Origin of the sequence: Actinoallomurus purpureus (assembly GCF_024055795.1) — a bacterium.
GTDB classification, from domain to species: domain Bacteria; phylum Actinomycetota; class Actinomycetes; order Streptosporangiales; family Streptosporangiaceae; genus Actinoallomurus; species Actinoallomurus purpureus.
Genome location: NZ_JAMXMY010000004.1, coordinates 115,344 through 346,029, shown reverse-complemented (window position 1 = coordinate 346,029; position 230,686 = coordinate 115,344). Strand labels below are relative to the sequence as shown.

The following is a 230,686-nucleotide window of genomic DNA, read 5'->3' as shown; positions in this document are numbered from 1 at the left end:
GCTCGCCGTCGCCGGGCTGCGGTAGACGGGCGACATCAGCACCCTGCTCCCCGAAACGATCGTCCCGGATACCAGCACCACGGCATCGCCCACCGCCCCGCGCCGACACGCCCCCGCGACCTTGGCGATCGCCTGGCCCCGACAGTCCCGATGGACGGCCACCGTAGCGCTCGCCCGCGCCGCCACCCGTGGCGCGCTGGCGATCACTTGCATGATCGTCGAGGTTCTCCGTTGCTCCCGAGACGAAGAACCTCAATGATCAGCGAGCCGCCGCCCCCACGCACCGACTCGTCGTGGCCGCGAACACGGCCGCGTCCGTCCGGCGGTGCGGGTTCGCCGGCTGCGATGGCGAGCCCGCACCGGTCGGACGTCGGCGCCGGAGGCGGTCCTCGTGCGGTCCGTGTCTCAGGCCTGTTCGACCCCGATCTGGCGGAGCAGTCGGTTCACGTCGACCACCGCCCAGATCTCGTTGATCCGGTCACCGTCAAAGCCGAAGATCACATTGGCGGTGGTCTCGATCTTCCGGCCGCTCGGCGGGTTACCGAAGAAGTCACCGTCGTGAGTGCCGGTGAGCGTCCAGCGCACGGCGGCCTTGTCCCCTTCGCTGATCACATCCTCGACCTGGTAGTGCAGGTCGGAGAAGCCGGCCCGCATGAACGCGTCCACTCGCCGTACGGCCGCCGGCCCCCGGGGCGCGTCCGGATCATGGGTGGTCATGTCCGGCGTGATGAGCGCCTCGGCCAGCTCCGGCCGCCGCTGGTTGAGCATCTCCTCGTAGAATCGGTGCACGATCTCGGTCTTCGACGTCATCTCGCTCCCTCTACTCGTCGGCTCGGTCTCGACGCCAGTGGAGACAAGACAGGGGGGCGTTTTGTGACAGCAACGGACGATGTTTTCGAGGGCGAGCGCAACCGGCTGTTCGGGCTTGCCTACCGGCTCCTGGGCTCGGCGGCCGACGCCGAGGACACCGTTCAAGAGGCGTTCCTGCGCTGGCACGCCGCCGACCGGTCCGCGATCGAGACTCACGGCACGTGGCTGACGAAGGTGGTCACCAACCTCTGCCTGAACCACCTGACCTCCGCACGGGTCCGCCGCGAACGAACGGGGCCTTGGCTACCGGAACCGCTGCTCACCGAGCACGGTGCGCTCGGACCGCTCGAGAGCGCCGAACAGCGAGAATCCGTGTCCCTGGCCCTTCTGATGCTCCTGGAACGGCTGACCCCGGCCGAGCGCGCCGTCTTCGTCCTCCGGGAGGCCTTCGGCTACGCGTACGAGAACATCGCCGCCATCGTGACGACCTCGGAGGCGAACTGCCGTCAGCTCCACAGCCGCGCCCGCCGCCGGATCGGGGATGGCCGCACCCGTTTCGACGCGCCGGACGAGCAGGCGCGCCGCCTCGCCGAACGTTTCCTCACCGCCGCCCGGTCCGGTGACCTGGCCGCGCTGGAGGACCTGCTCGCCGCCGACGTCACGGCGTGGATGGACGCCGGCCCGTCCGCCCGGCGGATGCTGCACGGCCGAGAGGAGGTCCGCCGGCTGGCGGTCGTGGCCCTTGCCCGGTTCGCGAGCTCGACGATGGTCACCGAGGTCAACGCCGCCCCCGCCCTGCTCTTCGTACGGGCCGAAGCGCTGCTGGGCGTCACCGTCTTCGAGATCGACGGCGGCCGCATCCACGGCGTCCGTACGGTAATCGACCCACGCAAACTAGCCGTCATCAGCCGCCGCCTCCCGCTTACGGGGGAGGTCGAACCCGGAACCCAGGGAGCCAGCCGGGCCCGCACCCGCCGACCCGAGGACTCTGCCGCCGGCGTTGACGGATAGATCGCACCAAAACGGGCGCCGCACCGTCCATCCCGACGGCAAGGAGGCAACACCGACGGCAAAGCCGCAAGGCGGCTCCGTCGGCTGGTCGAGCATGCCGGGCAAATCCGCGGCGCCTCGAGCGGCGCGGTGCCGCCTGGTGTGGGGCGGTCGGGGTGCTGTCGCGCGAGGCGACAGTACGGTGCCGCGTTTCGGCGCGATGCGCCGGCGGGTGCGCGGCCGCGAGCGCGGTGCGTTCTTACGCGGTGCGTTCTTACGCGGTGCGCTGCGGCGCGGCTTCAGGGCTGTGCGGTGCGGGTCACGCGGCGCGGGCCGGCGCGGGCCGGCGCGGTCTCAGGGCTGTGCGGTGCGGGTCCACGCGGTGTGCTGCGGCGCGGCCCACTTCAGCGCCGCGTAATGCCGCGTCGCTCGGTCGCTCGGTCGGCGCGGTGGGTCCGCGCCGACCCGTCGTAGTCGCGTGCGTGGCCGCGTCCGTCCGGTGGTGCCGGCTCGACGGTCGCGATGGCGAGACCGCCTCCGGCCGGGCACCCCACCGGAGCCGCTCACTGGTACGGTCCGCCTCGCTGTTCCGGAGGGTCGCGATCTGATGGAGCAGCCGGTTCACGTCGACCACCGCCAGGGACCCTGGGGCGCGCCCCGCCCTTCGTTGACTTCGGGATTATCGCCGTTCCAGGTGGCCGCGGAAGGGCGATAATCCCGAACTCAACGGAGTCGGCCGGGTGTGCATCCACCGGCCGGGGGACCTCGTCGCTGGTATTGACGGACGGACTCCGACAAAACGGGTGCCCCACCGACAGCCCCGACGGTAAGCCGTCACGACTTTGGAAGTCGGCTGTACGGCCGAGCAAGCCCCGCGGCCGCGGGCAAGACCGGTCGCGCCGGCGGCGCACCGCCCGCCTGGCCCAGCGGCGGCTGGACGCTGGACGACATCAGCGGCGACCTGACCCTGCCGGCTACCGGGCGATGGCCGCCACAGTCAGTGGCGGGCGGCAAGGCGGTCACGTCGGTGGCGAAGGCGACGCCGGCGCGCTGCCGCCACGGTGCTCGCGCATCACAGGGGCAGCGGATCCGCGAGCCTTTCGAGCTGGTCGACCATCGTGGGGAGGTCCGCGGCCAGGGGATGGACGAGGACGTGGTCGGCGCCGGCGTCCAGGTGGGCCCGGATCCGGGACGCGGCCGTCTTCTCGTCGCCCCAGGCGAGGATCGCGTCGATGAGCCGGTCGCTCCGATCGCCGGCAAGGTCCTCGTCGCCGTACCCCAGCCGCCGGTAGTGCCGCGTGTAGGGGGAGTCCATGCCCTGCCGCCCCGCCCCGAGCATGGCGCGCAACCGGCCACGGGCCGCCGCCGGGTCCGTCTCGAGAACAACCACCTGATGCGGGATCAGCAGCTTGTCGTCGCCCAGGGAGGTCCGTGCCCGCGCCGTGTGCTCGACCGGCTGGAGGAACGGGTGCACGCCGTCCGCGCGTTCGGCGGCCAGCGCATGCGCCTTCGGGCCGAGGGCGGCGAGGACGCGCGGATACCGGATCTCGGGCAGCAGCCGTGTGGCGGCCGCATCCATCGCGTCGAGGTAGTCCCGGAGCTGGGCGAGCGGCCGGTCGCCGGTCTGGCCGCCGAGTCCGAGGATGAAGCGGCCGGGGTACGCCTCCGCCAGAGTGGCCGCCCCCGCGTGCATGGCCACCGGATCGCGCATGCCGATGTTGGCGATCCCCGTTCCGACGACGATCCTCTCCGTGGCGGCGAGCATCAGCCCGTGCTGGACGAGCGCCTCACGGCCTGCACCCGGGGACGACGACGGCGGCTCGCCGCTCCACAGCGAGCCGTATCCGAGGCGCTCGATCCGGGCGAACTCCCGCCGCTGCACCGCGACGGGAGTCACGAGCAAGGACTGCGGCGGTATCCACACACCGAACCGTCCAAGCCGCTGTCGAGCCTCGTCCACCACCATGACCGCCTCCGTCCTAATCGGAGGATCCCTCCGATTGCTGCTGGGGCGAAGATTACGGAGGCACTCTCCGGTCCGCAACCCCATCCGAAGGTCAGTGTGTGGCCGCCATCGCCGGCGCGATGGCCGGGCATGGGTCCGCGGCGAGGCGGCCGGGTTCGCGGCCAGCACCGCTAGCTGCCGGGCCGCAGGTTCGGCTTTGCCGCCGTTGTTGACGTACGAATGCGGGCAAACCGGGCACTGCACCGTCCATACCGACGGCAAAGAGGCAATCCCGCTGGCAAGGTCGGCCGACTTGTCGACGGACGGCCGACGCCATGCTCGACCGGTGGCTCGGTGTCGGACGCGAACCGAAGCTCGATGTCCTACCGAGCTACGACGGCGACCTCGATGCACTCGCCGCCGTTCGCGCCGGAGCGGCTGGACTTACGCCACTCGTTTGCGGGCATAGGCGGGTCCTCTCAGGGTGCGGTCTGCGGGCGGCTTGTGTCGGTGGCTCGCCGTCAGGAACGGGCGGCGACGAGGGCGACCTCGACGCACGTGCCGCCATTGGCGCCGGAGCGGCTGGACTTGCGCCATTCGACGATCTGCTGCTTCACAACTCCTCCTGAATCTGCTGGATGAGATCCAAAGACGCGGATACCGGCAACGCGAGGACGCGCAGGGCCTCGTACGTTTCGGACATGGTCTTAACCAATTCCGGTTTCTCGTGGAGGTGATTGGTTGCCGGATCTTCACTGTAGGCCATGTCGGGGGACCCGTCGAAGCTCAAGATTATGAAGCTTGAGGTCAGCCCCGCGTGGGCGCCGGTGGCGAGGGGGATTACCTGGACGTTGATTCCCGGCTGCCGCGCGAGTTCGACCAGTCTGTCAAGCTGGGCACGTTGCGTTTCCTTGCTGCCGATTTCACGGCGAAGTGTCGACTCGTCGATGACCGCCCACAGAACGGGTGGTTTTTCCCGGAAGAGGATGTCCTGGCGCTCGATTCGGGCGGTGACCAGGTCTTCGATGATCTCGGGGCGGGCGGCTGGTCGTCCGGCCGTGAGCAGGGCGCGGGCGTACTCCGGGGTTTGGAAGATGCCCGGGATCACGACGACGTCCCACATGTGGATGCCTGAGGCCTGGTGTTCGGCTTCGGCGTAGCGGGCGAACGACTGGACCGGGTGGGTCTCGTGTTTGAGGAGGCCGTGGAGGACGAGGAGTGCTCCGCCGGTGCTGAGGGCCTGGTCGCAGCGTTCGACGAAGTCGCGGCGCGGGACCTTCTGTGCGGTCTCGACGTTGCTGATCATTCCCTCCGAGTAGTTGATCAGCTTGGCGAGGTGGCCCTGGGTCATGTTGCCGGCGGCGAGCCGGTAGCGGCGCAGCTCGGAACCGAGCGCGATCAGCGTTGGGCTGCGCATTTATGTCCCTTTCTGTACTGCTTTCCGGGGGGTTCACGACGCCTCACTTCAGTGCGCGGCGAATTCACGAAGTGAAAGGCATTCCGTGCTGGGTATCGATGCCTGCACCCAGCGTAGTTATTCATGGCCAGGATGGTGGCGAATCGGCGGAATCAGAATGGCCAGGAAGGGCGGTGCCGGCCATGCGTCGAGTAGAAGAACGTCGTATCGCGTGGGAGCGCGGGGAGATTCGAGGGGTGTTGCTCGGGGAGATACGGCTCCCGATACGGCCGGAGTCGGCGACTCCCGCTCGCCGGTTCCTCACGGCGGTGTCCGTCGCGTGGGGGATTGCCGACGCCGCCGACACGGCCGAGTTGCTCGGCTGCGAACTCGTCACGAATGCGGTCCGCTACGCGGCGGCGATGCCGGGGTCGACGCTGCGGCTGCTGCTGATCCGGGACGGCGAGCGGCTGCGCGTCGAGGTGCACGACCCGTCCGCCGAGCCGCCGGCCGCCAAGGATCCCGCGCTCGACGCCACGAGCGGCCGGGGCCTCGTCATCGTCGGCGCGCTGTCCGCCGACGCCGGCTGGCACCCCACCGCGCACGGAAAGGCGGTCTGGTTCGAGCTCCTGCCGCAGTGGCCCTGACCGCCCCGGCCGTTGACTTTGGAGTTATCGCCCTTTCCGAGGCGGCTCGAACGGCGATAACCCCGAAGTCAACGGAGCCGGGGTGGCGGGTTCCGTTGCTGGAGCTGACGGACGCCGCCGTGGGTGGGCGGACGAAGTCGCCTGTTCCGGCGGCGGGACGTCCGTGATCGGGCCGACTTCGACGCGGCGCTGAACGCCGGCCACTTCCTCGCGGTCAGCTTCCTCAAGCCCCCGCTCGGCGGTTACACGATCTCGTCGAGGTTGTCGGCGTAGTACTCGATCGCCCGGCGGTATGACTGGACACGCGGGTCGCCGCTGGTGGCGGCCAGGGCCTTGAGGACCTCCCGCAACGCGTCGCGGGGCTCGTCGAGGTTGTACAGGGTCATGGCGAGGAAGGCGCTCAGCGCCGCGTCGCCCGGATACTCCTCCAGGCCACGGCGGAACGTCGCCGACGATCGGTCGTAGTGACCCAGCACCCGGTACGTGCTGCCCAGACCGAGGAACGCTCCGTGCCGGTCGTCGCGCGACAGCCCCGTGCCGCTCAGCGCCCGCTCGTAGAAGGGGACCGCCTCCGCCTCCAGTCCGAGCACGTCGTGCGCCCACGCGGCCTGATAGGCGATCTCGGCGTCCTCGGGATACCGCTCCGTGAGGTCCAGCAGCCGCTCGCGGGCCTGGTCGGCCCGCCCTTCTTCCCGGAGTCGTACGGCCTGCGACAGCGCGGAATCGCGAGCACCATTCATGCCGACGCACGCTGCCAGCCGCCGTACTGCGGGGCAAACCCGTCGGCCCGCTGGAGTTCGTCGACGTCGTTCGCGGGTGGGGCATCCGCCGTCACCCATGTCGCGGCGGACCGCAGGCGCCACCTCAGCGCCGCGGTCCACCGGCCGTAGGGCGGTCAGCCGGATACGCCGACGGTTTGGGGAGAGTGGAAGACGCGGTCGGGGTCATACCGGTTCTTCACTTTGAGCAGTTTGGGATAGTTTGCACCGAAGTACGCCTGTTTCCAGTTGGAGAGCCCTGCGTCGATGTAGTTCTGGTATGCCTGCCCGCTCGCGTACGGCTTCATCGCCGTATGGAAGGAGCGCAGCCAGGATTGCTGAGCTCGGATCGCGTCAGCCGGCGCGGCCGTTGTCCAAGTCGTGGTGAATTGTCCATTGAAGAGACCGTCCCGGTGGACGAACGCGGTGGCGTCGGGGGCCACTCGGTTCACGGCGCCGCCCAACGCGTCGAAGGCGATCCCGCCCTGTCCGCCGCCCGCGAGGCCGCCGCGCCGCCGGACCGCGGCGAGAATCGTGTCGATGGCCGCCCCCGTCATCGGGCGAGTGAAAATGTGCGACGCCGCGTATTCGGGTTCGCGGCTCTCCTGACCTACGGGCGTACGGCCCGGAAGTCCACCCGGGAGGTGGCATTGAGCCGTGCTACGCGTCGTGCAGCCGGCTTCGATCATCATCGCGTGTTCATATGCGGTCGTCTCGATCACCTGTGATGAGGGCTCTGCGCCGATCCGTGCCTTCAAACCCTCGATCAACCGCACGGCATCCTCTTGGGCGCCGAGGTAGGTGCCGCCGATCTGGAGGGTAGGGGCAGCCTGGGCCTGGCCGTCGAGAATGTGAAGGTTGGACCACAGCGCGTCGGGTGCGAACGGCGCCCAGTGCTGCCAGGCGTCGATCACCGATCGGGCCGTCGACCACGGCCAGTTCAGAAAGAACACGACGATCCGGGAGGCGGGGTGTGTGGCGAAGGTGAAGGAGGTCGCCACGCCGAAGGTGGCCCCACCGCCTCCGCGGCAGGCCCAGAACAGATCGGAGTTGTTCCGCGCGTCACAGCTGAGTTTCCGCCCATCCGCCGTCACCAGCTCGATCGCGCGGAGATTGTCGGAGAGGACCCCGTGTGCGCGCGAGACCACGCCGAGGCCGCCGCCGAGGGTCAGGCCGGAGATGCCGACAGTCGGACAGGACCCCGCCGGTATCGAGACGCCGGCGCTGGTGAGCCGGTCATAGACGTCGACCAGTCGCGACCCGGCGCCGATCGTCGCGGTGCCCGACGGACTGTCGACCCGAATCGACGACATCGGGCTCACGTCGATGACCAGGCCCGCGCCGAGTGACGCCCCGGTGTAGCTGTGCCCCCCGCAGCGTGGCGTGACGGACAGACCATAACGCCGGACGAAGTTGAGGCATTCTGCGACGTCATGCGGACTCTCGCAGTAGGCGATGCCCGCCGGTCTGATCATGTCGAAGCGGGGATTGAAGTTCTTGCGCGCCCTGGTGTAGTCGGTGTCATCCGGCCGGATCAGCCGACCCGCCAGCGATCTGCCGAGCGCCGACCAGTCGGCGGCCTTCGGCGTGTGAGACATGGCCAGCGGGCTGCTCGACGCGGGGCTTTGACCGATCGGCCTGCATGCTCCCCCGGCGGCTGTCGTCAGCGCTCCCGTAACGGCGAGTCCGGCGGCGCGCATGAACTCTCTCCGCCTCAAGACCACGATGCGATCACCGTCAGCATTCCGAATTCCGAATCTTCCTGGCAGGTCATGTCACTGGTAGATGCGACGGAGGCCGGCAAAGTTCGACTCCCTGGCGGCGGCCCGCCATGACCGTCGCGCCGGGGGGCTGAAACGGCTCTATCGGTGATCGCTTCCGTTCATTAGACTCACGCGCCTATACAGGGGTCCTGGGAGGCGATCATGAGTCAGTCCCCCGATGCGCCGGAACCGAGCGAAGAACCCACCGACTCTCCCGATCGGCCCGAACCCGACACACCGGCATGGGCGCGGTCCCCGCAGCCGCCCCCCGGGTCCCAGCAGCCGCCCCCCGGGCCGCAGCAGCCGCCTCCCGGGCCCGGCGGATGGCCGGCGCCGGCGCCCTGGTCGTATCCGCCGGGACCGCCCGGCCCCCCGCCAGGGCCGTGGAGCCCCGCGCCGGGACCGCCCGGCCTCCCGCCGTGGGCGGGAACGCCTCCCACAGCGCCTCCCGCGGAGCGTGACCGCCTCGCCGTCCATCTGGTCTGGGAGGGGTTCCTCGCCGTCATCGCCGTCGTGCTCCTGGTCGCGACCGTCGCGATGACGTCCAAGGGGAACCTCACGTTCGCGTTCGGGCAGGCCGGCTACCTCGGGCTGGCCGCGACCGGGCTCGCGCTCTCGCTGCGAACCGCGTCGCCCAACCTCGCCGTCGGCTCCATCGTCGCCTTCACCGACGTCCTGGCCGCCTCCCTCGCGACCAAGCACGGCTGGGGGACCCCGGTCGCGATGATCACGGCGGTCGTTCTCGCGACCGTCATCGGGTTCGTGCTCGGCCTGGTGGTGGTCATGCTGTCGGTGCCGGCCTGGGCGGCGACCTTCGGCGCCGCGGCCCTCCTCCAGGCGGTGACCCTCGGGCTCAGCGGCGGCACCATGATCCCCGTCATGTCCATCGGGAGTTACCCCACCGCCCTGTGGTTCGGGTTGTTCGCGGTGGTCTCGGCCGGTGGTGGCGCGCTGTGGCTGGTGCCCGGCGTCCGGTCGAGGCTCGGCGCCGGGCGCGGTCCCCGGGACCCGGGCCGGTGGGACGGCCTGCAGTCGGGGCTGGGCACTGTCGCCGGGCTCACCGGGTCGAGCTTTCTCGCCGGGCTGGCCGGTGTCGCCCTCCTCATGCGCCTTCGGGCGGCCGACAACGTGATCGGGCCGTACGTGATCACGGCCGCGTTCGCCGCCGTTCTGCTCGGTGGTGTCAGCGTGTTCGGGCGGCGCGCGGGCGTCTTCGGCACCCTCCTGGGCGTCACGATCGTGGCGATCATCGGGATGTTGCTCGCCTACAACGACGTTTCGTCCTGGGTGACGAATCTCGTCACCGGCCTGGTCGTCCTGGTGGGCCTCGGGGTGAGCCGTGGGCTGGAGAGCATCACGACGGTGCTGAACCGGCCCCGGCCCCCGGCGCCGCCCACCGGACCGTGAGGGACGCTCACGGTGAGCCGGCGACGATGAGGCCGCACTCGTAGGCGGCGATGACGGCCTGCACCCGGTCCCGCAGGCCGAGCTTGCTGAGTACGTTGCTGACGTGGGTCTTCACCGTGTGCTCGCTGACGACCATGGCGGTGGCGATCTCGGCGTTGGACAGGCCACGGCCGAGCAGTACCAGGGTCTCCTTCTCCCGGCTTGTGAGAGCGTCGAGGCCGGTCGTGGGGGAGGCGGCCGCGCGAGGCCGGCGCGCGGTCAGGTCGGAGATCAGCCGGCGGGTCACCGTCGGCGCCAGCAGGGACTCGCCGGCCGCGACGACCCGGACGGCGTGGACGAGGTCGTCGCGGCGTACGTCCTTGAGCAGGAAGCCGCTCGCACCGGCGTACAGCGCGTCGTACACGTAGTCGTCCTGGTCGAACGTCGTCAGCATGAGCACGCGGCTGGGGCTTCGGGCGCAGATCTCCCGTGCCGCCTCGATGCCGTCCATGCGCGGCATCCGGATGTCGAGCAGCACGACGTCGGGCCGGTGCTCGGTCACCGCGGCGACGGCCTCGGCGCCGTCGGCGGCCTCGGCCACCACCGTCAGGTCGGGTTGGGAGTCCAGGATCATGGCGAAGCCGCTGCGCACGAGTTCCTGGTCGTCGGCGATGACGATGCTGACGGTCACGGGGCCACCACCGGCAGGGTCGCGGTGACGGTGAAGCCGTCCGCGTCGCCGTGCGCGGACGCGGCGCCGCCGCAGGCAGCGGCGCGCTCGCGGATTCCGATCAGCCCGTTGCCGGAGCCGCCGAGCGTCCCGGCGCCGGTCCCGTCGTCCCGAACAGTGATCACGAGCGAGTCTCCCCAGTCGAGGCTGACCGTCACCTTCGTGGCGGCCGCGTGCTTGAGCGTGTTGGTGAGGGCCTCCTGCACGATCCTGAAGGCGGCCACCTCGGCGTCGGCCGTCAGCCGGCCCGGATCGCCGGAGACCGAGTACGACCCGGCCAGCCCGGTCTCCCCGACCTGGGCCACCAGGGCGGGGATGGCCGCCACGGTCGGCTGCGGGGCCCGTACGCCGGTGTCCTGCTCCTCCTTGAGGATGCCGAGCGTACGGCGGAGCTGCGTCATCGCGTCCCGGCCGGCCGAGGCGATCGCGTCGAACGCCTTCTCCGCGCGGTCCGGCATCGTGCGGACGGCGACCGGCCCTGCCTCGGCCTGGACGATCATCAGGCTGACCGCGTGGGCCAGTACGTCGTGCATGTCGCGGGCGATGCGGGCCCGTTCGGTGGCCACCGCCCGGGCGGCCTCGGCCTCTCTGGCGCGTTCGAGCTGGCCGGCACGGTAGGCGAGGTTCTGCAGGCGCTGCTCCCGCCGCTGCGCGATCGTGCCGAGGACCAGGGCACCCGAGCCGGTGAGCAGCCCGATCATCGCCGTGGTCGGGCTCTTCATGGTGGCCAGGCTGGTCACGGTGATCAGCACGATGGCGAAGATCCGATGCCACTGCCGTCCCACCCAGGCGAGCGAGTAGAGGGCCACCAGCATCCCCCAGGCGATCGGCTCCGACGGCGCGTCGTTCACCATGTTGTATCCGACCAGCGACCCGTAGATGATCAGCAGGCAGAGGATGGGGAACCGCCGCCGGAGGACGAGGGGCAACGCCGTGGTCGCCGTGAACACCCAGGCCCACGGCGAGAACGGGCCTGGGTCTCCACGCCGGTGGATCAAGAACGGGGCGTACAGCACGGCGAGCACCAGCAGGGCGACCCCCGCGTCCGCGAGGTACGGCCGCACGCCGGGGGGCACGCGGTCTTTGAGCGCACTCACGTGGGCATCCTTCCAGCCTCCGGCCTGCGTACGAGGTGCCCGGCCGTCACGCGATCGCGTGGGTGGCGCGGTGCGGACGACGGACCGCCGGCGACGTGAGGGCGAGGACATAGAGGACACCGGCCGCGGGAATGTAGTCCAGGCTCGCCGCTGCGGCGACCGTCCCGGCCAGGATCAGGACGGGCGTCCACCAGGGGACGACCCGCGGGTTCACGACGGCCGCCACGACCGTGAGCCCGAGCAGGCCGACGTAGAACAGGATCGGCACGATGGTGTAGACGACCGGCATCACGCCGGGGACCTGCTGGATCTGGTCGAACATGTGCTCCTTGTCGGCGGCGTCGCGGGCGAGCAGGCCGACGACGATGTCGATGCCGATCTGCGCGATCGAGGCGGCCAGCCCGATCAGGCCGATGCCGGCGAACGCGGTCGCCGTACGGCCCGGGGCGGCTCGGCGCAGCCCGACGATGACCAGGGCGAACAGGACGAGACCGGCGAGCATCAGCAGGTGCCCGAACGTCCAGCCGAAGCGGCTCGTGCGGTCGATCAGGCGGGCCACGCCGTACGCGCCGATCAGGGCGGGTGCGGCGACGAAGGAGATCCTGGTGGTGTTCACGGTGGCTCCCGAGGACGGTGGGCTTATGAGGCAATCCTCGGGATTCCCGGCCGTCAGGGGATCGCCAGTGCGAGCCATCTTCCGGCCTCCCCCGTACGACCGATCCGCCTCCCTCGCGTGCCCGAGGGCTATCCGTCAAGCCAGTGGTTGTCGTGGCGCAGGAAGAACTCGGCGCGCGGGCCGCTGAGCAGCTCTTACGGCATTCGTCGGGAATGGCGGGCGGAAAAGTGTATCCAAAATCCACTACGGCGTTGCCGTGGGGGAACCCGTGTGTTTCCACGGTTTCTGCTCAGGCGAGAAAATTATCGTCTCAGTGGACGGCGGCTGACGCAGTGGCGTGCCGTCGGTGCCCAATACATGGGTGTGCCTCCCAAATGGGTGATTCATTCGGGGGCCATCACCGAAGCTCATGACCATGCGCCCGTCCGTACGGCGGCCATCGCCGCCGCCGGTCCCGGCGGCGCGCACCGCCCTAACTGGGGCCGACCTGACAGGTCTTCTACTCGTTAGCGTCACGCGTCATCGTCCCCAGCGCCGACAGCCCTGAGCGCAAGGAAGAAGGGCTTTCCCCGGGACATCCCGGAGAAAGCCCTTAGTTGCGGGGCTCGGGCGGCCACTGGGTCACGGACCCGTCGGCGTTCGCGACGATCAGAGGGTTGTTGTCGGAGCCGCTCTGGCCCGAGTCGCCGCTCTGGCTGGAGTTGTCGGACTGCTCGGGAACGGTGGTGTCCTTCTCGTCAGGCATGAGTTTCTCCTGTCTCATTTGTCCGTGGAATGTCCACGGGTGGAGGGTCTGCCACCCACCACAGTGAGGAACTGTCGCTAGCTTCGTTTCAACCGCAAGTGCTGCGGTCGTTCGACTTGCTGCGAGCCCAGCCGCTGTACTCGCTGCCGCTGCACGGCAGCCGCATGCCGCTTTCTCTCAGCGCATCGATCAGATTCCCGACATTGACCTCGGTCAGCTTGCCGTCCCGGCAGGCAAGGCTCAGGAGCCATAGTGTCCCGTGCACTTTCAGACCGAACTTTCGGCCGACTCGCACCGCGTCTTGGTCATCGGAGACAGCGATGGCGCCGAGCAGTTCGGTCGCCGCGAAGACGCTCGCCTCGCCAAGGTTCCTTTCCCCCGACCCCAGACGCTTCACCCATTCGTAGAAGCCGGTGAGCTCCGGGATGGTGTCCAGTCTTTCGATCTTGAGCCAGTCGAGGTCCAGAGCCACGCGGAGCGCCGGATGCGACTCGGCACCCGTGCGTAGCTCTTCCCTGACCACATCGGTGGTGTGCGGTCTCTGTCATGGTTCGACGTCGGATTCATCGCGGCCGGGGAGATCGGAGATCTCCAGCTCACCTCGCATCATCTCGACCGCACGAGTCGAGGTGATCATCGACTGTCGCCATGCCTCGAGAACCGCCTGTGCGAAAACCGGGGGCACCCGTACCGATTCGAGATCCGGTTGAGGTGCCCAGCCGACGGCTTCGAGGAACTCCGCCCGCGTGGGGGTGTTCCGGCTCAGCGAGCGCTCCGCGACGCCGGCGGTCACGGCCTGGCTGACCGCGAGCGTCCATGAGGTGCGGTATGAGGCCGCCAGTTTGATCAATTCTTTCCGTGAGCAGACGCCGCTCACGGCCTGTGCCCTCACCACCGAGAGGGGAAGAAGCAGCTCGGCGGCGAAGCTGTTGATGATTTTTTCACGGTCGACGCGGGAAGTGTGAACGCCCAGGTCGTTCGAGTACTCGTCGCCGACGACGAAGTGTCCCAACTCGTGCGCCGCAGTCGTGCGCCGACGCCCTGGATCGCCGATCCGGCTGACCACGGCCGCTCCGACCTCCCCGTCGATCAGGGATGCCCCGTCACCGGGTATCTCCACCACCGCGACGAGCTGCCCCATGGATTCACAGACGGTCATCAGCGAGTCGATCGGGTCGAGATTCCAGCCGGTCTCAGCGCGCACCCACAACGCCACTCGTCGCGCTGATCCATGGTCCTCGACAGAGGCCGGGCACCCCCGACGCTCGGGTACCTGTAGGACGCCCAAGGTAATCAGTTGCCGGATGTCGGCCAGCCACTCCTGAAGCGACGCGTCCATTCGGTAAGACTGGGCTTCCGCCTCGCTGGCGTTGTCGTCGGAGAGCTCCGCTCGATGCGAAAGCACCTCGGGTGGCCGGGTCAGGAAGTGTCCGAGCGGAACACCGAGCGTCCGGGCGAACTTGGCGAGCTCCAGTGCGTCCATGCCGCGTTTGCCCGACTCGATCTTGGCGATCATCGTACGACCGAGCCCGATCTTTCGGGCCAAGTCCTCTTGGGACAGGCCAGCGGCCACGCGGGACTCGCGGACGCGCTGCCCGACATCGAGCCACGACCACCTGTCATCCATAGTGCGATAATCGCACACTGCCTGGTCGCTCACCAGAAAGATGGAGTAAAAGGCGGCCTGGCGGCCGCCGATTCTTAAAGATCGCCGACCCGCGGTCGCCATCATCGAAGGCGTGGGACATCGCGCCGGTCCGGTCGCGAACGGGGTCCGTCATCCGGCCTTCCGGCCCCGGGGGGCGGTGGTGCTGGCGCGGAGGACGACTTCGCCGGCGATGCGTTCGACGCGGCTGCGGCGGGCGGATTCGCGGACGGCGAGGTGCATGACGCGCTCGCCCATCTCCTCGAGGGGCAGGGCGACCGTGGTCAGCGGCGGGACGAGATCGCGGACGATCGGGATGTCGTCGAAGCCGGCCAGGGACACCTGGCCCGGCACGTCGATGCCGTGATCGCGGAAGGCGGAGAGCGCGCCGATCGCCATGATGTCGGTGAGGGCGAACACGCACGTCGCCCGTGATCCGCGGCGGAGCAGCTCGGTGACGGCGGCGTACCCGCCGTCGCGGGTGAACGACTCCTCGACGACCTGCTCGTCGGGCAGCGCCACCCCGGCCTCGGCCAGGGCGTCGCGGAAGCCGCCCAGCCGGTCGACCACGGTCGTGAGCGTACGCGGCCCGGTGAGCACCGCGAACTCACGATGGCCGAGGTCGAGCAGGGCGCGGGCGAGCGCGGCAGCGCCCTCGCGGTTCTCCGGCTGCACGGTGTCGACGCGCAGGCTGCGGTGGCGGCTGAGGACGGCGACCCGGCCGCCGGTCCGCAGGTACGGGTCGAGTTCGGCGTCCATCGCGCGCTCCCACGCGCGGTCCTCGAATCCGGAGCCGATCAGCAGGATCGCGCGGGCGCGCTGGGCGCGGAGCATCGCGACGTAGTCGACCTCGCGCGCCGGGTCGCGGAACGTGCTGGCCAGCATGACGAGCATCCCGTGCTCGGCGGCGGCGCGGGTGACGCCGCGGGCGATGGTCGCGAAGTACGGGTCGCTGACGTCGTGGCAGATGAGGCCGATGGAGTGACTCGAGGCGCGGGCGAGCGCCTGGGCGTGCGCGTTGGGCGCGTAGGCGAGCTCCGAGGCGGCGGCCAGCACGCGTTCGCGCAGGTCGGAGCGGACCTGGGTGGTGCCGTTGAGCACGCGGGAGGCGGTGGCGAGGGAGACCTCCGCCCGCCGGGCGACGTCCTGCAGCGTGACGTGCGCGCCCGCCGTGCCTCCCGGGCCGCCTCCGGTTCCCGCGCCTCCGGTTCCCGCGCCTGCGGCGCCTCCGCCGGCCCCGCCGCCGCTTCCGGCCCCGCTTCCGGTTCCCGCGCCTCCGCCGGCGCCGTCGCGGCTTGCGTCGGCGTCAGACGCGCTGCCCGGTGCCGACGCCGTTCCCGGTGTGCGTCTGCTCGGCCGCTCCGGTCGTTCTTCCCCCACTGTGCGCCCTCCTGGCTCCAGCATGTCGCGAGTGTGCGACTCACATCGGGATCGGCACCCCTCTTGACCGCACCGTACGCCGTCCCTACGGTAGCAGAAAGCGCTTTCAGAAATCGCTTTCTGAGCCTAAGCGCGGGTCCGAGCACGGAGGAGCTCATGGTGAGTCAGAGCACCGCGTCCAGTGTTCCGGTGGCCGGAGTCGCCGAGCGTGACAGACCCGGGCCCGGCGAGCGGTTCCGCGACGCGATCGGCCGGTCCTGGCGGCCCGTCGCCCTGCTCGTCGCGCTCCTCGTCGCCTGGTGGGTGATCACCGCCGCCAAGCTGGTCGAGACCTACCTCGTTCCGTCGCCGGCCAAGACGCTGCAGGTGATGAGCGACAAGTGGGGCTACATCTGGCACCACACCTGGGTCACGACGTACGAGACGCTGCTCGGCTTCGTCATCGCGACGATCGTCGGCGTCCTCGCCGCCGTGATCATGGTCTACTCCACGGCGATCGAGAAGACGCTCTATCCCGTGCTGCTGTTCGCGCAGGTCATCCCCAAGGTCGCGATCGCGCCGCTGCTCGTGGTCTGGCTCGGCTTCGGACTCGCCCCGAAGGTCGTCGTCGCCGTGCTCATCGCGTTCTTCCCCGTGGTCATCTCGATGGTCACCGGCCTGAAGGCGGTCGACCCGGAGATGATCCAGCTGTCGGCGACGATGGGCGCGGGACCGCTGCAGACGTTCTCCAAGATCCGCTTCCCGGCCTCGCTGCCGCACCTGTTCTCCGGGCTGAAGGTCGCCGTGACGCTCGCCGTCACGGGCGCCGTCGTCGGCGAGTTCGTCGGGGCCAACGAGGGCCTCGGGTACGTGATCCAGCAGGCCAACGGCAACCTCGACACCCCCATGCTCTTCGCCGGTCTGATCGTCATGTCCCTGATCGGCGTCGTCCTGTTCGTGCTCGTGGAGTTCGCCGAGAAGCTGCTCCTGCCGTGGCACGCCAGCCGTCGCGGCGCCGCCGTGACCACCACCTACTGACACACGGCGTACGCCCCCGCCGACCCTGCTGACGGAGCACTGACCTACCGACGGAGACGATTCATGAAACTGCGCAGCCTCGCCCTCGTCCTGGTCCCCATCGTGGCGGTCACCGCCGCGTGCGGGGGAGGGGGCGGCAAGTCCAAGAGCGCCTCGGGCAAGGACCTCGACAAGGTCACGCTGACCCTCAACTGGTACCCCTACGGCGAGCACGCGCCGTTCTACTACGGCAAGAAGCAGGGCATCTTCGAGAAGCACGGCATCGACCTGCAGATCAAGGCGGGGCAGGGCTCGCAGAAGACGGTGCAGGCGACCGGCGCGGGCCAGACCGACTTCGGCTGGGCGGACACGCCGGCGCTGCTGGCCGGGGTGAGCCAGGGGCTGCCGGTCAAGAGCATCGGCGTCTACATGCAGACGACGCCGGCCTCCGTGCAGTTCTTCTCGGCCAAGACGATCAAGACGCCGGCGGACCTGAAGGGCAAGACCATCGCCGCGACGGCGGGCGACGCGCCCTCGCGGACGTTCCCGGCGTTCCTGAAGAAGAACGGTCTGAGCGAGTCGGACGTCCACCTGCAGAACACCGACCCGGCGGGCAAGATGGCCGCGGTCATCTCCGGCAAGACGGACGGCCTGATCGGCTACGCCAACGACCAGGGCCCGACCATGGCCGCCAAGTCCGGCAAGCAGGTGTCGTACCTGAAGTTCGCCGACTTCGGCCTCAACTACTACTCCAACGGTCTGCTCGTCGGCGACCGGAAGCTCAAGAGCGACGCGGACCTGGTCAAGCGGATGTCCGCGGCCACCAGCGAGGCGTGGGCGGCGGCGGAGAAGGACCCGGCGAACGCCGTCGCGGCGATGCAGGGCGCGTCCCAGCAGCTCCCGTCGCCGACGGTGCTGACACAGCAGTTCCAGACGACGCTGAGCCTGCTGCACACCGACGCCACCAAGGGCAAGGCCCCCGGCGTCAACACCGAGGCCGACTGGCAGACGACCATCGGCGTCTTCACCGCGGCCGGCCTGATCAGCAAGGCGCAGCCGGCGTCGGCGTACTGGGACTCCTCCGACGCCCCGCAGGGCTGAACGACCGCCGAAGGGGTGACGACGATGGCCGGGCCCGGAAGCACACGGGAACGAGGACCAGTGACCGAGCGAAGCGAGGGAACCGACAAGCACAGCACCGTTGGTCCCGTGACCGAACAGGAAGCGAGCCGCGGCGGCACCGTCCAGATCGAGGACGTGGCCGTACGGTTCCGCATGAAGAAGAAGGACGTCACGGCGCTGCGCGACGTGTCCCTCGACGTGGCGGAGGGCGAGTTCGTGGCGATCGTCGGCCCGTCGGGCTGCGGGAAGTCGACGCTGCTCAAGCTGGTGGCGGGACTGCTCAAGCCGTCGTCCGGCGCGGTGCGGGTCCGGGACGAGGCGGTGAAGGGTCCCCGGCATGACATCGGGTACGTCTTCCAGCGGGCCGCGCTGCTGGAGTGGCGCAGCGCTCGGCGCAACATCCTGCTGCAGGCCGAGATGCGCCGCATGCCCGCCGACCGGGCCCGTGAGCGCACTGCGGAGCTGATCGCGATGACCGGGCTCACCGGGTTCGAGGACGCCTACCCGCACGAGCTGTCGGGCGGCATGCAGCAGCGGGTCGCGCTGTGCCGGGCGCTGCTGCACGAGCCGCCGGTCCTGCTGATGGACGAGCCGTTCGGCGCGCTGGACGCGCTCACCCGTGAACAGCTGAACATCGAGCTCAATCGCATCTGGCGGGAGACCCGCACGACCGTCCTGCTGGTCACGCACTCGATCGCGGAGGCCGCCTATCTCGCCAACCGGATCGTCGTCATGACCGACCGGCCCGGCACCATCGCCGAGATCATCGATGTGGACCTGCCGGACGAGCGCGACTACGCCGCGACCATGGCGCAGCCGGAGTTCGCCCGCGCCACCGGCCGCATCCGCGACCTCCTCGGCGCGGCGTCGGCCGCCGACTGACCGAGGCGAGCGCGGCAAGGAACACGCTCCGCCCCGGAACCCGCAGAGAGGAACACACAGGGATGGCACGCAGGCCCATCGGGATCGTCCTGAACGGCGTGACCGGCCGGATGGGGTACCGCCAGCACCTCGTCCGCTCGATTCTGGCGATCCGTGACCAGGGCGGCCTGACCACCGCCGACGGCACCGTGCTGTGGCCGGAGCCCGTCCTGGTCGGCCGCAGCGAGGTCAAGCTGCGCGCCATCGCCGAACGGCACGGCCTCACGGAATGGACCACCGACCTCGGCGAGGCCCTCGCCCGGCCCGACGTCGAGATCTACTTCGACACCCAGATCACCAGCGCCCGTGCGCCGGCCGTCCGTACGGCCATCGAGGCGGGCAAGCACATCTACACCGAGAAACCGCTCGCCGAGGACGTGGAGGAGGCGCTCGAGCTCGCGCGGCTCGCCGACGAGGCCGGCGTCAAGCACGGCGTCGTGCAGGACAAGCTGTTCCTGCCGGGCCTGCTGAAGCTCAAGCGGCTCGTCGACGGCGGCTTCTTCGGGCGCATCCTGTCGGTGCGCGGCGAGTTCGGGTACTGGGTGTTCGAGGGCGACTGGCAGGAGGCGCAGCGCCCGAGCTGGAACTACCGGGTGGAGGACGGCGGCGGCATCATCGCCGACATGTTCTGCCACTGGCGGTACGTCCTGGACGACGTCATCGCGCCCGTCCGCTCGGTGCAGGCCCTCGGCGCGATCCACATCCCCGAGCGGGTCGACGAGGCCGGCAAGCCGTACGCCACGACGGCGGACGACGCGGCGTACGGGATCTTCGAGCTCGAAGGCGGCGTCATCGCGCAGATCAACTCCTCCTGGACGACGCGGGTGTTCCGCGACGAGCTGGTGGAGTTCCAGGTGGACGGCACCGAGGGCAGCGCCGTCGCGGGGCTGCGCCGCTGCCGGGTTCAGCACCGGTCGATGACGCCGAAGCCCGTGTGGAACCCCGACCTGCCCGCCACCGAGGACTTCCGCGCCCAGTGGCAGGAGGTGCCGGACAACGCCGAGTTCGACAACGGGTTCAAGGCGCAGTGGGAGCTGTTCCTGCGGCACGTCGCCGAAGACGGCGCGTTCCCGTGGGACTTCTACGCGGGCGCGCGCGGCGTCCAGCTCGCCGAACTGGGGCTGCGCTCCTGGAAGGAAGGCCGCCGCATCGAGGTCCCGGAGCTCACCACGTGAAGATCGACCTGCCCCGGGCCGACGGCTCCGTCGTCCCGTACACGCTCGGCGAGCCGCGCGCCTACCCGCCTCCGGCCGCCCCGGCGACGTCGCGCGTCGCGTACGCCGCCGCGCACGTCGTCGTCGACCCGCTGGCCGAGCCGGAGACGGTCGACTGGGAGACGACGCTGGCGTTCCGCCGCCATCTGTGGTCGTACGGCCTGGGCGTGGCGGAGGCCATGGACACCGCGCAGCGCGGCATGGGCCTCGACTGGCCGACGACGCGCGAGCTCATCGAGCGCAGCGGCGCGGAGGCGCGGGCCTGCGGCGGACGCATCGTCTGCGGCGCGGGCACCGACCAGCTGCCGCCCGGCCCGGCGCCCCTGGAGGGGATCGCCGCGGCGTACGAGGAGCAGCTCGGCGTGATCGAGGCGGCGGGCGGGACACCTGTCATCATGGCGAGCCGCCAGCTCGCGGCCTCGGCCACGGGGCCGGACGACTACGCCGAGGTGTACGGGCGGCTGCTCGGCCAGGTGACGCGGCCGGCCGTCCTGCACTGGCTCGGCCCGATGTTCGACCCGGCGCTGGAGGGCTACTGGGGCTCGTCCGACCTGGACGCGGCGGCCGAGAGCGTCCTGGCGATCATCGGTGAGCACGCCGCCGAGGTCGACGGGATCAAGGTGTCGCTGCTGGACGCCGGCCGTGAGGTGGCGCTGCGCCGCCGGCTGCCGGCGGGCGTCCGGCTCTACACCGGCGACGACTTCAACTACCCGGAGCTGATCCGCGGCGACGACCAGGGGCACAGTGACGCGCTGCTGGGCATCTTCGACCCGATCGCCCCCGCCGCGGCGGCCGCCCTCGGCGCGCTCGACGCCGGAGACCCGGAGGCGTACGAGCGGATCTTCGCGCCGACCGTGCCGCTGGCCCGGCACATCTTCGCGACCCCGACGTACTACTACAAGACGGGCGTGGTGTTCCTCGCCTGGCTGGCCGGGCACCAGGCCCACTTCCGGATGGTCGGCGGCCTGGAGAGCGCCCGCTCCGTCCCGCACCTGGTCCGGCTCTTCGAGCTCGCCGACCAGGCCGGCCTGCTGCCCGACCCGGAGTTCGCGGCCACCCGCATGCGCACGTGGCTGGCCGTGCAGGGGGTGCCCGCGTGAGTCTCGAACGCTTCAGCCTGAACCAGTGGACGACGCGGTACTGGCCGCTGCCGGACCTGGTGGAGGGCTGCGTCGCGGCCGGGGTGACCGGCGTCGGGCTCTGGCGCGAACCGGTCGCCGAGTACGGCCTGGCCCGTACGGTCAAGCTGGTCCGCGAGGCTGGGCTGACCGTGACGTCGCTGTGCCGGGGCGGCTTCTTCCAGCTCGCCGACGCGATCGCCGAGAACCGCAAGGCCATCGAGGAGGCCGCCGAGCTCGGGGCCCCTTCCCTGGCGCTGGTGAGCGGGGGGCTGCCCGAGGGCTCCCGTGACCTCGACGGCGCGCGGCAGCGGGTGGCCGAGGCACTGGCCGAACTCGCCCCGTACGCCGGGAGGTACGGCGTGCGGCTGGCGATCGAGCCGCTGCACCCCATGTACTGCTCCGACCGGTGCGTGGTGTCGACCCTCGACCAGGCGCTCGACCTCGCCGCCCCGCATCCTCCCGCCCAGGTCGGCGTCATGGTCGACACCTATCACCTGTGGTGGGACCCGGGGGCGTACGCCGCCATCGCGCGGGCCGGGGCCGAGGACCGGATCGCGCTGTTCCAGGTGGCCGACTGGATCACTCCACTGCCCGAGGGGGTCCTCACCGGGCGCGGGATGCTCGGGGACGGCTGCGTCGAGCTGCGCCGGTTCCGTACGGCCGTGGACGAGTCCGGGTACACGGGGCCGATCGAAGTGGAGATCTTCAACGACGACCTGTGGGCGATGCCGGGGGGCGAGGCGCTGGCCCTGTGCCTCGACCGCTTCGCCGAGCACGTGACCTGACCTGGTCACGCCCATGACCGCATCCTTCGCCGAGCAGACCCCAGACCCCCCGGAGGGCATCGGATCTTTGGTCTTGACGCTGTTTCCAACCTCATCTACGTTCGGGAAAGCGTTTACAGAAAGCGCTTTCCGCCTTACGACCCATGGTGGCAGGATGACGAAGCTCAGATGGTGCCTTCTGGCCGTCGTCGCTGTTCTCGCGGCCCTCTTCACAGTGCCGCAGACAGCCGCGCTAGCCGAAGACCAACCCGTCAAAGACCCGATCCCCGAACGTCCGATAACCTCCGACCTCGGCCTGGTGCTCCAGGAGTTCGCCCAGTTCCCCAAGTCCGAGCCGACCCCCGCGCCCGTCGACCCCCGCCTGGTGCGCTGGGCGCGGATCAACTTCATCGGTGAGGTGCCGGACGGCTCCGGCCGCATGTACGTGCCGGACCTGAACGGCAACTTGTACATCGTCAAGAACGGCCAGCCGCACGTCTACCTCGACGTCAAGGCGGCCTTCGACCCGTACTTCTTCTCCGGTCGCGGCCTCGGCCAGGGCTTCGGCATCGTCGCCTTCGACCCGGATTTCAAGAAGAACGGCAAGTTCTACACGGTCCACAGCGAACTGGCCTCCAGCACCACCAAGGTCCCGGACCTGACGCCGCAGGCGAACACCATCTACCACGGCGTCATCGACGAGTGGACGGCGGACGACCCGTCGGCGGACACCTTCCACGGAACCCACCGGGAGGTGCTGCGGCTCGGCTTCGCCGGGCAGATCCACGGCATCCAGGAGATCGGCTTCAACCCGAACGCCCGGCCCGGATCCAAGGAGTACGGCAAGCTGTACATCGCCGCGGGTGACGGCGGACAGGGCCAGGCCGCGGGCAACACCGACCCGCAGAACCTCGCGGTCCCGCAGGGCAAGATCCTGCGCATCGACCCGCACGGCACCAACAGCGCCAACGGCAAGTACGGCATCCCGGCCGACAACCCGTTCGTCGGCAAGTCCGGCGACATCGGCGAGACCTACGCGTACGGCTTCCGCGACCCGCACCGCTTCAGCTGGGACACCGGCGGCAGCCACCAGCTGTTCCTCGGCCACATCGGCGAGCACACCATCGAGGGTGTCTGGGACATCCGTGCCGGCGACAACGCCGGCTGGCCGAACCGCGAGGGCCCGTTCACCTTCGTGAAGAACGACCGCTGCGACCTGTACACGCTGCCCGAGGACGACGCGAAGTACGGCTACGACTACCCGGTGGCCGCCTACGACCACGACCCGCCGGCCGGCTGGAACTGCAGCAGCGACATCGGCAAGGCGATCTCAGGCGGCTACGTCTACCGTGGCCACAAGCTGCCCGAGCTGTACGGCAAGTACGTCTTCGGTGACCTCGTCGACGGCAGCGTCTACTACACCGAGCAGAGCCAGATGCGCCGCGGCGGGCCGCGCGCGCCGATCCACCAGCTGCAGACGTTCGACACGAACGGCAACCGGCTGACGATGCAGCAGTTCGGCGGCGACAAGCGGGTCGACCTCCGCTTCGGCCGCGACAGCAAGGGCGAGCTGTACCTGATCTCCAAGGCGAACGGCAAGATCTGGAAGGTCGTCGGCACGCGTCACTTCGCCTCCGGTCCGGTCGGCCACACCCACGTGGGCGGCACGGCGGGCGCGAAGAACTGGGCTCCGGTCACCCCGTCGAAGTGGAAGTTCGAGGGGAACCAGACGATCCTGGCCGAGGCCGGCGTGGAGCGTCCCGGTCCGCGTCGTCCGTTCGAGTACGCGGTGCTCACCAAGGGCCCGAAGTTCGGCACCGAGCGGATCGACGCGGACGTGCGGATCGACACTCCGACGGACATCTCCAACCGCGATGTGATCGTCGTGTTCGGCTATCAGTCCGACACGCAGTTCTATTACGCGCACCTGTCGCAGAGCAATGACATCTACCCGCACAACGGGATCTTCGTGGTGAACAACGCCGACCGGCTGCGGATCGAGGACCAGTGGGACCCCGTACGGTCGCGCGGCGCCACTCCGTCGATCACCGACATGAACTGGCACCACGTGACGATCATCCGGCACGTGGACACCGGTGAGATCGCGGTGTACCTCGACCACTCGAAGGACCCGCGGATGACGGCGGTCGACAAGACCTTCGCCTCCGGGCGGGTCGGTTTCGGATCGTTCGACAACACCGGCCGGGTCCGCAACTTCAAGGTCACTGGCACCGCGGTGACCGACTGATCGGGGGCTCGGGCCGCCGCCTGCCGGTCCGGCGGCGGACGCGGCCCGGGCCCCAGTGCCTCCCGGCGGCCACCTGCCCCTTGGCGGTGGCCGCCGGGACCCCCAGACGCACGTGGAGGTAATTGTGAGAAATCCCAGTGATGAGGCGGGCCCGGCCGTCGCCGGGCGTCGGCCCGTCCGCTCCCGGCGCCTCGCCGCGGCCGTCACGGCCGTCGTCCTCTGCGCGCCGCTGAGCGCGGCCGCGAGCGCCGCCCAGGCGGACACCGGCATGACCGCGGCCCCGGCCCGCGGCCATCACCACGGCGACGCGAAGGTGCTGCCGAGCCTGCGGCCGAACCTGGTCGCCTACTACGACTTCGAGCATCCCGTCCGGGGCAACCCCGCGCAGGAGCGCGACCGGGGGCTGTCCGGCACGCCCATCGACCTGATCAACGGCGGGGCCGCGATGCGGGTCCGGGACAGCGCCTACCCCGGCGCTGGGCACGCGATCCAGACCCAGCAGGTCAACCCGGCCGTCAAGGGCAACGACGACTGGAAGGCCGGCGTCTACTCGGCGACGGGCGTGCCGACCCTGCACGCCTTCAACGCCACCAAAGAAGCCTCGATCATGGGCTGGTTCAAGACGACCGGCCCGAACCCCAACCTCAACTCCGAGACGGCCGACCCCAATGACCGTTTCAACGCGGTGGGGCTGGCGGGCCTGCTCAGCGGCGACTCGCAGGGCCATGACGTACGGGCGCTGCTCGAGGTGATCGACGTGTCGGGGACCCTGCGCGTCGTCGCCCTCGGCCGCCGCATCGACGGCGGCAAGTCCCAGACGTTCGCCGCGAACGAGGACTGGCAGAGCATCCTGCCGATCGGCAAGTGGGTGTTCCTGGCCGCGTCGTTCGACTACGACCACGGCACGATGAAGCTGTACAAGAACGGCAAGCCGCTGGACGGCTTCTACACGGTCACCGGCGATCCCTGGGTGATCGGAACGCCGGGCACGCACACCACCACGGCGACCGATCCACGCGGCATCAAGATCGGTGGAAGCTTCCCCCAGGACACCCAGGAGAGGAACCCCTGTAACTGCCGGATGGACGGCCTGATGTTCCTGAACCGGGCCGTCACCGACAAGGAGGTCTGGCAGCAGTACCGCCGGGCCCTGTCGGGCCGCCACTGACCATCCTCCCCCGCCAGAACCGCGCGGTGAGCCGTGCCTCCCCGGCTCACCGCGCGGTGGCGTTCTCAGGGACGGCCGCCTCGGACGAAGTGCGCGTCCCAGTAACCGGCCATCGGGTCGACGGATACGACCCGCCCGGTACGCGGGGCGTGGATGAACATGCCGTTGCCGACGTACAGGCCGTCGTGGCCGTAGCTGTCGAAGAAGACGATGTCACCGGGCTCCAGATCGCCGCGTGCGACAAAGTGGGTGGCCGAAGCCTGGTCGGGGACGACGCGGGGCAGGCTCACCCCGCCGGCCCGCCAGGACATCATGACCAGCCCGGAGCAGTCGTAGCCGTCGGGGCCGGTGCCGCCGAAGACGTATGGCTTGCCCTTCTGGGCATAGGCATAGTTCAGGGCGGCGCGCGCGGAGCCGGAGGCCGGGCCGGTGTACGACCCGCCGACCTTGCCGCCGGACGAGGACGTGGACTCGCCGGCCTTCTTCACCAGCGCCTTCTGCTTGGCGATGGCCTTCTCGATGACCGACTTCTGGCCCTTGAGCTTCGTGACCTTCTGCTGGACGTCCGCCACCGTGCCCTGGACCTCGGCGAGGTCACGCCGGAGCCGCTGCGTCGACGCGAGGAACGCCGTCAGCTCCTGCCCGCGGTTGTTGGCCAGGTGGGTGAAGGTGGACATCTGGTCGAGGGCGGCGTCCGGGTTCTTGGAGGCCAGGACGGCGGTGGCCGGGTCGGACGTGCCGCTCTTGTACTGGTCGGCGGCGAGCTGCACCACGCGCGTGTGGAGTTGTGCGTACCGGGCCTTCTCGGACTTCGCCTCCGCGTTGACCGCCTTGAGGCGCTTCTTGGCCGCGTCGAGCTCGGTCTTGGCCTTGTTGTACTGGTCGACGAGCTTGTCGACTTTCGTGCTGAGCTTTTCCAGCTCCTTCTTCGCGGCGGCGGCCGAGGGTTTGGACGGGACCGCCTCGGCGGTGCCTGCCGTCGTCAGCGAGACGGCGATCGCGAGTGACGCCGCGGCGCACATCCGGAGCGATCGCCGGAACCGCAGGCGGCCGGTGGCGCGTGTGGAGGTCATCGGGTTGGAGGGCGCCACAGAAGTCGTACTCCTCTCCTTGCCGCCTTCCGGGTCAGTGGTCGGGGCTCGGGCCGGAGCCGCCCGGCCGGAACCTCATCGGCTCCGGACGCGCCTCGACGAACTGCGGGGTCCCGGATCCCAGAGGGATTCGGCGGACGGCTGTGCTTCCTGTGAAGCCGGGGGCAGCCGGATTCCGTAGTTTAGAGGTGATCAGGCACCGTCTGCCAATCAATGTTTCGTTTACCTTTTCCAGCATCGAAGGCGTACATTGCGCGCCTACCGCGCTCGGCCCCGTATATCAGCCGAATCTCCTCAGGGTCGCTCGGCTCTGGAGCGGCAGGTCTCGTCTCGGCCCGCCGCGGCCGGACGGTGCCCGCTCCTTACGAACGTGATGCGGATCAGCACGGGCGCGAGGGTGACGACGGCGAACAGCCGCAGGCTCTGCACGCTCGATATCAGCCCGACGTCGGTGTGGGTCGCGACCGACGCCGCCAGAACCGCGTTGATCCCGCCGGGTGTCGTCGCGAGATAGGCGTCGGCGAACGACAGCCGCGTCAGCCCGGCGAGCAGCCACGCGAGCAGAGCCGAGACGGCGCTGACCAGGACCGTGCCGGCCACGATCCAGGGCAACACCCGGCGCGCGTACCGGAGGGAGTCCCGGCTGAACCGCAGCCCGATCTCCAGCCCGATGCAGGTGAACACGAGGGTCTGGAGCAGCCCGGTCGGCCGGAACCCGTGGGCCGCGCCGGAGAACGTCGCCACGACGGTCACCAGCATCGGGCCGAGCACGAACGGCGCCGGCAGCGACAGGCGCCGCCCCACCTGGCCGCCCAGGACCGCCACGGCGCACAGCACCAGGAGGCCGGCCGTCTGGTCGGCCCCGTCGACGAGGCGCAGCATCAGGGGGCTGACCGGCGAGTGCGGTTCACCGGCCCTCGGGCCGCCGGGCGAACCGGGGCCGAGCAGCGGGACGACCAGCGGGGCGGTCACCGCGACCATGGCCATCCGGGAGTACTGGGCGAGGGCGACGAGCCGGGTGTCCGCCCCGAGTTCGTCCGAGGCCACCAGCATGGCGGCCGCACCGCCCGGGACGGTCGCCAGCGTCGCCGTCCGGCGGTCGAGACCGGTGCGCTCGAGAAACCGGGCGATGCCGACGCTGAGCAGGATCGTCGCGGCGGTCACGACGGTGAGCGGGAGCAGCGACGGCGCGGCCGCGCGCAGCGCCGCCGGGTGGATGTAGCCGCCCATCATCACCCCGGCGAGGGCCTGCGACACGCGGTACAAACGGCGGGGGAGGACGCTGGTGACCAGACCCGACAGTGCGAGCGCCGCGCCCAGGAGCAGCCCGGCGAGCATGTACGGCGCCGGTGCCCCGGCAACGTGCGCTGCCGCCCCGGCGAGGAAGGCGCCGGTGAGGATGGCGCACCAGCTCCAGGCCGGGACCCGGACGGCCGGTCGACCGTCCATCCCGGGAGCGCGGACCCTCCCCATCAACGACACACGTTCACTGTGTCCGCCGATGCGGTCGTTGATGGCTATGCGGGCGAATGCAATGCCCAATGAATGCCGCTGGAGCCGTCGTGTTAGGCCAACGGAGGGTCGCTTACACGGCGCTCCACCCAAAGCCGGGAATGAAGCCGGGCGCGATGACCGATATTCGGGTGGTAAGGGCCTGATTTCGGAATTCGCCTGTTCTGGTGGTGCCTCAGGGGCGCGTGAACGTCATGTGCGTGACCCCGCTCGGCGTGGTCACCGACTCGATCTCGAACCGCTCCTCGAGTCCCTCGAGGCCGTCCCACAGCCGCTCGCCGCGGCCGAGGACGATGGGGGCGATCGTGATGTGCAGGTGGTCGATCAGGTCGGCGGCCAGGAACTGCCGGACCGTGGTCGGCCCGCCGCCGATGCGCACGTCCAGCCCGCCCGCGGCCTCCCTCGCCTGACGCAGGGCCTCTTCCGGCGTGGCGTCGATGAAGTGGAAGGTCGTGCCGCCCTCCATCTCGATGGACGGGCGAGGGTGGTGGGTCAGGACGAACACCGGCGTGTGGAACGGCGGGTTCGGTCCCCACCAGCCCGTCCACTCGTGGTCCTCCCACGGCCCGCGCTGCGGCCCGAACTTGTTCCGTCCCATGATCTCCGCGCCGATCCCCGGCCCCCAGGTGCGGGCGAAGGCCTCGTCGGCCCCCGCGCCTCCGCCGGGCTCGCCGTGCATCTGGCGGAAGGTCCGCGTCTGGAAGAACCATTCGAGGAGCCGTCCGCCGGCGTGGCCGAACGGCGCGTCGTGGCTCTGCCCGTCACCGGTGCTGAAGCCGTCGAGGGAGACGGCGAAGTTGTGGACTCTCACCTGGGACATGACGTGTCCTCCTGCTTGCCGCGTAGTGATTAGTGATGGTGGTGGCCCGCCTGGTCGGGGTCACCCTGGTCGTGCTCGGCGTCGGGGGAGCCGCCCATCATCTTCAGCATCGGGATCCCGCCCGTCCGGACGAACCGGATCAACAGGACGGCGGTGAGGACGAGGAACGCGATGTTGAGCCAGGTGGTGTAGTTCCAGGACACGCCCGCGTCCATCACCACCGCGTGCCGCTTGGTCGGCATGAGGCCCAGCGTGCCGAAGAGCAGCTCGACGACATAGCCGGCGAGGACCATCGCCGCGTAGAAGGTCCCGGTGACGAACAGCGCCATCCGGGTGCCGTAGTACTTCCGGTAGATCACGATGATCGGCAGGATGATCAGATCGGCGAAGATGAAGGCGACCACGCCGCCGAAGCTGATGCCGCCGTTCCACAGGACCGCCGCCAGCGGGACGTTGCCGATCGAACAGACGAAGCTGATCACCGCCACGAGCGGCCCGACCAGCGGCCCCCACAGCTTGGCCGCGAGCGGATGGTCGACGAGGAAGAAGTGCTGCCAGAACGAGTCGGGCACCCAGGCCGCGATGGCCCCGGCGATCAGCAGGCCGATGACGAGGTCGCGCAGGATCGCCGCCCACTCCATGACGAACACGTGCGCGACCGAGGTGAAGCCCTCCCCGGACAGGAGCCGCCGCCAGAACGACCCCTCCCGCTGGACGGACATGTCCATCGCCGCGTGACCCTCCATCGAGCCCGCGATGCCGAGCTCGGCACGCTCGCGCGCCTCGCGCAGCAGCCGCTCGCGCAGGAACAGCCGGAACAGCACCGCCAGAATCACGATCATGATCGGCCCGCCGACGAACTCGGCCAGGGTGAACCGCCAGCCCATGAGCAGCGCCAGGATGATGCCGAGTTCGATCACCAGGTTGGTCGAGGCGACCTCGAACGCCATCGCCGCGATGAAGCTCGCGCCCTTGCGGAACAGCGAACGCGCCAGCGCGACCGCCGCGTACGAGCAGGACGACGACGCGACGCCGAGGCCGGCGGCGATCGCGAGCGTACGGGGCCGTCCGTCGCCGAGCAGCCGCATGACCGTCGATCGTCGCACCACCGCCTGGACCACGGCGGACAGGAGGAACCCCAGGATCAGCGCCCACAGGATCTCCCAGGTCATCGACCCGGCGATCGCCAGCGCGTGACCGATCGCGCCCATGTCCCCTCCTCCGTTAACGGGTGGCCTGGAAGCGGCGCAGCCGCAGGCTGTTGCTGACGACGAAGACGCTGGAGAACGCCATCGCGGCGCCGGCCAGCATCGGGTTGAGCAGGCCGGCGGCGGCCAGCGGCAGGCCGGCCACGTTGTAGGCGAACGCCCAGAACAGGTTGCCCTTGATGTTGCCCAGCGTCCGGCGGGACAGGCGGATGGCGTCGGCGGCGGCGCGCAGGTCGCCACGTACGAGGGTGAGGTCGGCGGCCTCGATCGCCACGTCGGTGCCCGTCCCCATGGCCAGGCCGAGGTCGGCCTGGGCGAGGGCGGCCGCGTCGTTGACGCCGTCGCCGACCATCGCGACGACCTTGCCCTCGTCCTGCAGCCGTTTGACGACGTCGACCTTGTCGGCGGGCAGCACCTCGGGGATCACCTGCTCGATGCCGACCTCGGCGGCGACCGCGCGGGCCGCGGCCTCGTTGTCGCCGGTCAGCAGCACGGGCGTCAGGCCGAGCGCGCGCAGCCGGGTGACGGCCTCGGCGCTGGTGTCCTTGATCGCGTCGGCGACGACCAGGACCGCGCGGGCCTCGCCGTCCCAGCCGACCGCGACCGCCGTCCTGCCGGCGGCCTCGGCGGCGGCCTTGGCGCGCTCGAGCTCGGCGGGCAGATGCTGGGACCATTCGGCCAGCAGCCGCGTACGGCCGACCAGGACCGCGTGGCCGTCCACGATGCCCTGGACGCCGAGGCCCTCGACGTTCGCGAAGTCCTCGGTGCGGGGGAGCGCGCCGACCCGCTGGACGGCGCCCTTGGCGACGGCTTGGGCGATGGGGTGCTCGGAGGCGTCCTCCAGCGCGCCGGCCAGCCGCAGCACCTCGTCGGGGTCCTGGCCGTCGGCGGTGACCACGTCGATCAGGGTCATCTTCCCGGTGGTGACGGTGCCGGTCTTGTCCAGCACGATCGTGTCGATCCTCCGGGTGGACTCCAGCACTTCGGGGCCCTTGATGAGGATGCCGAGCTGGGCGCCGCGTCCCGTACCGACCAGCAGCGCGGTCGGAGTGGCCAGGCCGAGCGCGCACGGGCAGGCGATGATGAGGACCGCGACGGCGGCGGTGAAGGCCGCGGCGACGCTCCCGCCGGTGCCGAGCCAGAACCCGAGGGTGGCCACCGCCAGGGTGATCACGATCGGTACGAAGATGCCGGAGATCCGGTCGGCGAGGCGCTGCACCTGCGCCTTGCCGTTCTGCGCCTCCTCCACCAGGCGGGCCATCTGCGCCAGCTGCGTGTCCGAGCCGATCTTGGTGGCCTCGACGGTCAGCCGGCCGCCCGCGTTGACGGTGGCGCCGACGACCGTGTCCCCGACCCCGACCTCGACGGGCACGGACTCACCGGTCAGCATGCTCGCATCGACCGCCGAGCTCCCCTCGACGATGACGCCGTCGGTGGCGATCTTCTCGCCGGGCCGTACGACGAACCGGTCGCCGGCCTTCAGGTGCTCGATCGGGACGCGCTCCTCACGCCCGTCGCGCAGCACGGCGACGTCCTTGGCGCCCATCTCCAGCAGCGCCCGCAGCGCGGCGCCGGCGCGCCGCTTCGCCCGCGCCTCGAAGTAGCGCCCGGCCAGGATGAACACCGTCACCCCGGCGGCCACCTCCAGGTAGATGTTCCCGGCTCCGGAGGCGCGCTCGATGGTGAAGGTGAACGGGTGTCGCATGCCCGGCTCTCCGGCGGTGCCGAAGAACAGCGCGTACAGCGACCAGCCGAACGCCGCGCTCGTGCCCAGGGACACGAGCGTGTCCATCGTCGCGGTGCCGAGCTTGAGGTTCTTGTACGCCGCGCGGTGGAACGGCAGCGCGCCCCACACCAGCACCGGCGCCGCCAGCGCCAGCGACGCCCACTGCCAGTACCGGAACTGCAGCGCCGGGACCATCGCCAGCACGATCACCGGGACGGCCAGAACGGCACTGACGACCAGCCGGTCGCGCAGGGCCCGTACGGGAGCGTCCTCGGCAACCTCCTCCCCGGCGGGCTCGGGAGGGGCGGGCAGGCTCGCGGTGTATCCGGCCTTCTCCACCTGAGCGATCAGGTCGTCGGGGGTGACACCGGGCGCGAAGCTGACGCTGGCCTTCTCGGTGGCGTAGTTGACGGTCGCGGTCACGCCTTCGAGCTTGTTCAGGCGCTTCTCGATGCGGTTCGCGCAGGACGCGCAGGTCATGCCGCCGATCTCCAGCTCGACCCGATCGGGCGCCGCGCTCGTGGTGGTGCTCATCAGCCCTCCTTCGCTTCGGCCGTGAACTCGGCGGTGTGGACGGTGCCGTCGTGCTGGAAGTCCAGGTAGAGACGGTAGGCGCCGGCGGACGGTGCCTCGGCGTAGAAGGTGACGGTCGGCCCGGGCCTGGTCTTTCCGTCGCCCGGTTCGCCGTCCGGGTGGACGTGGAGGTAGGCCAGGTCGCCTTGGCGGAGGGCCACGAGGTGCCCGTACGCCGCGAGATAGGGCTGCAGGTCGGTGACCGGCCGGCCGTCCCGCGAGATCGTCAGGTCCAGCCGGCCCGCCCGGCCCGCCGTGAGCGAACCGCGCAGGGTGACGGTGTAGCCGTCGACGGTGGCGGTCGCGGCCGGTGTGGGCAGCGGCCGCGGTGTGGTGTCGCCCGCGACGGCGGTGTCGACGCCAAGGGTCAGCGGGTCGGCCCCGGTGGGCTTGAAATCGGCGAACGCCCGGTAGGTGCCCGGCCCGCTCAGCGGCGAGGCGACCCGCCAGGTGCCGTCGGCGGCCATCGTCGGATGCACATGCCGGAAACCGGACAGGTCACGGCGGACGACGATGAGGTGCATCCGCTTGTCGTGCTGCGTGTCGAACGCGGTCACCGTCCGTCCGTTCGGCCCGGTGATCCGGAACGCGAACGCGCCGGTCGCGTCGGGCACGGTGGTGAGGGTGTAGCCACGGTCGGAGACCAGCAGCCCGCCCGGTAGCGTGCTCTCGTGACCGCCGTGGTCCATGTCGCCGTGCGCGGCGTGCGGCTTCTCCTCGGCCCCGACGGGGCCGGTCAGGTGACCCGCCCCGAGCGCCGCGCCGAACACCGCCGCCAGCCCGAGGCCGAAGACGCCAAGTTTGGCCGGTGTGTTCATCGCCGTACCCCTCCTTCGTGGGTCAGGAAACGACGACTTCGTAACCGGCCTCGTCCACCGCGTCGCGTACCGCCTTGTCGTCGAGGGGGACGGTGCTGGCGACGGTGACCAGACCGGAGGCCAGGTCGACACGGACGTCGGTGACGCCCTCGATGCCGCCGACCTCTTCGGTGACGGCCGAGACGCAGTGGCCGCACGTCATGCCCTTGACCTTGTACTCGGCGCTGGTCATCGCTTTCTCCTTCTCGTCGAGCGGCTTTCAACCGACCTTATCGCATACCCCTTAGGGGTACTTATGAGATGGACTTTAACATAGGGGGAGGGGGTATATGCAAGGGGTCGGACGATCAAGTGGTCGGTGCCAGGGCGATCGGGATCAGTGATCAGGGGAGGCCGTCAGCGGGCCGAGTAGCTCGCGCAGCAGGCCGGAGGGATCTCCCTCGGACGCGGAGGAGTCCTAACCCGGAGACCCGGTCATCCGGTCTTGGTGATCACGCCGGTCCGCGTGAACACCGTCTGGTTCGCGTCTCCCTTGTAGCCGGTGAGGCTGAACCACATCTGCCCCGCGGCCTGCAGCACCAACTGGGCGTTGCTGCCGTCGGGACAGTCACCCTGGGTCACCTTCTCGACGAGGTTGACCGTGGACGGATTCGGCACGGCCTGGGCCGCCCAGGCATTGCTCACCCGGAGCTGCGTGGTGCACCGAAAGTCCCCGTAGGCGGCGGTCGCCGAGGTCGCCCCCGCCGTGATGGCGATCCGCACGCTGCTCTTGCCGCCCGGGGACTCGCTGACGGTGCCCGACCATGTTCCCGCCATGGACACCGGGAACACGCTCGGCAGGGGCGCCGACGAGGACGCCGACGGCGTGGGGGTACGGGCCGCCGCGTGACCGTGCCGGTACGCGGTCACGAGGATCGGAACGACGACGGCCGCCGCCACGATGACGGCACCGGCCGGGATCCCGTACACAAGCGCCGATCGCCGGGACCGTGGTCGCCGATCCGGCGGCATCGTGGGGCTCGGCGGGTACGGGGCCGGTGTGCCCACCGGCCACGACGGAGCCGAGACGACGCTCGGCGCGGCGGGCGTCCGCGGCGTACGGCGGCCGATGAGCCGGAGCAGGACCTCGTCCGCGCTCGGACGGGCCGCCGGATCCTTCGCGAGGCAGTCGATGACGATTCCGCGCAGCGGTTCCGCCAGGTCCCCGAGGTCCGGGGGCTCGTGGAGGATGCGCCTCATCACGTGGACCACGCTGTCCTGCCCGAACGGTGACCGCCCGGTCGCGGCGAACACGATCACGCAGCCCCACGCGAAGACGTCCATCGGCGCGTCGGCCCGCGCGCCTGCGATCTGTTCCGGCGCCATGTAGGCGGGCGTGCCGACGATCTGACCCGAGAGGGTGCCCGCCGCGTCCAGCGCCCGCGCGATGCCGAAGTCGATCACCCGCGCCCCGTCGGGGCCCATCATGACGTTGCTCGGCTTGAAATCCCGGTGGACGACGCCCGCCTCGTGAATGGCGACGAGCGCCGTCGCGGTCGCCACCGCCAGCCGGTGCAGCGCCGTCCCGACGCGTGGACCCTCCTCGGCGACCAACTGCTGCAGAGAAGGCCCGGGAATGCACTCGCTCGCGACGTACGGCGGGGTGCCGTTGAGATCGGCCTCAATGATCTCGGCCGTGCAGAACGCCTCGACCCTCCGCGCCGTCTGGACCTCCTTGACGAAGCGGCCCAGCTGAGCGGTGTCGTCCGGCTGCGCGCGCAGCACCTTCACCGCCGCGCGCCGGCCGTCGGTGTCCTCCCCGAGGAAGACGACCCCTTGGCCGCCCTCACCGAGCCGACCGATCAGGGTGAACCGTCCGATGGTTGCCGGGTCTTCCGGCCGCAACGCGTCAACGTCGGACATGGGCCCCGCCCTCCCGCTCCGCCCGGAACATGCGGCCGGATCACCGGAAGCGGAACACCGCGATTTTACCGACCGGCGACCAGATTGGGCATACCGTCCCGTTCCGGGCAGTCAGCCAGACCGCTCGCCGTTTTCGCCGAGGGTTTTCGTCGCCAGAACAACGAAAACCCTCGACGCAAGGACGCAAGCATGATGCGGCTTCCCCGCCAACGCGACCCCGCCAAGAAACCCCTCCCGACCCGAACCCAGATCGCCTTCTGGCTCCTACCGGAAAGATCAATCTAAGTTAACGGCATTGGGGCCGGCCGTGTCGGCGCTGAACGCCTAACGGTGGCGACTTGGACACAGTTCCCGCCGCCGGTACCCCCTCCTCCGGAGTAGCTGCTCTTTCGCCACTCCGTACGCTTGGGCGATGCGCTGGGCATCCCCGTCTCCCTCCATGACTAGCCGAGCCGGCCCGCTGCAGAAGCGATCAGGTCCACGGACTTGTTGGGAGGCAGGGCCTGATCGATCAACATGCCGAATCTGAGGGTACAGCGACGGACATCTTCGACGCTTTCCAAGTACACGGCCCCACCGACGCCTTCTGTGTAACCAACGTCGGGAATCGGTTCTGGCAGCGAGAGGATCGAGAAGGGGCCCTCCAACCCGGCCGTCGCACCTACGTCTTTGGTGAGGATCTGCACCGTGGTGTTCGGCGTATCAGAGGCTTCGACCAGTCGGAGGAGCTGCCCCCGCATCGTTTTGGGCTGTCCGATAGGACGTTCAAGGATCCCCTGATCCAGGATGATGTGCAGCTCCGGCGGGTTGTTCCTGGACAAGATCTGTTGTCGTGCCAGCCGAGCGGCAACCCGGCGATCGATCTCGTTCCCGGATAGGTCCGGCGTGACCGCGCTGACCACTGCGCGGGCATAGTCCCCAGTCTGCAGCAGCCCAGGAATGAGAAGGGTTTCGAACTGGCGAACGCCTGTTGCGGCGATCTCCAAGGTGAAAAGCGGGTGAAAGTCTTCGGGGAGGTCGCGGCGGTACGTGAGCCACCACCCGCGTTCGTTGGCGGTCTGGGCGAGGTCGAGGAGCTGCTTCCGGGTCTTTTCGTCGACCTTGTAGAGATCGAGGAGCTGTTCGACGTCACGCGGCTTGACCCCTTGATGGCGGTTCTCGATGCGGGAGAGCTTCGGCCGGGACCAGCGGGCGTGCTGCCGACTGAGTTCGTTGACTGCCTGCTCGATCGTCATCCCTGCCTGCTCCCGGAGCTGCTTGAGCGACTCGGTGAGCTGCCATCTACGGACGGTGGCGCTGACGAGGTCCTCATCGTGCTGACTCATCCCATTTCTCCTTAATTGGCCGAGCTCTGCGGCCGCCGCCACTGTAGGTGAGAATCCATTGACAATCTGTAATTCCACTCTAGAGTTGAGCGTTGTGTAGTCAACTCATCACGAACAGTAGAGATCGAACAGTGATCGTTTCAGTCGATCCCGGCAGTCGGGCGCTCGTCCTCATCGCCTCGGCGATGAAGTGTCGGCCGCGCCCCGTCCCTGAACGCGGCAACGGCGCATTACCGGAGGTACGCCCATGACCAGGACCGACACGGTGAACAGGCCGCATGACGGCGGGGTGCCTTATCTCCAGGCCCTGGCCGTCCGAATCGACGCAATGGGATGGCAGGGAGAACTCGTCCTCTCGCAGAGCGGTCGGCCGCACATATGCGTCATCAACCCTGCCGCCCCCGTCCTCAATGAGGAGATCACCGCAGCCCCGACCGTGCCAGGACTGTGGTGGTTCTGGTGGAGCTGGGGCGAACGCATCGCATGCGTAGAGAACCTCGACCTCGCCGCCGCCCGGATCGCTGCAGTCCTGCGCGAGAGCGCTCGCTGACCCGGTCCGCCGACCACTCCTGCTGAGAGGGAGTTCGATGTTCAAAGCCGTCCGGCTCCGGCACTGGAGTCAGGTCCTACTCGACGTCGCCCAAGGCCGCCCGCGAGGCCGTCATCAAGCGGACTCCACCGTTGAACGCCCGGTACGGCGGGCGATCCCGGCCTCTCTACTGCCGAATGGGCCGACGGCGGCTCAGGTCCGCCGTCGGTGGTGCCGGCTTGACGGCGATCCGGAGGCCGTACGGACCGCACGGGGACTAGTGAGCAACGCGCTGCGAGCGTGGGGGCGTACCGACCTGCTCGACGACGTGACGCTCGTGGTCTCCGAACTCGTCACCAATGCGCTGGTCCACGCCTTGCCGCCGGTCACACTGACCGTCACGTACGAGAACGCGCTCGTCGTTCAGGTCGCTGACGCATGCCGGGACCTCCCGGCCCGGGGGCGTCCTGGAAGCGGCGGACGGTTCGGCCTGTGGATCGCCGAGGAACTCTGCGATCTGAGCGTTCTGCCAAGTCACGACGGCAAGGTCATCCGAGCCGTCTTCGCCGCGGAGCCGAGGCCGGCTGACGAAAGACCGGGTCGATGAACACCGTCCGGGGATACCGTCGGGACATGCGAGCCGACGGGCGTGACGCATCCGGACCACTCGGCCCGGGGGGTCCTCGACCGGATGACGGAGGTCCGCGCGGTGTGGACGATTTCGAGGCGCTGGCTTCCTTTGCTCCCGATGATGAGTGGCGGGCCGCATTGCAACGTGCGCCTCGTCGCTTCTTCATTCCCGAGGTCGCCTGGGCGAGCCCTGATCAATGGATCGACAAGCGGGCCGATCCTCATGCCTGGGCGGCGGCAGTGGCGGACGACAGACCCATCGTCACGCAGATCAATGACGGCGACACGCCACTGACCGTGGAGGCCGTTCAGCGTACGACGGAGTACACCTGCTCGTGTTCGGCGCCCAGCGTCGTCTTCGCCTGCCTACACGCTCTCGACCTTCACGCACATCATCGGGTGCTGGAGATCGGTACTGGCACAGGATGGACGGCGGGCCTGCTCGCCGCTCGACTCGGCGACGCCAAAGTGACATCGATCGAGGTCGACTCCACCTTGGCCGGGATCGCCGCCGCCAACCTCGATCGGGCCGGGTTGTCCCCCCGCCTGGTCGTCGGCGACGGTGCGGGCGGGTGGTCGGACGGCGCCCCTTTCGATCGAGTCCACGCCACCTGTGGGGTCCGGTCGGTTCCCGGCGCATGGATCGCACAAACCCGGCCAGGCGGCACCATCGTGGTTCCCCTGGCCGCCGAATTCGGGACCGGCCTCATCACCCGTCTCGATGTCATCGACGACGGCACCGCCGTCGGCCGGTTCGTCCAAGAGGCCTGGTACATGCGCATGCGCGCGCAGCGAATCGTCCGGACGGAGTGGCCCTGGGAAAGCGACCTCGATGGTGAGATCTCCACGACCCGGCTGGACCCCCGGACCATCGCCGCCGTCAACGGAGGAGCGGCCGGCGTGTGGCTGTCCGCGCACCTTCGGAACGTGGATGTCCTGAGCTGGGCCCCCGATCCGGAAGGTCTCATTGTTCACTGGCTTCTGGAAAGCGGCCTACGCGCCGAATCGTGGGCGGCCGTCGATTACAGACCAGGCGCAGCACACTTCGAGGTCGAACAGTACGGTCCACGGCGGTTGTGGGATGAGACCGAAGCGGCCTATGTCGGTTGGCTGCGCGCCGGACGTCCCAGTCTCGAACGTCTCGGAATCACTGTCACCGCCGGCGAAGTCCAGCGGTTCTGGCTTGATTCACCTGATCACCTGATCACCTGATCACCTGATCACCTGATCACCTGATCGGCTACCGGAGAGGCGATTCCCATGGGCAAGCACCGCAAGGAGAACCCCTGCTCCATGTGCAGAGGATCTGGGACTCAGGAGATCTGTAACGACGGCAAGAAAGAGACGCGCCCCTGTCCTGGGTGTCGAGGAACCGGAAAGGCGTGACGCGCCCGTCAGTTGTTCGTCACCGCTGAAGATGTGGAGGGGTGCCCGGCTCGCCGGATTCAGGCGTCGGAAGGCGGCAACGAGTCAGCGCTGATCTCAACCGAGGAGGTTGACGAGTCCTCCGGCCCAGGTGTCGAGGAAGCCGACGGCACTGTGGACGGCCCAGTGCTGAGTGAGGTAGCCCACGACCTCGAGCAGCCCGATCCACACCGCGGCCACGAGCAAGGTGATGATCACGCTGGCGGTCCAGAACCCGTCGGACTCCGGCTCGATGTCGCGCGCTCCGATGATGACGCCGAGCGCACCGAATGCCGCCGAGCCGATCACCGCCCCCGCGAAGAAGTCGCCGGCGAGGGCTCCAAGGACCAGTCCGACGGGGAGTCCGAGGACGAGCGCCATCGACTCCATGAACAGCGGTATCACGATCGCTCCCCCGTTGCGGGTGATCGCCATCCCGGTGATCGTCAGGACGGCCGCAGTGCCCAGGGGGAGCAGGAAGGCACCGACGAGGTAGGACGTGTGTACGTCACGGTGGGCGATGCCGAGGCCGAGGGTCAGCGGCAGGAGGAACGCCAGGGCGCCCAGCGCAGAGAGGGCGACGGGCCGCCACCACCGCCGCGGGCGGGGTGAGTCGGTCGCCACGGCGTTCTCGCCGTGGGTGGCGGGGGAGGGCATCGCCGAGGCGGCGGATGCGCCGACCGGCCCCTCCACGCGTCGGCCGTCCTGGGATGCCTCCGGTTTCCCTCCGGCTCCCGACTCGGCCGCGACGTGATGGACCGCGACGGTCGGCGTTCTCAACGCGCGCAGCCGGTCCAAAGACTCTTCCGTCGTGGGGCGGTCGGCCACTGCCGGCGCCAGCAGATGCTCGATGAGTTCGCACAGCGCCCCGTCGCCGGGCGCGAACAGCGGCCGTTCGTACAGCGTGGCGTGGACCGTCGCCGCCGGATTGTCGCGGTGGAAGGGTGCCTTTCGCCTGATGGCGAAGTAGAGGGTGGCGGCCAGGCAGAACAGGTCCGACGCCTCGACCGGCGGTTGCCCGCGCAGGCGTTCCGGATCGATGTATCCCGGTGTTCCGATCAGGGCGCCGCTTTGGGTGAGCGTCGTGTCGTCCGCGTGTACGGCGATGCCGAAGTCGACCAGCGTCGCATCGCCGTCCGCGTTGATCAGGATGTTGCTCGGCTTGAGATCACGGTGCAGCACACCCTGGCCGTGCACGAACCCAAGGGCCGTCAGCAGTTGTTCGGCGAGCTCGGCCGCACGTTCCTCGGCGAGCGGGCCGTCCTGCCAGACGATCTCTTTGAGCGAGCGGCCCTCGATGAGCTCCATCACCAGCCATGGAAGGCCGTCCACGGTGATCAGGTCGCGCACGGCCACGATGCCGGGATGTGGTGTCAGCCTGGCGAGTGTCCGCCCCTCCCGGCGGGCGCGTGCCGACAGTTCCTCCGGGATTCCGGCAGTGTCGTCCGCGGGGAGGATCATCTGCTTCAGCGCGAGGTCGATGTCCAGATGCCGGTGATGGGCGCGCCAGACCGTCCCCATCCCGCCGGAGCCGAGCTGCTCTTTGAGGACGAATCGGCCGTCGACCACATCTCCGGCGCGATACTCGCCTCTCACCCGCGCTCCCCTTCCGCCGCCTCGGCCTCTGCTCCGCCGGAGTGCGCTACCGACCTTGCATCAGCGTCTTCCCGCGCGCAAGACCGTCGTTCCCGGAAAGAGTAGACGGCCGCCATCGTCCGTCGGGTTCGACCTCGTCGGGGCCCGGCCGTTCCCGGTGGACGATACCGCCGACACCAGGAACGGAACGGGGGCAAAGGAGAAGAGTGGTCCGACTCAGTCGGCGGGCATCCGTCCCATCACGAGCGCCGTGAGGAGGAACGGCACGGCGGACAGGGCGAAGAGCGGACCCGGGCCCGCCCAGGTGGAGCCCAGCGCGTACGCGGAATAGGTCAGCACCGCGACGACCTCCGAGCCGAAGCCGGCGACCGAGGTGACCGTCGCCCGGGACTCATCATCGATTTGTTCCTGCAGCCGTGCGTCGGCGCCGCTCATCGCCCATTCGAGGACGCCGAAGGCGAGGGCGACGAGCACCAGTCCCGCCGCCTGTCCGCTGCCGGCCCCGAGGGCGAGGCAGCAGGCGGCGACGGCCAGCGCGGGAGCCGCCCACCGCGCGCCCCGCCCGGCGAGCCAGCCGCCGACGGTCATCCCCGCCGTCACCACCAGGACCAGCAGCGGTACGGCGGAGGGACGGGCGCCGGTGGACCGGGCGAGCAGCGGGACGTATTCGTCGAGCGCCCCGGCGGTGCCCATCAGGACCGCGACGATCAGCAGCGACCGGCGGACCGCCGGCATGCGGCGTACCTCGGCCAGGCCGTCCCGGAACACCTTCCGGTACGCCGGGCCCCGCTCGGCGCGGCCACGGGAGTCGGGCAGCGACCGGGCGGCCGACGCGCACAGCAGGCAGGCGGCGACGCTCGCGATCCCCACGACGCGGTAGCCGCCGGCGGCCAGGACCGGCCCGGCGAGACCGGTCGCGGCCATGACCGCCAGCATGCCCATCGCGTGCGTCCGGCCGATGACCCGCGGATAGGCGCCGGACGCGCCGCACCGGGCGAGCTCCTCGTACACGAGTGCCTGCAGGGTTCCCGAGCGCAGCGCCCCGCCCGCTCCCCAGAGCACGAAGCCGAGCGCGAAGGCGGGGTACGAGGGGACGAGGGTCCACAGCGCGAAGCCCGCGCCGGTGAGGATCGGGGCGATCGTGAGCAGCGACCTGCGGGAGAAGACGTCGGCCCAGACGCCCGTGGGGATCTCCAGCGCGAAGGAGGTCACCGACCAGATGACGAAGAGCGACGAGATCGCGGCGGCGGACATGCCGGACTTCGCGAACAGCACCGCGTAGACGGGATAGAGGAGGACGAAGTCCTCGAGAAACGCATAGGCGTACAGCCTGCGCGTGAGTCTCGACTCAGGGGAAGATCAATGTCGTCGTCTCATGGCGGCAGCGTACGACAGTGCCGTCCGTACGGCCACCGGGCAGGCGCCCGTCGCCGCGAAGGCGGCACGCCTTCTGCGCGCCGCCGGGACCTGGTTCGCCCGCGTGCGCGTCTTCCCACTGAGTTTCTGCTTCTCTCTCCGCCGGGGTTGTGTGCTCCGAGGCGGCCGAGGAGCCCTGCGACCTCCGCTGCCGATTTCTTACGCCCAGGCCGATTGCGTCAACGGGGTGATCTCATGGGAAGAGAATGCGATGCTTGGCGGCAGCCGGGCGTGCGGAAGAGGCGATGGCGATGCAGGCACAAGACGTCGTGTCCATCGCCGCCGCGGTGCTGGTGCCGATCGTCACCGCTACGGTCGGCGCGCTCGGGCTCATGTTCCAGGACTGGCGGGTGAGCCGGTCTGGCGCCGGGCGTCGCAAGCTGCTTTTGGAGGAGGCGACCCAGCGGGTCACCTTCACCGCAGAGTGGTGGAAGGCCAGGCAGGCAATCGACTCCACTCCCGACGAGCTGAAACAGGCGGCGGCCCGTGCACTGGCGTGGCTGAACGAGGCATCCGAACTCACCACTGCAAGGGAGGAGCCCGGTGTCTCGCTCGGCAGACTGCTCTTGCTCCAGCGATTCGAACGCCGAACAGCGAAGATCCTCCGGGTGGGCTACTACCTGAGCTTAAGTCTCATGGTCCTGGCCAGCGTGGCGGCCACCGGCACGGCACTCCAAGGAGAAAACGCCACCAAAGACATCGTCTGGACCTATGCCTGGGCGGGTCTGTTCGGAGCACTGGCGTTGGCTCTGCGATTCTTCGCCGTCACAGCCGAAGGCGCGCGACCCCAGCAGTCAGGAGCCATCTCGACGCCTCCGGCATTCTCCCCCGAACGGCCAGAAGGACAGTAACCGCACCATCCACGCCTCCCGCCACGGTGAGTCACATCAGGACGACGGGCTTGACCGTGACGCCCTTCTCGGAGTCCTCGGCGGCGCGGTTGATCTCTTCGAACGGGTACGTGCGGATCAGGCGGTCGAAGGGGAACCGGCCACGCCGGTGCAGGTCGATGAGGCGCGGGATGAACAGCCGGGGGACGCTGCCGCCTTCGACGATGCCCCGCACCGAACGATCGAACAGCAGCGCCGACATGTCCAGGGACACCTCGGTGCCGATGGGGGCGGCGCCGATGACGCCGCAGGTGCCGCCGAAGGCCAGGGAGTCGACGGCCGTGCGCAGCACCGCCGGACTGGCCGTGGTCTCCACCGCGAAGTCGATGCCCCCGCCGGCGATCTCCATGATCCGTTCGGCGAGGCCGCCGGTCGTCCCGTTGAAGGTGTGCGTGGCGCCGAGTTCGGCGGCGAGCGCCAGCCGCTTGGGGACCAGGTCCACCGCGATCACCGGGTCGCAGTGCGCGACGTCGGCCGCCATGATCGCGCTCAGCCCGACCGTGCCCACGCCGAAGACGACGATGGAACCGCCGGCCGGCGGGGCGAGCGAGTTCAGCACCGCTCCCGCCCCCGTCTGGACGCCGCAGCCGAGCGGGGCGGCCAGTTCCAGCGGCAGATCATTGGGCAGCGGCACCACCGTGTGCTCGGCCGCCAGCACGTAGGTGCTGAACGACGACTGGCCGAAGAAGTTCGCGTTGATCTCGGAGCCGTCGCTCGCCCGTACGGTCGCGGAGCCGTCGGCGCGGCGGCCCCCGAAGTTCCGGGGGAAGAAGTCCGTGCAGTAGGCGGGCCGCCCCAGCAGGCAGTTGCGGCAGCCACGGCAGAAGGCGAAGGACATCGCGACCCGGTCGCCGGGCCGTACCGAGGCGACGTCGGAGCCGACCCGCTCCACGACGCCCGCGCCCTCATGCCCGAGCACCACGGGCGGCTCCGGTGGATACCACTGGTCCCGGACGATGAGGTCGGTGTGGCAGATCCCGGAGGCGACGACCCGGACGACGACCTCATCCGGCCGTGGTTCGTCGAGGACGACCTCGCGCAGTTCGAACAGTGAGCCCTTGCCGGGCATGACGGCCGCGGTGGCGTACATGACGTGACCCCTCTATCGCGCCAGGTAGACGGACTTGAGCTGCTGGAGGGCGCGCGCTCCTGGCCGCCCGGCTGTCGGCGGCGGCCTGACGGAGCTCAGGCGGTGGCGGCGCCGCGCGGGGGGAGGTCGGTGACGCCGAGACGCCGGTGCTCGATGTGGTTGACCGCCTCGTCCAGCAGGGTGGCGACGTGGGTGTCGTACAGCTGGTAGACGATGCTGCGGCCGTGCCGGTCACCGGTGACGAGGCCGAGGTGGCGCAGGTAGCGCAGCTGGTGGGAGACGGCCGAGCGCTCCATGGCGATCGAGTCGGCGAGCTCGCCGACGGAGCAGGGGCCCTGGCGCAGGCGGCTGAGGATGAGCAGGCGGCTGGGGGTGGCGAGCGCCTGCATCGTCTCGGCGACGGTCTTGGCCAGGTCGGCGTCGATGGGCCCCGTGGGGGTCGTGTGTCCGTCAACGCCGTGTCCCATGCGGCCATCGTAACCGCGATGAACATGTGAACACCTCTTCATTTGATCACCTATGATGGGGGGTGACCTGCCGTACGAGCCGAGGAGTGCGCCGCTGTGACGTCCGCCGTTCCCGCGCCCGCCGGGCGTGACGAGACCGCCGACCGGAGGGCGGCGAACCGCGCGATGGCGGTGTCGGCGGCGGGCCTGTCGGTGACCGCCCTCGTCGAGATCGCCCTGGCCCTGGTCACCGGCTCGGTCGCGCTGCTCGGCGACGGCCTGCACAACCTGTCCGACGTGTCGACGTCGGCGGTGGTCTTCCTCGGCTTCTGGATCTCACGGCGGCCCGCGACGGCCCGGTACCCGTACGGCTACGAGCGGGCGGAGGACCTCGCCGGGCTCGGCGTGGCGCTGGTGATCTGGGCCAGCGCGCTGTTCGCCGGGTACGAGAGTTACCAGAAGCTCGTGGGCGGCGCGCCCACGACGGACGCCGCGCTGGGCATGGCGGGTGCGGCGCTCGGCATCGTCGGCAACCAGATCGTCGCCCGCTACAAACTGCGGGTGGGCCGCCGGATCCGATCGGCGACGATGATCGCCGACGCGAAGCACTCCTGGCTCGACGCGATCTCCTCGCTCGGCGCGCTGGTCGGCCTCGCCCTCGTGGCGGCCGGGTACCGCTGGGGCGACCCCGTCGCCGGGCTGGCCGTGACGCTGTTCATCTGTCACGTCGGCGTGGAGGTCACCCGCGACCTGCTGCACCGCCTGATGGACGGCGTCGACCCCGATCACCTGGAGGCCGCACGGACGGCCGCCGCGGGCGTGCCGGGCGTCGGCGCGGCCGAGGTCCGGGCGCGCTGGATGGGCCGGACCCTCGCCGTCGAGGTGGAGACCCGCCTCGGCGAGGGCATCAGCCTCCTGGACGCCGACGGGATCAACGCCGCGGTGGAGCGCGCGGTGCGCGCCGCCGTTCCCGACGCCGGCGACGTGCACGCCCACGCCCACGCCTCGGCGTCGCGCGTGCCCTCCGGTCCCGGCTGACCTGCGATTACGGCTCCACGCCTGCTGGACTCCCCGGGGTGAGCTCGCGGAGTGTGCCGAAGAAGAGGGCGGCGCTGTCCTCCCAGGTGGGGAACTCCTCGGCCCGCCGCCGGGCCGCCGCGCCGAGGCGGGCGCGCAGCGCGGGGTCGGCGCAGAGCCTGCCGAGGGCGGCGGTCAGTGCGGGCACGTCGCCTGGTTCGACGACGAGGCCTTCCCGGCCGTCCCGCGCCAGGTGCGGGAGGTTGCCCGCACGCCATCCGACGACGGGCAGCCCGACAGCCATTGCCTCCCCGTACACCGTGCCGTACGGCTCGCGCAGGCTCGGCAGGACGAAGACGTCGGCGTCCCGGTAGAGACGGGCGACCTCCTCCTTCGGCAGGCGTCCGTGGCGGACGACCCGCCCGGCCAGGTCCGGCTGGTCGAGCCGCCGCCGGATCCGCGCGGCGTACGCCGGGTCGGCGTCCTCGTCCCCGGCCAGGTGCAGGCGGGCGGCGCCGTCCGGGAGGGCCGCGACCGCGTCGAGCAGGTCAAGGACGCCCTTGCGGGGGAGCCAGTTCGCGACGCACAGCAGCGCCGCGCCGGCCCCGGCGCGCAGGTCCGCCGCCGGGCCCGGAGACGGCTCCGGCACGTCGCGGCCCGGCGGGACGACCACGATCCGGTCGCCGAACCCCTGCCGGGCGAGCTCCGCGCCGAGGGGTTCGCTGGCGACGAGCAGCCGGGCGGCGCGGCGGTACGTCCACCGGTCCAGAGGGGCCTGCGCGAGCGCCCGCGCGCGGCCGTGGTCGATGCCGCCCGGAGGCTGGTGCAGGATCCCGGCGACGGGCACGTCCGGTGGCATGCGGGCCGGTGCGAGGAACGCCGCCGCGATGCTGTCGACCAGCACCACGTCCGGGCGGGCCGCCCGCACCGTCCGCAGAACCCGGCGCGCGTACAGCGCGGGGAGCGGGAACGCCAGGGACGGGAAGGAGGCGAACGTGAGCCGGGCGTCGTACGCCGGCGCCAGTTCGGCCATCCGCCGGTGGTAGAGGTAACCGCCCGTCATCGTCAGCGGATCGCCCAGAGTGACGAGGGAGATCGACAGGGTGCGGGTCATCCAGGTGGCTCCGACCGCGTTCCCCGCCTACGCCGCGATGCTCGCCGAGTAGCCGCCGAATGCCTCCGGCGACTCCCAGACCCGTACGGACAGGGTCTGCGCACCGGCCTTGCGCACCGTGTCGGCGAGCGTGTCGTGCGCCCAGCGAGCCAGGACCTCCACGGTGACCGCCGCCGCCTCGGGCGGGCGGATCATCTCCAGGTCCTGGTCCTCGATGCGCGCGAGCATGGCGCCGAGCGCGGCCTCCAGGACGTCGAGGTCGCACACCATGTCCTGCTCGTCCAGGCGCTCCCGGGCCACGACGACCTCGAAGCGGTAGTCGTGGTGGTGCGGTTCCCCCTCCGGCGGTGGCTTGCCCGGCATCTGGTGGATCGCCCGTACCGTCTTGTGGAGACCTACCTCATATCCCACCCGTGGCTCCTCTCTCCGCTCAGGTGTAGCGCGGCCCGTACGATAGCGCGGCGTGCATCAGGCCCTCCTCGCCGCGGTCGAGGGCCGCGAACGCGTCGGCGGCCCGCTCGGCCGGGAAGGTGTGGGTGGCGAGCGGTTCCAGGGGGAGCTCGCCCAGCAGCGCGGCCGCCTCTCGGCGCCGGCGCTCGACGGTCCAGCCGGCGCTCAGTGCGGCCGGGATCGTCGAGACCTGGGTGCTGCGGATCGTCAGGCGACGGCGGTGGAAGTGGCGGCCGAGCGGCAGCGTCGCGTCCTTGGTACCCAGCCAGGACGCGATCAGCAGGGTGCCCTCGTGCGCCAGGAGGGCGAGCGCGGCTCCGGGCGCGTCCGGGTTCCCGGTGGCGTCGACGACCGTACGGGCGCCCGCGCCGCCGGTGTCGCGCTGGATCACCTCCGCCAGCTCCTCCGGCGGTACGGTGCGCAGGCCCAGCGACGCGGCGATCCTCCGGCGCCAGGGGACGGGTTCGGCGCACACGGTGCGCGCGCCGGTCCGTTCGAGCAGCAGGGCGGTGAGCGTGCCGAGCACGCCCAGGCCCAGGACGACGACCGTGTCGCCGTAGCCGGGGGCGGCGTCGAGCGTGACCTGCAGGGCGGTCTCCACCAGCGGGAAGAGCGTGGCCGTGCGCGGATCCACCGCGGGCAGGCGGATCAGGGAGTCCGCCGGCGCGGTGAAGACGTCCTGGTGCGGGTGGAAGGCGAAGACCAGCTCGTCCCCGGCGAGGCCGACGCAGCTGTAGCCGTAGGCGAACGGATAGCCGAACGTGCCCGGCAGCGCGCCGATGCTCTCGTCGAGGACCGTCTCCGGCGGGATCTCTCCGCGGTACGCGAGCAGCTCGGTCCCCGAGCTGATCCCGGAGAACAGCGTCTCGACCGTGACCTGCCCGGCGTCCGGGGGGTCGACCTCGCGTTCGCGGAGCTCCACGCGCCGAGGGCCGACATGCAGAACAAACCGGGCTATCACGGCGGCTGTCTACCCCCCCGTTAACGGGCGAAAACGCGTTTGTCGTGTGTCGCGTGGGGAATCAGTGCCCCCATGACGTCGGTCCGGGAGGTCGCCCGCGTGGGCCTCCCGACGACGTCGGGTGACTTCGAGGTGATCGCCTACGAGCTGCCCTCGGGTCTCGTGTACCTCGCGCTGGTCAAGGGCGCGCTCGGCAACGGCGAGTCCGTGCTGACCCGGGTGCATTCGGAGTGCCTGACCGGTGACGTGCTCGGCTCGCTGCGCTGCGACTGCGGCCTGCAACTCCAGGCCGCCCTGCGCGCCCTCACGGCCGAAGGCCGTGGCGTGCTGGTGTACGCGACCGGGCAGGAGGGCCGGGGCATCGGCCTCGTCAACAAGCTCCGCGCCTACCGCGAGCAGGACGCCGGCGCCGACACGCTGGAGGCCAACCTCCGCCTCGGCCTGCCGGGCGACCAGCGCCGCTACACCGAGGCGGCCGCCGTCCTGCGCGAGCTCGGCGTGCGGTCCGTCCGGCTGCTCACGAACAACCCCCGCAAGGCCGAGGCGCTCCAGGCGGACGGCGTCGAGGTGCTGCGCGTCGAGCAGATCACCACCGCCCCGCACCTGGACAACCGGCGCTACCTGCGCACCAAACGCGACCGGATGGGACATCTGGACCCGGCGGGGGCATCGCTGCCGGCCGTGCCCGGACGCGCCGTCGACGCGACCACGCTTCTGGGTAACGTGCGCGTGCCGGCCGACCGCCCGTACGTGCTGCTGAAGTACGCGCAGACCCTCGACGGGCGGATCGCCACCGGCACCGGCGACTCGCAATGGATCAGCGGCGAGGACGAGCGCCGCGTCTCCCACGCCCTGCGGGCCGCGTGCGACGCCGTGCTCGTCGGCGTGCGCACCGTGCTCCGCGACGACCCGCGGCTCACCGTCCGGCTGGTCAGCGGCAACTCGCCGCTGCGCGTCGTGCTCGACTCCCGGCTGCGCATCCCGCTCGACGCGCGGATCCTCGACGCCGACGCGCCGACCCTCGTCATCACCACCGACGACAGCCCGGCCGACAAGCGCCACGCGCTGGCGGCGCGCGACATCGGCGTCCGCGTCGTCCGGTCGAGCCCGCAGGGCGTCGACCTGGGGGACGCGCTGCGGCTCCTGCGGTCCGACGGCGTCCGGACGCTGATGGTGGAGGGCGGCGCGCGGGTGCTGACCTCCCTCTTGGCCGCCCGCCTCGCCGACCGGCTCGTCGCCTCGATCTCCGCCCGCGTCGTCGGAGCCGGCACCGAGGCCGTCGGCGACCTCGGCGTCGATCGGATCGCCGACTCGGTCGCGCTCACCGGCCGGTCGGTGCACCTCGTCGGCGACGACGTCCTGCTGGCCTACGACGTCGCGCCGTACGGCGGTCGCTCCGACCGCGCTGCCGAGGAGCCCGCCGGGGACGTCCTTCCCGAGACGCCCGGCTGAGGCCGCCCACCGCGCGCCCCGCCCGGCGAGCCGGCCGCATGGGCACCCGACGAACACCCCCGTCCCAGGGATTGACGGGTTCCCGGCAGCGCCCGGGGATGAACCGCCGACCGCCGGCGAGCGTCTCTTCTGCTGACGCGACGGCGAGAGGCGGTATCCATGGTGTCGAGACGTGCCTTCCTGTTCGGCGGCGCCGGGCTCGGGGCGGTCGCGGTCGCCGGAGGGGCCGGCGCCGTCCTGGTCGAGGAGGGCGTGCTGCCGGGCAAGGTGGCGTTGGACCACGCCCTCGGGCGCTGCGGGACCCTCCCGGACCCACCGCGTACACCCGGGGTGGTGCGGCCGCAGACCTTTCGCTCGCTCCGGCGCGGGACCGACGTCACGGCGGTCGTCGTGCTCCCCGCCGGGGTCACGTCGCTCCGGGGGCTTCCGGTCGCGGTCGCGCTGCACGGCAACGGCGGCACGGGGGCGTCGGCCGCCGCCGGGAACCGCCTGGACCGCTACCTGACCGACGTCGTGCGCACCCGAAAATCCCCGCCGTTCGCGCTGGTCGCGGTGGACGGCGGGCCGAGCACGTACTGGCACCGGCGGGCGAGCGGTGACGACCCGCTCGCCATGATCACCGACGAGCTGCTGCCCCGGCTGCGCCGGCAGGGGGCGTCGACGGACCGGTTCGGGGTCATCGGCTGGTCGATGGGCGGCTACGGCGCGCTGCTCCTGGCCGAGACGGTCGGCGCCCCCCGGATGGCCGCCGCCGTCGCCTCGTCACCCGCCCTGTTCCCGTCGTACGACAACGCCCGGCGGACGAACCATCAGGCGTTCGACGACGCGGCCGACTTCGCCCGCAACGACGTGTTCTCCCGCCTGGACCGGCTGAAAGGCGTGCCGACCCGGGTCGACTGCGGCACCAGCGACCCGTTCGCGCCGATGGCCCGCAGGCTCCGCGCGCGGCTGCACCCAGAGGGGGCGATGAGCGGCGGATGTCACGACGGCGCGTTCTGGCAGCGGCACCTGACGGACCAGCTGGCCTTCCTCGGCGGGCGACTCTAAGACTCCAGTGTCTGGGAGACGGCATGGGCGACCACCCGGGACAGGTCGCCGGTCCGCTGGTGGACCTCCCACTGCTGCTCCGCGCCGTTGCCCCGTTTCAGGACGCCGAGCAGGAGTCCTTCGACCGTGACGAGGTCTCCGTTGTCGGCCAGGACCGGCGCCGTGTGGTCGAGCAGCGCCCGTACGACGGACTCGGCGGGGGCCGGATGTCCGGTGATCGGGTGCACCAGGTCCTGCCGGAGACCGGAGCGGGCAGCTCGCCAGGTGGCGAGCTTGAGCTGTGCCGTGCGCACCGGCGCGGCGGGCACACCCGATCGCCAGGCGCGCGCGGCGGTCTCGACGAGCGCGGCGACCAGGGTGGCGATCAGCACGGCGTCGTCGATCAGCAGGCAGACGTCGGCGACGCGGATCTCGATCGTGGGGTACCTGCACGATAGCCGCGCGTCGAAATAGACCATTCCCTCGTCGAGGATCGCGCCGGTTTCCAGCAGCTCCTCGATCGCCGTCCGGTAGGCGGCCGGCGTGCCGAACAGTTCGGTGGGGCCGGAGGACGGCCAGCGCCCCAGGACCTGCCGGCGGTAACTGGCGTAGCCGCTGTCGACGCCCTGCCAGAACGGGGAGTTCGCGCTCAGCGCCAGCAGGGGCGGCAGCCAGGGCCGGATCCGGTCGAGCACGGCGACGCCCTCGTCGGCGGACTCGACCGCCACGTGGACGTGGCATCCGCAGGTCAGGTGCTCGGCGGCGGTGAGAGCGTACTCCTCGGCCATTCGCAGATACCGCGCCTTCGGCGTGACCGTCGCCCGTACCGGCAGGGGTGACGTCCCGAGAGCGGCGATCGCCACCCCCTGGCGCCGGGCGGCCGCCGCCGCGACGTGCCGTCTCCGGCGGATCTGATCGGCGAGTTCGGACATGGACGAACACGGGCGGGTGCACGTCTCGAGTTGTTCGCGCTGGAGCTCGTTCTGCAGCAGGCCATCATCGCCTCCGTGCGGCTCCTGCCGGAGTACGGCGTCGGCTGCGGCACGGGGCGTCCCGCTGTCCGGGTCGACGAGGAGGAATTCCTCTTCCACCCCTACGGTGCGAATATCCACTATGTCCTACTCTGCTGTTTTTCGAGGACAGGAAAGTAAAGGCATCACAACTCCCGTTAACGCTGGGCCAAAATTAGGATTAGTGATCGTTGATCACTACTGCTCCGACCACGTCAGAGTAAATCGGCAGAACGCTTAAATTAATGGGAATCACGGAATTGGTGATGATCGGCGAGACTCGACCATTGATTGGCGCACATCTGTGGTGGGAGAGGCGGAAGCGGCCGGACGCGCCGCCGAACATGCCCGACGTCACCGGTTCGCCGGGACAATCGACGGCATGCGGTTCGGAATCCTGGGTCCCCTGGACGTGCGGTCGGCCGACGGCGAGGTGACCCCCGTCGGCGGGCCCAGGCCCCGCGCGCTGCTGGTCATGCTGCTGCTGCACGCGGGCCGGGTGGTCACCGTGGAGCGACTGGTCGACGGCCAGTACGGCGACGAGCCGCCATCCGGCGCGCGGGGCGCCGTCCAGGCGCAGGTGTCCCGCGTACGGCGTCACCTGCCGCCGGGCATGCTCGAGTTCGACGGGATCGGATACCGGCTGGCGGTCGACCCCGACGACGTCGACGCGCACCGCTTCGAGCGGCTGGCCGCCGAAGGGCGGAGGCTGCTGACCGCGGGCCACCCCGCGGACGCCGCCGGGATGCTCCGCCGGGCGCTCGGCCTGTGGCGGGGGCCCGCCCTGGCCGACCTGCCGTTCGCGGACGCCGACAAGGCGCGCCTGGAGGAGCTGCGGCTGGCGGTGACCGAGGACCTCGCCGAGGCCGAGCTGGCGCTGCCCGACGGCGCGCCGGTCGCGGAGCTGCGGCGGCTGGTGGCCGAGCATCCGCTGCGGGAGCGGCTCCGCGGTCAGCTGATGCGCGCCCTGCACGCGGCCGGGCGTCCCGCCGAGGCGCTCGCCGTGTTCGAGGAGACCCGGCACCTGCTCGCCGAGGAGCTCGGAACCGACCCCTCCCCGGAACTGGCCGCGATCCAGCTGGCCGTCCTGCGCGCCCAGGAGCCGGCGCCGGCGGTCCGGCGCAGGCCCGCCGCCCAGCTCACCAGCTTCGTGGGGCGCGACCGCGAGCTGCGTCGGCTCGACGCCCTGCGCGACTCCCGGCTGGTCACGATCATCGGTCAGGGGGGAGCCGGAAAGACCCGGCTGGCGATCGAGGCCGCGGGGCGCCGGGGCGGCGAGACAGGCTTCGCCGACCTTTCCCCGCTCGACGACGGCGACCAGGTGCCGGGCGCCGTCCTCGGCGCGCTCGGCCTGCGCGAGACGGGGTTCCACGCGCTCGACACGCCCGACCCGGTGAGCCGCCTCGTCTCAGCCATCGCCGAGCGGGACCTGCTGCTCATCCTCGACAACTGCGAGCACCTCATCACCGGAGCCGCCGCGCTGGCCCGCCGGCTGCTCGGCGAGTGCCCGGACCTCAGGATCCTGGCGACGAGCCGGGAGCCGCTCGGCATCACCGGCGAGACGCTCGTACCGGTCGCGCCGCTCGACGTCCCGCCGCCGACTTCCGCGACCGCCGAAGCGGTGGAGTACCCGGCCGTGCGGCTGTTCGCCGACCGGGCGGCGGCCGTCCGGCCCGGCTTCGCGGTCGGGCCGGACAACGCCGAGGCGGTCATGCGGATCTGCGCGGCGCTCGACGGCCTGCCCCTGGCCATCGAGCTGGCTGCGGCGCGGCTGCGCTCGTTCCCCGTGGAGGAGATCGCCCGCCGCCTCGCCGAGCACGACCGGTTCCGGCTGCTGTCGCGGGGCGACCGAACGGCCGCGACCCGGCACCAGACCCTGCGCGCGGTCGTCGAGTGGAGCTGGGACCTGCTCGGGCCCGACGAGCGGGTGGCAGCCCGGCGGTTCTCCGTCTTCACCGGGGGAGCGTCACTGGAGGCGGTCGAGGCGGTCTGCGGCGTGGACGCCGCCGACACGCTGGCCGACCTCGTGGACAAGTCGCTGGTCGAGACGGACGGCACCCGCTACCGGATGTTCGACACGATCGGCCTGTTCTGCGCCGAGCGCCTGGCCGAGACCGACGAGCCGGAGCACGTGCGCGTCGCCCACGCCCGCCACTTCCTCGACCTCGCCCAGCGCGCCGACGCCCACCTCCGCCGGGCCGAACAGCTGGAGTGGCTGGCCCGGCTCTCCGCCGACCACGACAACCTGGTGGCCGCGCTGCGCTGGGCCGTTCACCACGATCGGGAGACGGCGCTGCGGCTCGTCGCCGCGCTCGGGGCCTACGGCTGGCTGAGCGGGCGGCGCCGCGAGGTGGGCAGGGCCGCCGCCGAGCTCCTCGGCATGCCCGTCGAAGGGATGGAGGAGGAGTACGTCGCGTGCGTGGTGCAGGCGATTCCCCGGCCCGGCCCCGAGCACTGGAAGCGTGCCGAGGCGATCGTCGCGTCGATGGACCGGCCGGTGCGCCATCCGTTCACCGCGGCCCTGTGGGGGATGACCGCAGGACCGCCCAGAACGCCCGACGCCCAGAACGTCCGCATGCTCGGCGGGGATCCGTGGAACCAGGCGCTGGAGCGGCTCGGCATCGCCCTGATGATCCTTCTCGGCGGGGACCCGGCGGAGGGCGAGCGCCGGCTCGACGACGTGCTGACCCGCTTCCGCTCGGTCGGCGAACGGTGGGGCACGGCCCAGGCCCTCGACTGGCTCGCCGTCTCCGCGGGCCGGCGCGGGGAGTGGAAACGCGCCCGCGACCTGTGGGACGAGGCACTCGTGCTCCTCGACGAGCTGGGCGCGTACGAAGAGGTCGTGGACGCGCTCGTCCACCGCGCGGAGGCGTTGACCCGGGAGGGCGACGCTGCCGCCGCCACTGCCGACCTCCGGCGGGCGGAGGAGCTGTCTCGCCGGGCGGGCCTGCCGGACGCGTCCGCGGCCGTCCACCTTGGCCTGGGAGAGCTCGCCCGGTTCGACGGTGACCTCGTCCAGGCCCGCCGCCGGCTCGGCGAGGCCCTGCGCGTCTCCGGGAACGCCGACGTCGGCGCCGACGGACCGCAGCCCTGGTTGCTCACCGCGCTGGGGCGGCTCAGCGAGGCCGAGGGAGACGACGACGCGACCCGCACCTGGCACCGGCGGGCCGTCGCCGCCGCCAGGCGGTCCCCGATGGTCGTCGATCTCGCCGACGCCGTCGGCGGCCTGGCGGGCGTCGCCGTAGGGGACGGGGAGGGGGAACGCGCGGCGGTCCTGCTCGGGGCGGCCGTGGCGCTGCGCGGAACGACCGTCACCCGCGACCGGGACATCGATCACGTCGCCTCCCGCGCCCGCGATCTCATCGGCGCGGAGGCGTTCGCGGCGGCGTTCGCGCGCGGCGCCGCGATGTCCCGCGCGGAGGCGCTGACAGTCGTCGACGAGACTGTCAGCGGATAGTGGACGGACTGTCAACGCCCCCGGCGAGAGTCGGGGACATGAAGAACACGACAGTCCTCATCTCCGGCGCGAGCATCGCCGGCCCCGCCCTCGCCTACTGGCTCGACCACTACGGCTGCACCGTCACGATCGTCGAGAAGGCGCCCGCGCTGCGCCCCGGCGGCCAGGCCGTCGACTTCAAGGGCCCCACCCACATGAAGGTCCTCGAGCGCATGGGGATCCTCGACGAGGTCCGCCGCCGTCAGACCGGCGCGCACGACACCACCTTCATCGACGCGGACGGCCGTCCGCAGGCGGTCATGCCCGGCGAGTTCACCGGCGGTGAGATCGAGATCCAGCGCGGCGACCTGGCAGCCCTCCTGTACGAGCGGACCGCTGGGCGGTGCGCGTACGTCTTCGGCGACTCGATCACCTCACTGACCGAGACGGCGGCCGGCGTCCACGTCACGTTCGAGCGGGGCGCGCCGCGCACCTTCGACCTCGTGGTCGGCGCGGACGGCATCCACTCCAACGTCCGCCGCCTGGCCTTCGGCCCCGAGGAGGACTACGTGCACTTCCTCGGCCACTACTACGCGCTCGCCGACATCTCGGCCGCAGGCCCCGTGGCGCAGAGCGTCATGTACAACGAGCCGGGCCGCATGGTGTCGCTCTGGGGGAACAAGGCCTCGGCGTTCTTCGTCTTCGCCTCCGAGCGGCTCGACTACGACCGCTGGGACACCGACCAGCAGAAACGGCTCCTCGCCCGCGCCTACGAGGGCGCCAAGTGGAAGGCGCCCGAGATCGCGGCTGCGGCGTCCGGCGCCCCGGAGTTCTATCTCGACTCGATCAGCCGGGTCGAGATCGACCACTACGCCAGGGGACGGGTCGTCCTGCTCGGCGACGCCGCGTACGGCAACACCCTGGGCGGCTTCGGCACCGGCCTGGCCATCGTCGGCGCGTACGTCCTGGCCGGGGAGCTCGCGGCGGCCGGCGGCGACCACCGCGTGGCGTTCCAGCGGTACGAGGAGGAGTTCCGCGGCTACGCCAAGATCGCCCGGAAGGGCAACGCGGGCCCGTTCCTCGCTCCGCCGACCCAGGCCCGGATCACCATGCGCAACCAGATGTTCAAGCGCGGCCTCCTGCTCAAGGCGATGCTGTGGATGACCGAGAAGTTCGCCTCGAACATCGACCTCAAGGACTACCCGGCCCCGCACCCGACGTACGAACACCGCTGATCCGCCCGGCCCCTCCACCTCGGCGTGGGCCGCCCCGGCATGTTCGGCGTCGAAGTCCCCGCTCCCACCGGCGCCCCCGCCCACCGGCGGCTCCTCGCCTTCCTCGGCCGTGATCTTCAGCCGAGCCGGTCTTCCGGGGACGTTCGTGCGACGAGCCGGTAGCCCACGCCGGGCGTGGTGATGACGACGGGCGGGTCGCCCAGTTTCCGGCGCAGCCGGCCGATGGTCACGGTGACGGTGTTGGTGAAGGGGTCGGCGTGCTCGTCCCAGACCTGTTCGAGCAGGTCCTCGGCGCTGAGGAACCCGGGCACGGCGCGCAGGAGGGCTTCGAGGACCCCGAACTCCTTGACGGACAGGTCGAGCCGGTGGCCGTCGCGGGTGACGGTGCGGCCCACCGGGTCCAGCTCGATCCCCGCAGCCCGGAGCGTACGGGGGCGCGCGGCGGGCCGGCGGCGCGCGAGGGCGCGGACCCGGAGGACGAGTTCGGGGAAGTGGAAGGGTTTGGCGAGGTAGTCGTCGGCTCCGAGGCTCAGCCCGCTGACGCGGTCGCCGGGCGCGCCGGCGGCGGTCAGCATGAGGACCATGGCCCGGTCGTCGTTCTCGGTGATCATCTGACAGAGCGTGTCGCCGTGCAGGCCGGGCAGGTCGCGGTCGAGGACGACCACGTCGTAGGCGTTCACGTCGAGCTTGGCGGCCGCCTCCAGCCCGTCGTGGGCCACGTCCACGGCCATGCCCTGGTCGCGCAGCCCCTCGGCCAGGACGTCGGCGAGGGAACGGGCGTCCTCGACCACCAGCACCCTCACGCCGGGACACCCGCGTGAACCACCGACGGCAGCGAGACGCCGACGCGCAGTCCGCCTCCGGGCCGGGCGCGCAGGTCCAGGATGCCGCCGTGCGCCGTGGCGACGGCCGCGACGATCGCCAGCCCGAGCCCCGTCCCGTCGTCCGTACCCGTCCGGTCGGCGCCGAGCCGGCGGAACGGCCGGGTCAGCTCCGCGACCTGACGCGGGTCCAGGACGTCACCGCCGGTCTCCACCACCAGGTGCGCGAACTCGCCGTCGGCCGCGATGACGACGCGGATCCAGCCGCCGTCCTCGTTGTGGCGGATCGCGTTGTCGATGAGGTTGTCGACCATGCGGCGCAGGAGCGCCTGGCTGCCACGGACGGGCGCGTCGCCGCCGGTGGCCTCGTGCACGGTCAGGCGCCGGGCGGCGATGTCCGCTGACCGGGTCTCCACCGCCTCGGACGCCAGTCGGGCGAGCGACAGCGTGGCGCGGTCGGGCAGGTCGCCGTGCTGCGTCCGGGCGAGCACGAGGAGACCCTCCAGCAGCCGGTCGACCTGGTCGAGCTCGCCGCGCAGCCGGTCGGCGAGGGCGACGGTCTGGGGCGGCGCGGGTTCCGGCTTGGCCACCGCCACGTCCAGCGACGCCCGCATGGTGGTGAGCGGGGTGCGCAGTTCGTGGGACGCGTCGGCGACGAAGCGCCGCTGGGCGGCGAAGGCGCCCTCCAGGCGTTCCAGCAGCTCGTCGATGGTGTCGGCGAGGTCCTTGACCTCGTCGGCGGGTCCGGAAACGGCCAGCCGCTCGTGCAGGTTGTCCGCGGTGATCCGCCGCGTCGCCGAGGTGATCGTCCGCAGCGGGCGGAGCACCCGCCCGGCGATGAGGCGCCCCAGCACGATCGACGCCACCACCATGACGGCCAGCGCGATGGCCGAACCCGCCAGCAACTGGCGGGCCTGGGCCGCGTGCTGCTCGGCCAGCTGATTCTGCAACCAGGCGATCTGGTCTCTGGCAACGGTGAGCGCCTGCTCCTGGGGTACCGGCTCCGGGCCGGGCACGGCATGGGACACCTGTCGCGAGCCGAGGGTCACGAAATTGGCGATCGCCAGCAGTCCGGCCCCGGACAGGAAGAACACGACGCCGTACAGCGCGGTGAACCGCGACCGTACGGTGCGGTTCGGCAGGCAGATCGACCGGGTCAGACGGCTGACCGGCGTCGTCGGCATCCTCATCGATCTCCTCCCCGGCGGCCGTTCCCGCGCGGGCATCAGCATGCCCGGCCGGCCCTAACAGCGGAATAACAGTGTCCGTTCGGCCCTCGTTACGGCGTCCGGTCCAGGGTCGGTCCGGATCCCTCACGACCGAGCGAAGAGGACGGGACAATGAACGGGGAAGCGACCATCGAGGTGAACGGCCTGCGCAAACGCTTCGGGCCGACCGCCGCGCTGAACGGGATGTCCTTCACGGTACGACCGGGGCGGGTCACTGGGTTCGTCGGACCCAACGGCGCCGGCAAGTCCACCACCATGCGGGTGATCCTCGGCCTGGACGCGGCCGACGAGGGCACCGCGCTGGTCGGCGGCCGGCCCTACCGGTGCCTGCGCGACCCGCTGCGCCACGTCGGCGCGCTGCTGGACGCCGCCGCGCTGCAACCGAGCCGTACGGCCCGCAATCACCTGCTGTGGCTGGCCCATTCCCAGGGTCTGGAGGCCAGGCGGGTCGACGAGGTGATCGAGCAGGTCGGGCTGCGGTCCGCGGCCCGGCGCAGGGCGGGCGGTTTCTCGCTGGGCATGCGGCAGCGGCTGGGGATCGCCGCGGCGCTCCTCGGCGACCCGCCGGTCCTCATGCTCGACGAGCCGGTCAACGGCCTCGATCCCGAGGGCATCATGTGGATCCGCGGCTTCCTGCGGTCGCTGGCCGCCCAGGGCCGCGCCGTCCTGGTGTCCAGCCATCTGATGAGCGAGTTGCAGGGCACCGCCGACCACCTCATCGTGGTGGGTCGTGGCCGGGTCATCGCGGACACCGGTGTGGCGGACCTGATCGCGGCCGCCTCACGCGGGCGGGTCACGGTGCGCACCCTCGCGCCGGAGCGGGCGATGGCGGCGCTGGTGCCCACCGGTGCCGCCGTGACCGTCACCGGCGGCGACACCCTCACGGTCTCCGGAGTGCCGGCCGAGCGGATCGTGGAGTTCCTCGCCGCGAACGCGGTGCCGTTCTCCGAGGTCGCGGCCCACCGCGCGACGCTGGAGGAGGCGTACATGGAGCTCACCAGGGACGCGGTCGAGTTCCGCGCCGCTGGACGGGAGACGGCCCGATGACCACTGTCTCGCACCGTTCGACGCCGAAGACACGGCGTCAGGGTTTCGCGCGGCTGCTGCACGCGGAGTGGACCAAGTTCCGTACGGTCCGCGGCTGGGTGATCGGCATGGCGAGCGCGGCGCTGGTCACCGTGCTGCTCGGGGTGTTCTCCGCTTCCGGCAGCCAGTCATCGTGCGGCGCTCCGGGGGAGGCCTGCCCCGCCGTACCGGTGGGGCCCGGCGGCGAGGCGGTGGACGACAAGTTCTACTTCGTGCACCGGTCGCTCGAGGGGAACGGCGCCATCACCGTCCGCGTGACCTCCATGACCGGCCAGATCCGCAAGCCCGATGCGACCTCGGGGGTCCGGAACGTCGTCCCCGGGCTCGAGCCGTGGGCGAAGGCAGGGGTGATCATCAAGGCGGGAACCCGGCTGGGCTCCACCTACGCGGCGCTGATGGTCACCGGCAGGCACGGGGTGCGGATGCAGCACGACTTCACCCACGACACCGCCGGCAGGCCTGGCGGCGTCTCGAGGACGTCCCCGCGCTGGCTGCGGCTGATCCGCTCCGGCGACACGCTCACCGGCTACGAGTCGGCCGACGGCGGTCAGTGGGCCAAGGTCGGTACGGCTCACCTGGCCGGGCTGCCGGCCACGGTGCAGGTCGGGCTGTTCGCCGCCTCCCCGGGCGATCTGACGGTGCAACAGGCCGATCTAGGCGGGTCCATCGCTGCGATCCGCTTCGCCCAGGCCACCGCGGTCTTCGACCGCGTGAGCCTGCAGGGCAAGGCGGCCGGCGGCGCGTGGAGCCGCGACGACATGGGCGCGACGAGAGAACCCGACGGGGAGATCCACCATCCGGGCGGAGTCGTCCAGTCCGGCGGCACCTTCACCGTGACGGGGGTCGGCGACATCGCGCCGCGCGCGGAGGGTCAGACGATCGAGAAGACCCTCTCCGGCGTGGTGGCCGGGCTGCTCGTCGTGATCGTGGTCGCGGTGGTGTTCATCACCGCCGAGTACAGGAGGGGCCTGATGCGTACGACCCTGCTCGCCGGTCCGCGGCGGGGCCGGACGCTGACGGCGAAGGCCATCGTGATCGCCGCGGTCACCTTCATCGCCGGGCTGGCCGCCACCGGCGTCATGGTCCCGCTCGGCACCCACATCCTGCGCTCCAACGGCAATTACATCCTGCCGGTCTCCTCGCTCACCGAACTGCGCGTCGCGGCCGGCATGGCGGCGCTGTTCGCCGTCTTCGCCGTCTTCGCCTTCGCCCTCGGCGCCGTCTTCCGGCGCAGCGCCGCGGCGATCACCGTCGCCCTCGTGGTGATCATCCTGCCTCGTATCATCGCGACCACCTCGGTCCTGCCCACGGGCGCGTCGCAGTGGCTGCTGCGGCTCACCCCGGCCGCCGGTTTCGCGATCCAGCAGAGCATCCCGGCGTATCCCCAGGTGCTCGGCGACCACACCCCGCAGGCCGGCTACTACCCGCTGGCGCCGTGGGCCGGCCTCGCCGTCTCCTGCGGCTACGCCGCGCTCGCCCTCGGCCTGGCCGTCTTCCTGCTGCGCCGGAGGGACGCATGAGTGAGCGGAGTGAGCGAGTCATGAGCGCAGCGGCTCGGGTGACTCCTCCGGCGAAGGAGGGACGCATGAGTGAGCGGAGTGAGCGAGTCATGAGCGCAGCGGCTCGGGTGACTCCTCCGGCGAAGGAGGGACGCATGAGTGAGCGGAGTGAGCGAGTCATGAGCGCAGCGGCTCGGGTCACTCCCCCGACGAAGGAGGGCCCATGAAGCGGGAACTGCACGCGGAGTGGACGAAGCTGCGCACCGTGACGAGCACGGCCTGGCTGCTGGCCGCCGGCGTCGCGCTGACCGTCGCGGTGAGCGCCGCGGCGGCCGCGACCGTGTCCTGCCCGTCGGCGGGATGCACGTACGACGTCCCCAAGGTCGGCCTGATCGGGGTCCAGGCGGGCCAGGCGATCGTCGCCATCCTGGCCGTGCTGACCGTCACGGGCGAGTACGCCACCGGGATGATCCGCACCACCCTGGCGGCGCTGCCGCGCCGGCCCGCCGTCCTGGCCGCCAAGGCGACGATCCTCGCCGGCCTGACGCTGGCCGCGGGGACCGTCGCCGTGCTCGGGTCCCTGCTGGTGGCGCGGCTCATCCTGCCCGGCAACGGCTTCACTCCCGCGCACGGTCAGCCGCCCTTGTCCCTGGCCGACGGACCGACGCTCCGGGCGGCGGCCGGCTCGGTCCTCTACCTCGCGCTGATCGCCCTGCTCGGCCTCGGCGTCGCCACCATCGTGCGGGACTCGGCGACGGCCATCGGGGTCGTGTTCGGCCTGCTCTACATCCTCGGGATCCTGCCCTTCATGATCTCCGACCCGGACTGGCAGCGGTTCCTCTGGCAGATCTCCCCGACGAACGCGGGACTCGCCATCCAGGCGACCACCCATCTCTCCGGCTATCCCCTCAGCCCATGGGCGGGCCTCGGCGTGCTCGCCGGATGGTCCGCCGCCGCGCTCCTCACCGGCGGCCTGCTCTTCCGCCTGCGCGACGCGTGAAGCCCCCCGCCTCGGCCTGCTCTTCGCCGATACGCACGGAGCAGCGAGTTCTTCGAGGCGAGTGGCTGCGGTCAGAGCGCCCTTCATGATCGTCGAGGGTCTTCGTCGCTCCAGCGACGAAGACCCTCGACGATCACTGGTCTAAGCCGCTCACGTCGCCAGTCGCAGGTTGCACGCTGGTTGACGGGTGCGACCTCGCGTGTCACCGTGACGGGAAAAGGTTTTCCTGCCGTGTGCGACAACGGGCACTGGTGGTTCTGGGTCGGCTCCGGGCAGTACGGCTGGAAGTCCGGCATGCCGAACCAGCGGGCGGACTGGACGGCCCTGGAACGCATGGGCGTGGAGGGGGTCCCGGTCGAGCAGCGGGTCTTCGGCGCGGGCCACTATCTCCGGCCGAGCTTCATCCAGCCGTACGCCTGCCGGAACGTCCTGATCGAGGGCGTCACCCTGCGCCGCTCTCCCATGTGGAACATCCACCCGGTGCTGTGCCGGAACGTCACGGTGCGCGGCGTCGCGGTGGAGAGTCTCGGGCCCAACGGCGACGGCTGCGATCCCGACTCCTGCCAGGACGTGGTGATCCGGGACGCGACCTTCGCCACCCACGACGACTGCATCGCCATCAAGTCGGGCCGGGACGAGGACGGCCGCCGGGTCGGCGTGCCCTCGAAGAACGTCCTCGTCGAGGACTGCGTCTTCACGAGCGGCGGCGGCGCGGTGGCGATCGGCAGCGAGATGAGCGGCGGCGTGTCGGACGTGGTCGCCCGGCGGCTCCGTCTCCCGTACGACGCGGCGCTCGACGAGGCCAGTGTCGCCTGGATCCTGTCGGTCAAGTCCACCTCGACGCGCGGCGGCTACATCCGGGACGTCAGCGTCACCGACGTCGCGTGCCCCGCGTGGACGTACGTGCCGTTCGAGGTCACCTACACCTACATGGGAGGCGCCGGCGGCGAACTGTACCCGGACGTGTCGGGCATCACCGTACGGAACTGGTCCGTCGGCGGTCCCTGCGACTACGCCTACCGGATCCGCGGCGCGCAGACCGCCCCCGTGCGCGACGTGCGCCTGACGAACTTCACGTTCGACCACGCCGCGCACGCGCCGGTCGTCGAGAACGCCGACGTCACGACGCGACACGTGACCGTCCGGGGGACGTAGTACCGCGTGGCGTGTCGGCGAGCAGGGGCAGACCACTGGTTCGGATTGGCTCTGGGACCGTGTTCGGTTCCGCCAACAGGATGGGGCCATGACGACGCGACACGAGGCAGGCCCGGTATCGGTCAAAGACGCCTTGATCACGCGTGAGTTCCAGCAGGTCGACGTGTTCACCCACGAGCCGTACCGGGGGAACCCGGTGGCGGTCGTGCTCGATGGGGAGGGGCTGTCGGCCGAGGAGATGCAGCGGTTCGCGCGGTGGACGAACTTGTCGGAGACGACTTTCGTGCTGCCGCCGACGATGCCGGACGCCGACTATCGAGTGCGGATCTTCACGCCGTCCACCGAGTTGCCCTTCGCGGGGCATCCGACGCTGGGGACCTGCCACGCATGGCTGTCGGCCACCGGTGGCCGACAGCGCGATGTGGTCGTGCAGGAGTGCGGCGCCGGGCTGGTCACCGTGCGGCGGACCGGTGACGGGCTCGCCTTCGCCGCGCCGCCGCTCGTACGATCCGGCCCTGTCGATGAGGCGCTGGTCAGCAAGATCGCGGCGGTGCTCCGTATCGACCGCGACGAGATCGTGGACGCACAGTGGGCCCACAACGGCCCTCGCTGGGTGGCGGTGCTGCTCGCCGACGCCGATGCCGTGCTCGCGCTGCGGCCGGGCCACGTCGAGACGCTGTTCATCGGCGTGGCCGGGCTGTATCCGCCCGGCTCTCCTGAGGCGGTCGAGGTGCGGGCGTTCTTCCCGACGGACAACGGCACCGCCGAGGACCCGGTGACCGGCAGCTTGAACGCGTCGCTCGCCGAATGGCTGCTGCGCACCGGCCGGGTGACCACGCCGTATGTGGCCGGCCAGGGCACCGTGCTCGGGCGCCGAGGACGGGTGCACGTCTCGGCGGACAGCGACGGCACGATCTGGGTCGGCGGCGGCACGATCACCTGCGTCTCCGGCCGAGTCGAGCTGTAACGCCCTACAGAACTCGTCGACGCGGCCCTAGAACCGGTAGCGCAGGACCCGGCCGCTGTCCCGGCCGCCGGGAAGGCGCGCCCCCAGCCGCAGGCCCAGCCGGGCCGCGGCCGGGAGTTCGTCCAGGTCGGGCTGGTCGACGACGTACAGATCGTCCACGTACTCGAGCCCCGCATGCCAGCCCTCCAGCGCGCGCGGGTCGTCGATGCCCCAGTGCCAGCCCCGCGCGACCTCGCGCAACCTGCCCGCCATCCACCAGAACCGACGGCTCCAGCGGACGAGCCGCGTGCTGAAGCAGTCGAACAGCAACTGCCCGCTGGGAAACCGCCCGCAGATCCGCTGGATCAGCCGCCTGCCTTCCTCTTCGTGCAGGTACATCGTCAATCCCTCGAATACGGCCACGGTCGGGCGATCGGCAGGTATCTCCTCCAGCCACCCGTCATCGGTGACCGAGGCGCCGAGCATCCGGTAGTCCCCGCCGGGATGTGGCAGCAACCGGCGGCGCAGGCCGATGACCTCGGGGTAGTCGACGTCCAGCCAGCGCACCGACGACGGCGGGACGAGCCGGTGTACCCGGGTGTCCAGACCGCAGGCCAGGTGCAGCACGGTGGCCTGCGGGTGGGAGGCCAGGAACTCGGCGGTCCAGCGGTCCAGTTGCCGTGCGCGCAGCGCCAGCATGGCCGCGTCCCACGGTGCCTGTGTGCCGGTCTTGCGCCAGTCGTAGTCGATGCTCCCGACCACCTGGTCGGCGGTGTGGTCGCCCAGGATGGAGTGCGGGGTACGGCTGTCCAGCGCCCTGGCGTACAGGGTGGCGAGCATCGTCTTCTGGACGGGGGTGAGCTCGATCATTTCGCGGTCCATGACGCCTCGTTTCCGGCAATGGGGACAGGAACTAGAACGGCAGAGCGGCGGTGGCGGTGAACAGCTTGGCCATCGAGCCCATGAGGAAGCCGGTGTGCTCGGTGTCCACGTGTCTGCGCGTGGCGACGCCGGCGACGCCGTACCCCCGGGCGAAGACCTGTCGGAACATTCTCGCTCCATCGAGGTGTGCCGGGCTCCGTCACCGGCCGATGACCGGTGCGGGCTACAGCGACGAGAACCAGGTCACGATCTGCGGGATCGACCGGAGCGCCGATCCGTTGTGGTCGGTGTCGCCCACGTCGACGAGTGGCGCCGCCACGCCGTGGGCGCGCAGTGCCCGGACGCAGCTCTCGGCGTTGCGGATGGTCACGTCCTTGTCCCCGTGCGCGGCGTAGATGCGGACGGGGCTGTGCGGCGTCCAGCTCGTGCAGGTGTCGTCGTTCCGGCGGAGCGCCCGGGCCAGGCTGCCCGTCGGGTGATCGAACCTCTTGATGAACGCGGGCGTGAGGAGCTCCCGCGGCGTGGCGGGCAGGCCGGTGACGATCTCCGCCGGGGTGTGGTCGCCGTCGAAGAGCGTCTCGACGGTCGCGCTGTACGGCTGCCGGAAGGCCTCGGACGGAGAGGCGTAGATGTGGTGCAGCCGGTTCATCGACGTCAGCCAGTACCCGAGGTAGAAGGTGACCTCTCGCGGGTCGAGCGACGTTCCGTGCAGCCCTTCCGGCACCTCGGCGTGCTCGACGTCGTACGGGCCGCTGACCGGCGCGAGCGCGGCCAGCCGTCCCTTGGCCTGCAGCACGCGGCCCAGCGCCATCGCGGCCGCGCCACCCTGCGAGAAGCCGGTGACCCGCACGCGCCTGTCCAGGACCCGCCCGTGGCGGGCGGCGACCTTCTCCGCAGCGCGCAGCATGTCGAGCGAGGCGCTGGTCTCGGAGGCGTGGTCCATGTACGGGTGGCGGCCCGGCCCGAGTCCCAGCCCGAGGTAGTCCGGTGCGACCGTGCCGAACCCCGCTCCGGCGAACAGGATCGACGCGGCGCGGTCGTAGCTGCCGGAGTCCACGGTCGCCGCGGCCTTCTTCGTCGGGTTGGTGCCGTGTTCGTAGACGACGGTCCGCAGCCGACGGTTCTTGCCGCCCGGGAGGACGATCAGGCCGCTGGCGGTCGTCGGCCGGCCGTCCACGGCGATGGTCCGGTACACCACGCGGTACGCCTCGACGCCGTACTTCGGCTTCGGCGAGCCGAAACTCATAGTGGCGAGGTATTCCGCGGTCTTTTCCTTGGACATGGCCGCGATACGGGTCACGGAGACGACGTCGCCACGCGTCGGTGCGATCGCGTGAGCGGGTGAGATGGGAGCGAGCGTGAGTGCGGCGGCACAAGCGGCGCCGAGGGTACGGAGGGGCGTTCTCTGCATGACTCGACGATCTCCGGGCGGGCGTACACGCCACCAGTGCCGGTGACACCGGCTCGACATGTAGAACGCATGATCCGGGCAGATAACTAAAATCGCGGCGTGGTGATCATCCTCGTGGTCCTCGTCGGCCTGGCCGTGGACCCGTGGCTGATCCACCCGAGCGTTCCGGCGGTTCTGATGCTCGCCCTGCAGGTCCTCCACTGCCTCCCGGGGACGAAGCGGTTCCGTGGCCGGTGGACCCTCGCCGCCCAGGCCGTGCTCTTCCCCTGGACCGGGCCGCCGGGCTTCCTCGCCGCCTCCGTGCTGCTCATCGTCAGGGGACGGATCCGCTGGGCGCTGCTCGGCGCAGTCGTGGCCGCCGCCGGGCTCATGAACCTCGGCGACGTCTACGCCTGCGCCAACGCCATGGGCAACGCCCTGGCGATCGGGGTCACCGTCTACGGCCTCACGAGGCTCAGCGACCTACGCGCCGAACTCCGCGCCGCCCGCGGCGAACTGGCCGCGGAGTCGGTCGCGGGCGAACGCGAGCGGTTCTCCCGCGACCTGGACGCCGCGCTGGGATCGGCCCTCTCGGAGATCGTCGACCTCGCCGCGCAGAGGCGGATCCAGGAGATCCTGAGCCTGGCCCGCGATACCGCGGCGCGCGTCCGGACCACGCCCGTCGCCCCCACCGAGCCGCCGCCCACCGACCTGACGCCCAGGCTCGCGCTGCCGATCGTCGTCGTCGCGTACCTGGAGTTCCTGGCCGTCGGCGCGATCTCGCTGTGGGACGCGTCTCCGCCCGCCCCCCTGCTCGCCGCCGGTCTGGGCGCCCTCGCCGTCATCATCGCGCTGTCCGTCTACCACTGCCTGCCGCGCCCGCCCGGCGTACGGCCCCGCCACGCCGGCTGGACGCTATCCGTCCAGACCGCGCTCGCCTGCCTGCCGCTCCTGACCCCGGGCGGGCCCGAGCCCCGGATGGTCGGCTTCGCCGCGGGATCCATCCTGATCATCATCGGCGGACGCCTGGCATGGCCGCTGTTCGGGACCGTCGTCCTGAGCGTCCCCGCCGTCCTGCTCGCCCGGTCCGTCTCCCCGGGACAGACCGCGTCCCTGACGGTCGACACGGTGACCATCGCGTTGATCTTCTACGGGCTGGCCCTGCTCACCGGGTTCGTCCACGAGGTACGGGAGGCGCGCCTGGCGCTCGCCACGGTGGCCCTGGCCCGCGAGCGGCGGCGGATCGCCCGGGACGTACACGACCTGCTCGGGTACGGCCTGTCCGCCATCATCGTCAAGGCCGAGCTGGCCGCGCGGGATCCCCTCCGGGCCGAACGCGAGCTTGCCGACATCGCGCTGACCGCCCGCCGGGCCCTGGGCGACCTGCGTGCCATCCCGGGCGACGACCCGCGGATGTCCCTCAGCGCGGAGCTCGCCTCGGCGCACGACGTGCTCACCGCCGCGGGGATCACCGTACGCGTCGACGCGTCCGCCGACGGCCTTCCGGGACCGGTCGACGCCGTGCTGGCGACCGTGCTGCGCGAGGCGGTCACCAACGTCCTGCGGCACAGCCGGGCCCGGACCTGCTCCGTGGAGGTGGCCGTCGCCGACGGCACGGCCCGTCTGCGCGCCACCAACGACGGCGTGCCCCAGGCCGGGGTGGGTACGAGCGGGCAGGGGGTCGGGAACCTCACCGAACGCGTGGCGGCGATGGGCGGCCGGCTCACGGCCGGCCCGCGCCCGGGGGAGGAGTACGAGCTCTTGGTCCTACAGCCAGTCGGCCTCGGTGGCGATGCGGACCGCGTCGATGCGGTTGCGGGCGTCGAGCTTGGTGACGATCGCCCCTAGGTAGTTCCGCACGGTGCCCTTGGTCAGGTGGAGCCGCGAGGCGATCTCCGAGACCTCGGCGCCCTCCGCGGCCAGCCGCAGCAGCTCTACCTCCCGCGCCGTCAGCGGGTTCGGCCGCGCCCTGATCGCCGCCGCGGCCAGCCGGGGGTCGATCACCAGCTCCCCGGCGGCCACCTGGCGGATCGCCTCCGCCAGCTCGGCGGGCGGGGAGTCCTTCACCATGAAGCCCCGGACCTGCGCGGTCAGGGCCCGGCGCAGGATCTCGGGGCGGCCGAGCGCCGTGAGGATCAGCGCGCGACAGTCCGGCAGGCGGGCGGCGAGCTCGGTGGCCGCCGTGAGCCCGTCGACACCCGGCATGTCGACGTCCAGCACCGCGACGTCCGGCCGGTGCTCGAGCGCGGCCGGGAGCACGGCATCACCCCTGGACACCTCCGCGACCACCTCGATGTCGGGTTCCAGATCGAGCAGCGCGATCAGGGCGCCGCGGATGAGATGCATGTCCTCGGCCAGGAGTACCCGGATCACGCCACACTCCCCGATAAGTCCGCGCAGGGGTCCCAGGACGCCATCCTGCCAGGCGACCGCGTCGTACAGGTCGATCGTCAGCCCTTCATGATCGTCGAGGGTTTTCGGCGTTCCAGCTACCAAAACCCTCGACGATCACTGCTCTAATGCTCCATGTGCGCCTGCCTACGTTGCTGGGACGGTGTAATCGACGTGAGACGAGGGATCGCGTGCACATTGTCCGTTTCGTGCCGAGCGATGGTGGCCGTCCGCTGGTGGGCGTCTCCGACGGGTCGACCATCACCGAACTGGCCGGGACCCTCGGCGAGCTGCTCCGCCTCCCCGTGGCCGAGCTGCGCGACCGGTGTCTCGCGGCGGACGGACCGCGCCATGACGCCGCCGCGGTACGGCCGCTGCCCCCCGTGGACGGACGGATGGAGGTCTGGGCCGCGGGCGTCACCTATCGGCGGTCCCGCGAGGCGCGGGTCACCGAGAGCGAGCGGTCCGCCGACGTGTACGAGCGGGTCTACGACGCCGCGCGCCCCGAGCTGTTCTTCAAGTCCGCGGCCTGGCGGGTGACCGGCGACGGCGAGACGGTCGCGATCCGGGACGACTCCACCGTCGACGTCCCCGAACCGGAGCTGGGCCTCGTACTCAACCGGCATGCCGAGATCGTCGGGTACACCGTCGTCAATGACATGAGCTCGCGGACCATCGAGGGGGAGAACCCACTGTATCTCCCGCAGGCCAAGATCTACCTCGGCGGTTGCGCGGCGGGTCCCGGCATACGACCCGCCTGGGAGGTGCCGGACCCGTACGCCCTGGACATCGAGCTGACCATCCGCCGGGCGGGTGCGGTCACGTGGACGGGGACGGCGAGCACCGAGCAGCTGCACCGCAGGCTGGACGACCTCGTCGGGTACCTGTTCCGTGCGGACGCGTTCCCGGACGGTGCCCTCCTCGCCACCGGCACGTGCCTGGTCCCGGACCTGCCCTTCACCCTGGCCGCCGGCGACGAGATCGCCATCACGATCGCCGAGGTCGGCACCCTCACCAGCACGGTCGTCGCGGGCCGGGACCCGATGGCCTGGCTCCCGGAGGACACCGCGCGGTGAGACCGTCGGGGCCTCACCCGACGCCGGGCAGGACCACGGTGACGACGAGGCCGCCCCCGTCCCGTGGTTCGGCCCGTACGTCACCGCCGTGCGCACGGGCCACCGACCGGACGATCGACAGGCCGAGCCCGGCACCGGGCGCGGCTGAGGAGAGCCGCTCGGCGCCGAGCCGGCGAAACGGCTCGAACAGGCCCGCGACCTCGTACGGGGGTGCGCTGCTCGCCCTGTCCGAGGGCGGGTACGGGGTGCAGGTCGTGACCGGCGCGTCCACCCGGATCGTGCCGGTGGAGACCGGACTGTTCGCCGATGGCCGGGTCGAGGTGTCGGGCGGCGGCCTCACCCCCGGCATGACGGTCGGGATGCCGTCGTGACCGCGGTCGTGGAGCTGGACGCCGTCACCAAGGAGTACCCGGGCGGGTCGTCGCGCTGCGCGGCGTGACGCTGTCCGTCGAGGCCGGGGAGATGCTCGCCATCGTTGGGCCCTCCGGCTCGGGCAAGTCCACGATGCTGCACCTCATCGGCACGCTCGACCGGCCGTCGGCGGGCACGGTCCGCGTCGAGGGACACGACGTCGCGAGGCTCTCCGACCGTCGGCTGTCGGCGCTGCGGGCGCACCGGATCGGGTTCGTGTTCCAGCAGTTCCACCTTGCCCCGGGCCGGACCGCGGTGGACAACGTCGCGGACGGGCTGCTCTACACGGGGGCCCCGGTGCGTGAACGCCGGGACCGTGCGGCGGAGACTCTCGTCCGCGTCGGTCTCGGCGACCGGCTCGGCCATCTGCCGCACGAGATGTCCGGCGGCGAACGGCAGCGGGTGGCCATCGCCCGCGCCGTCGTCGGCGAACCGGCCCTGCTGCTGGCCGACGAACCGACCGGCAGCCTGGATTCGGCGTCAGGCGCCGGGGTGATGGAGCTCCTACGGGATCTGCACTCCGCCGGGACGTCGGTCGTCGTCATCACCCACGACCGGGACATCGCGGCGGGGTTGCCCCGGCAGGTCGCGATGCGCGACGGGGAGGTCGTCCGATGAGCACGCCCACGGTGAGCACGTCGCCCGAACCGGCGTCGCCGACCGAGCCGCCGCCCTCGCGGCTGCGGCCCAGGGACGTGGCGCGCGTCGGAGGGGCGGGCCTGCGGACGCGGCCCCTGCGGGTGTTCCTGTCGGCACTCGGCATCGCGATCGGCATCGCCGCGATGATCTCCGTGGTCGGCATCTCGTCGTCCAGCCGCGCCGATCTGGACCGCAGGCTCGCCGCGCTCGGCACGAACCTGCTGACGGTCGCGCCCGGGAACACCCTGGCGGGCGGGACGGCCACGCTCCCTGCCGAGTCCGTCGCGATGATCCGCCGGATCGGCCCGGTCGAGCAGGTCACCGCCACCGGCACGGTGCCCGACGCGAAGGTCTACCGCAGCGACCGGATCCCCGCCGAGGAGAGCGGTGGCCTCGCCGTCCTGGCCTCCTCCCTCGACCTTCCGCGGGCCGTCCGCGCGACCCTGGCAGACGGCGCCTGGCTCAACGCGGCGACCGCCCGCTACCCGGCGGTGGTGCTCGGCTCGACGGCGGCGCGGCGGCTGGGGATCGGCGCCGCAGGTCCGGACGTCCAGGTCTACCTCGGCGGCCGGTGGTTCACCGTCGTCGGACTCCTCGCCCCGGTGGCCCTCGCCCCGGAGTTGGACTCCGCGGCGCTGGTCGGCTGGTCCGCCGCGACGGCCCATCTCGGGTTCGACGGGCATCCGACGACCGTCTACACCCGCACGAAGGACTCCGCCGTCGAGGCCGTCCAGGCGGTCCTCGCGGCGACCGCGAACCCGCAGGCGCCCAACGAGGTGAAGGTGTCCCGGCCGTCGGACGCGCTGGCCGCGCGCCAGGCCACCGATCGCGCCTTCACCGGCCTGCTGCTCGGCCTGGGAGCGGTGGCCCTCCTCGTCGGCGGGGTCGGGGTGGCCAACACCATGGTCATCTCCGTCCTGGAACGCCGGGCGGAGATCGGACTGCGCCGTTCCCTGGGCGCGACCCGCCGCCACATCCTGCTGCAGTTCCTGGCCGAGTCCCTGCTGCTGTCGGCGCTCGGGGGCGCGGGCGGCGTCGTCGTCGGCATCGGCGTGACGACCGTGTACGCCGCGACGCAGTCCTGGGAGGCGGTGGTGCCGGCGTGGGCGACCGCCGGCGGGATGGGGGCGACGCTGCTCATCGGTGTGGTGGCGGGTCTGTACCCGGCCATCCGCGCCGCCCGGCTGTCGCCCACCACCGCCCTCGCCACCGCCTGACCGACGGCGCCTGGGCGGAGCAGAAGAATCAGTGGGGGCCGCGGGAGCGTGGGACGATCAGGCCTGTTTCGTACGCGGCTATGACGGCCTGGGTGCGATCGCGGAGGCCGAGTTTGTTCAGCATGCGGCTCACGTGGGTTTTCACGGTTTCCTCCGTGACCGTCAGCCGGGCGGCTATCTCGGGGTTGGACAGTCCCTCGGCGACGAGCCGCAGGACCTGTGTCTCTCGCGGGGTGAGGGCGGCGAGTGTGGCGGTGGACGGTGCGTCGGGCTTGGGGCGCATGAGGGCGAAATCGCTGATGAGGCGACGGGTGACGGTCGGGGCGAGCAGCGCTTCACCGGCGGCGATGATACGTACCGCGTCGAAGAGCCGTTCGGCGGTGACGTCCTTGAGGAGGAATCCGCTGGCTCCGGCGCGCAACGCGTCGTAGACGTACTCGTCCAGGTCGAAGGTCGTCAGGATGAGGATGCGAGGGCCGGTCGAGTCGGCGCCGGCGAGCTGCCGGGTGGCCTCGATGCCGTCCATGCCCGGCATGCGCACGTCCATGAGGACGACGTCAGGCGACAGCTCGCGGCACGTCCGCAGCGCCTCGGCCCCATCAGAGACGGTGCCGACGACGATGAAGTCCGGCTGGGTATCGAGCAGATCGGCGAATCCGGTGCGGACCACGGGGTGGTCGTCGGCGACGACGATCCGGACCGCCGGGGAGGGAGCGTTCATGCGGCCGTCTCGTCCTTTCCGGGAAGGCGGGCCTCGATGAGGAAGCCGCCGCCCGCGGCGGGGCCCGCGCGCAGTTCGCCACCGACCGCCCCGGCGCGTTCTCGCATGCCGGACAACCCGTGACCGCCGGTCGGCGCGGCGGCGGAGAGGCCGGGTCCGTTGTCGCGGATGCGAAGCCGCAGGGCGTCGTCGGTGTAGTCCAGCTCCACGTCGACGGCGGCGCCCGGCGCGTGCCGCCGGGCGTTGGTGAGGGCTTCCTGGACGATGCGGTAGGCCGCGAGTTCGACGCCGGGATCGAGCGCGAACGGCGGGCTGCGGAGGATGAGGCGGGTGGTTGCCTTGGACACCTCCCGTGACCTGTCGAGCAGCTCGTTGAGCTCGCGCAGGCCGGGCTGGGGCTTCCGGTCGGCGGCCGCGGCGGTTGTGTCGTCCGTAGCGGCCGTGTCGTCTCGCAGGACGCCGAGCAGCCGTCGCATCTCGGTCAGCGCCGCCCGTGCGGTGTCGCCGATGGCGGACAGCCGCTCGGCGCCGGCGGGCGGCATCCCCGGCGTGGCCAGCCGTGCAGTCTCCGCCTGCACGGCGACCATGGAAATGTGGTGGGCGACGACGTCGTGGAGTTCGCGGGCGATGCGTGCGCGTTCACCGCGCGCCGTGTTCTCCAGCAGGGTCTCGGCGATGACCTGCCGGGCGGCTCTGTTCTCGGCGGCCTCAGCGTGCGCGTGCCGTGCGATCCCGGCCATGACGGCCGCCGGAGCCAGCGAGGCCAGCAGCAGCGTGAGAACCCCCGCCTCGCCGCCTGCCGGGTGGGCCAGCGCGAGCACCGGGAACGGCGCGGCGGCGCATACGGCCGGCGCCGGCGGGCCGCTGCGGCCGAACCGGTACGCGGTGAGTAGCTGCGTGGCCAGGGCCGCCACGGTCATCGTCTGGAAGGCCACCAGTGACAGCACGATCGTCCCGGTGATGACCAGGGCGGCCGCGGCCGGCTGGTCCCACAGAAGGGCTAGCGGCAGCGTGGTGGCCAGCCCGAGCAGCGGAAGGATCACGAAGTACAGAGCAGTCCCGGTACTTCCGGCCGACGGTGTGTTCCCGGCGTGCGCGATCGACTCGGCCACCGCGAGCAGCGCCGCCGCGCCGCCGGCCACGATCGACGCGTGCGGGCCCGTGGCGAGCCGCCGTCCCGCGCCGACCCACCCGCCGCGCCGCTCGTACGCCCGATCCACGAAGGCCATTGTGACGGGCGTCCGGGGTCGTGACATCCCTCGCGTGAGGGACTGGACATCCCTGGTGCCAGCGACGGTGAAGTTCGTTCTCAGGCGCGACGACCGCGGCCCGTTCGCTGCCTAACCTGCCGTGACATGGAAGCAACCATCGAGGTCTCCGGGCTGCGTAAGCGCTTCGGCTCGACCGTGGCGCTGGACGGGATGTCCTTCACCGTCAGGCCCGGGCAGGTCACCGGCTTCGTCGGCCCCAACGGCGCGGGCAAGTCCACAACGATGCGGGTGGTCCTCGGCCTGGACGCGGCCGACGAGGGGCGCGCGCTGGTCGGTGGGCGACCGTTCTGGAGCCTGCGGAACCCGCTGAGCCACGTCGGGGCGCTGCTGGACGCCGCCGCCCTGCAGCCGAGCCGTACCGCCCGAAACCATCTGTTGTGGCTGGCGCACTCCCAGGGCCTGACCGCCAGGCGGGTCGATGAGGTGATCGAGCAGGTCGGGCTGCGCACCGCGAAGCGGCGCAGGGCGGGCGGCTACTCCCTCGGCATGCGGCAACGGCTCGGCATCGCCGCGGCGCTGCTCGGCGATCCGCCGGTGCTCATGCTCGACGAGCCGTTCAACGGCCTGGACCTCGACGGCATCGTGTGGATCCGCGGCTTCCTGCGGTCGCTGGCAACCGAGGGCCGTGCCGTACTCGTGTCCAGTCACCTGATGAGCGAACTCCAGGACATCGCGGGCCATATCGTGGTGGTGGGCCGCGGCAGGGTCCTCGCCGACGCGAGCGTCGCCGACCTGATAGCGGCCGCGTCACGGGACCGGGTCACGCTGCGCACCACGGCGCGGTCCGAGGCGATGACCGCGCTGGCGCACGCCGGCGCCACCGTGGCCGCGACCGACCGGGACACCCTCACCGTCTCCGGCCTGGCGGCGGAGCACATCGTCGCGGCCCTCGGCGCGCGCGCCGTGCCGTTTTCGGAGGTGACGGCCCACCGCGCGACGCTGGAGGAGGCCTACATGGACCTCACCCGAGACGCGGTCCAGTTCGCCGCCCCAGGGCCGGAGGCGGCCCGATGACCACCGGCACAACGACCCCGTACCGTTCGCGACGGCGGCCCGGACGCGCCGGGTTTCCGCAGCTGCTGCGCGCGGAGTGGACCAAGTTCCGTACGGTCCGCGGCTGGGTGCTCGCCATGACGGCGGCGGCCGTGGTCATCGTGTCCTTCGGGCTGATCTTCGCGACCGGCAGCCACTCCTCGTGCGGCAACGGCACGGTCGAGGTCGCCTGTCCCACTCCTCCGACGGGGCCGGGCGGCGAATTGGTGGACGACCGGTTCTACTTCGTCCACCAGTCCCTGACCGGCGACGGCGGCATCACCGTCCGCCTGACCTCGATGACCGGCATCATCACCTACCCCCCGCCCAACCACGACAAGATCGTCTCCGGCCTGGTGCCGTGGGCGAAGGCCGGGGTCATCGTCAAGGACGGCACCCGGCAGGGATCGGCGTACGCGGCCATGATGGTCACCGCCGACCACGGCGTACGCATGCAGTACGACTACACCCACGACACCGCGGGCCGTCCGGGCCGCGTCTCGGCGGCTGCCCCCCGCTGGCTCCGGCTGAACCGCTCCGGCGACACGCTCACCGGGTACGAGTCGGCCGACGGAACGCAGTGGACCCAGGTCGGCACGACGCACCTGCCGCGCCTGCCGGCCACGGTCCAGATCGGGCTCTTCGTCGCCTCCCCGAACGACCTGACGGTCGAGCAGAGCGCGCTCGGCGGGAGCGTCGGGCAGGCCCGCTACACCCAGGCCACCGCCGTCTTCGACCACGTCGGTCTGCGGGGAACGACGCCCGGCGGCCAGTGGAGCCGCGATGAGATCGGAGCCCACGGGCAGACCGACTGGGAGCGTTATCACCGCCCGAGCGGGGTCCGGGAGTCCGGCGGCGGATACACGGTGACCGGAGACGGCGACATCGCGCCGCGGACCGACGGGTCGCCCATCGAACGCACCCTCATCGGCATGCTCGCCGGGCTGATCGTGATGATCGTGGTGGCCGTGATGTTCATGACCGCCGAGTACCGGCGAGGCCTGATCCACACCACCCTGATCGCCAGCCCGCGACGAGGGCGGATGCTGGCGGCGAAGGCCGTCGTGATCGGCCTGGTGTCCTTCGTCGCAGGGGTGGCCGCCACCGCGATCACCGTCCCGTCCGGCACGCGAATCCTGCGCCGGGGCGGCGAATTCCCGTTCCCCGTGTCCTCGCTCACCGAGCTGCGCGTCATCGTCGGAACCGCGGCGCTGCTCGCCGTCGCCGCCGTCCTCGCCCTCGCCCTCGGCGCCCTGTTCCGGCGCAGCGTTGCGGCGATCATCACCGCGATCGCGGTGATCGTCGTCCCGTACGTCCTCGCCTTCGCCTCCGTCCTGCCCGATGACGTGACGCGATGGCTGTTGCGACTGACGCCCGCCGCGGGTTTCGCGATTCAGCAGAGCGTCCCGGCATACAAGCAGGTGATCGGGAACTACGCGCCGTCGGCCGGCTACTACCCGCTGGCGCCCTGGGCCGGGTTCGCCGTGCTCTGCGCGTACGCCGCGCTCGCCCTCGGCCTGGCCGCCCATCGACTGCGCCGGAGGGGCTCATGAGTGAGCGGAGCGAGTGAATCATGAGCACAGCAACTCGGGTCACCCCCCCCGACGAAGGAGGGCTCATGAAACGGGAACTGCACGCGGAGTGGACGAAGCTGCGCACCGCGCCGGGTACCGGCTGGGTGCTGCTCGCGATCGTCGCGCTGACCGTCGCCGTGAGCGGCGCGGCGGGCACGACCGTGTCCTGCACCCAGGCGGGTTGCGGCCACGACCCCACCAAGCTGAGCCTCTTCGGAGTTCAGCTGGGCCAGGCGGTCGTCGCCGCCCTCGCCGTGCTGACGATCAGCGGCGAGTACGGCAGCGGCATGATCCGGACCACCCTCACCGCGATGCCGCGCCGGGTCACCGTCCTCGCCGCCAAGGCGGGCATCCTCACCGGGCTCACGCTGGCGACCGGGATCATCGCCGTCCTCGCGTCCCTGCTGGCCGGGCGCCTCATCCTGCCCGGCCACGGCTTCACCCGCGCCCACGGCTACCCGCCACTGTCCCTGGCCGACGAGCCGACACTGCGCGCGGCCGTCGGCTCGGTGCTTTATCTCGCGCTGATCGCCCTGCTCAGCCTCGGCATCGCCACCGCCGTACGGGACGCTGCCGCGGCGATCGGGACCGTGCTCGGCCTGCTCTACCTCCTCCCCGTCATCATCAGCCTGACCCCCGACCCGCACTGGCAGCGGCACCTGTGGCAGATCTCCCCGGCGAACGCCGGACTCGCCATCCAGGCCACCACCGATCTCCCCAGCCTGCCCCTGGGCCCCTGGCCGGGCCTGGGGGTGCTCGCCGCATGGACCGCCGCAGCGCTCGTGAGCGGCGGACTCGCGCTTCGGCTCCGCGACGCCTGAGCTCGCCTCACCCGACGTCAGATCTCCCGCCGGTGGGCGGCGGACGGTGCCGACGCGCGGGCGGTGATCTGCGAGGATCGGGGCTGCCCACGCCGGATCCGGGGGATCGGAGGACGGTTGTCCCAGCAGCGCCCGTCGTACGACGGGTCGGCGCCCGGTCCGGGCCTGGCCCGGTTGATCGTCGTGGTCGTCCTCGCCGCGTTCGCCGGTGTGTACGTCCTGGCCGCGCCGTTCCGGACGGGCGGGACCGCGCGCACCGCCGGCGCGGTGGCGCTCACGGTGCTCGTGTTCGCTCCGCTGCTCGCCTGGGTGCTGCCCCGCGCGGCGAGGTTCCGCGGCGTCGCGCTCGCGACCGTCCAGGCGCTGCTGGCGGGCCTCGACGTGCTCGCGTTCGGCACGTCCGTCGGGATCCTCGCGTTCGCCGCCGGGACGCTGCTGCTGACCTCGTACGCGCTACCCGCACTCGCGGTGCTGGCGAGCGCGGCGGTCATCGCGGTCCTGCGGGTTCCGGGTGCGGCGGCCGCGGCCGACGCCGCGATCACGCCGGTCCTCGGCGCCCTGGTCGTGTACGGCCTCGTACGGCTGGCCGACCGGGTCGCCGACCTGGCCGCGGCCCGGCCGGCGCTGACGATTGCGGCCGTCTCCCGCGAGCGGCTGCGCATCGCCGACGAGCTGAACACCGGCATCGGCCGCGGCCTGGACGCCATCACGGTGGGGAGCCGTCGTGCCCTCGACCACCCCGAGGAGATCGGCGAGGTCCTGCGCGTGGCCCGCCGTTCGCTGGCCGACGCGCGGGCGGCGGCCGCAGGCTTCCGCGCCATGTCGCTCGCGCCCGAGGCGGCGGCCGCGCGGGCGCTGCTGGCGGCGGCCGGGATCGAGGCGGAGGTGCGCACCGGGCACGAGGAACCGCTCGGCTCGGCGGGTGCGCTGCTGGCCACCGTGCTCCGCGAGGCCGTCACCGAGGTCGTCCGCCAGGGCACCGCGACCCGCTGCGTCATCGAGACCTCCGAGCGGGACGGGAGGGTCCGGCTCCGGGTGAGCAACGACGGCCCGCCCACGGCCGCGCGCGGCGAGGAGGGCCTGGCGGATGCCGCCGCGCGGGTCGAGGCGGCCGGAGGCACGCTGACCACGGGCCTCGGCGCCGACGGCCGGTTCGCGGTGGAGGCGACGATAGCGGCCACACCGCGACCGGTCGTGCTGCCCGACCGCACGGCGTACGGCCTGTCCGTGACCCTCCTCGCGGTGGTGGTGGCGGGCTTCTGCGTGAAGGCGCTCCTCCAGCTCCCCTGGGGCGCGAACCTGGCCGCGGCCGTCGTCGGGATGGCCCTCATCGCGGGCCTGCAGCTGCGCTGGGCGGTCGACGACCGGCCGCGCCACCGGTACGCGCTGATCGCCGCGCAGGCGCTGCTCAGTCTCGTCCCGGTCCTGTGGTTCGGTGCGACCTGGATCGGCGCCATGGGCTTCCTCGCGGGCACGTTCCTCGTGGCCCTGCCGATCCGGATCGGGGCGCCGCTCGTGGCCGCGACGATGGCGGGCACCGGGGCGATGGCGGCGGCGCTGTCGCAGAGCCCGGCGCGGATCGTCAACTACACCGTGAGCACGCTCGTCACGGGCCTGGTGGTGTACGGCCTCGTACGCCTCGCCGGGCTGGTGCGCGACCTGCGCGCGGCCGGTGAGGAACTGGCCAGGACGGCGACCGTCCAGGAGCGCCTCCGGGCGGCACGCGACCTGCACGACCTGCTCGGGCACAGCCTCGCGGCGATCCTGCTCAAGTGCGAGCTGGCCCGGCGGCTCGCCGAGGCCGACCCGGTACGGGCGCGGGCCGAGCTCACCGAGGTCGTCGCGATGGCCGAGCGGGCTCGTGCCGACCTGCGCACCGCCTCGGGCGCCGGCGAGCCGGAGATGTCACTGGAGAGCGAGATCGAGTCCGCCCGTTCCGTGCTGGCCGCCGCGGGGGTCGAGACCCGGATCGAACTCGGTCACGGCCCGTTGCCGGCCCCGACGTCGACCGTGCTGAGCACGGTGCTGCGGGAGGCGGTGACCAACGTGCTGCGGCACAGCGCGGCGCGGCACTGCGTCATCACCACGGCGAGCGAGCCGGGCGTCGTGACCCTGACCGTGGAGAACGACGGACTCGACCCGCGTGCCCGGCGCACCCCGCCGGGCGCGGGCATCGGCAACCTCACCACCCGGCTGGCCGCGGCCGACGGCACCCTCACCGCGCGCGCCGACGGCGACGGCGGTTTCCGGCTCCAGGCCCGCCTGCAGCCCCCGCGTACGAGCGCAGGCCCGGCCCGGCCCGGCCTGACCCGGCCTGACCCGGCCCGGCCTGACCCGGCCCGGCCTGACCCGGCCCGGCCTGACCCGGCCCGGCCTGACCCGGCCCGGCCTGACCTGGCTCGGCCTGGCCTGACCCGGCCTGATCGCCGGAGCCCCCGTTGACTTTGGGAAAATCGCCGCTCGGGTGGGGCTCCAAAGGGCGACCATCCCAAAGTCAACACTGTGAACCCGGAGACCGGCGGCGGGTCGCACCGGACGGCCGATCCGGGACGTCCGACCGGTCCGGGGAGGTGTCAGATCCGGGGCGCCTGGCCGGTCCGGGGGGGTGCGTCAGAGCAGGGGCGTCCGGCCGGGGTTCTGACCCGCCCGGGGGTGCGTCAGATCCAGCCCGCCTCCGTCGCGATGCGGGCGGCGTCGGTGCGGTTGCGGGCGCCCAGCTTGTCGACGACGGCCGTCAGGTAGTTCCGTACGGTCCCGGCCGACAGGTGGAGCCGCTCGGCGATCTCGGTCGCCTCGGCGCCCTCGGCGGCCAGCCGCAGCACGTCCGTCTCGCGTGGAGTGAGGGGGTTGTCGGCGAGGTCCCACGCGGTGAGGGCGAGGCTCGGGTCGAGCACGCGCCGTCCCGCGGCGACCGTCCGGATCCCCGCGACCAGCTCGTCCGGCGGCGCGGTCTTCAGCAGGAACCCGCCGGCGTGCGCGGTCAGTGCCCGGCGCAGGTGACCGGGCTTGCCGTGCCCGGTCAGGATCAGCGTCCGGCACTCCGGGTGCGCCTCGTGCACGGCGGCGGCCGCGGTCAGGCCGTCGGCACCGGGCATGTCGATGTCCAGCACCGCGACGTCCGGGCGGTGCCGCAGCACGGCCGGCAGCACCTGGTCGCCGCGGTCCACCTCCGCCACCACCTCGAGGTCCGGCTCCAGGGACAGCAGCGCGGCCAGGGCGCCGCGGACCACGTGGTGGTCATCGGCCAGCAACACCTTGATCACAGGGTCATGTGTACCAGGACCCGTCACGGGCCTGACCATGACGAGATCACGGTTGGCTCGTGATCACGTCTCTGGCCCGGAAAACCCCAGCTCACGAGACTTGTCGGCATGGATGACGTCGTGATGATGAACGCGGTGAGCAAGGTGTACGGGAAGGGCAGGAGCGCGGTCGCCGCGCTCCGGGAGGTGTCGGTCGGCATTCCGCGCGGCCGGTTCACGGCGGTGATGGGGCCGTCCGGGTCGGGCAAGAGCACGTTCCTGCACTGCGCCGCCGGGCTGGACACCCCGACGTCCGGCACCGTACGGCTCGGCGGGACCGAGCTGTCGGGGATGAACGAGACACGGCTGACGGAGCTGCGGCGCCGGCGGGTCGGGTTCGTGTTCCAGGCGTTCAACCTCGTCTCGTCGCTGACGGTGGAGCAGAACATCACCCTTCCGCTGCGGCTGTCCCGTACGAAGGCGGACCGCGCGTGGCTGACGGAGATCGTCGCGCGGGTCGGGCTGGCGGAGCGCGTCGGGCACCGGCCGGCCCAGCTGTCCGGCGGACAGCAGCAGCGCGTGGCGATCGCGCGTGCCCTCGTGACCCGGCCGGAGGTCGTCTTCGGGGACGAGCCCACCGGGGCGCTCGACACGATGACCGCCCGCGAGGTGCTCGCCCTGCTGCGCGAGACGGTGGACGGCATGGGACAGACCGTCGTCATGGTCACCCACGACCCGGTCGCCGCGTCGTACGCCGACACCGTGCTGTTCCTCGCCGACGGCCGCATCGCCGACGCGATGGACGCCCCCACGAGTGACAAGGTCGCCGCCCGCATGACCCGGCTTGGAGCGTGGAACTGATGCTCGGACTGGTCCTGAACACCCTGCGGCACCGCAAGGCCGGGTTCGCCGGCGCGTTCCTTGCGCTGTTCTGCGCCGCCGCCCTCGTGTGCGCCTGCGGCATCCTGCTGGAGACGGGACTGCGCGGCACCATCGCCCCCGAGCGGTACGCCGGCGCGCCCGTCCTCGTCACCGGTGACCAGTACGTCCACCAGGACAAGATCAAGAAGGGCAAGGTCAAGCACAAGGCCAAGACGATGGCCGAGCGCGCCTGGCTGCCGGCCTCCACGGCGGATCGGCTCCGCTCCGTACCGGGCGTGACCTCGGTGGTCACGGAGGTCACCTTCCCCGCGGAGATCCCCGGAGCCACTGCGGCCGGATCGCTGGGGCACGGCTGGGAGTCCGCCGCGCTGACGCCCTTCACCCTGCGGGCCGGCCGTCCGCCGTCCGCCGCCGACGAGGTGGTGATCGACGCCGCCACCGCCCGTGCCGCGCGGCTCGGCCTGGGCGCGCGGGTGACCATCGCGTCCGCCGCCACGACGAGTGCCTACCGGGTCGCCGGCGTCACCCGCGAGGCCCTCCCACACCAGACGGCGCTCTTCTTCTCGACCGCGCAGGCACGGCGGCTCGCCGGGCGGCCTGGCGCGGTCAGCGCGATCGGCGTGTTCCCGGCGGCCGGTGATCGGGACGTCGCGGACCGGGTCACCGCGGCCCTGCGGGGGACGTCCGCGACCGTGCACACCGGCACCGACCGCGGGCCGACCGAGTTCTGGGACGCGGAGAAGGCCCGCATCAAACTCATCAGCATGGGCGGTGCGCTCGGCGGCACCGCGCTGCTCGTCGCGATCCTCGTCGTCGCCGGCACCTTCGCCCTGTCCATCCAGCAGCGCGAGCGGGAGATCGCCCTGCTGCGCGCCGTCGCCGCGACGCCGCGCCAGATCCGCCGGATGATCGGCCGCGAGGCACTGATCGTCAGCCTCGGCGCCGGTGCGCTCGGCGCGGCCGCCGGTCCCCTCCTGGGCTTCTGGCTGCGCGACCGCTTCCGTTCCCTCGGTGCCCTGCCGCCGACGCTGGACCTCGTGCTCAGTCCCTTCCCGCTGTTCGCGGCCGTGCTCGCCGCCCTCGCGGCGGCCTGGGCGGCGGCCCGCCTGTCCGCCCGCCGCTCGGCGCGGATTCGGCCCGTGGAGGCGCTCGGCGAGGCCGCGCTGAGCCGGCCCCGTACCGGACTGTCCCGCATCCTGGCGGGCCTGGCGTTCCTCACCGGCGGCGTCGTGCTCACGCTCGTCCTGTCGTCGCTGCGGACGGAGGCGGCCTCCAGCCCGGTCACCATGCTCACCGCCATCGTGTGGACCGTCGCCGTCGCCCTGCTCGCCCCCGTCATCGCCCGCGTCGCCGCCGCGCTGCTGGGCCCGCCCCTGCGGACGTCCCCGATCGGCGGCCATCTCGCCGCCGCCAATCTGCGGAGCCGCTCGCGCCTGGTCGGCTCGGTCATCGCCCCGCTCACCCTCATGGTGGGCCTGACGTGCACGATCCTGTTCGCGCAGACGACCATGGGCCACGCCGCCACCGCGCAGGCGAACACGGGCACCATCGCCGCCCACGTGCTCGGCCCGAAGGTGCCCACCGCGGCCGCCGACGCGTTCCGGCGCACCCGAGGCGTCACGACCGTCACCGAGGTCGTGCACAGCACCGTACGCGTCGGCCTGGAGAACTACGGCGTCCAGGGCGTCACGCCCGCCGGGCTCGCCCGCACCATGGACCTCGACGTACGGTCCGGCTCACTGAACGGGCTGGACGCCGGCACCATCGCGGTCAGCGAGACCGCCGCCGCCCGGCTCGGCGTGCGCGTCGGCGGCCAGGTCCGCATGACGCTCGGCGACGGCACTCCGTTCGCGCCCCGCGTCGTCGCGGTGTACGGCCGTGGCCTCGGCTTCGGCGACCTGACCGTCGCCCACGACCTGCTCGCCGCCCACGTCGACGACCCCCGCGCCGACGCGGTGCTGGTCGCCGGTCCGGCCGCGGCGGACGCCCTCCGGTCGGCGGTCCGGCCGTACCCCGGCGTCGCCGTCCTCGACCAGGCCACCGTGACGAAGAACAGGGCCGCGGCGAACGCCGAGGTGAACTACGTCGCCATGGGGCTGATCATCGCCTTCACCGGCATCGCGGTCGTGAACACCCTCGCCATGGCCACCGCCGACCGGACCCGTGAGTTCGCCCTGCTGCGGCTCGTCGGTACCACGCGACGGCAGGTCATGCGGATGCTCCGCTGGGAGACGCTGGCGGTCGTGTCGACGGCCGTGATCCTCGGCACCGTCGTCGCCCTGGTCACGCTGACGGCCTTCGCCGCCGGCATGGTCGGGTCCGCGGCGCCGTACGTCCCGCCGGTCACGTTCCTGGCCGTCATCGGGACGGCCTCGGCACTCGCGCTGATCGCGACCGTCCTGCCCGCCCGCCTCGCCCTCGCCGCCCGCCCCGCCGACGTCATCGGCTCCCGGGAGTAAGTGATGGCCCCGAGGAAAATGGTTTGTCCCACCGGATGGGGACCCTGTTGGCTCGGCAGCATGGCTGAACTGCGTACGGATCGCCTCCTGCTCCGTCCATGGCGGGACTCCGACCTTGAGCCGTGGGCGGCGATGAACGCCGATCCCGAGGTTCGGGAGCATCTGGGCGACCTGCTCACCCGTGAACAGAGCGACGCCTCAGTGGCACGTTTCCAGGCCGAATTCGGCGAGCGGGGCTACGGGTGGTGGGCGGTCGAAGTGCTGGCCACCGGCGAGTTCATCGGCTTCGCGGGCCTGGACCAGGTGGATGACGACATGCCGTTCACCGGGGTGGAGATCGGCTGGCGGCTCGCCCGCGCGGCTTGGGGCCACGGCTACGCGACCGAGGCGGCCCTGGCCGGCTTGGCCTTCGGGTTCGAGACCCTCGAACTTCCCGAGATCCTCGCGGTGACGACCGCCACCAACCTCCGTTCCCAAGCAGTGATGCGCCGGATCGGCATGACCCGAGACTCCGCCGATGACTTCGACGACCCCACCGCGCCCGAAGGGCCGCTGCGCCAGAGTGTGCTGTATCGGATCCGCCGGTGATGTTGGGACGTGATCAGCAACCCGGCGGACCTTACCGGCCAGAGCATCAGCAGTAGATGCCGAGGGCCTTCTTGATGGCGGCCGGGGCCGCGTGCATGTCCGACGCGGCACACAGGTGGTCCATACCGTAAGTGATCCCACGCCATGCGCCGTCGTTGTAATGCAGCACCACCCGCGTCGGATCGGACGTCACAGTGGTGAGTTGGACATGAGCGGTCGCCCAGCCGTGGTCGCACACGATCGGGCCGGTCACGCGGTACTTCTCCGGGTTCGTCTCCGCCTGCAGGACCGTGATGACCTGCGCGGCCGACGGACAGAGAGCGGCCGGTGCCGACGCGATCGAGGCGGGGGAGACGGTGTGCCGCCGAGGCGGGTGGGCGTTGCCGCCGCAGGCCACAAGCCCGCCGGCGCAGGCGAGCACCATGAGGGGGAGCATTGGCCGGAACATCGAACCTCCCGGGATCGATCGGACCACCGACGCGTCCGACCGTACGCCATCGTTGATCGTTACGGCGGGCGTCCGGGTCAGCCCACCGCGGGGAGGTCGCGGCGGGGGACGAGGAGGTCGAGGTCGGCGCGGGTGACGCCGGCGCGGTCGGCGAGCTCGTCACGGCCGGTGCCGGAGTCGGCGACGAGTTCGATCGCCCTGGTGAGCATGGTGGGGCGTTCGAGCGGCCTGCCCGGTCCGGGCTCGTTGCGCCGCCAGCCGCGGGCACTCATGACGCTCATCGCGTTCCGGTACGTGCTCTCCTTCATGATCCCGAGAGAGCGTGCGCGGTAGAGCAGCGCCGCCATGCTGACGCCCCACGTCGACTTGAGCTCGGCGAGGTGCGCCCAGTCGGCGGTGCTGGGGAGCTGGTGGGCGATGACCACCTCGGGCATGAGGAACTCGGCCGCGAACCGGTGGGCCTGATCTTCAATGATCTTGCTGCCCGGCTCGGCGTCGGCGTGCATGACCAGGTGCCCGAGCTCATGCGCGCCGTCGAACCGGTTGCGCCAGTAGTCGCCCTTGGCCGGATTGAACAGCACCATCGGGCGCGGGTGGGCACCGATGCTGAACGCGTCGACCCGCTCGGTGGACGGAGGAAGGACCAGCACGATCACGCCGTGCTTCTCCAACAGCCGTACCAGGTGCGGGATGGGGCCCGTGTCGCCCACCATCGACGCGCGCGCCAGCCGGGCGGCCTCGACCGGGCCGGGCCCGGCGATCTCCTCGGGAGACACCGGCCGTTCGGGCAGCTCCGCGTGGGGCAGCTCGACGAGCTCCTCCAGGGCGGTCACGATGTCGGCCGCGATCCGGCCGTGGGCGAGCGCCTGGTCGCGTTCGATCTGGGTCGTGGACCGCAGCGACCGGAAGTGCGCGGTGTCCAGGGACACGGCGCCACGTCCGGCGCGGAAGAACTCGACCGGCACCCCGAGCGCGAACGCCAGCCGCGACAGCGTCTTCTCCGACGGCCGGTGCACGCCGGCCTCGTACTGGCCGATGGCGGTGGGAGTCGTCCCCACGACCTGGGCCAGCTGGTTCTTGCGCATGCCGCGCAGACGCCGCGCCAGCGTCAGCCGGTCGGCGTCGAACAGCAGCCGTGCCTCGGCGAGCCGCCGGGCGGTGTGTTCGGAACGCTCGTCGGTGGTGCGGTCGTTCATCCGCCGGCCGCACGCCGCCGGTGGAGCCGCATGGGGACGTCGGCCTCGTCGTCGGCCCACAGGGGCGGCGTGGACTCGACGAGCCTACGGCGACGATCGACGCCGAGGGCGTCGTCGGTCAGCTGCCGGAGCCAGTGCCAGGCCGGGCCGCCGTCGGCGTTCAGGCGGGGACGGCCCAGGAACAGCTCCATCTCCAGCGGCTCCTCGGTCGCGCTGTGCGCGAGGACCAGCGTCACGACGTCGTCCGTGTCGCGTACGGGCCCGAGGCCGAAGTCCAGCACGAGCTGCGGGTCGTCGGGGAACTCCTGCCGCGCGACCGCCTGCTTGGTGGGGCTGTCGCGGTCCCACCGGATGGCCCGCGCCGCGCCGAACTCATGCCGCTTCAGCAGGATCCGGTAGCGGCCGTACCGCCAGCCCGGTGAGCCGTTCAGGTCGTGTCGGGTGACCATCGCCGCGAGCGGATCGTCGTCGGCGTCCGCCGCGGCCTCGCCCACGCGGAAGACCCGGTCGAGCTGGGTCTCCAGCACGTCGAACGCGCCGGTGCCGAACGACCGCTCCTTGAACCCGGCCGCCCGGCTCATCGAGCCGAACACGGCGAGCGTCGCCTCCGTGTGCGCCTCACGCAGCGCGTGCAGGAACCCGGCCTCCAGCAGCGTGCCCCACGCTTCCCGATCCTCCGACATGCGTTGGACTATAGATGTTCCCAACGCCCCGCGCGCAAAAATGAAGTCCCCGGCGCGTCGGTCGCCTGACCTGGGTGATCAGCCGGTGCGAGGTCTTCAGGCGGACGTGGGGAGGCCGCCGGGCACCACGGCCATGGTGCCCGGCGACGGGTCGATGCCCGGTCAGTTCCAGTGGCCCACGGCGGCGGTCTCGGCGACGTACTCCTCGAAAGGTCGGGGCGGCCGGCCGAGGGCCCGTTCCACGCCGTCGGAGACCGCGCCGCCACGGCCGTCGCGGATGCCCACGAGAATGCCGGTGAGCAGGCGCGCGACCTCCGGTGGGACGCCCGCGGCGACCTGATGTTCGACGAAGACCTCGGGGTCGACGTCGACGTGGCGGATCGTGCGCCCGGTGGCCTTTGCGATGAGGTCGGCGGCCTCGCCGAAGCTGATCGCCCGTGGGCCGGTGAGCAGGTAGACCTCGCCGCTGTGCCGGTCTTCGGTCAGCGCCGAGGCGGCGACCTCGGCGATGTCCTCGGCGTCGATGAACGGCGTACGCCCGTCCCCGGTGGGCAGGGACAGGGCTCCTGCGCGGATGCCCTGCAGCCAATGGCTCTCGCTGAAGTTCTGCGCGAACCAGTCCGGTCGCACGATGGTCCAGTCGACGCCGGACCCGCGTACGGCCTGCTCTGCGGCGTGGAGGGGATGGTCGTCCTGGCCTGCGGCGGGGGCCGACAGCAGCACCAGCCGCCGCACGCCTGCGGCAACCGCCTCGGCCACGAGTCCGGGGATGCGCTCCTGGCGATCTGCGCTCGCCGCCTGCAGGTCGGGCTCGATGAGGTAGGCGGCGGTGACGCCGTCGAGCGCGGGTGCCCAGGTCGTCGGGTCGCCCAGGTCGAAGGAGACGTCGCCGGCGGTCCGGGACGCCGCCCGTACCGGGCGGCCGGCGGCCCGGAGGCGCCGGGTGATGCGGCGACCGGTCTTGCCGGTGCCACCGAGGATGAGGATGTCCTTCATGCCGTCCAGCGAACCCCACGGCCTCGAAGACGATCCATGGGAGACCGTCGGCGATGCATTTGTGATCGTCTACCGTGTGTGGCCATGGACGTCCTGAGCGATCTGCTGCACCGTGCCCGCGCCAGGAACGCGCTGGTCAGGCAGATGATCCAGCGTCCACCGTGGTCGCTGACGTTCGCCGATGCTCCTCCGCTCACGGTCGTGGCCACTCTCGGCGGCCACGCGTCGATTCGGCTCGACGATGGTGAGCCCGTACATCTCGCCGCGGGCGACATCGCCCTCATCAGCGGGGCCGGTTCGTACACGATCGCCGATGGCCCGGGCACCCCACCCCAGATGGTCATCCGCGAGGGAAGGAAATACGTCGTAGGCGGGGGCGAGGTCCCGGCGGGAGCCCACCGGAGTCTGGCCCCCCGTACCTACGGCGACGGTCTCCCCGGAGCCACGATCATGCTCCGGGGGGCGTACGAACTCCGCGGCGACGTGGGCGACCGCCTCATGGAAATGCTCCCGCCGTTGGCGGTCGTGCCCGCCGGGCCGCGAACCCGGGCGGCGCTGGACCTGCTCGCCGTCGAGGTCGCCTGCGACGAACCCGGCCAGGACGCCGTCCTCGACCGGCTGCTGGACCTCGTGCTCGTGGTGGCGTTGCGAGCATGGTGCGCCAGACCGGATGCGACGCCGCCCGCCTGGTATGGGGCACTGGCCGATCCCGCCATCGGCGAGGCGCTGCGTCTCCTGCACGAGGACCCCGCCCACCGCTGGACGGTCGCCGCGCTGGCCGGCGAGGTCGGCATGTCCCGCGCCGCTTTCGCCGCACGCTTCACCGGCCTGGTCGGCGAGCCCCCGCTCACCTACCTCACGGGCTGGCGGATGACCGTGGCGGCGGACCTGCTGCGTGACACCGACGCGACCGTCGCGGCCGTTGCCCGCACGGTCGGGTACGAGGATCCCTTCGCCTTCAGTGTCGCGTTCAAGCGCACCCACCGCGCCAGCCCCTCGATCTGGCGCCGCGGCCAGCTGGACCGTTCGGTTCCCTGAGTGGGGAACGGGTCGAGTCTCACCGGGCGGCCACCCTAGGCCGCTAAGGCCGGCGACACCGGAGAGACGCCTGCACTCTGGGTGCTCGCCTCCGCCGGGCCGGCCGTGTCTTCTGAGCACTTTTAATGACGTTCAACAAATTTGATTCTCATCGAAACGTTCAGAAGGCAACCCGTTGCCGTGCGCTGCGGGAGCGCTATGGTCGGCGACGTGGCGGATGGTCGTGGACGGCGGGTGCTGTACGTCGTCGTCTGCGCCGCGCCCGCCGCCGCCGACGTCGAGACGATGGTGCGGCTGGCTCAAGAGGCGGATTGGTGCGTGTGCGTGATCACCTCGCCGATGGGACGGCGGTTCGTCGACGCCGACCGGCTGGCCGCGCTGACCGGTGAGCCCGTGCGCAGCGAGTATCGGATGCCGGGTGAGCCCAACGAGTTGCCTCCCGCCGACGCAGTGATCGTTGCCCCTGCGACGTTCAACACGATCAACAAATGGGCGAGCGGAATCGCCGACACCTTCGCCGTCGGACTGCTGTGCGAGTTGACCGGCTTCGGCGTCCCGATCGTCGCTGCTCCGCTGCTGAAAGACGCCCTCGCCCGTCATGTCGCGTTCAAGGCGAATGTCGATGCGCTGCGGTCGATGGGGGTCCGGGTGCTGTTCGATCCGGCAGCGCCGCCGCATGCCCGCATGCCACCCTGGGAACAGATCCTCGCAGAGCTTCACGCCCTGCTGGACAGCTGACCCCCAGGCGAAAGGCACAGCGTTGGACGCTCGCGCCGAAATCGGCCGCCGCGTCGCACGCGCAAGAAGGCGGCGTGGCTTAAGCCAGACCGTACTGGCCGAACTGGTCGGCCGCTCGGAAAGCTGGCTGAGCCAGGTGGAGCGGGGCCTGCGTACGATCGACAGCCACTCGGTACTCATCCGGCTCGCCGAAGTGCTTAGCGTGGAGATCAGCCAGCTGACAGCACACGAGACGGATACAGAGATAGTGAAGTACGAGCCGGTGGCGGGCATCCGCGATGTCATGGCGCGTTATGGCGCACTTCCTGGCGTCATCAACGCCAGCGCATATGTCGGCCGTGCCCCGAACGTGCACGGGTTGGACCGCGAGATGCGTAGAGCCAACCGCCTCTACCAAGCGGCTCGCTATGACGAAGTCGGTCGGCTGCTGCCTGGACTCATCGACGCGGTAGAGCAGGCACGCCTGACATGTGCCCTCGCCGAACGGCGGACGGTGGAGACCCTACGGGCTCTCACCTATCACTCGGTGACGATGACGCTGAGCCGCGTCGGGGATGCCGAACTCGCATGGATGGCAGCCGATCGATCGATAGCCGCCGCCGAGGCGGCTGAGCGCCCTCTCCTCGGTGCGGTCAGTGCCTACCGGCTCGGGTACGTCCTGATCCGCCTCAAGCAGGTGGGCAATGCCGAAGACCTTCTGATGCGCGCCGCCGACGCGCTCTCCTCGACGCGCCGTAGCAAGCCGCCGGCGTTGTCCGTGCGTGGCGGTCTCTATCTGGCGGCGGCCACCGCGGCGGCCACACGTTTCGATCGGGCCGGCGCTGATCGGCACTTGGCGATGGCGCGAAAGGTGGCAGGGAAGGTCGGGGCCGATCGCAACGATTTCTGGTCGGCGTTCGGGCCGACCAATGTGGTCATTCACGAGGTATCGACCGCAGTGGCCTTCGGGGACGCCAAACTCGCGCTTGAACGCGGCGAGTCACTCGACCTCGATCGGCTTGGGCCCGGTCTCCGCGGGCGTCGTGCTCAGGTCTTTCTCGATATGGCGCGAGCGTACGCGCAACAACGCAAGGACGCCGCGGCCGTGAACACTCTGCTTCGGGCCGAGCGGGTATCCCCGGAGCTCGTGCGATATGACCAGCGCACGAACGACCTGCTCACCGAACTGGTGCGGCGGGAGCACCGTGCCAGCACGCCAGAACTCCGCGGTCTGGCGCACCGGGCAGGAGCCATCTGACCCGCACTCCGGTGCGGCGTTTTTGCCCTCACCTCGTTGCGGGTCGCGGTCGGTCTCCGCTCCTAACGTCACTGACGTTCCAGAGTGAGACAATTACCGACCGTGACGGAGGGCCGATCGATGAACGCGAGCCCCGAGCCCGAACACCACCTACCACCCGCCGCGCAAGAGCATCTCGAACGCCTGGCAGCCGCCCTCCGCGCTCGCGGTTTCACGGTGACCGTGACGCCGCCCGCGCTGGCCGTCCGCAATCCCGATACCGACGCGACGCACGCGACCGTCAGCAACGGCCTGGCTCAGGCGGTCCTCCTGCGGGAGGACGCCGGGCGGTGGGTCTGGTGCTGGGTCTGGCCCGGGCTGCGGCCGGCCAGGCGCGGCGACCCGGTACCGCCACCGGAGATCGAGCCGATCGGCCCGGCCGAGGACATCGCCGAGACCGCCCGTCTCATCGCCAAGGTCATCCGGATCGACGAGCCGACCGGGACGCCGCGATGACCCCGGCATACACCCATCGGCAGTCGGCCGGTGACCCGCCGCATCCCCAGGCCACGACGCGTGCCACCGTCCCCGACACCTCGCCGGTCGCCATCGCGCAGGCCGTACAGAGCCAATGCCCCGGGTGGCTGGTCTTCTGGTCACCATGGCGGCGAACGTTCACCGCGATCGCCTGCTTCACCCGCGACCCCGTACTCATCGACGCGCGGACGGTGAACGAACTGCTGGACGCCATGCGCGCGATCGAGGCGGCCGCCGGAGCCGGGAGTCGATGAGCATGGACAATGTTCCGGTAGGCGAGCCGCCCCACGGCTGGGTCCGCGTCGCTGATGACGTATGGGGCGTCCCATTGTGGAAGCGCCAGGCCGAGCCCTTCTACGTCGCCACCCGCGACACGGACCAACTTCTGTTCATCGACGCCGCGCTGGCCCGATTCCGGCGCTTGATCGGGAGCGATGGCGCCCGGCGTTGACAACACCGATCAAAACCTGCTTTAACTCTATAACTATGGATGTAGATAAAGATGGTTCGCCGTCGCCGATCGAGTTCCGGCTCGATCCCGGCTCGGGGGTGCCGACCTATCTCCAGCTGGTGCAGCAGGTGGAGCAGGCGCTGCGGCTGGGGTATCTGCGGCAGGGTGATCAGCTGCCGAGGGTTAAGGACGTCGTCGCCGGGTTGGCCATCAACCCGAACACGGTGCTGAAGGCCTACCGGGAGCTGGAGCACCGTGGCCTGGTGGCCGGACGGCGGGGGATCGGCACGTTCGTCGAGGGCACCTTGGACCGGGTGGGCCTGCGCGAACAAACGGCGCTGCACAAGAGCATGCTGGCCTGGATGCGTACGGCGAGCGAGGCCGGCCTCGACGAGGACGGCATGGCCGCGCTGTTCACGGCCGCGTTGCACGACCTGCGCCAGGGCCGTGACGGCCGGACGGATGAAGGAGACGGCGGCGGCCGTACGGGGGTGGTCGCGTGAGCGCGGGCGTCGCGATCGAGACCGCGGGGCTCGGCAAGCGCTACGGGCGGACCTGGGCGTTGCGGGACTGCTCACTGGCCATCCCCGGCGGGCACGTGGTCGGTCTGGTCGGCCCGAACGGCGCGGGCAAGACGACGCTGCTGAGCCTGGCCGTCGGGCTGGCCACGCCGACCACCGGGCAGGTACGGGTGGCGGGGGGCATGCCCGCGGGATCTGCCGCCGCGCTGGACGCGGTCGCCTTCGTGGCCCAAGAGGCGGCGCTGTACCGCAACCTGTCCGTGGCCGACATGGTGCGGGTGGGGCGCAGCCTGAACCGGCGATGGGACACCGGGCGCGTCCAAGCCCGTTTGGCGGAGCTGGGCATTCCACTGAAGAAGAAGGTCGGCGCGTTGTCGGGCGGTCAGCGGTCTCAGGTGGCGCTCACCCTCGCTCTCGCCAAACGCCCGGAACTACTGATCCTGGACGAGCCGCTGGCCGCCCTGGACCCGGTCGCGCGGCATGACTTCATGGCGGCGTTGATGGCGGCCGTGTCGGAGGACGGCGTCTCGGTGGTGTTCTCCTCCCACGTCGTTGCGGAGCTGGAGCGGGTCTGCGACTACGTGGTCGTCGTGCACGATGGGCGGATCCAGGTGTCCGGTGAGGTCGAGGAACTGGTGGCCGGGCATCACGTCCTGACCGGTCCGGCCGAGCAGGCCGACGTCGTCGCCCAGCGGTTCCCGGTCGTACGGGATCGGCGCGCCTTCGCGCAGGCTCACCTGCTGGTCCGCGCCGCCGACCCGTCCGCCGCGCCGCCGGGCTGGCAGCGGCAATCGGTCGGGCTGGAGGAACTGGTGCTGGCCTACATGCGTGAACCGTCGGCCTCGGTGCTCCCCGGCCCGAAATCCGCACCCGGCGAACAGGTGGCCTGCTGATGACGACGGTCGATTCATCGGTTCCAGGCCGCGGCGGCGCGCTGCCCCGGCTCGGCCTCGCGTGGGTGACCTGGCGCCAGCACCGGTTCGCCTTCTACGTCCTGCTGGGGATGCTGGCCGGCTTCGCCGTGCTGATGGTGGACGGTGGTCTGCAGGCCCGTTCGACTTACGACCGGCTCGGGCTGGCCCGGTGCACTTCCTTCGCCGGCGGCCGCTGCTTCCAGCTCCGCGACGAGCTGTTCAGTTGGTACCCGGCCCAATTGCCGTTCCTGTTCCTGCTGCTGCTCCCCGCGGCGTTCGGCGCGGTCATCGGGGGGCCGCTGATCGGGCGGGAGTTGGAGACGGGCACCTACCGGTTCACCTGGACCCAGGGCGCCGGGCGCACCCGCTGGCTGCTGACCAAGCTGTTCCTGATCGCCTCCGTGCTGGCCGCGGTGGCGGAGGCCTATGGGGCCCTGTACACCTGGTACAACGCTCCCCTGGACCACGTCATGCGCTTTGGATTCGGCGACTACCTCGGCTTCGAGCTCGGGGGAATCGTCTTCCCGGTCCAGACGCTCCTGGCGTTCACGGCCGGAGTGTTCGCCGGCCTGCTGACCCGCCGCACCATGGTCGCGGTCGGCGCGGTCTTCCTCGGCTCGTTCGGCCTCATCGCGGCGCTCGTCTTCAAGCTTCGCCGGTACTACATGACGCCACTCGTCACCGCGGGCAGGATCGGCCCGCGTGACTGGGTGGTCGGCAGGGCGTACGTGGACCCGACTGGCCACCTGCTCGACACAGGCCAGAGTCACATCCTGTTCACGAAGTATCTGGCGCAGCTCCCGTCGTCCAGCGACGGGCCCTCGGTCTCCTACAGAGACTGGCTCCAGGCCCGGCACTACACCATCGTGACCAGCTATCACCCCGCCGGCCGGTTCTGGACCTTCCAGTTCATCGAGGCCGGCTGGATGGGCCTGCTCATCCTGCTGCTGGGCATCGCCACCGTCTGGCTGGTCCGTCGCAGGATCGGCTGACTCGACGCCCATTCGCCGCATCGGCCGGATCGACGCGATGCGGCGTCCACATTCCCGCGCTCGTCCAGTGGCGCCGGTGTCGTCCGGCGCCATCGGCGACGCATGCCCTTCTGCGAACAGGAACCTGATGAAACCAGAGATCACCGATGCGTCCCGGCCGCTCGGCCGGGCCCTGACGAGCCTGCGCGGCCAAGCCCGCGTGCCACGGCTGGTCGCCGCCCTGCTGGGTCTCACCTTGGCGACGGCGGCATGCGGCGCTTCGCCGGCCCAGCAGGTCGCGGCCGCACGCGCCGCTCGTTCCACGGCCTCGCACACGTCCGAGTCCCCCGTACTGCCCCGCCCGACCGGCCCGCATGCGGTCGGCCGCACCACGCTGCACCTCGTCGATGAGCACCGCCCGGATCCCTGGGTGCCGTCGGCGGGTCCGCGGCAGCTGATGGTGTCGACGTACTACCCTGCCCGGCCTGGGAGCGGCGGGGCCGCCCCGTACATGACCACCGAGGAGGCCCGGCTGTTCCTGCAGGAGAAGGCTCCGGGCGTCGGCATCCCGGCCGAGGCGCTCAGCGGCACCCGCACCTACGCGCACACCGGCGCACGCCCGGCACCCGGGCGCTTCCCGCTGGTGCTGCTCTCACCCGGCCTCGGGTTCCCGCGCGCCACCCTCACCGGCCTCTCCGAGGACCTGGCGAGCCGCGGGTACGTCGTCGCGCTGGTCGACCACACCTACGAGAACTCCGGCACGACCTTCCCCGACGGACGCACTCTGGCCTGTGCCGTCTGCGACGAGCCCCCCGCAGGCGGGCCCGCGGCCATCGCCCGGAGCCGGGCCAAGGACATCTCCTTCGTGATCGGCCGACTGACCGCCCACCACCCGGCATGGCCCTACGCCCGCATGGTCGACCTCAGGCACATCGGCATGGCCGGGCACTCCATCGGCGGCAACGCGGCCGCCACGACCATGGCCACCGACCAGCGGGTGCGTGCGGGGGTGAACATGGACGGCACCTTCAACGCGCCGATGCCCGCCACCGGCCTGGGCCATCGCCCCTTCCTGATGTTCGGCGCCCAGCATGAGGTCCCGGGCATGGACGACACCTGGGGGCAGGCGTGGAGCAGCCTGAACGGCTGGAAACGCTGGCTGACCGTCGTCGATTCCGACCACGGCACGTTCACGGACATGCCCGTCCTGTCCGCGTGGGCGGGCAGGCCGGGCTCCGGGATCTCCCCGCAGCGCGCGGAAGAGATCACCCGCGCCTACGTCGGCGCCTTCTTCGACCTGCACCTCAAGGGGATCCCGCAGCGCCTGCTCGACGGGCCCTCACCCGCCGACCCGGAGGTCACCTTCCAGCACCCCTGACCCCACCATCGGCCGCCCGAAGAACCGGCGAGCCTCAGCGCACGGGCGCGATGGGGCCGTTGGGGGAGTCGTGCCGGGCGGCGACGACCGCCTCGGCGACCGTACGGACTTCGTCCTCGGACAGGCGCCGGTACCCGTCCTCGGTGACGACGGCGATGCTTGGGTAGATCCGGCGGGTCAGGTCCGGACCGCCGGTCGCCGAGTCGTCGTCCGCCGCGTCGTACAGCGCCTGCACGGCGGCGATGACGGCGTCGTCCTGGGACATCCCGGGCCGGTACAGCTTCTTCAGCGAGCCCCGTGCGTACGGCGAACCCGAGCCGTCGGAGTGGAAGTCCGCCATCTCGTACGGGCCGCCGGTGACGTCGAACGAGTAGATCCTGCCGACGCCCCGGTCGAGGTCGTAACCGGCGAAGAGGGGGACGACCACCAGGCCCTGCATCGCCGCGCCGAGGTTGTCCTGGACGAGGGAGGCCAGCCGGCGGGCCTTGCCGTCGAGTGACAGCCGCCGTTCCTCGATCTTCTCGTAGTGCTCCAGCTCGAACTGGAAGAGACGGACCATGTCCATGGCGGTGCCGACGGTCCCGGCGAAGGCCACCGCCGAGTACTCGTCGGCGAAGTTCACCTTCTCCAGGTCGCGTTGCGCGATGAGGTTCCCCATCGTGGCCCGGCGGTCACCGGCCATGAGCACGCCGCCCTCGAAGGTCAGTGCCAGGATCGTGGTGCCGTGCGGGATGGGGAGCCCGGCGACCGATTCCCGGACCCGTCCCGTGGGCAGCGCCTCGGGCGCGCACTCGGCCAGCAACCGGCTGAACGACGCGTTGGCGCTGCTCAGGAATGCCGGAGGGAGACCCCGCGAGAAATCGACCATCTGCGCCCGCTTCCGATCAGGGAGAAATGCCAGGCCCATCGTACGATCTTCGCTTTCGAGCACCACCTACGCTTGCCTCATGGCCCGGCGGACGTCGTCGAGGCGGACGGACGGGCGGGGGTCACCGGGTGGCCTCGTCTCGGAACGGCAGAGGGTCGCGGGCCAGGACCAGTTTCGTGGTGCGGGCCGCATAGGCGACGGGCGCGTCGTTCCAGTCGGCGGTCAGGGTGGTGACGTGTTCGGCGGGAAATCCGGTGCGCTGAAGGAACTCCAGCAGAGCGGGCAGGTTCGCGCGGACATGCGAGACGCCGACGCGCAGCGTGCCGTCGGTGGCGTACAGGTGCATCAACGGGAGCCGGGTGCCGGTGGCCAGGTAGTAGCCGACCGCCGTGCAGATCCCCCCGGGGGCCAGCGCGCGCAGGGCGGTCCGCAGGCCGCCGGAGCGTGAGGTCGCCTCCACGACGACGTCGTAGACGCCCTGCGGGCGGGCACCGGCGGGGGTGCGTGCCCCGAAGGACTCGGCGATGCGCCGCCGTGTGGGGGAGACATCGAAATAATCGACGCGGGCGGCGCCGTGGGCGACGGCCAGGCCGGCGGCGTACAGGCCGATGCTCTTGGCGCCGCCGCCCAGCACCAGGACCGTGCCTCCCTCCCGTTCGGCCAGCGGCGGTACGACGGCGCGCCAGGCGTCGGCGAGGTTGTCGCCGGCCGCCGCGACTCGCGCCGGGGGGACGCCATCGGGAAGTTTCACGAGCAGGTGGTCGGCGAACGGGACGCGGATCAGGTCGGTGACCATGCCGCCCCAGGCGCCGGCGGACGAACCGAAACCGAACGCCGCGAGTACGCCACCGGGTGTGGCGGTACCGGCGGTGGCGCACTTGGAGGTCAGGCCGCGTCGGCAGGGCGGGCACGCGCCGCAGGAGACCGCCCACGGGACGATCACCGTCTGCCCGACCTTCAGGCTGGTGACGTACGGCCCGACGGCGGTGACCTGGGCGACGCATTCGTGGCCGATCGGGAACGGCCCGCGGAAGGGGACCTTCCCGCAGATGCCTTTCACGACCGGATCGACCAGGCCCAGCGCCATGCCCGCCTGCAGGGCGCGGGAGACCGGGCGGTGGATCGGCAAGGTGTCGCCGTCGCACCGGCCGGCCAGGAACGGACGCACGATCGCATCCCCCGCGTCGATGATCTCCGGCGCGGCACGTTCCGCCCAGGAGAGCCTGCCGCTGCGCACCAACCGAAGCTCCCGCACCGAGCGCTGTGAACCGACCGGGTTCATCGGGGCAGGCTGGATCTTCGGCATGACGGGTCTCCTCTCCCCATGATGAGTCACCGACGTGCGGTTATAACGAGCGTCATATTCACGCGTCACGATAGGCTATAACGATCGTCATAGCCAGAGGAGGGTGCTCGTGACCCGCAGCACGTCCGCGTCGCGGCAGAGGATCATCGTGGGCGCGGCCGACCTGATTCGGCGCCGAGGCCTGGCCGGCAGCACCATCCGGGACCTGGCCGGACACTCCGGCGCTCCGCTGGGGTCGACCTACCACTACTTCCCCCGTGGCAAGCAGCAGCTGGCCGCCGAGGCGGTGCGGTTCGCCGGCGACCTGGTGTCCCGGACCCTGGAGCAGGAGCTGGCGGCCGGTCCGGTCGCCGGGTTGCGGGCGTTCCTGACGTTGTGGCGGCAGACGGTCGTCGACAGCGGCTACCGGGCCGGCTGCCCGGTGCTGGCCGTAGCCGTCGAAGAACCCCCCGCCGACGGCGACCCCGAAGCGATCATCGCCGCCGCCGAGGTCTTCACCGCCTGGCAGCGGCTGCTGGCGGCCTCGCTCGGCGAACACGGCGTGGCCGAGCCCGCCGCCACGCAGCTGGCGACACTTGTCATCGCATCGGTGGAGGGAACGGTCGCGTTGTGCCGCGCCCACGGTGACATCCGGCCGCTGGACGATGTCGCCGCCCAACTGGAGATCCTGATCGCCACCGCCATCGGCACCTGATCAGGCCGCACTCAGAAATAGGTTCGTTGGCCCCGCTGGGTGCTGCCGCCCTGCCCAGTCGGGCGCCGATTCTATGGTTAAAATGTAGGAAATATGTTCTGTGTGCGGTGAGGGGTAAGAGTGGCTCGTCCAGATGACATCTTCGGCCGGATCGGCGACGAAGAACTCGGCCGCTTTTTGTCGAAGTTCAGTGACAGTGCCCGGCAGTTGGATGACCTGCGGCAGGAGTTCGGTGATATCCGCGGTAGAAGCGAATCCGCGGACGGAAACGTGGTGGTCGAGGCGCTTCCCGGTGGCGCGCTCGCTCGGCTGGAGATCAAGCCGCGAGCGATGCGGCTCGGCTCGGAAGCGCTGGCCGCCGCGATCCTTGAGGCGGTGAACCAGGCCGGTCAGGACGCGACCGAGAAGGTGACCGGCCGGATGAACGAGGCGATGACGTCGTTCTATGGTGAGGCCGAACGCTTCACCGGCGGCTGAGGGGATCGGTAGCGCGCCCTAATTCGAGCTCTTGGACCGCTGCCCGGAAATGATGGCCAATTTCCCGAGCCACTGGGCGCCGGTCGGCCAGACGTCGGATCCATGCTTTCCATCTTGCATGTTCCCCGCGACCGTCCATCCGGTCGAGCCCACGGTCCACGAGAAGACCTCCGCGAGTTCATTGCCCCAGGCGGTTGCGGGAAATGCTTTGGTCATGGGGCCGAGTCTGGTGGTCTCCCAGACGCCGTCCCATGCGGCCCAGAAGACGAGGGCGGCATTGAACTCCTTGTCCATGCCCGTCAGAGTGTCGCCGGCAGAGCCGGGAGAGTCGCCGAACGACATTTTCACGCCGTCGGCCAGAGCAAAGTCGCCGACAGTGTATATAGTTGCTCCAACGGTGTAACTGACCGCCTTCTCGCCGAGCAGTTCCAGGAAGATCTGCAAGGTCGACCTCTCGAGGAGCCCCACCAGAAGCTCCCCTTGCGCTTTCCGGTACATCCGCTGGATCAGCCACTCGGAGATCGGCGTGGCGACCGCTGGTCCCGTCCAGGCCCACGCGATCGCCCAAGCCAGTGCCACGGCGTTCTCCACCGCGAGCACAAGGAGTGCGTGCTGTGTCGCCCTGAGCATCTGGGCGTAGTCCCGGCACGCCTGAGCGAGGCGCGCGCAGTATTCGCAGACCTGTGACAGGTATGAATAAATCTTGGTCCAGTATCGACCGAACGCGTCGATTGCGAGACCAGAATTGTGGCGAATCGTCTGGACGACCGCCAGATTCATTTCGTCCCGGCTCTTTTCGACGCGGAGCCGAATCTGATCAAGATGCCCGGCGGCCAGGTCCCAATGGTCTGGGTTCCCCTCTGGATACTTGACCAGGATCTGGTACTCGACGTACGCGCCCACTCCGATCGATAGGGGGAGGAACAGAAGCTTGCGTAGTGAGCCCAAGAGCCCTTCGGTCCCCACGACGGATCCTCCATACTCTAGGCGAAGCTGGCAGGCCCGTCGTCGACCTTGGGAAGAGAATCGATTATCAACGCTTCGGCGTCGTTGAGATTCACCACCATGTGGTTCATGCCGCCCGCCACGTGGTTGTACACGCCCGTGGAGTCGTCCTTGCCGACGAGCACGCGGACGTAGTCCTTGAGATCCGACAGGGCGCCGTCGAATCTCTGCTTGACGCCACTGTCGCCGCCTAGGTCGAGGGAGGCGATGAGGTCGAGTTGGCGGTTGACATCGTCGCGGAGCGTGAAGGCCTCGGCCACGAACCCGATTGCCGCCCGTTCGAGGTCGTCCCGGCCGATGCCCATCGCAGGCTGAGGCGCAGATCCCATCATTCAACACTATACCTACCGCTAAGCTTGAGATCCAGTACGGCGTTCTTGCGGGCGACCTCGGCAAAACAGTGACGTGGATGTCGCAGTCATCGCCACAGCATGCCACCAGGGCTGCGATTCGATCGATAGGAATTCGCCCCCCGTGGCCGGCGGCCCGCGCAAGGGGGGATCGCTGTCAGGGGATGCGGAGGGCGGTGGCGAGGTCGTCGAGGTGCCGGGCGACCGGGCCCACGGTGAGCAGGCCGCTGCCCGCCCCGGCCAGCTCCGCCCTCGCGGGGGACAGCTCGGCGTACGCCCGCTCCATCGTCTCCCGGTCGCCGACCGCGATCGCCGCGCGTGCGGTCAGGCACCACAGGGCCTCCAGCAGCAGGTCGCGCGGCGGGTCCGGAACCTCGCGCAGCGCGGCGACGGCCGCCGGACGACGGCCCTCGGCCTGCAGCAGCAAGGGGCGGACCCACGGCCCGTACGGCCCCCAGTCGGTGTGCTCGTGGACCTGGACGGGCAGGCCGTGCCGTACGCGCAGGCACAGCAGTGCCAGCGGCAGGAGGCCGCGCTCCAGCCCCGGCATGCCGGCGTCGGGCAGGTGGGTGGCGGCGTCCCGGTAGGCCGTCTCGGCCTGGGCCGCCGGACCGGTCACGGCCGTCCGCAGCGCGGCGTACCACCGGGTGAAGACCTCCACAAGCGGCCGCTCGTGGCGCTCGGCCAGGCGGTCGGCCGCCGCCGCGTGCTCGTCGGCCCCGGCGAAGTCCGCGAGGGCACTACGTGCCTGGAGACGGATGAGGTGACCCAGGATCTCGAAGGTGGACAGGCCGTGCCGGGCGGACAGGGCGACCAGCTCGGCGCCGATCTCGTCGCGGCGGGGCGCCAGGCCGGCGCGCTCGAAGCTCTGCATGAACACCGCGTTCAGCGCGAACACCAGCAGCGTCGGATCGTCCAGGCGCCGGGCGATCTCCTCGGCCTGCCGGGCGGCCCGGGGCCCGCGGTCCGTACGGGTGCCGCGCGACTCCAGGGCGATCGTGGCCAGCAGCCGGGCGCGGGCCGCGTCGTATCCGGTCGGCGGGATGGCGGTGAGGGCGCGCTCGGCCGCCGCGACCACCCGTGCGGCCTGGTCGGGGTCGTCGACGCGCGTCCAGATCGCCGGGACGTCGTACGCGCCGATCACCCGTGCGGTCAGCTCCGGGTCGCCCAGCTCCTCGGCCGCTTCGATGGCGGCCACGCGGTGCCGGCGGGCCTCCACCAGGCCGCCGCCCCCGGTCACCGCGAGGTCCCGCAGCAGACCCACGGTCGACTCCAGCCGGGCCCGTGCTCCGGACGGCACGGCGCGGTCGTACGCGGCGGCCGTCTGCGCCCAGACCCGCGCCGCCGCGCCGCCCGGCGCCGGGTCCAGGCGCGCGGCCTGGCCGAGGATGTCCGCCTCCAGGTCGCGCAGGGCTGGGCCGGGGTCCAGCCCCAGCTCCTCGACGAGGAGAGCGCGGGCCCGGCGCAGCACCGCGAGCGCGTCGGCCTGCCGGCCGGTGCGGTACAGCGCCAGGGCCAGCAGCCGCCAGGCGTGCTCCCGCCACGGGTGCCCGGCCACGTGCGCGTCCAGGTCCGCCACCGCCTCGGCGGCCAGGCCCAGGTCCAGGCGGGCCTCGGCGTGGCGCTCGATCGCGTGCAGCCGGAGTTCCGCGAGACGGGAGCGTTCGGCGCGGGCCCACGGCTCGTCGGCGAACTCCGCGTAGGCGGGCCCGCGCCACCACCCGAGCGCCTCCTCCAGCCGTACGAGCGCGTCGCCGGAGGGCACGGCGGCGGCCAGCGCCCCTTCGAAGCGCCAGGCGTCGACCGCGTCCGGCGCCGCGCGCAGCGCGTACCCGGGGCCCTCGGTGACCAGCAGCAGGGCGGGGGTGCGTGGGGGCCGCGCAGGTTCGAGGGCGCGGCGCAGGGCGGCGACGAAGGTGCGGATCGCGCCGACGGCGTTCGAGGGAGGGTCCGCCCACAGGTCGTCGGCGAGACGGGTGACGGGGACGACGCGGCCACGGGCGACGATCAGCCGGGCCAGCACCGCGCGGTGGCGTGGCCCCTTCAGGTCGATGGGCTCACCGGCGGCGTCCCAGGCCGTCACCGGCCCCAGCACCCCGAACGTGACGCGCACCGCCCGAGCCTCCTTCCCCCGGTCACCGTAGCGCGCTCATCGGACGCTCATTCGTCCCCGGCAGCCTTGCGGGCACCAGGTCGTCCACCGAAGGAGACGGAAACCATGGCGCCTGCCATCACCGGATTCGACCATCGGCACGTCCCCGTCGCCGACGGGGTGTCCCTGAACGCGGCCGTCGGGGGCTCGGGCCCCGCGATCGTGCTGCTGCACGGCTTCCCGCAGACCCACCTGATGTGGCGGCACGTCGCGGCCGACCTCGCCGCCGACCACACCGTCATCTGCCCCGACCTGCGCGGCTACGGCGCCAGCGACAAGCCCGCCGAGACCGACGGGGCCACCTACGCGAAGCGGACCATGGCCGCCGACGTCGTCGCCCTGGCCCGCGCGCTGGGGCACGAGCGGTTCGCGCTGGCCGGACACGACCGCGGCGCCCTGGTCGCATTCCGCGCCGGCCTCGACCACCCCGAGGCGGTCACCCGCCTGGCCTGCCTCGACGTGCTGCCGACCCTGGACATGTGGGACGTGATGCACGGCGTTACCGGCGCCGTCGGCTTCCACCTGTACCTGATGGCCCAGCCGCCCGGCCTGCCCGAGCAGCTGATCGCCGGGAGCCCGGACGCGTTCTTCGGCCACTTCCTCGACATCTGGACCAGCGACCCGCAGGCGATCCCCGCGGACGTCCGCGCGGCCTACCTGGAGGCCTGCCGCGACGCGGTGCCCTCCATCGTGGCCGACTACCGTGCATCCGTCGGCGTCGACGTCGAGCACGACCAGGCCGACCGCGCCGCCGGTCGCCGGTTGGCGATGCCGGTCACCGTCCTCCAGCAGGACTGGGGCGCCGCCCTTGGCTTCGACGCGGCCGGGCTGTGGGGCGCCTGGGCGTCCGACCTGCACCACGAGACCGTCACCTGTGGCCACTTCATGGCCGAGGAGGCCCCGGAGGTCATCGCCAAGGCCCTCCGGGACCTCCTCACCCGTTAGATCGCCCGCGCGGGCTGGTTCTTGTCGTTCTGGCGGGCCAACTGGATGAGCAGCAGAGACTCGGCCAGGCAGGCGTTCTCGAAGTCGGCCAGGTGGAGGCTCTCGTCGAGGCCGTGCGCCCGGCAGTCCGGGTCGGCGCCCGCGCTGGTGACGAGGATCGCGGCGTCGGGGAAGGCGTCGGAGAACTCCGCGATGAACGGGATCGTCCCGCCGACCCCGATGTGCACGAGGTCGCCGTCGTACGCCAGGCCGTAGGCGCTGCGGGCCGTCTCGAAGGCCGGGCCGGTCGTGTCGACGGCGTACGGGCGGCCGGCCTTGCCGGCGCTGACCTCGACCTCGACGCCCCACGGGGCGTGCTCGCGCAGGTGCTCGATCAGCTTCCGCTGCGCGCTCGGGGCGTCCTCGCCCGGCGCGAGCCGCAGGCTGATCTTGGCGCGGGCCGTCGCGGTGAGCGTGTTGGACGCCTTGGCCACCGGGGTCGCGTCGATGGCCAGCACGGTCAGCGCCGGCTTGGTCCAGATGCGTTCGGCGACGCTTCCATTGCCCAGCAGCCGGACGCCGTCGAGCACGCCGGCCTCGGTGCGGAAGCGCTCCTCGGGGTAGTCCACCTTGGGTGCCGGTGCCGAGATGAGGCCCTCGACGGCGACCTCGCCCTCGTCGTTGTGCAGGGTGGCCAGCAGCCGGCACAGCGCCGTCAGGGCGTCCGGCGTGGCGCCGCCGTAGATGCCGGAGTGCACGCTGTGCTCCAGCGCCCGTACCTCCACGACAACGTCGGTCATCCCCCGGAGCGTGGTCGTGAGGGACGGCGTTCCGACGTCGAGGTTGGTGGAGTCGGCCAGGACGCAGACGTCCGCGGTGAGCTTGTCGCGGTGCCGTTCGAGGAAGGCGCCGAGCGTCGGCGAGCCGATCTCCTCCTCGCCTTCGACGAAGACCGTGACGCCGACCGGCGGGTGTCCGTCGAAGAGCCGGAGCACGGCCAGGTGGGCGGCGATGCCCGCCTTGTCGTCGGCCGACCCTCGGGCGAACAGGCGCCCGTCCCGCTCGTCGGGCTCGAACGGAGGGCTCGTCCAGCCGGCGGGGTCACCGGTCGGCTGGACGTCGTGGTGCGCGTACAGCAGCACGGTGGGCATGTCCGGCGGCGCCGGGAAATGGGCGACGACCGCCGGCCGGCCGCCCTCGATGTCGTCGAGGACCTGCACGTCGGCCGCGCCGGCCTCCTCCAGCAGCCGGGCCGTCAGCTCCGCCGAACGCCGTACGTCCGCCGCGTGGGCGGGGTCGGCGCTGATCGAGGGGATCCGGATCAGAGCGTCGAGGTCGGAGCGTACGCCGGGGAGGAGCTTTCGCAGAGCCTGCCGAACGTCGTCGCGCATGGAGGCGTCGTCCTTTGCGTTCGATGCTGCCGGGACCGTCCGGATGTCGATGAGGGAGGCGGCCCGCTCGGCGATGTCGGCCGCGGCCTGCCGGTCGGGTCCGGTCGCGAGGACGTACCCGGCCCGTCCCCGGAAGTCGGTGAGGGAGGGCATGACGTCGCCGATCCGGTTCAGCTCGCCGATGCGGACGACGCCGTCGACGGCGGTGGCCTTGTCGAGTCCGGTGAGTGCGACGATCCGGCCGGGGGGCGGGGTCAGGAGCCGGACGGCGCACGTCGCGGCCGGCGCCTCGAAGGGGGCCGGCAGCCGGTCGTAGGCGTAGGCCATCGCGGTGGCCTCGGCCATGTCGACGCCGGCGACGAGCTCGAGCATCTCCCAGTACCGCGCGCCGCCCCACCGCGGGTTGATCTCGACGACGGTGGCCCGGTCACCCTCGATCATGACCTCGGTGTTGGTGGGCCCCCACATGTAGCCGATGGCGTCGAGGGCGGCGAACACGGCGTCCGTTGCCGTCTTGACGATCGTGGGCGGGTGCTCGCCGGGCATCTGGTGCGCGATCTCGACGAAGTGCGGCGGCCCGGAGGTGTGCTTGGCGGGGACCATGAGCGCGCGGTGTTCGCCCCCGGCGCTCATCGTCTCGACGCTCGTCTCCAGCCCGGTGAGGAACTCCTCGGCGAGCACGCCGGCCTCACGGGACTCCGGCGCGGTGTGCGCCCAGGCCCGGGGGATGTCGTCCGGGTGCCGGATGAGGGCGACGCCCCGCCCGCCGTTGCCGTCGGCCGGCTTCAGCAGCACGCCGCCGGGACAGGTGGCGAAGAAGTCCCGGACCTCCTCAATGTCGGTGCACACCCGGTGGGCGACGGTCTCCACCCCCCGCTCGGCGAGCCGGCGCCGCATCGCCGCCTTGTCCTGGGCGAGCGTCACGGCCTCCACCGGGTTCACCCGGACGCCCATCGCCTCACCCACGATCGCGGTGGGCAGCAGCGCGTGCTCGGTCGCGGCGATCATCGCGTCGATCGGGCGCCACGCGTGGATCTCCCGGGCGCAGGCCAGCAGTGCGTCGGTGTCGGTGACGTCGGTGCTGAACGTCCGCAGCGCGAGCTTGCGCTCGAACGTCTCGTCGGTGCCGGTGCGCACGATGGCGGTCAGCGTGACGGGCACACCGAGCAGCTTGCCGATGATCTCGGGGCGAGCCCCGACGAACACCAGGTGAGGGAACATCTTCGGTCCGGTCCAATCGTGTCGTGGGGTCAGAGCGTGGTGTGCGTCTCCACCGCCGCGACCGGCTCCTCGTGCCGGAGGCGCTCCCGTTCGGCCCACCGGGCCACCACGGGGGAGAGCAGACCGGCCACCGCGAGGACGCCGCCGAGCACCGCCCAGCCGACCCGCCCGGCGGGCAGCACCAGGGCGGTGACGACGAACGGCCCGGCCACGTCGAGGAAGGAGGTCCCGAGGTTGAAGACCGACAGGAAACGCGTACGGGAGGCCTCGGGGGACAGCCGCAGGGACAGCCCCCAGGTGCCGGCCGCCTGCCACATCTCGGCGAAGGTCAGGGCGAGTATGGCGACCACGAGGATGGCGCCGGCGGTCCAGGGCGCGATCGGCAGGTGACCGGACGCCGCGACCAGCAGCAGGGCGCAGCAGAGCAGCATCCACCCGGAGTTGCGCAGCGCCCGCGCCGCCCCGTCCGCCGCATCGGTCTGCCGCGTCATCCGCACCTGCAGGAAGACCACGAGCACGGTGTTGATCGCGATCAGCACGCTGACCATCGGCTTGGGCACGAGGTGCCGCGAGACGATCCACAGCGGCAGCCCGATCGACAGGATGAACCGGTGCATGCTGAGCACGCCGGTCAGCACGGCCGCGATCAGGAAGGCGGGGCGGCTGCGCACGCGGTCGGGCGCCTCGCCCTTCGGCTTGCGGACCGGCTTGGGCGGCCCCTGCAGGACGATGCCGCGCAGCAGCGCGGCGGCGACGATGAACGACGCGGCGTTGCCGAGGACGACGCAGAGCAGCGACGTACGGCCGGGGGACAGCAGGGCGAGCGACGCGAGCAGCGCGCCGAGGGTGAACCCCGCGTTGCGGATGCTCCGCAGCGCGCCGGCGGTCTTGACGCGGTTGCTCTCCCCGACCGCGGAGGTGACGAACGACAGGAGGATCGGCGGGCTGGCCCGCTCCGCGAGGCCGAGGAACACCGCGATCGCGACGTACCCGGTGAAGTCGTGGATGAAGGCGTAGCCGATGAAGGCCGCCGCCCGCCACAGCTGAATGCTCAGCAGGATCGTGCGCACGCCGAGCCGGTCCGCCAGCGTGCCCCACAGCACCGACGAGAAGAGCCCGAGGAAGGCGCCGAGGGTCAGGCCCCGGCCGATCTGGGCCGGCGTCAGATGGAGGACGACGCTGAACAGCACGACGGACGCGGAGGTGAAGGCGCCGTTGCCGGTCGAGTCGATGATGGAGACGACCAGCAGGCGCCGGCCGTTCGGGGACGCCCACGCGCCGTCCCGCAGGTTCGGCAGCCTCACCGGACCGTGACCCGGATCAGGCGGGCGGCGCCTTCGACGCGCTCCCATGCCTGTTCGGCGTCGTCGCCGACCGCCATGACGTGGCCGATCCGGTCGCGGGAGGCCCGCGGTTCGGTGACGTGGTCCCCGGCGGCGACGGTGACCGCGGCGGCCTGGACGCCGGGCGCGGCGGCCGCCTCGGCCACGCCGGTGACGCTCTCCACCACCCCCGGTGTGCCCGTGAGGAACATGACCGCGGCCGCTCGCCCGGCCGTGTCCGGGATCTCGCCGACCGGCCCGTCACGGCCCATCAGCGAGGCGTACACGCCGAGGAGCGGCAGGTCGTAGGCGAGCTTGACCAGGTCCGTGATGCGGTCGCCGGCCAGCCGCCCGGCGCACTCGATCAGCACCGGGCCGGTCGCGGTGACCATCCATTCGCAGTGCAGGATGCCGAACTCGAAGCCGGTCGCGTCGACCAGCCCCTGCATCCCGTCGAGCAGGTCCTTACGGACGGTTGCGCCCACCGCGGCGGGCACCACGTGGCCGATCTCGACCGGATGGCGGCCGTGCAGGACGCGCTTGTCGGTGACGCTGCCGAACACGACCTTTCCGTCGGCCACGAGGCACTCGACGCTGACCTCCGAGCCGCGCAGCCGCTCCTCGACGAGGTAGCGCGTGAACGGCGGCGGGTCGAGCCGTACGCGGCCCTCGGCCGTCGTCGTGTGCGCCCACGCCTCGGTCAGGTCGTCCCCGGGGTCCAGGAGCACGACGCCCTGGCTGCCGGACCGCCCGGTCGGCTTGAGGACCAGGCCGTCGCCGTCCAGCTCGCGCGCCGCCTCCTCCAGCTCGGCGAGGTCGTGCACCTCGCGCCAGCGGGGGTTGGGGATGCCGGCGGCGTGGGTGACCTCGCGCAGGAGCAGCTTGTCGCGGAAGATCTCGGCCGCCCGTACGCCGGAACCGGGCAGGCCGAGCTCCGCGGCGATGCGGGCCGCGCCGACGGTCGTCATCTCGTCGATGGCCGACAGCACCCGCTCGATCACGGTGCCGGGCGGCAGCGACGCGATGAGAGCGCGCGGATCGAACTCGTCGATGTAGTCGCCGGGCACCAGCGCCTCGACGGTCGGCAGGCTCTTCACCTTCTCCCGCAGGCCGCGCTGCTCGATCACCTGCGGGTGTTCGATGACCACCACGGTCTCGTCCGGCAGCTGCTCCTGCAGGCTGCTGATCAGCTTGACTCCGCAGCCGATTACGAGCGTCGCCATGAAGTTCCTCTCAGCGCTCCGCCACCGGTTCGATGACGAGGTCGCGCTCCAGCTCCCGGATGCGGCGGTAGTCCGCCTCGATGGCGTCCCAGTCGGACGCGCCCTGGATGATCCAGCCCAGACTCGTGCTCATCCCCGTGGTCTGCGGGACGACCTTGCCGTTCTCCGGCAGGCTCATGGCGTAGAACGACGGCATGGCCCGCACTTCCTCGAAGATGTCCATGTTGCGCAGGGCGCCGTCGCTCTCGGCGGCGAGCCACACCGTCCGCACCTCGCGGACCAGCTCGAACGACGGCCGGAACTCCCCGTCGACGTAGTGCCGGACCGTACGGTCGATCTGGTTGTCGCCGGTCGCGAGCGCGCCGGAGAACATCATGCAGCTCCCCGAGTAACGGGCCGCGAGTTCGATCAGCCGCGGGCCGTCGGGGGTGAGCATGACCTCCGCGTGCGTCGAGCCGTTGCGGATGCCGCACGCGTGGGCGGCCTGTGCGGTGTACTCCGCGAGCGGCGCCACGACCGGGTCGTCCGGCGCCAGGAAGTCGGCGACGTCGTAGATGCCGATCTCGCCGTCCCTGGTGCGCTTCTGGTAGACGCAGACGTCGACCAGGCCGTGCTGCCCGTTCACGGAGTACAGGTCGACGATGTACTCGGTGCCCTCCGCGAACTCCTGGATGATGACCTTGTCGTTGGTCTGGCCGTAGTGGTTGAGGGAACCGATCAGCCGGTCGAAGTACGGCCGCCAGTCCTGGCCCGCCTCGATGAGGCGGACGTCCTCGGCGCCGCTGCTCTTCGGGGGCTTGATGACGAGCGGGCGGTCCTCCAGGCCGTTGCTCTTGAGCCAGGTGGCGATCTCCTCCGGGTCGGAGGAGCAGATCGTCGGGATGCGGGGCACGTCGGCCGTCTCGAGGGCCTTGGCCATGAGCGCCTTGTCCCGGTGGACGGGGGAGGACCCCGGCAGGTTCCCGGTGCCGGGGAGCACGGCGTCGACCAGTTCGCCGGCGAGTTCGACGCCGGGCTCGAGGCCGGGGACGATGCAGATCGGGTCGTAACCCTTCACCGTCGCGACGAGTTTCTCGAAATCGCCATCGTAGTAGTGGATGGCGGCGAAGTCCTCGGGGAACCACCGCGGGAGAAACGTCTCCATGGGCTCTGGAGTGCTCATAACGGCGACCGGTGCGATGCCTTGCTTGCGAAAGGCACTGGCGAATCCCCGGGAGTCTCCGAATGGGATGTGATAAGCGTCAACGATAATGGCGTAACGGTCCATCGGGATCCTTGTTGTCCGGCCTGGGCGTTCGGCGAGGGGCAGGCCCCGGATCGGAGCCCCCGCCACGGTAACCACTATGGGAGGTTACATGCCACGGTAGAGGGACAACACCCCGCATGCGGGGCGAATGCCGAAAGTAGGCGGTACCCAGCGCCCTCCTCGGTCACCGGACCGGTCGGGCGTCCCCGCGGTCACGGGGACGCCGTGGCCGCGCGCGGCCACGCCGGGTGGAACGCGCCGCGCGGTCGGAGAAGCCGCGTCCGAGCCGGTCTCGGAGCGGCCGCCTGCCGTACGGCCGGGCGAGCCGGCGCGCCGCGGTTCAGAGCTTCCGGCCGACCCCGACCAGTGCTTTGCGCGGGATCGTCAGCTCCCAGGCGCCGAGGTCGTCGACATATTCCATGGTGCTGTGCAACGGCTCGCCGTCGTCATAGTGGAAGATCCGCTTGGCCTCCCCCACGGCCCAGCGGGACGCCCCCTCCACGCCGAGCTCGGCTTCTTTCTTGCAAAGGCCGTACATGTTCACGAGATATTCACCGAGGTTGCGCTCGGCCACCTCGGGCGAGGGCGCGGTCGCGGTATACGGGTCGTCGATTTCGATCACCTCGTAAGCGTCGAATCCTGCTTTGAGTAGATATTCCTCGATCTCGTCGCCGGTGAAGTGATCGAACTCGTGCCCGGTCTGCGAATAGGGATGGACGATCGTCGTGAACCACGTGTCCATCGGGGAGCCGGTTTGGAAGTCGTGGAGCAGGAACGTTCCACCCTGCCGGAGGACCCGGTAGGCGTCGTTGACGACGGAGCCCCGATCCGCCGGAGGAATGTGGTGGCTGCCGTAGGCCAGCAGCACTCCCTCGACGGACTCCGACTGGAAGAGCTGCCGCTCGGCACGCTGGAGCAGCGCCGGAATGCCCGCGGCCCACGCGGTCTCCACCATGTGCGGGGAGGCGTCACAGGTCACCACTTCGACGTCGTCGATGCCGAGGCGCGCGCAGACCTGCCGCACCAGGCCGTTGCCGCCCAGCAGATCGACGATCGTGCGACGGCCGGCCGCGCCGCGCTTGACGGGGGTCGGCCGCATCAGCTCCATCAGCCGGCCGATCCCGTGGGCGCGGGCGTCCACATTGGCCAGCTGCGCGCGGACGTAGCTCGAGCCCCTGCCGCCCGCGGCGTCGGCATCGAAGTCGTCCCGATGGGAGTCGCCCTGCGTGCGGTCCCACTCCCATGATTCGACGCGGGCCAGGTCGATGCGCCGGAAGACGTCCGGCGAATGGCGGCGCAGCTGTTCCAGCTGTGCTCGAAGGTCGTTGCCGGGTACGAAGACACCGTTCTTCTCAGCGGACATTTGTCCTCCGGTCACCGATAATTTCGAGTGCTCTACGGATTTTATTGACCGAAAGCCCGGTTGACCAGACGCGTTTTTGGTAAAGCTGATCTCGGTTAGATGTCTTGTTCGGCCGCCGTTTTTGAGGTATGGCGGCGGCTTCTCGACGTCTCGGAGCCGTGAGCCGACCATGGCCGAATTGGCGCCGTAACTGCCATTTATGCGCCGATCACCTGCGGGGATACCGGTGGGCGGCGGCGTCGAGAGAGTCATCGCGAGCAGGCGTCGGCCGGCGCCAAGTGATCTTTCGACGGAGAGTCACGCTGTTTCGGGCACCCGATGAAGCCATTAGACTTAGTGATAAACGCTCGCGGGGGCCGATGGTTGTCTAGACTGGGTTCGGAGCTGATGAGAATTGCCGCAGGACAAGTTCGACTTCAGATTTCGTGGCGGTCGGCTCTGTCTCGATTTCGCCGCCACGCTGGGTGGGCGTTATCGGGAGCCCGTTGAGCGCCTCGCGGTCCCGGCCGACCTCGGGCGCTGGTTCCGGCTGGCGCTGTCCCTGCCGGCCGACCTGCCGGCGCAGCCGCGCGGCCTCGACGACGCTCGCGCGCTTCGCGAGGCCGTCCACCGCCTCGTTCATCCCGCGACCAGGGCCAAGCCGGCACGCTCCGACGTCGAGCTGCTCAACTCCTGGGCGGTGCACCCCGACTTCGCCCCCGAGCTGTCACCGGACGCCCGATCGGTCACGCTGCGCTCCGCCCGCACCGTGGAGGCCGGCCTGGCGACCGTGGCGCGGGACGCCATCGATCTGCTGACCGGCCCCTGGCTCGAACGGGTCCGCGAATGCGCCTTTTCCGACTGCTCGCTGATGTTCGTCGACACGTCACGCCCCGGACAGCGCCAGTGGTGTGACATGAAGGCCTGCGGCAATCGCCACAAGGTGCGGCAATATCGGAAGGCGCACGCGCGTTAGGTTCCGCTGTCAAGTCCTACGCTTCGGGCGACCCCACCCGTACCGCGACGGCCTTGCACTGGGAGTACTCCCGGAGCGCTTCAAAACCCTTCTCCCGGCCGAATCCGGACCGCTTGTACCCGCCGAACGGGAGTTCCACCGCGCCCGCGGCACTGTAATTGTTGACGAAGACCTGGCCCGCGCGGAGTTCCCGCACCAGATGGTGTGCCAGGCCGACATCGCGGGTCCACACACCGGCGCTCAGCCCGTACGACGTGCGATTGGCCAGCTCGACGGCGTGCGCGGTGTCCCGGAAGGGGATGGCGCACAGCACGGGTCCGAAGATCTCCTCCTGCACGGTGCGCGAGTCGTGCGGGATCTCGTCGAAGATGGTGGGCCGCACGAAGAATCCGCCGGCCAGCTCGGGATCGTCCGGCGGCCCTCCGCCGGTGACGACGCGGCCGTCCTTCTTGCCCTGCTCGATGTAGCCGAGCACGCGGTCCCGCTGCTTGGCGGAGATGAGAGGGCCGAGGTCCGGGTCGGTCCGGCCGGGCCCGATCGACATGCGCTCGAACGCCGCGGCGAGCGCGTCGACCGTCGCTTCGTACACCGTCTCGTGCACGAGCAGACGGGATCCCGCCGAGCAGTTCTGGCCGGCGTGCTCGGTGATGGACGAGACGATCAGCGGGATGGCCTGGCCCGGATCGAAGTCGGGGAAGACCAGGTGCGGTGACTTCCCGCCCAGCTCCAGTGTCACCGGGACGATGTTGGCGGCCGCCCCGGCCATCACCAGGGTGCCCACCTCGCGCGAGCCGGTGAAGGCCAGATGGTCGACGCCGGGATGGGCCACCAGCGCCGCCCCGGCTTCCTCGCCGTACCCCGGGACGACGTTGAACACTCCGGGCGGGAGCCCGGCCTCCAGGGCCAGCTCCGCGATGCGCATCGGCGTCAGGGGAGCGTCCTCCGCCGGCTTGAGCACGCAGGTGTTCCCGGCGGCCAGCGCGGGGGCGATGGTCCGCGCGACCACCTGCATCGGGTAGTTCCACGGGATGATGTGGCCGCACACGCCGTACGGCTCCAGCAGCGTGTACGCGACCACGTCGGGCTGGGAGAACAGCGTGTCGCCGAACAGCGCCTCGACGCATCCGGCGTAGAAGTCGAAGTAGCGCGCCGCGGCGTCCGCGTCGACGAACGCCTGGGACAGCGGCTTGCCGGTGTCGAGCGTCTCCAGCTCGGCGAGTTCGGTGCGGTGGTCGCGGATCGCGTCGGCGATCCGCCGGCAGAGCGTCGCGCGGTCGGCCGCGGAGACGTGCCGCCAGCCGTCCTCGAAGGCGTCTCGCGCCGAGGCGACCGCCAGGTCGATCTCCTGCGAACCACCTCGGACCGTGCGCGCGCACACTTCACCGGTCGAGGGGTTCAGAACGTCGATGCTGTCATCGGTCTCCACGGGTTTACCGCCGATGAGCGCTTGCCGTACCTGAGGTGCCACGGACATGGGCCGTCTCCTATGGGCGATCTTTCGGTACTCCCATGAGCCCGGAGAACGGTCCCGGTGTCAACCTCAGGCCCGGTCTCGTTATGGGCCGAAGGTCAATACTTCATCGACGCGTGGAAGATCCGGGTCAGGTCGTCGGCGGTGACGTCGCGCGGGCATCCGACGAGCAGACGCTGCTGCTTGGCCGCGCCGTCGACCAGGAGGGGGATGTCCCGTGTCTCGTAGCCGAAGGAGCCGACACCGTTCGGCCCTCCGGTGTCCCGCATGATGTCCAGGATCGTCTGCGGGAGCAGGTCCGCGCCGTTCCGTACGGTCACGCCCGCCGTCGACGCGCCGAGCAGCTCGGCGGCGCGCAGATGACGCTCCGGCGAGGCCGGGTAGGTGAACTCGAACGCCGCGGGCGCGGTGGCGATCACCGACTCGCCGTGCGGCACGAGCGGGTGGTCGACGATGTAGTCCCGAGGCCGGTACTCGGTGACCATTCCGGCGATGGGGTAGGCGCAGGCGTGCGGGATGTGGGTCCCCGCGTTGCCGAAGCCCATCCCCGCGTAGGCGGCCGCCTGGCTCATCGCGGTGCGCGCCTCCACGTCGAGGGCGTTCAGCACCGACCGCCGGAAGTACGTCCCGATCAGCGCGAGGGCCTTCTCCGCCCACACGTCGCTGATCGGATTGGCCCCGATGTAGATCGGCCGGCCGGCCGGGGACGGGTACGGCGGGCGCTGGTCGTACGCGCGGGCGGTGTACGACTCGCAGGCGTGCGTCAGGACGTCGTACCCGGAGGCGGCCGCCACCGCGGGCGGCATGGTGAGGGTGTTCAGCGGGTCGATGATGGAGGCCGACGGGCGTAGCCGCAGGTCGCTGATCCCGGTCTTCACCCGCAGGTCGGTGATGCCGAGCGCGACCATCGCGGTGCACTCGCTGCCGCTCCCGGCCGTGGTGGGCATGGCCACCAGCGGCTTGAGGACGCCCGGGATCGTCCGGCCGGCGCCGATCGGCTTGTTCAGGTAGTCGCGCAGCGGGATGTCGGGATGGCTGTGCAGGAGGTTGAGCACCTTCGCCGTGTCGATCGAACTGCCGCCGCCCACCGCGACATAGCCGTCCACCGGCCGGTCGGCCAGCTTGCGGGCGGCCTCCTCACACCCCTGGTCGGACGGCTCGACCCGCACCTCGTCGAAAACGGTGGCCTCGATCCCCGCCTGCTCGACCAGCTCGCGTACGCGCCGTACGGGCCCGACGCGGGCGACGTTCGGGTCGGTGACGATCAGGACGGAGCCGACGCCGAGCCGGCTCAGCTCGTACCCGATCTCGGCGGTCGCGCCCGCGCCGATGCGGATCGGCGGCGCCTGCCAGGTGATGACCGTCTCGTGCGGGTAGAGGGTGCCGTCCCGATGGGTCGCCCAGCCGTCCATCATTCTCCGTCTCTGCGGCCCGCCGGAGCGGGTGCGGGGTCACCGAGCATCGACCGTGCCAGGCGGACCTGCGGTGTCGTCGGCGTCAGGCCGAACATCCGGAGGATCGTCTCGGCCGCCTCCGGTGTCGGGATGCTGAGCATGCACAGCATCCGGTCGCCGGGCAGGGTGGTGGCGGCGAAGTAGTCGTTGACCTTCTCGTCCCTCGACTCCGGCAGCCACGGATACAAGTCTGCGGGCTCGCCGGCGCCCCGGATGATGCCCGTCGAGGGAACGAACGTATGGCCCGGGGCGGCGATCGCGGCCACCCGCTCGGCCGTCCGTACGATGCGCGGGTCCTGCCGCTCCGCGTAGATGTCGGGATAGAACGCCACATCGGGGACTCGGGTGAAGCCGCGCATCGCGCAGTAGACGATCGGGTTGAACGTCTTCAGCACCCACAGCTCGGGGAACTCTGAGGTGCTCTCGTAGATCCCCTCGATGTGGCGCCCCCACGTGCCGGCGAACGCGATGCCGTCGCCCTGGCGTCGTTCGCCGACGAACTGGGTCATGATGTGCAGGAACCCTCCACCGGCCGGTGTGGTGCACCATCGTGACGACAGTGCACCGACCACCGAACGGCGCGGTGTCTCGACCGCGAGCGTGATCAGGTCGGCGTCCCTGAGCATGTCGCGCCGAAGGGTGAACAGCGACCTCATCCGGAGCGCCGGCAGCGCCTCGGTCAGGCCGTCGACGATCCACTCCTCGACGTCGGGTGCCAGGCCGTGGCTCGGCGCCAGGTTGCTGATCTCCAGGGTGCCGGTGTCGGCCACGGCCATGGGGTCCACTTCCTGACGGTCGAGGGGGTCGGGGTCACGCGGGGATCATCACCGGATCCGGCAGCTCGATCGACGCCTTCTCGTCGACGGTCATCTTGTACAGCTCGAGGAAGTACATCTGCCAGAGACGAGAGATGTCCTGAAGGTGCAGCAGCGCCTTCTCCTCGTCGGCCTCGGTCTTGACCATCGTCTCGAGAACGGTCCAGACGAAGTCGTCGTGGTGGTCGTCCAGGTCCGTCCCGACATGGGCGCGCTGACCCTTGATCTTCTCCTTGCCGAGCCGCTTCTCCAGGTTGTCCAGCCAGTGCGGCTGGGTGCGCGTCGTCACGTACTCGACGAAGTAGACGCTCACGAGCAGGGCGAGCGGGGTGCCCTCGTACTCGATGCCGTACTCCAGGTACCCGGTGAGGAGCTTGGTCGAGAGCAGCGGCTCGGTCGAGTAGATCTGCTCCTTCGACACGCCGACCTTCTCCAGGTCCGCGGCGAACAGCCGGTCGTGCAGCATCTCGTCGTCGGTGTAGTGCGCCCAGGCCTTGGCGGCGACCGGGTCGACCTTGGTGAAGTACCGGATGGCGAGCGCGTCGATCGTGCGCTTGCGGCGGAGCCGCAGGATCGTCTCGATGTTGTGCCGCCGGTAGTAGTCGAGGTGGATGTCCTTGCCCTCGAGCTGGTGACGTGCGAAGGGGATCTTCTCGTAGAAGTCCGCGATGGCCGTGTCGAGGTACTTGTCGACACGGGTTCGGAACTCCGGACGGTCGGTCTTCAGCTGCACGGTCTCCTCCTGTTGTTCAAATGTCGTTCCATGCCTCAGTGGCAGCCGCAGCTCGCGCTCCGGATGCGGTTGATCCGCGGTCTTCCCTGCTCCGCGCCCGCTCGGTTCCCGAGGACGAGAGTCCCGGCGTCGTCGAGCAGCGACACGGTCGGGCAGATGAAGGTCAGCGCGAACTTCGTGAAGGGCGTCAGGCCCAGGCCGATGTGCACGACGCCGCCGGCGGCGCCATAGGTCTCATTGAGCCCGCAGTTCGCCGGGCTGACCTCCATGCCGGTGTTGATGCCGAACCCGAGCTCCCAGATGGACCGGTAACGGGGTTCTTCGGTGAAGAGCTCGTCGAAGACCGCGACGAGGGCCGCGCCCTCCGCGGTTCCCCCGGTGTCGCGGACCTCGGTGATGCTCCCGTCCTCCACGGTCAGCACCAGCGCGTTCCTGCGCAGCGGGACCAGCCGTTCGTAGAGGTCCGCCTGCTCCGCGTCCAGTGCCCGGTCGTATCCGGCGTGGACGATCGGCCAGCCCTGCAGGACGAGCGTGCCGGACAGCGCCAGGCGCCGGTCCTCGTCGAACTCCGTGATGTCCATCGGAAGCACGCTCAGCTCTCCGGCCGGCGCTATCTGCTGCTCACCGGGGCCGAGGAAGCCCGCCTGCTGGTTCCAGACGTAGCCGCCGCCGAAGGGGTCGAAGCGGCAGGAGGTCCCGTGCTCGGCGTCGACGATCCGAAGGTGGGAGGCGTTCTTCACGGCCTCGAAGAAGCGGTCGGCGAAGGCTTCCTGAGCGGCGGGGTCGGTGCGCTCGATGACCCGGAGGAAGTAGCGGATCTGGTCCGCGGTGACCGGGGTGGAGGCGCAGGGCAGTACGGCGATGCGCCGGCCCGGACCGATGGCCGACGCGTCGGGCGAGGACAGGAAGGTGCGCCGGCAGATCGCCACGACGTCCGCGGTCTGCGGGATGTCGGTCGACAGCAGCTTTCCGAGATCACCGTCCGGCCCGATCGGGACGATCATGCATTGCGTGTACGGAGGGGCGAGGACGACGGTGAATTCATCGATGAACTCCTCGTCGACGATGATGCAGAAGGTGTCCGCCGGCGTGCCGAACTGACGGAACGCGCTCGGCTGCACGGTGACCTGAGGTCCATTTTCCGCGTTCATTGATTCAATCCCATTCTTCGCCGGCACGTTCCGGAGGGGTACGATGGGAGGGCAGGTGGACCGCTTGCGCCGGTCCACCTGCCTCTACCACTCAGCCCGGAGGCTGTCATCAGCATGCTCAGCCAAGCAGCGTGCCCAGGTAGTTGCTGTTCTTACGGACCTCGATCTTGGTGTCCTTCTCCTCCATTTTGGCACCTCCTCCCGGGGTTAGAAGGGTCACTTACTAGCCGCGCGCGTGGCTAGGAATTGGGGAAGACGGCCAGACGGTCCGGCGGCCCGCCGCCGGGGTTACCGAGGACTACTTCACCGGTGTCCGTGTAGACCGTCGTATCCGGCGAGATGATGTCCAGGTGGAACTGCGTGAACGGGGTGAGTCCGAGGCCCCAGTGAAGGCAGCCGTCGGTCCCGCCGTACACCTCGTTCATCGCGTGGTTTCCGGGAAGGATGTCCAGGCTGGTGTTCAGCGCGTGGCCCATTTCCCAGACGATGCGGTATCGGGAGTCGACCTCGAACATCGTGTTCAGCATGTCGACCGCGGACTGCGCACCGGAATGGTGGGCGCGCAGGCTCGTGATGATGCCCCTCTCGACCGTGGCGACCACGCCGTGCAGGTTCATCGACGACAGCCGGCTGTGGATCCGGGCCTGGTCGCGACGGGAGAAGGACGGGGTCCCGCTGTGCAGGATGGGGTAGCCGCGGAAGGTGATCTCACCCTCGATCGGCAGGTGCAGGTCCTCGTGGAATTCGACGATCTGCGTGGGCAGCACGCTGATCTCCCCGGAGGGGACGATCTGCTGCTCGCCCCATTCGAGCGAGCCGGCCTGCTGGTTCCACACGAGGCCCGGCTGGAGATGCTGCAATGTCGCGCGGGTGCCGTGCCGTTCGTCGACGTAGACGAGGTGATCGGCTCTCTCCAGCTTGTCGAAGAATCCGTCGGAGAAGCGGTCCTGTTCCTGGGGTGAGGTCCGCTGCATCACGTCGATGAAATGCTTGATGGTCGTGATGGAGGTCGGCGTCGAGTTGCACGCCATGCCCATGAGCTTGCGGCGGGGGCCCAGCTGCTCCGGCATGGGGGATTCGAAGAACGCCTCAGGAGAGATCGCGAGCACGTGCGCCGGCTCGGGGACCCGCTCCGGGAGCACTTCCTCGAAGCGTTCTCCGGTCTTGAAAGGAATCTTCAGGTAATCCCGGTAGCCGCCGCTCTCGATGATGGAGATCTGGTCCATGTGCTCGGGGTTGGTGACGAGACAGAACACGCTGTCCATCGGATCACCGAACTGGCGCAGTTTGGCCGGGTCAACGACTACCGCTTCAGACATCAGAGTTCCTCTCCTGGACCCCTAGTGGCGGCGATCTCTGTTTGTTTTTCGTACCTTGATACTCCAATCCGGGGATTCGAGAGTCAACCCGACTCACAATGCCATCAAGGAAAGCAATAACAGAGGCCGCCTGTTGACATGTGTTTCGCCGCGATATATAGGCCGGTGACGCACAAGAGCGCAGTGCCGTATTCGGCACTGCGCTCTTCGTGTTCGGGCGTGGTCGCCGCGTGTGCGGCCGCGTCCGCTCAGTTCTTCTCGGATTCCTCCACCACGGGCGGCTGGCCGTTGATGAGAAGGGCCCCGCCGGCGTCCGCTGCGTTCGCGGGGTCGGTGAGGATGCCGCTCATCGGCGAGCGGGGCTTGACGCCCCGGTGGTCGTTGACCTCCGGATAGTGCACCGCATGGCGCCGCCGGGTCTCCTCCGCGAGCTGTGACTCGGGCACCAGGTGCCGTTCGGGCTCGTGGTCGCCGTGCACCGTTGTGATCAGCCGCAGGTCCGGACGGTGCGGCGCCGCGACGCAGACACGGTGGGCGATCCCGCGAGGGTCGCCACCGGGGATCGCCAGATGCCGGGTGCCCTCGTAGTCCACGACGACCGCCTCGTTCACCTGGTCGCCGTCCTCCTCCTTCGCCAGTCGCTCCTGTACGTGCTCGAGTTCGGAGACGTCGGGGAAGGCCCAGACGTCGGTCCGCTGGTCGGCGATGATCGACACCGGCGCGGTGGCTCCGGAGATGAGCGTGCCGCGCTTGGCGATCGGGGGACGCGAGCGGCAGAGGATCGGCAGCCCGTGCCGTTCGGCCAGCTCGACCGCGAGCGGATGCAGCACCTTCGCACCGGCGCGGGTCATCCGCAGCGCGGCCCCGTACCCCAGCGCGGAGAGCACCCGAGCCTCCGGCAGGAGATAAGGATCCGCCGTGTACACGCCGGGAACGTCGGAGAAGATCTCGCAGTGGTCGGCGCCGAGCGCGACGGCGGCGGCCACGGCCGACAGGTCCGAGCTGTTGCGCCCCAGCATCACGGGGCGGTTGTTGGCGTCCACCCCCTGGCCTCCGGGCACCACGACCACCTCGTACCCGGCGAGCGCCGACCACAGGGGGGCAGGATCGATCTTGACGACCCGTGCTCGTTCCGGTGACCCGGTGGCGTGGAGTCCCTGCTCATGCGCGTCGACCGACCGGGCGCGCACCCCGAGCTCGCACAGGGCGGTCGCCAGCAGTACGGAGCTGACGGTGTCGGCGGTCAGCATCAGCGCCGCCGCCAGCTCGGGCGGCGGCTCGGAGTGCAGCTCTCGCTGGGCGTTCTGTAGCGCTCCCGTGGTGCCCGACATGGCACTCACCACCGCGATGATCCGGCGCGATCCGTCCAGTCGGCCGGCGATGTACCGCGCGACGGTCCGATAGTCGGACAGGTCGAGGAAGCACGCGCCGCCGAACTTGAACACCAGCGGCCGCTCCGGGGACGGCCCGCCCATCAGCCGAGCCATCCGTAGTCGAGGGCCGTGCGCATGATGTCGATCGCGTTGTACGCGGCGCCGACCCACAGATTGTCGGCGACCACCCACATGGCCAGTGAGTCGGGCTGCGATGCGTCGACGCGGACCCGGCCCACGTGGACCAGGGCGCGACCCGCGCCGGACGCCTCGACCGATCGCGGTGAGGGGATGGCCGGGACGTCGCCGCACCGGTACAGCCGGATGCCGTCCGTCCCGGCGAGGGCCTCCTCGGCCTCGGCCGCCGAGATGGGACGTTCCAGGTCGACGTGGACGGCCTCGGAATGGCAGTGGAACACCGGAACCCGGACCGCGGTGGCGTCGACCCTCAGGTCGGGCAGGCTCATGATCTTTCGAGGTTCCGACCGCAGCTTGCGCTCCTCATGCGCGGCGCCCTGGTCGTCCAGCAGGCCGATCTGAGGGACGAGGTCGAAGGCGAGAGGCGGTCCGAACCGGCCCGCATGGAGATCACCCCGTCCGTCCAGGACCGAGCGGCTGTCGTCGGCGAGTTCGGCCAGACCGCGCAGACCGCCGCCCGAGGCGGCCTGGTACGTCGAGACGAACACGCGGCTGAGCCCGCCCAGCCGGTGGATCGGATGCAGCGCCCGGACCAGCTGGATGGTGGAGCAGTTCGGATTGGCGATGATGTTGGACTCGGGGCGTTGCCGCAGGGCCTCGGGGTTCACCTGGGGAACCACGAGCGGAACGTCCTCGCGTGCACGGAACGCCGAACTGTTGTCGATGACCAGGCAGCCGGCCGCCGCGGCCTTCTCGGCGACCTGACGGCTCACCTCCGCGCCGGCTGCGAAGAAGACCAGGTCCATGGCCGTGAAGTCCACGTCATTGAGCGCACGGACCGGTTCGATCTGTGCGTCGAGCCCGAGTTGGGCGCCTATGTCTACCCCCGCCGAACGTGCGGACGCGACCGGCGACAGGCGTACTGGAGGCATACCGGGTCGGCTCAGCAGGGCGAGAAGCTCATGCCCCACGGCTCCGGTCGCTCCCACGACGGCTGTGCGCAGCATCGCGCACCTTCCTTTCCTGGTGGTGAGAGCGGCGACGCTCGTGCGTCACCGAGAGGGAGTCCGGGAACGTGGCCGGTCCCGGCCTTGGTGATGTCCCATCAGACAATAACCGGTATAACTAGTTACATGACGGAATATAGGGGCGGAAGCTAGGAAGCATGAGCGAGAGCGGCAGATCATCCCTGCGCGACAGCGCGGCGTTGTTTGTCGCTTTTGTGCTGCTACGGCGTCCTGGACGAGCCGTTCGCGAATATCGCGGGAAGACGCAGATCGGCCGGTGGTGGCGCGACCTCATCGGGCAGGGGAACGACACGGCCGGCCGTGCGCCGCGCACGACCGGCCGTGAAGAGGGAGGGTCAGCCGACCACCGGGCGAGCGACCGAGAAGGCCTGCCCGAAGACCTCCTTGGCGCGCGACCAGACGGCGCTGCGCCAGTCGCACGCCGCCGGGTAGAAGGCGTTCCGGATCTGCTGCTTGATGCTCGCCGCGAGTTCGGGGTCGGGGTCGGCCTGCAGGTGAAGCCAGTTGTCGGCGCGCAGGGCGTCGAGCACCTCGTTGCCGGGGAGCGTGCCGAACTCGAGGGTGATCGCGGTCAGCTCCTGGTCGGGCGGCAGCTCACGGGCGACCAGGCTCGCCGTGTTGCCGATGATCGGCGTCGAGCTGGAGGTTCCGTCCTCGGACATCGTGAGTTCGGAGCCGTACCAGGCGCGGGCCCGGTCGAGGGCGCCGCTGTCCAGCCCGCCGCGGAAGATCGGCTCTCCGTGACCCCGGGGGCCGAGGCCCGTGTGCAGATCGACGTAGGCGATGCGCGGGATGCCGATCAGGAAGTCGCGCACGATCGTGCGGAGCAGCCGGTGGGACCACGCCGGCGAGGTGCCTCCGTAGAAGAGGCCGTCGGGGTGACGGTACTGCCCGTGGGTGATCGACTCCTGGAGGTAACGCACCCCGCGCTCCGCACCGATCTTCGCGAGGAAGCGGTTCGCCTCGCTCTTCTCCGGACCGGTCCACGAGGCGGGCACCAAGGCGTCGTGCAACTCGTCGTACGCGGAGTTGTGCGGGGGAGCGTCGTGATCCACGAAGTTCCGGTTGAGGTCGATGTTGTCCTCGTTGACCCGTCGCTGATAGGCGAATCCGTACGGATTGAGGGCGTGGACCAGCAGAACAGAGGTTCCGGGCGGGGCCTTATCGAGAATGGATTCGCGAAGAAATCCCACCTGACAGGCGGACCCGCAGAATCCCTCGACACCGTGGGTGCCGGAGACCAGAACGAGCACGGAATCGGAGTCGCGGGAGCCGATCCAAGCGACATCCGTGCGCAGTTCGCCGCCGTCAGGCGCTTTTCCGCAGTCGTTGAGGAAGGATGTGAGCTCCGCGCCGGCCAGGTCGGCCGCCTCGAGGAACATCTCGCGGGCCTGCGTGTAGGTCTGGGCGAACTGGGCTGTGTAGCTCATCCTGCGACCGCCGTTCCATCTCAGGGGAGTATCGTGTCCAACACTTCGGCGGTCGGACGGCTGACACTGCGGATCCGATCCAACAGCCGTTGCTCCGCCGCGGCGATTTGCCGAGCGAAATCGAAGACCTTGTCGGCGTGCTCTCGCGGGAAGAAGACCACGCCATTCGAATCGGCGGCGACCGCGCATCCGGAGGTCACGGGCCGGCCGTCGACGACGACGTCGCACCCCACATCGGTCAACGCCAGCCGTCCCCGCATGCTCGCCGGATGGGTGCCGCGGGCGAAGGTCGGGAACCCGAGCCCGGCGAGCTGGTCGGCGTCGCGGGCGGAGCCGTTGACCAGCGCCGCGCGCACCTCGAAGCGCATGGCGGCCGTCGCAAGCACGGAACCCCAGCACTGCAGATCCGTCCGTCCGCCGAGGTCGATGAGGACCGCGTCGTCCTCCGTGTCTTCGAAGATCTGGATGAGGGAGCCGAGCCGCGTGCCCCGGCCGGGCCGGAGCGCGATCGTGGTGACCGTGCCGGCGAAGGGAGCGCATCCGGAATAGACAGGCCTGATCTCGCCCGTGCGGACACACGGAACCCCGAGCTGATCACAAGAGTCCGATATTTCGCAGACGGTCGCTACTTCAAAAAGATCGTCAACGTCCATGTCGCGCCCCCGGGTGATCGTTCGCTGGCCGGATCCGGTCAGTGCTCCGCGCCTTGGCACCCGCTGGCCTCCTCATCAGACAAGCTGGTCAGTAGTTAACGTCAAGGCGGTATATAACGGAAATTACAATACCAGAACGCCTCATCTGCCTTGCCGATAACCGCAGCCTGACGGGCATCTTCCGTGCGCATCCAACGACAAATGATCAGTGGTCTTCTCGATCCCAACTAGGTAGCTGACCGATCGTTATATTTCGGTACCACAGAGTGTGTGGGCCACCTGTTGCATAATCGCAGCGGTACCCCATTGGTCCAGTCGTTGAAGCAGGGGAGTTTGCGTGGAACTTCGCCAGCTGCGTTACTTCGTGATCCTCGCCGAGGAGCTGCACTTCGGAAGGGCGGCTCAACGCCACCACATCGGCCAATCCGCGCTGAGCCAGCAGTTGCGGCTGCTGGAGCGAGAGCTCGGCGTACGCCTCCTGGACCGCAGTACCCATCATGTGCAGCTCACCTGCTGCGGAAAGGCGTTCCTCACGGAGGCGAGGAAGATCCTTTCTCAGGTCGAACGCGCCGTCGCACTCGCGAGGAGCGAGCGGGAAAGACCCACTCTGCGCGTCGGCATCCTCGATCCCTCGTACGACTCGATGCCCCTGGTCCTCAACGAGCTCCAGGAGCGCTACCCGGATCTCAAGATCCAGCAGGTCAGGGCCAGTCTCTCCCAGCAGTACCAGTGGCTCAGCGACGGGCGACTCGACGTCGGCTTCGGACGTGCCTTCCTGACCCCTCCGGAGATCGCGTCCAAGGTGTTCCGGCTGGACCGGCTGGGAGTGCTGCTCTCGGCCCACCACCGCTTCGCCTCGCTCGAGGCCGTACCGGTGAAGATGCTCGCCGGCGAACGCGTCATGATGCACGACGACGACCAGGCACCCGAGTTCAACCAGCTCTTCACCGAGCTGTGCCGCTCGGCCGACGTCGTGCCCACGCCGTACCCCGGTAGCAGCGACCATGTCCACGGCACTCTCCTCCCGGTCAGCCGCAGACGCTGCGTGTTCTGCGTCCCGGCCTCGGGCGCACCGCTGTCGCCGCAGGTCGTGTGGCGGCGGCTGATCGAGCCCGACGCGGTGTACCCGTGGTCGGTCCTGTGGCGGAGCGACGACGAGTCGTCCCACGTGCGGGCGGTGGTCGAATGCGCGCTGCAGCTTGCCCGCGAACGCGGCTGGCTGCGCGACACCGCCGGTGTCGAACGCCCCCAGCACGTCTACGCGCAGATCGGAGTGTGAGGTGCCGGTGTGCGGCCGTCGGCGCGAGCCGGCCGGCCGGCCGATCCCGACGCGAGGCCGCGGGGACCCGCGGCCGAGCGAACCGTCCTCCCGGTCCGGCGGCGATGTTACACACGCGCGTCCGGTGAAACACTCCTAGTCATGGAGACCTGCACGGAGTGCGGCTTCGAACCGACGGCGATCACGGTGGAGGAGACGCCGGGCCTGATCCGCCGGTTCGCGGCCCTGCACCGGGAATGGCTCATCGGCTTCGCGGCCGACGAAGTCCGCCGCGGGGAACTGCGCGTACGTCCGTGTAGCGGAGTGTGGTCACCACTGGAGTACGCCGGGCACCTGCGGGACGTCTGCGCGCTCTTCGACCGGCGCGTTCAGGCCGTGCTCAGGGCGCCCGGAAGCACACTGGAGGTGATCGATCACGATGCCGTCGTCGCCCGGGGCGGGTACGACCGGCTCGACCCCAGGGCCCTCGCCGCCGGTCTCGGCGCGTGTGCCGACCGGCTCGCGACGAGGATGGAAGGCGTAGGGCCGGAGCAGTGGTCGCTGTACGGCGTCCGGGCCGGAGAGAGGCGGACGATCGCGGAGATCGCGAAACGGGCGGTGCACGAGGGCCGTCACCATCTCATGGACGTCGAGCGGATTCTGGCGTCGAGTTCGGGCGCATCCATGCGACGTTGACGGTGTCGGCCGAGGCGGGTGGTGGAACGATCCACCTCCGCAGGCCCCGGTGGTCGTCACCGGGGCCTGCGGCACGTCCTTCGTCCGCCGCGTGCGGAAGACCGCTCGTCTGGGGTGGCTCAGACGCGGTCGGCGGCGATGAGCAGGTACTGGAAGCTGCCGCCGGTGTAAGCGTCGAGGAAGGTGCTCTCGATGCCGGTGGCCAGGCTGGACTCGGCACGCAGCCGCCAGTACGGGATGGTCGCGGCGGTGAGATCCACGACGCCGACCGGGACCAGACGGTGCGCGGCCATCTCCTTGAAGTAGGTGCTGCGCGGGTGGATGTCGCAGATGTAGTGGGCGTTGATCTGGCTGACGGCCCGGGACGGCAGTCCGTACGCGTCGTTGTAGCAGCCGGTGATGCAGACGTATCGGCCGCCGCGCCGAAGCAGCCGGGCGTGCTCGGCGAACAAGGCTCCGAGCTCGACGTACATGGTGGACTCGTTGTTCCAGATCCCCTGAAACGCGCCGGCCGGGAAGCCGGTGCCGAGCATGTTCCGCAGGTGGAAGCGCACCTGATCGCTCACGCCGCGCAGCCGTGCCTGCTCGGTGGCGAAGTCGACCTGGGCCTGGGAGATCGAGATGCCGTCGACCTGGCATCCGAACCGGGATGCGGCCACGAGGCTGGAGCCGCCCCGCCCGCAACCGGCGTCCATGACCCGGTCCGCGGGTCCCAGCACGCCGAGGTGATCGAGGAGGAGATCGGTCTGCGCACACTCGAGGCGGTGCAGTTCCCTGATGACCTGTGCCTCGCGGACCTCGGGCGGGCTCTGCAGGACCGATCGGTCCACGTCGCCGACCCCGTAGTGGTGGTGGTAGATCCCGTCCACCTCGCCCAGGCGCAGGTTGACCGGATTCCGCTCGGCGTTCCAGTAGTCGGCGACCGAACGCTGGTAGGGGCTGGCGAGGACTGCCGGGTCATGGACGGAAGAGTCGTGGACGGCGGTCATGCCGACCTCCTTCGTACTCGTCGGGGGGAGTGACGGATCCGCGTGCCGTCACCGGTGGGCCGCGGGGGCGCGCGACCCGGATCAGCGGTAGCGACTACTCGTGCTGTGCCACTCGAAACCTCCTCCCATCCATGCCTGGGCTCCGCGCAGGAACCGTTGCAGCTCCGCCGACGGCACGGCGGCGAGACGTTCCTGGGCGGACTGGAAGGCCCGGACGAATCCGTTGTGCAGGCGGACACAGACCTCGATGGCCTCGCGCAGCGAGCAGTGCTCCTCCGCGGCGACCAGCAGGACCAGATTGTCCGACTGCTCGTCCGCCGCCTCCCGGGCCACCGAGTGGAGGTCGTTGACGATGACGGCGGCGGTGCCCGCCTGCATCAGGGCACGGTGCACCGGCGGCGCGGCGAAGAGCTCGGCCGGAAGCCGGTAACCGCCGACGACGTCGATCAACGTCATGGACGTGTAGAAGCTGTCGTGCTGCCGGGCGGCGAGATAGCGCCACGCCGGCGGGAGCCCGCCCTGGTAGCGCCAGGCGGCGTACGCGGTCCAGCTCACGTACATCTGGAACGTCGTGTTGCACACCCGCATGACCTGAGAAGGAGCGGCGTGGCGGCGGAGGTGGGCGGCGGCCGAGGCCAGCGCCACCAGGACCGGGTCGGCCCGGAGCGCCTCCTCGAGCGGGCCGGTGTACTCCCCGGCGGGTGGCGGGGGGTCCATGGCCGACATCACCAGGGCCAGTCGCGGGGGCAGCTCGATCGGTGTGGCCCCCAGTTCGCTCTCGTCGGCGTAGTAGTCGTCGCACGCCCACCAGGCGGCGTTCATCTGGGCGGCGAGGAGCAACCGGTCCGGGTCGTCGGTGTCGGGATGGGCGAGCATGGCGAGCCGGCCGAATCCGGTGCTGCGGAACGTCTCCAGCCGATCGGCGTAGATGCCGGTCTTCTCGGCCCAGGCCACGAGGGCCTCGTCGACCTGGTCTCCGAGGTCCTCGTCGACGCGGACCGTCTCCGGGCAGTACAGCGGAGGGTGCGAGCCGTCCCCCCACGGGCGTTCGGCGTATCCCGGACGGGGACCGGAGTCCTCCGGATCCCCGTCCGGGCAGCAGAGCGCGAGGCGCTCCGGTGACGCCTCGACCGGTTCGGACGGCGATCCGGTGAGCCGGTCGAGCACCGGCGCGCGGGCGGCCCCCTCCGTCACGTTCGGAAGGAGGGACGGGACCTCGCGGATCGCCGATCGAAGCGCGCCCACCAGGTGGGCCGCTGACGTGCCCGGCCCGGTCGGGCGGATCGGCAGACCGGGCGCCGGATGATTCGGCAGGCCACGCGAGGTGGCCGCGACGGCACCCGGCGGCCCGGCCGGCGGGTCTGCCGCGAGGCCGGGCAGGTCGGTGCCGCTCGGATCGTGTGACACGTGTGCTCCTGGCTGATCTCGACCGTACGGGCTGACGGTGGTCGTCCCGATCAGGAGCCCGGCGCCGCGACCTCGACGTTCTCCAGCATGCCGAGCGCGTCGGGGATCAGGACCGCGGCCGAGAAGTAGGTGCTGACCAGGTACGACGTGATCGCCTTCTCGTCGATGCCCATGAACCGGACGTTCAGCCCCGGCTCGTACTCGTCGGGGATGCCCGTCTGTTGCAGGCCGACGACGCCTTGGTCGTCCTCTCCGGTGCGGAGGGCGAGAATGGACGAGGTGTGTCCGTCCGTGACCGGGATCTTGTTGCACGGGAAGATCGGTATGCCCCGCCACGCGGGGATCCGGCCGCCGCCCTCCCGCTCGACGGGATCCGGGTAGAGACCGCGTCGGTTGCACTCGCGCAGGAACGCCGCGATCGCCTTCGGATGGGCCAGGAACAACCGGGTGCTGCGGCGGCGTGACAGCAGCTCGTCCATGTCGTCGGGGGTGGGCGGCCCCGACCGGGTCTGCAGCCGCTGGGAGTAATCGACGTTGTGCAGCAGTCCGAACTCCGGATTGTTGACCATCTCGTCTTCCTGCCGCTCGCGCAGGGCCTCGATCGTCAGCCGCAACTGCTGCTCCAGCTGGTTCATCGGCTCGTTGAACAGGTCGGTGACCCGCGTGTGCACCCGCAGCACGGTCTGGGCGACACTCAGCTCGTACTCCCGCGGCGCGAGCTCGTAGTCGGCGTACGTCGCCGGCAGGTCGTTCTCACCGGCGTGGCCCGACAACAGTGCGATCTCCGCCTCGCCGTGCCTGTTCTGCGGCGCCCGCACCGCCGCCCGGAATCGCTCGACGTGGGCGGCCAGCGCGTCGGACCGGTCGAGGACGGCCTGGAAGTCCTGGCGGGAGAGCACGAGCAGCGAGCCCGTCGTGGCGGCGACGGCGGTGTGGTCCCAGGTGAAGTCCGGGTCCGTCAGCGCCTTGGGGAAGAGGTATCCGCCGTCGCCGACCGGGGGAAGGGACGCCGCCGTGTCGAACGGCCCCGCGCTGACCCGGTCCACCTTCCCGTGGGCGACCACGAAGATCCGGTCGCCGGGCTGCCCGCGCTCGACGAGGGTCTCCCCGGCCGACACCTCCCGCTGTGTGAACCGCCCGGCCAGCTCCGCCAGCACCTCCTCGTCCTGGAAGCCGGCCAGCAGCGGAATCTCCCGCAGGCTGGGCGGGATGATCTGACACCGGCTCTCGGCACCCGTGATGCCGACCCGGCCGCCGCCCACCTTGTAGGTCAGCCGCCGGTTGACCCGGTAGTGGCCGCCGGACACCTCCACCCACGGGAGGACCCGCAGCAGCCAGCGTGAGCTGATGGCCTGCATCTGCGGCGGGGTCTTGGTCGTCGTCGTCAGATTCCGTGCCGCTGCCGTGCTGAGACTCCGCTGGTACTGCTCTTCCTCGGCCCCGCTTGTGTCGGCGGACACTGGTTCCCGCCATGAGGATGACCTCAAACCGAGACCTCCCTTTCCCGCGCGCGACAGTGCGCTGAGACAGAATCCTGACCATTTCCAGATCATCACGTTATGTGATTGATCCGATACGGATCGTATGGTCGGGCTCTGTTGCCGGGGCACTCCCTCGTACGGCAGCCTTCCCTTACCGGTGACGTACGCGGATGTCACCTCTTCATCCACATGGACCACCGGAGCACAGCCGGTACCGGCGGCTGGTGATCTCGGGGCTGGGCGCCCGCCCGGTGGCCGCCATGCGGCCGCGCATCCAGCGAATCGTCGGGGGCGTCCCAGGCCTCGCGGGACCTTCGCGACTATCTGCGCGAACTCATCCGCGGCACCGAGCGCGGACCGCACGACGGCCTCATCGGACGGGACGGCTGGCCGCCAGGCGCCTGCCCACCGGGGAGCTGAGCACCGACGCTCTGATCAACATCGGTTTCCTGCTGCTAAGCGGGCTACGAGTCGCCGGCCAGCACGATCTCACTGGGCGTGCTGAGGCCTCGCGCCGCACCAGCGTTCAATACGGCCGGGTCGCGTGGAGCGGGGTACGCCCACAACGGCACGAGGCCCGTACCGGAAGGTACGGGCCTCGCGACGGCTAGTGCGACCTCAGACGGGGATGATGTTCTCCGCCTGCAGGCCCTTCTGGCCCTGCGTGATGTCGAACTGGACCTTCTGGCCCTCCTGGAGCTCACGGAAGCCCTGGGCGGCGATGTTCGAGTAGTGGGCGAAGACGTCAGGGCCGCCGCCGTCCTGCTCGATGAAGCCGAAGCCCTTTTCCGAGTTGAACCACTTCACGGTGCCTGTGCTCATGTTCTTTTCCTTCTGGGGTGCTGACAGAGCCCACACCTCGTGGACCCCGCGTCGCCGGAATGCCCCACCCCCGGACAGAAGCCCGGTTACAACAAAAATGCGCCTGAGGTTGGAACCGCAGGCGCACATAAAGTCTATGGGAACCACAACCGCAACTGCTCCAGACGCTACCACATGACGTCCGCGCTCGGTCGTCGGCGGATCGTAAAGTTCATCCCCCGTCTCGCCCCGCCTGCTTCTTCCTGATGGCCTCGACGACCTCGGTCACGTGCCGTTCGCAGACCGGATCGCGGGAGAGACGCCCACTGAACCAGTGGGTCTCCACGACGAACTCCGCCGGATCGCCGCACAGGCACGCGCAGGGAGTCTCGGGATCCACGGGCCGGACGTCCGGACGATGAGTCGGCCGCCCAGGGCGGAGTGCCGCCTGAAGGAGCGCGTCGGCGGCCGTGCTTGAGCGGCCGGATGCGGCGAGCGATCCACGACGGCCGAACCGGCCGTCCGCCTCGAAGGCGTCGCGGGGAGAGCGGATCACGCCGCGGTGAGGTGGTCGAGGCGTGCGTAGCCCGCCTGTGCGGAGGCGAGAGTGGAGTGGATGGCGAACGCGCGGTCGAGACCGGTGATGCGCAGCATCTTGCGCACGATGGGACGAGGCGCGGCGAGGGCGATGGTGACTCCCTTCGATCTCGCCCGACGTTGCGTGCCGATGAGCATGGCGAGGCCGGAGGCGTCGCAGAAGGACACGCCGGACAGGTCGATGACCAGTGGCGTGGTCGTGTCGTCCAGGATGGTGAGGATCCGGTCGCGGACGGCCGGTGTGGTCGCGATGTCGAGTTCTCCGCGTACCGCGATGACGGTATGGCCGGGCAGCCGGCGGCTGAACAGCCGGGCGCGTACGGTGATGCTATGCATGGCGGATCTCCGATCCGAGAGGACACGGCCCAGGTTCGGCCGTGCTGAGAGTGAATGACCGGGCGGTCCGGCGGGGGTGCGAGCCGGGCCCGGAGGCGAGGCGCTGATCGCGCCGATCGGGTCAGATGGCGGCGAAGGAGCCGGATCGGGCGTGGCCCGATCCGCTCGACAGAGCGCGTCGTGGCCTTACGGCACGACCTGCGGTGACATGAGGCGTCATTACTCGCCGACCTGTCTTGGCCCGTGTCAGGGGGCCGAAGTAGTGAGGCGCCGGGGTGACGCCGACTCGATTGTCGGCGTGAAGACTCCTCGGCTACCACCGACCATACTCCACCTGCGCACGATCCGTATGATCCCCGCGGGGCGATGGCTCCGGCAGAGTGGAGCCATGCGGGTCGGAGTGTTCTTGCTGGCGGCGCGGTTCCCCGGGCAGAGCGACGGCGAGGTGCTGTCCGCCACGGTCGAGGCGGCCGTCGCCGCCGAACGCGCCGGGTTCGACGACGTGTGGTTCGCCGAGCACCACTTCATGTCCTACGGCGTCTGCCCGTCGGCGACGACGCTGGCGGCGTACGTCCTGGGCCGTACCGAACGCGTCGCGGTGGGCACGGCGGTGAGCGTGCTGTCCACCGCGCATCCGGTCGCGCTCGCCGAGCAGACCGCGCTCCTGGACCAGGTGTCCGGAGGCCGGTTCCGTCTCGGAGTCGGGCGCGGCGGCCCGTGGATCGACCTGGAGGTGTTCGGCACGGGTCTCGCGCGGTACGAGTCGGGCTTCGCCGAGAGCCTCGATCTGCTGCTGGCCGCGCTGAGCCGTCCCCGGCTGTCGGCGGACGGGCCGACCTTCGCCTTCCGTGAGGTGCCGATGGTGCCGCGCCCGCGGAGCCGGCCGCCGGTCGTCGTCGCCTGTACCTCGGCCGGGACCGTCGCGCTCGCCGCCGAACGCCGCCTGCCCATGCTGCTCGGCATGCACATCGGCGACGATGCCAAGCGGGAGATGATCGCCGGCTACACGGCCAGGGCCGGGGACGCGCGGGTGGAGCACGTGGCGGCCGTCATGGCGTACGTCGCGGACACCCGGGCCGAGGCCCAGCGGACCCTGCGGGCCGAGCTGCCGCGCTGGCTGGGGCCCGGGCTGGCCGGATATATGCCGGTCGACGGCCGGGCCGCCACGCGCCGAGACCCGGACGCCTACGCGGACCTGCTGTGCCGCATCCACCCGGTCGGCACCGCCGAGGACTGCGTGGAGACCATGGCGACGACGCTGGAGCGCACCGGGATCCGTCATCTGATTCTCATGGTGGAGGGCGCCGGGGCCCCGCGCCGTACTCAGGAGAACATCGCCCGGCTCGGCGCGGAGGTCCTTCCCCACCTGCGCGCCAGGGCCGCATGCCGCTGAATTCCGGCCGCCCGTAGACCCGCCCGACGCCGGCCACGGGCACGTCGGCGAGCCGCCGTGCCCCCGCGTGGGAGACACCCCCGGCGGCGCCTGCCGGTTCGGACGGACCCGGCGGTCAGCCGGTGAGCAGGCGCGCTCGGAACAGTTCGAGTACCTGGTCGAGTGCCTGCCGGGTCGGCTGGCCGGGTTCGTCGATGAGGTGATCCGTGAGGACCGAGTGCGGTCTGATCAGCCCGTCCGGGTTCGCATCGGCGTCGTCGAGTTCGACGGCGACGAAGGCGTCGCCCAGTTGGCGGCGCAGGAAGTCGAAGCGTTCGCCGGGAACCAGCCGGTCGCCGCGGAAGCGCAGCCCGAGGACCTGCAGCCCGGCCGCGCAGCGGTCCTTCACGATCTGGAGATCGGCGGGTGAGATGTCGATCGTGCCGCGTTTTCCGCGGGTGATCGGCAGTGGCAGTGAGGGCTGAGAGAGCACCGGGGCGAGGAGCCGGTCGTCGGTGGCCATGGCGAGCGCGAATCCTCCGGTGAAGCACATCCCGACGGCGCCGACCCCCGGTCCGCCGCACCGGTCGTGTTCGTGCGCGGCCAGGGCCCGGAGCCAGGTGATGATCCGTGAGGTTCTGCCCGTCGCGAGGATGGTGAACTCACGGCGTACGCACAGCGGGAGCATCGCGCGTGCGGCGGTGCGCGCGGTGCCCAGCCAGCCGTGCGCGTCCGGGCTCGGGTCGCGGCCGGCGACCCCGAACAGATCCGGCAACACGACGGTCAGGCCGAGATCACGGACTCGCCGGGCGAACGCGGCGACCTTCGGCGTGATACCGGGGATCTCCGCAAGCACGATCACCGCCGGGCCGGCCCCCGATCGCCAGACGTCGAACGTGAGGTCGCCATGGGCGAACGAGTCGCGAGCGAAATCGATCAGATCGTCGTCGGGCATCACGAAGTCCTTTGCTCGCCGGCACCGTGATCGGCCATCGACCTGAGCACTCCGTCGCCGAACGGCCCTCGTCCGACGGCCGTTCGCGCCCGTCAGTGGATGAGCCGTGGACACACAGTCGCCCAAGCACCGTACGACCACGATCCGATCCCCGGCAATCCCGCGCGGGTCCTCAGCCCTTGATGGCGCCGGCGCTCAGCCCCTGAATGAGGAAGCGCTGCACGTAGGCGAAGAGCACGATGACGGGAACGACCGCGATCAGACCTCCGGCGGCGAGGGCGCCGAAGTCCGTTCCGAAGTCGCCCAGGAGGTAGCTCAGGCCCACGGGCACGGTGAACTTGTCCTGCGAGCTCATGAACATGATGGCGAACAGGAAGTTGTTCCACGCGCTGATGAACGCGAACGACCCGACGGCGACGATCCCGGGCTTCAGCAGCGGCAGCACGACCGCGCAGAACGCCCGGATCCGTCCGCACCCGTCGGCCTGCGCCGCCTCTTCCAGCTGGACCGGCACATTACGGATGAAGCCGGCCATGAGGACCAGGGAGAGCGGCAGGTGGAAGACGGTGTCGGCGATGACGAGGCTCCACAGGCTGTTCGTCAGGTGCAGCGTGTTGAAGACCTGGAAGAGCGGGATCAGCATCATGGCGCCCGGGACGAACTGGGTGCACAGCATGATGATCATGAAGGCGTTCTTGCCCCGGAAACGGAGGCGTGCGAGCGCGTACCCGCCGAGGAGGCCGATCACCGTCGACACGACGAGGCTGGCGACCGCGACGGCGATGCTGTTGCGGAAGTAGATGCCGAAGCCCGAGCCCTCCCAGACCGTGCGGAAGTGCTCCAGGGTGATGGGCCACGGTACGAGAGACGTGGAACCCGCCGGCCGGAAGGCGAACAGAACCATCCAGTACATGGGGACGAGCGTGAACAGGAGGAAGAGGGCCAGCGGCAGCCAGAGTGTGAGACCACGGGACCGCCGCCGCTTCCGCGCCGCGGAGGCGCCGGTCGTCGGCCGGCGCGGTGGGGATGTCACAGAGGTCCGCCCGGCGTCGTCGCGGGTGGCGAGGCTCACTTGTCCTCCTCGAAGCTCATCGAGCTGATGCGCAGGTAGACCAGGGACGCGAAGGTCAGCACCACGAACGCCGCGACGGTGAGCGCGGACCCGTACCCGAAGTTCTGGTCGTGGATGGCCGTTCGGGCAACGTAGAGAGGCAGCGTGGTCGTCGAGTCGGCCGGGCCGCCGGCGGTCATCGTGTACAGGAGGTCGACGTTGTTGAACTCCCAGACCGCCCGCAGGAGCGTGGCGACGATGACGGCCCTGCGGATGTGCGGCCAGGTCACCGCCGAGAATTTGCGGAGCGCCCCGGCTCCGTCGACGTTCGCCGCCTCGTACAGCTCGGTCGGCACCGACTGGAGGTCGGCGAGGATGAGGATGGCGAAGAAGGGGATGCCCTTCCACAGTTCGGCAAGGATCACCGCCCAGAAGGTGGTGCCCGGATCCGAGAGCAGTGACGTCCCGTACTCACCGACCCCCACGGACGCCAGGTAGTGGCCGATCCCGGCGGTGGGGTTGTAGAGCAGGATCCAGATCGTCGTGGTCAGGATGCCGGACACCGCCCACGGGCTGAAGGCGAGGGCCCGGGCCATTCCGCGGCCGACGAAGGTGCGGTTCAACACCAGCGCCAGCGCCAGGCCGAGGACGAACTGCAGCCCGACCTCGACGACCACCCACTGCCCCGTGAAGCGCAGGCTCCGCCAGAACAGCCCGTCGGACAGCATCTTCCGGTAGTTGTCCAGGCCGGCGAAGCCGTCGTCGAGGGGGCGGGTGAGGTTGTGGTGGCGCAAGCTCTCCCAGAAGACGCTGAGGACGGGATAGAGCAGGAAGACCACGACCAGCACGACCGCCGGTGCGATCAGCAGATAGGGATGGGCGGCGCGGGAGCGGAGCCGCCGGGGGAGCGGGAAGCCCCTCCGGCGAATCGGCTCGGCGGTCGTGGCGCTCACCTGTGCTCCTTGTCGTACTTGCTCTTGACCTTCGTCAGCGAGGCCGCGGCGGCGGTGAGGAAGTCGCGGGACGACAGGTTGCCCTGCAGGACCTTCTGCCACTGCGGGAGCAGGTCGGTGGTGGTGATGGAGGTGAACTCCGGCAGGTAGTACGGCTGTTCCAGCGTCACGGCGCCCGGCGTGGCGGCGGCGTCCAGGGCGGCCTTCAGGGCCGCGTTCTCGGTCACCCACTTCTCCTGGGCGACCGCCTTGTTGCCCGGGAGATATCCGGACTTCTGGGCCCAGAAGCTGTTGCCCTCCTGTTCCATGGTGTAAGCGAGGAACTTCCACGCCGCATCCTGGTGCTTGCTCGCCCGGAACATGGCGAATCCGGTCGTCATCCAGCCACTCAGCACCCGGGGGCCCGGGCCGGGGAAGGGCGCGACGACACCGACCTTGTCGGCCCCCAGGGCGGTGACGTGGTTGGGAAAGGACCCGATGCTGTGGCTGAGCATGGCCGCGCCGCCCTTGCCGAACTGCGCCACCAAGGTCTTGAAGTCGGCGGTCAGGTCGCTGCGCGCGGTCTGCTTCCCGAACAGGGCCACATAGGCCTCGCAGGCGCTGATGACCGCCGGGTCGTCGAGCGTGCAGGTTCCGTCCTGGCGGAAGAAGGTGGTCACGCCGGCGCGGGGATAGACCATCTCGACCATCTGGGGGAAGAAGCCGTTGCCGCCGCGCAGCGTGTAGCCGAAGCGGCCCTTGGACGCGTCGGTGAGGCGCCGGGCGGCCGCGTCGAAGTCCTGCCACGTGGCCGGCGGCTTCAGGCCGGCCTGCTTGAACCAGTCGGCGCGGTAGTAGATCACGTCCGCGAGGCTGGTGGCCGGCGTCAGGTAGAGCTTGCCGTCGGGAGCCGCGGCCCGGGAGGACTTGAGCATCTGCGCGGAGATCTGCGGCTCGAGGCCGGCCGCCTTCAGGCGCTCGTCCAGGGGCGCGAGGGCCTTCTGGGCCACCAGCGCGGCGATGTCGGACGCCTTCGGCGTGAGCAGGTCGGGGGTCGAGCGCGTGGCGATCGCGGTGTTGATCTTCTGCATGTACTGGTCGGTCGGCAGACCGAGGTAGCTGATGCGGATGCCGGGGTTCTTGGCCTCGAACATCGAGATCAACTTCTTGAGGTTGGCGGTGCGCTCCGGGCGGGTGTCGGTGTCCCACAGGTGCAGCGTGACGTTGCCGCCCGAGCTCCCCGAGCCGCCGCACGCGGCCAGTGTCGATGACAGACCCGCGGCGACACCGACGCCCGCAGCCGCTTGGAGGAACCTGCGCCGGGGCAGGGCGGGGGCGCTGACGGCCCCACCCGGGTTCTGCTGACGCTTCATCGCTGCTCTTCCTCTCGTTGACCGCGGACCGCGGACCGCGCTCCTGGTGACGATGGTGCTGCAGACCGTATGACATACGATATAGCGGCACAACATATACGAAATATGAGATAGTTGGATAGGGTCATCTTCGGACGCCGGGATCACGCGTCGGGGCCGTGGCACTCTGATCACGACCCGAGGGCTCCCACGGAGACGCCGTTCGGGTGTCAGTGAGAAGCGGAGGAGTGTGGGTGAGCGAGACGGCATTGGGCGCGATCAAACCGTCTTCGAGAACGGGCCTGGTTCTCGAAGCGCTGCGTCGCGGCATCCTGAGCGGCGAACTGCCGGCCGGCCGGCCGCTGGTGGAGGCGGAGCTCGCCAGCCGCTTCGGTGTCTCCAAGACTCCGGTGCGCGAGGCGCTCAAGGTCCTGAGCGGCGCCGGCCTGGTCACCATGAGCGACTACAGCGGCGCGACGGTGCGCCCGGTCGATGAGCGCCTCACACGCAGCGTGTTCGACGCCCGGTGCCTGATCGAGCCGGTCGCGGTGCAGCGGAGCGTCGAGGCGGGACTGCGGGATGGTGGTCAGCGAGCCAGGCAGGCCCTGGAGGCCGCGGACACGGCCGCGGACGAAGTGGCGCGCAGCCTCGCGAATCGCGACTTCCACCGCGCCCTCTACGCGGACTGCGACAACGACGTGCTGGTCGGGGTGCTGGACCAACTGCGCGAACAGACGGCCCTCATCTCGGTCAACGCCTGGTCGCGGCGTCCCTCCTGGGAGGACGAGGCGGACGAGCACCGGCAGATTCTCGAGGCGGCCCTGAGCGGCCGCGCGGACGAGGCGGCTCGACTCGTGCTCCAGCACATCAGCGCGTTCAAGGAGCGAGCGCTCCGCCAGATCAAGGAGGTGAGCCGTGGAGCTCAGTGAGCTCTCCCGGGCTCTGCGCGACGTGGTCGCCATTCCGGTGACGCCGTACGCCGACGGAGCCCCCGACATCGAGCTGTACAAGGCCTTGCTGCGACGTCTGGTCGAGGCCGGCGTCGGCGTGCTCACGCCGAACGGCAACACCGGCGAGTTCTACGCCCTGAGCGCCGACGAACGCCGCGAACTGCTCACGGCCGCGGCGGAAGCGGTGAACGGTCAGGCGCACCTTCTCGCCGGGATCGGCCACGACGTCGCCACCGCCGTCGAGGAGGCCCGCCACGCGGCGGCCTGCGGAATCCGGATGGTCATGGTGCACCAGCCGGTCCACCCTCACGTCTCGGCCCAGGGCTGGCTCGACTACCACCGGGCGATCGCCGACGCGCTGCCGGACATGGGTCTGGTGCTCTATGTGCGAAACGCCTGGGTCGACGCCGGTCTGCTGGCGAAGTTGGGCGACCTGTGCCCCAACGTGATCGCACTGAAGTACGCGGTGGCCGACGTGAACCGCTTCGCCGAGGTGCGCCTGGAGGCGGGACCCGACCGGTTCGTCTGGATCGCCGGTCTGGCCGAGCCCTACGCGTTGTCCTACGCCGTCCACGGGGCCGAGGGCTTCACGTCCGGGCTCGTGAACGTCAACCCCGCCTTCTCGCTCCGGCTCAGGGACGCGCTGCGCGAGGAACGCTACGCGCAGGCGGCGCGCATGCTCCAGGAGATCGCGCGCTTCGAGCACCTGCGAGCCGTCGATCGCGCCGCCAACAACGTCAGCGTCGTCAAGGAGGCCATGCACCAGCTCGGCCTGTGCGACCGCTCCGTCCGGCCCCCTAGCACGGTGCTCCCCGACGCCGAACGCCAGGAGGTCGCCCGCATCGTCGCGGACTGGACGCAGGCCGACGATCTCAGACTCCTGCCGTCGACGAGCCGCGCGGTGGCCTCATGAGGATCAGCGGCCTCCGCTCGTTCGTCCAGCGCGTCGGGGAGCGGCCCCGGGTCCTGCTCCGCGTCGACACCGACGAGGGCATCAGCGGATGGGGCGAGGCGTACGACCACGGTCCCGACCTGGCGCTCGTCCCCCTGCTGGACTACCTCGGCGGGCAGATCCGAGGCGAGGACCCCCGGCGCGTCGAATACCTCTCCCAGCTCCTGATCCGCGCCGCGCGGTTCCCGCAGGGAGCGCTCGGGCTGGCGGCGATCGCCGCCATCGACCACGCCCTGTGGGACATCACCGCCAAGGCGCTCGGCGTCCCCGTCTATCAGGTGCTCGGTGGGGCCGTCCGGGACCGCGTACGCGTCTACTGCGGGCTCTACTCCGCGCCCGACCCCGACGACTGCCGTCGCCAGACCATCGAGCTGCGGCAGCGCTACGGCTTCACCGCCTTCAAGCTGAGCCCGTTCCGTACGGACCTGCACGCCCGGCGGTGGGGCCTCGTCGTGGCCGAGGCGGCCGAGTGGGCTCAGGAGGTCAGGCGGAGCTGCCCGCAGGAGTTCGACTTCGCCTTCGACGCCCACGCCAAGATCTTCGAGCCCTACCAGGCGGTCCAACTGGGCAACGCTCTCGCCCCGATGGACCCGTTGTTCCTCGAGGAGCCGATCCGCCCCGAGCACTTCGCCTCGTGGGGCCGGCTGCGCGACCGGCTCCAGGTCCCTCTGGCCACCGGGGAGAGCCTGTACTCGTCGCATGAGTTCCTGCAGCTGCTCACCCACGGCGGCGCCGACATCGTCCAGCCCGACATCTGCGTCGTGGGCGGCATCTCCCAGATGCGGCGCATCGCGACCCTTGCCGAGACCTTCAACACCATGCTGGCCCCCCACAACCCGATGGGCCCGCTGGCCACCGCCCACAACGTCCATTTCGCGGCGGCATGCAGCAACTTTTCGATCCTCGAGTACAAACTCGAGACGACGAGCTGGTGCCCCGATCCGTACGTCCCGGTCGACGGGCACCTCGATCTGCGCCCCGACCGGCCCGGCTGGGGGATCACCATCGACGAGGCGGCCCTGGCAGAGGACGACTACGTGCACTGGGAACGCCACGTGCCGACCCGCCCCGACGGTTCACTGGCCTTCTGCTGACAGCCGCCTCCGGCGGGGACTAGGCGCGGCGCAGGAGCCGCCTGAGGATGGACGGTTCCTTCAGCTCGCGGTCGAGGGTCAGGGGAGTGACCGCGGAGCCCGCCGTCACGGCGCCGAGCCGCGTGCCGCCGGCGGCGTGGCGCCGCGGATCCCCGGTGACGCGGACCGGCACGGTGAGCCCGCCCCAGCCGACCACCGTGACGGGGGCGGCGGCGCGCAGCGGGGTGCGCCCGCCCAGACCGTCGTCCACGACCGCGACCCGCGCCCCCGCCTGGGCCAGCGTGACCGAGGCCAGCGCCTTCTCGGCGGCGATGACCAGCCGCTGCGCGACCGTGATCGCGCCCATCGCGCTGGCGGACTGCTGCCCCATCACTGCGCCGACGATCGTCGTCGTGACGCCCCCCGTCCGCTTGTGGGCGGCGAAGACGAAGTTGCCGCCCGCCGCGTCGGTGTAGCCGGTCTTGCCGCCGACCACCCCGTGCCGCCCGACCAGGACGTCACCGCCGGAACGCGGCGGCCGCCCGTCGTTGGGCACGTAGGTGCGGTTGCGCACGATCTCGGCGAAGGCCGGGATCTTCATCGCCGCGGTCAGCAGCTTGACCTGGTCGGCGGCGGTGCTGACGGTGCGCGAGTCGAACCCGCTGGGGTCGGTGTAGACGGTGTCGGTCATCCCCAGGGACCGCGCGGCGGCGTTCATCTTCTGGACGAACGCCTGCTCGCCGCCCGAGTCCCAGCGGGCCAGTTCGTGCGCGACGTTGTTCGCCGACACGATCATCAGCGCCTCCAGCGCCTTACGCTGGGTGAACGCCTGCCCCGCGACGACCTCGACGAACGACTCGCCCCGCTGCTTGCGCGCCGGAAGCCGGGCGGCCTCCTGCGGCGAGATCCGGAACGTCGGCCCCTGCGCGCCCGGCTGCAGCGGATGGTCCCGCAGGAAGACGTACGCCGTCATCACCTTCGCCACGCTGGCGGTCGGGGTCGGGGCCTGCCCGCCGGACGCCCCCATCGTCCCGACCCCCTCGACGTACAGGGTCGCCTGGCCCTGTACCGGCCACGGGAGGACGGGGGCGGCGCCGTCGAAGGTGTGCTGGGCGGTCGGCAGCGTGAGACGCAGCGTCGGCCGGGGCGTCGGTCGTACGAACTGGCCGGTCACCAGCCCCGCCAGCAGCACGAGCGCCACCACGACGATGACCCGGCCGGTGCGCCGCCGCTTGCGTCGCGGCTCCTCCGCAGGAGCCGACGCCTCGGTCACGGGGGGCTGGACGGCCCCAGGAGGGGGCGTCGCGGAGAAGGGCGGCGGCGTCATCTGCGGCGGGGGTGCCGTGTACGCCGCGGGCGGGTCGGTCGTCAGCAGGCCGTCCATCTGCGCCGTACCCGCGAAGTCCTCGCGGGTGAACGAGCGGAGATCGGGGAGCGCCTCTTCGACCGTCGGAGGAGCCGTGGGGTACGCATAGGCGGACGGACCCGGCGTGCGTTCCTGCCATCGGGGAGCGTCGGTCGCCGGCTCGAACGCTCCCCGGTCCGGAGCGGGACGGGTGATCGGGAGGTCCGCGACCGTGTTGTGCGGTGGCGCGATCGTGTCCGCCTCCGGCTTACGGTCGGCGCCTCTCGTACCCGGCCACGGGGCCGGCTCCGGAGCGGAACGCGTAGGCCGCGGCTCTTCCGTCGAGGGGGGATGGTGGGGTGCGGTCGGAGTGAATTTCGTGTCGGCCGTACGGGCCGGGGGAAACGCCGCGCGAGGCAGGTCCGAGACCGTGTCGTGGTCGGACGCGGCGGACGGCTGCGGCCTCGGGGGAAGCCGGAACTCCGCGGTGACCGTCCTCCCATCCTCCTGGCCGCCCTTGACCTCCTCGCCAGGGCCGGGCTCGTCCTCGGGCTCGGGTTCGGGCTCTGGTTGTTCGGGCTCGTCCGCCTGCTCGGGCCGCGCGCCGTCAGGATCCGCCGTGTCCTCAGACGCGTGGGTGTCCTCAGCGGCCGCCGCATGCTCAGAGGCTGCGGTGTCTTCAGAGGCTGCGGCGTCTTCAGGAGCCGCGGTGTCCTCTGAGGTCACGGTGTCCTCAGGAGCCGCGTCCTCAGGGATCACCCCCTCGTCGCCGTCGCCGTCGCCGTCGCCGTCGGCCTCATCGGCTTCGGGGGATTCAGAGGACGTCTCCGGCCGCTGCTCCTCGTCCTCCTCCTGCTCGTCTTCGGCCTCCGCAGCCGTCTCGTCTTCTTCCTCAGACCCGGTCGCCTCGGACGGTCGTTCCGGCTCCGCCTCCGCTTCGCCCGCTGTCGCGGCCTCAGGCTCGGTATCGGGCCCCGAGGAGTCCTCCTGGTCAGAGGCGGGCTGGACCTGCGCGTCGGAGTCGGCGTCCGTGGGGTCCTCGGCGCGGGTGCCCGTCTCTACCTGGGGGGCCGCGCCGGGTTCGGGATCGTCCTGCGGCGGTGTCCCGGAGGTCTCACGCTGTGCGTCGTCGTCCAGCTCGTGTGACGCACCGTCCACGGCGCGACCTCCTCGACATCATGACCAGGCATGGGAACGGGATGACCGGGCAGGCGGCCGCAACGATCTCACCGACGACCCTGGTACGCCTGTGAAGATGCCTGGTTCGGTCAAAAGGTTCACGCCTGATGGATCTCGATGCCTCGCCATGACGATCTTGGTGCCTGGACCCTACGCCGCGTGACCGCGGGAGCGTGGTGGAGGTACGGGGGCGGAGTCCAGCAGGCCGGCTCCGCAGGCTCACCGGCGGGCGTCGCCTACTTGACGGCGGCGGCCGCGATGGCCGGCAGCGCGATCTTCTTGATCAAGATCGTTCCCATCGATGAATGGTGTTCGTGGAACTGTCAACGGAAGTCGTCGGCGTGCGCGTTCATCGCGCGTGAGGACAGCGCGCGACTGCTTCCGACCGCACTGGCCCAGGGCCCATCTTGTCGGTCCGTCTCACTATTCTCACCACCCTGGGTAATCATTCGACCACAGGGAGGAATCGTGGCGGATCGGGATCTCGCTCTCGAGCGACGTCAGGCCAGGCAGGAAGAAACGCGCCGGCTGCGCAGTCTGGAGCGTGAGGCGGCGGCGCGCGCCCGGGTACGCGTCGCGGCGCGGACGACGCCGCCGGAGCGGGTGGTCCTACGCCTGGGACCCACCAACTCCGGCAAGACCCACGACGCGATCGAGTTCCTCGTCGCACAGGCCGAGCGGGGGTTGTCGGGTACGTACGCCGCTCCTCTGCGGATGCTCGCCCGGGAGGTCTACGAACGGCTGTGCGCACGCCTTCCCCGCGAGCGCGTCGGTCTCGTGACCGGTGAAGAGCGGATCAACCCGGAGGCCGATGTGGTCTCCTGTACCGCCGAGTCTGCGCGCACCGGCGGCGACGTGCTCGTGATCGATGAGGCGCATTGGCTCGCCGATCCCGATCGAGGCCATGCCTGGACCCGGCTCCTGCTGTCCGGCTCCCACCGTTACATCCATGTCGCGGCCGCCCCCGAAGCCGGCGCCATACTGCGCACCGCCCTCGCTCAGGCGGGCCACCTCGAGATCGTGCAGCACTCGCGATTTGCCGAGCTCACCCACGCGCCCGCGATGAGCCCTGGAACAATCCCCGCCTGCTCGGCCGTGGTCGCGTTCAGCCGCAGGGCGGTGCTCGCCCTGCACCGCGAGCTGATCGATCACGGTCGCAGCGCCACCGTCCTGTACGGAGCCATGCCTCCCGGGGCGCGCCGGGAGCAGATCCAGCGACTGGTCACCGGCGAGGTCGAAGTGATCGTCACAACGGACGTCATCGGACACGGGGCCAATCTGCCGCTGCGTGCGGTGGCCTTCGCCGAGACCGGCAAGTTCGACGGCAAGGAGCGTCGTCGGCTGCGATTGTGGGAAGCGGCCCAGATATCGGGACGCGCCGGACGACGAGGCTTCGCCTCCGGGGAGGGCCTGGTCGCGGCATACGCCAGCGGCATCCCCGGGTTCTCGCCGGACGCCGGGCTCGTGCGTGCCGCCGTCGCCGTGGGGAACGGCGCGCCCTCCGGCCTCTCGATCACCAAGGCGCACCTGCGCCCGGACTGGGGCGAGCTTGGAGACCCCACCCCGGCCGAGATCCCGCATGCCCTGAACGGTTGGCGGAAAGCAGCCCGCCGTGAGGCCTCGGCCCATCCCTGGTTGCGTCCCGCGCCGATCGACACCTTGCTCACGATGTGGCAAGTGGCCCGTGCCTCGGTCCGCGCCCACGCGACAGTGGACGCTCCGTGGCCCGGCGACGGAACAACGGTGTGGCGGCTCATGACCCTACCCGTGGACGCGGACGGCGCCTTTCCCGAAATCGCCTCCGCGGTGCTGACGGATCGCTCCCTGCGGAGAATGCTTTGTCCCGAATCCGTGATCTCGCGGATGAGTCTCGACGAGGCGGAGCGCCATGCCGCGATCATGCGAGACCTGAGTTCGGCCGGTCGGTCCTTCGGAGTCGTCGGCGGCGTGGATCACGAAGAATCCTCGGCCGGAGAGGAGGCGGCGTCCAGGCGCATCGTCGAATTGGTCGCCCGGCGCGAGCCCCTCGCCAACGCGTCGCTCTGCGTATCATGCGGTCGGCCATGCGCCCCGTGGTTCCAGCGATGCGACGACTGCCACCGGGCCAGGTTCGACTGGTACGACGATGATGACCCATTCGTGTGGTGACCACGCTCGGGCCAAGCCCCGCAGACCGCCGCCCCGCCTGTTCGCCGGGTCCGTCCGCCTGGCCACGTGAACGGCGAGGTTGAATACCGTCAACAAGTGCCGCAATATCTCCCATCTCGATGTTACGCAAAAACTTTGCCAGGCGATAAGCCGTGTTTTGCCACGCGGAAACCGACTACGCCGACTAGCGTCGGTTCTTCTGTGTCCTTGGCTCATTAAATGGACATGCATTGCCGTGAATGTCTGCTTTATCGGGCATTGCGGTTCTGGCTGGAATCGGGAGATTTCTGAATGCGTAACCGTCTCATCGCCGCCTGGGAAAGATACCGCCGGGAACGGTGCGGCTCACCGCGACCTCGCCGCTGTCTTTCCGCGTCGCTTTCCAGGCCGACGTGTCGAAAATCGGTTCAGCGGCCGGCCGCCGGACGAGGAACTCGGCCATCAATCGTCGGGCGGGCGACCATCCAGGCGACGGCGATCATCGCGATGATCGCCATGGCGCTCGGCCTGACGCCGGTCGGCGCCGAGGCGGCATCGGTCGCCCGACCCCCCGCGGCGCACGCGGCCGCCGGCGGATACAAAGGGCTCACCGTGTCCGCGCCACGCAAGACGAGGTCCGGCAGCATCACGGTGCGCGGACGCACCGCCGCTCGGAGCGTGGTGGAGGTGAGCGGAGGCGTCCTTCCGGCCGCGGCCTTCACCGGGCGCGGAGGCACATTCTCGATAGAGGTGCTGTTGCGTCCCGATCGGCGTAATCGTCTGACGGTCGCGGCGTACTCCGGTAAGCGGCGGCTGACCAGGCGGATAACGGTCCGGCAGCGGTCGGGCAAGGCCCGCGGGCAGGTGACCGGCCGGGTGCTGGACGCCGGCACGCACAAGCCGGTCGCCGACGCCACGGCGAGCTACGGGGCCCGGACCGCCAGGACCGACGCCGGCGGCCGGTACACGCTCGCCGGACTGCCCGAGGGCGGCGTCGCCGTCTCGATTCACGTGCCGGGGCGCCTCAGCGGTCTGGCGGTCGCCACGGTGTCCGCCGGCCGTGGCCAGGCCATCGACACGTCTGTGCAGGATCTCGCGAAGCCCGTACAGGTCGGTCCGCGCGGTGGGTCGTACGCCGGGAAAGGGTGGCGCGTGACGGTTCCGGCGGGCGCGGTGCGCAAACCGACCGGACTGACCCTGACGCCGCTGAAGGTCACCGGGATGAAGGAGGTCTTCGGCACGGGCATCCTCGACCTGTCGCCGGGTGGCCTGCGCTTCGCCAAGCCGATCACCGTGGCCGTCGAGCCCGGCGCCATCGGGCTCCAACCGGCCAGGACAGTGATCAAGGGTTTCGATCCCGATCACATGACCGTGACGACGCCGCGTACCAAGGTCGTGGGGAAGACACTGGTGTTCCAGGTCGATCAGCTCCGAGGCCTCGAGGTGCGGGCGGCGCTGCCGGTGCTCCCGTCCGACTGGTGCAAGCCGCTCACCGGCAGATTCGACGTCTGGCTCGTCAGGCGCGACCTGCGCCTGCGCATGCTCCCTTTCCTGTACGCCACCAGCGGCCGTCCGCCGGACGGCAGCACGACCTCGGCAGACATGATCGAGAAGTTCATTCAGGGTGGACGACGCACGCACGACCGGACCGAGGTGACCGATGCCGGCGCGCTCGCGCAGTTCCGCGACGAGCCGAAGACCAAAGAGGCGACGGACAAGGTGATCGATGATCTGGTCGACGCGATCAAGGCCGCGCCGCCGCCCCTCGCGGCACCGCAGACGCCCACGACCAAGAAGTTCTCCGACTTCGGGCGGGTCGGGCAGTCGGTCGACATCACGTGGGACGATACGGGCCGGGTTCCCGGGATCATCGCCGGCGGCGTCGGCCAGGTCACCCTGCCCCCCGGGCCGACGACCTTCGCCGATCAGCGCAACTTCTCCGGCCCAATGCGGTTCATCCCCACGGCCGACGACCGGGGCGTGTTGAAGCGGGTGGATCTCGAGGTCGAGCCGACCCTTGAGGTGCTCGACTCGATCGACTTCTGCGACGGCAACCCCGGTACGACCACCGCTCAGATCGGCGGCACGATTCTTCTCAGCCAGCTCGAAGCGACCCCCCAGCCGGGCGGCCAACCCGGCGACGTGGCCGGAAAACCGTACCTTTTCCGGGTCGAGGCAAAGCTCAAGAAGACCAAGTCGGACATCACGCGGCTCTATGCCAACGACAAGGACAAGGACGGCGTACCGGAAAGTCAGCCGTGGACGGGGGGGTCTTTCAAACTCGACAACTGCCCCACCGTCGCCAACCCGGACCAGACCGATCAGGACGGCAACGGGGTCGGCGACGCCTGCGACATCTGCCCTTATCCCCATCTCAAGACCGCCAAGGACGCCGCCTCGGGACCCGACAAGTGCGACCTGCCACCAGGCGGCGTGCCGCCGGGCGGCGGCGGTGGCGGTAGCGACGGCGGCACGACCCGGGACGACGGGCCGCTGCCCCCAGCGACCGGCGGATCGTACGGCGACCCGCACATCATCACCTTCGACGGCGGTTCGGTCGACTTCCAGGGCGCGGGCGACTATGTCCTGGCCGAGTCGACCACCGACGACTTCATGGTCCAGGGGCGGTACACCCGGCTGCCGCGCAGGTCGACATCGATGTCGGTCAACCGCGGCGTGGCCGCGCGGGTCGGCCGCTCAGTGATCGCCTTCGGCGACGACACCACCTCAGGGCCGCTGGATCCACAGGTGGCCACCCTCGACGGCAGGAGGCTGCCGCTCAAGGAGGGGACCACGACCAATCTGCCCGGAGGGGCCGTACTCACATTCGGCAAGGTGCGCGGCGCGGTGGTCCGGTGGCCGGACGGGACCGAGCTGATGGCCGGTCGCTGGATCGCCGACAACGCGTTCCTGACGCTGGCCAAGAGCCGGTGGGGGAAGGTCCGCGGCCTGCTCGGCAACGCCGACAGCAATGCGACCAACGACCTCACCGCGCGGGACGGCACGCCGGTCAAGGATCCGCTCGACTTCCAGCAGCTGTACGGGAAGTTCGGCGCGAGTTGGCGCGCCACGGGCAACGCGTCGTTCTTCCGCAGCACGATCCCGCGCGACGGCGCGCTGCCGATCGAGCCGCCGCAGCGGGCGTCGGTGGCCGGCCTGCCGGCGGCCGACCGCGCTGCGGCGGAGAAGGTCTGCCGGGACAAGGGCGTGGCGCCCGGTGCCGCGCTGGAGCAGTGCGTCCTGGACGTCGTCCTCAGTGGTGACCGGCGGTTCGCCGACAACGCGGCGGTCGTGGCCCAGCGGATGCGGTCCACCGTCGACCTCACCGCGCTGGGCGGCCCGATCGAGGACACGGCTCAGCTCCAACTCGGCCGCCGGGTGTCGGGATCACTGGGCAAGCCGTACGTCACCGACCGCTATCTGGTCGATCTGAAGGCCGGGCAGTCGGTGCGGATCACCACGCCGGGCGCCTGCCCCGGCGCCGGCACCTTCGCGATCACACTGGTCGCCCCCAGCGGCCGGCCGCTCGGCCGTACGCGCGGCCCGGGGTGCGGTACGGTGGGCTTCACCGGGCTCCGCGAGTCGGGGCGATATCAGGTCCGGGTCTTCGATTCGGGCGGCTTCACCGGCCGGTACGAATTCCAGGTCGACGGCGACCAGGCCAACGTGAGCTGCGACGCGAACCGGGTCGTGCCGAACGACGACCAGTCCGGGCCGAAGGTGAGCCTGCCGTTCACGCTGAACTTCAAGGGACGGCGGTTCTCCGGGCTCTGGGTGAACAACAACGGCAACGTCAGTTTCGGCGAGAAGGCGTTCTCGGACTTCACGCCCGAGCCCTTCAAGGACATGACGGAACCGATCATCGCGCCCTGGTGGGCCGACGTCGACACCCGGGCTCCGGGATCGCAGCCGGTCCGGTACGGGATGGGCACGGTGCAGGGACGACGGGCGTTCTGCGTCCTGTACGACGGGGTCGGCTACTACGACAGCCACGTCGACCCGCTGAACTCCTTCGAGCTGTACCTCGTCGACCGTGGCGATGCCGGCGACGGTGCGTTCGACATCGTGTTCCGCTACAAGCAGTTGCGCTGGGAGAGCGGCGATCTCAGCGGTGGCCACAGTGGTCTGGGCGGCACGTCGGCCGGTGTCGGCTACGCCAACGGCTCCGGCGAGCCGGGCACCTTCCTCGAGGTCCCCGGATCCCGCGTCCCCGGATCCTTCCTCGACACCTCACCGAAGGGTCTGTCGCACACGTCCACCGCCAGTGACCAGGTCGGCGTCCACGTCTACCCCATCCGATCCGGCTGAGACCTCAGTCGACGGCGCCCGGTCCGAACGAGCGACGGACCGGGCGCCGAAGTCGCACGTCTTGCCATAACGGCCGGTACGGCCGGAGCGGCGGCGGCGCTACTACTGTCGTCCGGCCCCCTGATGCCAGCGGCCAACGCAGCCTCGAACAGTTGCGCCATCGGCGGCACCGGCGCTGGACTCGGCCGCCCCAGCCGCCCAGGCCCTCAAACCCGTCGCCGGGAAAGACGCCTGACCGCTCTTCGCCTGGTCTGACCGGCGCCTCCGCTCTGGTACGAGCGGAGGCGCCTCTTGCCCTGAAGGTGGCGGGTCGGCCGGTACGACCTGGTTGTTGCGAGAGACCGTTAGCGGTCACCGATTCGGCGCATTTCGGATATGAGCCATGATCTACATGGCTGTAGAATTTCGCACTCTTCTCAACTGAATCGAAGGCCGTGCATGTTCCGTACCCTGGCCGCCCTCGCCACTTCGAGTGCCGCCCTGATGGCGTCCGCCCTTCCCTCGGCGGCTTCCACCACACAGCCGACCGTCATCGTCGGCTTCGCGAGCTCGGTGACCACGGTCGCCTATCAGCAGCCGGTGACGTTTACCGGTGAGCTCGTCGAGGGCCGCGCCAAGACCCCTGTCCCGAACGAGCCGGTACAGATCGAGTTGGCGTCGATCGGCCACGTCTATGTGCCCGTGGCCGTCGGCACGACCGGATCCGACGGGCGTTTCGCGGTCACCACCATGTTGCCGAGCGGTGGGCTCGTCATGGCGGTATTCGGCGGCGACACGGACCTGGCTTCCAGCCGCACCAACGAGATGGTGCTGTATGCCAAGCACCCGCCGAGCAGGCTCGTGCTGGACCCGGTCCCCGCCTCCGTGCCGGCGGGAACGCCGGCAACCTTCTCCGGCACGCTGCAGGTGCAGGTCGATGGCGCCTGGCAACCGTTCGAGGGTGCTCCGCTGACTCTCACGATGGAGCCGGGCACCTCCAGCCAGTCGGACGTCGACTACCGGACGACCAGCGGCGCCGACGGCCGGTTCAGCCTGACCGAACCGGTGAGCGAGACCAGCGACTGGAGCATCGACGTCTCCCTGGACGGCACCTACGGGGCAGAGTGGTTCCCGGACAACGCGAGCGCCCGCTACGGCTGGATCTACGGGGTGTCGAGGACACGCGTCGGCTTCACCCTCCCGTCACGCGACGAGGCGCACCATGCCTACGACGGAGGCATGCACGCCACCGGCACGGTGGAGCGCTGGAACGGCGGCTCCTGGGTCGGCCTGCCCTATGGCTGGGTCGACTTCTACTACCTACCCAAAGGCTCCAAGACCTGGCACAAGGACAACGGCGCGCAGACCGGCGCGGACGGACACTTCAGCAGCCCCGTCGGCGTTCACCTGGGCACCGCCGACTGGCAAGTGCGAGTCCGCCCAGCGGCCGACACCCTGACGTCGACCAGCACCGGCACGGTGACCAGCACCGTCACCGACCACACCCACTTCGCGTCCGCCGGCATTTATCGCCGTTCGTCGGGAAGTACGATCAGCGGCCGGGTCACCGACTGGTACAGCGGGCAGCCCTCCTTCTCCTCCCTGCGCGGTCTGAAGGTCCACCTGTACTACCGGGCCCGGGGTTCCAAGACCTGGCATGCCTACCGCACCGTGACCGTCGGCAAAAGCGGATTCTTCCAATTCTCCGTGGCCAAGAGCCACGGCTACTACTTCAAGGTCGTATTCCCGACCCAGGGCGCCTACCAGACGTCCACCAGCCGCACCCTGTGAGCTGCCGCCCCTCAGCCAAAGCCGAGGGACGTCCGGCCGACCTCGAAAAGCCCGCCGACGCGGATCAGCCGGCAAGATCACCTCCTCGGCCCCAGATGAGGACAAGAGGCGGGACATCGTCGGGTGCTTCGCCGCTTTGGGGCACGCTGGAGGAGGACCAGCGAGAACACACAGTGCTTCTCGTTCGCCGACTCGGACATCGCGGACGGCCGCACCTGACGGGGCCCTGAGCCAGGGCGAAATGTCGTACCCGGCTCGTACGGTTTGGGCTGTCGACGCGGAAGGCGACGCTTATTCGCCTTTTCGCACCCTCGTCTCCCGAATCCCCGTTGGAAGGCCCGATATCCGTGGCAACGACCCAAGAGGATGTCCGTACCGATGGTGCGAAGGTAATCGACGATCTGTACATGTCGATGTGTTTCGTGAATACCGAGGGCGCGCTGAGCCGGCGGACACTTCATCGGTCAGTCGGGGGCCATGTGGGCGGCGTTGCCAGGTATGGCCGGGGCCGTGGGGCCGGATGGCGCTCAGGGCCTGCTCGGCGGAGGTTTCGATCGGGCCGGAAGTGTCGATCATGATGGCTTCTGGCCATGGGTCCGCCGACTGGGCCATGTGGGCGGCGATTGCCGGGTCGGCGTCGGACACCCCGCGGGGGCGGGTGTGCAGGCGTGCGGCGGCAAGCGGGGTGTCGCACCGTAGGGAGACCAGGTCCGCGTGTCCCTGTTCGGCGGTGTGGGCTGCCTCGGCGCGATGCTGGGCGGATGTCCAGGAGGCGTCGATGATGACGGATTCGCCGTACGAGAGCAGGCGTGCGGCGCGTTCGAGGAGTTCGGCGTAGGTGCGCCGGGTCCCGGCTGCCGCCTCGCGGCTGAAATGACGCAGCGAGAGGCGCCTGGGCCAGGCGGACCTATCCGTCAGCGAGCCTGCCGCATGATCCGGACCGCAGAGGTCATACCGTAACGTTCGACGAGTGTGTCCAGCACGTCGTCCGTGGTGACCGGCGGTCCTTTGCGACCGAAGCGCTCGGCGATGGCTACGACTGCATCGAACGCCTGGAGCGGATCCAGCTCCACGGTGTTTTCGGCGAACTTGGCTGGCGATATGACGTCGATCCCGTTCGGGACCTTGCTTTGTGGAAAGTCTTTAGTGTTATGAGTAACGATCGCGCCGGCACCCGCGACGACTGCGGAGGCAAGGACGTGTTCGTCATCGGGATCGGGAAGGCCATACGTTCCTTCCAGGCCCTCCCACCCCTGGATCTCGGCGTCGTCAAAAGCCGAGCGCATCTGGTCAATCAGGAACAGGGCACGTGCGGCCGCCTTGTCCTCTTGCTCGCCTCGGCGGATTAATTTCTCGGTTTCGTGGTATTCCAATTCTTCGAGAATCGCTGAGCTCCAAGCGGGCCGGTACATCCCCTCGGCCGCGAGAGAGAGTAGGAAGTTACGTTGCAGGCTGGGCCATAAAACGCAGGTATCCAGGAGAGCAGTGAACATGGCCCCATTTTGTCAGGGTGCTGAGCTCCGGCGACGGCGTTCTGCGGCAGCGTGTCGGGCTTCGCGCAGCTGTTCCAGCACCGTATCGAGGTCTTCTTCGTCGTCGATGTCGATAGCCGTGGCATCGAGCGCGGCGTACTGGGAGGCACGTCGCTGCTCCCGATATGTGAGTACGTCACGGAGGAGGATCCTGCGGTGGGTTCCCGCCCGTTCGAAGGGAATCCTCCCCTCGTCGAGCAGCTTGACCAGCGTCGGACGGCTTACGCCCAAAAGGTCTGCGGCCTGCTGGGTCGTCAGCGTCTGGGTCAATGGCGCGACGGTGACGGCGAAGCCCTGCTGAAGCGCCTCGACCACGTGGCGAAGGGCGCGGTAAATCTCTGCGGGAAGCTCTATTCGATCACCCGGGGCGGAGCCTGCCAGGAAGTAGCGTGGTTCGGGCCGGCCTCGACCGGCCTCTTCGTGTGCCTTGAGGAAGTCGTAGATTTCAGCGACCTGACCGCGAGCGTCGGGTAGGTAGGTCTCTTGTCGCAGAGTGGCTGCGTCCATGGCGGCCTCCTATCGAAAGTATCGTATCTCGTTTCGTTTCTTTCGTCTAGATCCTCAGGGCTGCGTTAGGTCACACCTGTAGGGCCTTGATCGTGGAGTCGGCCGTACCAGGGGCGTCGGTCCTGGGGGAAACGGCCAAAGGCCCCTGGGCACGGGGTGCTCGACTGTGTGGACTGAATCCAGAGCGGCGGTCTGGCGGCCACCGACGGGCCGCCTCGCCAGTGTGGAAGGAGGCCGCCATGGCGGGAATCGTGGTTGGCGTCGACGGATCGGCCGATTCGGACGTGGCGCTGGAGTGGGCCGTCGCGGAGGCCGAACGGTGGAAGGTTCCGGTGACCGCGATCACTGTCGCCCCGCGTATGGTGACCATCGGTGCGGGCGCACCGATGCTGGGGCCGGTCGATCAAGAGATGCTTCAGGCCATGGGCGAGGCCGCGCGCGCCGCCGCGGAGAAGGCCGCGGTGGGGCATGAGGTGCCGATCAATGTACGAGCGATCGCCGGAGTTCCGGCTGAGGAGCTCCTGAACGCGTCCGTGGACGCCGACATGCTGGTCGTCGGATCGCGGGGCCATGGCGGGTTCGCCCGGCTGCTTCTTGGTTCGGTGAGCAGCCAATGTGTTCACCACGCCGGCTGTCCGGTCGTCGTCATCCCGTCACGCCATCGAGGCCGACAGAGGGGGCCGGCCGGGGCCGAAGACCCCACGCCTCGGTGACCTCGGACCGCCGGCCGGACGATTAGGCCGGTCAAGCTGTGAATATGGCAGAACGAGCGCGCCGGGCGGGCACGGTGGTCTCCGTTGACCACCGGCCGGATCGGCAGGACCGAGTTACCTGGTCAGAGGGGACTTATGGCCCTCCACGCTGGCCGGCCACTCCGGGATGGTGAAAGAGGAGGGGGAGCGTCCGCGAGGGGGCACGAACATGGCCTGGATGCTCGATGGTCTTGCCGGACTGCACGCCGATGGGTGAGCGGCGGCACGCACTGCCGGGATCGGCTCTGGTCGGCCATGCCTTCGTCCGGGGAATGCCCGAACGCCATGTCGACAGGCTCGCGGCGGTGGCGCGGTACGAGGACGTCCCCGCCGGGCACCGCTTCTTCGAGGAGGGTAAATCCGCGGACCGGTTCTGGTTGATCCAGGCCGGCCGGGTCTGTCTCGATCTGCGCGTCCCGGGCCGTGGCACCGTGATCGTCGAGTCGCTCGGGCGGGGCACGGTGCTGGGCTGGTCGTGGCTGTTCCCGCCGTACGAATGGCGGTTCGGGGCCGTCGCGGCCGAGCCGGTCCGCGCGATCATGCTGGACGCGAGGGCGGTACGGGAGATGTGCGCCGAGGATCCGGCGCTGGGGTACGAGCTCACTCGCCGGTTCACCGCCATCATGCTCGACCGGCTGCAGAACACCCGGATGCGGCTGCTCGACCTGTACGGTGCGCCGTCGGGACGTGACGTATGACGGCCATGACCCCGGCCCTCTACCGGGCCACTGCTCGCAGCACCCGCCGGGTGGCGGCCGCTATCTCCAAGTCCTCCCGCGCGGCGACGACCAGGACACGAACGGGCGCATCGACCGCCCCGATGTCCGCGTCGGACCGAGCGGCATCATTGCGGGGCCCGTCGAGCGCGACGCCCAGGAAACCGAGCCCGTCGGCGGCGCCCTGGCGGATCCGTGGCGCCCGCTCGCCGACGCCGCCGGTGAACACCAGGACGTCCAGGCCACCGAGGGCGGCCGTCATCGCGGCGATCTGGGCGCGCAACCGGTGCAGGTAGACCTCCACCGCGAGAACCGCATCGGTGTCCCGGCGGGCAAGGATTCGTCGCATGTCGGCCGTGCCCGCGAGGGCCAGCAGCCCGGACTCGTGCTCGAGAGCCTGGCCGAGGTCGTCAGCGGAAACGCCTTCGTTCTGCTGCAGCCACAGCAGCATGCCCGGGTCGACGCTGCCGGACCGGGTGGCCATGACCAGCCCTTCCAACGGCGTGAACCCCATGGTCGTGTCCACAGAGCGGCCGCGGGCCACCGCGCACAACGAGGCGCCGGCGCCCAGGTGGCAGACGACGATGCGCAGGGTCGCCGGGTCGACGCCGAGCAGCTCGCCGGTCCGCCGGACCGCGTACGCGTGGGAAAGGCCGTGGAAGCCGTAGCGGCGCACGGCGTACTTCTCCCGCCACGCGGCCGGCACGGCGTACGTCGCGGCGGCGGGCGGGAGACCGGCGTGGAAGGCGGTGTCGAAGCAGGCCACCTCCGGCACGCCGGGCAGCACCGACCGTACGGCGTCGATGCCGTTGATCGATTTGGGCTGGTGCAGCGGCGCCAGGGCGACGAGGTCCCGCAGCCGCCGCTCGACCTCGTCGTCGATCAGCACGGGCCCGGTGAACTCCTGGCCGCCGTGGACGATCCGGTGCCCGATCGCGTCGGGGACGGGCAGGTTCAGTGCGTCCTCCAAGCTTCCTGGCCTGGCCAGCACCGTGTCGTCCGCACCGAGCAGCGTCAGCTTGAGGCTGCTGGAGCCGGCGTTGACCGTGAGCACGGTGGTCACGGCGCTCACATCCCCCGGCCGTGCGGCCACACCCAGTTCGCCACGTCCGGCAGGTCCTCGCCGTGTTCGCGGGTGTGGGCGCGGGCGCGCAGCCGGCGGTCCATCATCTGCTGGCGTACGTGCGCGGCTCGGCCGCCCAGCTGTGGCAGCCGGTCGATGACGTCCATGACGAGGTGAAAGCGGTCGAGGTCGTTCATCATGACCATGTCGAAGGGCGTGGTGGTGGTGCCCTCCTCCTTGTAGCCGCGGACGTGCAGGTGATCGTGGCCGTGCCGCCGGTAGGTCAGCCGGTGGATGAGGGACGGGTAGCCGTGGAACGCGAAGATGACCGGCTTGTCGGTGGTGAACAGCGCGTCGTACTCGGCGTCGGAGAGCCCATGCGGGTGCTCGGTCTCAGGCTCCAGCCGCATCAGGTCGACGACGTTGACGACCCGGACCCGCAGCTCCGGGAAGTACTGGCGGAGCAGGTCCGCGGCGGCGAGCGTCTCCAGGGTCGGAATGTCGCCGGCGCAGGCCAGGACGACGTCGGGGTCGGCGCCGGCGTCCGTGCTCGCCCACTCCCAGATGCCGATGCCACGCGTGCAGTGCAGCACCGCCTCGTCCATGGACAGCCAGGTGAGGGCGGGTTGCTTGCCCGCCACGACCACGTTGACGTAGTCGCGGGAGCGGAGGCAGTGGTCGGCCACGGACAGCAGCGTGTTCGCGTCCGGCGGCAGATAGACCCGGACGATCTGGGACTTCTTGTTCACGACGACGTCGAGGAAGCCCGGGTCCTGGTGGGTGAATCCGTTGTGGTCCTGGCGCCAGACGTGGGAGCTGAGCAGGTAGTTCAGCGAGGCGATCGGCCGCCGCCACGGCAGGCGGCGGGTGACGTACAGCCACTTGGCGTGCTGGTTGAACATCGAGTCGACGATGTGGATGAACGCCTCGTAGCTGTTGAACAGGCCGTGGCGCCCGGTGAGCAGGTAGCCCTCCAACCAGCCCTGGCACAGGTGCTCGCTGAGCACCTCCATCACGCGGCCGTGCGGGGCCAGGTGCTCGTCGGTGGGCAGGTGCTCGGCCTGCCAGACCCGGTCGGTGGTCTCGAACACCGCTGTGAGCCGGTTCGACGCGGTCTCGTCCGGGCCCATGATCCGGAAACTCCGCGGGTTGTCCGCGACGACGTCCCGCAGGAAGCCGCCCAGTACGCGTGTCGCCTCGCTGAAGGTCGCGCCCGGCTTGTCGACGGGCACGGCGTAGTCGCGAAAGTCGCGCAGTGAGAGGTCGCGCAGCAGCAGGCCGCCGTTGGCGCGGGGGTTGGCGCTCATCCGGCGTTCGCCCTCGGGCGGCAGCGCCAGCAGCTCCGGGACCGGGTGCCCGTCCTCGTCGAACAGCTCCTCGGGACGGTACGAGCGTAGCCACGCCTCCAGCGCGGCGAGGTGATCGGGGTCCTCCCGCACCCGGCCGAGCGGGACCTGGTGAGCCCGCCAGGTGCCCTCGACGGGAACCCCGTCGACCTCGCGCGGACCGGTCCAGCCCTTCGGCGTCCGCAGCACGATCATCGGCCAGCGGGGCCGTTCCGTCGCTCCCGTACCGCGTGCCGCCGCCTGGATGTCCGCGATCTGCGTCAGCGCCTCGTCCAGGGCGTCCGCCAGCCGGCGGTGCACGTCCGCCGGGTCGTCCCCGCTGACGATGATCGGGCGGTGGCCGTACCCCTCCAGCAGCGCCACGAGCTCGTCCTGGGGGATACGGGCGAGCACGGTCGGGTTGGCGATCTTGTAACCGTTCAGATGCAGGATCGGCAGCACCGCTCCGTCCTGCGCCGGATCGAGGAACTTGGTGGAGTGCCAGCTCGCCGCCAGGGGCCCGGTCTCCGCCTCACCGTCGCCGACGACGCAGGCGACGATCAGATCGGGGTTGTCGAGGGCCGCTCCGTAGGCGTGCGCCAGCGAGTACCCCAGTTCGCCCCCCTCATGGATGGATCCGGGAGTCTCGGGCGCGACGTGGCTCGGCACGCCGCCGGGGTAGGAGAACTGCCGGAACAGCCGGGCCATGCCCTGCGCGTCGCGGGACACCGGTGGGTAGATCTCACTGTAGGTGCCCTCGAGCCAGGCGTTGGCGACCGCCGCCGGGCCGCCGTGGCCCGGCCCGATGACGTACATCATGTTCAGGTCGCGTTCCTTGATCACCCGGTTCAGGTGGACGTAGCAGAGGTTCAGACCCGGCGACGTCCCCCAGTGGCCCAGCAGCCGGGGCTTGATGTGATCGCGGGTCAGCGGTTCCCGCAGCAGGGGGTTGCTCCGTAGATAGATCTGTCCGACTGACAGGTAGTTCGCCGCCCGCCAGTAGGCGTCGATACGGCGCAGTTCCTCGTCCGTCAGCGTCATGGCGTGATCTCCTCGGTCGAACCTGCACGTGTCCAGGCCGACAGCACGTCCCCGCGACCCCCTCGGGCCTGGAGACGAAACCTTCCGGCCGGTTCGCTGCGGCATCCGATGCCCATCGGACCACGGGCGTTCCGGTCCCTGACAGAGACGAAGGTCCCCGAGCAGCCGAGTCGGGCGTTACCCGATCTCCTTCTCCGGGCCGGCGGACGCGGCTGATCTCAGCGGGCGGTGTCGGTCGTATCGCCTATTCCGGCCGGTTCGGTCCGGTGGTACTTCCCGTCTGACGCCGATCACGTTCCAGCCGAGCGTGGCGTACTCCAGTGCGAAGCCGCACGGCGTCCTCGCCATAGAGGCGGTAGCCGGCCGACGTGCGGTCGGCCGGCGGCAGACCCGCGGTCTCATAGAAGCGCAGAGTCGTGGCCGGGACACCGGATCGCTTCGCGAGCTGAGAGATGCGCGGGCTGGTCACGCCCTCGACGATAAACCTTTGACCCGGCTCGAAGGTCAAGCGATGACCCCGTCAGACCGACGTCTCCGTGCCTTCGACTCGGCGCGGAGAGAGGCGGCGGTCTTCAAGCGGTGGTGATGGGGGTGGCTGCGGTTGCTGGAGAGCGATGGGGGAGTCTGCGTTCGGTCAGCGGGCCGAAGAGCAGTCCCAGGGCGGTCCAGAGGGTGGCCTGGATGCCGAGTGAGGAGAGGCGGAATCGCCAGAGCACGACGGCGGGGAAGTCCTTGGGGACTTCCTGGACTGTCGGCATGGTCAGGTAGGCGACGCCGAGCAGGGCGATGAAGACGCCGACGGCGGTCAGGGCGGCGTTCCAGTTTCCGAGTCGTGGAGCCAGACGCCGGCCGATCAGTACGGCCGCGATGGCGAACAGGACGCTGATGAGGATCAGTCCGAAGTACAGGGCGGTGCGTTTGCCGATGGTGTCGGGGCTGCCGACTGATGGCGGGTTGGCCGGGTACTTCATGAACGGAGCGAGTTCGACGGCGGTGAAGCCTGCGAGGGCGACCAGTGCGGAGGTCGCTCGTGCTCCGAAGGAGCCGATGCGGCCGTAGGCGAACGCGAACGCGAGGGCGAACAGGCCGCCCAGAGCGACCCCGTACAGGCCGATGCCGGTGGCCAGGCCGAGGGTCTTTTGCATGCTGCGGCTGACGAGTTCGGGTTCGGGTGGCTCGCCGGCGAGGGCGGCCTGGTGTTCTTCGAATCCGATCGCGTGTCCGACTTGGGGCTCGCCGAAGATCCATGCGACGACGAGGGCGAGGAGGGCCGCGGCAAGCCCGACGAGCATGCCGCGGACCAGGAGAGATCTGATCATGTGCTCGGTGCCCGCTCAGTGGCAGGGGAAGCCGAGCAGGTGACGGCCGTCGTGCACGAACTCGTGGACGTAGTGGCCGCCGATGAGCGAGGTGGCGCCCTGTTCGGCACCGACGAAGTAGATCAACAGCAGGGCCAGGACGGCGGCGAAGATCGCCCAGGGCAGCAGCTGCCGAACCGGGATGCGTACCGGGATGGGCTGGGAGTGGGATTGAGGGCTAGCGGTTTGAGCCATAGTGGCCTCCTTCGGGATCACGCGTCCCGTTCGATGGGGCCGTGACGAGGCGGGGTCTGACTTCCGGGGCTTGCCCGGTCACAGTGGCGCGGCCGTGCCAGAGTCTCGCTGGCTTCCCTGCACCGTCACGATGTCGTCTGGAAGGTAACCCACCCCAGGTGCCACGTCAACGAGAGCGAGAGGCGACAATGATCACCCGTGACCACCAGGCTGCAGTTGATCAGTCACGCTCGGACCGCCGCCGTCGCCCGTGCGGCGTTCCCGGCCGATGAGCCGCTGGACGAGCGCGGCAGGCACGGGGTCATCGCGATCGACCGGGACATCTCCCGGGCTCGTGTGCTGTGCGGGCCGGAATCGCGGTGCGTCCAGACGGCCGAGGTGCTGGGCCTGATCGCCGAGGTCGAGCCGCTTCTGCGTGACTGCGACTTCGGGAGGTGGAGCGGCCGGGCACTCGCCGAGGTACAGGCCGACGAGCCCGGCGCTGTGCAGGAATGGCTGAGCGATCCGGCCGCCGCACCTCACGGCGGCGAGTCGGTCATTGACGTCGTTGACCGCGTCGCTGCCTGGCTCGGCGGCCTCACCGGCGGTTCGATCATCGCCGTCACGCATCCGGCCGTGATCCGCGCCACCGTCGTTCACACCCTCGGAGTGCCGCCGGCCTCGCTGCGGCATATCGACGTGGAACCACTGGGCGGTGTCCGTCTGAGCGGACGGGCGGGTCACTGGCGACTGCGCTTCGCGCCGTGAGAGGCAGCGCCGCCGGGGGTTCCGGCAGCGGCCACTCGCCGAGGAGTTCCGGCTACCGCCGGGGAGATCTGAGGAAGGCCGGGCTGATCGCCCGTGGCGCTGATGCCGGGCGGACGGTGCCGGGCGGGTCGGTCTGGGCTCACAGCGCGGTGTTATGAATGGGTCATGAAGGCATATTTCCGGCGCCATCGGAGGTCGTCACACCATCCGTTCGCCGGGCGCCCGCCTGGTCACAGCGTGTCCCTGCTGAACCTGCGCAGTACCGCCGGGCAGGTGTTCCTTCTCCAGGTTGTGATCGTGACACTGCTGGTCGCGGCCGCGGTGACGATGGAGGTGCTTCAGGCCGCGTATGACGCCCTGCGGCAGGGGCGCCGAGAGTCGGTCGTCGCGGCTCAGGCCTTCGCCAATGCTCCGGGCATTGTTCAGGCACTGCACAGCCGAAACCCGACCGCGGTGCTGCAGCCGCGCGCCGAAGCGGCCCGCAAGAGGGCGGGCGTGGACTTCATCGTTGTCATGAACACCCGAGGGGCCCGCTACACGTACCCCTACCCGAACTACATCGGGAAGAGGTTCGTCGGCGACATCCGACCGTCGCTGAAGGGCCGCACGATCATTGAGCAGGCAGGCGGGCCGCCCCTGCCGACGGGCAGGGGAACGGACGTCCAGGCGGTGGTCCCGGTGACCGATGCCGGCGGCACGGTCGTCGGCCTGGTGTCCGCCGGGCTCACGGTCAAGAACGTGGCGAGACAGTGGATGCCACAGCTGCCGATCATCTTGGGCGGCGGCGTGGCCGCGCTGGCGATGGCCGCCGGCGGGACGGCGCTGGTGTCCCGCCGGCTGCGGCGGCAGACGCACGGCCTGGGCCCGGCGGAGATGACGCGGATGTACGAGCACCACGACGCGGTCCTGCACGCGGTGCGGGAAGGGGTGCTGATCACCGACGCCGACGGGCGACTGGTGCTGGCCAACGACGAGGCGAAGCTGCTGTTGGGCCTGCCTGCGGATGCGGCGGGGCGGCACGTGCGGGAGTTGGGGCTGCCCGAGCAGGTGACGCGTTCACTGGTGTCGGTGGGGCCGGTCACGGATGAGGTGCATCTGGTGGAGGATCGGCTGCTGGCGGTCAACAAGCGGCCAACGTTCCCGAACGGGACCCGGGGGGGCAGCGTGGTGACGTTGCGGGACACCACGGAACTGGCGGCGGTATCGGGGCGGGCGGAGGTGGCGCGGGAGCGTCTGAAGCTGCTGTACGAGGCGGGGATCCGGATCGGAGCGACGCTGGATGTGGTGCGTGAGGCACAGGAAGTGGCTCAGGTGGCCGTACCACTGTTCGCCGACGTCGTCACGGTGGATCTGCTGGATGCGGTGATGCGAGGGGAGGAGCCGGCGGCGGAGAGATGGCGGCATCTGCGGCGTGTGGCGATCAGCGGTGAGCTGCGGATGTCGCCGCTGTTCCCTGTGGGCGAACAGATCACTTTTTCGCCGGAGACGCCGCAGATCCGAGCGTTGGAGCAGGGGTATGGGGTGCTGAAGGTGGACCTGCGGCGGGCACCGGGGTGGCAGCAGCAGGATCCGGATCGCGCCCGGAGGGCGCTGGAGCAGGGGCTGCACTCGCTGGTGACCGTGCCGCTGCAGGCGCGGGGTGTGCCGCTGGGCGTGGCGAGCTTCTACCGGGTGGGGGATACGCCGGCGTTCGAGCAGGAGGACCTGTTGTTGGCGGAGGAGTTGGCCGCGCGGGCGGCGGTGGCCATCGACAACGCCCGGCGCTTCACCCGGGAACATGCGATGGCGCTCGCGCTGCAGCGGAGTCTGCTGCCGCAGGGGCAACCGGAACAGGATGCGCTGGAGGTGGCCTGGCGGTATCTGCCTGCGGAGGTGGGGGTGGGTGGGGACTGGTTCGATCTCATCCCGCTGCCGGGGGCACGAGTGGCGCTGGCGATGGGCGACGTCGTCGGGCACGGACTGCACGCAGCGGTGACGATGGGGCGGCTGCGCACTGCGGCGCATACCTTCGCCGCGCTGGACCTCCCGGTGGACGAAGTCCTCGCGCACCTGGATGAACTGGTCGCGCGTATGGACAGCGAGGAGAGCACCGGTGAGGCCACGGAAGGCGGCGGGGAAGGCGGGGTTACGGGAGCGACGTGTCTGTACGCGATCTACGACTCGGTGACCGGGGCGTGCACGATCGCCCGCGCAGGACACCCCTGCCCAGCGGTGGTGTACCCGGGCGGAACAGTCACCTACCCGGATGTACCAGCCTCACCCCCGCTCGGACTAGGCGGCTATCCCTTCGAAACCGCCGAGCTGCGCCTGCCGGAAGGCTCACGACTGGTGCTGTACACCGACGGGCTGATCGAGGACCGGACCCGGGACATCGACGGCGGGCTGGATGACCTGCGCCGGACGCTTGAGCGAACCGAGGGCCGCACTCCGGAGGAGACGTGTCAAGCGGTGATCGATGCGATCGCGCCGGCGCACCCCACCGATGACATAGCGCTGCTGGTGGCGCGTACCCGGCCACCACCCCGCTCAAGCGCGCCCAGCCATACGACCTGACAGACCCGGACACGCATCCGTACGTCGCGCGGTGTACTGGCCCCCGTTGCCGAGTCGCCTGGGCGTGGTCAGGGGGACTCGAATCCGGCGGCGGTCAGGACCGCCTTGCCGTGTGGGGACAGCACGTACTGGAGGAATTCCTTGGCCAAGGCCGGCTGGGGGGCCTTGGCAAGGGTGACGATCGGATAGTCGTTGATGGCGTTGGCCGCTTCAGGAAAATCGATCCCCTTGACCTTGTCACCGGCGGCTTTGACGTCGGTGCGGTAGACCAGCGCGGCGTCGGCCTCCCCGGTCTCGACCTTGGTGAGGGCCCCCTTGACGTCCTGTTCCAACGACACCGGTTTGACGGTCAACTTCGCGCTGGCCAGGGCCTTCTTGGCGGCCGCGCCACAGGGGACCGGGTCGGCGCACAGCACGACCTTGAGTTTGGGGTTGGCCAGGTCCTTGAGCGCGGTGACCTTGCCCGGGTTGCCGGCCGGAGTGGCGATCTCCAGACGGTTGCGGACGAACACCTGAGGCTGTCCGTCGGCAAGATGGGCGTCGGTGACGGTCTTCATGGTGGCGGGACTGGCGGCGGCGAACACGTCCGCAGGGGCGCCTTGGGTGATCTGCGTGGCCAACGTGGAACTGCCACCGAAGCTGAAGGTGACCTTGACCCCCGGGCGGGCGGCCTGAAAGTCCTTGCCCAGTTGCGTGAACGTCCCGGTCAGGGACGCGGCGGCCAGCACGGTGACGGTCTTACCGCCGGTCTTCGGCGAAGCGGAGGCGGCGGACTTGTCGCCTGTGCTGCCACAGCCGGCGAGCGCAAGGCCCATACCGAGTACAACGCTGAACGACGCCGCGACGAGGCGAGGCCTACGACTGATCACGGTGATTCTCTCCTAGGTCGCCATGCCAAGACCATATGCCCGCATAATCGAGGATCCAACGGTACTAGGTGGGGTATATGCGAGCGACATCGGCCTGACAGGCCAGTATTTGAGGTGTGGTGACAGCGGCACTTTGAGGTCAGATCCGATCGTCGCGCTCCGGATCATCGGCATCGCCACGGCGCAGGATCGACGGGCGCCGCGCCCAAAGGCTGCCCGTCTGCGTCGACTTCTTGACCATCAGATCCGTGTGGTCCCGGATCTCCTTGAGATGGCGGCGGTCGTCGTCGGTGAGATCCAGCGGCCTCTCCGCGCCCCGGTCGGCCACCGTGGCAAGGAGATTGATGCGGAACATCACCTCGAACAGGCTGGATCGCCGGACCTCCCGGTGGAAACCGGCAGCGACCTCCTGCCCGAACTCTCCCCTCATGACCCGGCCGGCCAACGCCATCGCCCAGTCGTATGCGACCTCGCGCTGTGCGCCGAATGTGATCAGGCCGTCGTACAGCCTTCCGACGATCCGGAGCGCGCTCGTCTCTGACGTGATCGCCTGGGTCCGTGCGAGACCGTCGAGGACCCCATCGCATCGCCGCCCGTGGTGAAACGCGGCGATGCAGCGGCCGACGATGGTCTCGACCTCGTCCTCGAGCTGTGCCGGGGGGTACAGGGGCGGCGCCGTGGGGCCGTGGGGCCGCACCGAGGGCGGCTCCATTACCTTCGTACGGGGCGCGGTCTCCGGCGGATATTGCCCGCGCATCCGGTCGAGCCAGTCGCGGGCGTCCGGATCGGAGGTCAGGTCGGGCGCCTCCGAGAGGCTGGTGACAAGGGCCTGAATGAGCCGGACGGCGTCCTGGGGCGCGGCGTGCTCGGTCAGCCGTTCGGTCAGGGACAGCACGTCATCGGCCCGGCCGCTGTGGATCTGCCATCGCATCCTCCGCAGGTACGAACTCATCCCGGAGAGCATGTGGGCTCGGTTGTCGGGGTTCCAGACCTCGATCTCCCAGTGGTTCACGAAGCCGTCCGCGTAGTGGGTCCAGTCCCTGGTGGCCACGTTCATCATCGCGCTCGGGAGTGCCGCGGTGGCCAGACGGAGCACGTCGAGGGCCCCTCGCATGGCGGGGTCATCCGGATTGAGATCGCCCAGACGTTCGGCCCAGTAGCTCTGTTCGTCCGGTTTGAGATTGCCCCGGGTGTTCAGCCATTCGATGAAGGGCTGCAGGACCAGGTGCAGTCGGCGTCGGTGGCACGCCGCGCCCAGTAGTGCGCGGACGCAGTTGCGACCGTACCCGGCCAGTATCTCGATGTCGCCTCGGCTCGGGGCTCGCGGAGAGCGGGCCAGCACCAGGTGAAAGGGGCGCATCAACTCGGGCCTGACGGGCGTCAGCCAGTCCAGCCCGGCGCGCAGGTGCGGAGCCCGACCCTCGGCGAGCCGGGCGATCAACTCACAGACCGCTGCGGGGTTCTGCGAGAGAGCGACCAGACTCTGGCCGTACTCGCTGGTCTGCCCGGTGGCGATGACCTCCTCGTAGAGCATCTCGGCGACGCCGTACAGGCCACCCTCCAGATCCTCGCGGCGGGCGGGCGACAGGATCACGCCGGCCAGGAACCTGTCGGTGCGACCGAGACGCTCGGCCCAGACCAGGTAGGGCCGTACCCGTCGGCTGCTCGGCGCCCACAGCAGCCGCTTGGCGGTATCGATCAAGCTGTCGACCAACAGCGCCGGATCGCCCTTCGCGATGATCGGTAGCCAGTGTTCGATCCGCGGAAAGTCCTCGTGCTCCCCGAGGCCGATGAGATAGCCCAGGGCCTTGCGGCGGTCGTCCGGCTCCAGGTCCATGATCTGGCCGCTGTCCAGCAGCTCTCGTACTTCGCCGGGATCACCGTCGTTCGCCCGGATACGCTCGACCACGAGACGTGGCCGTTCGAGCCGCTCCAGTGCCTGTACGGCGTGCGTCGGATCTTCGAACCGTCTGGGTTCGATGTCGGCCGCCAGCCGGTCGATGATCCATGACGGCTCCTTGCCGCCGGTCAGCAGCGCGCTGAGCCGCTCGAGGTGGACGCCCGCGATTTCCTCATCGTGCGGTACGTGGCCTGAGCCTCGCCAGATGACCGGGTGAGCCTCGTCCCGCGCCCGCCTGGCGAACGACAGCCTGATGCGATGCCGCGTGGCGCTGTTGGTCCACGTGGACGCCGTGAACCTGGTCCGGTAGCCGTACGGCAGCAGCGAGATCACCGCGTCCAGGAACCGCAACCGTTCCAGCAGCTTCGTCTGGTCGGCCCGTACGACGCAGACCGCGCGGCGGGGGATCAACAGCAGCGCCGCCGTCTCGCGTACCGTCTGCTCGCCGAGCGCCGCCATGTCCGCGACGAGCCGTCCGGGGTCGAGTTCCGGCACGTCAACGCGGATCGGCTGAGAGCCGTGGTCGCGCGGTGACAGGTCCTTCAGCGCCTCGTACAGCCCGGCATAGGACACCGCGTGCTCGTTGAGCTGCCGGTACGGCACGCAGAAGTACCTGGTCTCGGCGATGTCCCGGCCCACGCCGTCCTTGTCCCCGGTCCACGTCTGGATCGCCAGCCCGAGATGGGCGTCGTCATTCGCGCCGACCCAGCTGAGCGTGACCCGGGGCAGTGCCTCCGGCGAGTCGGGGGTGCCAGGGGTGAACCGCGCGATGATCTCCTTGAACTGAGCAGGTTGGAAGCGCCCGCGGCTGGCGGCCATAATCGAATAGTCGTCCCGCTCTCCGGGTGACTTCCCCCAGAGCGCCCACTCCGCATCGATCCACACCATCGTTTCCCTCGCCCGCTCAGTGGGTTGCGGGGCCGGTGAGCTGCTGGCCCAGCCACAGCAAGGGCTCCAGCACGTTGATCGGGTGAATGGCGCCACGGATTTTGTGGCCGCCGTTCCCGTCGGGCACCACGTTCTGATAGTCGGCGGCCCGGAAACGGACCGACTTGCCCAGGTAGAAGCCGACCGAGGAACTGGCGAAGTAGCGGACCCGGCTGTCGTGGAAGTAGCGCTTGATGCTCTTGCGTACCAGGGCGGCACTGCCCGTCGGCGACACCTTGCACAGGTCCTCGAATAGCTCCTCGGCGCTGTCCTCGTGCACCCGGGGAAACATGTGGTCGTCATCGACGTCGACGGTCAGATAACCCCGCCGGTTGGCGGTCTCGTAGACGCGCGGCTCGTCGAATTTGGTGATGCAGACCGCCAGATGATGCGGCAGACGGTTACCGTCGAAGCGGCGATCCTGCAACGCCCGCCGGGCGATCTGCGCCAGCGTGCCCTGGAAGTACTTGTACGCGTCGCCCTTCTCCTTCTCCCGGACCGGATCGTAGAGATAGACGATGCCGTCACAGACCGCCAGGCTGTCGATCAGCCGCTCGGTGTCCGACTGGGACTCCTCACCGCTCTCGTCCTCGTCAAAGCCGAGATCCTTGAGCGTGACCGCGTCGTCATCGCTCTTGGCCACGCTCTTGAAGTTGTCACCCGGCGCGTCGAGGAGGTCGACGTGGAACTGCAGCGGCACCTTCACGATCTCCTTGCGCCAGCGCCCGCCCGTACGGACCTCGCTCTCCGACATCATCACCCAGCTCAGCTCGTCCATGCTCTCAGTGGCCTTGGGAAAGCGGCGCTGATCGGTGAGCGTCGAGGTGCTCTCGGTCAGGAATGCGACGGAATCGTCGTTCACCCCGACGAGCGCCCAGTCCTGCCGGCTCTGGGCCACCGCCACATTGAGCGCGGCGAGGAAGGAGGTCTTCCCACTGCCGGGCGCGCCCCACAGTCCGATGCGCCGCATCACCCGCTTCGGGCCCGGCCGGTCCGGAAACGTCTTGTCGGAGGTCACCATCGCCTCATTCCTCGTCATTCCTGGTCGAGCAGCGGGAAAGGAAGTCTCTGGACCTGCGGCACGAGCACTCCGATGTCCATGCCGAGCTGACGGGGTTCGGTCTCGGGCAGTTCCCGCAGGGCCTTGGCGCCCAGCCGGAGCCACGTCGACCGGTCCCGCGTGTTCAGACCGTCGACGACGGCGATGCAGGAGACGTCGGTGTTCCGCTCCAGCATGCGGAGCAGCTTGTCCCAGTCATGGCCGTGCCGGCAGGGCAGCACGCCGCTCTCGTTGGTCCTGGGCGGGTGCGGCGGACGTCCGCCGACCGTCATCAGCACGGTCTTTCGTTCCCGGGCCGCGGGTACGAGCCGGCCGACGGCCTCGTAGAGCATGTCCTCGACCGGCGCAGCCTCGTGATATTCCGGCTCGACCGCGCGCAGCCGCGCCAACGTGGTGAGCGCCTCCGCGGCGGGGGCCAGCCACGCTCCGCGGACCACCCGGCGGTCATCCAGCCGCGCGTCGAGCGCGTGGTCGCCGTAGCCGAGGATCGCGATCCGGAGCAGGTCGGGCTCGGGACATTCCTCGTCCAGGATCTTGATCAGCTCACGGATCAGGCGGAGCCGGGCGTCCACTGCCTCGCGGCCACCGCCCAACTCCACCCCGCAGACCAGGTCCACGGCTGCCACGGACGGCTCAAGCCGCTCGGGGATCAGGCTCAGCAACTCCGACCAGCGCCGTTCGTCCGGTGCCACGCCCGCAGGTTCGACGAGCCGGACGCGTGCCGGCCCGTCCAGCACCGCGCGCAGCCGATACGTCCCCGGGCGCAGCTTGACCGAGTTGGTGGACAGCAGCCGTGGATCGCCGTCATGCCAGGTGACGATGGCGAGCACGGTGCCGTTCTCGTCGGACGAGACGCAGCGCACCGGTAGGACGGTCTCGTCGCCGGGCCGGGCGCCCACCGCGAAGAGCTGGCGGGACTGCAACATCACCTCGCGGCTCGCCGGATGCACCGCGGCGACCACGAGTTCGTACGGCTGGTGCAATGCGGAGTCCTCGACCAGCCGCCCGAGCAGCGGGCCCAATGACCTCGACGAGACCCGCACCGACGAAGCCGGCTCGTATCGGCGCGCCAGGAACGCCACCGCCCGCTCGGGCAGAGTCCAGCCGGACACCGTTGAGACGATCACGACAGGCCGACCCGCATGGATGAGCGCGGCGAGTGCGCGTTCCAGCGTGGCCCACAGCTGCTCGTGCTCGAACGCCGCGATGCCGCCGGCGAGCTGGAAGGACCGTACGACCGGATCCGGGGAGAGCATGGGTAGCAGGTCCGTCCAGTCGGCCAGGTCGCGCGCCGACATGACCTCGAGCCATCCCAGCGGCCCGACACCCACCTGCGTGGCGCCGATGCCCTTGTCGGTCACCTCGATGACGGTCAGCCGGTCGGAGCCGTTCAGCGCGGCCATGGCCTGGTGGAGGATCTCGGCCGGCACACTCTCAGGAGCGACGTCGGGACGCGTGGCGAGCACGGCCTGTTCCCATTCGCCGCGGTCCGGCATGCCGCCGCGGATACACGGCATCCGCCGCCCGCTCTCGTCCGGGGAGACCCGTGCGGCCGCGATCGCGTCAAAGGCACGACGTGCCACCTCAAGCTCGCCCTCCTGCCCGCTGGTGCCCGGAGGCCGACGGGCCCACCCGCAGGCACGGCAGATCGGCTCGCCGTCCCACCGCCGCCCGCAGACCGGACACGTCGGACGGCTTGGTCCCCCCTCGGAACCCGCACCACCCCCGGCCGGATCGCTCGAGCCACCCGCCGAACCCGCACCACCCCCGGCCGCAGGGGCGGAGCCATCCTCGGGACCTACCCCACACCCGGCAACAGGCTTATTTTCGATCATTTCGGACCATAGCCCTCAGATTGGCCTTGATCATTGATCCCGTTTCGGTCGCGCCGTCATTGGATGCGAGGGAGTCCATCCTGGGTCGATCATACTGATACAGTCACAGGCAGACAAGTGTGTCTTTTTACACAGACGCCGCAAAAACAGCGAGGTAGCATCATGAACTTGACCGAATGCAGCCAGCCGGAGTTATTTGCCGATTCAGGTCGTCAATGGTTTGAAACCGGCCATCGGGAGAGCCTTCCGCCTCCGCCCCGAACGACACTCGGCATGTGCGACGGGTGGGCATGCTCTTCGCGTCCATGATCTCCCCCTCCAGAGAGAGTGCACGTGAGACGTTTTCTGATCTGGCTTTCCGGGGCCCGCTCCGAGGTCTTGGCCCGCTGCCCGACCGACCGCGGTAAATACGAGGGCATCGGCAGTGCCGTGCTCATCACATCGGTGATGGCCGGTATTTCAATGACCTTCGCACTCAACACCGCACTCATGGTCGCGCTGCCCATCGCGATCGGCTTCGGTCTGGCGTGGAGTCTGGCGATCATGAGCCTCGACCGGTGGCTCGTAACTTCTATTCAGCGACACGAAAGCGCCTGGAAGAACTTCATTCCAGCCATTCCACGACTCGTGCTCGCGCTGTTGTTCGGATTGGTCATCTCCACGCCGCTGGTCCTCCAGATATTCAAGCCGGAGATCGAGGTACAGATCGTCCAGATTCAGGAGAACCAGGCCAACGGCTTCCGTAAGGAGCAAGTCAACGGCGACGTAGGAAAAGGGATCACCGCGCTTCAGGGACAGGCCCAACGGCTGCAGCGTGTCATCTCGTCGGGCGGCGACGATCCGGTGGACCCGGGCTCCGACGCAAAGGTCGTCGGGCTCACCAAGCAGCGCGACGCTCAACAGAAGACGACCAACGCGCAGTTCAAGGACTGGCAGTGCCAGCTCTATGGCCCATGCAAACCGGCCGGTGACGGCCCTCTGGCCAGGGCCAAGGAGACGAGCTACCGGCGGGCGCAGAGTGACCTGAACGACCTCAACACCCAGATCGAGGCCCGCAAGCGCGAGCTCACCGCCACCGACAGCAACGGCAGGCAGGCGCGGGTCGACTATGCGCGCGGGACACTTCCGGGCGTACAGCGGCAGCTCCAGACCCTCCAGCAGCAACAGCAGGCCCGCCAGCGGGCGTACGAGGCGAGCAACAAAGCGTCCAAGGGGCTGCTCATCAGGCTCCAGGCACTCGATCAGGTCGCCAAGAAGAACGGCACGCTGCGATCCGCGCAGATATTGCTTTTTCTGTTCATCACAGCGATCGAATGTCTGCCCGTCATCGTCAAGCTCCTGCACACTTTCGGCCCGCCGAACAGCTACGAGAAGATCCTGGCACTGGAGGAACGCGCCCAGGTAAGGGTGGCCTCTGAAATGCTCAAGAAAGAGCAGATGCGGGAGCTGTTCGGCGACGTGGACGGTGACGACGTCAGCCGGATCTGGGACAGCGGGCCAGGATCGGTCACCGCCGAGATGCCGAGCGAACCGCCGCCCTCCGTGAGTGAACCTCTCGACCACGCGCAGGTACGGCCCGTCATACCGCGACCGCCGGACACCTGGGAGGACCGAAAGCTGCGCAGCATACGCGACACGACGATCCGAGGCGATGACGCATCGTTCATCCCAGCGCGTCCCACCACGCCGGATGAGCCCGTGCCTGAGGCCGGTGAACTCTTCCCCGACGACCCGGAGTTCCTCGACGACGAGCACGCCGGATGAGAGGCCGCTCCGAACAGGTGATCGCCGGGCGCTATCGGCTCACCTCCAAACTCGGCGAGGGCGGGATGGGCGGCGTCTGGCTCGCCCACGACGAGATCCTCGACCGCCGCGTGGCGCTGAAGGAGATCGTTCTTCCGCACGGTGGTGGCCCCAAGGAACGCGCCCAACTGAGACTCAGAGCCTGGCGTGAGGCGGTGGCAGCCGCCCGCCTCCAGCACAGCGGCATCGTACGGATCTACGACGTCCTCAAAGAGGATGGGGATCCGTGGATCGTGATGGAGTACATCGCGGGTCACTCTCTCGCCGATCTGATCCAGAGGTCCCCGGAGTCGCTCACCGAGCGCTACATCGCCGAGATCGGTCTGCGCGTACTGGACGCACTGTGCGTCGCCCACGCCGAGGGTGTGCTGCACCGCGACGTCAAGCCCGCCAACATCCTCATCGGCCGTACGCCGAACGAGGTGCTGCTGGCGGACTTCGGAATCGCGACCATCGAGGGCCACAGCCCCCTCACTCGCGAGGGTTCCGTGATCGGCACGGTCGCCTACATGGCCCCGGAGCGCATCATGGAAGGCGGCGAGGTCGGCCCCGCCTCCGACATGTGGTCATTGGGCGCAACGCTCTACACGGCAGTGCAGGGACACTCGCCCTACCACCGCGACAAGGACGTCGCGATCATGCTCGCGGTACTCTCCGAGTCTGAGGCCCCGGCGCCCCTGACCGGCGCACATCGCCTCCGCCCGGTGATCGAACGCCTCCTCATCAGGGAACCCGACGCACGAATGCGCGCCGACGAAGTAGCGCATCTACTAGGCCGAATCGTCGCTGAGAGCACATCGGTCCGCACCGGCGCCGGGCCACCGCCCCGCCCCGAACCGCCGGAACCGGACCCCGGCCATCGGAAGCCGGAGCAGCCGGACCCGCGCCACCGGAAGCCCGAGCAGCGCAAGCCTGGGCTCCGTACGCCCGAGCAGCCGATCCGGCCGGAAGACCCCGCACCGGCCGGGCCCGACGGCCGGCGCGCCCCCTTGTCACCCTTCGCCATAATGGCAGCCGGGGACCCGACACGAGCTGTCATGATCATGGCCAGAATGGGCCCGCGCGCCGCCGGCGGCGTCCTGGACGACATGGCGTCCGAAACCACGGCCGCCGCCCGCATGATGAGCGCGATGTCCGCCGAATATGCCGCAGGCGTGCTGGACCACGCACAGCCCAGGACCGCCGCAGTCGTACTGCTGGCGCTACCGTCGACCCGAGCCGCCGAGATCCTGGCCTGTATGGCGCACAAACCCGCCGGAGCCGTGGTCGGAGCAATGTCCGCCCGGATCCGCCCCACCGCCGCTGTCATCCGAGCGATGCCCGAAGCCGAAGCCGGCCGGGTGTTCAACAATGTGCCGCCAAGAGTCGCGTCGAGCGTGCTCCTCCAGTTGAAGCCCCAACCGGCCGCAGCCGTGCTCGCACACATGGCCGTAAGACCGGCAGGAACCATAGTCGAAACAATGTCCGCGAAGGTCGCGGCATCGGCGGCAGTGGTCCGCGCAATGCCCATCGAACAAGCCCGGGGCGTCCTGACCCACACTCCGCCCAGAACAGTCGCCTCGATCCTGTCAGTCGTGGAGGCATCCTGGGCCACCCAAGTCCTGGCCGAAATGGACCAACCGGTCTCCGTGCAGGTCATCCGCCACCTGAACGAAACCCCAAGCACCGGACAATGACGGCGGCGATGCCTACGCGGTAGGAGCGCGGGGGCCGAGGGCTTCACGGGTCTGCGCCCTGCCGCGCAGGCGGGTCACTCGCCCGCGCCGGGACCGAGATGGCGGGCGAACCAGTCGGTGAGGCTGGTGACGGTCGGGTCGATGGCCGCGGGGTCGTCGTAGAAGGACAGGTGGGGAGTGTCCGGCCGCAGGTGCAGCTTGTCGCTGGTCGGCACGACGGCGAAGTGCCGCTTGGCCTGCTCGGGCAGGGCGCAGTTGTCGCCATGGACGAGCAGGAACGGCTTGGTCAACCGTGCGGCGGCGCTGAGGCTCTCGTAGGTCAGCAGCGAGGCGTCGCTCATCACGGCGTACCGGTTCTCCCAGATGCCGCGGTCGGCCTGAGCCTGGTACCAGGTCCAGGGGAGGTGGCCGGGCATGCCGACCTCGAGGCTGACCGAGTCCACGGCCGGTACGTACTCGACCTCGCCGGTGGCCTCGTACTTGGCCCTGGCCTCCTGGCCTCGAGCCAGGCGGGCCGCGACGGCCTGCGGACCGCCGAGCCACTGGGCGTCGGCGTCGGCGTTGCGGAAGTGCGGGGTCACGGCCGCGACCGCGCGGATCAGCGGATCGTCGGCGGCGGCATGGACGGCCGAGTTACCGCCCATGCACACGCCGATCACGGCGACGCGGCCGGCGTCGATGTCGGGCCGTGCGGCCAGGAAGCCCACGGCCGCACGCAGGTCCTGAACCTTGGCGACAGGGTCCTCCAAGCAGCGGGGCTCGCCGCCGCTCTCCCCACGGTAGCGGGAGTCGAAGATCAGGACCGTGAAGCCGTTGGCGGCGAGGCGCCGCGCGTACTGAAGGGGCGCCTGCTCCTTGACGAACGTCATCGGGCCGATGATCGCCACTGCGGGTGCGGGGCCGTCACCGAAGGCCGCCGGGTACAGTCGCCCGACCAGGGGCCGGTCGCCGCTGGTGAACGTCACCCGCTCCCCGTCGGCCGCGCCGGCCGTGCCGGTGGTCACGTCGAACATCTCACACCTCGTTCCTGAGAGAGAAGAAGGGCTCTGCCCGTGATGTGATCTTGCCTGAGCGGGCTGCGGGAGCGGAAACAGCAAGTCGTGGTTGCTGCCACAGGGAGCCGTTGTCTCTTAGCGTGTGATCATGCTTGATGTCCGGTGTCTGAAGTCCTTCCTGGCCGTGGCACAGGAGCTCAACATCACGCGGGCCGCCGCCCGGCTTCATCTGAGCCAGCAGGCGGTGTCGAGCCACATCCAGCAGCTGGAGCGCTCCTTGCAACTGGCGCTCCTGGTCCGCACCTCCCGCGGCGTGCTGCTCACCCCCGCCGGGGACGAACTGGCCGCCGGAGGCAAGACCGTGCTCAGCGACCTGACCGAACTCGCCGAACGCGTACGCGCGACCGCCAAGCGGCAGGCCGGAACCATCCGCCTGGCATGCTGCCCCTACGCCACCAACCTTTTCGCCGTCGAAGTGGCCGACGCGCTGGAGGCCGCCGTTCCCGGACTCCGGGTCGACCTCACCAGCGTGCCGAGCCCCAGACAGGAACTGGAACTCCTCAGCGACGGACGGGCGCACGCCGCCTTCATGTGGCTGCCGATCGGCGGCGTCGGGCTGGACCACGCGGTGATCCGCACCGACGCCCGGGTAGCCGTCCTGTCGACCCGCCATCCGCTCGCCGACCGGCAGGCCGTGACCCTCGCCGACCTCGCCGCCGATCCGGTCGTACGCCCCAACGTGCTCACCTCGGCAGAGGCCGAGCGGTACTGGCGCGCCGACCCGCGCCCCGACGGCGACCCGCCGCCCCTGGGCCCGGTGGTCGACAGCATGGAGGACTGCCTGCTGGAGGTCGCCCGCGGCCGCGGCATCTGGCTGGCCCCTGAACCACTCAGCGGGTCGGCACCCGCCAACGGCAACCTACGCTGGATCCCCGTCTCGGACGGCAGCCCCTTTGACCTCGGCATCGTCTGGACCCGCCACGCCCCCACGCCGCTGATCGCCCGCATGGTCGCAGAGGTCCGGAAGGTCACTTTGCCGACCTGACCGTCCGGCGCCCGCCCGCGCCCGGCACCCCGGCCGCCGTTGAATGCATCCCGTGACCTGCGCGTTGGGAAGCCCTCTCGTTTCGAGCGCTTAAGTGCCACTGAAAAAACGTAATTGTGACTGAAATCGCCAGAGCGAGAGGCCCCGCCCCGAGACGGAGGGGGTCCGATCGCCGAACCGCAGATCCAGCGCCGCGTCTCGGCCTACCAGGTCGCCGTCGAAGGGACGGTCAGCCTCGACGAGGCGTTCTGACCTCACGAGGTGTGGGCTGCCACGCCATGCCGGGTACGACGAGCGGGCCGCCGGTGACCGGGTCCGGGACGACGACGGACGTCAGGCCGAAGACCTCCCGGACCAGTTCCGCGGTGACGACGTCACGTGGCGGACCCTGGGCGATGATGCGGCCGGCCCTCATGGCGACGATGTGATCGGCGTAGCGGGCGGCCTGATTGAGGTCGTGGAGGACGGCGACGACAGTGCGGCCGCGCTCATGGTTGAGCTGCCGGATCAGGTCCAGGACCTCCACCTGATGAGCGATGAGGGCGGTGGCCGTGTCGTCGTCGAAGGACGCGCCGCGCTGGGCGCGGGCCGCCCACAGTGAAAAAGGTAACGGGGGTGCGCTCGATGGTGCTTCGCCGGTAGGCGGTCGATGCCCTGACGAGTAGGCCTTGTGAGGCGGCTGGTACCGGTACGGCTCATGGGGTGGTGCATCCGGAACGGCTGCGGGTACGGACGATGAGCCACATCAGGAACGGGGCCGCCCACCACGGCGGTGAGGACGCCGACCGGCAGTTCGATAGGGGCGAACAGGCGGCGGGCCAGCAGGTCCGCCACGACGACGACCAGAGCGCCGGCCAGCGCGGAGGACAGCAGGGGGATCTGGATCGTACGGGTGAGCCGGCGGGCGATCTGCGGTGCCAGCAGGGCGACGAAGTCGACCGGCCCGGCAGCGCCGGTCGCCATTGACGCCAGGACGACCCCGAGCGTGGCCAGGCCGAGCCGGACCTGGTCCAGCCGTACGCGCTAGCACGAGGAGGGGGAGAGGCCAACGGGGGAGTCGGCCGGAAACGTTCGGGGTGACGGGGTCCCTGAAGACGAGCTACACCCGATGCTTTTCGCCTCAACCGAGGGCGCGGTCGTCATCGCTCGCGCGCAGCGAAGCATGCGTGACGTCGGCGAGCTCGACAACGTCGTCTCGCTGGGGGTGCGGCCGGTCGGGCTGGCCCCGACCGTGCCCTGGACATCGTCGAGGAGCAACCGCTCGCGCTCGCAAGCCAGACGGCGTAGGCCGCCGTCCGGGCCGACGGCTCTGGTCACCGCGGCTGGGCGACCGTGCCGTAAACAATTCGCAGGACGACTTCGGTGAGGTCCTCGAGTCCTTGCTCAAGACTCTTCCCCGAGCGAACCGCAAGGTCGGGGAATCGCTTGTCGCGGAGGTCGGAGACGATCTCTGCGAGGGCTCGGGGAGCGACCCCCAGGGGTGCCGCTCCAACGGCTTGGTCGCGCTCGATCTTCGCGGCGAGTCCAGTCACGAAGCGTTCGTGCGCTCGCTCCGTCCACTCGACCAGCGGCTCGTAGTCGAGTGCGCCGGTGGTGCAGCGAAGAATCGATCGATGATCGCGCCACACCTCGGCGGCAAGGCGGTGGTGCTCGCGGAGACCTGTTGCGTCCGGTCCGGAGCTCTCGAGCCACTGGTAGGTCGCACTGAACTGATCCCACAGTCCTTCGAGCAGCGCCATCACGACGGCCTGTTTGGTCGGGAAGTAGAAGTAGAACGTCGTCCGCGAGATGCCGGCCGCGCCCGCGATGCCGTCGATGGTCAGGTCGTTGACGCCGCGGTCAGTGAGCAGCGCACGTGTCGCCTCGAGGATTTGCGCCTCGCGCTGGTCGCCTTTGCTCTGGCCTGCTCGCCGTCGCACCGGGGTCTTCACGCTCGCCATGTCTGAGATCGTACGCTGTCCACGCGGAGTCGGCTATGGCCGACGCCACGTTGGCGATACTCGACACTGTGTCGATTCTGTGTCATTGTCATGCCATGACGCACCCCCTCGAGACCTGGACTGACGGGGCCGTCGAGGCGCCCTCGGCCTCACGCCCAGCGACGTACTCACGGCTCGTGCTGCCCGCGATGGCGGCAAACGTCTTCCTGCTCTCGATGATCCAGACGCTGGTCGTTCCGGCACTGCCACTGATCGGCCGGCAACTGCACACCAGTGCGACAACGGTCGGCTGGGTCGCCACGGCGACGATGCTGACGGCCTCCGCCGTGACCCCACTGTTCGGGCGACTCGGAGACGTGTACGGGAATCGGCGCGTCGTGCTGTCGGCCCTGCTCGTCACTCTCATCGGAAGCGTCATCGCCGCGACGACCCACACGATCGGCCTCCTGATCGCGGCTCGAGTGCTCCAGGGTGCAAGCTTCGGCCTGTTCCCGCTGGCCATCAGCGTGCTTCGCAAAGAACTTCCGATCGCACGGCTGCACCACGCACTCTCGATCGCCGCGTCCGCCCTTGGGGTCGGAAGCGGATTCGCGCTCGTAGCCACTGGCGTTCTTACGCAGCACGGTGCCGACTATCGCCGGATCTTCTGGCTCAGCGTGGTCCTGACGGTTGCTGTGCTCGCGCTCGCAGCCAAGGCGTTGCCGCGGCGCGCCGGCCAGGGTGGTCGGGTCGACTATCTCGGTGCACTCGTCCTCGGGTTGGGGCTGGTCGCCCTGTTGCTTCCTGTCGCGCAGGGCCACGAGTGGGGTTGGACCTCGGCGCGGGTGATCGGGCTGTTCGCTGCCTCCGCGGTCGTGTTGGTGGGCTTCGGATTCCTCCAGGCGCGGACTCGCGAACCGCTGGTCGCACTCTCGCTTCTGGCGCGCCGGCCCGTGTTGGCCACAAATCTCGCGTCCGCGTTCGTCGGCTTCGCGATGTTCAGCGTCTTCCTCGGCGCGACATTCTTCGTTCAGACGCCGCGCGAGGTCGCAGGTTTCGGCTTCGGCGCGAGTGTGCTTCGTACGAGCGTGGTCTACATGCTGCCGGGCGCCGTGCTGGCGATTCCGCTCGGGCCGATGGCCGGCCGGATCGTCACGCGCTTCGGACCCCGAGTAGTGCTCCTCGGTGCGAGCGTGCTCGGAGCGGCGGCGTTGGCGGCGATGGCCTTCCTGCACGGGAACTCCGTCGAGTTCATCGTCGGACTCGTGCTCGCGAATGTTGCCGTTGCCGTCGCCTACGCGGCGATGCCTGCTCTGCTTGTGACGCACGTCGCGCCACACGAGACGGGGGTCGCGAACTCGATCAACTCGATCATGCGGACCATTGGTGGCGCCATCGGAACGGCGATCGTGGTCACGATTCTCGCGAGCGAAACCGTCCCGTATCGGACTCCCGTCGGCCCTCTGACCCTCCCGACCGAATGGGCATATCAGTCAGCGTTTCTCCTCGGTGGCGCAGCCTTCACGCTGGCCGCATTGCTCGCCGCATTCGGATTCAAGCGATCCGACCACTAGTTGCACGTCGTACCTCGAACAGACCTCCCCGACAAAGACGAAAGAAGGCACGATGAACGGGCCGACGACCAAGATTACGATCGATGAGCAGGTCCCCGGGTACTGGCGGGTCACGCTCGACAACCCACCCATCAACACCGTCGACGATCAGATGTACGACGAGGTCTTCGACCTGGTCGAAGCCATGGACGCCGAGCCCACCCTGAAGGTCGTGACCTTCGAGAGCGCCAATCCCGACTACTTCCTCGCCCACTACGGCGTAGGAGAATCGAGCAGCCGTTTCGGAACGCCGCGCTGGCTCGAGGCCGCAACCAGGCTGGCCCACAGCAACGTCCTCAGCATCGCCGTCGTCCGCGGTCGCGCCCGCGGCGGAGGCAGCGAATTCGCCCTCGCCTGCGACATCCGATTCGCGAGCCGCGAGAAGGCGATCTTCGGGCAGCCGGAGGTCGGCTTCGGCCTCATCCCCGGCGGCGGCGCACTAGAACGGCTCCCGCTCCTGGTGGGCCGCTCCCGCGCAATCGAAATCGTTCTCGGGGCGGACGACTTCGACGCCGACACGGCAGAGCGATACGGATGGATCAATCGGGCCATCCCTGATGCTCAGCTCGACGAATTTGTCGCCGAGTTCGTACGCCGGGTGCTGTCCTTCGATGGTCAGGCGCTGGCCACGGCCAAGCAGATCCTGAACCAGACCTTCATCCCCAACCCAGACCAACTCCAGTCGACCCAGGCGGCGTTCGGCGCGACTCTGCGCCGGCCGGAAGTACTCGAGCTCATGGCCAAAGCGCGAGAGCGTGGCCTGGGGACTGCAGGCGCGTTCGAGCTCGATCTCGGCCGATCCGTCGCCGAACTGTAGAGGGAAGAGCACACGAATATGAGCACCACCTCGTTGGAACTGCGGTCATTGATCACGCCGGAGGGCGAACTGCGTCTCAGTCTCGAGGAGCGGGAGGTCGCGCCGCCGGGACCTGACGAAGTCGTCATCCGGGTCGAGGCGGCGCCGATCAACCCCGCCGACCTGGCTGTCCTACTCGGGCCGGCGGACGTGGCGACTCTAAGCGTTGAGGCAACAGGCGGGCGGCCCGTCACCACCGCCACGGTGCCACCGCGCCTCGTTCCGCTTGCGTCCGCGCGCCTTGGCAAGTCACTGCCGATCGGCCTCGAGGGCGCGGGCGTAGTCGTCGAAGCGGGCGCTGGCGCACGGCACCTGCTTGGCAAGGTCGTGAGCGCGGGAGCTGGGCGGATGTACACCCAATACCGCAAACTCCCGGCATCCGACGTCGTCCCGTTCCCCGAAGGGGTAACGCCGCAGGAGGGTGCGTCCGCCTACGTCAACCCGCTTACCGCACTGGGCATGCTGTCGACCATGCGGCTGGAAGGACACTCTGCGCTGGTCCACACCGCTGCCGCGTCCAACCTCGGGCAGATGCTCAACAAGCTGTGCATCGCAGACGGTGTCGAAGTGGTCAACGTGGTTCGGAGCGCGGAACAGGAGGCAATCCTCAGGGCGATCGGCGCAACTCACATCGTGAACTCCACTCACCCTGACTTTCGCAAGCAGCTGACGGCCGCGATCAGTGAGACGGGTGCCACGCTTGCCTTCGACGCCGTCGGAGGCGGCCAACTCGGCGGTCTGATCTTGGCAGCGATGGAGGCTGCCCTCGTCGCCAAGGTTCCATCGCCTGGCCCCTACGGCTCGCCGGTCCACAAGCAGGTGTACGTCTACGGCCGGCTGGATCGGTCTGAAACAACGACGCCGCCTGCCGTCGGCATGGCCTGGGGCATCGGCGGCTGGCTCCTCCCGTACCACCTGACGCGCATCGGCCCCGAGGAGACACAGAAACTGCGCGAGCGGGTCGCGCGCGAGATCACGACGACCTTCGCCAGCGCCTACACGAGCGAGATCTCGCTGGCCGAGGCGCTCCAACCGCAGGCAATCCGTCGCTACCAGCGTAAGGCGACGGGTGAGAAGTACCTCGTCAGGCCTAATGACTGATTGATCCGAATCGACCGACGCCGGAACTGGTCCAGGACGCGCCAGGGGCGTCCATCACGGGGGCTGGGTAGAGGATGCCGTCCTGTGTACGGACCCAGGTTGGCGAACGCCGAGAGAGTTTCGCGACACAGGCCACGCCTCTTGACGAGTTAGTCCGTTTAAGAAACTGTGGACGTCAACTACCATTTCCTGACGTTCCCTCACAGGAGGCGTGGATGGTCATCCAGAGTCCGTTCCCCCGGGGACCGACGTGCCTGAGACATGCGTCACCCGTTCGCGACCGGAGACGCGACCGCCGGCATCGACGTCGCAGATGAGAACGGTCAGGAGATCCCCAGTCCCTGGCAAGTAAGGTCCTCGGTCGCCACCTCCGCTGAAGTCTTTTCGTGAAACAAACTCCGTGGCCTGGAGTCTCACTCCCTCCACCCCCATTGGAGCAAGCGCATGCGCAGACGTGCCCTTGTGACGGCGGCCGGCCTGGTTCTGGCCGGCGGCGCTCTCGGAATCCCCGCCACACCCGCATCGGCGCACCCCACAGCCGCCTCGGCGCACCCCACCGCCGCCTTCGCCGCCGGGAACACCCCTCTGGCCTCGGTCGACCTGGCCGGAAAGTGGAGCTTCACGCCGACGGGAGGTACGACGACCACGATCACCGTGCCCGGCGGCGGCTGGTACAAGCAGGGCTTCACCAACGTGAACGAGGCGGTGTACACGCGGACGATCACCGTGCCGGACACCGGGCAGCCTCAGTCGACCTGGATCGAGTTCGGCGCGGTCAACCACCAGGCGACGCTCTCGGTGGACGGTACCGAGGTCGCCACGCGGACCACCTCGTTCACCCCGTCGAGCTTCGACATCGGCGCCTACGCCGCGGCCGGCACGACCCACACCATCAGCGTCGCGGTCAAGGGCCGCGGCGCGCTGAAGAACTCCGCCAACGGCAAGTACCTCGTGCCCGACGCCGCGGAATGGTCCGAGGCCGTTCCGCAGGGCATCTACCGTTCCGCCCAGCTCCGCGTGTACCCGGCGGTGTTCGTCAGCGGCACCTTCATCCGCACGTCGGTGACGAACCAGACCCTCGGCTACGACGTCTCGGTGACCAATTCCACGGGCAGCTCCCGGACGGTCACCCTCTCCGGCTCGCTGTCCTCCGACAACGGCAGTTCCTTCTCCTATCCCGCCCTGCCCGGTCGTACGGTCACCGTGGCCGCCCATTCCACGGCCAAGGTCACGGTCGGCCCCGTCGCCTGGAACCTCGGCGCCGGCTCCTACTGGTGGCCCAATGTCCCCTACCGGTCCGGATACCGCGCCCAGCTGCACCGGCTGGCGATCCACGCCGTCACTGACGACGGCCACACCAGCGACGCCGCCTACCGGTTCGGATTCCGGGAGAGCACGCAGAACGGCGAGTACTACTACCTCAACGGGGTGCGGGTGAACCTGCGCGGGGACAACCTGCAGGGCGCGGACTTCGACCGGATCGACAACGGAGGCAAGGGCGACGCCTACGACACCCTGCCCGGGTTCCTGCCGCCCTCGTCGGGCAACGGCGGCTGGCCACAGGCCGTCGACAACTACCAGCGGCTCAACTACAACGTCGTGCGCATCCACCAGGAACCGGCCAGCCCGTACATGCTCGACGTCGCCGACGAGATGGGCCTCATGGTCATCGACGAGACCGCGATCCGGGGTTCCAACAACGGCCAGGACTTTCAGGCCGGTCACGACAACATGGTCGGGCACGCGCGCGACCTGGTGCTACGCGATCGCAACCACCCGTCCATCATCCGCTGGAGCCAGAGCAACGAGCCGGGCCTCAGCAATGACAGCGAGCAGTTCGAGCAGGACCTCTACACGGCGGTCAACGGCAACGACGGTACCCGGCCGGTCAGCGTGGATGGCGAAGCCCCGAACAGCTACCCCGACATGACCTACTCCAACTTCGCGGTCTTCCCGCATTACAACGGTGGCCTGGGCGCGTACAACGAGACGGTCACCGCGGTGCCGGGCCGCCCGGACGGCGAGGGCGAGTACATCTGGCCCAAGTGCAACACCAAGCAGGGCTTCGAGTGGTTCGCCACCCTGACGGCGGCCAAGCGTGGCAAGGACGCTGGCGACCTGCGCCCCTACACCCTGCTGTCCGGCTGGGCGGGCTTCGTGCCCGGGGTGAAGACCACCGACTTCGTGCCGGAAGAGGGCGGCAGCCCCGTCTACGGCGCCGACAACCTTTCCGATCCCTGGAGCAACCCCCAGATCCAGCGCATCCAGGCGGCCTTCAACCCGATGGCCGCCCTCGACCTCCCCTACTGGTCGGCCTCCGGCATCTCCGATGGGTCCGGCTCGTTCCCGTTGCCGGATTCCGTCGACGACTACGCCTACGGCGCGCCGGTCAACCGGACCGTCACCATCTTCAACGACGACTTCGGCGGCACCGCCGTCGGGCTCGACTGGACGGCCCGGCTCGACGAGCCGGACGGTGCCGTCATCGCCTCCGGGAGCACGACCCTGACGATCCCGCTGGGCTCACGCGCCACCCAGCCGATCACCTTCACGGCCCCGTCCAACGGCAGCAGGATCTACCTCACGCTGAAGACCACGAAGGCCGGCACCACGACCTTCAGCGACACCGCCGAGTACTTCACACTCGGCGGGAACGCCACGAGCATCGACGACGCCGACGCGGCGGTGACCTACAGCGGCAGTTGGAGCCACGCCTCCGGCGAGTCCGGCCCGTACAAGGGAACCAACTCCTACAGCGACGTCACCGACTCCACCGCGACCCTGAACTTCACCGGAACCGGTATCACGCTGCGGGCGGTCACGGCGCCGAACCACGGCATCGTCGGCGTCACCGTGGACGGCGGCACGGAGACGCTGGTTGATGAGTACTCGGCCGCCAGGACCGGTGACCTCGCGGTCTGGACCAGCCCCCGGCTCGCCTCGGGCGCCCACACCATCCGGGTGCGGGCGACGGGGACCAAGAACACGCAGTCGGCCTACACCTGGGCCACGATCGACCGGTTCGTGACGACCAACGCCCCGGTCTCGGGAACGAAGTACCGCGTCGTCAACCGCTTCAGCGGCAAACCGCTGGCCGTGGTCGGCGACTCGACCGCGGACGGCGCGGGCGTCGTCCAGCGGTCCGGGGCCGGAGCCTGGACGATCACCTCCGCCCCAGGCAATGTCTACACGCTCACCTACGTACCCACCGGCAAGGTGCTCGACGTCAACGGCGGCGACCCGACCGTCGGCCTGCAACTCCAGCAGTGGTCCGCCAACGGCGGCACCAACCAGATGTGGTATCTCCGGCCCACCGCCGACGGCTACTTCACCATCGTCAGCCATGACAGCGGCCTGCTGGCCGACGACTATGGCCTCGCGACGGACGACGACGCCCGCGTGGTGCAGTGGACCGCCAACGGCGGAACCAACCAGCAATGGCAACTGGTACCCACCTGAACCGTGCAGGACACCACTGGCACCGGCGCGGGAGGGAACCCCCGGCTGACCGATTTCCGCGACAACCTGCCGAAGATCGACGTGACCTCAGCCGTGCTCGAGAGCCCGGATGAGGTCGATGCCGCGGCCGAGGTTGTCGAGGCGGGCATGCAGGGTCTCACCGGCCGGATACAGGCGCACGGTGTCGACCCCGGCAGCCTGCCAGGCCTTGAGGCGGGCGCGGACCATGGCCTCGGTCCCGATGAGCGTGGTCGCCAGGACCATCTCATCGGTTATCAGGGCAGTGGCGCCCGTACGATCTCCGCGCTGCCAGCGTTCCAGCACCTCCGCGGCGACCTCCCCCCAGCCCTGACGGCTGTAGGCGCGATTGTAGAAGTTGGTGGTCCCGGAGCCCATGCCGCCCAGTGAGAACGCCAGCTCCTTCTTCCTGCCCGCGACGACCTCGATCAGCAGTTCCTCGTCCGACACGATGTTGATCTCGGCGCCCTGGCAGACGTCGAGATCGGCGCGACCACGGCCGGCGCGGGCGAGTCCGGCGTCCAGATGGTCGAGGTAGGCGTCCGCCCGCTCGGGCACGAAGCTGGTCCCCAGCCAGCCGTCCGCGATTTCACCGGCGAGTTCGAGCATCTTCGGTGACAGGGTCGCGAGGTAGATCGGCGTCGCCACCGGTTCCAGGCTGAGCCGCATGGGACGGCCCTGACCGTCCGGTAGCGGAATCACGTGCTGGCTGCCCTGGAACGCGATCTTCTCTCCGGTGAAGGCGGAGCGTACGATCTGGACGGTCTCCCGCATCCGGGCCAGCGGACTCGCGAAGGGGATGCCGTGCAGCCCCTCCATGACCTGCGGCCCGGAAGCGCCGAGGCCGAGCAGGAATCGGCCACCGGACAGATGGGCGAGGGTCATCGCGGTCTGCGCGATGGTCACCGGGGAGCGTGTGCCCAACTGCATGATGCCCGAGCCGAGCAGGATCCGCTCGGTGCGGGCGGCCAGGTAGCCGAGCGGCGAGACCGCGTCGCTCCCCCATGCCTCAGCCACCCAGCAGATCTCCAACCCCAGCTTCTCGGCCTCGAGGACGAAGTCGACCGTCCGCGGGAAGTCCGCAGAGGCTTCGATGGTCGTCGCGGTACGCATCATGCCCGCCGTTCGGCCAGGTCTTTGATGGCAGCCAGGTTGGCCTTCATGCCGGTCTCGAACTCCCGCAGCCGCACGAACACGATCTTCTGCTCCTTGTCGGGCATGGCCTCGATGGCGAGACTCAACCCGGATGGCGCGGGGCCCATCTGCGCCCACTGCTCCAGGACGGTGCCCTCGCCGTGGGCCTGGAGGAGGAAGCTCCAGACGCTGGACGGACGGCCGGGGTCTCCCACCGCCCAGGTGAACCGGCGGGGAGCTTCGCAGTCGACGATCGTGCAGATCGTCTCCCAACTGCCCAGAGCGTCATGGGCGCTGCGGCCGACGAACCGATGACCCGTCCCCGGACTCGTCGACCCGTCGAGCCACGCCACCTCCCGCAGTTCGCTACTGAGCTCGGGCATCAGGCGAATGTCGCTGACCAGCTCCCACACCCGGGCAGGTCGCGCCTCGATGTAGGTCTCGGCGGACACGATCGGAGTATCCGCGTATACCTGTCCCGTCCATTCCATGACGTCCATAGTTGCGTAGATAGACTGACTGCCGCAAGGGCGACGAGGAGGGCGCTGGCTGCTGAGTCTTAATAGAAGACCCTTACCATGTGCTCCATGAGGCGTACGTCGTTCGCGAACTGGCCCTGCTCGGTGGCCAGGACCATGGATCTGCTCGGTGACTGGTGGACGCCGCTCGTGCTGCGGGAGGCGTTCTACGGCATCCGCCGGTTCGACGAGTTCCAGCGGGAGCTGGGCATCGCCCGCAACACGTTGTCGGAGCGGCTGCGCCGACTGGTCAGCGCCGGCCTGCTGGAGAAGCACGTCTACGAGACACTTCCAATGCGCTATGAGTACCTGCTCACCGAGTCCGGCCGCGAGTTCTACGAGGTGATCCTGGTGATGACCCGATGGGGCGACCGGTGGCTCGCCGAGGCATCGGGGCCGCCAGTCCTCACCAGGCACGAGACCTGCGCCCACGACTTCCAGGCCGAGGTCGTGTGCTCGCACTGCAAGGAGCCGGTCGCCTGGCAGGACGTCACGCCCCGCCCAGGTCCCGGCTATCCGGCAAAGCTGCTCAGCCGTCCCGACATCCGGCAACGCTTCCACCTCGACGACCCGACCGAGAACGCGTTGTGACCGCGCGGCGCCCATGGCCGGCAGTCGCGCCGGTCACTTCCGCTCCAGCGCGGCCAGCCGCAGCTCAAGCTGGTCAACCCGGTGCCGTAGCAGGGTGACCTGGGCTTCCAGGCTGACTTCCCGTTCCGCCCTGCGCTGAATGCGCGGTGACGCGGCGGCGCGCTCGATCACCGCGTCCAGCTGGACCAGGCGCTGCGGCCCGTTCGGGCCGTCCACCAGCCGGGACTGGATCTCGCCATTGCGGTACCAGGACCGCAGGGCCGAGCGGGAAACGCCGGTCTCGGCTTCCGCCTTGGCCAGCGTGACCCAGGGTGTCTCGTCCAGCTGCTCGAACAGCTCCAGCTCATTCTGCCAGCGCGCGAGCCGGTCCTCCCAGTCCGACGGTGTCTCCATCACACCCTCCCTTCAGCATGGTGACCATATCAATAGCAGTGTATTGACACGGTTGAGAGCATGGAGCCATGCCATTTGAAAGGTTCACGGTGGAAGCCCGCAAGGTGGTCGTCACGGCTCAGGAGGAGGCGAGGCTGCTCAAGCACAACTACATCGGCACGGAGCACATCCTGTTGGGGCTGTTCGACGTGCCGGACAGCATGGCGGCGAAAGTTCTGCACCAGCTCGGGTACGACAAGGAGACGGCGCAGGTCGATATCGCCGCGGTGGTCAAGCCCGGCACGGAGGAGCTGCGCGGCCATATCCCGTTCACGCCGAGCGCGAAGAAGACGCTGGACCTCGCGCTGCGCGAGGCGCTGCAGCTGCACCACACCTACATCGGTACGGAACACATCCTGCTCGCCCTGGTCAGGGAAGGTGAGGGCGTCGGCGCGAAGGTGCTTGCCGAGCGGATCAATCCGATCAGCAAGATCCGTGCCGCGGTGCTGGCGTCATTGCAGGGATCGCAGGACGTCCCGGCCGGCCCATGGCCGGCCGGCACACCTGCCACCGAGGACACCGTGTCCACCGCCAGCGCGCTGGCCGGTGGCGCACCGGTCGGCAGCCATCACCTGCTTGAGGCGATGCTGCGGGCGGAGAACAGCATGGCGGCCAGGGCGCTGCGCGAACTCGGGGTCGACCCGGATGCGGTCGCGGCCAAGATCGACGAATTGGATCCGGAGACGACCACGGACGCGAACCCGGAGGAGGCCGCCGCGCGCAAGATGGAAATCCGGCTGGTCGACGATGAGGTGCACCTGATCCTGCGGGATCCGGCAACGGTCACGATCGCCAAGAAGGTCACCGAGCTGTCCGGCGGCCCGATCCAGGGCGTCGGGCCGGTCGCGGGCATGTTCGTCCCGCTCTGGCGGTCGACCAACCAGCTGCTGCTGCAGATCCAGCGCGTGCTGGAACCGGAACCCGAAGAAGAGGGCGGATCCGCCGCGAGCAACGTGGCCAAGGTCGTACGCACGGTGCTCGCGCCCCGGCTCCGCCGGTGAAGGGGCCGCGCACCACGGGTCGATCTCCCGCGAGCGCACGTCCAGGAAATCCTGACGTCGCCGGACGCCAGCCAGAAAATGCTCGCATTCTTCCAGCCTGGCTGAATGTAACCGAATACGACGCGCAGGGACCGGTATCCAGGACCCGGTCGCGGAACGCTACTTTGGAGGAAACGAGGTAAGGAAGTAGATCATGCTGACCAGCATGAAGAGGCCTATCAGTGCCAAGCATCCGATACCGAAGTAGCCCATCACCTTCGCGGCGCTTTTCAATTCCTTCTGCTGGCGGATCCGTTCCTCCGCTTGGCGCTGCTGACGGTACTTGTGAAGGCCCCGCGCGAACGCATCGCTCAGATCCTCGTCAGGCCGTTCCATGCTCTTCCCTATCTGGATGAGGAGGGGGCTCGCCACCCCTCTGGATCAAGAGGACCTGCATTGTAGTGCCGCGTCAACTAACGTTGGCCGTGTTACTAACCATGTCGGTTGATCCTCGCCTTTCGGGCGAGCGACTCCCCATGGGGGTGAGGCGGGCCGCGGCCGGCCATGGGACCTGTTGGCGGTGCCGTGATGGGGGCGTCGTCTTGGGTCACGCCGTGCTGGTGCGGTACCGGGGAGGTGCCGTCCGGCTCGACGGTGCGTGATCACCACCGGGAACGGATTTCTGCTGTTGGTGGTGATGGTTCCGCTCGGGTTGCGCCGGGCGATGTTGGCGCCGCCGACCAGGTCGCAGTGCCCGCTGAAACCACAATGCATGTACGGCTCGGTGTCCAAGCGCCATTCGGCGATCACAGCGCACGCAGCGCCTCGGTGGGGGAGAGGCGGGCGGCTCGAAGGGCCGGCAGCAGGCCGGCGATCGCACCGATCACGATCGCGGCGCCGATCCCGCCGGCCCACGCCTGGACCGGGATGACCACCGCCCAGCCCTTCGTGTTCGCGTAGATCGCGGTGGTCAGCGCTCCGGCCGCGACTCCGGCCACCCCGCCGAGCAACGCGAGCATGACCGCTTCGGACAGGAACTGAGTGCGGATCTGTCCCCGGGTCGCGCCAAGCGCCCGGCGCAGCCCGATCTCCGATCGCCGTTCCAGCACCGAGATGATCATGATGTTCGCGACCCCGACCGCGCCCACGATCAGCGCCACCAGCCCGAGCCCGAGGAACAGGCTGTTGAACGCGCCCTTCGCGGCGGCTCGCGCGGTGAGCGCGTCGGAGGGCTGGCTGACGTCGACGTCGCTGGGTGACTCGGGGTTCGCGGTCTGCGCGAGCACTCCATGCACCGAGTCCACCTTGTCCGTACGGGCCCGCACGTACACCGTCGTCGGAGGTCCGGCCACCGCCGTGCCTTTGTCGACGGTCGCGTAGCTGAGATAACGCTCCGCGGCCGGGTAGCCGATCAAGGCACTGGTGTCGATGTCGGTCGACAGCGTCGCGGGCTTCAGGATGCCGGCGACGTAGAACCACTGGTTCTTCAGCCAGATCCGCTCGCCCGGATGGACACGATCGATCCCGAGGCGCTGCGCGGCGAGCGCGCCGAGCACGGTGACCGGCTGCCGCTCGGTCGCCGGGTTCAGCCAGTGGCCCTGAGCCACGCTGGTTCCGATCACTTCGGGGAGGTTGAGGCTGGCGGCCTGTACCTTCAGGGCGTTGGTCTCGACCACCGGGATCAGCGGGCTGCGGTACACGTTCGTGTTCTCGATGGCAGCGGCGTGCGCCACGTGCTCGACATCGGGCAGGTGGGAGATCCGTTGCGGCGCGCCGACCGGGAGCTGTGCCGTCCCGCCGGTGAACGAATGGCCGGTGTTCGCGGTCAGCAGGTTCGTGCCGAACTGGTCGATCTGGGCCAGGAGCCCGGCCTGGGAGGACGCGGACAGGCCGAGCACCGCCACGATCGCCGCGGTGCCGATCGCTATCCCGAGCGCGGACAAGGCGGCCCGCAGGCGGCGAGCCCGGATTCCGATGCCGGCCACGCGCATCTGGTCGGACAGCCTCATACGCCCTCCATTGAACGCGCCGCGCTGTCGGCGACGATCTGCCCGTCGAGGACGTGCAACTGGCGCGGGAACCGGGCGGCCAGTCCGCTGTCGTGCGTGATCACGAGGATTGTCGCCCCGTCGGCGTTGAGCTCGTGCAGCAGCTCGATGATGGCCGCCCCCGTCTTGCTGTCGAGGTTGCCGGTCGGCTCGTCGGCGAGCACGATGGCCGGGCGGCCGACCAGAGCGCGGGCGATCGCCACGCGCTGGCGCTCTCCGCCCGAAAGCTTGCCGGGGCGAAAGCCCGCCCGGTCCTCCAGCCCGACCCGGATGAGCGCCTCGGCGGCGCGCTCGCGCCGCTCGGCGGGTCCCACGCCGCCGTACAGCAGGCCGTCGGCGACGTTCTCCAGGACGGTGGTGTGCTCGGACAGGTAGAACTGCTGGAAGACGAAGCCGATGCTACGTGCCCGCAGGGCGGCGAGCCGGCGGTCGGTGAGCGTCGCGACGTCTTCCCCGTCGATCCGTACCGTGCCGTCGCTGGGCCGATCCAGCGTGCCGAGGATGTGCAGCAGCGTGGACTTGCCCGATCCCGACGGGGCTCGCCCGGTTGACCACCGAGTACGGGATCCCGTCGGCGCCGGCCGAGTACGAGAGCGTCCCGCTCTGGCTGACCTGCGAGGAGAGCGGGCCCTCCTGGACCGCCGCGAGAGATGTCCCGTCGCCGGCCCTCGTGGTGGGCTTGCCGTCGTCGCCGTACAGGCCCGTCACGGCGAGAGCCACGCCACCGCCCGCGACCACGACTGCGACGCTGCCGCCGAGTAGCCTGCGCCGCTCGCGTCTCCACCACGGGCGGGCGGGCGCCTCAGGGGGGATGCCGGTGCTCGCCGGGGTCCCGATCTCAGCCGTTGCCATTCTCGGAGCCTCCTCCCACGTGGGCCACGTCGCGGCATGCGTTCATCGCCTTCTTGAACTGCGGTGAGTTGGTGTTGATCCTGTCCCTCGGCACCAGAAGGCGCCCGTCCTGCGGGTCGGGGATGTCTGGTATGCCGTTCTTGCGCATGCACTGGGCCCACTTCAGCCATTCCTTCTGGTCTTGGGCCCTCTGTGCGGGGTCGTCCTGTATCCCGGGCGGCTCCTGCGATTTGCACGCCTGCTGTGCCTTCTTGAACTGCGGCGAGTTTCTGTTCGGCCCCCCCGCTGCGATCATGAACCTGCCGTTCTTGTCGGGGTCGGGGAAGCTGGTTACGCCGTTTTCGCGCATGCACTGCGCGTACTTCACCGCCTGCTCCAAAGTGGGGTTCGCGTTCGAGCCGGACGAGCTGGATTTCGAGTCGCCGGAGCCGCCGCATCCCGCGACTGTCAGGGCAAGGGCGGCGGCCGAAGCGGCCAGCAACACAAAGGCCTTGTTCATCGTCTCCCTTTCTGGGGGCGTGATGCGCTGTGGTCCATGCCTTCACTGAAGACGGAAGACTGTTGCGGTGGCGTATGCGATTTTCGATACGCCCGCGATACACCGAATCCCCGGCATCAAGGAACTGGCGCAAGCCGGCAGTGAGATGGTCCCGCCGCTGCTGATCGTGACAGCCCGGCTACTGCAGGTGCTGGACGACCCGTCCGTGAACATCGCAGTGCCGAGCATCCAGGACGAGCTCGCCGCCACGCCCGCCAAGATCAGCCGTTGATTGGGCAGACCTCGGGAAGTCGGATCGTGACGAGGAGACCGCCGGTGGGGCGGGGTGTGAGGTCGAGGGTCCCGTCGTGTGCTCGGACGATGCTGTGCACGATGGCCAGCCCGAGGCCGACGCCGACATGCTCGTCGGTGCGTATGCGTTCTGTTCCGCGTTGGAAGGGTTCGGTGAGGGTCGGTACGAGTTCTGGTGGGAGCGGGTGGCCGGTGTTCTCGACCCGCAGCACGCTGGTGTTGTGCTGCGATTCGGTGTTGATCGTTACGGTGCCGCCGGCGGGGAGGTTGTGGACGATGGCGTTCTGGACGAGGTTGGTCACCATCCGCAGTAGGAGCGCCGCGGAGCCGACGGTTTGTGTTGTCTGGCCGGTGACGTCGAGGGTGATCTGACGTTTTTCGGCGAGAGGAAGCAGTGTTTCGGTGGCTTCTTCGGCGATGAGGGAGAGGTCGACGGGCTCGCGGGTGAAGCTCCTGCGGTCGCCGCGGCTGAGCAGCAGGAGGGCCTCGGTGAGGTCGATCGCCCGCGTGTTGACGGTGTGGAGGCGTTCGATGAGTTCACCCTGATCCCGCGTGGGGTCGTTGCGGGCGACGTCGAGGAGCGTCCGCGAGATTGCCAGCGGGGTGCGCAGTTCGTGGGAGGCGTTGGCTGCGAATCGTCGCTGTTCGGTGACGTGGGATTGGAGTTGTTCGAGCATGGTGTCGAACACGTCGGCGAGTTCGCGGAATTCGTCTTTGGGGCCTTTTATGCGGATTCGGTGGGATAGCGATCCGTTGGAGGCTATCCGTGCCGCGTCTGCGATCCGTGTGAGTGGTGCGAGCATCCGGCCGGCGAGGATCCATCCTCCCAGGAGGCCGAACACGAATAGGAAGGCCAGCGTTGTGGCCGCGGCGGGGGCGAAGCCGCGCAGGAGGTCGGTGCGGTTGGCCGCCACGATGATCACGCCGCCGAACTTCCTCCGGATGGATTCGGGGTCTTCGTCGGGTACGTGGCGCAGCACGAATACCCATACCACGGCCAGCAGGAGAGCGCCGGCGAGGAGGAGGAATCCGGCGTAGCTGATGGTGAGTTTCAGTCGGGCGCTGAGCCCTGGGCGTCTAGTCATGAGTGCTGCCAGGGTGGGCGGGGTCAATGCCGGTGTTCATGCCGGTGTCGATTCGGTAGCCGACGCCGGGCACCGTGGCGATGAGCCATGGTTCGCCGAGTCGTTTGCGCAATGCGGAGACGGTGATGCGGACGGCGTTGGTGAAGGGGTCGGCGTTGGCGTCCCAGGCCCGCTCCAAGAGTTCTTCGGCGCTGATGACACCGCCTTCGGCGGCGACGAGGATTTCGAGCACGGCGAACTGCTTGCGGGTGAGCGCGACGTAGCGTCCGTCGCGGAAGACCTCCCGGCGGAAGGGGTCCAGCCGCAGGCCCGCGATCTCGCTGACCGGGGGTCGGGCGTGCGCGCGTCTGCGGTCGAGCGCCCTTAGCCGCATGACGAGCTCGCGAAGCTCGAAGGGTTTGGTGAGGTAGTCGTCGGCGCCGAGCCCGAACCCCGAAGCCTTGTCGTCGATCCGGTCGGCGGCGGTGAGCATGAGGATCGGGGTGCCGCTGCCGGAGGCGACGATTCGTCGGGCGATCTCGTCGCCGGAGGGGCCGGGGATGTCGCGGTCGAGGACCGCGAGGTCGTAGGAGTTGATGCTGAGCAGTTCCAGGGCGGTGTCGCCGTCGCCGGCGATGTCGGCGGCGATCGCTTCCAGCCGGAGACCGTCACGGACGGCTTCGGCCAGGTAGGGCTCGTCCTCCACGATCAGCACGCGCATACCTGGAGCCTAAGCAGCACGGCATATCGCCGGCATATGCGAACCGGACACGCCCCCGGCACCGGCCCACGTTCACCGGCTATGCCCGGCCGGTGGTGATGATCCGCTGCTCCAGCTCGACCAGCGCGCGTACCTGCTCGCGCGTACGGGGCCGTAACCTCGCGGTCTATCTCTCAGTGAGTGCACCCCGCGCGTGCGCTGCACGTGCCGGCACACCACAAGAAGGGAGACCACGATGGGGGAGCTGTCCGTGTGGCACTGGCTGATCGTCGCGATGGCGGTACTGGTGCTGTTCGGGTCCAAAAAGCTGCCGGACGCGGCCCGTTCGCTGGGACGATCGTTGCGGATCTTCAAGTCCGAGGTCCGAGAGTTGCACGGCGACGATGAGCCTGCGGTGCGCAGCGTGAACGCCGCCTCGCAGACGGCGGTCGATTCCGATCCCGAACCGTTCCCGCCGCCGGAGCAGCGCGCACGACGAGACTGAACCGTCGCCCCGGGCGCCGGCGGGAAACGCTCTCGATCCGGTGACGCCAGGGTCGGCGTGACGATCTGCCGAGGAAGATCCAGACCATGTTCGACATCGGGTTCGTGAAACTCGTGCTGCTCTTGGTGCTGGCATTGATCATTTTCGGCCCGGACGAGCTGCCAACGGTCGCCCGCAAGGCCGCGCGGACGCTGCGCCGGCTGCGCCGGCTGGCCGAGGCCGCCACGGGCGAGATCAAGGCCGGGCTCGGGCCTGAGCATGCCGACCTGAATCTCATGGACCTCCACCCGCGCCGCTTCGTCAAAAAGCATCTGCTCGACGATCTCGATGGTGATCGCCATCCGTACGATGACCGACCCCTTCTCCCGTACGGTGAGCACCCGCCCTACGACACCGACGCCACCTGAGGCGGACGCTGACCGGGTCGCCGTGGCGCCCGCGTGGCCGGCGTCGCGGGAACCCCGGCCGGTCATCAGGTCGACGAGACATACACCTCGACCATCCCGCTCGCCTCTCGGGCGGATGTCATCGCATATCCGCTTTCGCGGCCCTTCGGTCACGGATTGGGGAAGGGGTTACAGCCGGCCGGGCCGCGTCTTCCGCTGTAACCAGCGCGCCTATCTCTCACTGAGGGCGCGATACGGAATCGCCGATCGCCGAAGACCTTTGGAGGTACGCGATGTGCTGCCACCGACCGCACTGCCCGCCGGCCGACGCCGTCGACCGGGCCGCCGCGCGCACCGTCGCCCGCCATCCCGAGCAGGGGTGGAGCCTGCTGTGCAACGGTGTCGTCCTGTTCGACGACACCGGAGAGCTCCTGCCGGACGGCGGTGTCGTCCCACCGCACCGCCCTTCCGACGTCCGACGGCGACCGTACCGGAGGCGCGGTCGCGCCGCATGGCGCGGTACGGTCCACAGCGGAAGTCGGCATGTCACTGCCGTGAGCGCGGAGATACGGCGTGAGCACCCGGCCGATCAGTGATCACGGCCTGTTGTCCGACTGCCGCTCGGCCGCCCTGGTCACCTCCGACGGCTCGGTGGACTGGCTGTGCTCGCCCCGCTTCGACAGTCCGGCGATCTTCGCCAGGCTGCTGGATGAGGACGCCGGGCACTGGTCCATCCGCCCGTCCGGGCCCGCGGAGGTCACCCGCAGGTACCTGACGGACACTCTCGTCCTGGAGACGACCTTCCACTGCCCAGGCGGCACGGTCGTGCTCGTCGACGCGCTGGCCCTGGGCGAACACGAACGCGGGCACGGGCTGGGTGTGTCCTCCCCCGGCGTCCTGCTGCGCGAGGCGATCTGCGTCGACGGGCGTGTCGACCTGGAGGTGACCTATGCGCCTCGCCCCGAGTTCGGGCTGGTCCACCCCCTGCTGGAACGCCGGCGCGGCGCTCTGATCGCCCGTGGCGGCGCCCAGGTGCTCACCTTGTCAACGCCCATCGACTTTCAGGTGCGCGGTTCGACCGCGCACACCGCGGTCACGCTCAGAGCCGGGGACCGCCTCGGCATGGCCCTGGATGCCCGCCCCGCCTGGGAGACCGAGCCGGCGCGCTGGACCCCACGGCTCATCCACCGCCGCATCAGGGACACGATCGCGGGCTGGCGCTCCTGGTCCCGGCTGCACACAAATTACCGGGGACCATGGCAGGACAAGGTCGGACACAGCGGACGGGTGCTGCGCGCCCTGACATTCGCCCCCACGGGAGCGATCGTCGCCGCGGCCACCACATCCCTGCCCGAACACGTCGGCGGGCAGCGCAACTGGGACTACCGCTACACCTGGATCCGGGACGCCAGCATGACCGTGCAGGCCCTCACCACCGCATCCGCGTGTGAGAGAGAGCAGGCCGCGTTCTTCACCTTCCTCGCCCGCTCCGCGGCCACGCAGCCCGACCGTGGCGTGGACCTGCAGATCATGTACGGCATCGGCGGCGAATGTGACCTGACCGAACGGCCGCTCCCCCACCTGACCGGCTGGCGTGGCAGCACACCGGTGCGCGTCGGCAACGATGCATGGCGGCAACGACAACTCGACATCTACGGCGAGATGCTCGACGCGGCCCATCGGCTCTCCTACGACGCGACCGAGCAGCACCTCGACGGGGTCACACGAGCCTTCCTGCGTGGCGCGGCCGAAACAGCCGCCCGTCGCTGGCGGGAGCCGGACCAGGGCATCTGGGAGACCCGCGGGCCGAGCCGGCACTTCCTGCACTCGAAGCTCATGTGCTGGGTCGCGCTCGACCGGGCGATCGCCCTGGCTCCCGTCCTGGGGGCCACCGCCCTCGTCGACGACTGGGGGCGTACCCGCGCCCAGATTCGCGACGCGATCCTCACGGAGGGCTGGAATCCGCGGGCCGGCACGTTCACCCAGGCGTTCGGCGGCACCGAACTCGACGCGTCCGCGCTGACCATCCCGATCGTCGGATTCCTGCCTGGCGACGATCCCCGGGTACGGGCCACCGTCGCGGCCATCGCCACCCGGCTGACAGACTCACGCGGGCTGATACGCCGCTACGACACCTGCGACGGGATCGTGGGGAGAGAAGGCGCCTTCCTCCTGTGCACATTCTGGCTCGCGCACGCACTGGCCCTCACAGGCCGGCGCGCGCCCGCCGAGCAGGTGTTCCAGACCGCCGCCTCACACGCCAACGACGTCGGCCTCCTCGCCGAAGAGGTCGACTCCTCGACCGGAGAACCCCTCGGCAACTTCCCGCAGGCGTTCAGTCACATCGGCCTGATCAACGCCGCGCGCGCCATCCGCGACGCAGACGGCGGACGAATCCACGGCCACCGTCATTCCTGTCCGGACCCGTTCCTGACGCACCGGTCACCGGCGCCTACGGCCGCGGACCGAGTGGGTGTCGGCGCCGCCGCCTTGGCGGCACGGTAGGGCCCGGCGACGGCGGTTTCAGCGTGAGCACGGTGACCGAGTAGGCCGGGTCTCCGGGGTGCGTGCCCTGATCCGCGTCATCTCCCATGCCTTGCTGATCTGGGCCGTGACGTCCGCCGGCTTGGCGCCCTGCTCGATCTTGCGCACCGCAGCCTGCGCCGAGGCCGGCGAGCACGGATAACTCGACGTGCACGCCGCGCCGTGGCCATCGGGTGCCGCCGCCCGTCGGCTCGAGGGCACGCTGAGGCGCTGAGATCACTTGGGGCCGGTGGCGCGGTTACGGGGTCCGGGTGCCTGGCGGCCGCCCGTGCGGGGCGGGTGGGACGCGGGGATCTGCCGCAGGCGTTCGGTGTGCTCCTGCTGGATATCGCGGTTGCGGGCGAAGAAGTCGGCGATGACGGTGAGTTGCTCGGGTGTGTAGCGGGGCAAGAGCCGCTCGGTGACGTCGTGGAGGAACGGGGCCATCAGGCCGTAGGCGTGTTCGGTGAAGTCCGCGGTGGCGCGCACGACGGTCTTGCGGCGGTCGGTGGGGTGCGGGCTGCGGGTGAGGTAGCCGAGCTTCTCCAGGCGGTCGAGCATGGCGGTGACGCTGCCGGTGCTCAGGCCCAACTGGGCGCTCAGTTCGCGGGGGGCCGTCTCCTCGACGTCCAGCAGGATCTCCAGGCAGCGCAGGTCGGTCTCGTTGACACCCAGCAGCCGGGCGAGCTCGCGATCGAAGTCATCGACGGCCGCCTGGTAGGTCTGCACAACTTTGCCAAGGTCTGGACCAGATTCCCTTTCGCTTGACATTCGAGCTACCTCCCTGCATCGTTATTAGCTCGAGATTCGAGATACATCATAGTCGAGGAACTTTGGGAGGAAACATGTCCTCTACGGCACCCCAGGGAAGCCTGGGTACCACAGACGAAGGCGGCGGCGCCTCCTACGTCAAGCGCTGGGCGGCCGCGATCGTCATGATCCTGGCGGCGCTGCTCGACATGATCGACGGCTCGATCGTGAACACCGCGCTTCCGTCGATCGGCAGGGGCCTGTCGGCCACTCCGGCCCAGCTGGAATGGACCGTGTCCGCCTACATGCTGGGCTTCGCCGCCACTCTGATCATTGCCGGACACCTGGGCGACCGGTTCGGCCGGAAGAAGCTGTTCTTGGGCGGTGTCGCCCTGTTCGCCGTGGCGAGCCTGGTCAGCGCGATCGCCTCCGACCCCGGGCAGCTGATCGCCGCCCGGGCCGTGCAGGGTGTCGCGGCGGCCGTCCTGCTGCCGCAAGTGCTGGGCTCGTTTCGCGTCATGTTCGACGGCGCCGAACGCGGCAAGGTCTTCGCCGTGTACGGTGCGATCGCCGGCGTAGCCGTCGCCGTCGGCGTGCTGCTGGGCGGTGTCCTGACCGACTGGAACCTGTTCGGCTGGGGTTGGCGGACCATCTTCGCCGTCAACATCCCCCTCGCCGTAGTGATCCTGGTGCTGGGCGCGAAGTGGATACCGGCCGGCCAGGAGCGCAGCCGCGGCCGCATCGATGTGCTGGGCAACCTGTTCCTGGCCGCTGCCCTGGTCGCGATCGTGCTGCCGCTGGTGGTGCTCCACGGCGAGCGAGAACGTCGCGGTGATGTTGTGCCACTCGGTGTCCAGCCAGTCGAGGGCTCCGTCACGGGTGAGGTCGGGAAGCGCGGGAGGTTGCTGCGACACGGTGGCCGGCACGGGGACGACGACCAGCTCGATCACCTCCTTCGCGGCCAGCATGCCGCTCAGGTAGTAGTCGCCCAGCCGGGCGATCGCCGGTCCAGGGTCCGCCGCGGCGTCGTCGGCACGGGCGACCTGCCGCAGCAAGTCGTGCATCCGGTAGCGACCCGCCACCGGCTCCTGAAGCAGATGGACGTCGACCAGGTCCTCTAGCAGGGAACGGGCGCTGCCCAGCGGGATCCCTGCCAGGGCGGCCGCGCCGTACGCGTCGATGTCCTCGCCCGGCACCAGCCCCAGCAGCCGGAACATCCGCCGCTGGGCGGGATCGAGCTGCCGCAGCGACATCCCGAACACCTCTGACACCGCCAGCTCGCCCTCGCGCAGCCGTTCCACCAAGGTGTCGAGCGTCCATGCGGGCCGGTGCCGCAGCCGCGCGGCGGCCACCCGGATGGCCAGCGGCAGGTTCCCGCAGCGGCGCAGCACGCGGCCAGCATCTTGGCCTGCCGCGGTCCGTCGAGCCGGACCTCGCGCCCGGTGATCTGGGCGTGTAACGGCCCCAGCACGCCGAATCTCATGTTCCCCCCGGCACTTGACGATCAGCGCCGATCCCCCGGCCGACCTCGCACTAGGACGAATCTAGGACGGCCGACGGACCCGCGTCCATAGCGTCACCGTAGCGGGGCTCACCGAAGACCAATGGGCAGGCAATGCGTGCGGAGCGTGCCTTCGGATTCCGTGCTTGAGGCGACCAGGGGAGGTGGCCAGACCCAAGTGATGAGCATGCCAAGCGAGGCCCCAACGGACCGCACTCGTCGGCGACGACGTGGGTGGCCTGCAACACCAGTGACGGCCGCGAGAATTGGGACATGTGGACGGCGGCTCCGCCGCAGAACGTGGGAAACTCTGCGATCGTTCTCTCACTCCACCCGGCCTGTGTACAGGCCTGGCGAGAACACAGCAGATGATCTCGCTCCCACACTCGCGCCTCACCCGCGGCTTAAGAAATAACCTCGCACACAGGTACTTTACGGGCAACTCTCACGATGATCTTGTGGTCTCCCGCAGTACTTCGAACTGTCAGCAGAAAGGCACTCGAGTGATCGCATCGGGTAAACGTCGTCTCGCCACCGTATTCACGACCCCTGTCCTCGCCATCGGCTCCTTCGTCGCCCTGGCGATCTCCACACCCACACCCGCCCAGGCGTGCGGCACCATCCCCATCAACAAGGCAGAGAACGTCTGGCTGGGCCCGGCCCCGAGCGTGAACGTCGCCACCCTCCAGCTCTGGTACAACGGCTGTGACCCCAACAACCGGTTCACCTACGCGACGATGTCCTGGGACCAGAACCCCTCCACGTCCACGAATTTCACCCTCAAGGTATGGGTCGAGGACGAGCTCGAGCACGTTCCCTTCGCCGCAGGCGAAGCCGACGGCTATGTCGACCAGTACGCTGACTGCACGAGGAACTGTCAGGCGATCTCGCACGGCGTGAACATCGACGCATACGGCGCGCCAAAGTCCTTCCGCGCCCTCGCAAGCGCCCAGATCGGCTCCGGCTGCCTGACCACGATCGCCACCGACTGGTGGCAGTTTTCCTATGGCCGCAACATCGGCGGCGGCATCCAGGGCTACTCCTGCTGATCCCCGGCTGACGCCCCCCCAAGGAACGCGCGAGTGAAGGGCCCGCCCCGAAAGGGGGCGACCACACCTAGGACGCAAGATGCGCGCCCTGATGGGAAGCACGCCACGCTGCCTGCTCCCCGACCTGTCAACTTGCGGGGCACTGACGAAACTCCAGGGCGTGTGGGGCAGTGACGGCACCGCCAAGTACGTGCAGGAATTCCTGAAGATCAGCCGCGCAGCGTCCGGCGGGTGCGCCGTCCTCGTCAGCGGTGCCTCTTACGGCCACCCTCCTCCGGAGCACCCATCACCAGCTGGAGCGGCGGATATACCCGGTCGCCGCCTGCGCGACCAGCACATGCAGCAGCGGTCTCCAACCCCTATCGCGACTCCGGCGTCGCGACGGCGGCATGCGTCCAGGTGTCGCGGACATCAGCGCACGGCCCGTACTTACCCGCAACCCCCGCAAGTCAGGGTTCACCCATACACAAGGGAGATCTGTTGAAACTCACTCACTCGTGGCGGCGTCTGACCGCCACCGCCGGGATGGCGACAGCCGCACTGCTGGCGGCGTTGGCGCCGTCAGCAACGGCGTCCGTCTCCAACGTCGAGCATCCCATCGCCTCTTCCAAGGCCGTCAAGATCGTCGGCGACGCTGCCGCCAAGGGACTGCACTTGGCCTTCGAGCACCGCAACCGTGACGGCTCGGTCACCTCACGCTGGAGGGACAAGCACGGACACACCTTCACCTACGCCGGAAGCCCAGGCGTCACCCTCCACGTCGACGGCGGCAAGTCCCGCCACGGCGACTACCGGACCGTCCGCGTGTCCTTCGCCCCTATCGAGAAGAAGAACATCCTCAAGGCCGCCTATGCCTACACGGCCGCCGGCCGGTCCGTCTACAACGACGCGGTGAACGCGGGCATCCCGAAGAAGGCCCTAAAGGGCAAGCAGCCCCGCCAAGGCGGCGTGACCGCCGACTACCTGGACCCGCCCTACTACCGCTCCGGCTGCCTCTTCGGAAGCCCGAGCGTCGACGCCGCATCCGTCTCCGGCTGCTTCCAGCGCAAGATCATGTGGCAGAACGGCGGCGACTGGTACGTCGCCGACGACGTCTGGGGTATCGAGAACCCCGGGCTCTTGACGCCGAAGAACCTGTACGTCCTCATCTGGTACGGGCCCGGCAACACCGTCGTCGGCTCCACGCCACCACCAGCGGTGACGACGAGCGACTGCAACAGCCAGACCTGGGGCGGAAACCTCGGCTACAGCCAGTCCGGCGTCAGCATCGGAGTCAACTACAGCGAAACCCGCCAGGTCTGCAACGGCGGCACAGAGATCGTCCACGCCCCCGACCACTGGGGCGTCGGCTGGTTCAACAACGGCATCTACTGGAACACAATGCCCCAGGTGTTCATCGAAGCCGTCGGCATCGTGCACAGCCCCCCATCGGCCAGCATCGGCAACAGCGACCTCGAACTCGCCTGGGGTCCCGGCGTCCGCGACACCCTCGCCTGCCACACCATGACCACCTGCCATTAGCCCCGACCACATGCCGTACTCCCCTCCCCCGCTCGGGTGAGAGGGGAGTATCGCGTTTCAGCTCACCGACGTGCAGTTGAACGGTGTCCCGCTCGGAAACTCGGTTGGGTGCCTTGAGCTGGGGATTCGCTGCGGGATCGGTGCCGTGGCTGGGACAATCTCGGGGTGTTGTTGTCGCTGGTCTACCAGTTGGTCAGGTCTCTGCTCGGCCTGTTGAAGATGCTGGTCCGTTCCGATGTGTCCAAAGACGTCGAGCTGCTGGTGCTCCGCCACGAAAACCAGATGCTGCGTCGGCAGCTGTGCGGCCGACCGCGGTAGGACCACGCCGACCGGCTCTGGCTCGCGGCGTTGTCGCGGCTGGTAAACCGCCGACGGTGGCCGCAGATCTTCCCGGTCACCCCAGCCACGATCCTGCGCTGGCACCGTAACGTGGTCTCCCGCAAATGGACCTACACCGACCAGGACGACCGGCCACCGGCGCGTCGATTCCCATGTAAGCCGAATGACCGTATGTCGGTGGACTCCGTTCTCAGGCCGTCCCGGCTACGCCGGGCCGTTCCTGGCGGAGTCCGGATTCCTCTCCGGCCTGAAGGCCGGGGCATCCTCCGGAGGACAAGGTGAACGCGTCACCGGCACCCTCCGCCGCGAACTCCTGGACCGGATCTTGATCCTCGGCGAACGGCATCTGGCCCGGGTGCTCCGCGAGTACCTGATCCACTACAACCTCCACCGCCCGCACCAGTCTCGGCGACAGTGGCCCCCGGATACCGAAACCAGGCCGACCCCGCGCGCAGCCGAGCTCACCGACCTACGATCCGTCCGGCGAAGACCTGTGGTCACCGGCGTGATCAATGAATACCACCGCGCCGCATAACCCCAGGCCCAGGCTGCGTAACCCAATATTCGAGCGGCACACCCAAGCCGCCGAGGCGACATGCACCTTCTGGCAGCCGAGGCACTTGGCGCATTGGTCGATGGCGCCGTCGGGCTGCGCCCTCAATGTCGCGGCCACCGGCCCGCATCTGACGCGCGCAGAGAGCGGGACCTCCCACGTTCCCGCTCCCTGCGGCCCCGTATGCCTGGCCCGTCCCGTTCAGGGTGGGTCAGGTGAAGTTGACGCCGTTCATGGTGGGCTGGAGTGTCCCCAGGGTGAGGCTGTCGCAGATCGGCGGCTGGTAGCCGTCGTCGAGGCCGTGGTAGGTGAGCGGGATCCAGGTGCTATGCCAGGCGACGCCGAGGTCGTCGGTGGTGCCACCGGGGCAGCCCTTTGTGGTGTGCCACTTGGTTCCGGCGAAGGCCGAACGCCCGGGCCGCAGCGTGATTCTCGTACCTGCGCCGGGGTAGCTCACCTGAGTCGCGGGAATCGCGGTGTAGTTGTTCTGCCCGCCCTTCCCGAGCGGCGTCCAGCCGGCAGGCAGGTAGCAGATTTCGCCCGACCGGTTGGTGAGGATCAGCGTGGCAGCCGCCTTTTCCGCTTTCAATTCCGCTTCCAATCCGTTGGACTCGGGATCTTGAAGCTGCAGATCGGCTTTAAGCTCGGATGCCATGCAGCTCGGCGTGTCACTCTGACCGGTGTACGCCGCCGATTTCTGGTCATGAGTGCTATTGGCGGCTGGCGCCGTCTTCGCCGATGAACTCGACGCCACCGACGCCGTGCCGTCGGCGTTGCAGCCGGTGAGGGCGAGAGCGATCATCCCGCCACCGCAAGCCAGAGCAGCGGTCGTACGCAGGCGCTTGAACTGCATGGGTAAAGCCTCCCCGGTTGCTTACTGACTCGGTTAATCAGTTCGATGTCCGGTAACGGCATGGAGGTTCGCCGGGAAAGTCGGATTCCCCGTTTTTTCTGCCGTGACGGATGTCACGCGAACCCGGGAGGCCAGCAAAGAATCTTATTAGCCTTGATGTTTCGTGAGGTCGGTTGGGTCGCGTAGCGGCTCAACCACAGCGAGCCGCGACAGTCCGGTGGAGTCCGCGGCTCCTGAACGACATCGTGAACGCACCGGATCTTGCGACGGGGTTGCGTCCACGGAGGTGGTGTATGAGTCACCGTTGGTGACAGGCGTGGCGTCGTGGCGGGCTGGCCGTTGGACCTGGATGATTATGCGTCGCACGTTAGGCCGGTGTCGTCCACCAGCACCGGGGCTCGCAGCGTGGAGTGGGCGTCCTGCGCTTTCTGTTCTACGACCTTCACCAGGTCGAGCTCCTGGATCTCGGTCAGGTCCTGTTCGACCGCAGCGACGACGCCCGGTCGCGGGCCGCCGGCGCTCGCTACCCCCGGCCCGCCCGCAGGTCAGGTCGACAAGGCTGCGTTCACGCTGTGCGCGGTGATGCACCTGCACGCCGCGCCTGCGCCGCCGGGACGTGTTCGCCGCCGGTTCGGAAAGAGGTCGGGGCGGCGGTGTCGGATCGGGCCAGAGGTGTTCGTAGCAAGGGTGATCCGCAGTCCTTCGTGCACTCCCGCGCGCCCGGGACTCATCGTGACCTACCAGGTCACCATCCGGGATCTCTGGGCTGTTATCCGGGGTATCCGGGGTATCCGGGGTCTGTGGGGCGTTGCAGGTCATGCAGCGGGTGCGGGTCGGTGACGACGGCTTGCGGGAAGAGCCGGTAGAACAGCAGGCCGCGCTTGTAGGCGGCGCGGCGGTCGAACCGCAAGGTGCACTCGTCGAGGTAGTACGGCAGCTGCTCGTTCCTGACGCGATGGTGCAAGGTGCCAGCGATCCAGCGTCTGAGCAGGGATGCGATCAGGTAGACGGCGGGCAGGACGGCAGGTCGGTTCGCGGCGTTGTACCCGGCGGTGTAGTGGTGGGTGTAGCCCATGTCGGCCGGCCGGCGCAGCCCCTGGGCGCCGTCGGTGTGGATGGTCGAGCCCGGAGCGACCACCTCGCGCGCGAACACCTCGATCGTGCGCCCCGTCGTCGGGTGCCGCCCGGAAGGTGGAGTGGTCGAGTGGCACCTCCACACCTGGTCGGTCAGGACGAAGCCGGGGTTCCGCGTGGGTGGGCACGGACCGAGTTCGGCCCAGCCGGCAACCAGACCACGGCAACCGAGCGGCGACCGAGTCCGTGTGACACCCAAAAACTGCCCGGCAGAATCGACCGGAGTTGTCGGATCCGGGCCGCGTCGTTCGTAGCCAGGGTGAGAGGCCGCCCACCAGGGGCGCTGCCACGACCACAGGAGATGCGACCGATGCCGCACCCACAGGCCAAGGTCCACCGTATGTTCGAGCTCGTCGAGCCGATCGCCACCGTCACCTTCTCCGAGGTGCCCAACGAGGAGTTCCTGGCCCTTGGGATGCGCAACTACTGGGACGGATACTTCGCGGGCCGGGCCGCGCCGCTGAGGCTGGCACCGGCCGGGGTGGTGCACGCGGTCTTCTACAACTTCGCCGACGGCGAGGTGGCGCGCCACATCCCGTGGGTTTGGGGGAAGACCACCCCGGAGGAGGCGATCGCCGTGCGCGAGCGGGGCAGCGCCGCCGCGCTGCGGCAGATGATCGGGGAGCTCGCCGACTCCCCCGGTCTGGTACGGGTCACCGACCTCGCCACCCGAGCAGCGGTCAGCGCGCCGACCGAGGGCCGAGCGCTGTACGCCGGGCTCCGGGCGCTCGACGTGCCCGAGGAGCCGGTGGCCAGGCTCTGGCACGCGGCCACGCTGCTGCGCGAGCATCGCGGGGACGGCCACAACGCCGCCCTCGTCGCCCACGGCATCGGCGGCACCGAGGCCCACGTCCTCCTCGCTCTCTCCCTCGAAATGAGGGCGGAGGAGTTCGGCCGGATCCACCACCTGCCCAAGGCACAGCTGGCCGCTGTCGTCGACGGGCTGCGCGGCCGCGGCCTCGTGGACGCCGCCGGCGGGTTCACCGACGCTGGCCGGGAGACCAGGGAGCGGATCGAGGCCCTCACCGACGAACTGGCGGCACCGGCCTACGACGTGCTCAGCACGGACGAACTCGACGAGCTGGTCGCCGGGCTCGAGCCGATCGCCGCCGCGGTAAAGGCCGTCGACGACTGAGCGGGCGCATGCGGGCGACGGCCACGACCCCCAGCTCGGCCACCGAGATGAGCAGGTCATTGCGCGGGTCACCCGCACGGTGCAGCCGACGGCGCCGCCGCGCTAAAGGACGATGAGCCCATCGAAGCGGTAGCGACCACCGTCGTAGCTCTCAGGACTCAACGTCCAGGACCCAAGAGTGCTCACCTGCCAGCGGCTACCCACCAGGAGTCTGCCGGATGGCAACTCCCAGAACTGATTAAGGACCAGGAACGTGCGTAAGACCGTGCTGTACATGTCGATGTCGGTGGACGGGTTCATCGCCGGGCCGAACGCGGCGCCGGGCAACGGGCTCGGCGACAAAGGGCATCGGCTGCATGAGTGGTTTCTGCCGGACGCCGACGCCGATCACAGGAGAGACCTCGACCACCTGGCGGGCGTGAACCGTGAGGTCATGGACGAGGCCATGGCCACCGGGGCGGTCGTCGTCGGCCGGCGGACGTTCGAGCTCGCCGACGGCTGGGGCGGCGACCACCACGACGGCGTGCCGATCTTCGTCCTGAGCCGCCATCAGCCCGATCCCGAGCTGCAATGGCCCGGGGTCACCTATGTAAGCGACGTAACGGCCGCGATGAACATGGCCAAGGACGTGGCCGGCGACAAGGACGTACTGGTCCACGGAGCCCGCACCGCCCAGCTGGCACTCGCCGCAGGCGTCCTCGACGAGTTGCAGATTCACCTGGTCCCGGTCCTGATCGGACAGGGCGAACCGCTTTTTGAGGACATGCCACCCGACCACATCGAACTCGAACTGCTCCGTGCCGCGGACGGACCGGGCGTGACGCACCTGCGCTACCGCGTGCGGACGGGAGGCTGAGACGATGGCGCTCATCCGGCTGTACATGACCATATCCCTGGACGGCTACGTCACCGGGCCGCAGGACAGCCCGGACACGCCGATGGGCATCGGCGGGTTCCGGCTTTTCAACTGGCTCGACCGGCGCAACGACCCGGGACCAAACAGACAAGTCTACGCCGAGGCGCTGGCCACCCGCGCCGTCATCTCCGGCCGCCGCACCTACGAACACGCCGACCGCTGGCAGGGCGACCACCACGACGGCGTCCCCGTCTTCGGTTCGGGAGTAGGACGCCAAGCCGCCCAAGCTCAGCTCGGCCGTCGCGCCGGTGTGCAGGACCAGCGGCCGTCGTGCCAGCCGCAGGTCTGCTCGTAGCCGGAGCGGAACGCCCCGAGCCAGGGGATGTCGTCCTCGTAGCGCGTGGGCGGCGGTGTCGGTGCGAAGTTCGCCGCGTCGTCGATGCTGCCGCTCCCGTCGTAGCGTGCGACGGTCGGATAGGGGTAGACCGGCCGGGTCCGTACGACGGTGTCGTCCTGGCGCTTTGTGGCGACGAGCCGGTCGGGTGCGACGCCGTTCTCGACCCAGGCGAGGGTGGGGGTGAGCGCGTCGATCGCGTCCGGTCCCTGACCGTCACCGCAGTGGGCGACGCCCGGCAGCATGAACAGGCGGGCGAACCGCTGCGTGGCGTCCGTCCCACCCATGCGCTCGGTGAGGGCGTGGTAGTAGGCGATCGTTCCGTACGGCGAGATTGCCTGGTCTGCCCAGCCGTGCCAGAGGAGGAGCTTCCCGCCCAGGGCGCGGAAGGCCGTCAGGTCGGGGTCGCTCGCGTCGTAGACGCCGGCCCGCTGGTAGATCTCGCGGAACGTCGCCGAGTCGTAGTGCAGGTCGTGCAGTGTCGCCGACGGCCGGGCGGACGGGTAGGCGAGGTACTTCAGCGCGTTCGTCGCGTTGCCCTCGGCCACGGCCGGGTCGCCGGTGGCGGTCGGGGTGACCCAGCGGGCCCAGTTCACTTCCGAGCCCACGGGCTCACCCCCCGGGTACATCCGCCGGCCCCGCTCGTTGCGTGGCCCGTCGTACAGCTTGCGTACGGCACCGATCTGCGCGTCGGTGAGGCAGCCCGCGCTGTCGGTTCCCGTCGCGCAGCGCAGGCTCCGCGGATCGAACGCGCAGGCACGCGGGTCGTCGATCTGGCCGTCGGCCAGGCCGTCCCGTGCGTCGCACTCGCGCATGACGGCGGCGTGCAGCGCGGGAAGCTTGGCGGCGGTCAGGATGGGCCGGCCCCGCGCGTCGGTGTTGGCCGTGGCGTGCCAGCCCGCGGACCACACGATGAGCGACGTGAGCAACGACGCCGGGGCGCCGGCGACGATGCCGTCGAAGTCACGCGGGTAGCGCTGCGCCTCGGTCATCCCCTCGTGGCCGCCCTGCGAGCAGCCGTCGAAGTAGGAGTAGCGCGGGCCTTGTCCGTAGTAGAGCGCGATGAGCCGCTTGGCGACGAGCGCGACGACGTGGTCGGACCGGTAGCCGAAGTCGACCCGGAGCTGCGGGTCGGCGCCGAACGTGCCGTCGAAGCCGGAGACGCCGACGTGCCCCTCGTTGTCGGTGGCTATGACGAAGTCGCCGCGGGTCAGCGGCACGCACCCGTCCGTCGCGTCGGCGTAGATGTCGACGCTCCCGCAGAACGCCCCGCACCCGGTCTGCAGATACCGCTGCCGCCACGTCTTGGTGGGGAGGAGCACGTCGAACTGGATCTGCGGCGCCGTGGTTCCCTTGACTTCGCAGGCCGCCCAGCCGTCCGGCGAGGTCGTCGCGGTCGCGGACCCGATGACCGCCGGAGCGCCGGGCGTCCCCGACAGGTCCTGCCCGGCGAGGGCCGCGCAGTCGGTCCTCGGCAGCACCACGGGAGGGCCGGAGGACGAACCGCGCACCTCGGCGGGCACCCCGGCCACGGCCGTACGGGGCGCGGCCTGGCCACCGCCGGCCATCACGAGGACGGCGAGGACGGCGAGGACGACCGGTAGCGCCCGGACTCCGGCGGTGCGGCCGGCGCGTCCCGGCATCCGGCCCCGTACACGAGCACGCATGCGTGTCCTCCCCGTTTCGCGGCGTACGCGTGATCGCGGGATCTCGGCGACGCCTGCGACCTCACGACAGGAGCACCCGGAAGCTAAATGTGCCGCGAGCACGTGTCAATACCGAACCGGATATCCGGAAATCGCGCCGGATCCTGGCGAAAACCGCCACGCCCTCTGACCTGTTTCCATTACCGCTGGTAATCGCCGACACCTGTGGGGTGCGGAAACTGGGTGAGTGCTGCGGATCCGCAGGTCGATGGCTCGAGCACGGTGCGGTAGTGGCCATCCTGGCTGGTTCTGTTCTGGTCCTTCCTCTACCTCATCCTCGGCCACGTCCTCCGACTCTCGCTCCTGCTGATGCGTGGTGACCGGAGTAAGGAACTGGAGATCCTCGCGCTCCGGCATCAGGTCGCCGTCCTACGCCGTCAGGTGCACCGTCCTGATCTCAATGATGCAGACCGTGCCCTGCTGGCGGCGCTGTCGCGGCTGTTGCCTCGGCCTTCATGGCAGATGTTCTTCGTGACGCCGTCGACGCTCCTGCGCTGGCACCGGGATCTGATCGCCCGCAGATGGACCTACGGACGGAAACGTCCAGGCCGCCCCTCCACCAGGAGCGACATCCGGGAAGCGGTGCTGCGGCTGGCTCGAGAGAACCCGACTTGGGGCTATCAGCGGATCAGCGGCGAGCTCGCCGGCGTCGGTATCCGGGTTCCGCCCAGCACGGTGCGGGACATCCTCAAAGGTGCCGGCCTGGATCCCGCACCCCGAAGGACCGGACCGAGCTGGGGCCAGTTCCTGAAGACCCAAGCCGAGGGGATCCTCGCCTGCGACCTGTTCCATGTCGACACGGTGTTTCTCAAGCGGATCTATGTGCTGTTCTTCATCGAGCACGTCACCCGGGCCGTCCACGTCATCGGTGTCACGACCAACCCGACCGGAACCTGGGTTGCCCAGCAGGCTCGAAACCTGATCATGGGCCTGGGGGAGCGGGCCGAGCACGTCAGATTCCTCATCCGAGACCGCGACGCCAAGTACAGCAGCGTCTTCGATGAAGTGTTCATCTCACTCGGCGCACGGATCATCAAGACGCCGGTCCGGGCCCCGCGGGCGAACGCGATCGCAGAACGCTGGATCGGGACCGTGCGGCGCGAAGCTGACACGCGAGCCGCCGCAGCACCGGATGGAGGAACCTAGGCGGTGCTCACGCTCGGTGCCCCGCCGAAGGCCCGGGCGCGCGAGCCCCTGGGACCGCCTGTCAGTTGTGTATCGAGAGAAGCGGCAGGGGGTCGGGGGGTGGAGCCCCCTGCCGGGGGGTCCGCGCCCCGGGACAGACGGAGGGTCGGGCTCTGCCGCGACCGTGCTGACTCCGGGATCGGCGGTCGGCCGTGCGGGGGAGGGAGGCGGCGCGGGGGTGCGGGGGGCGGAGCCCCCTGCCTGGGGGGTCCGGGGGTCGCCCCCGGGCGGAATGACGAAGGGCCAGCGGGAAGGAAGCTCCGCTTCCGACCACACTGACCCCAGGACCGAAGTGTCCGAGGCCGGACTGGAGCCGAACGCACATCCGTTCGTCGTCACCCATTCGTTCCTGCTGGGAAGCAGGTGAGCGGCGATGCGGAACCAGCGTGCCTCCGGCCGGTCGGCCGAGGTCTGTATTCGCCGGACGACCACGGTCAGCGTGGTGTTCCTCGCGCTGATCGCGGCGGTGGTGAGCACGCACGCCGTGATGAGCTCGTCTCGTGAACGAGACCGAGGCGCTGCCGGTCGGCGACTCTTTGAGATCCCTCCTGCACGCTTTGGGCGTGCCCGCGCAGCGGATCCCGGACACCTTCGACTCGCTGGCGCGCGTCCTGCTTACCATGGGAGAAACGGAACGGGCCCGCGATGTCTGGGCCTCCGCACGATCCGTGATGCTCACCTTCCAGAACGGGGGTGCTGACGGAATGCGTCTCTCCCCGGACGAGCTCGGGCAGGCGCTCGGCGCCCTCGAGAACCCGGCTCCGGGAGACTGAGGTAGCCGGCGCCTCGGCAGCCGGCAGGACGGAAACGTCTGGTCGGTCCTCTTCAGGGGGCGGCGCCTCGATGGTCTCGTGAGCCGATGAGGGCGAACGAGAGTGCATGTGCGGTTGGTGCGCGACGTGGGGGGAGTGAGGATGACCGAGCCGACTCTGGATGACGAGCAGTTCCGGCGGCTCGCGCGGTACGGCCGGAGCGAGCGCGTCGAGGCCGGGGATGTGCTGTATGCCACCGGTGACGACTCTTATGACCTGGTCCTTCTGGAGACGGCGAGCGCGCGGGTCTTGCGCGACGCGACCGTGACCGAGTCCGAGCAGGTGATATACGACCGCGGGCCGGGTGAGTTCCTCGGCGAGCTCAACCTCCTGACCGGCCAGACCGTCTATCTGACGGCCCGCGTCACCGGGGCCGGGACGGTCAGCAGAATCGGTCCGGAGGATCTCCACCGGGTGCTCTCCGAGCAGGTCGACATCGTGGACGTGCTGGTCGAGACGTTCCGGGTACGGCGAGAGATCATGCGGGCGTCCGCAGGTGGGGCGCTGGAGATCGTCGCCCGGTCGGACGAGGCGCGCGGCCGGGCGTTGCGCGCGTACGTGACGCGTTTGAATCTGCCGCATTCGTGGTTCGACGCGACGTCGCCGCCCGGACGCGCGCTGATGACGGCCGTCGGCGCCGAGGAGACGGACCTTCCCACCGCCGTCGTCAATGGCGAGGTACTCCGCAAAGCGACGCCGGGGACGCTCGGCAGAGCGCTCGGCCTCGCCTTTGGCACGGACCGGGGGCACATCGATCTCGTGGTCGTTGGGGCGGGCCCGGCAGGTCTGGCCGCGGCCGTGTACGGCGCGTCCGAGGGACTCGTCACGGTCCTGCTCGACAGAGCCGGTCCCGGAGGACAGGCGGCGACGACCTCACGGATCGAGAACTACCTTGGCTATCCCGGCGGGATCAGCGGCGAGGAACTCACCCGGCGAGCGATGCTTCAGGCGCTGAAGTTCGGCACCGAGATCTCCGTACCCTGCGAGGTGACGGGTCTGGACCTCGGCGACGCGGAGCGCCCGGCCGTGACGCTGATGGACGGAACGCGGGTACGGACGCGCGCGGTGATCGTCGCCACGGGCGCCTGTTACCGGCGCCTGGACGTCCCCCGGTGGGCCGAGTTCGAGGACGCGGGCCATATCCGGTACTCGGCGACCGAGCTCGACGTACGAGGGTGTGAGTCGCGGCCGGTGACCGTCGTCGGAGGCGCCAACTCGGCCGGGCAGGCGGCGCTCTTCCTCGCCTCACGCGGAGCGAACGTCGACATGGTGGTCCGCGCCGCCGCGATCGAGGACGGCATGTCGGCGTACCTGTCCGACCGGATCCGGGCGCACCCCCTGATCCGGGTACGGGTCCGGAGTGAGATCCGCGCGCTCGACGGTGAGGACGGCCTGGAGGCGGTCGTCGTCGAAGGACCCGAGGGCCGGCGGGAGCGGCTGGAGAGCCGGGTGTTGTTCTGCTTCATCGGCGCCGAGCCCGCGTCGGGATGGCTGGACGGGCTGGCTCTGGACGACCACGGGTTCGTGCTCACCGACAGCCGGCTTCCCCAGGAAACATACGCGTCGCCGCTGCCCTTCCAGACGAGCGCACCGCGGGTCTTCGCGGCCGGTGACGTGAGATCGGGGTCGATGAAGCGGGTCGCGTCCGCCGTCGGCGAAGGCGCGGGTGCCGTGGCCTCCGTCCACGCGGCACTCGCGTCACGGGATCACGGTTGAACCGGGCCACCGGGCCGAGACGTGGCGAGCACGCCGAGCGCGGGACTCCGCAGCGTGACCCCCGCCGCTCCCGATCCGCGCGGCGAGGCGACGGCGGCGGCGTAGCACCCCGGCATTTCGGTGCTTACCAAAACCGTTATTCCGGGAAACGATGAACCGATACTCGCAGGTTGCTACGTCGTATCTCTAGCACATGGCGATGAGGCAGCACGTCCCATCGGATCGATCGATCGGACGGGGCCGGAGTGGAGTCCGCGAATCCAGTGGAGGCGACCACGACCCGGCCGGGCTTGATTAGATAGCGGATGCGGAAGAACTCCGGTCCGCGCCGTTGGCTGACCTCCGAGGAAGGGTCTTCTTCCGTATAGGCGTACAGCGCCTCCTTGGTCAGCAGCAGGCAGTTCAGGCTGGCGAACTCCGCCCGGCTCCGTATGTCGGCGGCGGCAGTGGCGATCGCGGAGACCGGATCGCCGGTCCGCAGCAGCGACAAGACGCGAAGGAAGTAGCGCTCCGAATCAGTACCGCCCCCGGCATCGGCCAGGAGATCGGGATCAATCAACTCGTCAATCGCGTCAGGTGGATCGAAAAAACCATTGTGGGCGAACGCGAGCGTGCCCGTAGAAAACGGATGGGTGTTGTTCGGCTCGGTCGCCAGGCCCGGAGTGGCGAGGCGTATGTGCGTGATAGCGGCATCCGTGACCGTTTCCGTCGCCTCCCCATATCTTTGACTGGACCACGCTGGAACAGCCTCTTTGACGACAGTCAGGCCGCCATCATGCCATGCCGCAATCCCCCAACCATCCGCGTGTTCGCCGGATAGTTCAGTAAATTGTTCGAGCATATCGGAAAGTGTGTCGGTCAGGCGACTGGGCGCCTTTGAGACAACACCGAGCAGGCGACACATAGAAGAGATCCTTGTCCGTGACGCATGGCGTCATAGCGCGATATGTAGTTGATTGATCAAACGCTTCAGCGTGTGCGTCCGAGAAATGGGCTGATCAAGCGAGTCCTTGCGGTATCCGACGTCTTTCGCGTCCGTCGAACACGCAGACCTGTGCGATTCTCAAGATGATGGGCAAGTCGCGACAGTGCCATGTTGATCGCGACGTACACCGCGGCCACGACGAGATAGGCGGGCAGTACGATGTGGTAATACTCGCCCAGTACTTGGGCTTGATGTAGCAGTTCTATGTAGCTGACCACGTATCCGAGCGTGGAGTCCTTGAGTAGCCGAACCAGCTGTCCTACCAGTGTGGGGGTCACCTTGCGTACGGCCTGCGGAATCACGACGTGGTGCATCGCTCGCCGATATGTCATGCCAAGGCTGTAGGCGGCCTCGGACTGGCCCCGATCGAGGGCGAGTATTCCCGCGCGACATATCTCCGCTATCACTGCGGAGTTGCTCGCGACGATTGGGACGACGAGCTGCCAGAAGGTCGGCAATGTCAGTCCCAGGCGGGGCAGGCCGAACAGGAACACATACAGGAGCAACAGAATCGGAATTGCGCGGAAGATCTCCACGTAGGCGCGAGCCGGCCAGCGCAGGTATCTGGACTGGGAGAGCCGAGCCAATGCCACAAGCGCTCCGAGAGGGAAGGCGATGGCGGCGGCGACCGCGGTGACCACCACGGTCGCCTGCACTCCCACCAGCAGAAAACGGAGCGTCGGCCACTGAGTGAACATCCGCCACTGGTCCGCGGCCAGCATCCCGTGGTCGGCGAAGCGGTGAACCGCCAGGAGGGCCAGCGCGCCGATCGCCACCAGGGACAGAGCCGTGGCGATCCTTATCCGGCGCCGACCTCGCGGGCCGGGAACGTCGAACAACGTGTTCGCCTCTGTGTTCACCGGTTGATCGCCAACTTTCGCTCCAGTCGACCGGTGACCAGTCCCCCGGTCAGCGTCATCAGGACATAGATCGCGGTCGTCACCGCGAAGATCGGAATCGGGATGTCGTACCTGATGGTGAAGAACTGGGCTTCGCCGGTCAGTTCCCGAACGCCGACTGCGGCGGCCAGCGACGTGTTCAGGGTCAAAGCGATGAAGATGTTGCCCAGCGGCTGCACCATCGAGCGGGTCGCCTGCGGCAGTACCAGGTGCCGGAGAATCTGCATGAAGCGGAAGCCCAACGCGCGGGCGGCCTCGATCTGGCCGGGCGGGACGGTGCGGACGCCCGACCGGATCACCTCGCAGATGAATGCGGCCCAATACAGCGCCATCGCCACCGTGACGGTGGTCAGCAGCGAGTACAGCATCCCGATTTCGGGGAGGCCGAACACGAAGAGCACGAGCCATACCAATAGCGGGATGTTACGGAACACCGCCACATAGGCGGTCGCCAGCGTGCGCATCGGTGCCACCGGGCTGATCAGGAGGACGGCGAGCAGGACGCCGAGGGCCAGCGCGCAGGCGAATCCGCAGATGGTCATCGCCAAGGTGAGGAAAAGGCCGTGGGCGAGCTGCCCGCTGTGGTCGATGATCGCATTCACCGATATCAGCTACCCGCGACGGAGCCGATCGCCAACGGGCTTGGGGCATCGCCGCTGACCGCAGTGCCGATGGTCGCCTTCCACAGCTTCGCCCATTGCCCGTTGGTCTGGATCAGCTTCAGCCAGTTGTTCACGAATGTCTTCATTTCGGGCGCCGATTGGGACAGGCCGATACCGTACGGCTCAGTCGTGAACGGCTGGCCGACGACCGTGACCTTATGGTCGCGGTACGCGTCGCCGAGCAGGATGCCCTGATCGAGCACGTACGCGGCAGCCCTGCCATCTTCGACCGCCTGCACGCATTGGGTATTTTGGTCGAACAGGACGACTTTCGCCTTCGGTGCGGCCTTCTTGATGTCGTTGGCGGCGACCGAACTGGTCTCCGTGCACACCGTCTTGTTGTTCAGATCGGACGCCTCGTTGATCGACTTCTCGCCCTTCCTCACAAGGATCGCATCGCCTGATGAGTAATACGGACCGGCGAACGCCACCTTCTTCGCCCGTTCGGGGGTGATGGTGTAAGTGGCAAAAACGGTGTCCACGGTACCGTTCTGCAGCAGCGCCTCGCGCGTGTTCACGCTGACCTGCATCAGCTTCACATCGGGCTTTCCGGTGATGTATTTAGCCAGCATCGCGGCGAGTCCGGCGTCGAAACCGCGGGTTTTGCCGCTGATCGGATCCTTCAGCGAGAACAACGCCGCCGTTTCGGTGCCGCCGACGATCAACGTCCCTCTACTTTTGATCTTCGCCATCAGACTGCCGGCCGGAATGTCCGACCCCCGTGCAGTCGGAGCGGCGTCGATGACCTGCTGGTACGCATCGGTCGATCCCGACGCGGGGGGAAGACCTTGCCCTGTCCCGTCACCGCATGCGGAGACAGCGGCGACCAAAGCGCAGGCTGGAATCAGGGCGGCGCACATCCGCCGCCTAGCGTCAACAAGGATCATGCCATGCTCCCTATCGTCGAGATTCGTCAGTGGGTAAGAATTTTGGCCAGAAAATCGCGGGCTCGGTCAGTCCGCGGTCTGGTGAAGAACTCAGCCGGAGTGCCGGTCTCGACGATCTGTCCCCGATCGAGAAAGACGACACGGTCGGCGACCCGTCGCGCGAAGGCCATCTCGTGCGTGACGACGAGCATCGTCATTCCCTCCGCGGCGAGTTCGGTCATAACGTCCAGGACCTCATTGATCATCTCTGGATCGAGCGCTGAGGTCGGTTCGTCGAACAGCATCACCTTGGGCTCCATGGCCAGTGCCCTGGCGATTGCGACCCGCTGCTGCTGCCCACCGGAGAGCTCGGCCGGATACGCCTTCGCCTTGTGGGCGAGGCCGACCCGCTCCAATAGATCGTGGGCGCGCTTCGCGGCCTCCGATTTTGAGATGCCGCGGATTTTGACGGGAGCCAGAGTGATGTTCTCAAGCACCGTCTTATGCCCAAACAGGTTGAAGGACTGGAACACCATGCCGACATCGGCCCGCAATCGCGCCAGATCACGGCCTTCCTCGGGCAACACCTTTCCATCGATGGCGATCTGTCCCGAGTCGATGCTCTCCAGCCGGTTAATACACCGACACAACGTCGACTTTCCTGACCCGGACGCGCCGAGAAGAACGACGACCTCGCCCGCGTACACATCAACGTCGACATCACGCAACACAATCTGGTCGCCGAAGGATTTGGTCACCTTGGCCAGCCGCACCAGCGCGTCTGCGGCATCCACGGCCAAGCTGTCGGGCATAGCCATAACGAGCATCACCTCGTTCCACATTCAGCGGCCAACGTGGCGCGCGTTCGTTGACGATCGATGTCGCCAAGCATGAGGTCTCGCTATTCCATTCGTCCAATGAAGGATTCTTGTCAGAACAATAAAAGATCTTTATGATCGGCGTTCATGTTCGACCCACGCCATCTTGAAGTCCTGACGGAAGTGGCACGTACCGGCACCTACACGGCGGCTGCGGCTACTCTGGGTTACACGCAGCCGGCGGTGAGCTACCACATGCGGATGCTGGAACGAGCGGCCGGCACGCCGCTGGTCATCAAGGCCGGCCGGAGGATCCAGCTGACGAATGCCGGAAGAATCCTGGCGCGGCAGGCAGAGGCCGTGCTCGCCGCGTTGCGAGCCGCTGAAGATGAACTCGCTCCATTCGCGGCGACGCGTGGCGGGCGCGTGCGTCTGTCCGCTTTCCAAAGCGGTTGCGTCAGCCTGGTACCCGCAGCACTCGCAGACCTCCGCAGGACCGACCCCGAACTCGAGGTGGTCCTTACCCAAGCCGGATGTGGCAGATCCCACGAGTTGCTGATCGCCGGCGAGGTGGACCTCGCTCTCATGTGCGACCTGGACGACGACCCCGTCGCAGACGACGCCGTCCACACCGACGCGCGGCTACACCGCGTGCCGCTGATGACCGACCGGCGCTGCGTGCTGCTCCCCGCTGACCACCCGGCCGCCGGCGCATCCACCGTGGCGCTCGCCGATCTCGCAGACGAACGCTGGGTGCTGGAAACTCAACGATCACGCGTCATGGCCGCGTGCAGGGCAGCCGGATTCACCCCGAAGATCGCTGCGACCAGCGACGACCAGCTCACCATCCACTGCCTTGTCGCCAGTCGAGTCGGCCTGGCCGTAATGAACGAACTCGGAACCACCGCACACAACGACCACCGCGTCGTTGCTCGGCCCCTGCAGGACTGGCCACGGCGACAGATCTTCGCTCTGCTGTGGCCGGACATGAACCGCGTCCCACAGGTCAAAGCATTGATCAAGGCACTACACACCGCCGCCACCTCCCGTGACGCCCACCGACCCCCGCCGGCGGCTCCAACGCCTCCCACATCGAGCAGTGGTTCGTCGCGGCCCCGCATCAACTGACCTACTGGCGGACGCCATGAGTCACATGCCGCCTCATGGCTCAGATTGGCGGCAGCGAGGTCGACCAGACGCCCGCCTCGGCGTCGGCCGTACAGGCTGGCCGTCACACCGATTTATCAGAGCCGTAACACAAGTTTCGGTCATGCGTGAATATGATCCCAGCTCTGAGCGGGGTCCTTATGTGTTCCGAAGGCCGCCACGGAGAAGTCGTCATAGGGAAGCGTGGCCATGGTCAGCCCCGTTGATCGTGAGTACCGGCAGGCAGCCGGATGGCGGATGTCAACACGAAGCGCTGCGGCCGTCCCTCACGCGTGCGTTGACGTCGCCTCCGGTCATCTGATCGGCGGCGTGTTCATCATCGACCCGGCCGTCGCACCGGCCACGCCGAGCCGCACCCGGCCCGTGACCGTGGCTGATCCACGATCCGTCGTCGCCGCATCGCAGGCGGCCGGACGGCCCACCTGGACCCCGGCGTCCGCCCCGGCAGTCACCGCGCGGCGTTCCAGGCGGGCCGCCCCGCGTGCCGGTCGGACCCGCGTCGCGGTGCGCGAACCGGAGGAGGCCGGCGCGCCGAGCGGCCCGGTCCGGGATTTCGGGACGGGGCGGGACGGTGCGGTGGAGCTAGCGCACATCGCTCCGGTGCCGCAGGGGACGGTTGAGTGGCTTCGGCGGCAGGTGTTCCGGGTGGTGGAGGGCAACACAGAGCCGGATGCGCAGTTTCATGCCGATGTGGACCGTGTGCTGACGAGCCGTCTGCTGACCGCGGAGTGGACTCGGCTGTTCAGCACGTCGGGGTTGCCGTTGCGGGTGAAGTACAAGGGGCGGTGGTATCCGGTCTCGCTGCGGTTGTCGGCGACGTTGGTGGGCAAGGCGGACCCGGGGATGCCGTCGATGCCCGACGGCGGTCCGCCCGTGACGGTGCAACGCTGGGCTTTCGGTATCGGTGAGACGGACGACACTGCGGCAAAGGGCAGCGTACGGCCGGGCTCTGCCGCCTATACCCACTACTTCGATACCGACCGCGGCAAGCTGCACCAGGTGGCGGTCAGCCCACAGCTCAACATGGTCTACAACCAGGCCACCAGCGTGGTCACGACGGGTTCGACCATCCAGCCCATGGTCATCCTGCGCGTCCGGGAACGTACCTTCCCCTACGAGTACGAGATGACATGGCAGTTGCGGCCGGGAGACGCGACATCGGAGCTCTTCTCAGGCCGGGTGCCAGACGACGGCTGGCAGGCGGTGAAGGGGCCGGCTCCCGACAAACTGGTGGTGTGGTTCCCCAAGCACCTGTCGCAAGCGGTGCCGGCTCTCCAGGATCCGAACGATCCGGCGACCGTACCGGCGCCGGTCGAGCGGCTGCTGGACGAGGTACCGCTGTACGGCCCGGTGAACATCCCCGAGCACGACCGGCTGTTCGCCGACGTCATGGCCTCGTTCTCCGGCCACCTGGGCCACCTGTCCGACTGGTCGCGGGAGGAGCTGAGGGAGTTCTTCAGCGAGGGCAACCTCCGGGCCAACCTGCCGTCGGCATGGGGCGGGTCGGTGCCGTCGCCCACCTTGTACGCGAAGTCCGGGGCCGTGGTCGGGTATCTGAAGATCGGCCTCGACCTCGACGGGGGTGACCGGATCACGGGGCCGACGACGCAGAACGCGGTGGTGGAGACGTATGTCCTGCGGTCGCTGAGGATGCAGGGCAGTTCGTCGGTGACCAATGCCCTGGGGGTGAACCTGCCGATTCCGGGGTTGTCGTTCGTGCTGGGAGGCGACGAGGACCCGAAGACCGGGGTGGACGGTATCGGCGGCACCCTGACCGTCCAGGCCGGCGTGAACCACACGTTCGCCCACACGTTGAGTTCGGGTGGCAGCGCGCGGGTGGTGCGCTCGCTGCGGGCGGCCAAGCCGTTGTTCCAGGTGGCGCCGCAGGCGAGGGTACGGGTCACTCTCGTACGTCCGGCTGGTACGGAGGCGCATCCGGTGGCGGGCACGCCGCTGGCCGATGCCGGGAAACGGTACCCAGTGACCATGAAGGTGCCGTCGCTGGCGACCCTCGGGCATGCGCCCACGCAGCCCCGGTACCTGCCGGCGCATCTGGCGCATCTGCACTCGCTCGGGGTGTCCACAACGCCTTTGCAGGTCAGCGACGTAAAGCCGCTGTTTGATCAGGCGGAGCAATGGCTTGGTGAGCACGGTTTCCTGCCGTCGCAGTCCACTGTGGCAGCGGCGCTGGACACGGTCACCCAAAAGTCCGTCCGGGCCAGCCGACTGAACAACATGCGCAAACTGGACCAGGCGCGGTCGCGGTTGGGGCTGCGCTCGGAGCTGGAGGAGATGATCCAAGGTGGTGCCGGCATCACCTTCGAGCTGCCCACGACAACGGGTGTGTGGCGAGCGACGGTGAAGCTGACAGCCGAGCGCAGGTACACCGGGCAGGACGCCGAGGTGGAGCACTACTGGACCTTGCCTGATGTGCAGACGCTGAACTACACCGGCTCCACCATCGGCGGGGACGAGCAGTTCAGATCCGCACCGTTCGCGTGGAACGCCGGCGTCACCGGCTCGGTCACCAACCCGCTCAAGAGCAAGCAGGTCACTCAGCGGCTGAACCGGATCACGGGCGAGTACACCTACAACCGGCAGACGGCGAAGGTGAACGGGTCGAGCTCCGGCACCGGTCATGAGTACTACCTGCTGAGTCCCACCGCGGACGGAAGCCAGCTGTTCCTGGTCCCGGTCACCTATCGGATGGAGTTCTCCTTCAGCCACGGACCGGCCCCCGAGCCGGCGGAGGTCGCCGGCTCGGTGCGGCTGGCGGTCCCGACGTTCCGTACGCTGAGCGCGCCGCTCGCCGCCCCAGCCCCGCGGCCGGTGACCGTACGCGACCAGACGGACGAAGACATCGCTCGGCTGGCGTTGCCCGGGGACGGCCACACCTACCACGACGGAGTGCTGCGGCTGCCGGACACGGCCGTGCTGGAACGGGTCGAGGGCAGCAAGGCGCTGAAGGAAACCGTCCACAACATCCTCAACGACCTGGAGCAGGAAGCGGCCGAGCTGGAGCGCGCCGCGCAACAGACCGTGCCCCCGCCGATGCCCGGCGCCTGGCCGCACGATAGGCCGGACGACGCGGAGCTCGATCTGGAGGCGCAGGTCGGTCCGGACCGCCTGCGGCACGGCCCGATCCTGCCGACGCATCACGTACCTGCGAATACGACCGCACGTGCAGCCGAGGCCCCGGCCGCGTCTTCGTGGGCCAAGGCCCTCACCGACGCGGCCACGTCCGTGGCCAAGACCGCCGCCTGGGAAACGGCGAAGTGGACCGGGGCGGTGGCCGCGTGGCGGTTCGTGCGGCACGTCGCGGTGGGGGAGCCGGCCGCGAACGGGGAGTCGGCGACCGAGCAGGTACACCAGAACGCGCTGTCCCCCCAGCACCTGTCGGCGAATGCGCTGCGTATCTTCCGTGACTCCTACGTGGTCGAGGGCGGCGGCACGGCCGGCGCGATCGCGGGAACCGACGTCACGGTCGAGGTGACGGGGTACATCACCGACGTCCGGTTGCTGCCGCAGCCGCCGAAGCTGGACAGCGAGCGGTGGCTGCAGTCCACCAACTTCTCCATGACCACCGACTCCCTCACCGCGGGGCATCACCTCGCGGGGGCGGTGGCCGGTCAGTACGGCACCGCGCACCGGTCCTTCAACCCTGCGGGCACGTATCAGTTCGGTTCCTCCACGACCGACAGCTCGGTGGTGAACGACAACACCGGTGCGTTCCGGGTGACGACCGAAGACACCACGCTGGCCCACCGGTTCACCGCGAAGGTGGTCTACGCCGTCACCGTCCGCCGGGGGTTGGGCAACATCGTCGCCGGCACGCTGCGTCCCGGCCCCAGCCTGGAACGCACCCGCATGGTGGAGGCCCCCGACGGGCTGGAATTCCTACTCGTCGACAACGATCTGCGCAACCATCCCGAACTGCTGGCCATAGGCGACTTCCCCCCGCTGTCCGAAGGCCGGCCGCGGAACCGGATGCTGCCCCCGTGGTACATCGACGGCGGCGGCGCCATGGGTGCGGGCGCGGTTACCGAAGTCCACCTGCAAGGCGGCAGAAACGCCCTCCACAACGCCGTGATCGCCGCGGTGGAGGAGCAGGCTCCGGGAGTGACCCGGCCCGGTCACGCCACCTATCTGCGCAATGTGCTGACGCGGATCAACGAGCACACCTCCACGCTGGGTCTGCGGACCCTGCCCAACGCTGGACCGAACGGCCACACCGCCTTCCACTTCATCCACCGCTCCTGGCTCGGGCCCCGGCTGGTGGAGGTGGCGTTCACCGCCCGGCCCGCCCCGGGCGTCGACCTGGCGGGGATACGCGGCCGGATGGTGGATCCGAACTCCGGTGTGGACAACGTCTTCGGCCGCTCCAACGGTGACGGCGCGGCGCTCAAGGTGCCCGGCGCGACCGGGGTGAGCACCACCCGGACCACCAGTCACGAGATGGACTTCGCACCGCTGGGCCAGGTCAGGGGCAACCAGGGCCGGCCGACCCTGCGCCTGTCCGGTAACCGCACCACGACCGACCTCCAGACCTCCGCCCGCGAGCTGCGGACCTGGAAACGTACCGTCAACAGCGTCGAGTTCAACGAGGTGCCGTACGCCTACGCGTGGATCGTCAGCTCCCGTCCGCTGGACGAGGCACTGCTGGTGCGCCTGGTCGGCGCCGGGCTCAACGGTCTCGTATGGGCCGGGCGGGCCACGCGCATCCTCAACCTGCTCGACCCGGTACTCCAGCACCTTCCACGTCCCGTCAGTCAGGCGACCGGCTGGCAGCCGGCGTCGGTGAGTCTGCGGTTCGACGCCGATGAGGCGCCGGATGACGGCGGCTACCGCGCGGCATCGGTCCAGCCCGGCCTGTATGCCTTCGACCCGACCGTCACCCCCGGTCCCACACCGGGCGGATACGTCATACAGATCGGCCCGGACGAGGTCCCCGCTGATGCGCGCGGGTTGCTCTCCGGCCCGCAGTGGGTCCCCTCACGGCCGTTCCAGATCTACGACTTCGGCGGGATACGGCAGTTGGGCCAGGCACTACGGAATGTGGACCCGTCGCTGGAACAGGATTTGGCCCCACAGACCTCCCAGTCGGCCGAGGGTATGTTCCTGCGGCTCAACCAACTCGTCGCCAGCAACCGGCTGACCCTGCTCGAGCCCGCCGCCACCGCCCCCATCCTCGGGCGTCGCGGCGGCAAAGGCACCTCGATCAAGGTCACCTTGTACTCCCCCCGTCAGGAGACCACCAGCAAAGACGTCGCCATCGACCGCGTCGAGCTGTCCACGGACGGGTTCATCAGCCAGACGGACAAGTCCACCGCCTTCTCGCTGACCTTCGGTGGTTCGCCGCTGAAATCCGACGGGACCGACCGCGGCGGCCCGTCCATCCCCCTCCTCGGTGGCACTGAGCATTTCGGCCAGATCTCCAACTTCTCCAGCCAGCGCCGCGAACTGTTGCGCATCGGCACCCCGAAGGAAGGCGCCGACGGCTCCGGACACACCGGCCACCGTATCCGCGCCGTCGCCGTACTGGAGGTACGCGGCCCCTCCGGCACCCGATGGGTCGTCGGAGACCTGCTGCTCCGTACCACCGAAACCCCGGCCGACGAGTCCCGCATCACCACCGGTACGGATGAGGCACCGTTCGTGGACCGGCCAGGGCAGGTCATGGCCAAGGCCGCCGGGTCCGAACCTCTCGACTGGAAGAAGAGCACGCACAGCCTGCCGGGGCGCCCGAACGAACCGGAGGCGTGCGTTTCTGTCGCAGTCGTCGTCCTGGTGCCGGCGGTGGGCCGGTGACCGGGGCCTTGGGCGCTGTTCCCCGACGACGCCCCATCGAAGGGGTGGCCACAGGGGCGTCACAGACGCCAGCGGAGAGATCCGCTACAGTGACGCGCCAGTCACTCGATGAGCCCAAAAGTGTACGGTGCCCCGGAAGGTCGGAAGCGTCGCCCGTCTGCTCTGGTCACCGGGAAGGCCAACCGTGTCGATCATCTCGCTGGGCCGCGGCGTCAATGGTGGATTCGCCGCTTGGCGCACGTCACGTTATTGCACTGCGGCGGGGAACAACGCGTGTGTCCAGGCCTCGGCCGCCATTCGTCACCCTGATGGCCGGTTCAGCCTCACCGCGGCGGGCGCGGACCGCAGCGATACAGCGACGAGGCTGAATGAACGGCTGAAGAAGGTCCTCCCGCCGTTCGAGGGAAATTCCGTCGACTGTGTCATCCGCATGGAGTCTGTGCGCGCCGACTTCTACAAATCACCTCGGGTCATGCGCGATGATTCCGCGCTGGGCACCGGCCGGCACCAAGACGCCCTGGCCTCGGCCGTGGGTGGCGTCTGGCAGCCGGTGGGGAGCTCGCTCGAGATCGTGATACGGCGGCTGGAAGAGCTCGGCCACGGGGCGGCCGCGTTCGTTCTCACCTCACCACCAGGTGACCAGAACCGGCACGGCTTCGTCCTGCGCAATGAGGACGGAACGGTCTTTCGGATCGAGACCCAGGAGACTGAGGGCGGACGGGTCAGCCCGGCAATAGTGCAGGGCTGGACCAACCCGGTCACCGGGCAGCCGATGGCGCCCTCGATCGGGACGCGAGTCATCGTCGTCGACTCGTCGGGCCGCGCGGTGCCCCTGGCCGAAGACCTGGTCTCCGTGGCGAGAACCGTGGACGCGGTGGTGGACCCGTCGCGTGACCTGAAGTACAAGGCCATGGGCGTGGAACTGGAAGTCGGCTTCATCGTGCATGGTCGCAACGGCGTGCCGCTCGACCACGAAACCATCCTCATGGAGGACGACAATCTGGGGATCAAGCTGATAACCGACAGCTGGGAGGTGGTTGTCGCCGGCGGACGTTACTTCCCGTCGCAAGAAGCGGCGCTCGCCGCCCGCGTGGGAAGGGTGACCAGGCAAACGGTCATGATCGTTGAGATAGTGAACAAACCCCCTGTCGGCGTCATCCTGCCGGAGGAGACCAACCTGCCGTCACTCGAGCAGGGTTACCGGAGCATCCGGGAGGTTCTGCGGATCCTACGCACGGCACGGCCCCACGGTGGTGACGCCGGGCCCGGCCGGCCAGGGACCTCTCTGCTGGACCTGTTCCCACCCGCGCCCGGGCGGCGATTCTTTCGGGAGTCAGCTCAACTTTCCATTGTGCCTGGCCCCTGGGGCACACAGTGGGGCACCCCGCAGATATCGGTAGGCCTGCCCGGGGAAAGCATCCCGGCTTTTCAGCGATTCGCTGCGCGCCATAACGGTGGCTTTCCCTTCATGCAGAGATACCTGGCATCGAGCCTGGGATTCGCTGCGTCCGTCACCCGCGACTTCATACAATTTCGGATCAAGAGCGACACCTCGGTGGACAGGTATGCGGTGGTGGCGCTGGACTATACGCCGGCAGTCAGTCTGTTCGCCTCGGCCATGGAGCTCTTGGCCTCACACGCCTATGCTGAAGTCCACACCTACCTAATAAATCCCGGCGGCCGAGCGAAGAACAATGTTCATGCGACATTGCGCACCTCATTCTCGGGCGTCCTGCAAGCGCTTCCCGTCGCAGCGCGAGAATATATCTACAAGAATGCCCGCCCCATCAAAACGCGACTGCGAGAATATATCGAATATGACTTCGCTCAAGATATTCGGCGTCACAAAGAACAGCGCATTCGGCAGAATCTTCCCGCCCTCGACATCTTTAAATATCCGTTGCAGTACCAGGACGAACTGACCCTGGACGACTACGTCAACAACATGTTGCAGCCGAGGCACCGGCGACGAGTCCACGTCGACCAAGCGGACGCCATGAACGTCCGGACGAACTTCGACAGCGCCGACACGAACGACGGCCGACTCACGCATCCCCTCATTGTCGTGGAGTGGCGTAACCTTGGTAAGCGGTGGTTCTCCATCGATGAGGCCGAAGAAAAGTACCGGGCCGTCGCCGACTTCGCGCAGCTGGCTTATGCAAACAGGGAAAAGCTTGCCCTGAACGAACAAAACCCGAAAGGCCAAAAATTCACCGAGGCGTTGAACGCCGCAGTGGGCCATCTGAGCGGTCTGCCGAGGGACGGCGGCCCGGTGTCACAGGTTCGCGAACTCCTGGAGGAGGTCGTCGACGGACAGGCCGAGTCGCTCCGTACTCCGATAACCCGAGACGAGGTGACCAGCAACATCATCGCCGACACGGTGCTAGCCCTTCATTCGTTCTCCCGGTCCGGTGATTGGCAGGCGAGGCCGCTGAGAGCCGCGCTCGAGGCTCTCAGGATGCAGGTCTCCCTAACCATAGGGCCGAGAAATCGCAGCCGCTCTGGGGCGGTCGGCCTTATGCACCGAGTCAACGGGATCATCGACGATCTGCGGCGCCGGGAGATGGACCATCTGCTGGTGGTGTTCGCCGACAGGCAGCGCCGCCTACTGCCCGGTCAGCGTGCCGACCTGCATCGGTTTGCGGCGCACGTCGCCGACCAGGCAAGGAGAGGGTCGCGTCTGCGCGTGCGCGTGGAGAGCCCTGATGGCGATGTGGCCTCCCACGGGCTGTTCCGCCGGCTGTTCCGCATCGGCCGTAGCGTCCCCGCGGGGGAGATCGTGGCCGGCGCTGTGCGGCTGCTGATCTACGGAGAGCTTTCGATGCGCGGTATGGACCCGGCGGTGGTCGCGGTCCAGACGCGGGCGCGGTCGCTCGATACGTCCGCACCACGACATGGTGCCGGGCGTCCCGTGTGGGTGTCGGTCGCGCCGGTGTCGGTGCCGGAGCCGGTGCCGGTGAGCGCGTATCGGCACGGTGGCCGTTCGCAGCAGGCCGGCCCCGGTCGTTCCGGGGTATACCGGAGTGCGAGCGCCGGCGACGGTATTCGAACTTACGGCATCCGACGCGGGGTGCCGATGGGGCGGGTTTCGTTCCAGCCTGTTCCATTCCGACCGACGCCGATGAGGGGAGGCCGGTCGTTGCCGGTTCCCCCGTCCACCGCGGGTGATGGTGACCGGTCTTGGGTGGTCGCCCGGTTGCGGCTTCCGCGGAATACAGACGTGGTGACGCCCAGGCGTGGTGACGGCCCATGGGCCGGGATCAACCGTCCGGTCCCGGGGGTCACGACGCAGCCGTCGATCAACCAGAGCGTCTCCGCCCTTGAGGAGGGGGCGGTGGCGGCCAAGCTGGCCAGGTTCGTCGCGGAGCGCTATCCGGTGCTGCACGCACTGAACCCCACCGGCAACACGATGAACTGCAACCAGGCGGTCGTGGCCGTCGACTACATGCTCAACGGGGACGCGCAGGTACGGGTGCCGCCTTCCGGCACCGGCGGCTGGTACGGGCTGGACCTGCTCCAGGACCGGTACGGGGGCCACTGGGTGCAGGTCGACGGCTACGACGACATCATCACCCGCATCGCCGATGAGCCTGGCAGCCGTGGCGTGGTCTTCATCGGCGCTCGCCAGGGTGACCCGCACCTCTTCAACGTCACCCACACCGACGTCGGCGTGGTGTTCCTCGACGGCCAGATCGGCGGCCTGGCGGCGCTGCCGGCCAACGCCGTCGAGGTCGGGCTCATGATGTACCACCCCAGCGGCAAGGCTGAGGGGACCGCCGATCTCGAGCCCAAAGCGCTGCAGTGGACGAAGAGCACCCACAGCATGGCCGACAACAACGGCGAGAAGTACTGCGTCGAGGTCACCTCGATCGGCGGGACCGGCAAGCGAAGCCGCACGCGCTTCGGAGGTCCGACCCCGTCCCGCGGAACGTCGTCGCCGAATAGCTAGGCCCGAACTTCGCCGTCTGGCCCATCGACACTCCGCCCACCAGTTGGCGGACGGAGCGGTCGTCACCAAGCGCCACCGTCACATCACGCTGTCCTGTCGCCGCCGTCGGGCAGGTGTCCGACCCGGAGGACGCCTGGGATCCCACCGAAGCGTTCGGACCTCTGTGCCGATGCGGAATCCATAAAGTGTCCACTCGTCATCAAGTGGATCACCCTAGCTTGAGTTAGTGTCGCGTGAATACGAGAGCATCGTGGATCGCAGACTCGGCGTGAGTCGACTTCCATCGCCGGGCTCACGCCCATGGCATGTGTGTTTTCCGCCGACAGAAAGCAAGGTCAAGAATGGCCACGATCACGACTACAGACGGTACGGAAATCTTCTACAAGGACTGGGGCTCCGGTCAACCGATCGTCTTCAGTCACGGGTGGCCGCTGTCGTCCGATGACTGGGACACCCAGATGCTCTTCTTCCTCCACCATGGTTATCGGGTGATCGCCCACGACCGGCGCGGGCACGGCCGATCGGCACAGGTCGGCGACGGTCACGACATGGACCACTACGCCGACGACCTGGCGGCCTTGACCGAGCACCTCGATCTGCGGGACGCCGTCCACGTCGGGCACTCCGCCGGTGGCGGCGAGGTGGCACGCTACATCGGCCGTCACGGCGAGAGTCGGGTGGCGAAAGTGGCGCTGATCAGCGCTGTGACGCCGTCCATGCAGCAGACGGAGGCCATCCCGGACGGGCAGCCTCAGAGCGTCTTCGACGGCCTGCAGGCCGGGCTGGCCGCCAACCGCTCGGAGTTCTTCCGGGACGTGGCGTCCGGCCCGTTCTACGGCTTCAACCGGCCGGGCGTCGAGCCGTCCGAGGCGGTCATCGAGAACTGGTGGCGCCAGGGCATGATGGGTGCTGCGAAGGCCCACTACGACTGCGTCTTCGCGTTCGCCGATGAGGACTACACCGAGGACCTCAAGAAGATCAGTGTGCCGGTCCTGGTGATGCACGGCGACGACGACCAGATCGTTCCCTACGCCATCACGGCGCCGCGAACGGCCGAACTGGTGCAGAACGGCACGCTGAAGACGTACGCGGGCTTCCCGCACGGTATGCCGACCACTCAGGCCGACACGATCAACGCCGACCTGCTGGCCTTCATCCGCTCCTGACCAACCGTGAGGCCGTACTCGCCTGAGCTCGCTGCACCCGGGCTCAGGCCAGGCGGCTGGTTGTATGAGAGCTCGCTGATGAATCGCCGGCCCAATGCGGCGTCAAGAATCCCTGCACTTGCTCTCCAGTCGTACGTCTCATACTCGCCTCGCCGCCGACGTTCGGTCGGCGGCGAACATCTATGAAGGAGAAAAGACAGTGCGAAGGAAACTGATCGCGCTTGCGCTGGGCGTTGCGGCGGCTGTCGGCGTCGGCGCGGGTCTCGCCGAGACGGTGACGGCACATCCGGCAACCGGCCACGTCGCCCTGCGTACGCCGCTCGTGCACTAGGTCACGTAGTCACTGCTGGCGCCTTCGCCGACGCCTCCAGCTTCGCCCGGGTCATTCCCGAACTCCTCGCCGACGGCCTGTCCGTGGTCGCGGCCGCGGTGCCCAATCGCAGCCTGGTCGGCGACTCCGACTACATCGCCTCCGCGGTCCGGCAGATCCCGGGACCGGTGGTGCTGGTCGGGCACTCGGTCGAGCGTTTCGGCTACCAGCGGGCGGGCATGACCACGGTCGAGGCCGCCTCCTCGCACCTGGTGATGCTGTCCCAGCCGATGCGGGTCGCCGACCTCATCCGCGAGGCAGTGCGCACCGTCACCGGCTGACCCGGCGATCTGGGGCGCTGTCCGTGCTCACACGCCGGGTGGCGCCCCCAATGCGAAGGCAGTTCCGTCTTCTTCTCACCCTCCACCCCGCAGAACATGGAGTCACCATGCCTCTCCGTCTTCGTCGCCGTGCCGTCGGCACCGCGGTCGCTGTCGCCGGTCTCCTCGCCGCAGGCACGGCCGCGGCCCTTCCGGCCGTTTCGGCACCAGCGCCGACGCCGGCTCACGCTGTGCGCGCTGAAGCCGCGCAGGCCAAGCCGACGATCGTGCTCGTGCACGGCGCCTGGGCCGACGCGTCGAGCTGGAACCCCGTCATGAGCCGCCTTCAGAACGCGGGTTACACGGTCTACGCTCCCCCGAACCCACTCCGTGGCGTCCAGTCGGACGCGCAGACCATCGCCGACTTCGTGAACACGATCCCCGGCCCGGTCGTCCTGGTCGGCCACTCCTACGGCGGGTTCGTCATCACCAACGCCGCCGCCCTCAGCCACAACGTCCACGCGTTCGTGTACGACGACGCCTACATCCCCGCCAAGGGCGAGACGGTGTCCCAGCTCAACTCGGCCCGGCCCGGTTCGTGTGTGACCGCTGCTCCCAGCACGTTCCTCAACCTCGTCCCTTACCCCGGCGGTCCGAAGGGCGACGTGGACGCGTACCTGAAGTACGCCCCCAACGGCAGCTACCAGGGCTTCGAAGGCTGCTTCGCGAACGGCGTCCCGTCGGCGCAGGCACGCCTGCTGGCCGCCGGCCAGCGGCCGCTCGCCGTCAGCGCGACCTCGGAGCCGTCGGGCGTCCCCACCTGGAAGACGATCCCCTCGTGGGCCGTCGTCGGCACGGCGGACAACGTTATCCCGCCGGCAGAGCTGCTGTTCATGGCCAACCGGGCCGGATCCCACGTGGTGAAGGTCCCGGCCGGTCACCTGTCCCTGCTCACCCGTCCCGGCACGGTCGCGGACACGATCATCGACGCGGCCCGCGCCGTCGGCTGACGTCCCCTCGGCCGCCCAACGGCGGATCCTGACCCCTCTGCTCGTGAAGGCCGACCGGTACCACCGGTCGGCCTTCGCCACACCACGCCATCGATCCCAGGGAGACGCCTGTGTTCCAGCGCCGACAGGCTGATCGAATGGGCCCAGCGGGTGCTGCGCGTGATCGTCCGCAACCCGCAGATCAGAGAGAATGCAGTCCGGCGAGGACCCTCGAGAGTATTTCCTCGCCATGCGAATACTGGGATGGCTCCTCCGGGGCGTGAACGCTCAGGATGCCTCTGTCCTGCAAGTCGCCGAGGAGCACGTGCACAACGCCCAGTGGAAGGTTCATGCCGGATGCCAGGTCGGCGACGGTGATCGGGGATTGGCAGCGTGCCAGGAGGCGTAGGTGTTCCGCCTCCAGGCGCGCGCGATCGACCTCTGATGCGGAAGAACCGACCACGATGGCGAGTAGATCGAATGATTTCCCTGGCGACCCGGTCCGCCCTTGGGTCACCGCGTAGGGCCGGACGACCGGCCCGGCGGCGCCATCAAACCAGCGGTCATGTTTGGGCGGGTTCACTGAGCATCAGATCCCGAAGGGTGCTTCACTTCCTGGCCCTGGTGGTATGGCCAAGGTGCCGAGCGGACACATCTAACCAGCTAGCTGCGGCAACTACTTTGATGTTTCACTCTTCGAAATTCTCTTCACGTCCTCGGAGCCATCCATTTTGAAACGATTCCAGGCGCGACCGTACTTCCGTCGGAGGGCGCGTGTTGGCGGGGTCGTTTCGGGTCGGTTCATGTTTGGCATGGTCCTTACGCAGTTGCGGCGCCATATTTGCTTGGCGGACCCGGCGGGGCAATTTACGGACCGTGCTCTCGGTCCGCCCGTCGATGGACGGAGGAGGCGAAATCTGTCCGACGTCGGCGGACGTGTGTTCAGCCGTCACATTCGAGTCAGGCGGTGGCGGAGTTGCCGTCTCCTTTGAGATGCCGGCAGGCACCGGAGGACGCGACTCCAGGCTTGAGGCGGGGAGCCGGCCGGATTTGGCGACTGGCTCATTGGACAAGCCGTTTTCATCGGCGGATCCCCGATCGCGGGTGATCAGGTCGGATGGAATCAGGGCGACAGCCTGTACTCCGCCGATGGGCGATGACCTGAGTGTTACGCGGATTCCTCTACGAGAGGCGATCCTTCCGACGATGAACAGCCCGAGCCGGTTACTGTCGGCGAGATCAAATTCCGAAGACGACGTCACCCGCGCGTTGGAATCGGCCAACTCTTGGGAATTCATCCCGAT

207 protein-coding genes, 4 pseudogenes and 1 riboswitch (2 of these 212 only partly in view) are annotated in these 230,686 nt (G+C 69.7%); of the genes and pseudogenes, 98 read left to right on the top strand and 113 right to left on the bottom strand.

The window, feature by feature from the left end; translation table 11 throughout:
• Positions 1-25, top strand: partial view of a LysR family transcriptional regulator gene (locus tag NE236_RS11225; RefSeq protein WP_289850202.1) — the end only. 980 nt of this gene lie to the left of the window's left edge; 25 of the gene's 1,005 nt are visible here — the last part of the coding sequence; the start codon falls outside the window, past its left edge; its stop codon occupies positions 23-25.
• Between the two features lie 380 nt (positions 26-405).
• Here the strand turns inward: NE236_RS11225 and NE236_RS11220 are convergent, their stop codons facing one another.
• Positions 406-810 (bottom strand): ester cyclase, encoded by a 405-nt coding sequence (locus tag NE236_RS11220; protein WP_252841828.1) that lies wholly within the window; start codon positions 808-810, stop codon positions 406-408.
• 63 nt (positions 811-873) lie between these two features.
• Here NE236_RS11220 and sigJ point away from each other — a divergent pair, with 63 nt between their 5' ends.
• Positions 874-1,821: an RNA polymerase sigma factor SigJ gene (sigJ, locus tag NE236_RS11215; protein WP_252841827.1), complete on the top strand. Its 948-nt coding sequence runs from the start codon at positions 874-876 to the stop codon at positions 1,819-1,821.
• Between the two features lie 1,051 nt (positions 1,822-2,872).
• Here sigJ and NE236_RS11210 read toward each other — a convergent pair.
• The 4 genes from NE236_RS11210 to NE236_RS11200 all read right to left on the bottom strand — a co-directional run bounded on the left by NE236_RS11210 (position 2,873) and on the right by NE236_RS11200 (position 5,162).
• A complete protein-coding gene (locus NE236_RS11210) occupies positions 2,873-3,766 on the bottom strand; it encodes a TIGR03620 family F420-dependent LLM class oxidoreductase (protein ID WP_252841826.1) in 894 nt (297 codons plus the stop codon).
• 362 nt (positions 3,767-4,128) lie between these two features.
• The gene (locus NE236_RS45035) at positions 4,129-4,212 is read right to left on the bottom strand and encodes a DUF397 domain-containing protein (protein WP_372494312.1); all 84 of its coding nucleotides are present in this window, start codon (positions 4,210-4,212) and stop codon (positions 4,129-4,131) included.
• Between the two features lie 54 nt (positions 4,213-4,266).
• Positions 4,267-4,362 carry a DUF397 domain-containing protein gene (locus NE236_RS11205; protein ID WP_252841825.1) on the bottom strand — a complete coding sequence of 32 codons (96 nt, stop codon included), beginning with the start codon at positions 4,360-4,362 and terminating at the stop codon, positions 4,267-4,269.
• Positions 4,359-5,162, bottom strand: coding sequence for a helix-turn-helix domain-containing protein (locus NE236_RS11200; protein ID WP_252841824.1), 804 nt, complete (start codon positions 5,160-5,162; stop codon positions 4,359-4,361). Before NE236_RS11200 ends, NE236_RS11205 begins: the two co-directional genes overlap by 4 nt.
• Positions 5,163-5,344: 182 nt before the next feature.
• Here NE236_RS11200 and NE236_RS11195 point away from each other — a divergent pair, with 182 nt between their 5' ends.
• Together NE236_RS11195 and NE236_RS11190 are read left to right on the top strand one after the other, a co-directional pair.
• The gene (locus NE236_RS11195; protein WP_252841823.1) at positions 5,345-5,788 is read left to right on the top strand and encodes an ATP-binding protein; all 444 of its coding nucleotides are present in this window, start codon (positions 5,345-5,347) and stop codon (positions 5,786-5,788) included.
• A 123-nt stretch (positions 5,789-5,911) separates the two neighbouring features.
• Complete coding sequence (locus NE236_RS11190) at positions 5,912-6,061, top strand: hypothetical protein (RefSeq protein ID WP_252841822.1); 150 nt, start codon at positions 5,912-5,914, stop codon at positions 6,059-6,061.
• On the opposite strand, the gene NE236_RS11185 is transcribed toward NE236_RS11190, so the two are convergent.
• Positions 6,031-6,528, bottom strand: a complete 498-nt coding sequence (locus NE236_RS11185; RefSeq protein ID WP_252841821.1) for a tetratricopeptide repeat protein — start codon at positions 6,526-6,528, stop codon at positions 6,031-6,033. The two genes, NE236_RS11190 and NE236_RS11185, sit on opposite strands and share 31 nt — an antisense overlap.
• A gap of 155 nt (positions 6,529-6,683) precedes the next feature.
• Positions 6,684-8,021, bottom strand: a complete 1,338-nt coding sequence (locus tag NE236_RS11180) for an FAD-binding oxidoreductase (RefSeq protein WP_252841861.1) — start codon at positions 8,019-8,021, stop codon at positions 6,684-6,686.
• Between the two features lie 450 nt (positions 8,022-8,471).
• On the opposite strand from NE236_RS11180, the gene NE236_RS11175 reads away from it, so the two are divergent.
• Positions 8,472-9,716, top strand: coding sequence for an ABC transporter permease (locus NE236_RS11175; RefSeq protein WP_252841820.1), 1,245 nt, complete (start codon positions 8,472-8,474; stop codon positions 9,714-9,716).
• A 7-nt stretch (positions 9,717-9,723) separates the two neighbouring features.
• Here the strand turns inward: NE236_RS11175 and NE236_RS11170 are convergent, their stop codons facing one another.
• The 7 genes from NE236_RS11170 to NE236_RS11140 form a co-directional block, all read right to left on the bottom strand.
• Positions 9,724-10,386, bottom strand: coding sequence for a response regulator (locus tag NE236_RS11170; RefSeq protein ID WP_252841819.1), 663 nt, complete (start codon positions 10,384-10,386; stop codon positions 9,724-9,726).
• Positions 10,383-11,522, bottom strand: a complete 1,140-nt coding sequence (locus NE236_RS11165; RefSeq protein WP_252841818.1) for a sensor histidine kinase — start codon at positions 11,520-11,522, stop codon at positions 10,383-10,385. The genes NE236_RS11170 and NE236_RS11165 overlap by 4 nt, the downstream gene beginning before the upstream one ends.
• A gap of 46 nt (positions 11,523-11,568) precedes the next feature.
• The gene (locus tag NE236_RS11160) at positions 11,569-12,138 is read right to left on the bottom strand and encodes a hypothetical protein (RefSeq protein WP_252841817.1); all 570 of its coding nucleotides are present in this window, start codon (positions 12,136-12,138) and stop codon (positions 11,569-11,571) included.
• Between the two features lie 592 nt (positions 12,139-12,730).
• Positions 12,731-12,883: a hypothetical protein gene (locus NE236_RS11155; protein WP_252841816.1), complete on the bottom strand. Its 153-nt coding sequence runs from the start codon at positions 12,881-12,883 to the stop codon at positions 12,731-12,733.
• 88 nt (positions 12,884-12,971) lie between these two features.
• Complete coding sequence (locus NE236_RS11150) at positions 12,972-13,406, bottom strand: PIN domain-containing protein (protein WP_504915076.1); 435 nt, start codon at positions 13,404-13,406, stop codon at positions 12,972-12,974.
• A gap of 21 nt (positions 13,407-13,427) precedes the next feature.
• The gene (locus tag NE236_RS11145) at positions 13,428-14,615 is read right to left on the bottom strand and encodes a helix-turn-helix domain-containing protein (RefSeq protein WP_252841814.1); all 1,188 of its coding nucleotides are present in this window, start codon (positions 14,613-14,615) and stop codon (positions 13,428-13,430) included.
• A 45-nt stretch (positions 14,616-14,660) separates the two neighbouring features.
• Positions 14,661-15,908, bottom strand: coding sequence for a LacI family DNA-binding transcriptional regulator (locus NE236_RS11140; protein ID WP_308209076.1), 1,248 nt, complete (start codon positions 15,906-15,908; stop codon positions 14,661-14,663).
• A gap of 156 nt (positions 15,909-16,064) precedes the next feature.
• On the opposite strand from NE236_RS11140, the gene NE236_RS11135 reads away from it, so the two are divergent.
• The 8 genes from NE236_RS11135 (at position 16,065) to NE236_RS11100 (ending at position 25,462) form a co-directional block, all read left to right on the top strand.
• Positions 16,065-16,925 carry an ABC transporter permease gene (locus NE236_RS11135; RefSeq protein ID WP_372494309.1) on the top strand — a complete coding sequence of 287 codons (861 nt, stop codon included), beginning with the start codon at positions 16,065-16,067 and terminating at the stop codon, positions 16,923-16,925.
• A gap of 63 nt (positions 16,926-16,988) precedes the next feature.
• Positions 16,989-18,005 carry an ABC transporter substrate-binding protein gene (locus tag NE236_RS11130; RefSeq protein ID WP_252841812.1) on the top strand — a complete coding sequence of 339 codons (1,017 nt, stop codon included), beginning with the start codon at positions 16,989-16,991 and terminating at the stop codon, positions 18,003-18,005.
• A gap of 108 nt (positions 18,006-18,113) precedes the next feature.
• Positions 18,114-18,908, top strand: coding sequence for an ABC transporter ATP-binding protein (locus NE236_RS11125; RefSeq protein WP_252841811.1), 795 nt, complete (start codon positions 18,114-18,116; stop codon positions 18,906-18,908).
• Between the two features lie 62 nt (positions 18,909-18,970).
• Positions 18,971-20,122 carry a Gfo/Idh/MocA family protein gene (locus NE236_RS11120; RefSeq protein ID WP_252841810.1) on the top strand — a complete coding sequence of 384 codons (1,152 nt, stop codon included), beginning with the start codon at positions 18,971-18,973 and terminating at the stop codon, positions 20,120-20,122.
• Complete coding sequence (locus NE236_RS11115; protein ID WP_252841809.1) at positions 20,119-21,261, top strand: dihydrodipicolinate synthase family protein; 1,143 nt, start codon at positions 20,119-20,121, stop codon at positions 21,259-21,261. Before NE236_RS11120 ends, NE236_RS11115 begins: the two co-directional genes overlap by 4 nt.
• Positions 21,258-22,067, top strand: a complete 810-nt coding sequence (locus NE236_RS11110) for a sugar phosphate isomerase/epimerase family protein (RefSeq protein ID WP_252841808.1) — start codon at positions 21,258-21,260, stop codon at positions 22,065-22,067. The genes NE236_RS11115 and NE236_RS11110 overlap by 4 nt, the downstream gene beginning before the upstream one ends.
• 154 nt (positions 22,068-22,221) lie before the next feature.
• Positions 22,222-24,294: a PQQ-dependent sugar dehydrogenase gene (locus NE236_RS11105; RefSeq protein ID WP_252841807.1), complete on the top strand. Its 2,073-nt coding sequence runs from the start codon at positions 22,222-22,224 to the stop codon at positions 24,292-24,294.
• Between the two features lie 124 nt (positions 24,295-24,418).
• Positions 24,419-25,462: a LamG-like jellyroll fold domain-containing protein gene (locus NE236_RS11100; protein WP_252841806.1), complete on the top strand. Its 1,044-nt coding sequence runs from the start codon at positions 24,419-24,421 to the stop codon at positions 25,460-25,462.
• Between the two features lie 65 nt (positions 25,463-25,527).
• Here NE236_RS11100 and NE236_RS11095 read toward each other — a convergent pair whose 3' ends face one another.
• From NE236_RS11095 to NE236_RS11055, 10 genes are all read right to left on the bottom strand, one after another.
• Positions 25,528-26,535: a C40 family peptidase gene (locus NE236_RS11095; protein WP_252841805.1), complete on the bottom strand. Its 1,008-nt coding sequence runs from the start codon at positions 26,533-26,535 to the stop codon at positions 25,528-25,530.
• A gap of 26 nt (positions 26,536-26,561) precedes the next feature.
• A riboswitch (cyclic di-AMP (ydaO/yuaA leader) is annotated at positions 26,562-26,699 on the bottom strand.
• Between the two features lie 148 nt (positions 26,700-26,847).
• On the bottom strand, positions 26,848-28,002 hold the full coding sequence (locus NE236_RS11090) for an AbrB family transcriptional regulator (protein WP_252841804.1): 1,155 nt from the start codon (positions 28,000-28,002) through the stop codon (positions 26,848-26,850).
• Positions 28,003-28,240: 238 nt separating this feature from the next.
• On the bottom strand, positions 28,241-28,885 hold the full coding sequence (locus tag NE236_RS11085) for a dihydrofolate reductase family protein (protein WP_252841803.1): 645 nt from the start codon (positions 28,883-28,885) through the stop codon (positions 28,241-28,243).
• Positions 28,886-28,914: 29 nt separating this feature from the next.
• On the bottom strand, positions 28,915-30,096 hold the full coding sequence (locus NE236_RS11080) for a permease (RefSeq protein ID WP_252841802.1): 1,182 nt from the start codon (positions 30,094-30,096) through the stop codon (positions 28,915-28,917).
• 13 nt (positions 30,097-30,109) lie between these two features.
• Positions 30,110-32,353 carry a heavy metal translocating P-type ATPase gene (locus tag NE236_RS11075; protein ID WP_252841801.1) on the bottom strand — a complete coding sequence of 748 codons (2,244 nt, stop codon included), beginning with the start codon at positions 32,351-32,353 and terminating at the stop codon, positions 30,110-30,112.
• A complete protein-coding gene (locus NE236_RS11070; RefSeq protein WP_252841800.1) occupies positions 32,353-33,210 on the bottom strand; it encodes a DUF8832 domain-containing protein in 858 nt (285 codons plus the stop codon). Before NE236_RS11070 ends, NE236_RS11075 begins: the two co-directional genes overlap by 1 nt.
• Positions 33,211-33,232: 22 nt before the next feature.
• On the bottom strand, positions 33,233-33,442 hold the full coding sequence (locus tag NE236_RS11065; protein WP_252841799.1) for a heavy-metal-associated domain-containing protein: 210 nt from the start codon (positions 33,440-33,442) through the stop codon (positions 33,233-33,235).
• A 242-nt stretch (positions 33,443-33,684) separates the two neighbouring features.
• Entirely contained in the window at positions 33,685-35,112 is a 1,428-nt protein-coding gene (locus NE236_RS11060) for a serine/threonine protein kinase (protein ID WP_252841798.1), read from the bottom strand.
• Between the two features lie 281 nt (positions 35,113-35,393).
• Positions 35,394-35,537 (bottom strand): DUF397 domain-containing protein, encoded by a 144-nt coding sequence (locus NE236_RS45030; protein ID WP_372494308.1) that lies wholly within the window; start codon positions 35,535-35,537, stop codon positions 35,394-35,396.
• Between the two features lie 18 nt (positions 35,538-35,555).
• The gene (locus NE236_RS11055) at positions 35,556-36,437 is read right to left on the bottom strand and encodes a helix-turn-helix domain-containing protein (RefSeq protein ID WP_252841797.1); all 882 of its coding nucleotides are present in this window, start codon (positions 36,435-36,437) and stop codon (positions 35,556-35,558) included.
• Positions 36,438-36,684: 247 nt separating this feature from the next.
• Between NE236_RS11055 and NE236_RS11050 the strand changes: the two genes are divergently transcribed.
• The 3 genes from NE236_RS11050 (at position 36,685) to NE236_RS11040 (ending at position 38,808) form a co-directional block, all read left to right on the top strand.
• Positions 36,685-36,987 (top strand): hypothetical protein, encoded by a 303-nt coding sequence (locus NE236_RS11050; RefSeq protein WP_252841796.1) that lies wholly within the window; start codon positions 36,685-36,687, stop codon positions 36,985-36,987.
• Positions 36,988-37,024: 37 nt separating this feature from the next.
• Positions 37,025-37,573 (top strand): ATP-binding protein, encoded by a 549-nt coding sequence (locus NE236_RS11045; protein ID WP_252841795.1) that lies wholly within the window; start codon positions 37,025-37,027, stop codon positions 37,571-37,573.
• 104 nt (positions 37,574-37,677) lie between these two features.
• The gene (locus tag NE236_RS11040; protein ID WP_252841794.1) at positions 37,678-38,808 is read left to right on the top strand and encodes a methyltransferase domain-containing protein; all 1,131 of its coding nucleotides are present in this window, start codon (positions 37,678-37,680) and stop codon (positions 38,806-38,808) included.
• A gap of 270 nt (positions 38,809-39,078) precedes the next feature.
• On the opposite strand, the gene NE236_RS11035 is transcribed toward NE236_RS11040, so the two are convergent.
• Positions 39,079-40,596 carry a serine/threonine-protein kinase gene (locus NE236_RS11035; protein WP_252841793.1) on the bottom strand — a complete coding sequence of 506 codons (1,518 nt, stop codon included), beginning with the start codon at positions 40,594-40,596 and terminating at the stop codon, positions 39,079-39,081.
• Positions 40,597-40,812: 216 nt separating this feature from the next.
• Entirely contained in the window at positions 40,813-41,925 is a 1,113-nt protein-coding gene (locus tag NE236_RS11030) for an MFS transporter (RefSeq protein WP_289850248.1), read from the bottom strand.
• A gap of 332 nt (positions 41,926-42,257) precedes the next feature.
• Here NE236_RS11030 and NE236_RS11025 point away from each other — a divergent pair, with 332 nt between their 5' ends.
• On the top strand, positions 42,258-42,863 hold the full coding sequence (locus NE236_RS11025; RefSeq protein WP_252841791.1) for a hypothetical protein: 606 nt from the start codon (positions 42,258-42,260) through the stop codon (positions 42,861-42,863).
• 31 nt (positions 42,864-42,894) lie between these two features.
• Here NE236_RS11025 and NE236_RS11020 read toward each other — a convergent pair whose 3' ends face one another.
• The gene (locus tag NE236_RS11020) at positions 42,895-43,992 is read right to left on the bottom strand and encodes an NAD(P)-dependent alcohol dehydrogenase (RefSeq protein ID WP_252841790.1); all 1,098 of its coding nucleotides are present in this window, start codon (positions 43,990-43,992) and stop codon (positions 42,895-42,897) included.
• Between the two features lie 95 nt (positions 43,993-44,087).
• On the bottom strand, positions 44,088-44,459 hold the full coding sequence (locus NE236_RS11015) for an ArsR/SmtB family transcription factor (RefSeq protein WP_252841789.1): 372 nt from the start codon (positions 44,457-44,459) through the stop codon (positions 44,088-44,090).
• A gap of 96 nt (positions 44,460-44,555) precedes the next feature.
• Between NE236_RS11015 and NE236_RS11010 the strand changes: the two genes are divergently transcribed.
• The gene (locus tag NE236_RS11010; protein WP_252841788.1) at positions 44,556-45,476 is read left to right on the top strand and encodes a cation diffusion facilitator family transporter; all 921 of its coding nucleotides are present in this window, start codon (positions 44,556-44,558) and stop codon (positions 45,474-45,476) included.
• A gap of 7 nt (positions 45,477-45,483) precedes the next feature.
• Here NE236_RS11010 and NE236_RS11005 read toward each other — a convergent pair whose 3' ends face one another.
• From NE236_RS11005 to NE236_RS44415, 3 genes are read right to left on the bottom strand one after another with little or no spacing between them, the layout of a single operon-like run.
• Positions 45,484-46,569, bottom strand: a complete 1,086-nt coding sequence (locus tag NE236_RS11005; protein WP_252841787.1) for a glycosyltransferase family 4 protein — start codon at positions 46,567-46,569, stop codon at positions 45,484-45,486.
• A gap of 27 nt (positions 46,570-46,596) precedes the next feature.
• Positions 46,597-46,980 (bottom strand): 6-pyruvoyl trahydropterin synthase family protein, encoded by a 384-nt coding sequence (locus tag NE236_RS11000; RefSeq protein ID WP_252841786.1) that lies wholly within the window; start codon positions 46,978-46,980, stop codon positions 46,597-46,599.
• A 19-nt stretch (positions 46,981-46,999) separates the two neighbouring features.
• Positions 47,000-47,941 (bottom strand): zinc-dependent alcohol dehydrogenase, encoded by a 942-nt coding sequence (locus tag NE236_RS44415; protein ID WP_252841785.1) that lies wholly within the window; start codon positions 47,939-47,941, stop codon positions 47,000-47,002.
• Positions 47,942-48,052: 111 nt separating this feature from the next.
• Here NE236_RS44415 and ribA point away from each other — a divergent pair, with 111 nt between their 5' ends.
• Both ribA and NE236_RS10980 read left to right on the top strand, forming a co-directional pair.
• Positions 48,053-49,432 (top strand): GTP cyclohydrolase II RibA, encoded by a 1,380-nt coding sequence (gene ribA, locus NE236_RS44410; protein WP_308209075.1) that lies wholly within the window; start codon positions 48,053-48,055, stop codon positions 49,430-49,432.
• 159 nt (positions 49,433-49,591) lie between these two features.
• Complete coding sequence (locus NE236_RS10980; RefSeq protein ID WP_252841784.1) at positions 49,592-50,479, top strand: alpha/beta hydrolase; 888 nt, start codon at positions 49,592-49,594, stop codon at positions 50,477-50,479.
• Here NE236_RS10980 and NE236_RS10975 read toward each other — a convergent pair.
• Complete coding sequence (locus NE236_RS10975; protein ID WP_252841783.1) at positions 50,476-51,570, bottom strand: carboxylate-amine ligase; 1,095 nt, start codon at positions 51,568-51,570, stop codon at positions 50,476-50,478. The genes NE236_RS10980 and NE236_RS10975 overlap by 4 nt on opposite strands.
• A gap of 280 nt (positions 51,571-51,850) precedes the next feature.
• On the opposite strand from NE236_RS10975, the gene NE236_RS10970 reads away from it, so the two are divergent.
• Together NE236_RS10970 and NE236_RS10965 are read left to right on the top strand one after the other, a co-directional pair.
• Positions 51,851-54,925: an AfsR/SARP family transcriptional regulator gene (locus tag NE236_RS10970; protein ID WP_252841782.1), complete on the top strand. Its 3,075-nt coding sequence runs from the start codon at positions 51,851-51,853 to the stop codon at positions 54,923-54,925.
• A 38-nt stretch (positions 54,926-54,963) separates the two neighbouring features.
• Entirely contained in the window at positions 54,964-56,139 is a 1,176-nt protein-coding gene (locus NE236_RS10965; RefSeq protein WP_252841781.1) for an FAD-dependent monooxygenase, read from the top strand.
• A gap of 116 nt (positions 56,140-56,255) precedes the next feature.
• On the opposite strand, the gene NE236_RS10960 is transcribed toward NE236_RS10965, so the two are convergent.
• Together NE236_RS10960 and NE236_RS10955 are read right to left on the bottom strand one after the other, a co-directional pair.
• Entirely contained in the window at positions 56,256-56,942 is a 687-nt protein-coding gene (locus NE236_RS10960) for a response regulator transcription factor (protein WP_252841780.1), read from the bottom strand.
• Complete coding sequence (locus NE236_RS10955; RefSeq protein WP_252841779.1) at positions 56,939-58,150, bottom strand: sensor histidine kinase; 1,212 nt, start codon at positions 58,148-58,150, stop codon at positions 56,939-56,941. Before NE236_RS10955 ends, NE236_RS10960 begins: the two co-directional genes overlap by 4 nt.
• Positions 58,151-58,300: 150 nt before the next feature.
• Here NE236_RS10955 and NE236_RS10950 point away from each other — a divergent pair, with 150 nt between their 5' ends.
• The 5 genes from NE236_RS10950 (at position 58,301) to NE236_RS10930 (ending at position 63,896) form a co-directional block, all read left to right on the top strand.
• The gene (locus NE236_RS10950; protein ID WP_252841778.1) at positions 58,301-59,236 is read left to right on the top strand and encodes an ATP-binding cassette domain-containing protein; all 936 of its coding nucleotides are present in this window, start codon (positions 58,301-58,303) and stop codon (positions 59,234-59,236) included.
• Complete coding sequence (locus tag NE236_RS10945; protein WP_252841777.1) at positions 59,233-60,795, top strand: ABC transporter permease subunit; 1,563 nt, start codon at positions 59,233-59,235, stop codon at positions 60,793-60,795. Before NE236_RS10950 ends, NE236_RS10945 begins: the two co-directional genes overlap by 4 nt.
• Before the next feature lie 202 nt (positions 60,796-60,997).
• Complete coding sequence (locus NE236_RS10940; RefSeq protein WP_252841776.1) at positions 60,998-61,774, top strand: ABC transporter permease subunit; 777 nt, start codon at positions 60,998-61,000, stop codon at positions 61,772-61,774.
• Positions 61,775-62,005: 231 nt separating this feature from the next.
• A complete protein-coding gene (locus tag NE236_RS10935; protein ID WP_252841775.1) occupies positions 62,006-62,929 on the top strand; it encodes a glycoside hydrolase family 28 protein in 924 nt (307 codons plus the stop codon).
• An 88-nt stretch (positions 62,930-63,017) separates the two neighbouring features.
• A complete protein-coding gene (locus NE236_RS10930) occupies positions 63,018-63,896 on the top strand; it encodes a PhzF family phenazine biosynthesis protein (protein ID WP_252841774.1) in 879 nt (292 codons plus the stop codon).
• Positions 63,897-63,923: 27 nt separating this feature from the next.
• On the opposite strand, the gene NE236_RS10925 is transcribed toward NE236_RS10930, so the two are convergent.
• From NE236_RS10925 to NE236_RS10915, 3 genes are read right to left on the bottom strand one after another with little or no spacing between them, the layout of a single operon-like run.
• A complete protein-coding gene (locus NE236_RS10925; protein WP_252841773.1) occupies positions 63,924-64,757 on the bottom strand; it encodes a class I SAM-dependent methyltransferase in 834 nt (277 codons plus the stop codon).
• A gap of 31 nt (positions 64,758-64,788) precedes the next feature.
• Positions 64,789-64,926, bottom strand: coding sequence for a serine hydrolase (locus tag NE236_RS10920; RefSeq protein ID WP_252841772.1), 138 nt, complete (start codon positions 64,924-64,926; stop codon positions 64,789-64,791).
• Between the two features lie 54 nt (positions 64,927-64,980).
• Positions 64,981-66,168: an alpha/beta hydrolase family protein gene (locus tag NE236_RS10915; RefSeq protein WP_252841771.1), complete on the bottom strand. Its 1,188-nt coding sequence runs from the start codon at positions 66,166-66,168 to the stop codon at positions 64,981-64,983.
• Between the two features lie 99 nt (positions 66,169-66,267).
• On the opposite strand from NE236_RS10915, the gene NE236_RS44405 reads away from it, so the two are divergent.
• Entirely contained in the window at positions 66,268-67,995 is a 1,728-nt protein-coding gene (locus NE236_RS44405) for a sensor histidine kinase (RefSeq protein WP_252841770.1), read from the top strand.
• Here NE236_RS44405 and NE236_RS10905 read toward each other — a convergent pair.
• On the bottom strand, positions 67,915-68,520 hold the full coding sequence (locus NE236_RS10905) for a response regulator transcription factor (RefSeq protein WP_252841769.1): 606 nt from the start codon (positions 68,518-68,520) through the stop codon (positions 67,915-67,917). The two genes, NE236_RS44405 and NE236_RS10905, sit on opposite strands and share 81 nt — an antisense overlap.
• A gap of 227 nt (positions 68,521-68,747) precedes the next feature.
• On the opposite strand from NE236_RS10905, the gene NE236_RS10900 reads away from it, so the two are divergent.
• A complete protein-coding gene (locus NE236_RS10900) occupies positions 68,748-69,614 on the top strand; it encodes a fumarylacetoacetate hydrolase family protein (protein WP_252841768.1) in 867 nt (288 codons plus the stop codon).
• 13 nt (positions 69,615-69,627) lie between these two features.
• On the opposite strand, the pseudogene NE236_RS10895 reads toward NE236_RS10900, so the two are convergent.
• A pseudogene (locus NE236_RS10895) lies at positions 69,628-69,825 on the bottom strand (sensor histidine kinase); the annotation flags it as partial.
• A 224-nt stretch (positions 69,826-70,049) separates the two neighbouring features.
• Between NE236_RS10895 and NE236_RS10885 the strand changes: the two are divergent.
• Positions 70,050-70,643 carry an ABC transporter ATP-binding protein gene (locus tag NE236_RS10885; protein ID WP_372494307.1) on the top strand — a complete coding sequence of 198 codons (594 nt, stop codon included), beginning with the start codon at positions 70,050-70,052 and terminating at the stop codon, positions 70,641-70,643.
• Positions 70,640-71,881 carry an ABC transporter permease gene (locus NE236_RS10880; RefSeq protein ID WP_252841767.1) on the top strand — a complete coding sequence of 414 codons (1,242 nt, stop codon included), beginning with the start codon at positions 70,640-70,642 and terminating at the stop codon, positions 71,879-71,881. The genes NE236_RS10885 and NE236_RS10880 overlap by 4 nt, the downstream gene beginning before the upstream one ends.
• 28 nt (positions 71,882-71,909) lie before the next feature.
• Here the strand turns inward: NE236_RS10880 and NE236_RS10875 are convergent, their stop codons facing one another.
• Together NE236_RS10875 and NE236_RS44400 are read right to left on the bottom strand one after the other, a co-directional pair.
• On the bottom strand, positions 71,910-72,602 hold the full coding sequence (locus tag NE236_RS10875) for a response regulator (protein ID WP_252841766.1): 693 nt from the start codon (positions 72,600-72,602) through the stop codon (positions 71,910-71,912).
• Complete coding sequence (locus tag NE236_RS44400) at positions 72,599-73,822, bottom strand: sensor histidine kinase (RefSeq protein ID WP_252841765.1); 1,224 nt, start codon at positions 73,820-73,822, stop codon at positions 72,599-72,601. Before NE236_RS44400 ends, NE236_RS10875 begins: the two co-directional genes overlap by 4 nt.
• A 135-nt stretch (positions 73,823-73,957) precedes the next feature.
• On the opposite strand from NE236_RS44400, the gene NE236_RS10865 reads away from it, so the two are divergent.
• The 4 genes from NE236_RS10865 to NE236_RS10850 all read left to right on the top strand — a co-directional run bounded on the left by NE236_RS10865 (position 73,958) and on the right by NE236_RS10850 (position 79,742).
• The gene (locus NE236_RS10865; RefSeq protein WP_252841764.1) at positions 73,958-74,887 is read left to right on the top strand and encodes an ATP-binding cassette domain-containing protein; all 930 of its coding nucleotides are present in this window, start codon (positions 73,958-73,960) and stop codon (positions 74,885-74,887) included.
• On the top strand, positions 74,884-76,458 hold the full coding sequence (locus tag NE236_RS10860; RefSeq protein ID WP_252841763.1) for an ABC transporter permease: 1,575 nt from the start codon (positions 74,884-74,886) through the stop codon (positions 76,456-76,458). The genes NE236_RS10865 and NE236_RS10860 overlap by 4 nt, the downstream gene beginning before the upstream one ends.
• 65 nt (positions 76,459-76,523) lie before the next feature.
• Positions 76,524-77,300, top strand: coding sequence for an ABC transporter permease (locus NE236_RS10855; protein ID WP_252841762.1), 777 nt, complete (start codon positions 76,524-76,526; stop codon positions 77,298-77,300).
• 117 nt (positions 77,301-77,417) lie between these two features.
• Positions 77,418-79,742 carry a sensor histidine kinase gene (locus tag NE236_RS10850; RefSeq protein WP_252841761.1) on the top strand — a complete coding sequence of 775 codons (2,325 nt, stop codon included), beginning with the start codon at positions 77,418-77,420 and terminating at the stop codon, positions 79,740-79,742.
• A gap of 215 nt (positions 79,743-79,957) precedes the next feature.
• Here the strand turns inward: NE236_RS10850 and NE236_RS10845 are convergent, their stop codons facing one another.
• Positions 79,958-80,563: a response regulator transcription factor gene (locus tag NE236_RS10845; protein ID WP_252841760.1), complete on the bottom strand. Its 606-nt coding sequence runs from the start codon at positions 80,561-80,563 to the stop codon at positions 79,958-79,960.
• Between the two features lie 108 nt (positions 80,564-80,671).
• Here NE236_RS10845 and NE236_RS10840 point away from each other — a divergent pair, with 108 nt between their 5' ends.
• The 3 genes from NE236_RS10840 to NE236_RS10830 are packed head-to-tail and all read left to right on the top strand — an operon-like array spanning position 80,672 to position 84,471.
• The gene (locus tag NE236_RS10840) at positions 80,672-81,403 is read left to right on the top strand and encodes an ABC transporter ATP-binding protein (RefSeq protein ID WP_252841759.1); all 732 of its coding nucleotides are present in this window, start codon (positions 80,672-80,674) and stop codon (positions 81,401-81,403) included.
• Entirely contained in the window at positions 81,403-83,883 is a 2,481-nt protein-coding gene (locus NE236_RS10835; RefSeq protein ID WP_252841758.1) for an ABC transporter permease, read from the top strand. Before NE236_RS10840 ends, NE236_RS10835 begins: the two co-directional genes overlap by 1 nt.
• 60 nt (positions 83,884-83,943) lie before the next feature.
• Complete coding sequence (locus NE236_RS10830) at positions 83,944-84,471, top strand: GNAT family N-acetyltransferase (protein WP_252841757.1); 528 nt, start codon at positions 83,944-83,946, stop codon at positions 84,469-84,471.
• Between the two features lie 46 nt (positions 84,472-84,517).
• Here the strand turns inward: NE236_RS10830 and NE236_RS10825 are convergent, their stop codons facing one another.
• From NE236_RS10825 to NE236_RS10810, 4 genes are all read right to left on the bottom strand, one after another.
• On the bottom strand, positions 84,518-84,919 hold the full coding sequence (locus NE236_RS10825; RefSeq protein ID WP_252841756.1) for a hypothetical protein: 402 nt from the start codon (positions 84,917-84,919) through the stop codon (positions 84,518-84,520).
• Between the two features lie 77 nt (positions 84,920-84,996).
• Entirely contained in the window at positions 84,997-86,115 is a 1,119-nt protein-coding gene (locus tag NE236_RS10820) for an XRE family transcriptional regulator (protein ID WP_252841755.1), read from the bottom strand.
• Complete coding sequence (locus tag NE236_RS10815; protein WP_252841754.1) at positions 86,112-86,798, bottom strand: hypothetical protein; 687 nt, start codon at positions 86,796-86,798, stop codon at positions 86,112-86,114. Before NE236_RS10815 ends, NE236_RS10820 begins: the two co-directional genes overlap by 4 nt.
• Positions 86,799-86,960: 162 nt before the next feature.
• On the bottom strand, positions 86,961-87,794 hold the full coding sequence (locus NE236_RS10810; RefSeq protein ID WP_252841753.1) for an NAD(P)H-binding protein: 834 nt from the start codon (positions 87,792-87,794) through the stop codon (positions 86,961-86,963).
• An 84-nt stretch (positions 87,795-87,878) separates the two neighbouring features.
• On the opposite strand from NE236_RS10810, the gene NE236_RS10805 reads away from it, so the two are divergent.
• The 10 genes from NE236_RS10805 (at position 87,879) to NE236_RS10760 (ending at position 95,558) form a co-directional block, all read left to right on the top strand.
• A complete protein-coding gene (locus tag NE236_RS10805) occupies positions 87,879-88,832 on the top strand; it encodes an AraC family transcriptional regulator (protein WP_252841752.1) in 954 nt (317 codons plus the stop codon).
• A 198-nt stretch (positions 88,833-89,030) separates the two neighbouring features.
• On the top strand, positions 89,031-89,570 hold the full coding sequence (locus NE236_RS10800) for a flavoprotein (protein ID WP_252841751.1): 540 nt from the start codon (positions 89,031-89,033) through the stop codon (positions 89,568-89,570).
• A gap of 22 nt (positions 89,571-89,592) precedes the next feature.
• A complete protein-coding gene (locus tag NE236_RS10795; RefSeq protein ID WP_252841750.1) occupies positions 89,593-90,807 on the top strand; it encodes a helix-turn-helix domain-containing protein in 1,215 nt (404 codons plus the stop codon).
• Between the two features lie 120 nt (positions 90,808-90,927).
• Entirely contained in the window at positions 90,928-91,302 is a 375-nt protein-coding gene (locus NE236_RS10790) for a hypothetical protein (protein ID WP_252841749.1), read from the top strand.
• Entirely contained in the window at positions 91,299-91,577 is a 279-nt protein-coding gene (locus NE236_RS10785) for a hypothetical protein (RefSeq protein ID WP_252841748.1), read from the top strand. Before NE236_RS10790 ends, NE236_RS10785 begins: the two co-directional genes overlap by 4 nt.
• Before the next feature lie 2 nt (positions 91,578-91,579).
• Entirely contained in the window at positions 91,580-91,774 is a 195-nt protein-coding gene (locus tag NE236_RS10780; protein ID WP_252841747.1) for a hypothetical protein, read from the top strand.
• 35 nt (positions 91,775-91,809) lie between these two features.
• Positions 91,810-92,277: a GntR family transcriptional regulator gene (locus tag NE236_RS10775; RefSeq protein ID WP_252841746.1), complete on the top strand. Its 468-nt coding sequence runs from the start codon at positions 91,810-91,812 to the stop codon at positions 92,275-92,277.
• Positions 92,274-93,188, top strand: a complete 915-nt coding sequence (locus NE236_RS10770) for an ABC transporter ATP-binding protein (RefSeq protein WP_252841745.1) — start codon at positions 92,274-92,276, stop codon at positions 93,186-93,188. The genes NE236_RS10775 and NE236_RS10770 overlap by 4 nt, the downstream gene beginning before the upstream one ends.
• Complete coding sequence (locus NE236_RS10765; protein WP_252841744.1) at positions 93,188-94,201, top strand: ABC-2 membrane transporter-related protein; 1,014 nt, start codon at positions 93,188-93,190, stop codon at positions 94,199-94,201. Before NE236_RS10770 ends, NE236_RS10765 begins: the two co-directional genes overlap by 1 nt.
• A gap of 127 nt (positions 94,202-94,328) precedes the next feature.
• Complete coding sequence (locus NE236_RS10760; RefSeq protein ID WP_252841743.1) at positions 94,329-95,558, top strand: alpha/beta hydrolase family protein; 1,230 nt, start codon at positions 94,329-94,331, stop codon at positions 95,556-95,558.
• Between the two features lie 34 nt (positions 95,559-95,592).
• Here the strand turns inward: NE236_RS10760 and prcB are convergent, their stop codons facing one another.
• Both prcB and NE236_RS10750 read right to left on the bottom strand, forming a co-directional pair.
• The gene (gene prcB / locus NE236_RS10755) at positions 95,593-96,426 is read right to left on the bottom strand and encodes a proteasome subunit beta (RefSeq protein WP_252841742.1); all 834 of its coding nucleotides are present in this window, start codon (positions 96,424-96,426) and stop codon (positions 95,593-95,595) included.
• Between the two features lie 121 nt (positions 96,427-96,547).
• Positions 96,548-97,732 (bottom strand): alcohol dehydrogenase catalytic domain-containing protein, encoded by a 1,185-nt coding sequence (locus tag NE236_RS10750; protein ID WP_252841741.1) that lies wholly within the window; start codon positions 97,730-97,732, stop codon positions 96,548-96,550.
• Positions 97,733-97,841: 109 nt separating this feature from the next.
• Between NE236_RS10750 and NE236_RS10745 the strand changes: the two genes are divergently transcribed.
• Positions 97,842-98,426: a TetR/AcrR family transcriptional regulator gene (locus NE236_RS10745; protein WP_252841740.1), complete on the top strand. Its 585-nt coding sequence runs from the start codon at positions 97,842-97,844 to the stop codon at positions 98,424-98,426.
• A 120-nt stretch (positions 98,427-98,546) separates the two neighbouring features.
• Entirely contained in the window at positions 98,547-98,903 is a 357-nt protein-coding gene (locus NE236_RS10740) for a YbaB/EbfC family nucleoid-associated protein (RefSeq protein ID WP_252841739.1), read from the top strand.
• 18 nt (positions 98,904-98,921) lie between these two features.
• Here the strand turns inward: NE236_RS10740 and NE236_RS10735 are convergent, their stop codons facing one another.
• The 3 genes from NE236_RS10735 to NE236_RS10725 form a co-directional block, all read right to left on the bottom strand.
• On the bottom strand, positions 98,922-99,869 hold the full coding sequence (locus NE236_RS10735; RefSeq protein WP_252841738.1) for a hypothetical protein: 948 nt from the start codon (positions 99,867-99,869) through the stop codon (positions 98,922-98,924).
• 17 nt (positions 99,870-99,886) lie between these two features.
• Complete coding sequence (locus tag NE236_RS10730; RefSeq protein WP_252841737.1) at positions 99,887-100,213, bottom strand: hypothetical protein; 327 nt, start codon at positions 100,211-100,213, stop codon at positions 99,887-99,889.
• A gap of 202 nt (positions 100,214-100,415) precedes the next feature.
• On the bottom strand, positions 100,416-102,371 hold the full coding sequence (locus tag NE236_RS10725; RefSeq protein WP_252841736.1) for an AfsR/SARP family transcriptional regulator: 1,956 nt from the start codon (positions 102,369-102,371) through the stop codon (positions 100,416-100,418).
• A gap of 105 nt (positions 102,372-102,476) precedes the next feature.
• Between NE236_RS10725 and NE236_RS10720 the strand changes: the two genes are divergently transcribed.
• Entirely contained in the window at positions 102,477-103,355 is an 879-nt protein-coding gene (locus NE236_RS10720; RefSeq protein WP_252841735.1) for an alpha/beta fold hydrolase, read from the top strand.
• On the opposite strand, the gene NE236_RS10715 is transcribed toward NE236_RS10720, so the two are convergent.
• From NE236_RS10715 to NE236_RS10695, 5 genes are all read right to left on the bottom strand, one after another.
• Positions 103,352-105,946 carry a M20/M25/M40 family metallo-hydrolase gene (locus NE236_RS10715; protein WP_252841734.1) on the bottom strand — a complete coding sequence of 865 codons (2,595 nt, stop codon included), beginning with the start codon at positions 105,944-105,946 and terminating at the stop codon, positions 103,352-103,354. The genes NE236_RS10720 and NE236_RS10715 overlap by 4 nt on opposite strands.
• A 29-nt stretch (positions 105,947-105,975) precedes the next feature.
• Positions 105,976-107,250, bottom strand: coding sequence for an MFS transporter (locus tag NE236_RS10710; protein ID WP_252841733.1), 1,275 nt, complete (start codon positions 107,248-107,250; stop codon positions 105,976-105,978).
• Positions 107,247-108,491 carry an ATP-grasp domain-containing protein gene (locus NE236_RS10705; protein ID WP_252841732.1) on the bottom strand — a complete coding sequence of 415 codons (1,245 nt, stop codon included), beginning with the start codon at positions 108,489-108,491 and terminating at the stop codon, positions 107,247-107,249. Before NE236_RS10705 ends, NE236_RS10710 begins: the two co-directional genes overlap by 4 nt.
• 10 nt (positions 108,492-108,501) lie before the next feature.
• A complete protein-coding gene (locus tag NE236_RS10700) occupies positions 108,502-109,758 on the bottom strand; it encodes an ATP-grasp domain-containing protein (RefSeq protein ID WP_252841731.1) in 1,257 nt (418 codons plus the stop codon).
• A gap of 319 nt (positions 109,759-110,077) precedes the next feature.
• Positions 110,078-111,352 carry a class I SAM-dependent methyltransferase gene (locus NE236_RS10695; RefSeq protein WP_252841730.1) on the bottom strand — a complete coding sequence of 425 codons (1,275 nt, stop codon included), beginning with the start codon at positions 111,350-111,352 and terminating at the stop codon, positions 110,078-110,080.
• Between the two features lie 142 nt (positions 111,353-111,494).
• On the opposite strand from NE236_RS10695, the gene NE236_RS10690 reads away from it, so the two are divergent.
• Positions 111,495-112,055: a CGNR zinc finger domain-containing protein gene (locus tag NE236_RS10690; RefSeq protein WP_252841729.1), complete on the top strand. Its 561-nt coding sequence runs from the start codon at positions 111,495-111,497 to the stop codon at positions 112,053-112,055.
• 16 nt (positions 112,056-112,071) lie between these two features.
• Here the strand turns inward: NE236_RS10690 and NE236_RS10685 are convergent, their stop codons facing one another.
• The 10 genes from NE236_RS10685 to NE236_RS10640 form a co-directional block, all read right to left on the bottom strand.
• Positions 112,072-113,529, bottom strand: a complete 1,458-nt coding sequence (locus tag NE236_RS10685; RefSeq protein ID WP_252841728.1) for an aldehyde dehydrogenase family protein — start codon at positions 113,527-113,529, stop codon at positions 112,072-112,074.
• A 95-nt stretch (positions 113,530-113,624) separates the two neighbouring features.
• Positions 113,625-114,938, bottom strand: a complete 1,314-nt coding sequence (locus tag NE236_RS10680; protein WP_252841727.1) for a hydroxyacid-oxoacid transhydrogenase — start codon at positions 114,936-114,938, stop codon at positions 113,625-113,627.
• On the bottom strand, positions 114,938-115,765 hold the full coding sequence (locus NE236_RS10675) for a hypothetical protein (RefSeq protein ID WP_252841726.1): 828 nt from the start codon (positions 115,763-115,765) through the stop codon (positions 114,938-114,940). The genes NE236_RS10680 and NE236_RS10675 overlap by 1 nt, the downstream gene beginning before the upstream one ends.
• Positions 115,766-115,790: 25 nt before the next feature.
• Positions 115,791-116,528: a hypothetical protein gene (locus tag NE236_RS10670; RefSeq protein ID WP_252841725.1), complete on the bottom strand. Its 738-nt coding sequence runs from the start codon at positions 116,526-116,528 to the stop codon at positions 115,791-115,793.
• A gap of 35 nt (positions 116,529-116,563) precedes the next feature.
• Positions 116,564-117,679: a CgnE/CgnB domain-containing protein gene (locus NE236_RS10665; RefSeq protein ID WP_252841724.1), complete on the bottom strand. Its 1,116-nt coding sequence runs from the start codon at positions 117,677-117,679 to the stop codon at positions 116,564-116,566.
• Between the two features lie 239 nt (positions 117,680-117,918).
• Positions 117,919-118,998 (bottom strand): hypothetical protein, encoded by a 1,080-nt coding sequence (locus tag NE236_RS10660; protein WP_252841723.1) that lies wholly within the window; start codon positions 118,996-118,998, stop codon positions 117,919-117,921.
• A 248-nt stretch (positions 118,999-119,246) separates the two neighbouring features.
• Positions 119,247-120,473 carry an amino acid kinase family protein gene (locus NE236_RS10655; protein WP_252841722.1) on the bottom strand — a complete coding sequence of 409 codons (1,227 nt, stop codon included), beginning with the start codon at positions 120,471-120,473 and terminating at the stop codon, positions 119,247-119,249.
• A complete protein-coding gene (locus NE236_RS10650) occupies positions 120,473-121,516 on the bottom strand; it encodes an aspartate-semialdehyde dehydrogenase (protein WP_252841721.1) in 1,044 nt (347 codons plus the stop codon). The genes NE236_RS10655 and NE236_RS10650 overlap by 1 nt, the downstream gene beginning before the upstream one ends.
• Before the next feature lie 356 nt (positions 121,517-121,872).
• A complete protein-coding gene (locus tag NE236_RS10645; RefSeq protein ID WP_252841720.1) occupies positions 121,873-122,967 on the bottom strand; it encodes a M14 family metallopeptidase in 1,095 nt (364 codons plus the stop codon).
• Positions 122,968-122,987: 20 nt separating this feature from the next.
• Entirely contained in the window at positions 122,988-123,620 is a 633-nt protein-coding gene (locus NE236_RS10640; RefSeq protein WP_252841719.1) for an RraA family protein, read from the bottom strand.
• A gap of 337 nt (positions 123,621-123,957) precedes the next feature.
• On the opposite strand from NE236_RS10640, the gene NE236_RS10635 reads away from it, so the two are divergent.
• Together NE236_RS10635 and NE236_RS10630 are read left to right on the top strand one after the other, a co-directional pair.
• Entirely contained in the window at positions 123,958-124,899 is a 942-nt protein-coding gene (locus tag NE236_RS10635; RefSeq protein WP_252841718.1) for a LysR family transcriptional regulator, read from the top strand.
• A gap of 141 nt (positions 124,900-125,040) precedes the next feature.
• On the top strand, positions 125,041-125,574 hold the full coding sequence (locus tag NE236_RS10630) for a DinB family protein (RefSeq protein WP_252841717.1): 534 nt from the start codon (positions 125,041-125,043) through the stop codon (positions 125,572-125,574).
• Between the two features lie 119 nt (positions 125,575-125,693).
• Here the strand turns inward: NE236_RS10630 and NE236_RS10625 are convergent, their stop codons facing one another.
• The 6 genes from NE236_RS10625 to NE236_RS10600 form a co-directional block, all read right to left on the bottom strand.
• Complete coding sequence (locus NE236_RS10625) at positions 125,694-126,563, bottom strand: geranyl diphosphate 2-C-methyltransferase (protein ID WP_252841716.1); 870 nt, start codon at positions 126,561-126,563, stop codon at positions 125,694-125,696.
• Positions 126,564-126,644: 81 nt separating this feature from the next.
• Positions 126,645-127,970 (bottom strand): family 2 encapsulin nanocompartment cargo protein terpene cyclase, encoded by a 1,326-nt coding sequence (locus NE236_RS10620; RefSeq protein ID WP_252841715.1) that lies wholly within the window; start codon positions 127,968-127,970, stop codon positions 126,645-126,647.
• A gap of 50 nt (positions 127,971-128,020) precedes the next feature.
• Entirely contained in the window at positions 128,021-129,430 is a 1,410-nt protein-coding gene (locus NE236_RS10615) for a family 2B encapsulin nanocompartment shell protein (protein WP_252841714.1), read from the bottom strand.
• 639 nt (positions 129,431-130,069) lie between these two features.
• Positions 130,070-130,273, bottom strand: a complete 204-nt coding sequence (locus tag NE236_RS10610) for a cold-shock protein (RefSeq protein WP_252841713.1) — start codon at positions 130,271-130,273, stop codon at positions 130,070-130,072.
• Between the two features lie 211 nt (positions 130,274-130,484).
• On the bottom strand, positions 130,485-130,808 hold the full coding sequence (locus NE236_RS10605) for a hypothetical protein (protein WP_252841712.1): 324 nt from the start codon (positions 130,806-130,808) through the stop codon (positions 130,485-130,487).
• Positions 130,805-131,185, bottom strand: a complete 381-nt coding sequence (locus NE236_RS10600) for an STAS domain-containing protein (protein ID WP_252841711.1) — start codon at positions 131,183-131,185, stop codon at positions 130,805-130,807. Before NE236_RS10600 ends, NE236_RS10605 begins: the two co-directional genes overlap by 4 nt.
• Positions 131,186-131,573: 388 nt before the next feature.
• Here NE236_RS10600 and NE236_RS10595 point away from each other — a divergent pair, with 388 nt between their 5' ends.
• Positions 131,574-132,578 (top strand): LLM class flavin-dependent oxidoreductase, encoded by a 1,005-nt coding sequence (locus NE236_RS10595; RefSeq protein WP_252841710.1) that lies wholly within the window; start codon positions 131,574-131,576, stop codon positions 132,576-132,578.
• Positions 132,579-132,693: 115 nt separating this feature from the next.
• Here the strand turns inward: NE236_RS10595 and NE236_RS10590 are convergent, their stop codons facing one another.
• The 4 genes from NE236_RS10590 to NE236_RS10575 form a co-directional block, all read right to left on the bottom strand.
• Positions 132,694-133,512 (bottom strand): dienelactone hydrolase family protein, encoded by an 819-nt coding sequence (locus NE236_RS10590; RefSeq protein WP_252841709.1) that lies wholly within the window; start codon positions 133,510-133,512, stop codon positions 132,694-132,696.
• Between the two features lie 172 nt (positions 133,513-133,684).
• A complete protein-coding gene (locus NE236_RS10585; RefSeq protein WP_252841708.1) occupies positions 133,685-134,584 on the bottom strand; it encodes a carbohydrate ABC transporter permease in 900 nt (299 codons plus the stop codon).
• Positions 134,581-135,516: a carbohydrate ABC transporter permease gene (locus tag NE236_RS10580; RefSeq protein WP_252841707.1), complete on the bottom strand. Its 936-nt coding sequence runs from the start codon at positions 135,514-135,516 to the stop codon at positions 134,581-134,583. The genes NE236_RS10585 and NE236_RS10580 overlap by 4 nt, the downstream gene beginning before the upstream one ends.
• Positions 135,513-136,868 (bottom strand): ABC transporter substrate-binding protein, encoded by a 1,356-nt coding sequence (locus tag NE236_RS10575; RefSeq protein WP_252841706.1) that lies wholly within the window; start codon positions 136,866-136,868, stop codon positions 135,513-135,515. The genes NE236_RS10580 and NE236_RS10575 overlap by 4 nt, the downstream gene beginning before the upstream one ends.
• A 233-nt stretch (positions 136,869-137,101) precedes the next feature.
• Between NE236_RS10575 and NE236_RS10570 the strand changes: the two genes are divergently transcribed.
• From NE236_RS10570 to NE236_RS10560, 3 genes are read left to right on the top strand one after another with little or no spacing between them, the layout of a single operon-like run.
• A complete protein-coding gene (locus NE236_RS10570) occupies positions 137,102-137,776 on the top strand; it encodes a GntR family transcriptional regulator (protein WP_252841705.1) in 675 nt (224 codons plus the stop codon).
• Complete coding sequence (locus NE236_RS10565) at positions 137,763-138,710, top strand: dihydrodipicolinate synthase family protein (RefSeq protein WP_252841704.1); 948 nt, start codon at positions 137,763-137,765, stop codon at positions 138,708-138,710. Before NE236_RS10570 ends, NE236_RS10565 begins: the two co-directional genes overlap by 14 nt.
• Positions 138,707-139,843, top strand: coding sequence for a mandelate racemase/muconate lactonizing enzyme family protein (locus NE236_RS10560; RefSeq protein ID WP_252841703.1), 1,137 nt, complete (start codon positions 138,707-138,709; stop codon positions 139,841-139,843). Before NE236_RS10565 ends, NE236_RS10560 begins: the two co-directional genes overlap by 4 nt.
• Positions 139,844-139,862: 19 nt before the next feature.
• Here the strand turns inward: NE236_RS10560 and NE236_RS44395 are convergent, their stop codons facing one another.
• Positions 139,863-142,325, bottom strand: coding sequence for a D-alanyl-D-alanine carboxypeptidase family protein (locus NE236_RS44395; protein ID WP_252841702.1), 2,463 nt, complete (start codon positions 142,323-142,325; stop codon positions 139,863-139,865).
• Positions 142,326-142,814: 489 nt separating this feature from the next.
• Between NE236_RS44395 and NE236_RS44390 the strand changes: the two genes are divergently transcribed.
• The 3 genes from NE236_RS44390 (at position 142,815) to NE236_RS10540 (ending at position 150,551) form a co-directional block, all read left to right on the top strand.
• On the top strand, positions 142,815-144,494 hold the full coding sequence (locus tag NE236_RS44390; protein WP_252841701.1) for a helicase-related protein: 1,680 nt from the start codon (positions 142,815-142,817) through the stop codon (positions 144,492-144,494).
• A gap of 291 nt (positions 144,495-144,785) precedes the next feature.
• The gene (locus NE236_RS10545; protein WP_252841700.1) at positions 144,786-148,781 is read left to right on the top strand and encodes a nidogen-like domain-containing protein; all 3,996 of its coding nucleotides are present in this window, start codon (positions 144,786-144,788) and stop codon (positions 148,779-148,781) included.
• A 438-nt stretch (positions 148,782-149,219) separates the two neighbouring features.
• Positions 149,220-150,551, top strand: coding sequence for a hypothetical protein (locus NE236_RS10540; RefSeq protein ID WP_252841699.1), 1,332 nt, complete (start codon positions 149,220-149,222; stop codon positions 150,549-150,551).
• 291 nt (positions 150,552-150,842) lie between these two features.
• Here NE236_RS10540 and NE236_RS45025 read toward each other — a convergent pair whose 3' ends face one another.
• The 3 genes from NE236_RS45025 to NE236_RS10530 are packed head-to-tail and all read right to left on the bottom strand — an operon-like array spanning position 150,843 to position 152,590.
• Positions 150,843-151,433, bottom strand: a complete 591-nt coding sequence (locus tag NE236_RS45025; protein ID WP_372494311.1) for a P-loop nucleotide/nucleoside kinase family protein — start codon at positions 151,431-151,433, stop codon at positions 150,843-150,845.
• A 32-nt stretch (positions 151,434-151,465) separates the two neighbouring features.
• A complete protein-coding gene (locus NE236_RS10535; protein ID WP_252841698.1) occupies positions 151,466-152,044 on the bottom strand; it encodes a PIN domain-containing protein in 579 nt (192 codons plus the stop codon).
• Positions 152,045-152,056: 12 nt separating this feature from the next.
• The gene (locus tag NE236_RS10530; protein ID WP_252841697.1) at positions 152,057-152,590 is read right to left on the bottom strand and encodes a helix-turn-helix domain-containing protein; all 534 of its coding nucleotides are present in this window, start codon (positions 152,588-152,590) and stop codon (positions 152,057-152,059) included.
• A gap of 239 nt (positions 152,591-152,829) precedes the next feature.
• On the opposite strand from NE236_RS10530, the gene NE236_RS10525 reads away from it, so the two are divergent.
• Both NE236_RS10525 and NE236_RS10520 read left to right on the top strand, forming a co-directional pair.
• Positions 152,830-153,303 (top strand): universal stress protein, encoded by a 474-nt coding sequence (locus tag NE236_RS10525; RefSeq protein ID WP_252841696.1) that lies wholly within the window; start codon positions 152,830-152,832, stop codon positions 153,301-153,303.
• A gap of 224 nt (positions 153,304-153,527) precedes the next feature.
• Entirely contained in the window at positions 153,528-154,040 is a 513-nt protein-coding gene (locus NE236_RS10520) for a Crp/Fnr family transcriptional regulator (RefSeq protein ID WP_252841695.1), read from the top strand.
• Positions 154,041-154,059: 19 nt separating this feature from the next.
• On the opposite strand, the gene NE236_RS10515 is transcribed toward NE236_RS10520, so the two are convergent.
• The 5 genes from NE236_RS10515 to NE236_RS10495 form a co-directional block, all read right to left on the bottom strand.
• Positions 154,060-155,121 (bottom strand): acetate/propionate family kinase, encoded by a 1,062-nt coding sequence (locus NE236_RS10515; protein WP_252841694.1) that lies wholly within the window; start codon positions 155,119-155,121, stop codon positions 154,060-154,062.
• Positions 155,122-155,126: 5 nt separating this feature from the next.
• A complete protein-coding gene (locus tag NE236_RS10510; protein WP_252841693.1) occupies positions 155,127-157,487 on the bottom strand; it encodes a phosphoketolase family protein in 2,361 nt (786 codons plus the stop codon).
• Positions 157,488-157,731: 244 nt separating this feature from the next.
• Positions 157,732-157,956: a MerR family DNA-binding transcriptional regulator gene (locus NE236_RS10505; protein WP_252841692.1), complete on the bottom strand. Its 225-nt coding sequence runs from the start codon at positions 157,954-157,956 to the stop codon at positions 157,732-157,734.
• 103 nt (positions 157,957-158,059) lie between these two features.
• Positions 158,060-158,806: a CbtA family protein gene (locus NE236_RS10500; protein WP_252841691.1), complete on the bottom strand. Its 747-nt coding sequence runs from the start codon at positions 158,804-158,806 to the stop codon at positions 158,060-158,062.
• A 15-nt stretch (positions 158,807-158,821) separates the two neighbouring features.
• A complete protein-coding gene (locus tag NE236_RS10495) occupies positions 158,822-159,040 on the bottom strand; it encodes a CbtB domain-containing protein (RefSeq protein WP_252841690.1) in 219 nt (72 codons plus the stop codon).
• Positions 159,041-159,238: 198 nt separating this feature from the next.
• On the opposite strand from NE236_RS10495, the gene NE236_RS10490 reads away from it, so the two are divergent.
• Both NE236_RS10490 and NE236_RS43415 read left to right on the top strand, forming a co-directional pair.
• Complete coding sequence (locus NE236_RS10490; protein ID WP_252841689.1) at positions 159,239-159,787, top strand: histidine phosphatase family protein; 549 nt, start codon at positions 159,239-159,241, stop codon at positions 159,785-159,787.
• Positions 159,788-160,024: 237 nt separating this feature from the next.
• The gene (locus NE236_RS43415) at positions 160,025-162,340 is read left to right on the top strand and encodes a SpoIIE family protein phosphatase (protein WP_308209074.1); all 2,316 of its coding nucleotides are present in this window, start codon (positions 160,025-160,027) and stop codon (positions 162,338-162,340) included.
• Between the two features lie 68 nt (positions 162,341-162,408).
• Here NE236_RS43415 and modA read toward each other — a convergent pair whose 3' ends face one another.
• The 4 genes from modA to NE236_RS10455 all read right to left on the bottom strand — a co-directional run bounded on the left by modA (position 162,409) and on the right by NE236_RS10455 (position 168,679).
• A complete protein-coding gene (gene modA / locus NE236_RS10470) occupies positions 162,409-163,209 on the bottom strand; it encodes a molybdate ABC transporter substrate-binding protein (protein ID WP_252841688.1) in 801 nt (266 codons plus the stop codon).
• A gap of 139 nt (positions 163,210-163,348) precedes the next feature.
• Entirely contained in the window at positions 163,349-165,928 is a 2,580-nt protein-coding gene (locus NE236_RS10465) for a hypothetical protein (protein ID WP_252841687.1), read from the bottom strand.
• A gap of 85 nt (positions 165,929-166,013) precedes the next feature.
• Positions 166,014-167,057, bottom strand: coding sequence for a hypothetical protein (locus NE236_RS10460; RefSeq protein WP_252841686.1), 1,044 nt, complete (start codon positions 167,055-167,057; stop codon positions 166,014-166,016).
• 14 nt (positions 167,058-167,071) lie between these two features.
• Positions 167,072-168,679, bottom strand: a complete 1,608-nt coding sequence (locus NE236_RS10455) for a hypothetical protein (protein ID WP_252841685.1) — start codon at positions 168,677-168,679, stop codon at positions 167,072-167,074.
• Positions 168,680-169,258: 579 nt separating this feature from the next.
• On the opposite strand from NE236_RS10455, the gene NE236_RS10450 reads away from it, so the two are divergent.
• Positions 169,259-170,695, top strand: a complete 1,437-nt coding sequence (locus NE236_RS10450; protein WP_252841684.1) for a DUF4407 domain-containing protein — start codon at positions 169,259-169,261, stop codon at positions 170,693-170,695.
• Entirely contained in the window at positions 170,692-172,410 is a 1,719-nt protein-coding gene (locus NE236_RS10445) for a serine/threonine-protein kinase (protein WP_252841683.1), read from the top strand. The genes NE236_RS10450 and NE236_RS10445 overlap by 4 nt, the downstream gene beginning before the upstream one ends.
• Positions 172,411-172,484: 74 nt before the next feature.
• Here the strand turns inward: NE236_RS10445 and NE236_RS10440 are convergent, their stop codons facing one another.
• Positions 172,485-173,423 carry an alpha/beta hydrolase gene (locus NE236_RS10440; RefSeq protein ID WP_252841682.1) on the bottom strand — a complete coding sequence of 313 codons (939 nt, stop codon included), beginning with the start codon at positions 173,421-173,423 and terminating at the stop codon, positions 172,485-172,487.
• Positions 173,424-173,553: 130 nt separating this feature from the next.
• Between NE236_RS10440 and NE236_RS10435 the strand changes: the two genes are divergently transcribed.
• Positions 173,554-174,450 carry a LysR family transcriptional regulator gene (locus NE236_RS10435; RefSeq protein ID WP_252841681.1) on the top strand — a complete coding sequence of 299 codons (897 nt, stop codon included), beginning with the start codon at positions 173,554-173,556 and terminating at the stop codon, positions 174,448-174,450.
• Between the two features lie 229 nt (positions 174,451-174,679).
• On the opposite strand, the gene NE236_RS10430 is transcribed toward NE236_RS10435, so the two are convergent.
• From NE236_RS10430 to NE236_RS10420, 3 genes are all read right to left on the bottom strand, one after another.
• Complete coding sequence (locus NE236_RS10430) at positions 174,680-174,976, bottom strand: ATP-binding cassette domain-containing protein (RefSeq protein ID WP_372494302.1); 297 nt, start codon at positions 174,974-174,976, stop codon at positions 174,680-174,682.
• Positions 174,958-175,413, bottom strand: coding sequence for an iron chelate uptake ABC transporter family permease subunit (locus tag NE236_RS10425; protein ID WP_252841680.1), 456 nt, complete (start codon positions 175,411-175,413; stop codon positions 174,958-174,960). The genes NE236_RS10430 and NE236_RS10425 overlap by 19 nt, the downstream gene beginning before the upstream one ends.
• Positions 175,414-175,763: 350 nt before the next feature.
• Positions 175,764-176,390, bottom strand: a complete 627-nt coding sequence (locus NE236_RS10420) for a TetR/AcrR family transcriptional regulator (RefSeq protein WP_252841679.1) — start codon at positions 176,388-176,390, stop codon at positions 175,764-175,766.
• Positions 176,391-176,566: 176 nt separating this feature from the next.
• Between NE236_RS10420 and NE236_RS10415 the strand changes: the two genes are divergently transcribed.
• The 4 genes from NE236_RS10415 to NE236_RS10400 all read left to right on the top strand — a co-directional run bounded on the left by NE236_RS10415 (position 176,567) and on the right by NE236_RS10400 (position 183,398).
• Entirely contained in the window at positions 176,567-177,943 is a 1,377-nt protein-coding gene (locus NE236_RS10415) for an MFS transporter (RefSeq protein WP_252841678.1), read from the top strand.
• A complete protein-coding gene (locus NE236_RS10410) occupies positions 177,879-178,799 on the top strand; it encodes an enoyl-CoA hydratase/isomerase family protein (RefSeq protein WP_252841677.1) in 921 nt (306 codons plus the stop codon). Before NE236_RS10415 ends, NE236_RS10410 begins: the two co-directional genes overlap by 65 nt.
• A gap of 18 nt (positions 178,800-178,817) precedes the next feature.
• Entirely contained in the window at positions 178,818-179,939 is a 1,122-nt protein-coding gene (locus NE236_RS10405; protein ID WP_252841676.1) for a zinc-binding dehydrogenase, read from the top strand.
• Positions 179,940-180,383: 444 nt separating this feature from the next.
• The gene (locus NE236_RS10400) at positions 180,384-183,398 is read left to right on the top strand and encodes an RICIN domain-containing protein (RefSeq protein ID WP_252841675.1); all 3,015 of its coding nucleotides are present in this window, start codon (positions 180,384-180,386) and stop codon (positions 183,396-183,398) included.
• An 87-nt stretch (positions 183,399-183,485) separates the two neighbouring features.
• On the opposite strand, the gene NE236_RS10395 is transcribed toward NE236_RS10400, so the two are convergent.
• Both NE236_RS10395 and NE236_RS10390 read right to left on the bottom strand, forming a co-directional pair.
• Entirely contained in the window at positions 183,486-184,529 is a 1,044-nt protein-coding gene (locus NE236_RS10395; protein WP_252841674.1) for an LLM class flavin-dependent oxidoreductase, read from the bottom strand.
• Complete coding sequence (locus tag NE236_RS10390; protein WP_252841673.1) at positions 184,529-185,002, bottom strand: SRPBCC family protein; 474 nt, start codon at positions 185,000-185,002, stop codon at positions 184,529-184,531. The genes NE236_RS10395 and NE236_RS10390 overlap by 1 nt, the downstream gene beginning before the upstream one ends.
• Positions 185,003-185,137: 135 nt before the next feature.
• Here NE236_RS10390 and NE236_RS10385 point away from each other — a divergent pair, with 135 nt between their 5' ends.
• Positions 185,138-185,659: a winged helix-turn-helix transcriptional regulator gene (locus NE236_RS10385; RefSeq protein ID WP_252841672.1), complete on the top strand. Its 522-nt coding sequence runs from the start codon at positions 185,138-185,140 to the stop codon at positions 185,657-185,659.
• Between the two features lie 33 nt (positions 185,660-185,692).
• Here NE236_RS10385 and NE236_RS10380 read toward each other — a convergent pair whose 3' ends face one another.
• Positions 185,693-186,052, bottom strand: coding sequence for a hypothetical protein (locus NE236_RS10380; RefSeq protein ID WP_252841671.1), 360 nt, complete (start codon positions 186,050-186,052; stop codon positions 185,693-185,695).
• A gap of 68 nt (positions 186,053-186,120) precedes the next feature.
• On the opposite strand from NE236_RS10380, the pseudogene NE236_RS45525 reads away from it, so the two are divergent.
• Positions 186,121-186,468: pseudogene (locus NE236_RS45525) on the top strand (Clp protease N-terminal domain-containing protein); the annotation flags it as partial.
• A gap of 21 nt (positions 186,469-186,489) precedes the next feature.
• Complete coding sequence (locus tag NE236_RS45475; protein WP_443612856.1) at positions 186,490-187,092, top strand: Clp protease N-terminal domain-containing protein; 603 nt, start codon at positions 186,490-186,492, stop codon at positions 187,090-187,092.
• Positions 187,093-187,251: 159 nt separating this feature from the next.
• Here NE236_RS45475 and NE236_RS10370 read toward each other — a convergent pair whose 3' ends face one another.
• The 4 genes and pseudogenes from NE236_RS10370 to NE236_RS10355 all read right to left on the bottom strand — a co-directional run bounded on the left by NE236_RS10370 (position 187,252) and on the right by NE236_RS10355 (position 190,470).
• Positions 187,252-187,467 carry a hypothetical protein gene (locus tag NE236_RS10370; RefSeq protein WP_252841669.1) on the bottom strand — a complete coding sequence of 72 codons (216 nt, stop codon included), beginning with the start codon at positions 187,465-187,467 and terminating at the stop codon, positions 187,252-187,254.
• Positions 187,468-187,877: 410 nt separating this feature from the next.
• A complete protein-coding gene (locus NE236_RS10365; protein WP_252841668.1) occupies positions 187,878-189,080 on the bottom strand; it encodes an ABC transporter permease in 1,203 nt (400 codons plus the stop codon).
• Positions 189,077-189,643, bottom strand: a pseudogene (locus NE236_RS10360) (ABC transporter ATP-binding protein); the annotation flags it as partial. The pseudogene NE236_RS10360 and the gene NE236_RS10365, both read right to left, overlap by 4 nt.
• Before the next feature lie 314 nt (positions 189,644-189,957).
• Positions 189,958-190,470, bottom strand: coding sequence for a hypothetical protein (locus NE236_RS10355; RefSeq protein WP_252841667.1), 513 nt, complete (start codon positions 190,468-190,470; stop codon positions 189,958-189,960).
• A 67-nt stretch (positions 190,471-190,537) separates the two neighbouring features.
• Between NE236_RS10355 and NE236_RS10350 the strand changes: the two genes are divergently transcribed.
• On the top strand, positions 190,538-190,741 hold the full coding sequence (locus NE236_RS10350; RefSeq protein ID WP_252841666.1) for a hypothetical protein: 204 nt from the start codon (positions 190,538-190,540) through the stop codon (positions 190,739-190,741).
• Here NE236_RS10350 and NE236_RS10345 read toward each other — a convergent pair.
• Positions 190,731-191,846: a sensor histidine kinase gene (locus tag NE236_RS10345; RefSeq protein ID WP_252841665.1), complete on the bottom strand. Its 1,116-nt coding sequence runs from the start codon at positions 191,844-191,846 to the stop codon at positions 190,731-190,733. The genes NE236_RS10350 and NE236_RS10345 overlap by 11 nt on opposite strands.
• A complete protein-coding gene (locus NE236_RS10340) occupies positions 191,839-192,546 on the bottom strand; it encodes a response regulator transcription factor (RefSeq protein ID WP_252841664.1) in 708 nt (235 codons plus the stop codon). The genes NE236_RS10345 and NE236_RS10340 overlap by 8 nt, the downstream gene beginning before the upstream one ends.
• Positions 192,547-192,796: 250 nt before the next feature.
• Here NE236_RS10340 and tatA point away from each other — a divergent pair, with 250 nt between their 5' ends.
• The 4 genes and pseudogenes from tatA (at position 192,797) to NE236_RS10320 (ending at position 195,921) form a co-directional block, all read left to right on the top strand.
• Positions 192,797-193,030: a Sec-independent protein translocase subunit TatA gene (tatA, locus tag NE236_RS10335; RefSeq protein ID WP_252841663.1), complete on the top strand. Its 234-nt coding sequence runs from the start codon at positions 192,797-192,799 to the stop codon at positions 193,028-193,030.
• Between the two features lie 86 nt (positions 193,031-193,116).
• Positions 193,117-193,437, top strand: a complete 321-nt coding sequence (locus tag NE236_RS10330) for a sec-independent translocase (protein ID WP_252841662.1) — start codon at positions 193,117-193,119, stop codon at positions 193,435-193,437.
• Between the two features lie 272 nt (positions 193,438-193,709).
• Positions 193,710-193,883 (top strand): annotated as a pseudogene (locus tag NE236_RS10325) (DUF5999 family protein); the annotation flags it as partial.
• A gap of 106 nt (positions 193,884-193,989) precedes the next feature.
• A complete protein-coding gene (locus NE236_RS10320) occupies positions 193,990-195,921 on the top strand; it encodes a glycoside hydrolase family 15 protein (RefSeq protein ID WP_252841661.1) in 1,932 nt (643 codons plus the stop codon).
• A gap of 255 nt (positions 195,922-196,176) precedes the next feature.
• Here the strand turns inward: NE236_RS10320 and NE236_RS10315 are convergent, their stop codons facing one another.
• Positions 196,177-196,668 carry a MarR family winged helix-turn-helix transcriptional regulator gene (locus NE236_RS10315; protein WP_252841660.1) on the bottom strand — a complete coding sequence of 164 codons (492 nt, stop codon included), beginning with the start codon at positions 196,666-196,668 and terminating at the stop codon, positions 196,177-196,179.
• 116 nt (positions 196,669-196,784) lie between these two features.
• On the opposite strand from NE236_RS10315, the gene NE236_RS10310 reads away from it, so the two are divergent.
• The 5 genes from NE236_RS10310 (at position 196,785) to NE236_RS10290 (ending at position 201,634) form a co-directional block, all read left to right on the top strand.
• A complete protein-coding gene (locus NE236_RS10310; RefSeq protein ID WP_252841659.1) occupies positions 196,785-197,810 on the top strand; it encodes an MFS transporter in 1,026 nt (341 codons plus the stop codon).
• 883 nt (positions 197,811-198,693) lie between these two features.
• Positions 198,694-199,239 carry a hypothetical protein gene (locus tag NE236_RS10305; protein ID WP_252841658.1) on the top strand — a complete coding sequence of 182 codons (546 nt, stop codon included), beginning with the start codon at positions 198,694-198,696 and terminating at the stop codon, positions 199,237-199,239.
• Between the two features lie 480 nt (positions 199,240-199,719).
• The gene (locus tag NE236_RS10300) at positions 199,720-200,760 is read left to right on the top strand and encodes a hypothetical protein (protein WP_252841657.1); all 1,041 of its coding nucleotides are present in this window, start codon (positions 199,720-199,722) and stop codon (positions 200,758-200,760) included.
• Between the two features lie 165 nt (positions 200,761-200,925).
• Complete coding sequence (locus tag NE236_RS10295; RefSeq protein WP_252841656.1) at positions 200,926-201,078, top strand: hypothetical protein; 153 nt, start codon at positions 200,926-200,928, stop codon at positions 201,076-201,078.
• A gap of 184 nt (positions 201,079-201,262) precedes the next feature.
• Positions 201,263-201,634, top strand: coding sequence for an integrase core domain-containing protein (locus tag NE236_RS10290; RefSeq protein WP_252841655.1), 372 nt, complete (start codon positions 201,263-201,265; stop codon positions 201,632-201,634).
• Between the two features lie 229 nt (positions 201,635-201,863).
• On the opposite strand, the gene NE236_RS10285 is transcribed toward NE236_RS10290, so the two are convergent.
• Together NE236_RS10285 and NE236_RS10280 are read right to left on the bottom strand one after the other, a co-directional pair.
• Positions 201,864-202,505 (bottom strand): DUF4232 domain-containing protein, encoded by a 642-nt coding sequence (locus tag NE236_RS10285; RefSeq protein WP_252841654.1) that lies wholly within the window; start codon positions 202,503-202,505, stop codon positions 201,864-201,866.
• 769 nt (positions 202,506-203,274) lie between these two features.
• Positions 203,275-203,724, bottom strand: a complete 450-nt coding sequence (locus tag NE236_RS10280; protein WP_308209073.1) for a transposase — start codon at positions 203,722-203,724, stop codon at positions 203,275-203,277.
• Positions 203,725-203,949: 225 nt separating this feature from the next.
• On the opposite strand from NE236_RS10280, the gene NE236_RS10275 reads away from it, so the two are divergent.
• The 3 genes from NE236_RS10275 (at position 203,950) to NE236_RS10265 (ending at position 205,985) form a co-directional block, all read left to right on the top strand.
• Entirely contained in the window at positions 203,950-204,774 is an 825-nt protein-coding gene (locus NE236_RS10275; RefSeq protein ID WP_252841652.1) for a MarR family winged helix-turn-helix transcriptional regulator, read from the top strand.
• A 253-nt stretch (positions 204,775-205,027) separates the two neighbouring features.
• Entirely contained in the window at positions 205,028-205,630 is a 603-nt protein-coding gene (locus NE236_RS10270) for a dihydrofolate reductase family protein (RefSeq protein ID WP_252841651.1), read from the top strand.
• Positions 205,631-205,634: 4 nt separating this feature from the next.
• The gene (locus tag NE236_RS10265; RefSeq protein WP_252841650.1) at positions 205,635-205,985 is read left to right on the top strand and encodes a dihydrofolate reductase family protein; all 351 of its coding nucleotides are present in this window, start codon (positions 205,635-205,637) and stop codon (positions 205,983-205,985) included.
• Here NE236_RS10265 and NE236_RS10260 read toward each other — a convergent pair.
• Entirely contained in the window at positions 205,919-207,691 is a 1,773-nt protein-coding gene (locus NE236_RS10260; protein WP_252841649.1) for a tannase/feruloyl esterase family alpha/beta hydrolase, read from the bottom strand. The two genes, NE236_RS10265 and NE236_RS10260, sit on opposite strands and share 67 nt — an antisense overlap.
• A 348-nt stretch (positions 207,692-208,039) precedes the next feature.
• Here NE236_RS10260 and NE236_RS10255 point away from each other — a divergent pair, with 348 nt between their 5' ends.
• The 3 genes from NE236_RS10255 to NE236_RS10245 all read left to right on the top strand — a co-directional run bounded on the left by NE236_RS10255 (position 208,040) and on the right by NE236_RS10245 (position 211,443).
• Entirely contained in the window at positions 208,040-208,876 is an 837-nt protein-coding gene (locus tag NE236_RS10255) for a helix-turn-helix domain-containing protein (protein WP_372494299.1), read from the top strand.
• 539 nt (positions 208,877-209,415) lie between these two features.
• Positions 209,416-209,688, top strand: a complete 273-nt coding sequence (locus NE236_RS10250) for a hypothetical protein (RefSeq protein WP_252841647.1) — start codon at positions 209,416-209,418, stop codon at positions 209,686-209,688.
• A gap of 141 nt (positions 209,689-209,829) precedes the next feature.
• On the top strand, positions 209,830-211,443 hold the full coding sequence (locus tag NE236_RS10245; RefSeq protein ID WP_252841646.1) for an FAD-dependent oxidoreductase: 1,614 nt from the start codon (positions 209,830-209,832) through the stop codon (positions 211,441-211,443).
• A gap of 136 nt (positions 211,444-211,579) precedes the next feature.
• Here the strand turns inward: NE236_RS10245 and NE236_RS10240 are convergent, their stop codons facing one another.
• The 5 genes from NE236_RS10240 to NE236_RS10220 form a co-directional block, all read right to left on the bottom strand.
• A complete protein-coding gene (locus NE236_RS10240; RefSeq protein ID WP_252841645.1) occupies positions 211,580-212,347 on the bottom strand; it encodes a class II glutamine amidotransferase in 768 nt (255 codons plus the stop codon).
• 65 nt (positions 212,348-212,412) lie between these two features.
• Positions 212,413-213,204, bottom strand: a complete 792-nt coding sequence (locus NE236_RS10235) for an amino acid ABC transporter permease (RefSeq protein ID WP_252841644.1) — start codon at positions 213,202-213,204, stop codon at positions 212,413-212,415.
• A gap of 80 nt (positions 213,205-213,284) precedes the next feature.
• A complete protein-coding gene (locus tag NE236_RS10230; protein ID WP_252841643.1) occupies positions 213,285-213,929 on the bottom strand; it encodes an amino acid ABC transporter permease in 645 nt (214 codons plus the stop codon).
• 5 nt (positions 213,930-213,934) lie between these two features.
• Positions 213,935-214,876, bottom strand: a complete 942-nt coding sequence (locus NE236_RS10225) for a glutamate ABC transporter substrate-binding protein (protein WP_252841642.1) — start codon at positions 214,874-214,876, stop codon at positions 213,935-213,937.
• Between the two features lie 26 nt (positions 214,877-214,902).
• Entirely contained in the window at positions 214,903-215,667 is a 765-nt protein-coding gene (locus tag NE236_RS10220) for an amino acid ABC transporter ATP-binding protein (protein ID WP_289850216.1), read from the bottom strand.
• Positions 215,668-215,820: 153 nt separating this feature from the next.
• Here NE236_RS10220 and NE236_RS10215 point away from each other — a divergent pair, with 153 nt between their 5' ends.
• From NE236_RS10215 to NE236_RS10190, 7 genes are all read left to right on the top strand, one after another.
• Positions 215,821-216,801: a LysR substrate-binding domain-containing protein gene (locus tag NE236_RS10215; protein ID WP_252841641.1), complete on the top strand. Its 981-nt coding sequence runs from the start codon at positions 215,821-215,823 to the stop codon at positions 216,799-216,801.
• Positions 216,802-217,149: 348 nt separating this feature from the next.
• Positions 217,150-222,648 (top strand): hypothetical protein, encoded by a 5,499-nt coding sequence (locus NE236_RS10210; RefSeq protein WP_252841640.1) that lies wholly within the window; start codon positions 217,150-217,152, stop codon positions 222,646-222,648.
• A 184-nt stretch (positions 222,649-222,832) separates the two neighbouring features.
• Positions 222,833-226,597: a toxin glutamine deamidase domain-containing protein gene (locus tag NE236_RS44385; protein WP_252841639.1), complete on the top strand. Its 3,765-nt coding sequence runs from the start codon at positions 222,833-222,835 to the stop codon at positions 226,595-226,597.
• Between the two features lie 341 nt (positions 226,598-226,938).
• On the top strand, positions 226,939-227,763 hold the full coding sequence (locus NE236_RS10200; protein ID WP_252841638.1) for an alpha/beta fold hydrolase: 825 nt from the start codon (positions 226,939-226,941) through the stop codon (positions 227,761-227,763).
• Positions 227,764-227,962: 199 nt separating this feature from the next.
• A complete protein-coding gene (locus tag NE236_RS43405) occupies positions 227,963-228,094 on the top strand; it encodes a hypothetical protein (protein ID WP_289850193.1) in 132 nt (43 codons plus the stop codon).
• 98 nt (positions 228,095-228,192) lie between these two features.
• The gene (locus NE236_RS10195; protein ID WP_252841637.1) at positions 228,193-228,414 is read left to right on the top strand and encodes a hypothetical protein; all 222 of its coding nucleotides are present in this window, start codon (positions 228,193-228,195) and stop codon (positions 228,412-228,414) included.
• Between the two features lie 230 nt (positions 228,415-228,644).
• Complete coding sequence (locus NE236_RS10190; protein WP_252841636.1) at positions 228,645-229,403, top strand: alpha/beta fold hydrolase; 759 nt, start codon at positions 228,645-228,647, stop codon at positions 229,401-229,403.
• A 181-nt stretch (positions 229,404-229,584) separates the two neighbouring features.
• Here the strand turns inward: NE236_RS10190 and NE236_RS45020 are convergent, their stop codons facing one another.
• Positions 229,585-229,965, bottom strand: a complete 381-nt coding sequence (locus NE236_RS45020) for a DUF742 domain-containing protein (protein ID WP_372494297.1) — start codon at positions 229,963-229,965, stop codon at positions 229,585-229,587.
• 106 nt (positions 229,966-230,071) lie between these two features.
• Positions 230,072-230,686, bottom strand: the 3' portion of a protein-coding gene (locus tag NE236_RS10185; protein WP_252841635.1) for a sensor histidine kinase. The gene runs 1,701 nt beyond the window's last position; 615 of the gene's 2,316 nt are visible here — the last part of the coding sequence; the start codon falls outside the window, past its right edge; it ends in the stop codon at positions 230,072-230,074.

What these genes read in the sequence shown, in the direction of transcription:
- NE236_RS11220 (WP_252841828.1), bottom strand. Translation starts at nt 810, where the DNA reads ATGACGTCGAAGACCGAGATCGTGCACCGATTCTACGAGGAGATGCTC.
- NE236_RS11210 (WP_252841826.1), bottom strand. Translation starts at nt 3,766, where the DNA reads ATGGTGGTGGACGAGGCTCGACAGCGGCTTGGACGGTTCGGTGTGTGG.
- NE236_RS45035 (WP_372494312.1), bottom strand. Translation starts at nt 4,212, where the DNA reads ATGCCCGCAAACGAGTGGCGTAAGTCCAGCCGCTCCGGCGCGAACGGC.
- NE236_RS11200 (WP_252841824.1), bottom strand. Translation starts at nt 5,162, where the DNA reads ATGCGCAGCCCAACGCTGATCGCGCTCGGTTCCGAGCTGCGCCGCTAC.
- NE236_RS11195 (WP_252841823.1), top strand. Translation starts at nt 5,345, where the DNA reads ATGCGTCGAGTAGAAGAACGTCGTATCGCGTGGGAGCGCGGGGAGATT.
- NE236_RS11185 (WP_252841821.1), bottom strand. Translation starts at nt 6,528, where the DNA reads ATGAATGGTGCTCGCGATTCCGCGCTGTCGCAGGCCGTACGACTCCGG.
- NE236_RS11180 (WP_252841861.1), bottom strand. Translation starts at nt 8,021, where the DNA reads ATGATCAGACCGGCGGGCATCGCCTACTGCGAGAGTCCGCATGACGTC.
- NE236_RS11175 (WP_252841820.1), top strand. Translation starts at nt 8,472, where the DNA reads ATGAGTCAGTCCCCCGATGCGCCGGAACCGAGCGAAGAACCCACCGAC.
- NE236_RS11155 (WP_252841816.1), bottom strand. Translation starts at nt 12,883, where the DNA reads ATGCCTGACGAGAAGGACACCACCGTTCCCGAGCAGTCCGACAACTCC.
- NE236_RS11145 (WP_252841814.1), bottom strand. Translation starts at nt 14,615, where the DNA reads ATGATGGCGACCGCGGGTCGGCGATCTTTAAGAATCGGCGGCCGCCAG.
- NE236_RS11135 (WP_372494309.1), top strand. Translation starts at nt 16,065, where the DNA reads ATGGTGAGTCAGAGCACCGCGTCCAGTGTTCCGGTGGCCGGAGTCGCC.
- NE236_RS11130 (WP_252841812.1), top strand. Translation starts at nt 16,989, where the DNA reads ATGAAACTGCGCAGCCTCGCCCTCGTCCTGGTCCCCATCGTGGCGGTC.
- NE236_RS11120 (WP_252841810.1), top strand. Translation starts at nt 18,971, where the DNA reads ATGGCACGCAGGCCCATCGGGATCGTCCTGAACGGCGTGACCGGCCGG.
- NE236_RS11105 (WP_252841807.1), top strand. Translation starts at nt 22,222, where the DNA reads ATGACGAAGCTCAGATGGTGCCTTCTGGCCGTCGTCGCTGTTCTCGCG.
- NE236_RS11095 (WP_252841805.1), bottom strand. Translation starts at nt 26,535, where the DNA reads ATGACCTCCACACGCGCCACCGGCCGCCTGCGGTTCCGGCGATCGCTC.
- NE236_RS11090 (WP_252841804.1), bottom strand. Translation starts at nt 28,002, where the DNA reads ATGGACGGTCGACCGGCCGTCCGGGTCCCGGCCTGGAGCTGGTGCGCC.
- NE236_RS11085 (WP_252841803.1), bottom strand. Translation starts at nt 28,885, where the DNA reads ATGTCCCAGGTGAGAGTCCACAACTTCGCCGTCTCCCTCGACGGCTTC.
- NE236_RS11080 (WP_252841802.1), bottom strand. Translation starts at nt 30,096, where the DNA reads ATGGGCGCGATCGGTCACGCGCTGGCGATCGCCGGGTCGATGACCTGG.
- NE236_RS11075 (WP_252841801.1), bottom strand. Translation starts at nt 32,353, where the DNA reads ATGAGCACCACCACGAGCGCGGCGCCCGATCGGGTCGAGCTGGAGATC.
- NE236_RS11070 (WP_252841800.1), bottom strand. Translation starts at nt 33,210, where the DNA reads ATGAACACACCGGCCAAACTTGGCGTCTTCGGCCTCGGGCTGGCGGCG.
- NE236_RS11065 (WP_252841799.1), bottom strand. Translation starts at nt 33,442, where the DNA reads ATGACCAGCGCCGAGTACAAGGTCAAGGGCATGACGTGCGGCCACTGC.
- NE236_RS11060 (WP_252841798.1), bottom strand. Translation starts at nt 35,112, where the DNA reads ATGTCCGACGTTGACGCGTTGCGGCCGGAAGACCCGGCAACCATCGGA.
- NE236_RS45030 (WP_372494308.1), bottom strand. Translation starts at nt 35,537, where the DNA reads ATGCCCAGCGCATCGCCCAAGCGTACGGAGTGGCGAAAGAGCAGCTAC.
- NE236_RS11055 (WP_252841797.1), bottom strand. Translation starts at nt 36,437, where the DNA reads ATGAGTCAGCACGATGAGGACCTCGTCAGCGCCACCGTCCGTAGATGG.
- NE236_RS11050 (WP_252841796.1), top strand. Translation starts at nt 36,685, where the DNA reads ATGACCAGGACCGACACGGTGAACAGGCCGCATGACGGCGGGGTGCCT.
- NE236_RS11045 (WP_252841795.1), top strand. Translation starts at nt 37,025, where the DNA reads ATGTTCAAAGCCGTCCGGCTCCGGCACTGGAGTCAGGTCCTACTCGAC.
- NE236_RS11025 (WP_252841791.1), top strand. Translation starts at nt 42,258, where the DNA reads ATGGCGATGCAGGCACAAGACGTCGTGTCCATCGCCGCCGCGGTGCTG.
- NE236_RS11020 (WP_252841790.1), bottom strand. Translation starts at nt 43,992, where the DNA reads ATGTACGCCACCGCGGCCGTCATGCCCGGCAAGGGCTCACTGTTCGAA.
- NE236_RS11015 (WP_252841789.1), bottom strand. Translation starts at nt 44,459, where the DNA reads ATGGGACACGGCGTTGACGGACACACGACCCCCACGGGGCCCATCGAC.
- NE236_RS11005 (WP_252841787.1), bottom strand. Translation starts at nt 46,569, where the DNA reads ATGACCCGCACCCTGTCGATCTCCCTCGTCACTCTGGGCGATCCGCTG.
- ribA (WP_308209075.1), top strand. Translation starts at nt 48,053, where the DNA reads ATGACGTCGGTCCGGGAGGTCGCCCGCGTGGGCCTCCCGACGACGTCG.
- NE236_RS10980 (WP_252841784.1), top strand. Translation starts at nt 49,592, where the DNA reads ATGGTGTCGAGACGTGCCTTCCTGTTCGGCGGCGCCGGGCTCGGGGCG.
- NE236_RS10970 (WP_252841782.1), top strand. Translation starts at nt 51,851, where the DNA reads ATGCGGTTCGGAATCCTGGGTCCCCTGGACGTGCGGTCGGCCGACGGC.
- NE236_RS10965 (WP_252841781.1), top strand. Translation starts at nt 54,964, where the DNA reads ATGAAGAACACGACAGTCCTCATCTCCGGCGCGAGCATCGCCGGCCCC.
- NE236_RS10955 (WP_252841779.1), bottom strand. Translation starts at nt 58,150, where the DNA reads ATGAGGATGCCGACGACGCCGGTCAGCCGTCTGACCCGGTCGATCTGC.
- NE236_RS10950 (WP_252841778.1), top strand. Translation starts at nt 58,301, where the DNA reads ATGAACGGGGAAGCGACCATCGAGGTGAACGGCCTGCGCAAACGCTTC.
- NE236_RS10945 (WP_252841777.1), top strand. Translation starts at nt 59,233, where the DNA reads ATGACCACTGTCTCGCACCGTTCGACGCCGAAGACACGGCGTCAGGGT.
- NE236_RS10940 (WP_252841776.1), top strand. Translation starts at nt 60,998, where the DNA reads ATGAAGCGGGAACTGCACGCGGAGTGGACGAAGCTGCGCACCGTGACG.
- NE236_RS10930 (WP_252841774.1), top strand. Translation starts at nt 63,018, where the DNA reads ATGACGACGCGACACGAGGCAGGCCCGGTATCGGTCAAAGACGCCTTG.
- NE236_RS10925 (WP_252841773.1), bottom strand. Translation starts at nt 64,757, where the DNA reads ATGGACCGCGAAATGATCGAGCTCACCCCCGTCCAGAAGACGATGCTC.
- NE236_RS10920 (WP_252841772.1), bottom strand. Translation starts at nt 64,926, where the DNA reads ATGTTCCGACAGGTCTTCGCCCGGGGGTACGGCGTCGCCGGCGTCGCC.
- NE236_RS10915 (WP_252841771.1), bottom strand. Translation starts at nt 66,168, where the DNA reads ATGCAGAGAACGCCCCTCCGTACCCTCGGCGCCGCTTGTGCCGCCGCA.
- NE236_RS10880 (WP_252841767.1), top strand. Translation starts at nt 70,640, where the DNA reads ATGAGCACGCCCACGGTGAGCACGTCGCCCGAACCGGCGTCGCCGACC.
- NE236_RS10875 (WP_252841766.1), bottom strand. Translation starts at nt 72,602, where the DNA reads ATGAACGCTCCCTCCCCGGCGGTCCGGATCGTCGTCGCCGACGACCAC.
- NE236_RS10865 (WP_252841764.1), top strand. Translation starts at nt 73,958, where the DNA reads ATGGAAGCAACCATCGAGGTCTCCGGGCTGCGTAAGCGCTTCGGCTCG.
- NE236_RS10860 (WP_252841763.1), top strand. Translation starts at nt 74,884, where the DNA reads ATGACCACCGGCACAACGACCCCGTACCGTTCGCGACGGCGGCCCGGA.
- NE236_RS10855 (WP_252841762.1), top strand. Translation starts at nt 76,524, where the DNA reads ATGAAACGGGAACTGCACGCGGAGTGGACGAAGCTGCGCACCGCGCCG.
- NE236_RS10840 (WP_252841759.1), top strand. Translation starts at nt 80,672, where the DNA reads ATGGATGACGTCGTGATGATGAACGCGGTGAGCAAGGTGTACGGGAAG.
- NE236_RS10835 (WP_252841758.1), top strand. Translation starts at nt 81,403, where the DNA reads ATGCTCGGACTGGTCCTGAACACCCTGCGGCACCGCAAGGCCGGGTTC.
- NE236_RS10830 (WP_252841757.1), top strand. Translation starts at nt 83,944, where the DNA reads ATGGCTGAACTGCGTACGGATCGCCTCCTGCTCCGTCCATGGCGGGAC.
- NE236_RS10825 (WP_252841756.1), bottom strand. Translation starts at nt 84,919, where the DNA reads ATGTTCCGGCCAATGCTCCCCCTCATGGTGCTCGCCTGCGCCGGCGGG.
- NE236_RS10820 (WP_252841755.1), bottom strand. Translation starts at nt 86,115, where the DNA reads ATGAACGACCGCACCACCGACGAGCGTTCCGAACACACCGCCCGGCGG.
- NE236_RS10815 (WP_252841754.1), bottom strand. Translation starts at nt 86,798, where the DNA reads ATGTCGGAGGATCGGGAAGCGTGGGGCACGCTGCTGGAGGCCGGGTTC.
- NE236_RS10810 (WP_252841753.1), bottom strand. Translation starts at nt 87,794, where the DNA reads ATGAAGGACATCCTCATCCTCGGTGGCACCGGCAAGACCGGTCGCCGC.
- NE236_RS10805 (WP_252841752.1), top strand. Translation starts at nt 87,879, where the DNA reads ATGGACGTCCTGAGCGATCTGCTGCACCGTGCCCGCGCCAGGAACGCG.
- NE236_RS10800 (WP_252841751.1), top strand. Translation starts at nt 89,031, where the DNA reads ATGGTCGGCGACGTGGCGGATGGTCGTGGACGGCGGGTGCTGTACGTC.
- NE236_RS10790 (WP_252841749.1), top strand. Translation starts at nt 90,928, where the DNA reads ATGAACGCGAGCCCCGAGCCCGAACACCACCTACCACCCGCCGCGCAA.
- NE236_RS10785 (WP_252841748.1), top strand. Translation starts at nt 91,299, where the DNA reads ATGACCCCGGCATACACCCATCGGCAGTCGGCCGGTGACCCGCCGCAT.
- NE236_RS10780 (WP_252841747.1), top strand. Translation starts at nt 91,580, where the DNA reads ATGGACAATGTTCCGGTAGGCGAGCCGCCCCACGGCTGGGTCCGCGTC.
- NE236_RS10775 (WP_252841746.1), top strand. Translation starts at nt 91,810, where the DNA reads ATGGATGTAGATAAAGATGGTTCGCCGTCGCCGATCGAGTTCCGGCTC.
- NE236_RS10765 (WP_252841744.1), top strand. Translation starts at nt 93,188, where the DNA reads ATGACGACGGTCGATTCATCGGTTCCAGGCCGCGGCGGCGCGCTGCCC.
- NE236_RS10760 (WP_252841743.1), top strand. Translation starts at nt 94,329, where the DNA reads ATGAAACCAGAGATCACCGATGCGTCCCGGCCGCTCGGCCGGGCCCTG.
- prcB (WP_252841742.1), bottom strand. Translation starts at nt 96,426, where the DNA reads ATGGTCGATTTCTCGCGGGGTCTCCCTCCGGCATTCCTGAGCAGCGCC.
- NE236_RS10750 (WP_252841741.1), bottom strand. Translation starts at nt 97,732, where the DNA reads ATGCCGAAGATCCAGCCTGCCCCGATGAACCCGGTCGGTTCACAGCGC.
- NE236_RS10730 (WP_252841737.1), bottom strand. Translation starts at nt 100,213, where the DNA reads ATGGGCATCGGCCGGGACGACCTCGAACGGGCGGCAATCGGGTTCGTG.
- NE236_RS10720 (WP_252841735.1), top strand. Translation starts at nt 102,477, where the DNA reads ATGGCGCCTGCCATCACCGGATTCGACCATCGGCACGTCCCCGTCGCC.
- NE236_RS10715 (WP_252841734.1), bottom strand. Translation starts at nt 105,946, where the DNA reads ATGTTCCCTCACCTGGTGTTCGTCGGGGCTCGCCCCGAGATCATCGGC.
- NE236_RS10705 (WP_252841732.1), bottom strand. Translation starts at nt 108,491, where the DNA reads ATGGCGACGCTCGTAATCGGCTGCGGAGTCAAGCTGATCAGCAGCCTG.
- NE236_RS10700 (WP_252841731.1), bottom strand. Translation starts at nt 109,758, where the DNA reads ATGGACCGTTACGCCATTATCGTTGACGCTTATCACATCCCATTCGGA.
- NE236_RS10695 (WP_252841730.1), bottom strand. Translation starts at nt 111,352, where the DNA reads ATGACTCTCTCGACGCCGCCGCCCACCGGTATCCCCGCAGGTGATCGG.
- NE236_RS10685 (WP_252841728.1), bottom strand. Translation starts at nt 113,529, where the DNA reads ATGTCCGTGGCACCTCAGGTACGGCAAGCGCTCATCGGCGGTAAACCC.
- NE236_RS10680 (WP_252841727.1), bottom strand. Translation starts at nt 114,938, where the DNA reads ATGGACGGCTGGGCGACCCATCGGGACGGCACCCTCTACCCGCACGAG.
- NE236_RS10665 (WP_252841724.1), bottom strand. Translation starts at nt 117,679, where the DNA reads ATGAACGCGGAAAATGGACCTCAGGTCACCGTGCAGCCGAGCGCGTTC.
- NE236_RS10660 (WP_252841723.1), bottom strand. Translation starts at nt 118,998, where the DNA reads ATGTCTGAAGCGGTAGTCGTTGACCCGGCCAAACTGCGCCAGTTCGGT.
- NE236_RS10655 (WP_252841722.1), bottom strand. Translation starts at nt 120,473, where the DNA reads ATGGGCGGGCCGTCCCCGGAGCGGCCGCTGGTGTTCAAGTTCGGCGGC.
- NE236_RS10650 (WP_252841721.1), bottom strand. Translation starts at nt 121,516, where the DNA reads ATGCTGCGCACAGCCGTCGTGGGAGCGACCGGAGCCGTGGGGCATGAG.
- NE236_RS10645 (WP_252841720.1), bottom strand. Translation starts at nt 122,967, where the DNA reads ATGAGCTACACAGCCCAGTTCGCCCAGACCTACACGCAGGCCCGCGAG.
- NE236_RS10640 (WP_252841719.1), bottom strand. Translation starts at nt 123,620, where the DNA reads ATGGACGTTGACGATCTTTTTGAAGTAGCGACCGTCTGCGAAATATCG.
- NE236_RS10630 (WP_252841717.1), top strand. Translation starts at nt 125,041, where the DNA reads ATGGAGACCTGCACGGAGTGCGGCTTCGAACCGACGGCGATCACGGTG.
- NE236_RS10625 (WP_252841716.1), bottom strand. Translation starts at nt 126,563, where the DNA reads ATGACCGCCGTCCACGACTCTTCCGTCCATGACCCGGCAGTCCTCGCC.
- NE236_RS10610 (WP_252841713.1), bottom strand. Translation starts at nt 130,273, where the DNA reads ATGAGCACAGGCACCGTGAAGTGGTTCAACTCGGAAAAGGGCTTCGGC.
- NE236_RS10600 (WP_252841711.1), bottom strand. Translation starts at nt 131,185, where the DNA reads ATGCATAGCATCACCGTACGCGCCCGGCTGTTCAGCCGCCGGCTGCCC.
- NE236_RS10595 (WP_252841710.1), top strand. Translation starts at nt 131,574, where the DNA reads ATGCGGGTCGGAGTGTTCTTGCTGGCGGCGCGGTTCCCCGGGCAGAGC.
- NE236_RS10590 (WP_252841709.1), bottom strand. Translation starts at nt 133,512, where the DNA reads ATGCCCGACGACGATCTGATCGATTTCGCTCGCGACTCGTTCGCCCAT.
- NE236_RS10575 (WP_252841706.1), bottom strand. Translation starts at nt 136,868, where the DNA reads ATGAAGCGTCAGCAGAACCCGGGTGGGGCCGTCAGCGCCCCCGCCCTG.
- NE236_RS10560 (WP_252841703.1), top strand. Translation starts at nt 138,707, where the DNA reads ATGAGGATCAGCGGCCTCCGCTCGTTCGTCCAGCGCGTCGGGGAGCGG.
- NE236_RS10545 (WP_252841700.1), top strand. Translation starts at nt 144,786, where the DNA reads ATGCGTAACCGTCTCATCGCCGCCTGGGAAAGATACCGCCGGGAACGG.
- NE236_RS10540 (WP_252841699.1), top strand. Translation starts at nt 149,220, where the DNA reads ATGTTCCGTACCCTGGCCGCCCTCGCCACTTCGAGTGCCGCCCTGATG.
- NE236_RS10535 (WP_252841698.1), bottom strand. Translation starts at nt 152,044, where the DNA reads ATGTTCACTGCTCTCCTGGATACCTGCGTTTTATGGCCCAGCCTGCAA.
- NE236_RS10530 (WP_252841697.1), bottom strand. Translation starts at nt 152,590, where the DNA reads ATGGACGCAGCCACTCTGCGACAAGAGACCTACCTACCCGACGCTCGC.
- NE236_RS10525 (WP_252841696.1), top strand. Translation starts at nt 152,830, where the DNA reads ATGGCGGGAATCGTGGTTGGCGTCGACGGATCGGCCGATTCGGACGTG.
- NE236_RS10520 (WP_252841695.1), top strand. Translation starts at nt 153,528, where the DNA reads ATGGTCTTGCCGGACTGCACGCCGATGGGTGAGCGGCGGCACGCACTG.
- NE236_RS10510 (WP_252841693.1), bottom strand. Translation starts at nt 157,487, where the DNA reads ATGACGCTGACGGACGAGGAACTGCGCCGTATCGACGCCTACTGGCGG.
- NE236_RS10500 (WP_252841691.1), bottom strand. Translation starts at nt 158,806, where the DNA reads ATGATCAGATCTCTCCTGGTCCGCGGCATGCTCGTCGGGCTTGCCGCG.
- NE236_RS10495 (WP_252841690.1), bottom strand. Translation starts at nt 159,040, where the DNA reads ATGGCTCAAACCGCTAGCCCTCAATCCCACTCCCAGCCCATCCCGGTA.
- NE236_RS10465 (WP_252841687.1), bottom strand. Translation starts at nt 165,928, where the DNA reads ATGGCCGCCAGCCGCGGGCGCTTCCAACCTGCTCAGTTCAAGGAGATC.
- NE236_RS10460 (WP_252841686.1), bottom strand. Translation starts at nt 167,057, where the DNA reads ATGGTGACCTCCGACAAGACGTTTCCGGACCGGCCGGGCCCGAAGCGG.
- NE236_RS10445 (WP_252841683.1), top strand. Translation starts at nt 170,692, where the DNA reads ATGAGAGGCCGCTCCGAACAGGTGATCGCCGGGCGCTATCGGCTCACC.
- NE236_RS10440 (WP_252841682.1), bottom strand. Translation starts at nt 173,423, where the DNA reads ATGTTCGACGTGACCACCGGCACGGCCGGCGCGGCCGACGGGGAGCGG.
- NE236_RS10435 (WP_252841681.1), top strand. Translation starts at nt 173,554, where the DNA reads ATGCTTGATGTCCGGTGTCTGAAGTCCTTCCTGGCCGTGGCACAGGAG.
- NE236_RS10425 (WP_252841680.1), bottom strand. Translation starts at nt 175,413, where the DNA reads ATGGCGACCGGCGCTGCCGGGCCGGTCGACTTCGTCGCCCTGCTGGCA.
- NE236_RS10420 (WP_252841679.1), bottom strand. Translation starts at nt 176,390, where the DNA reads ATGGCGAGCGTGAAGACCCCGGTGCGACGGCGAGCAGGCCAGAGCAAA.
- NE236_RS10405 (WP_252841676.1), top strand. Translation starts at nt 178,818, where the DNA reads ATGAGCACCACCTCGTTGGAACTGCGGTCATTGATCACGCCGGAGGGC.
- NE236_RS10400 (WP_252841675.1), top strand. Translation starts at nt 180,384, where the DNA reads ATGCGCAGACGTGCCCTTGTGACGGCGGCCGGCCTGGTTCTGGCCGGC.
- NE236_RS10395 (WP_252841674.1), bottom strand. Translation starts at nt 184,529, where the DNA reads ATGCGTACCGCGACGACCATCGAAGCCTCTGCGGACTTCCCGCGGACG.
- NE236_RS10385 (WP_252841672.1), top strand. Translation starts at nt 185,138, where the DNA reads ATGAGGCGTACGTCGTTCGCGAACTGGCCCTGCTCGGTGGCCAGGACC.
- NE236_RS10380 (WP_252841671.1), bottom strand. Translation starts at nt 186,052, where the DNA reads ATGGAGACACCGTCGGACTGGGAGGACCGGCTCGCGCGCTGGCAGAAT.
- NE236_RS10370 (WP_252841669.1), bottom strand. Translation starts at nt 187,467, where the DNA reads ATGGAACGGCCTGACGAGGATCTGAGCGATGCGTTCGCGCGGGGCCTT.
- NE236_RS10365 (WP_252841668.1), bottom strand. Translation starts at nt 189,080, where the DNA reads ATGAGGCTGTCCGACCAGATGCGCGTGGCCGGCATCGGAATCCGGGCT.
- NE236_RS10355 (WP_252841667.1), bottom strand. Translation starts at nt 190,470, where the DNA reads ATGAACAAGGCCTTTGTGTTGCTGGCCGCTTCGGCCGCCGCCCTTGCC.
- NE236_RS10345 (WP_252841665.1), bottom strand. Translation starts at nt 191,846, where the DNA reads ATGACTAGACGCCCAGGGCTCAGCGCCCGACTGAAACTCACCATCAGC.
- NE236_RS10340 (WP_252841664.1), bottom strand. Translation starts at nt 192,546, where the DNA reads ATGCGCGTGCTGATCGTGGAGGACGAGCCCTACCTGGCCGAAGCCGTC.
- NE236_RS10330 (WP_252841662.1), top strand. Translation starts at nt 193,117, where the DNA reads ATGTTCGACATCGGGTTCGTGAAACTCGTGCTGCTCTTGGTGCTGGCA.
- NE236_RS10310 (WP_252841659.1), top strand. Translation starts at nt 196,785, where the DNA reads ATGTCCTCTACGGCACCCCAGGGAAGCCTGGGTACCACAGACGAAGGC.
- NE236_RS10290 (WP_252841655.1), top strand. Translation starts at nt 201,263, where the DNA reads ATGACCGTATGTCGGTGGACTCCGTTCTCAGGCCGTCCCGGCTACGCC.
- NE236_RS10285 (WP_252841654.1), bottom strand. Translation starts at nt 202,505, where the DNA reads ATGCAGTTCAAGCGCCTGCGTACGACCGCTGCTCTGGCTTGCGGTGGC.
- NE236_RS10275 (WP_252841652.1), top strand. Translation starts at nt 203,950, where the DNA reads ATGCCGCACCCACAGGCCAAGGTCCACCGTATGTTCGAGCTCGTCGAG.
- NE236_RS10265 (WP_252841650.1), top strand. Translation starts at nt 205,635, where the DNA reads ATGGCGCTCATCCGGCTGTACATGACCATATCCCTGGACGGCTACGTC.
- NE236_RS10260 (WP_252841649.1), bottom strand. Translation starts at nt 207,691, where the DNA reads ATGCGTGCTCGTGTACGGGGCCGGATGCCGGGACGCGCCGGCCGCACC.
- NE236_RS10255 (WP_372494299.1), top strand. Translation starts at nt 208,040, where the DNA reads ATGCGTGGTGACCGGAGTAAGGAACTGGAGATCCTCGCGCTCCGGCAT.
- NE236_RS10245 (WP_252841646.1), top strand. Translation starts at nt 209,830, where the DNA reads ATGACCGAGCCGACTCTGGATGACGAGCAGTTCCGGCGGCTCGCGCGG.
- NE236_RS10240 (WP_252841645.1), bottom strand. Translation starts at nt 212,347, where the DNA reads ATGTGTCGCCTGCTCGGTGTTGTCTCAAAGGCGCCCAGTCGCCTGACC.
- NE236_RS10225 (WP_252841642.1), bottom strand. Translation starts at nt 214,876, where the DNA reads ATGATCCTTGTTGACGCTAGGCGGCGGATGTGCGCCGCCCTGATTCCA.
- NE236_RS10220 (WP_289850216.1), bottom strand. Translation starts at nt 215,667, where the DNA reads ATGCCCGACAGCTTGGCCGTGGATGCCGCAGACGCGCTGGTGCGGCTG.
- NE236_RS10215 (WP_252841641.1), top strand. Translation starts at nt 215,821, where the DNA reads ATGTTCGACCCACGCCATCTTGAAGTCCTGACGGAAGTGGCACGTACC.
- NE236_RS10200 (WP_252841638.1), top strand. Translation starts at nt 226,939, where the DNA reads ATGGCCACGATCACGACTACAGACGGTACGGAAATCTTCTACAAGGAC.